This is a genomic window from Salinispora goodfellowii, from assembly GCF_059570675.1.
In genome coordinates, this window is record NZ_JCANTD010000002.1 from 107,012 (window position 1) to 337,697 (window position 230,686).

Below are 230,686 nucleotides of genomic sequence, written 5' to 3' on the forward strand. Positions count from 1 at the left end.
TCGCCGGTTTCGGCGGCCAGCCCGTCGAGCAACTCGTCGACGAGCTTCTCCACCTGGGGCCGGACCGTCTCGACGCGCTGCGCGGTGAAAGCCTTGGCGATCAGCCGGCGCAGCCGGACGAGGTGCTTGCCGTAGGCGGTCACCATGTTGTCCATCGCGACCCAGCTGATCATCTCCCAGTCGGGTGGGATCTCGCCGTTGATGAACTTCGGCCAGTGGTTGCGGGCGTTCTTGGTGACGTTGCGGTCGAGCAGCAACCGCTTGACGACGTCGTAGCTGGTGATCGACCAGGCGTGCACGCCGCCTGGCAGTTCCACCTTGACCGCCGGGGCCTGCGCGCGCAGGCGGTCGGCCTCGGCGTGGATGTCCCTGCCGCTGGGGTCTAGGACGGGGCAACGGTCGGGCATGGGTGACTCCTTGTCCGTACGAATGGGACCTCGCCGGCCAGCGCCAGTCTCGCAGCGGCCAAATCCGGGGCGCACCTCGCAGATTGCGAGCATTGCCGGGCGGGTTGGCGCCCCGCCGTACCGGTCCGCATTCACAGAGAAGACCGGGCTGCGGGGCGATGCAACGATTCCGCAGGTAAGCCCCTTCGTTGAGCGCCTTCGCCCGCCACCGGAGGGCACTCGCCCCACCGCGGGCGCTCCACCACCTCACGACGGGCCGTTCACCGTGCCCGAAGCCAACTGGAGTCGGCTCGACAGACAAGGACCTGACATGAACGACACCCGCCACAGCGACTTGCGACTCCAGGAGATCGAGAACCGGGTCGGGGAGATCTGGAACCGCGTCCTCAAGGTGCAGGCGGGGATGCGCGAGGCCACCTTCTTCGAGCTCAACGGGGAGTCGATCGCGGCCGTCCGGATCGTCTCGTGGATCGAGGAGGAGCTCGGTGTCTTCGTCGACGTCGGCGACATCTTCGAGGAGGACCCCACCCTGGAGCAGTTCACCCGGACCGTGGTGGCCAAGGCGTCCTCGTCCTCGTCGCGCTGACGCGGCGTCGTGTGACACGAGGGAGAGGTGGGGGAGCGGGCATGACAGGGTCCTCCCGTACCCGCGGCGCCGGCTGGGCCGAGACGTCCGCCGCCCAGGATGGACTGTGGTTCCTGAACGCGTTGGACCCCGGCGCGCCCGGCCCCTGCGTGTGCCGGGCCTACCGGGTGACCGGCGATCTCGACCGCGGGGCGCTGCGCGTCGCGTGGCAGGCGGTGGTGCACCGGCACGACGCCCTGCGGACCACGCTAACCGAGCGGGGCGGGGTACCGATGCAGCGGATCGCCGCCGGGCGGAACGCCCCGCTGTCGTTCGCCGGCTCCGGCGCGGTGCCCGTCACCGACCGGGACACGGCGGCGGCGTGGTGGATCGCGAGCCGGGCCGCCACGCCGATGCGGCCGGCCGACGGCCCGCTCGCCCGGCTCTCGGTGGCCCGGCTAGGTGCCCGGGAGCACGTTGTCGTCCTGCTGCTGCACCGGGCGATCGCCGACGATGCCTCGATGTCGGTGGTGGTCGACGAGCTGTCCGCGGCCTACGCGGCCGAGTCAGCCGGTACCGGGGCGCGCAGCGCGGTGGCTGGCCGCGCGCCCGGGTTCGCGCGGTACGCCTGGTGGCAGCGCGAGCAGGCGTCCACACCGGAGTTCCGGCGGATGCTGCAGTGGTGGAGGTCGGCCCTCACGCCGCTTCCGCCTCCCCTGACGCTGCCGGTGGACCGCGCCCGTCCGGCGGCGCCCTCGTCGGCCGGCGGCATCGTGGAGTTCGACTGGGGCGGCGACCTGCGGCGCCGGCTCGACCGGCTGTGCGAGGCGGAACGGGCGACGCCGTTCACGGTGCTCCTCGCCGCCCTGCAGGCCCTGCTCTTCCGCTACGGCGGCGAGCAGCGCGTTGCGGTGGGCGCCGCGGTTGCGGTGCGCCCGCCGTCCGGTTCCGCCGGCCTCGTCGGCCCGCTGGAGAACCTCGTCGTCTGCTGCGCCGATCTGTCCGGGCGGCCCACCTTCCGGGAGCTGCTGCACCGGGTGGACCGGTCCGCCGGCGACGCGCTCGACCGCCGCGAGGTGCCGTTCCCGGATCTGATCTCCACTCTGGACATCGACCGGGACCTGCGCCGGCTCCCGCTGGCGGATGTGCTGTACGCGTTCCGGGACACCCCCCGGGCCGAGCTGAAGCTTCCCGGCGCGGAGGTCCGGCCGGAGCGGATCCACGACGGCCGGGCCCGCACCGACCTCACGCTGACGGTGGACCGGATCCGGCCCTCGGTCGCGGGCTCGCTGGAGTACCGCCGCGCCCTCTTCGACGAGGCGTCGGCGCGGCGGATCCTCGAGCAGCTGGGCACCCTGCTGGCGGCCGCCCTCGTCGAGCCCGGCACCGCCGTAGACGCGCTGCCCCTGGACGGGCCCGGGCGGATCCGCGCGGCGGTGCGCGACGCCGATCGGATCGCCGACGCCCCGTCCGGTGTGCCGCCGGTCCACGAACTCGTCCACCGGCGGGCGCGGGAAACGCCCGCGGCGGTCGCGGTGGCGTGGGACGGCGACACCCTCACCTACCGCGACCTCCGGATCCGGGCCGCACTGGTCGGCGAGGCGCTGGGCGGGGTCGCGGGCGCGGCGGTCGCCGTCCGGATGCCGGCCGGTCCCCGCCGGTGCGCAGTGCTGCTGGCCGTGCTCGACGCCGGGGCGCACATGGTCTGCCTCGGCCCGGGTGACGCTGGGGAGCGGGGCCGGGCAATGCTCTCCGGCCTACGGCCCGCGTGCCTGGTGATCGACGGCGAGGAGCCCGGCGACGACCTGTGCGAGTGGTACCGCGCGGAACCTGGCGGCCGGGTGCTCGACGTCGCGACCCTCGGCCACCTTCCGGAGACCTCTCGGGCGCCGGTGCCCGTCGCGCCGGACGACCGGGCGTACATCGCCTACACATCCGGCTCGACCGGCAGGCCCAAGGGAATCGCCCAGTCCCACGCCGGCTTCGCGCAGTTCGTCACCTGGCTGGCCGGGGAGTTCGGCATCGGACCCGGCTCCCGGGTGGCGCAGTGGGCCGCGGCCGGATACGACGCCGGCCTGGTGGAGACCTTCGCGGCGCTGGCCGCCGGCGCAACGCTGTGCCCGGTGCCGGAGCGGATCCGGGCGCATCCCGAGCGGATGGTGCGGTGGATCGAGGACGAGCGCGTCACCGTCTTTCAGACGGTGCCCAGCTTCGCCCGGGAGATCCTCGAGGTGATCGGCAGGCGGACGGCGGGAAAGAACGTTCCCGGCCGGCCCCTGACCGCGCTCCAGCACCTCCTGCTGGCCGGTGAGGCGCTGTCGGCCGACCTGGCCAACGGCCTGCGCGTCGCGCTGCCCTGGGTGCGGCTGGTCAACCTGTACGGCCCGACCGAGTCCATCCTGGCGACCCGGTACGAGGTAACCGACACCGTGCACGGGACGACCCCGATCGGCACGTCCATCCCGGGGCGGCAGGTCCTGCTGCTGGACGACCAGGACCAGCCCTGTCCCACCGGGGTGGTCGGCACCATCGTCATCCGTGGCCCCTTCGTCAGCCGCGGCTACCTGGGCGGCGCGGCCGCGGACGACAATGCCTTCGCCTCCCTCCGCGGCCCGCGGGAGCTGGGGATCTCCGGTCACTGCTACCGGACCGGAGACCTCGGGCGCCGCCGGTGGGACGGCCTCCTGGAATTCCGGGGCCGCCGGGACTTCCAGATCAAGTTCCACGGCACCCGCCTGGAACTCACCGAGATCGAGGCGGCGCTGACCACTCACCCGTCGGTGGCCGAGTGCGCCGTCGTTCCGGTCACCCGGCCAGACGGACTGGTGGCGCGCCTGGTCGCGCACGTGGTGCCCCGGTCCGCACAGTCGAGTGCCGGCGACCCGGCGGCGTGGCGGGCCGTGCTGCGCCGGCGGTTCGGCACTGCGATACCGCCCGTCTCGTTCCGCGAGGCGGCCGAGCTGCCGCGCAACGCCGGCGGCAAGGTCGACCGGGGCCGGCTCACGGCCGGGCGGTCCGCAGCCCCCTCGGCCCGGCCGCCGGAGACGGCGGCGGAGACGGCGATGGCCGCGATCTGGTCGGACCTGCTGGCCGGCGGGTGGCGCCCGCCGGTCCGCGCGGACGACACCTTCTTCCAGGCCGGCGGGCACTCCCTGCTGCTTCTCCGGCTGCTCGATCGGATACGCGAGCGGTTCGGCGTCGCACTTTCGCTCCGAGACTACTTCGACCATTCCTCGCTGGCTGACCTCGCGCGCATCGTCGCCGTGAGATCAGCCGACGCGGCCGCTCCCACGACCACGATTGGATGAGCCATGACGCTAGCGGAGCCCCGGGTCAGGGTGGACATCGACGGCGAGAACCTCGACCTCGCCGGTGTCCGACGGATCGCCGAGGACCGAGCGCCGTGCGAGGTGCTCCCGTCGGCCCTGGCCCGGGCCGGCATCAGCCGGAAGAATTTCGAGGACACCGTCCGGCAGGGGGTGCCTGTCTACGGGGTGACCACCGGCTACGGCGAGATGATCTACATGCTGGTGGACCGGTCCAAAGAGGTCGAGCTGCAGACCAACCTGGTCCGTAGCCACAGCGCCGGGGTCGGCCCGCTGTTCGCCGAGGACGAGGCACGGGCCATCCTGGTGGCCCGGCTGAACGCCCTGGCCAAGGGCTACTCCGCGGTCCGGCCGGAACTGCTGGAACGACTGGCGCTGTATCTGAACCTGGGCATCACACCGGCCATCCCGGAGATCGGCTCGCTCGGGGCCAGCGGTGACCTGGCCCCGTTGGCGCACCTCGCGAGCACAGTGATCGGTGAAGGGTACGTCCTGCGGCACGGCCGGCGGGTGCCGACCGGCGACGTCCTGCGCGAGCACGGAATCGAGCCGCTGGAGCTGCGGTTCAAGGAAGGGCTCTCGCTGATCAACGGCACGTCCGGGATGACCGGCCTGGGCTCCCTGGTCGTGGGCCGCGCCCTGCAGCAGGTGCGCCAGGCCGAGATCGTCACGGCCCTGGTGCTGGAGGTCCTGCGCGCCTCGACCAGCCCGTTCCAGGCCGAGGGACACGACATCGCCCGGCCGCACCGAGGCCAGATGGACACCGCCGCGAACATGCGCACGCTGCTGCGCGGCAGCCGTTCCTCGGTGGACCACGTCGAACTCCGGCGGCAGGCCCAGGAGCAGCAGTCCGGCAACGGTGTGTCGCGTACCGAGGTCTACCTGCAGAAGGCGTACTCGCTGCGCGCCATCCCGCAGGTCCTTGGCGCCGTGCGCGACACGCTCCACCACGCCGTCGGCACGCTCGAGACCGAGCTCAACTCGGCCAACGACAACCCGCTGTTCTTCGCGGGCACGGAGGTGTTCCACGGCGCGAACTTCCACGGCCAGCCGGTCGCGTTCGCGATGGACTTCACCACCATCGCGCTCACCCAGCTCGGCGTGATCTCCGAGCGCCGGACCAACCGGCTGCTGAACCGGTATCTCAGCGGCGGGCTCCCGGAGTTCCTCATCGCCAGCGATCCCGGGCTGCACAGCGGGTTCGAGGGCGCGCAGTACCCGGCGACAGCGCTGGTCGCGGAGAACCGGACCATCGGACCGGCCAGCACGCAGAGCGTCCCGTCCAACGGCGACAACCAGGATGTCGTGAGCATGGGGCTGATCTCCGCCCGCAACGCGCGCCGGGTGCTGACCAACAACCACCGCATCCTCGCCGTGGAGCTCCTGGCGGCGGCGCAGGCGGTGGACCTGCTGGCCAGGCGCGACCGGCTCAGCCCGGCCGGCCGGGCGACTTACGACGAGGTGCGGTCGCTGGTGCCCACGCTGGAGCAGGACCGGTTCATGGCCGACGACATCGAGCTGGTGGCCGGCGAGCTGGCCGAGGGTCGGTTCGTGGACGCCGTCGAGCGCGCGGGCATCGAGCTGTGCTGACCGAGGTACGCACTGCGGAAGATGCTGGTGCGGTGACGTAGGAGACACGCTGAGCTCATGGCCGAATTCGAGGGAAAAGTCATACTGATCACCGGTGGCGGCAGCGGCATCGGGCTAGCGACCGCGCGGCTCCTGCTGGACTCCGGGGCCCGGGTGGTGCTGGCCGGCCGCGGCGAGGATCGGCTCAAGACTGCGACGGAGGACCTCGGCGCCGGCGACCGCGTCCTGGCCGTGCCCGCCGATGTGGCCCGCACCAGTGACCTGGAGCACCTGATGGAGCGCATCGGGGAGCGGTTCGACCACCTGGACGGCGTGTTCGCCAATGCCGGGGTCGCACCGTTCGCCCGCAGCGCGGAAGTCACCGAGGCGGACGTCGACCACATCGTCGGCGTCAACTTCAAGGGCGTGTTCTTTACCGTGCAGAAGTCGCTGCCGCTGCTCGCCGACGGTGGATCGGTCGTGCTGAGCTCGTCCTGGCTGACGCACCGGGGGATGGCCTTCACCTCGGTGTACGCGGCGACCAAGGCGGCGGTCCGCAATCTCGCGCAGACCCTCGCGGCCGATCTGGCCGGGCGGGGCATCCGGGTCAACGCGGTGAGTCCCGGATACGTCGTGACCCCGATGTTCGACAGCATCGCCACCACCGAGGAGGCCCGGCAGGCGTGCCGGAGCCAGGTGGCGCTGGGACGTCTCGGGCAGCCCGCCGACATCGCCGACGGCGTGCTGTTCCTGCTGTCCCCGCGGGGGTCGTACATCACCGGTCAGGAACTTCTCATCGACGGTGGACTCATCAAATCGATTCCTTTCTAGAACGTGCGGAGGGCCGGCGCGGGAGGCCGGCCGTCCGTCCGGCGGATACCAGTCAAGGGAGTGACCGAATGTCTTACGAGACTCCGACTCGTGCCGTGGTGCTCGGCGGGAGCCTCGCCGGCCTGTTCGCGGCCAGAGTGCTCGCCGACGCCTACGACGAGGTGGCGATCATCGACCGGGACGCGCTGGTCGGCGTGACCGATGCGCGCCGCGGCTGCCCCCAGGGTCGGCACATCAACGGCCTGCTGACCGGGGGTCAGCGGGCCATCGAGGAGCTGTATCCCGGCATCACCGAGGAGATGCTGGCCGACGACGTGCCAAAGGGCGACCTGGGCGGCACCGTGCGGTGGTACATGCAGGGTCGGCAGCTGGAACAGCAGCACGCCGACATGCTCTGCATCGGCCCCAGCCGGCCCAAGCTCGAACTGCACGTCCGCGAGCGTACGCAGGCGCTGAGCAACGTGACCTTCTTCGAGCGCACCGACATCCTCGGCCTGGAGACCACCGCCGACCGCAGCCGGGTCACCGGGGTGCGGGTCCAGCACCTCGCCGACGGCCGGGCGGAGGTGGTGGCCGCCGACGTCGTGGTCGACGCGACCGGCCGCGGCTCGCGTACCCCGGTCTGGCTGGCCGAACTCGGCTACCCGCAGGTCCCGGAGGAGCGGAAGAGGGTCGGGCTGGGATACGTGACCCAGTACTACCGACTCAACTCCGATCCCTACCACGGCGACCTTTCCATCAACGTGGTCGCGCACCCCAAGCTGCCCCGGGGCTGCATCTTCGCGAGGACCGACGGCGGCCGCGTCGAGATGACCACGTACTCGATCCTCGGCGAGCATCCGCCGACCGACCAGGAGGGCCTGTACGCCTGGATCGACTCGCTGGGTGTCCCCGAGTACTCCGACGCGCTGCGGGACGCCGTCCCGCTCACCGAGCCGGTGGCCTTCCGGTTCCCCACCACGATGCGCCGCCGCTACGAGGACATGCCCCGGTTCCCCGACGGGCTGCTGGTCACCGGCGACGCGGTGTCGTGCTTCAACCCGGTCTACGCGGGCGGGATGACGATGGCCGCGAAGGCCGCGCTCGTGCTGCGCGGCCACCTGCACACCGGGGCCGCCCCGCAGCCGCTGGACTACTTCAAGGATCTGGCGCGCGACGTCCTCGACCCGCACTGGGAGATGACCAACGTCATCGACCTGAGCTTCCCGGGCGTCGAGGGCAAGCGGACGCTGCCGGTCCGGATGGCCCAGGCGTTCCTCAAGCGGGTGCAGATCGCCGCGACCCGGGACGGCAGGGTCACCGCCGCCTACGTACGGGCCGCCGGACAGGTCGAGCGCCCGGAGTCGCTGCAGCGCCCCGCAATGCTGCTGCGCATCCTGCTGCAGTCGCTGCGCGGGCCCAAGAGCAGACCGCCGCACGTAGTGACCCGCCCGGTCGGGAGGGCCACCGGGCAGGACGCCGAGCCGAGCGCCGCCACGGCGGCCTGACCGGGACGAGGAGACGACATGGGCGCCCGCGACGAGTGGGATGTGCTGTACAAGCGTGACGATCTGACGGTGAGCGAGGTCCGGAGGGTCTCCGGGGATCCCCTGCTGCCGGGCGAGGTCAGGCTCGCGGTGGAGAGGTTCGGTCTCACCGTCAACAACGCCACCTACGCCCGGTTCGGCGATGACTCGGTGATCGCCTTCTGGCGGGCCTTCCCCGGCCCGCCGGGATACGGGCGGGTGCCGGTCTGGGGCTTCGCCCGGGTCGAGGAGTCCCGGCATCCGGGCGTCGCCGTGGGCGGCCGGTACTTCGGCTACCTGCCGATGTCCACGCATCACGTGGTGGCGGCCGAACCCGGAGACCGGGGGTTCGTCGACATCACGGCGCAGCGTGACTTCCTGCACCCCTGGTACCGGACCTACGAACTGGTCGGGGAGCCCGGGCCGTTGGACGATCGCTGGGCCCTGCTGCACCCGGTCTACCCCGCGGCGTTCAACCTGGCCGACCTCCTCGAGCGCCAGGCCGCGCTTGGCGCCCGGTCGGTCGTGATCACCAGCGCGTCGAGCAAGGTGGCCCTCGCGCTGGTCGAGGAGCTGGCCGCCCGGCGGGTCCCGATCCGGGCCGTCGGTCTCACCGCCGACCGCCACACCGCGTTCGTAAGCGGCCTGGAGTTGTACGACACCGTCGTCCCATACGCGTCGCTCCCGTCGCTCAGGGTCGCCGGACCGGCCGTGTTCGTCGACCTGACCGGCGACCCGTCCCGGCGGGCCGCGGTCTGCGAGCGCTTTCGCGGCGAGCTGCGCCGGACCGTGCTCGTCGGCTTCACCCACCCCACGGCGACCGTCCTTCCGCCGCCAGGGCTGGCCGGCCCCGAGCCGGAGGTGTTCTTCACGCCGGCGGTCGAGGCGGAGACCATCGCAGCCGAGGGTGCGGACAGCTATCACCTCCGGTACGCGGCGTCGGAGAGCCGCTTCGTCCGGCACACGCGATCGTGGCTCGACATCCGCGGCGGCCGGGGCCCCGCGGCGATCGTCGACTCTTTCCGCACGCTGATCGCCGGGGAGCAACCACCCGGCGTGAGCAGCGTGCTGCGGCCCTGAGAGGAAGGGACCCGATGGCGGAACCACAGCCGCCCGAGAGGCGCCGGACCCGGCCGATGACCGGTGCCGAATACATCGAGAGCCTGCGCGACGATCGGGAGATCTACCTCTACGGCGACCGGGTGAAGGACGTGACCAGCCATCCGGCGTTCCACAATCCCGTGCGGATGACGGCGCGGCTGTACGACGCGCTGCACGATCCGGACAAGCGCACCGTGCTCACCTCGCCCACCGACACCGGGAGCGACGGCTGGACCCACAAGTACTTCACCACGCCCCGATCGGCCGAGGACCTGGTCGAGCACCAGCGGGCGATCGCCGCCTGGGCCCGGATGAGCTACGGCTGGATGGGACGCAGTCCCGACTACAAGGCGTCCTTCCTCGGCACGCTCGGCGCGAACGCCGACTTCTACGAGCCGTTCCAGGACAATGCACGGCGCTGGTACCGGGAGTCGCAGGAAAGGGTGCTGTATTGGAACCACGCGATCGTGCACCCGCCGGTCGACCGCAACCGCCCGCCGGATGAGGTCGGCGACGTCTTCGTGCACGTGGAGAAGGAGACCGACGCCGGCCTGGTGGTGAGCGGGGCCAAGGTGGTCGCCACCGGCTCCGCGCTCACCCACTACAATTTTATCGCGCATTACGGGGTGCCCATCAAGGACAAGAGGTTCGCGCTGGTGGCGACCGTGCCGATGGGCGCGCCGGGGCTGAAGCTGATCTGTCGGCCTTCCTACACCGCCACGGCGGCGATGATGGGCAGCCCCTTCGACTACCCGCTCTCGTCGCGGATGGACGAGAACGATACCGTCTTCGTGCTGGACAAGGTGTTCATCCCGTGGGAGAACGTCTTCATCTACGGCCATCTGGGCAAGGTCCAGCTGTTCACCGGCCGCTCCGGCTTTCCCGAACGCTTCACCTTTCACGGCTGCACCCGGCTGGCGGTGAAACTTGAGTTCATCGCCGGTCTGCTCGCCAAGGCGGTGGAGGTGACCGGGACCGGGGACTTCCGCGGCGTGCGGACCCGCATCGGGGAGGTCCTGGCCTGGCGCAACCTGTTCTGGGCCCTCTCCGACGCCGCGGCCCGCAACCCGGTGCCCTGGCACAACGGCGCGGTGCTGCCCAATCCGCGCGACGGGCTGGCGTACCGGTGGTTCATGCAGATCGGCTACCCCCGGGTCAGGGAGATCGTCCAGCAGGACATCGCGAGCGGCCTGATCTATGTCAACTCCAGCGCCGAGGACTTTCGCAACCCGGAGATCCGGCCGTACCTGGACCGGTTTCTGCGCGGTTCCGACGGCACCGGTGCGGTCGAGCGCATCAAGCTCATGAAGCTGCTGTGGGACGCCGTCGGCACCGAGTTCGCCGGGCGGCACGAGCTCTATGAGCGCAACTACGCGGGCAGCCACGAGAACACCCGGATCGAACTGCTCTCCGCTCAGGAGGCGAGCGGTCAGATCGACGGCTACAAGGCGTTCGTGGACGAGTGCCTGGCCGAGTACGACCTGGACGGCTGGACGGTGCCCGACCTGTCCGCCTTCGAGCAACTGCGCGAGGTCCGCGGCCGGTCCCTGAACGGCTGACCTGCACGCAACGGCTGACCTGCACGCAACCGCCGCCGGTTGCGTGCAGGTCAGGGTTCCCGTACGGCGCCGGCGAGGCCGGTGGTGTCGCCGGCCGGGCGCGGGCCGACCCCGCCGGGCCCGTCACCCTCGAGAACGACGTAGGGGTCCTGCTGCTCGAACCAGCCGACGCCCGGCGGGCAGCGGTCGTAGCCCAGCAGGCGGCGAACCCCCTCGGGGTAGGCGAGCACCTGCTCCTTCGAAACGGCCAGGTACTGGTTCTCCTCCTGCCGGAGATTGCCCAGGTCCAAGGCGATCGTCATGCCGGTCCGCGGCTCGTGGGTGCTGTTGCGGCCTCCGCCGTGATAGACGCCGCCGAGCCAGATGAGGCCCGAGCCGGGCATCATGACGGTCGGGATCGCCTCCTTGACGTCGGGGGCGCGCTCGTCGTCCCAGTGCTGGCTGCCCGGAATGATCATGGTGCCGCCGTTCTCCGCGGTGAATGCGCTCATCGCCAGCATGAGCTGCACCCGGCTGGTGGGGCCGGGGTGGCGGCGCAGGTGTAGCGCGTCGTCGCGGTGCAGCGGCTGCCGGCCCTGCCCGTGGTGGATCTGGATCACCTGGGTGGTGCTGATCTGGATGTTAGGGGTGAGTTCCTGCCTCGACCGGCCGATCCAGATGGTCCGCGGCTTCTGCATGATCGCCCGCGCCGCGCCCAGGTAGAGCGGATGCGTGACCACGGGAGTCAGCCGCTTGGTGCGGTTGAACAGCGACGACACCCGCCGGGTCTGCCGGCCGTCGTACCAGTTGTCGCAATAGGCCTGGGCGTCCAGGGCCGGGCCGAGGTCGGCCCACAGGCCGTCGAGCACGGACCGGTCGACGAAGTCCTCGATGACGACCGCCCCGTCGTGCTCCAGCGCCTCGACGACCTCGTCCAAAGCGGCTCCGGAGGTGAACCGGCGCAGGTGGGTCATGGCGTCCCTTCCTTCTTCAGCTGCCGTGGTGCGATCCGGTGAGCGGGCCCGTCAACGGCAGCGGGGCGTCCGGGGCGGACAGCAGTTCGCCGAGCAACGCGCGGAACTCCGCCACCATGCTCTCGATGGTGTCCGCCACGAAAAGGTTGGTGTTGTACCAGAGGCTGCCGGCCATCTCCCCGGACGGCTCGATGTCCAGGGTCCACAGCCCGCCGTCGGGGATCTCCGTGGTCACCGGCTGCGACAGGCGCCGGTGCAGCTCGGAGTACTCGAGTTCGCCGATGACCTCGCGCTCCAGGACGAGCGGGAACCGGAACACCTGGAAGGACAGCACAGCGGTGCGGTCACCGGCGAAGGTGGCCCCCATCTCCGGCGCCTCCTGCAGGACCTGACCGAACGGCAGGGCGTGCGCGTATGCCTCGAAGCACGTCCCGCGGGCCCGCGTGATCACCTCGCGCAGGGTCCGGCAGCCGGCGATGTCCGTGCGCAGCGGGAGCTGGTCGATGCAGGGTCCGATGGTGCCCTGGAACCGCTCCTGGTCACGGCCGGAGGTGAAGGTCGTCACCGTGAGGTCGGTAGCGCCGGTCGACCGCCGAAGGGACACCAGGTAGGCGGAGAGCATCACGATGAACGCGGAGCTCCGCGTCGACCGGGCGAGCGCGAGCACCGCGGTGGTCGTGTCCGCGCCGAGCACGAAACGGTACGCCGCGGTCGCCTTGGGAGCGCCGGCCGACCGCGCGATATCGGTCCGCGTGGGCACGAGCCGGGCGCCGCTCAGCTTCTCGCGCCAGTACGCCCGGGACCGGTCCGCCGCCGGTGATCCGTCGCGTGCCCGGTGCCAGGCGACGTATTCCCGGTACTGGTGCACCTCGGGCGGGGCGAGTCGCTCGTGGCCTGCCCGGACGGCGTACAGCATTGCCAGGTCGCGGATCGCCACCTTCATCGACCACTCGTCGACCGCCGAGTGGTGCGCGATGAGCGCGAGCACCGCGTCGTCGTCGTCGAACCGGCCCAGCACCGCTCGGATCAGCGGCAGCTCGTCGGCGCCGTGGGCGGCGGCTTCCAGCTCGATGAGCAGTTCCTCCGCCCGGCGCTGCCGGTCGTGCGGGGCCATGCCCGGCAGGTCGCGGACCCGCAACGACGCGGACGACGGCGGGAAGACCCGCTGGTGCCTGTTCCCGGGGTCGCGGACCACCCTGGTGCGCAGCGCCTCGTGCCGGACCACCAGATCGTCGAGCGCCCGCTGCAGGACGTCCGCGTCGACCGTCCCGCGGACCCACCAGCCGCACACGATGGTGTACCGCGCACCGAAGGGCCCGTCCTCGCCGCCCTTGTCGAACAGGCAGAGGAACTCCTGACTGAACGAGAGCGGTATCTCCCCGGCCGGATCCGCCGGCCGGGTGCGCACATCCTCGCGCATCCCGCTTCCACCTGCCTCACCCATGCTGCTGCCTCCCGGCATTCCGTCATCCGACGCCGAACCGTGCCTTGGTGTACTCGCGTTTCGCGATGGTGGAAAGGAAGACCGCGACCCCCGCGTGACTGTGCAACATGGACAGGTCGCGCCACACGCGTTCGATGTGTTGTCCCCGGCGCACCGAGCTGGACCCGGCCGTCGGGAACAGCCTGCCCTCGACGGCCCGCCAGCACAGCTCGACCACCTCGCGGCAGATCAGAGCTATCCGCAGCTCGCGTTCCGCGGTGAAGGCCGCGGGGCCTTCGGCGCAGGCGTCGAGCCACTGCCGGACGACGTCACGGAACGCCGCCTCGCCGGTCGCGATCAGCGCGGCCGCCTCGCCGTACCAGAGCTGGTGGTCCGGGTCCTCGGTCCGGGGCACGCCCGCCGAGAACGGCGCGGTCCGGGCCGCCATCAGTTCCTCGTAGGCGTCGAGCGCTCCCTGCGCCATGCCCAGCGCGAGGACCGCGTCCTCCATGATCATGATGCTGAAGGGGCCGCCGCCGTACTCCGGGTTGCCGTGCAGGCGGAGCCCGGGCGTACCGCCGGTGACGGTGAGCCGGCTCAGGTGGCCGTCGAGGGTGAGCCGATCGGGGACGAAGCCGCCGGAGATCGCGATGCTGTGCGATCCGCTGCCCCGCAGGCCGAGCGACGTGCCCCAGTCGTCCAGCCGCTTCCAGGTGCGGCGCGGGGCGACGAACAACAGGGGCTCCGGCGGACCTCCGTCCGGTGTGGGAACCAGCGTGTGCCCCATGAAGTGCGTCGCGTACGGGGCTCCCGAGCAGTAGTTCCAGACGCCGTTCAGCACCCAACCGCCGTCGGCGCGCTCGGCGGTTCCGCTGGGCACGACGGTGGCCGGGCAGATGAAGTCGCCCCCGGTGAACACCTCGTCCTGCGCCCGCTGGGGGAACAGCGTGGCGACGGCGTGCGCGTGCGCGTGCCCCAGGCAGTACATCCACCCCGTTGACGGGCACGCCCGGGTCAGTGTCAGCACGACCCGCAGGAACGTGTCCATCCCGAGTTCCAGACCGTCGTAGCGACGGGGGACCAGGATCCGGTAGAAGCCCGCCTTCCGGAACGCCTCGTGTACGTCCTCGGCGTAGTGGGTGAGGTCCTCGGTCTCGGCCCGCCGCCCGACCAGCACCGGCGCGAGGGCCTCCGCCTCGGCGACGACCCGCGCCGACGTGGCGCTGGCCGGGAACGGCCCCTTCGACATGGCTGGTCCTCCGGTCACAGGTGGGTGCGGTCGGCTATCGCCAGCTTGCCGCGAGCCGCAGACGGCGGCTTCCTGTGCCGTGCCTTTTCGGCGACCGGCCCCGGCGGACGACGACGCCCTGATCTGTCAAAAAAAAATTGAAGTCGACATTCTGAGAGATGCCCCGGATCGGGCACGCGACCGAGGATCAAGAACGCAACCGTCCCCGCCGGCAGGAGGATGAGTCTTGAGCGGGAAGCGTAACGACCGCGGCGCCGCGTCACCGAACTCCCGTGGCCCCTCTCAGCTGCCGTCCGCGACGGGTGCGCTGATCCTCGTGGTGACGACGATGTTCCTCGCCCGCGTCATGTTCACCCCGATCTTCGAGTCCCCGCTGTTCCAGATGATCCCCGACATGGGAGCCGTGGCGGTCGTCTTCTGGCAGGGAGCCTCCGCGGCCACCAGCTATCTGTTCCTGTTCAGTGGGGTCGCCCTGGCCTGGTCGGTGCGGCCGGGCGAGCGGTTGCGCCGATTCTGGTGGCGCCGGTTCCTCGAGCTGTACCCGGCTCACCTGATCACGCTCGTGGCGGCGATCGTCCTGTTCTCCTTCGTGCCGATGTTCCCGGTCGATCCCGGGGTGGCGGTGCTCAACGGCACTCTCCTGCACGCGTGGTTCCCGCAGCTGGAGATCTGGACGAGCTTCAACTCCTCGTCGTGGGTGGTCTCGTGCGAGCTGCTGTTCGCTCTCTGCTTCCCGGTGCTGATGGCCCTGATCGGTCGCATCCGGCCGGAGCGACTGTGGGCCTGGACGGGCGGTGTGGTGGCCCTGATCTTCCTCATTCCACTCGTCGCGACCGCGCTCCCGGACCATCTCGCCGCGCCCTATCCGGGGCACGAGTTCATCGGGGTCCCGGACTCGCAGTTCTGGTTCGTCACGAAGTTTCCCCCGGTGCGGATGCTCGAGTTCGTCCTGGGCATCCTCCTGGCGCGCATCGTGCGGACCGGTCGCCGGCTGCCGTTCGGGGTCCGTGGAGCGACGATGCTGCTCGTCGTCTCCTACGCCGTGGCGCCGCTGTTCCCACTGACGTACCCGATGGTGGCGGTCATGGCCGTCCCGATGGGCTTGGTCATCGCCGCGCTCGCCGCCGCCGACCACGCCGGGCGCCGGAGCTGGCTGAACAGCCGCGTCATAGTGTGGCTCGGCGGGCGCTTCTGGGCGTTTTACCTCTGGAGTTTGCTGGTCCTGAACGCGGGCGTGGCCCTGCTGGTCGGCGGCTTCGACTGGCTTACCGGGATCGCCGTCGTCGTCCTGCTCCTCGGCGTTACCCTGCTTCTGGCGTGGCTGCACGACGTCCTGGTGCAACGGCCGATCATGCGAAGACTCGCCGAGCCGGAAGGGCGGCGAGAGGCGGGGTCCGGCCTGGTACGGGCCGAGGCGGATGGACCGCGGGCATGACCGTGCCGGCCGATGGCTTCGCCTTCCCCGGGAGCCCGGCCTACGACGAGGCGACGCAGGTCTTCAACCTGGCCGCTCCGCTCGCACCGGCGGCGGCGGCGACGGTCTGCACCATCGACGAGATCCGGGGTGCGCTCCGCCGTGCCGAGCGCGAGGACCTACGGGTCGCGGTGCACACCACCGGGCACGCCTCGGCGACCGCGCCGCCCCTGGACCGGACCGTGCTGATCCGGACCCGACTGGACGGCGGAGTCGAGCTGGACAGCGCCCGCCGCACAGCCCGCATCCCGGCAGGCACCTGCTGGGGTGCCGTCGTCCGGGCGACCGCAGGGTCCGGGCTGGCCGCGCCGCACGGCTCGGCCGCGACCGTCGGCGTCGTCGGCTATCTGCTGCGCGGCGGGCTCAGCTTCTACAGCCGGCAGGTCGGGCTCGCCGTCAACAAGGTCCGCGCCATCGAGCTGGTCACCGCCGACGGCTCGGTGGTGCGAACGGACGCCGGCCACGACCCGGAGCTGTTCTGGGCGCTGCGCGGCGGCGGGGGCGGATTCGGCGTCGTCACCGCAGTGGAGATCGAGCTGTTCCCCGCGACCCAGGTCGTCACCGGCGCGACCTTCTGGCCGGCGGAGCACGCGCCGCGGCTCCTGTCGATCTGGCAGCGGTGGACGCTGGACGCGCCCCGGGACGTCACGACGTCGGTGCGCATCCTGAACCTACCTGACCTGCCCGAGGTGCCGCTGGCCCTGCGCGGGCGCCCGGTGCTGTGCATCGACGGCGTCGTCCTCTGCCCGGCCGAGGAGGACCTGCCGACCGCGCGTGACCACGCCGAGGAACTGCTCGGCCCGCTGCGGGCGGCGGCCGTACCGATGCTCGACACCTGGCAGGTCGCCGATCCCGCGGCCGTCCTCGACATCCACCTGGACCCGGCCTCTCCGGTGCCCATCGCCGGCGACCACATGCTGCTCGACGAGATCGGCGACGAGGGCGTCGCGGAGTTCCTCCGGACGACCGGTGAGTCCGGCTCGCCGCTGATCCTGGCCGGGTTGCGCCAGCTCGGCGGTGCCTGCTCGACCGCGCCACCGGACGCGGGCGCGCTGGGTCACCTGGCGGGCCGGTACGTCTACTCGGCCGCGGGCGCGCCGGCGGACGAGACACACGAGGCGGCGATCGCCGACCGGTGCGCGGCCATCCGCGCCGCCCTGAGCCCGTGGGACACCGGACGGACCGCACCGACCTTCGTGGAGAACCGCCGGCAGCCGCAACGGCATCTCACCCCCGATCAGACACGGGCCGTCCACCGGGTGCGCGCACGAGTCGACCCGGACGGCCGGTTCCGCAACGACGTCCTTCCCCACTGTTAGGAAGCCGCGCCATGCTGTCGCCCGACAAGATCAAAAAACTGCGTCCGCAGCTGGACGGCCGAATCATCATGCCCGCCGACGTGGGCTACGACGAGGCCCGGGCGGTGTATCCCGCTGGGGTGGACCACCGCCCGGCCGTCGTCATCCGGCCGGACCGCGCCGCACAGGTCGCCGAGGTGGTCCTGCTGGCCCGGGAGACCGGCATGCCGCTGTCGGTGCGCGGCGGCGGTCACAGCAACGCCGGCCACGGCGTGAGCGACGGCGGGATCATGCTCGATCTGGCGCTCCTGCGCGGCCTCGACATCGATGTGGCGACCCGCACCGCGTGGGCGGGGGCGGGTCTGTCGGCCGGTGAGTACACCGTCGCCGCCGAGGCTCACGGCCTGGCGACGGGGTTCGGCGACACCGGCACGGTCGGGATCGGCGGCCTCACGCTCGGCGGCGGGATTGGCTATCTCGTCCGCAAGCACGGGCTCACGATCGACAATCTCCTGGCAGCCGAGATCGTCACCGCGGACGGCCGGATCCGCCGGGTGGACGAGAGCAATCATCCGGACCTGTTCTGGGCGATCCGCGGCGGCGGCGGGAACTTCGGTGTCGCGACCCGGTTCCGGTTTCGCCTGCACCCGGTGCCTTCCATCGTCGGCGGCATGCTGATCCTGCCGGCCACGGACGAAGTGATCCGGTCCTTCGTCGCCGAGGCCGAGGCCGCCCCCGACGAGCTGTCGGCCATCGCCAACGTCATGCCCGCCCCGCCCATGCCTCTCCTGCCCGCGGAGCAGCACGGGCGGCTGGTCCTCATGGCGACCCTGTGCTACGCCGGCCCACCGGAGACCGGTGAACGGATCCTCGCGCCGTTCCGTGCGCTGGCCACGCCACTGGCCGACATGGTGACCGCGATGCCGTACAGCGGCCTCTACCCGCCCGAGGACGACGACTTCCACCCCCTGGCGGCGTCGCACACGATGTTCGTCGACGCCGTCGGGCTGGCCAAGGCGGCAACGATCCTCGACTTCCTGCGCAGCTCCACCGCGATGATGCCGGCGGCGCAGCTGCGCGTGGTGGGCGGCGCGATGGCCCGCGTGCCCGCCGAGGCCACCGCGTTCGCGCACCGCCGGAGCCGGATCATGGTCAATCTGGCCGCGATCTACGAGGACGCCGCCGAAGCCGCGACGCACGAGGCGTGGATCCGGCGGTTCGCGGAGGCGATCCGCGGTCGAGACCACGGCGCCTACGTCAACTTCCTCGGCGATGAGGGACCGGAGCGAGTCCGTGCCGCCTACCCCGGGCGTACCTGGGATCGTCTGCGGGAGATCAAGGCGAAGTACGACCCGGACAATCTCTTCCGCCTCAACCAGAACGTCCCGCCCGCCGCGGTCAGCTGACCACGGCCGTGCCCGCATCCGCGGCTCTGCAGCTTCCGGCTTTGCCGCAGCTCCCGCGCTCCAGGGCTTGCTGCGGCTCGCGGGACAAACCACGAGGGGCCCCCGGCGTCCTCCCGACGCCGGAGGCCCCTTTCCGGGAGCCGAGCATGGATCAGTGCGGCGCGGTCGCGTCCGCAGCCTCCGTCTCGTTCGCGACCGGGGCCTCGGTGTCCTGGATCGGCGGCACGTGACGCAGCCACACCAGCGTGAGCACCGTGATCGCGGTGAACAGGACGGCGCCCAGCAGGCCCACCACGTTGAGCCCGGCGGTGAACGCCTCACGGGCGGAGGTGAGCAGGTCGTCGGCCAGGGAGCCGCCGAGGTTCCCGGCCGCCTCCGCGGCGGTGGCGATGTTCTCCCGGGCGGCGGCGGCCGCGTCGGCGGGCAGGTTGGCCGGCAGCGTGAGTCGGTTCTGGTAGACGGCGGTGGCGATGCTGCCCAGGACGGCGATGCCGACCGCCAGGCCGAAATGACCATTGGCCTCGGACAGCGCCGACGCCGAGCCGGTCCGCTCCGGCGGCACCGAGCCGAGCACCATGTTGTAGCCCAGCACGACCAGCGGGGCGAGACCGATGTTGATCAGGACCAGCGCGGTCACGATCATGGCCAGGCCGCCGCCGCTGGGCACCTGGGACAGCACGACGCAACCCACGGCGGTCACCAAGAGTCCGCCCGCCATGACGTAAGCGGGCCGCCACATCTGGCCCAGCTTCGGTGTCACCGAGAGGGCGACGAGCGTGGCGACGACACCGGGCACCAGCCACAGGCCCGCCGCCCGGGGCGAGAGCCCCTCGACCAGCTGCAACTGGATGTTGATCAGCAGCAGGCTGCCACTCATCATGACCCCGACGAGCAGGGCCAGCACCACGACGCTGCGGTAGACGCGGATCCGGAACAGGCCCAGGTCGAACAGCGGGTCGTCGAGCCGGCGCTGTCGGCGGACGAACAGGACACCAAACCCCACGCCGGTGAGCATGGTCGCGACGGCCGTCACCGACCAGCCGTCGCCGACGTACTCCTTGAGGCCGTAGATGAGCGGGATGATGGCCAGCAGCGAGAGGGCGACGCTGAGCAGGTCGACCCGGCCGGCGTCGGGGTTGCGGTACTCCGGCAGCAAGGACGGCCCGGCCACCAGCAGCAGCACCATGACCGGGACCGCCAGCAGGAACACCGAACCCCACCAGAACCAGGACAACATCAGCCCGCCGACGATCGGACCGAGCACGCCCCCGAACATGAAGCAGCCCGACCAGACCGCGACGGCGGTGCCGCGCTCCTTCTCGTTCTTGAACATGTTGGAGATCAGAGCCATCGTCGACGGTGCCAGGGTCGCTCCGGAGATGCCCAGCAGCGCCCGGGCGCCGATGAGCATCTCCGCGCTGGTGGCGAAGGCCGCGAGCAGCGAGGCCAGACCGAAGAGGGTACCGCCGATCATCAGCAGCTTGCGTCGGCCGATCCGGTCGCCGAGGGTGCCCATCGTGACCAGGAACCCGGCGAGCATGAACCCGTAGATGTCGGCGATCCAGAGCTGCTGGACGCTGCTCGGCTGCAGATCCTGCGTCAGGTGCGGGATGGCCAGGAACAGCACGCTCATGTCCACCGACAGCAACAGTGCCGGCAGGGCGAGAACGACCAGGCCGAACCATTGCCGGCGGCCCGCGCGGGCGGGCACCTCGTTCTCGGTACGGGTATCCATCGCAGATCCTTCCTCTGTCCTTGATGCGGCCTCGTCTATCCGTCCGACGAACGACTGGGAGCGCGATCGACGACCTCGGACGTGCGATTTCACTGTCAAATCAGGGGTTCGGTGGGCCGGGGGACACCGCGGCGGGGACGCGTGCCGACCCAACCGCGCCGGCACGCGTCCCCACAGGTGCGGCCGGCTCCGGCCGCCGGTCTCAGTCCTCCGGCGGGACGAACAGCGGCCGGATCTCGACACCGCCGCCGTGCTGGGTGGCCGGGTTGAGCTTGCCGACCTTCAGCGCCACGTCCAGGTTGGGCGCCTCGATGACGAAGAACCCGGAGAGCACCTCCTTGCCGCCGTGGAACGTGCTGTCGGAGACCACGTCACCGCGGACCGAGGTGGCCGTGGTGCTGGGCTGGAACGCGAACCCGGTGACCGGCGTGGCGCCCAGCTCCGACACCTGGTCGGGGTAGGTCTCCAGCGCCTTCTCGTACTCGGCCGGCAGGTCCATCGGGTCGGCCGGCGCCGGCGCGTAGACGAAGATCCCGTACTGGGCCATGAGGCTCCTCCTCGGAGTCGGTGTTTTGCCCTACGCCCGTTCCGACGCGCGGGCCGGACCGGATTCGACAGCCGGTCAGAAAAATCCGCAGGGGTCAGCGGCCGCGCTCCGGCTGGACGCCGGTCTCGGGCAGGGCCAGCCACCAGGAGTTCCGCCGCGCCCACCCGATCGTGCGGGCGAGCCCGTCGCGTAGATCCGTGGTGGCCCGCCAGCCGAGCAGGCTGCGGATCTTGGTGGTGTCGGGCACCCGCCGGCGCAGATCCTGGTACCGGCTGCCGAGCCGGTCCCGGGTGTCCACCGGCACGCCGATCCCGACCCCGGTCAGTTCCGTGACGAGGGCGCTCAGCCGGGTCACCGTGGTCTCGGCAGAGCTGCCGACGTTGAAGCACTCGCCGACAGCCCGGTCGTCGGTACCGACCGCGATGGTGGCGTCGACGGCGTCCTGGACGTAGGTGAAGCAGCGCGTCTGGCCGCCGCCGTCGTAGACCACCGGAGGTTGGCCGTTCAGCGCCCGGTGCACGCTGCGGCTGACAACGAAGGCGGGCCGCTGCCGCGGGCCGTACACGTTGAAGTAGCGCAGCACGGCGGCGCGGAGCCCGCGCTCGCGGGCGAAGGCGAAGGCGAGATGCTCGCCCAGCGCCTTGCTGGAGGAGTAGCTCCAGCGGTCCACGGCGGTGCTGCCCAGCACCCGGTCATCGTCCTCGCGCCACGGGACCGCCGGGTTCTTCCCGAACACCTCGCTGGTGCTCGCGACGACGACCTTCGCGCCCGCCTTTGCGGCGAGTTCCAGCACGTTCCGGGTGCCGAACAGGTTGATGTCGATGACGTCCAACGGACGGTCGAGATAGCGGTCCACCCCGACGACGGCGGCGAGGTGGTAGACCGTGTCGACGCCGTCGCGCACCACCTCGACCAGCCGTGCCGCGTCCCGGATGTCACCGCTGACATGGCGGACCGCGGGCGACGGCGTGCGGTCGGGCGGCGGCGATCCGCTGTCGAACACGGTGACCTCGTCACCCCGCCGAACCAATGCTTCGACCAGGTGGCTGCCGAGGAATCCGCACCCGCCGGTCACCACGACCCGCGCCACGGCCGTCACCTGCCGATGCCGCGGTAGCCGAAACCGTGCCGCCGGAACCGGGCGATGGTCTCCGGCGGATAGTAGGCACGGCCGTCGACGATGACGCACGAGGGCGCCACGGTCTCCCGGAGCTCGACGATGTCGATCTCGTCGAACTGGTCGTGGCGCGCCAGCACGGCGATGCAGTCGGCGCCGTCCAGTGCTTCCTCAGCCGTCCGGGCCGGGGCCAGCCCGAAGACCTTCGTCACCTCGGCGGCGTCGGCGAGCGGGTCGAAGAGGGCGACTTCGGCTCCGCCCTCCCGCAGCCCGGTGACCACCGGGAGTACCGGGGTCGCGCGCAGGTCCCCGGTGTTGTTCTTGAAGGCCACGCCGAGCACCGCGATCTTCGCCTCGCCCAGGGACCGGCCGATCCGGTCCAGCTCCTCGACGATCAGGTCGACGGTGTAGCCCGGCATGGAGTCGTTGACCATCCGGGCGACGGGGATGGTTTCCAACTCCACACCGCGGTCGCGGGCCGCCCGCCACACCATCCACGGATCCTTGGTCAGGCACGACCCGCCGACGCCCACGCTGGGCAGCAGGATGTTGATGTTGCCGGTGCCCTTGCAGATCGTGTTGGCGGCGGCGATCACCTCCAGAACGTCGACATGCAGTGCGCCGCACAGCTTGGCCAGCTCGTTGGCCAACGCGATGTTGTGGTCGATCCACCAGTTGGTCGCCAGCTTCACCGTCTCCGCCGACTCCAGCGACGTGCAGGGGATGATCTCGGTGCCGATCATCCGCAGCCAGAACGCGGCCGCGGCGGCCGCGCTGTCCGGACACCATCCGCTCACGGCGATCGGGAACGTCCGCAGCTCGTGCAGGGCCCGCCCCTCAGACAGCCGCTCCGGGCAGAAGGCCAGCCCGAAGTCTTCGCCCACGGTCAGGCCCCGGCTCTGCAGCAGGGGAGCGACGACCGTGCCGGTGACGCCTGGCGGCACGGTGCTCTTGAGGAGTACGAGCTGGCCCCGGCGCAGCCGGCCGGCCAGTTCCGTGCAGGCCTCCCGCAGGTAGACATCGACCAGCTGGGTGTCCTGGACCGGCGTGCCCACCGCGATGATCACCACGTCGGCGGCGGAGACCGGGCCGTAGTCGGTGGTGACCCGTAGCCGGCCCGAGTCCAGGCCGTCGGCCAGCAGCTCGGGCAGCCCGGGCTCGCTGAACGGGCAGCGGCGGCGGGCCAGCTGGTCGACCCGGGCCGGATCCAGATCGACCCCCACGACGTCCGCGCCCTCGCCAGCGAGGGCCGCCGCCACGACCGACCCCACATAACCCATTCCGATGACCGCGATGCGTGGATTTCCCTGATCAGGCAGGAACTTCATGTCACTTCTCTCCGGGCATCATGTGAGAAACGTACCGACAGCGTCACCGGCGTTCTCCGGCGACGCATCTTCCGTGGTGCCATGAATCCGCACCGCCGAGCTCCGCAGAACAAGCCGAGCTTCGCAAAACAAAAGGTGCCGCCCGGATTCCGGACGTACGACGATGCACGCAGTCATGCGACTCAGAGGGGGCCGTAGGTGTTGGCGCGACTCGATCAGCTCGGCGGGAACGCCCCGGTGGACCCGGCAGCCCGCCTCGCCGTCTCGGCCCGGGCGACCGAGTCGCCGGTGAGCCCGGACGTTGACGGCTGGCTCGCCGGCAAACGGCGGCAGCCGTTCGAGAGTACCGTCATCGCGCTCGACGACATAGTCGAACCGGAGGGTTGGCGATTCGCCCCGGTGACCGGAAACCTCGAGCATCACAGCGGCCGGTTCTTCACCGTCGAGGGAATACACGTCCAGCGCAACAACGGTCCCGTCCGGGAATGGTGGCAGCCGATTCTCGTTCAACGCGACATCGCCATTCTCGGCATCATCGCCAAGGAGTTTGACGGCGTCCTGCACTTCCTGCTGCAGGCCAAGATGGAACCTGGCAACGCCGACCTGGTGCAGCTGTCGCCCACGGTGCAGGCGACGTCCAGCAACTACACCCGGGTGCACCGCGGACGGCGCGCACACTATGTCGAGTACTTCACCGAGCCGGGCCGCGGCCGCGTCCTCGTCGACGTCCTCCAGTCGGAGCAGGGCGCCTGGTTCCACCTCAAGCGCAACCGCAACGTCGTTATCGAGGTCAGCGGCGACGTGCCGGTCGGTGACGACTTCCGCTGGCTGACCCTCGGGCAGATCCGCCGGCTGCTCCGGCAGCGCAACGTCATCAACATGGACGCCCGGACGGTTCTGGGGTGCCTACCGCTCGCGGCGGACGACCACGGCGGCGCGCATACGATGACCGGGGTCCTCAGCTGGTTCACCGGCCGCAAGTGCGCCGAGGAGATGTCGGCCCGGCTGGTCCCGCTGAAGGCGGTGCCGGGCTACCGGCGCGACGCCGACCGGATCTTCCCGGAACAACGGGGGACGTTCGACATCGTCGGCGTCCGGGTGCACGCCCGGACCCGCGAGGTGCACAGCTGGAAGCAGCCGCTGCTGGCGCCGCACGGTCTCGTCCTGGCGGGACTGGTGGTGCGGCGCATCGGCGGGACGCTGCACGCGCTGGTGCGCGCCGAGGTGCTGCCGGGCCACCGGGACACGGTGGAACTCGGCCCTACCGTGCGGTTCATGATGAGCGGCCACGCCGACGTCCACGCGGACCGGCGCCCGGAGTTCCTCGACGAGCTGCTGTCGGCCCGCGCGAACGTCCGCTACGACGTTGTCCAGTCCGAGGAGGGTGGCCGCTTCCTGCACGCCGAGACGCGCTACCGCATCGTGGAGGCCGACGACGTCCCGCGGCAGGTGCCGCCGGACTTCCGGTGGATCACGGTTGGGCAGCTGATGGCGCTGCAGCGGCACAGCTACCACCTCGGCATCGAGCTCCGGACCCTGCTGCTCTGCCTGAACATCCTGTGACCCGACGTGGGGAAGGCATCATGGACATCGCTGAGTGCACCGAGTGCCGCATCTGTGGCAACCGAACCCTGCTGCCCGTGCTGGACCTGGGCACCCAGGCGCTGACCGGCATCTTCCCCGGCAGCCGGGACGAGGTGGTACCGGCCTCTCCGCTGGAGCTCGTCAAGTGCTCCCCGGACGGCTGCGGGCTGGTGCAGCTGCAGCACACCAACGACCTGTCGCTGATGTACGGGGACCGCTACGGCTACCGTTCGGGCATCCGGCCGTTCATGGTCCAGCACCTCCACGGCAAGGTCGCCCGACTCACCGGCATGGTCGATCTCGGCCCCGCCGACCTGGTCGTCGACATCGGCAGCAACGACTCCACCCTGCTGCAGGGCTACCCCGCTGGCGGGCCCACGCTGGTGGGCGTTGACCCGACGGGGGAGAAGTGGCGTCACTACTATCCCGACCACATCGAGCTGATCCCGGACTTCTTCTCGCGGAAGGTCTTCGCCGAGCGGTACGGCGACCGCCGGGCCAAGCTCGTCACCTCGATCGCGATGTTCTACGACCTGCCCGACCCGACCAGGTTCATGGCCGAGGTCCGCGACCTCCTCACCGACGACGGCGTGTGGCTGATCGAGATGAGCTACCTGGGCTCCATGCTGGAGGTGCTGGCCTACGACGCGGTATGCCACGAGCACCTGGAGTACTACGCGCTGAGCCAGATCGAGTGGATGGCCGAGCGGGTCGGCCTCACCGTGACCACGGCCGAGATCACCCAGGTGAACGGCGGCAGCCTCTGCGTCACCCTGGTCAAGGATCCGGCCCGGCACCCGGTCGACGCCGCCGGGATCGAGCGTATTCGCCGGCGGGAGGCCGCGATGCGGCTGGACACCATGACCCCGTACGAGGACTTCGCCCGTCGCGTCCGCGAGCACCGCGGCCGGCTGCGCGCGTTCCTGGACGACTCGCGTGCCGCCGGCCGGCTGACCCTGGGCTACGGGGCGTCGACCAAGGGCAACGTGGTCCTCCAGTACTGCGGGATCGGCCCGGCGGACCTACCGTGCATCGGTGAGGTCAGCCCGGGCAAGCACGGCCACATCACGCCCGGGACCGGCATCCCGATCGTCTCCGAGGAGGAGGCCAAGGCGTGCCGGCCCGACCAGTTGCTGGTGTTGCCGTGGGTGCACCGCGCCGGGTTCGTGGAGCGGGAGCAGGAGTTCCTGGCCCGCGGCGGGCGGATGGTCTTCCCACTGCCGACCGTCTCCGTGGTCTGACGGGATGCGCTCCCACCCCACCGGCGGGCTGCGCTTCGGAGTGATCGGCTGCTCTGCGTTCGGCGCGCGCGGCATGCTGCCCGTTCTCCGGGACAACCCCGCCACGGTGCTGACCGCCGTCGCCAGCCGGTACCGCGCCCGGGCGGAGGAATTCGCCGCCCGGTTTGGTGGCGACGCCGTGGCGGGTTACCGGAACCTGCTGGCCCGCGACGACGTGGAGGCCGTCTACATCGCGCTGCCCAACGCACTGCACCACGAGATGGCCCTGGCGGCGCTGGACCGCCGCAAGCACGTCCTGGCGGAGAAACCCCTGACCACTCGGCCTGGGGACACCGCCGAGCTGATCCGGGCGGCGGCTACCCACGGCCTGGTGCTGCGGGAGAACTACGGTTTCGAGCACCACGGTCAGCACGAGCGGGTGCGCGCCCTGGTCCGGGAGGGCAGCATCGGCCGGCTCCGGCACGTCGAGAGCTCGTTCTGCTTCCCGTCGATGCCCCGCGACGACGTTCGGTACCGGCCCGACCTGGGCGGCGGCGCCCTGCTCGACGTCGGCGTCTACCCGGTACGGGCGATGCAGTACTTCCTCGGCGACGACCTGACCGTCGCGGGCGCCGTGCTGCGCTGCGACCCGGCCCTCGGGGTGGACGTCGCGGGCAGCTTCGTCGTGCACGCCGCGGATGGCGTGATCGCCACGGGCAGCTTCGGGTTCGAGCACGGCTTCGGCTCCCGTTACCGGTTGTGGGGCAGCTCCGGCCAGCTCGTCGTCGAGCGGGCCTTCACCCCGCCGCCCGGGCACGCCCCGACCCTGCGCATCGAGTCGCAGAACCGCGTGGAGGAGCTGACCCTGCCCGCCGAGCACCAGCTCAGCGCCGGCGTGAGCGCCTTCGCAGCGGCGGTCGGCGCGGCCCGCGCGCACGGCCGCGACCCGGGCCACGAGCAGTGGGCGGCCACTGCCGCCGGCACCGCCGCCCTGGTCGCCCGCATCCGCGAGGTCGCCGTGCGGATCTAGGATCAGAACGCTGCCGGTGCCGGGCGGGCCGCGACGCAGGAGCGCACCTCGGTGATGACCCGGTCGACGTCGGCGTCGGAGAGCGCCTGATGGATCGGCAGCAGCAGCGTCCGATCGGCGGCGGCCTCGGCGCGGGGCAGGACCGCGCGTGATCCGTACGCGGCCACCTGGTGCATCAGGGGGTAGCGGAAGGTGGTGTAGATGCCGCGTTCGAGCAGGTCGCGCGCCACCCGGTCGCGGATGTCGTCCTCGAACCGCACCCAGTACATGAAGTACGAGGACGTGTGGCCGGCGGGCAGGGGCGGCGGGAGGCGCAGCCCGGCCACGTCGGACAGGCCCTCGTCGTAGGCCCGGGTGACCTCGCGGCGGCGGGCGACGAACTCCGCCAGCCGGCTCAGCTGGACCAGGCCGATGGCCGAGAGGACGTCGTTCGTGGTCGACCGGCCGGTGAACGACACCACGTCGTAGTCCCACCAGCGGGTCGGTGAGCGCAGCGCCTGGTCGTAGCCGCTGTGGAAGAGTCCGGTCGAGCCGGCCGCGCGCTGTTCCAGGCCGAGGTAGGCGATCTTAGATGCCTGGCCGGCCAGCTCCGGGTCACGGACGTATAGCATGCCGCCGTCCACCGTGACCACCATCTTGGCGTGGTCGAAGCTCCACAGGCCCATGTCGCCGAACGTGCCGCAAGCGCGTCCATCCACGGTCGAGGCGATTGCCAGCGCGGCGTCCTCGACCAGCCGGATCCCGCGGTCGCGGCACAGCTCGGCGATTTCCGCGACCGCGCCGGGCCGCCCGCCGTAGTGCAGGATAACCACGGCCTTGGTGCGCTCGGTCAGCACCGCCTCGACGTCGGCCACGGTCGGGTTGAGTGTGGCCTCGTCAACGTCGCAGAAGACCGGCCGCGCGCCGCGCCCGGCGATCGCGTTGCCGGCCGCCACGAAACTAACCGTCGGCAGCACGACCTCGTCACCGGGGCCGACGCCGAGCAGGTCGGCCGCGACGAACGTGGCCGAACTGCACGAGTTCGTCGCCGTGACGTGCTCGGGGCCGACGCCGAGGTGCCGCGCGAACGCCTCCTCAAACGCGGCGGTCCGAGGACCGCGGCCGACCCAGTTGCTCGCGAACACCTCCCGCACCGCCGCGAGTTCGCGCTCGCCAAGCGAGGGCTGCACGACGTTGATCATCTGATCCATACGGGCTCCTCGGCGTTCGTGGCGGGACGTCGGTCCTACGCTCGCACCGGGCGCGCGGGCCGCGCATCGCGCAGGTTGCGGCACCGGTCAAGCGGTCGCCCGCTCGTGCAGGAGCAGCAGCAGATAGGCGGCCGTGGTGGAGTCGTCGCGGATGCCGCCCGTGCGGATCAGCCGCTCGAACTCCGCCCGCGGCACCCAGCGGTGGCGCATGTCCTGCTCCTCGTGCTCACGTCGCGGCACTCCGGGGCTCAGGCCGGTGGCCAGGAAGACGGTGAACTGCTGGCCGCTGGCGCCGTGCCAGCCGTGGAGCTGGCCGAGCGAGGTCCACGACGTCGCGCTGATGCCGGTCTCTTCGGCCAGCTCGGCACGGCCCAATTCCTCTGCGCTGCCGGTGCGGCCGGCCGGGAAGCAGCCCTGGGGGAACTCCCAGTACCGCCCGCCGGTCGGGTACCGGTACTGCTCGACCAGGTGGAACCCGCCGTTCTCGGCGGCTATCACCACGGCGTAGTCGGGCCGGTCGACCACCGAGTAGATGCCGCAGGTGCCGTCCGGCCGTTCCACCACGTCCTCGCGCAGCGAGAGCCACGGGTTGCGGTAGATCTCCCGGGAGGAGACCGCCCGGATGACGCCGGGCATGGACTCCGCGGGCTCGGCCACCTCCACCACCACCGTTCCTCGTGCCCGGACCGCCGCGTCGAGGATAACGGCGCTGCCGGCGGGAGGCCGACTTCACCGGTGCGATGTCCGGCCCCGCAGCCGCCGCCGGGATCGGGCAACCGAGGAGATGTGCGCGCCCGCTGCCCGCTGTGACGGTGACGGGGCCGATTGCGAGGTCTCCATGTTGCCGACTGCCGCCGCGACCCACCATCTCCCCGCCCGGACCGGCGCTGACCGGGAGGCGGCGCGCCGGGCCGCGTTCCTCCACCAGGACGGCGTGCTGCTCTGCTCGACGGTCCGCGCTCTCGACACCCTGGGGCTGCTGGACCCGGCCGGCCCGGCCGACCGGCCGGAGAACGGCTACCTGCGTGTCGCTCGGCGCTCCCTGGCCGCAGTCGGCTGGCTGGACGAGTCCGCCCGGACGTGGACCGACGAGGGCCGGGCCGCGATGCGCCACCGCGAGCGGTACGTGGCTGCCGGGCGGTTTCTGAGCCGCTTCGCCGACAACGACCCGGAAGTTTGGTCCCGGCCCTGGAGCACTGCCACCGAGAAGGCGTTCGCCGAGGTACTGGACGCCCACGAGCACTGGCGGTCCGGCGCCGACCCGGACGGGGTGGTCACCGCGCACCTCGACGGCGCGCTGGCCGTACCCGCCCTGCTGTCGTTGCGCGGCACCGGACGGCTGCCCCGGCCGGAGGGCGACGTCGCGCGGCTGCTGTCCCTGCTCGGCTGGCGCGACGGTGACGGCTGCTGGACCCCGTCCGGGCGCGCCGGACTCGACCTGGTCGTCCACCTCGGGATGGTGGGCTCCTACCTGCCCATGCTCGCCCGCCTCGAACAGCTCTGCCGGGGCGACCTGCTCGTCGAGCCTGGCGACGGCGAATGGCACTGCGAGCGCCGGCTCAACGTGCAGGCCAGCGCTGCCGCGCACCGGCGTTACTTCGCCGACGCCGACCCGGTGTTGACGGAGATCTTCAGCCGCACGCCGCGCCCCACCTTCGTCGCCGACATGGGCTGCGGCGACGGCAGCTGGCTGGCGCACCTCCATGACCTGCTGGGGGACGGCATCCGCTATGTCGGCATCGACACCAGTCGGGTGGCGCTCGACCATACGCGCGAGGTGCTGGGGGCGGCCGGATTGCATGACCCGGTGCTGCTCCAGGGCGATGTCAGCGACCCCGGCGCGTTGCGTGACCAACTCGCCGCTCACGGCCTGGCGATCGAAGACGGCCTGCACATCCGAGCGTTCCTCGACCACGACCGCCGCTACCTCGGCGGCGGCCCGGAGACCGCCCTGCCCGGTTGGTCCACCGGCGCCTACGTCGCCCCTGACGGGCGTCCGCTGGCGGCCACCGAGGTGGAGGCCGACCTCGTCGAGCACTTCCGCAGGTGGGTGCCATACGTGCGCAAGCACGGACTGGTCGTGCTCGAGGCGCACTGTGTGGCGCCGCACGTGACGCGGCGTCACCTCGGCGCTCTGCACTCGGTGGCCTTCGACGCCTATCACGGGCTCTCGCACCAGTATCCGGTCGAGCACTCCGCCTTCATGCGGTGCTGCCGGCTTGCCGGGTTGCAGCCGGTCAGCCACATCGAGCGCCGCTACCCCTCCACCCGGCCGTTCGTCGCGGTGTCGCTCAACCGCCTCGAACCCGTACGGTCGGCGCCGCGCCGTATCGTGACCGACCGCCGTGACACGTGGCGACCCGCCCCGGGCGCCGACCGGACGGACGGCGAGCAGCTGCACCGTCTCCTCTTCACCGACGGCGATGTCGCCCATCCGCGCCTGTGGTGTTCCGGCGCCACCGGGATCGTGGTCCGTGACACGCTGCGGGCCGTCGAGGCGCGCATCGACAGCGCCGGGCGCGGCGACACCGTCCGGGTCCTCGACTACGGCGCCGGCACCGGGCTGGCCTCGATCGAGCTGATCAAGGCCTGCGTCGCGCACGACGTCGAAGCGCGCCTCGCCGCCCGCGGCGCCACCTTCGAGCTGCACCTGGTCGACATCCCGACGAGCTGGTTCGCGCAGGGCTACGACCTGCTGTGCGGGCAGCCCTGGACACGGTTCCACGCGTTGCGCACCGGCACCGCGTTCCGCCCGCTGCTCGACGTGACGGCGGGCGAGCGGGTCGACGTGGTGCTCGCCAACATGGTGTTCCACCTGCTGACCGGCGGTGCGATGCGGCGGGCCGCGGAGTCCCTGGCCGGCGTGCTGCGGCCCGGCGGCCTGCTCTGCTTCAGCTCACCAGATCTGGGCCCGGCCGGTCCCCACGCGCTGCTCTTCCACGACCCCAACCGGTTGCTGCGCGGCCACTGGCTGGCCGCGCTCGACGCGGCCGAGCCACTCTCCCTGGCGCCGCCGCTGCGCGACGCGGTGGCGCGCGTGCGGCCCGCCGAGCGGTCGAGCGCGCAGCGGCGCGCCGACCGGCGGATCCTGCCCACCCCGCAGACCAGGGCATCCGTGGCGGCTGCCCTGGCGCCGCATTTCCGCGGCGCCGTCGAGCGGCGTACCTACGAGCTTCTGGCGGAGGAGTGCCTGATGACGGCGCTCGTCCCGGCCAACCAGGCGGAATACCTCGCCGAGATCGCCGACCGGGACCTGCGGGAGGCCGTCATCCGGCATCTCATGCGCGATCGCGTGCTCCCCGAGTTGATGCGCGGGCCCGCCGGCACCGCGCTCGGTCTCAACGTCGAATGGGCGCTCGGAAGATATGAACGGTCGCGCTGAGAGACGTGTTGGAAAACAACGGAAAATGGGAGCCCGGATGCTGCAGGAAGCGCCGTACAGAGATGCCTCAGAAACCACGCCCGTACGTTTGAACTCGCTGGCCGGGATGCGTTTTTTCGCTGGCCTCCTGGTGTTCTTCACCCATGCCCTCGTCGGGTCGATGCTGTTCGCCTCGAACTTCCAGATGGAGTACACCGGGCTGATCATCTTCGGCGGCTGGGCCGGGCTCGTCTACTTCTTCGTGCTGAGCGGTTTCGTCATGACCTGGGCACGGCGGCCATCGGACACCACCGGTACGTTCTGGCGGCGCCGCGCCTTCCGGGTGTTCCCGAACTACCTGTCCACTCTCCTGGTCTACATCGCCGTGCTGGGCCTGATCCTGCACGTGCCTATCCAGGGCGGAACCGTGCTGGTGCACCTGCTGGCCCTGCAGTCGTTCGTCCCGGATCTGGGGAGCCGGATCGCCTTCAACCCGCCGGCTTGGTCGCTCTCCGCCGAGCTGTTCTTCTACCTCTGCTTCCCGTTCCTCATCCGGCTGGTCGATCGGATCCGGCCGGAACGGCTGTGGGCCTGGGCGGGCGGCGTGGTGGCGGCCTGCTTCGTCACGCCGCTGCTGGCCCCGGGGCTGCTGCCGCCGTCCGCGCCGATCGAGGGCCTGGGCTGGCCGGAGCTGGAGATGTGGGTGATCCAGCAGTTCCCGCCGATCCGGATGCTGGAGTTCGTCCTGGGCATGCTGCTGGCCAAGATCGTCCTGTCCGGTCGGCGGATCCCGCTGACCTTCGGCTCCGCTGTGGCGATCTTCGTGGCGATCTACGCCCTGTCCCCGCTGATCCCGGAGCGTCTGAACATGGCGGCGATCCATGTCGTACCGATCGGGCTCATCATCCTGACCGCAGCCACCCGGGATCGGCAGGGGTACGGCCCTGGCTGGCTGGGCAGTCGCGTGATGGTCAAGCTGGGGGATCTGTCCTTCGCCTTCTACATCTGGCACTACCTGGTGGTTATTTACGTCCGGCAATGGCTCGGCTCGCCCGAGGGTTGGAGTACGCCGGTAGGCTTCGCCGTTCTCGCCCTGCTCTTCGCGGTCACGCTGGGTATGGCCTGGCTCCAGTTCACCCTGATCGAGAACCCGATGTACCGGCGCTTCGCCACCGCGCGGCGCCGGCGGACGCCGAAACCCGTTCCGGCCGCCGAGCGTGAATGAGGGGGTTGTGTGCGGCGCCGGTGCTATTTTCTGCGGGACCGTCGTCGACTCCGGCGGATGCTGTCCGCCGGAGCGGCAGTGAGAAGCATCAATTTGGAGGGGCACTGATGGCCCAGTACGGGATCTTGGTCTACCAGCCGGCGCCGGCCGACCCGATGGACCTCCCGGCCGACTACGAGAAGGCGCTGGAGAGCTACCCCGACCAGGTGGCGGCACTGGGGGTCACCCCGGTCACCGGATTCGCGCTGCAACCCAGCACCGTGACCACCTCGGTCCGCGGCGACGTGGTCATCGACGGCCCGTTCATCGAGGCCAAGGAGGTCGTCGCCGGGTTCTTCGTCATCGAGGCACCCAGTCCGGAGATCGCGCTGGAGGTGGCCAAGCTCAACCCGGCCACCCAGTACGGCGGCGGCGTCGAGGTCCGGCCGCTGTTCGTCCCGCCGGCCGAGTGACGCACGCCTGACCACGCCGACGCCGCGGCGTCGGCGTGATCAGGCGTGCGACCCCCGGTGGTCGGCGGTCAGTTTTTCCAGCGCCGGCACAACGTCGGCCGGGGTCGGCATTCCCCTCGTCTCGGTGCGCAGCCGGGCGGCGTTGTCCGCGAACGACGGGTCCTCCAGCACCCGCCTGAGGCTGTCACGAAGGATGGCGGGGGTCAGGCTGTTCGCGTTGGCGGCATAGACGCCGGCCCCGTGGCGCTCCAGCCCGTCACTCATCGCCACCGGACCCCACCACTTCTCGACCTTGGCGTCGTGCGGGACGATGACCTGCGGAACGGCGTGCTCCGACGCCGTGGCGAAGCTTCCCACCCCACCGTCGTGAACGAGCGCCGCGCACGTCGGCAACAGCGAGGTGAACGGGACGAAGTCGACGTTGCGCACGTTGTCCGGGATCGCCGTCGCCGGCCCGAGCTGCTGGGCGTTGAAGGTCGCGATCACCTCGACGTCGAGGTCGGCCACCGCCTCGAAGAGGTCGCTCACCGAGGCCGCCTCGCCGATGCCGGCGTCCCGGTGCGAGATGCCCTGGGTGATGCAGACGCGCCTGCGGGCGGGCGGCTCGAACACCCACCGCGGCGTCGTCGCCGGGCCGTTGAACGGCACACTGCGCATCGGGACGTAGTGCACGCCCTCCGGCTGCCAGATCCACGGCGGCGTCGGGGCGATCGTCCACTGGCCCAGCACCGTCGTCTCGTCGAAGTCCCGGCCGTACCGTTCCAGGACCGGCTGCAGCCAGTCCCGCAGCGGATCTCCGGCGGTGCCGAGCCCGGCCCGGCAGGCCGCGCGCACCTGTGCCATCCGGTCCACGCTGAGGATGAAGCGGGCGTGTACGGCGCCGACGACCTGCGCCGCGACCGCGCCGGGAAAGGCACTGGAGTCCCAGATCACCAGGTCGGGGAGCCACGCGCGGGCGAAGCCGACCAGGTCGTCGGTCACCGCGTCCGGGAAGAAGACCTGATGGACGCCGAGGGTGAAGTCGCGGAGCTCGACGTGCGGGTCGCCCCAGCCGTAGTCGCTCTGCACCGACCTCCCGGTGCGGTCACCCCGCGGGTCGCAGGCGCCCGGCGGCGCCTCGAAACCCGCCACCCGCTCGTGCAGCGGGGGTATGTCCGCGCCGATCGCAACACCAGGCAAGCCGCAGTGCGCGATCGCCTCACTCAGCTCCGGCGGGGCGGCGACGCACACCTCGTGCCCCGCGGCACGGAGCGCCCAGGCCAGCGGCACCTGCGCATAGAGGTGGGCCTTGAAGGGATTGGTCACGAAGAGGACGCGCATGGCGCTCAGTATGGTGCCGGCGCCCGTTCCGGGTATCTCCAGAAATGCGCGCCCGGGAAACGGTCGGTCCGGCGCGCGTGTCACTCCCCTCGACCGCGCTCTGAGACCGGAGGCTACGGTAGTGACAACCCGATCGCTCATGCCTGGACGGCCCATGCACAAGCCCGCCTCCGACGACGTGAACAGGGACGACGACGGATCTGCGGCCGGCACCCACTCGGCCGAGGTCCGGCACGCCGTGGCTCTCGCGCACCGGCGGGAGTGGGGAGCGCTCCTCGCCTCGACGGCGCGGCTGCTGCGGGATCTCGACCTGGCCGAGGAGTGCGTGCAGGACGCGTACGTCTCCGCGCTCGACGCCTGGGAACGGCACGGCGTGCCGGAGAACACCGGCGCCTGGCTGTCCACCGCGGCCCGCCGCAATGCGCTGGACGCGCTGCGGCGTGCCAAGACCCTGAGATCCAAGCTGCACTTGCTCGTCGAGCCCGAGCCCGAGGCCGACACGGCGCAGGCCGGCTCGGCACCCGGTCCGCTGATGTACGACGACCGGCTCCGGCTCATCTTCATGTGCTGTCACCCGGCACTGGCCCGCGAGTCGCAGATCGCGCTCACCATGCGGCTGGTCTGCGGCGTGAGCACCATCGACATCGCCAAGACCTTCCTCGTCAGCATGCCGACGATGGCGGCCCGGATCACCCGGGCCAAGAAGAAGATCACCAGCGCTGGCATCCTGTTCGGCGTCCCCGAGGCCGACGAGCTGCCGGAGCGGCTGCACTCCGTGCTCACCGTCATCTACCTCCTGTTCACCACCGGCCACACCGCACCGTCCGGTCAGACGCTGACCCGCGCCGACCCCGCCGAGAGCGCGCTCGACCTGGTTCGCATGCTGCGTGAGCTGATGCCCGGCGCACGCGAGGTGAAGGGGCTGCTCGCGCTGCTGCTGATCACTCACGCCCGCCGGGCCACGCGGACCGACGCCGAGGGCCGGCTGCTGCTGCTGGAGGAGCAGGACCGGTCAGCCTGGGATCGGGCCGCCATCGACGAGGGCCGCCGGCTCGTCGAGGAGGCGCTGGAGTGCGAGGCTCCCGGCAGGTTCACCCTGCAGGCGGCCATCGCGTCGGTGCACGCCACGACGCCGGCCTACGCCGACACCGACTGGGGCCGGGTGCTCGTCCTGTACGACGAGCTGCTGAAGGTGTGGCCGTCGCCGGTGGTCGCGCTGAACCGGGCGGTGGCGATGGCGATGGTCGCCGGACCGGCGAGCGCGCTCGCCGAGGTGGAGAAGCTGGAACACGCCGGTGGGCTGGCCGGCTACCACTACCTGCCAGCGGTCAAGGCCGATCTGCTGCGCCGCCTGGACCGGCGCCCGGAGGCCGCGACGGCCTACCGGCAGGCGTTCGACCTCGCCGACAATGAGGCGGAGCGGGCGTTCCTGGCCTCCCGGCTCGCCGAGATCGTCGACCCCTAGTACGGCAACCGGTGCGTCCAGTGATTGAGAGGTGATCGTCCAGCGGTCGTGTCTTGGTCTGAAGCTCGTCGTTGCTTGCCGGTGTGAGTCCGGTCCGGGTAGCTGCCAGGAGGCCCGGTAGCAGGCTGGCGGCTTGGCCTGGAAACGGGCCGGGTCGAAGCCCAGCGCCGAAAGCCCTGTTGGGGGAGCAGATCAGCGGTCCGTAGCGGAGAGCGAAGCCTGCCGCGTTGTTAGACATTGAGGGAGAGCCGAGCCGGGCGGTTCACGGTGAAGGCCATGGAAGCGCCGGCCTCACCGCGGGCGTGGTCGCGCTGGCGGTGGGCGGCTACTACGGACTGGTGCGGGCCCTGGAGGCTTGCTGGCCGTGGCTGGGGGTGCTGCTGGGTACGCCGGCAGCGCCCCGGTATGAGGTGTCGGGGCGATAGGATCGCCGATGCGGTTCTGGGGCTACTCGGCGTCGCCGCATGCCGATGTTGTTCCCCTGCGAGCCGAGTTCGGGACAGCTCGGGACAATGCTCAATTGCTATCGTCGCGGCATGGCTGCGGGGGATCAACAAGCGCGGGCGGAAGCCCAGAGACATGTCCACTGAAGAGCAAGCACAGGCCGAGCGGGATGTCCGAGGCGCCGTAGCCGACCTCCAGGAAGCCGCTTACACCAACCTCCGCAATGCTATCGCCAACGTAGCAGGGCTACGTCCTCGCCTCGTCGCCCAGCCAGATGGCGCCTCTGGGTGGCGGGACGCCTTCGGGTGATCAATCTCACGATCACGACGCCCGCGGCCTGATCTACTTCTTCGTGGATCGATCCATCGCTATTTGGACCAATTGTTTGAACTGGTCACCGCGGTCGCGGCGCACTTCGTGCCCAACGACCATTCCGCACGCCGCCTCAACCGCGAACCTCCGTCATGATCAAAACGGCACCTGCCCAACTAGGATGACCGAAATGATCTGCCCCGCCCTGGCCAATCCGGCTAGCGCCGCCTCATGACGGGATGGTCGGCTGTCTCGCCGATTCCTCCACCGGGGCACCTACGCGCCCTGTCCTGGGCCACCCTGGCCAACACGCTGGGCTTAGGTCTCTGGCTCGCCGGCTCGGCGCTCTTCCTCACCCGTGGCGTCGGGTTAACCGCCCCCGAAGTCGGGATCGGCCTCACCACAGCCGCACTGGTGGGGCTGACTGCCAGCGTTCCACTTGGCGGGCTCGCCGATCGGTACGACCCGCGTACGCTGCGGGCAGCTCTGCAACTCCTGCAAGCTGCGGTCACTGCTACGTATCTGCTTGTCGATTCATTCGAGACGTTCCTCGTGGTCGCGGTGTTCGACGCCCTACTCGTGGCGGGCAACCTTGCTGTCCGCGCTGCGCTGGTCGCGGCCGTGGTCGAGCCTTCCGAACGGGTGGCGGCCTTCGCGACGCTGCGCGCGGTCGCCAACCTGGGCATCGGTGTCGGCGCTGCTCTGGCCGGAATCGTTCTGACAGTCGACAGCCGGACCGCGTACGACCTACTGGTGATCGGCAATGCGGCGACCTACGCGATCTCGGCCGCTCTCATTCTCCGCCTGCCGCCCTCGTCGCGACGACCGGCACGGGACATCCCACGACGCGCTCCCCGCGGGCAGGCCTGGCGAGACTTGCCCTTCCTCGCAGTCAGCACCGCCTCGGCTGTCATTTCGCTGCACGAGGTGGTACTCACGCTGATCATCCCGCTTTGGGTGGTGTCACACACGGAGGCCCCAACCGGCCTGGTCGCCGGGATCTTGCTCACGAACACCGTGCTAACGGTGCTACTGGCCGTGCGCCTCAGTCGTGCGGTGAACTCCACAATCGAAGCCGGCAACTCGGTACGCCGCGCTGGTCTGGTCTTAGCCTTAGCGATGCTCCTCTTCGGCGCCAGCGGCAGCATGCCCCCCCGCCGCTGCGATTGGACTCCTCCTGGCGACGACCGTGATTTACACACTTGGCGACCTGTGGCACTCGGTAGGCGGCGCTGGCCTCGCCTACGGCCTGGCGCGTCCGGACGCGATCGGCGCATACCAGGGTGTGGACCAGTTGATCGGCGGCCTCGTCCGCGCGGCTGGTCCTGCCCTGCTGTCTCTGCTAATCCTGAGCGGCACAACGGCCGGCTGGGTCGCGACCGCCGTGCTGTTCGCGATCGCCGGACTGCTCGCACCGGGACTTACCCGATGGGCTGAGCGCAGCCGACCGCCTGCCGTGCTCGCAGCGGTGAACAATTGATTCAGACTTAGCGGGACATGTCCGGGCAGGTGTGGTAAACCGGCAACAGTCCCGACTTGAGCGCCACGGCCAGGCTCGGTGCGGCGGCGTCTCGATCCGACAGTAGCGGCGAGCGCACTGGCCACTAAGAGTCGGAGCCCCTTCCGCCGGCCGGCACCCGGCCCAGCACCGCGGGCAGATCGGCCCGGCCCCGCACCCCCAACTTGTGGTAGGCGCGGGTCAGGTGCTGCTCGACGGTGCTCCCCGTAACGAACAGCCGGGCCGCGATCTCCCGGTTCGTGCAACCCTGCGAGGCCAGCAGCGCCACCCGCTGCTCCGCCTTGCTCAGCTCCTCGGGACCGCTCTCCGCCGGCCCGCCCCGGCCCGGGGCGGTCGCGGCCGACCCGGCCGGCCGGGGGCTGCCCAGCCGGTCGAGCAACTGCAGCGAACGTTCCTTCAGCCACGGGTTGCCGCCGCTGCCGTCGCCCTGCCGGGCCAGCTCCTCCGCCAGCAGCTCCCGGGCCTGCGCCGGGCTGTCGAGCTCGATCAGTGCCTCGGCGGCGTACGCCCGCCACGACAGGGACGCCGAGACGTCCAGGTCCCACGCCGCCATCAGGTCGCGGCAGGCGTGGAAGTCGCCGAGCGCCGCGTGGTAGCGGCCCACCGAGAGGTGGTAGCGGCCCCGCGCCTGCAGGTAGGGCAATCCGGGTAGGGTCTGAAACATCACGTCGAGCACCGGCACCCGGAAGCACTCGGCGGCCCCCTCCCGGTCGCCCTGGGCCGTGCAGGCCAGCACCTTGGCGGCCAATGGCACGCCGAGGGCGATGCCCCAGGCGGTCGGGCCGACCAGCGTCAGCGCGAGGTCGGCCCGCTGGCGGGCCACCTCGAAGTTGCCGAGCCGGCTCTCGACCGCGGCACTGGCGGCGGCGAGGATCGCCCGGATCACCGGCGGGCGCCGGTCGGCCTCCCGCAGCAGCAGGTCGCACCAGTCCGCGGTCCGGTCCAGCCGGGCGGCCTGCATGTACGTGGCCAGCGCGGCGATGGTCGGGGCCACCGGTGGATCGTGCAGCACCATGCCTTGGAGCAGCCGTTCGGCGGTCTCCAGCACCTCCCCGGTCGGCCCCTCGGACCTCAGCGCGTGCAGCAGCAGAGCCCCGTCGGCCTGCGGATCCACGGCGCCCACGCTCCGGCTGAGCGCCGCCTCGTCCAGCAGCGTGTGCTCCCGGTAGCGGGCTCCGAGCACCGGGTACGAGTGCGCGAACCAGACCCGCATCGTCTCCAACTGCGCCCGGCAGTCCCTCGGCAGCCGGCCTTCCACCGGGTCCAGGTCGGCGAACAGGGCGTCCGCCTCCTCGGGCCGGCCGTGCCACAGCAGGTGGGCGATCAGGCGGATGCTCTGCCGGTGTTCGAGCAGCCCGGCGCGGTGGTCCTCGACGAGACCGGGCAGGTGGACGCGGACGGCGGCGGGGTCCACCTCCCATTCGGCCTGCACCAGTTCGGCGCGCACCTGAGCCCGCTCGCGCGGGTCGGAGCACGCGTCGTGCGCCACCCGCAGGCAGGTCAGGGCGCGTTCCGGGTCGTTCGTGCGCAGGGCCTGCTGGGCCGTGTCACGCAGTACGGCCAGCCCCCAGCTCTCGTCGACCGGACCGCCGACGACCAGGTGGCGGGCCACCTCGCCGGTCGCGGCCCGGTGCTGATAGAGCAGCCGGGCCGCGGCCCGGTGCAGCGCGGCCCGCTCCTCGGGGCGCAGCTCCGCCAGCGCGGTGGCGCGCGCGGCCGCGACGCGGTAACGCCCTTCCTCGGTCAGGCCGAGTGCGTCCGTGGTCGCCGTGGCCCGGGCGGCCGTACCGGCGGGCAGGTCCAGCAGCCGGTCGAGGTCCGCGGCCGTGGCGTCGTCGCCCAGGACGGCCAGGCCATGGGCGGTGCGGGCGGTGGCCGGGTCGAGCTGGTCGAGCAGGTGGCGCACCGCCAGCGCGAACGCCTCACCGGCGGCCGGCTCCGCCGCGGCGCCGTCGGCGCGGTCGTCGAGCAGCGCCTGCAGCAGCAGCGGACTGCCGCCCGAGGCGCGTTGCCACAGCGGCGCGCTCTCCGCGGCCGGCCGGGCGCCGGGGAGCGCGGCGAGCACGGACTCGGTGCCGGCGACGGAAAGCCGGCCCAGCTGAACCAGCGCGCAGCGCGGATTGCGGACGAACTCCGAGGTGAGCGTGGAGCCCGGCTGGGAGGTGTCGGCCCGCTCGCCGAGCACCAGCAGGATCCGGGAGGCGCCCACCCGGCGGACCAGGTACAGCAGGCAGTGCCGGGAGGCGGCGTCCATCTCGTGCGCGTCGTCCACGGTGATGACGAGGGGATCGCGTTCGGCCAGCCCGAGCATGAGGCGGTGGAAGGCGTCGACGGCCTGGAGCGTCGCGCCCGTACCCGGGTCCGCGCCGGCCGCGGCCGGGCCAGCGGGGTGGGCGGCCGCCCCGGCGGCCGCCGCCAGCTGGCCGATGACGCCCATAGGGAGGTTGTGCTCGGCGCGCGAGGCGATGGCGGTGAGCACACTGGCACCCGAGCTCAGCGCGTGGTTCTGGAGCTCGTGGACGAGGGTGGTCTTGCCCATGCCCGCCGCCCCGGTGACGAGCACCGCGCGTCCCTGGCCCTCCCTTGCCCGCGCGAACAGGTCTTCCAGGACCTCGCGCGCCCGACGCCCGTCTGCCGTCCCCACAGACGCTCCCCTCACAACGGCCGACTCCGCCGAACTGCGTTGCCTAGCTCAGGTAGATCAAAACATGAGACGCACCGAGCGTTCCCGGACGCCGGGTGCCCCGGGCCGCTCGAGACCGTCCCGGGACGCGTCCGCGAACACTCGGGACACGTCCCAGGCACCACTTGGACACCTCCCGCACCACCGCGCGGACACCCCGCGCGCACGCCGGCAGCGCTCCGCCGAAACACACCCCTATAGGGGAATAGGTATTCGTCGGCCCCGAAATAGGGGGTAGCAGGGGGCCCCTATGGCTCGGAAATCCGGGGGGTCGGGAGCGAATTGAAATCTTGTCAGCCGCGTCGTGCGCTGACTAGCGTCCAGATACATGCAGAACGCGATCGAGGTCTGGGCCACAGGCCTGGGAGCCATGACGCCGCTGGGTGTGGATCTGCCCACCACATGGGCGGCGATGCAATCCGGCGAGAACGGAATCGGAGCGCTCGACGAAAGCTGGGCGGAAGCCCTTCCCGTCCGCATCGCGGCCCGGCTCACCGCCGATCCGGCCGCGGCCATGCCCCGGACCGAAGCGCGCAAGCTGGACCGCTCGGAGCAGATGGCCCTGGTCACCGCCCGCGAGGCGTGGGCCGACGCGGGCAGCCCGCGGCCCGACCCCGAGCGCCTCGCCGTGGTCATCGGCACCGGCATCGGCGGCCTGACCTCGCTGCTGGTCCAGAACCACGTCCTGGAGACCTCCGGCCCGCGCCGGGTCTCGCCGCACACCGTCCCCATGCTGATGGCCAACGGCCCTGCCGCCTGGGTCAGCATGGACCTGGGCGCCCAGGCCGGTGCGCACGCCCCGGTCAGCGCCTGTGCCTCCGGCGCCGAGGCCATCGCCCTCGGCCTGGACCTCATCCGCTCGGGCCGTGCGGACATCGTTGTCGCCGGTGGTGTGGAGGCCAGCGTCCACCCGCTGCCGCTGACCGCGTTCGCGCAGATGATGGCGCTGTCCACGCAGAACGACGACCCGGCGCACGCCTGCCGTCCCTTCGACACCAAGCGGGGTGGCTTCGTCCTCGGCGAGGGCGCCGCCCTGGTCGTCCTGGAGCGGGCCGACCACGCCCAGGCCCGCGGCATCGCCTCCCCGCACGGCACCGTCCTCGGCGCCGGCATCAGTTCCAGCGCCACCCACATCACCGCCTCCGACGTCGCCGGGCAGGTCCGCGCCATGCGGATGTCGCTGCGCGACGCCGACGTCGCCGCCGAGCGGATCGGCCACGTGCACGCGCACGCCACCTCCACCCCGCAGGGCGACGTGGCGGAGGCCCGCGCCATTGCCGAGGCCATCGGCATCCACCCCGTGGTGAACGCGACGAAGTCCATGACCGGGCACCTGCTCGGTGCCTCCGGCGCGCTCGGCGCCATCGCCGCGCTGCTGGCGCTGTGCGACGGCCGCGTACCGCCCGTGCGGAACCTGGAGGAGCTCGACCCCGACGTCGAACTGGACGTCGTCCGCGGCGCCCCGCGCACCGGGAGCTGGGAGTGCGCGCTGGCCAATTCCTTCGGCTTCGGCGGGCACAACGTCTCCCTTGTCCTCGGCCGGCCGTAATTTCCCGAACGCACCCCCTTGCAGGTTGAGATGACAGGCGCCAGCGGCGACCGGACCGGTCAGTGTCCGATAGCCCTCGATCACGATTTCTACGCCGATCCGCATCCGGCCTACCGGGTCATCAAAGAGAACGGCAACAAACCAACGCCCATTGTCCTGAAGACCGGAATGGCATATCTGCCGCCCGGCTTGGAGGCCTGGCTCGTCACGGCGTACGAGGACGTGGAATTTGTCCTCCGGGACCCGCGGTTCCGCAAGAGCATCGACGAGGCCATGCCGCTTCCGCACCCCCCGCAGGCGGGTGGCAGCGCGGCCGCCGGTCCGCGTCATCGCGTAACACCCGGTACGGCCGTTCTGCCGATGCCGGCTCGTCCAGGAACGCCCCGGTGAGCTCGGTCGCCTCCTGCAACGCGGCTGGCCAGTCCTGCCCGCCGAGGCGGGCCGTCAGCAGGCAGCCGAGGAGCACGTCACCCGCTCCCACGGTCAGCGCCGGGTCGTCGATTGACGGCGGCGTCTGCCGGAACGTGCCGTCCGGGCCGGTCAGCAACGCGCCCTGACCGCCCAGCGTCACCAGGCAGTGCCCGGCACCGGCGAGCTCGGTGGCGGCTGCGGTCACGTCGACCATCGAGGCCAGCGGACGGCCGGCCCAGCGACCGAGCTCGAGCAGGTTCAGCGCGGTCAGGTCGCGGTCGCGGCGGCCGGGCTGCAGTTTGCCGGTCTCGGTCGGATCGGCGGACAGCAGCCAGAACGGTACGCTGCGCTCCGCCGCCTCGGCGGCCAGCCGGTCCAGCGCGGACACCGTGGCGTCGGTACCGCCGACCAGCACGCTCGCGGTGTCGAACAGGGACCGACCGGCGGCCAGCGCGGTCGGATTCAGGCCGTCGATCGCCGCTCCGCCGATGAACCATTTCTCCCGCACCGAGCCGTCGGCCAGCTCGGCGTGGAACAGCGGCAGCGGCGCGGCGAACGGCAGTGGCGTCCACCGCACCCCGTTGCCGGCCAGATGCGTGGCGACCGCGGACGCCAGCTCGCCTGTGTAGTCGGCGGTCACCAGCGTGGGACCGGCGCCCCGGGCACCCATCGCGCACGCCATGTTGTTCATCACGCCGCCCCAGCGCAGCGTGACCGGGGCACGGCCGGAGCCGATCGGGCCCTCGTGCAGCACGTCCAGGGTGACCGTGCCGACCAGGACCGGGCGGCGGGTCACGTGCCCGTCGCGGCGAACAGGCGGCTGATCGACGCGTCGTACGCGGCGCTGATGTCGAAAGCCTTACGTGCCAGCGCGATCCGGCGTTCTGGGCTCACCCCACCCTCCGCCAGCTCCTTCAGCACCGCCGGATAGTCGTCCGGGTCGCTCAGCGGCACCACGTGCGCGCAGTTCTTCGCGGCGGCCCGCAGCATCGCCGGGCCGCCTACGTCGATCTTCTCCCGAAACTCCTCGAACGGCAGCCGGGGTGCCCGCTCCGGGAGGAGGTAGTAGTTGCAGGCGACCAGGTCGACCCGGGTGATGCCGTGCTGGGCGACCTCGGCCAGGTCGGCGGGGTTGTCGCGGGCCAGGATGCCGCCCATCAGCGACACGGTCAGCGTCTTGACCCGGCCGCCGAGCAAGGTGGGCACGCCGGCCAGGTCGGCCACCGCACCCACCTCGACGCCGCGTTCGGCCAGCCGCCGCCGGGTGCCCTCGGTGGCTACCACGTCCCAGCCCAGCCCGAGCAGACCCGTGGCCAGCCGGTCAACGTCACGCTTGTTGCTCACTGCCAGAACTGCGAGCATCGGATTCCTTCCGTGCGGGGTTCAGCGGGTGACGAGCGCGTCGCGGTGCGCGCCGACCGACACGTAGGTGACCGGTACGCGTAGCAGCGCCTCGATCGCCTGCAGGTATACGCGGGCCTGTTTCGGCAGGTCGTTGTATGCGCGGACGCCGGTGATGTCGGTGTCCCAGCCGGCGAAGGTCTCGTAGCACGGTTCCGCCTCGGACAGCGCCGCCACCGATGGGGTGAAGTCCGGCGTGACCCGGCCGTCGATCCGGTAGCCGGTGCAGATCTTCAGCTCACCGGTGCCGCTGAGCTGGTCGAGGTTGGTGACCGCTGCCTCGTCGGCGCCCTGCATGACGACGCCGTAGCGGGTCGCCACCGCGTCGAAGTGGCCCAGGCGCCGGGGCCGGTTCGTGGTGGCGCCGAACTCACCCCACCGGCTGCGCAGGAACGCGGACCGCTCGTCGTCGAACTCGGTGACGAACGGCCCGGCGCCGACGCAGCTGGAGAACGCCTTGGTGACGCCGATGGTGTGCCGGACCCGGGCCCACGGCACCCCGAGGCCGACCGGCGCGTGCGCGGCCAGGCAGGCGGACGACGTGGAGAATGGGTAGATGCCGAAGTAGATGTCGCGAAGCGCGCCCAACTGCCCCTCGGCGAGCACGCTTGCGTCGGCCTGCTCGGCCTGCGTCAGCACGGCGTTGGTGTCGCTCAGGTAGGGCTCGATCCGCTCCCGGACGTCCGCCGCCCACCGCTCGGCCTCCTTGAGGTCCCAACCGGGCTCGCCGTAGATCTTCTCGAGCCGGACGTTCGCCCACTCGACCACCGCCGAGAGCCGGCTCGCGAGTTGGCGGGTCTCGAAGAGTTCCCGCACCAGCAGGGTCTTCTTCATCACCCGGTCGCCGTACGCGGGGGAGATGCCCATCTTGGTGGAGCCGTACTGGTTGCGACCCAGTCGGGTTTCCTCGTGTGCGTCCAGATCGCGGTGGAACGGGAAGCAGATCGAGGCGTTGCCGGACAGCAGGATGTCGGACGGGTCCACGCCGTGCCGGGTGACCAGGTTGATCTCGGCCAGCAGCCCGTCCAGATCGACGGTCATGCCGGGGCCCAGCACGTTGCGCACCCCCGGGCGGAAGACGCTGCTGGGCAGGCTGTGCAGGGTGAACCTGCCTTCGTCGAGCTGAATGGTGTGCCCGGCGTTACTGCCGCCGTGGTATCGGCCGACGATGTCCGCGTCCGCGGCCAGATAGTCGACCATCCTCCCCTTGCCCTCGTCACCCCAGTTGAGACCGACGACCGTGGAGATCAACGCGGGTCCTCCCGATACGCATGTGCGGATGTCGATGCCAGTATTCCGGAAAGGCGGGCCGAAGAGGGCCCCCAGATCTCCGGATTCAGGGCATGCGGCGGGGCTTCGCCGCTCAGTGCGGTGACGAGTTGCCCGGCCGCCGACATCGCCAGCGCGTGCTTCGTCTCCACGGTGAAGTCGGCGACGTGTGCGCTGAGGACCAGTCTGTCGATGCCGAGCAACGGGCTGCCCGCCAGCGGTGGCTCCTGGTCGTAGACGTCGAGCGCGGCGCCCGCGAGATGCCCGGATCGAAGCGCCCGCACCAGCGCGGCGGTGTCCACCACCGCACCGCGCGATGTGTTGAGGAAGTAGGCACCGCGCTTCATCCGGGCGAACATGTCATCGTCGAACATGTTCTCGGTCTCGTCGTTCAGCTCGGGATGGCAGCTGACCACATCGGACTCAGCCAGCATCTCGTACAGGTCATCCACCTTGGTCGCGCCGTACCCGTCGATCGTCTCGGCGGACACGTACGGGTCGTAGGCGAGCACGTTCATCAGGAAGCCGGCCGACGCGCGCCGGGCCATCCAGCCGCCCACGTTGCCGCAGCCGACGATGCCCAGCGTCTTGCCGCCGAGCTCGACGCGCCGGGTGCTGAGCCGCTTCTCCCATGCGCCGGGCATCCCGTCGCGGGCCACCGCGCCCAGGTCCCGGGTGACCGACAGCAGCAGCCCCAGCGCATGTTCGGAGACCGGTCGGCCACCCAGGCCGGGATTGTTGGCCACCACCACCCCGGCCTTGCTCGCGGCCGCGATGTCGATGTTGTCGACGCCGCGCCCGCTGGACAGCACCGCGATCAGCTCCGGGGCCGCGTCGACGATCTCCGCCGTGATCTGCGTGGGGTAGCGCACCGCCAGCCCGTGCGCTGTGCGCAGGGCGGGCGACGCCGCCAGCTCCTCCGGCTCGACCCGGGTCACCGCGAAGTGCCGCTCCAGCAGCTCCTCGGCCTCCGGGTGGTACATGGCACCGACGATCAGGACGTTCAGACGCATTCGACAGAACCCCTTCGGAAGTCAGTTCTTGATGTCCGCGGCCAGCAACCGCTCCAGGGCGTGCAGTTCACCGGACCGGCTCGCCGCGACCAGCCGGTACGCCAGCTCGGCCTGCTTCTCCGGTTCGATCCGGAACCGGCGGCCACCCGCGAGGCGGGCTCGCCCGCGGCTGTAGAGCTTGCGGCAGGACGCCTCGCGGATGCCGGTGATCGCCGAGACGTCCCGATAGGTGTACTCGAAGCCGTGCCGCAACACCACGACCGCCCGTTCCGCCGGGTTCAGCCGTTCCAGCAGTTGCCGGGCGACCAGGGCGATCTCCTCGTCGCGTTCCAGCTTGTGGTGCGGGCCGGCCGGGGTCGGGTCGGCGGGCTCCGGCGGGGCCGTGCCGCTGCACTTCTCCCGACGGATCCGGGCCGACTTGAGGTGGTCGCTGCACAGCCGGGTGACGATGGTGGACAGCACCGCCCCGTGATCGCGTACGTCGTAGACCCGGTGCCACCGGATCCACGCCTCCGACACGATGTCCTCGGCCTCGACGGTGGAACCCACCCAGCGGTACGCGATCGCCAGGAGCCGGCGGCGATGGCTCTCGAATTCCTGCACTGTCCCACCCATGGGGCTTGTTCCTCCTCGGGGAATCGGCCGCCCGGTCCCGGGCCGGGACGAACACCAACGGGACTTCAGCTACTGCGCGAGGCCGGCCGTGACGTCGTCAGCGGCGGCGGTGAACGCCCGCGCGTACGCGTCGATGTCGTCCGGCTCCATCGCCGTTGACACGCAGCCGAGCCCTGAGTCGCCGATGTGCACGCCGTGCCGCAGGAGCATGCGGGACAACAGGTTCACCGCGTTCACCGGGCGGCCGCCGGCGCCGGTGGCGTCCGGGCCGAGCACCCGGAACAGCGATCCGGTGCCGTTGACCGTCCAGCCGCCCGGCGTGCGGTCGGCCAGGATCTGCCGCATCCGGTCCCGCACGTCCGCGCCGAGGCCGTTGATCCGGTCCATCTCGTCGCTCGTCAGCAGCGCCAGCGACGCGAGGCCGGCGCTCATGCTGACCGGGTTCGCGTTGTACGACCCGGAGTGCGGCAGTGGCGGTGATCCGGCGCTTGGGTCGAACACGGCCATCACGTCGCGCCGGCCGGTGACTGCGCCGATCGGCATACCACCGGCGATTACCTTGCCCAGCACGGTGAGGTCCGCGGCGTACCCGAACTCGGCGATCGCGCCGCGCATCCCGATCCGGAACGAGCCGACCTCGTCAGAGATCAGCACCACGTCGTGCTCGTCACAGAACCCGCGCAGCGCGGCCAGGTACTCCGCGGACGCGGGCACCAGGCCGATCCGCCACGGCAGCGGGTCGATCAGGATCGCGGCCAGCTCGCCGGCGTGCCGGTCGAGGACCTTCAGCGCGCCCTCCGGATCGTTGAACGGGATGATCACCGTGTTGTCAGAGACCCCGGCCGGGATGCCCCGGGTGGCGTGCGTGATCAGCGATCCCGAGCCGTCGTTGTTGATGGCTGTCGCGTCGTACGCGCCGTGGTACGCCCCGGCGATCTTCGCCAGCTTCGGCCGGAGCGTGTGCGCGCGGGCCGCCTGCACCGCCATCATCACCGCCTCGGTGCCGGTGCTGGTGAACCGCGCGTGCTCGAACGTCTCGTTGCGGGCGGTCAGGGCCTCGGCGAAGGCCACCTCGGTCTCGGTCGGCATCCCGAACGACGTACCCCGGGCCGCTGCCTCGGCCACCGTCCGCACGATCGTCGGGTGCGCGTGCCCGTGGATCAGCGCGGTGCTGTTGTTCAAGAAGTCCAGCCGCTCGGTGCCGTCAGCATCGACGACCCGGGCGCCATACCCGTACCGCACGTAGATCGGATAAGGGCTGCTGTAGACCGCGGTTCGGCTGTTCCCGCCCGGCATCACGGCGCGGGCCCGCCGGTTGAACTCGGCCGAGGCGACGGTGCTGGCAGCGGCCACGCCGGCCAGATCGTACGCGGAGGTGGTCATCTGGGTCCTTCCTCAGGAGAACAGGGGGCTGACACGGACGGGGGTGCCGGGAGTGACCCAGCGCGGCTCGGCGGTGGCCTCGACGGTGCCGATCTGCTCGGCGAGTCGGTCCGCGGCGGCCGGTACCAGCGGTCGCAGCACCTGGGTCAGGCTGCGCACCGCCATCAGTTCGAGGGCGACACAGGTCCGCGCCGGGGCATCCAACGCGGGCGCGGTGAGTAGGTCCTCGGCGTCTTCGGCGAACCGCCGCGCCGTCTTCAGGAAGGCCAGCAGGGCGGCGACCGCGCCGGCCGGCGAGAACCGGTCCAGGGCCAGTGCGGCGGTGATCTCGGTGTGCAGGGTGGCGATCCGGCCGGCGAACTCCTCGGCGGACGGGAAGAAGGTGCCGGCGGTGGGCGCGCGACCGGCGAACCGCCCGGCCACCCGCTTGCCGACCCCGGCCAGCCAGTCGTCCAGCCGGCCGACCAGTTCGCGCTGCACGAACGCGTCGTGGTCGACGGTGGAGAAGTTGCGGCGCCGGTGCTCCGGCCGGGTGGCCGCCAGGAACAGCCGCAGCCGGTCCCGGGTCTTGTCGTCGAAGACGTCCCGGCCCCAGATCACGTGCCCGCGACCGGTGGAGAACTTCGCGCCGTTGAGCAGGTAGAACTCGTTGCCGATCAGCGTGTCCGGCAGGTCGATCCGGTCGGTGAACGCGCCCAGCACCGCCGGGAACACCACCACGCGCAGGTACGCGTTGTCGAAACCGAAGAACAGCGCGGTCCGTGGCCGGTGCTCCTCCAGGTAGGACTGCCAACCGTCGGCGCCGGAGTCGCGGGCCAGCCGGTCGACCGCGGTAAGGAACCGCGCGGCCAGCTCGAACGCCGAGTACATCCGCTGTCCGCTGCTGTCCGGCAGTTCGATGCCGTCGGCGGCGACCACGCTCACCGGCAGGTCCGGCAGTGGTCCGGCAAGGATCCGGCTCGCGTACGCGGCGATCCGCGGCCCGGTCCGTACCGACGCGAGATATGCGGTGAGCCGGTCCCGCAGGGGTTCCAGCGGCATCAGCCAGCGCTCCAGCGGCCGGTGTTCGGCGGCCCTGCCGCAGGTGCCGCAGGACGCGTCGACCAGGTCGGCGTCTGCGAACGGCAGTGCGCACCTCTCGCACTCGATGCCCGCGGTGTCCCGCGACCCGCAGTGCGGGCAGGCGCCGGCCACGAACGCCTCGAACAGGAACACCTCGCACGACGGGCAGAAGTTGGTCGGCACGGTCCGCCGGACGACCACGCCGGTGTGGCGCAACCGCTCGAACACCTGACGGGCCAGCGCCGGGTAGACCTCGTCGCGGGGCCGTACGAACACGTCCCACTCGATGCCCGCCGCCCGTAGCCCGGCCATGATGCTGTCGGTATTGCGTTCCGCCAGGGTGTGGAACGACACGCCGTCGGCGTTCGCGGCGGCGGCCACCTGGCTCTGGTGGCCGACCGTGCCCAGTAGCAGGTGAGCGGGGGTGCCGGCGGCGAGCAGCGCCCGCCGGGCGAAGTCCGCGCCCAGGTACGGCCCGGCCATGTGCCCGAGATGCAGTTCGCCGTTCGGGGTGGGAAACGACGGCAGCAGCAGCACCGGCCGCTCGTCCCGCGCCACCGACGCGGCCCGGCGCGGGGCGTGTGCGGCGGCCAGCCGCGGCATGTCCTCCCAGTAGACGCTGAGGAAGGTGAGCGGCTCGTCGTCCGCCAGGTTGCGCAGCGTGTGCCGTTCCAGCGGGGGAAGCGTGACGGTGTCGCCGGCCGTGACCGCCGCGACCCGGCCGTCCGAGCGCACCTCGCCGCGCCCGGCCAGCATGATCCACACCTCGGTGTCGTGGTGGCTGTGCGCGGCGGTGATCTCGCCGGGGCGTAGCGTGACCCGGGTGACCGCGAACGGCGGCGGCGCGTCCGCGGTCCAACCGGGCGGGGCACTGCGCACGAAGTCCGGCGCGTTCAGGTCCGCGACCGAACGCGGGATGCCGGTGACGATCATCGGGATTCCCTCTCTGTGCCTGGCGTGCGGCTCAGTCGCCGTGGGTGCCGGTCATCAGCTGGTCGTCTCCGGGCACCCAGTCGACCGCGCCGCTGACCTGGCCGGTGTCGAAGCGCGTCTCGCTGAGCAGGCTGTTCGCGATGGTCGCGCTGCGCCAGGCGAGCAGGCTCAGGTTGGGGTCGGCCACGCCGAAGTCGCGCCGGGCCGCGTTCTGCACGAAGATGCGGTTGTCCGCCGGGCCGTCCCAGTCGAGGCTGAAGTCGGCGCGGACCGGCGGGAGCCCGTCCGGCATCCGGTCGCGCAGCCCGCGTAGCACCGGCGGCAGCCCGTGCCGGTAGCCGGTCGCGCAGATCACCACGTCCACGTGCCGTCGCACCAGCCCGTCGTCCGCCGAGCGCCACGTGGTGAGCAGGTCGTTGCGCTGCTGGTCGATGTCGACCAGTTGGTGGCCGACCATCACGTCACACGGCCGGGCGACGCCCTCGACCAACTCCAGGTCGTACAGCTGCTGGTAGATCTCGCGCAGCAGGTCGGCGGAGACACCGTCGCTGGACATCCGCTGCTGCTCGTTGAGCAGGGCCCGTCGCTCCGGCGGCTGGGCATGGAAGTAGCGGCTGTAGTTCGGCAGGTAGTGCTCCTCGACGAACGGGCTGTCGTCCAGCGGGAAGAGGTTGCCGCGGCGGGTGCCCCAGAACAGGCGGCTCGGGCGCTGCTCCCCGGCGCGCAGTAGATGCAGCACCACCTCGGCGCCGCTCTGCCCGCCGCCCACCACGGCCACCCGGCGGCCGGCCAGGTCGCGCGGCACGTCCAGAAGGTTCGCCGCGTGCAGCACCCGGTGCGGGGCATGCCCGGCCGCACACGACGGCAGCCACGGTTCCAGGCCGGTGGCGGTGACGATGTTCTTCGCCCGCATCGTGCCGTGGTTGCTGCGCAGCAGGAACGCGCTGCCGTCGAACTCCACCGTGTCGACCGCCACCCCGAACCTCAGGTCGTCAATGCGGTCCGCAGCCCAGCGGCAGTACTGCTCGAACTCCCGGCGCGGGATGTGCGTCCGGCCGCTGACCAGCAGCCGGTACAACCGCTTCTCCTCGACCGCGAACGACAGGAACGTGTACGGGCTGGTCGGGTCGACCGGCGTCACCAGGTCCTTGAGGAAGTGCACCTGCATCCGGGCGTTCGGCACCATGATCCCGCCGTGCCACTCGAACGACTTCTTGCGTTCCAGGAAGACCTTGCGCAGTCCGTGACAGTCGGCTAAAAGCGCGGCCAGGCTCAGGTTGGCCGGTCCGATCCCGATCCCGACGAGGTCGAGCTTCGGTGAGGGTCCGCTCATCGTGTGCCTCCTACGCAGCGGGATTCGGTTCGGTGATCCGGATGCCGTGCCGGCGTAGGGTGTCCAACAGCCGCCCGCGGGCGGCGCCACCGATCGCGAGATGCGGCATCTGCCAGCCCGCACCGTCCACCTCACCGCCGGTTAGTAGCAGGCTCGCGGCGGCCAGGGCGAAACCGGTGCACCGGGTCATCGCGGGCAGCCCGGTCGCGGGATCGTGGGTGTCGGTGAGTCGGACGCGTAGCCCGTGCGGCCGGCCGCCGAGGGTGCCCCGGGCGATCACCTCCAGCACGACCAGGTCGGTGTCCGCCGGGCGGGCCATCACGCGCGGGGCGAGCACCCGTTCCACCAGGCGGCGCGGGACCACCCGGGCGCCGTCCACGTCGACCGGTTCCTCGCCGAGCAGCCCGAGCTGGGCCAGTTGGGTGACTGCCTCGCCGAACCCGGGCCAGCGCACTGTCTTCTGCGTGCAGTCCGCCTCGCGCAGCGTCGGGTGCGCCCGCAGCCAGGGCACCATCCCGTCGTGGTACGCCTGTAACGTGCCGATCCCGTCGAAGTGGCGCTCCTCCAGGCCGGAGAAGCGCGGGACGGTGACCAGCCGGCCGTGCCGGGTGGCCAGCGAGTCCCGCTGGGCGATCGGCAGGTGGTGGGTGCTCTCACCGCCGAAGAACGAGACGTGCCCGACGGGTTTGCGCGGCGTGTTCGGAATGCCACCGCAGAAGATCTCCACCGACCTGGTGCGGTCCAGGCGTTCGGCGAGTTCCGCGACGAGCAGTTCGGTGAGCCCGGGTTCCAGACCGATCGGCAGCAGCACGGTGGACGTGCCCGGCCGGGCCAGGTCGCCCAGCATGGCCAGGTCGTCCGGGTGCGGCCGGGCGATTCCGGCGATCGGCACGCCGGTACGGGCCGCCGTGCCGATCAGGTCCCGGCAGGCGGCCCACGGCAGCGCGGTGGCCAGCACGTCGTGACCGGCCCGGACGGGGTCCGGGTCGGTGGCCACGGTGACCGTGCCGGTCGCGTACGGCGTGATCCGGTGGGCCGTGTCGTGGGCCCGGTCCGGGTCGGTGTCGAACAGGGTGAGCCGGGTGACGGCGGGGTCGATGGCCAGCGCGTGCGCGCAGCCCAAACCCATCCGGCCGCATCCGAACAGGGCAACTCTCATCGATTCGACATCCCGTCCAGGGTCGGGATTCGAAGCGTCGCGGGTGCTGGTGGGGAGCGTCGCGGCGGCGGGGCGTCCATCCGGGCGGTGACCTTGCCGGGCACCGCGTCCAGCAGCGCGTCCAGGCCGGCGCGGGTGGCGTGCCGGGCGATGACCGCGGCGACCCGTTGCTGGCCGAAGTTCTCCGGCGGCAGCGCGATCCCGGTGCCCGGCGGGTGCTCGAAGAACAGGTGCGGGTAGCCCGGGTCGCCGGCGACCGCGGCCACCCCGTCCACGCCGTCGAAGCGACCCGGCCGCTCGGCCAGCACGAACCGGAGCCCGGCGTGGTGGGCGCGGTCCGGCTGGAGGACCGGTGCCGCGCCGACCGCGATCCGGATCAGACCGGCGAAGTAGTCGATGCCGGTGGCGAGCGGGATCAGGTGCGAAGCGATGTAGTCACCGGCCGGCCGCGCGGCCACCTCGATGAACCGCATCCCCTTGGCGCCCCACTTTGCCTCCAGGTGGAAGGCGCAGTTGTCGAGGCCCAGCGCGGTGACGATCCGGCCGGTGGTCGCGGTGACGTCGGCGAGGGTCTCGGCGCCCATCGCGGCGGGTATCCGGTGGTCGACCTCCAGGTAGTACGGCACTGAGGTGATCTTGTCGGTCACGGCGACCACGTGCACCTGCCCGGCGGCGACCAAGCCCTCCACGCTGAACTCGGCGCCGTCCAGGTATTCCTCGACGATGAATTCCGCCCCGAACTGCCGGAATACCGCGTCGAATTGCGGGCTGGCAATTCGTTCGAGCTGCTCAAACGCCGGTTCCAGGTCCTCCGGCCGATGCAGTTCGAAAATTCCCTTGGAGCCGGAGGCGCCGGTCGGTTTGATAATTGCGGGAAACCCTATCTCGTCGACCGCCCGCCGAAGCTCGGTCAGCGTTCGCACCCGGCGAAAGGCCGGCAGAATGCCATCGAGATCTCGTAACGAATTTTTCATCTCGAATTTGTTGCGGCCTCGCAGTGCGGCGGTGGCGCTCAGCCCCGGCAATCCGAGCTGCGCCGCGATCGCGGCCACGAGCTGAACGTCGATCTCGGTGAAGCTGGGCACCCCGGCGATGTCGTACTTGCTGGCCAGATCGTTGGCGGCGGCCAGGGCTAGCTCGGTGTCATAGGTGTCCACCTGGCGGAATTCGGTCACCAGCGGGGCGGCGAAGTCCGGCAGTGAGCGGCCCAGCAGCACGACCTCGTAGCCGAGTCGGCGCGCAGTCAGCAGGGACTCTATTCCTTCTCTTTCGATGCGCCGAAGATTGACAAACAGGACCTGACTGCTTTTCATCGGAAATCACTCCAAGGGCAGCTGAAGGTCAGATTTGCTGCAGTCCGAAGCATCTACCTCCGGTTGCGCTGCAGGGGGTTCGCGTGACTTATCCGGGATTGTCCGGGGTAACTTGCGATGCGTCGGTGGGACAGAACGACTCCAGCATAGAATCACGTCAGTGTCAAGGGGGTTTATAGCCGAGCGTCACCGCACTGTCACGCATCGTCCCGCGCGTTCGTCCACCAGAGGAGTGACCGACCCGTGGACGGACGGAGAGCGGCGATGACCACCAGGACAGTCAATGATCAGCTTACCCGGGTGGGCGCCGGCACGCCGATGGGCGACCTGCTGCGGGAGTACTGGATGCCCGTCATGCGCTCGGCCCGGGTCGCGGAACCTGGCGGCGCACCGGTCCCGGTCGAGCTGCTCGGCGAGAAGCTCGTGCTGTACCGGGCCGCCGACGGCGCCCTGGGCTGCTTCGCCGAGGCCTGCCCGCACCGCGGCGCCTCGCTCGTCCTGGCCCGCACCGAGGATTGCGGGCTGCGCTGCATCTACCACGGCTGGAAGTTCTCGGTCACCGGCGAGGTGCTGGAGACCCCGTCCGAGCCGGCGGAGCTGACGAAGTTCGCCTCTCGCGTCAAGCTGCGGACCTACCCGGTCACCGAGGCGGGCGGCATCGTCTGGATATGGCCCGGCGACCCGGCCCGCGAGGCGCCGCCGCTGCCCGGCTTCGCGTTCCACAAGCTGCCGCCCGAGCAGGTGTTCGGCATCATCGCACCGGTCGAGTGCAACTGGTTACAGGGCCTGGAAGCCGATGTGGACTCCGCGCACGTCGCCCTGCTGCACGAGACCGAGGCCCGGGCCGGCGCCCTGCGCGAACTGCTCGACGATGTGGCCCCGCGTGACGACATCGACGAGCAGCCCTACGGGCTGCGCTTCGCCGCCGTCCGGCACCTGTCCACCGGCGAGCAGCTCGTCCGGGTCAAGCCGTTCGCCATGCCGTTCTACACAGTGGTTCCCGAACTGCCGTCCGGCGACCGGCTCTGGCATGCCTGGGTGCCGGTCAACGACCACCGCACCATCATGTGGTACCTCTGGTACAACGAGGAGCGACCCGTCGACCCGACGGTGTTCGCCAGCCAGTTCGGCCTCGACCTGGCCACCCTCGACCCGGACAACATCCGCGCGGGCTTCAGTCGGGAGAACGCCTGGGGCCAGGACCGCGGCGAGATGCGTGACGGCCGCAGCTTCTCCGGCATCCGCGGCCTGGTCATGCAGGACATCGCCGTGCAGGAGAGCATGGGCCCGATCGTCGACCGCAGCCGGGAGAACCCGGGCCGCAGCGACACCGGCATCATCGCCACCCGTCGCTACCTGCTCAAGGCGCTGAAACAACACGCGCTCGGACAGCGTGCCCCCGGCGTCGACGCCGACTACGGGCAGGTTCGCTCGGCCGCGCTGACCGTACCCGCCGACTGTGACTGGCGTACCCGATGAGTGTCGCCGACACCACCGACGTCGTGGTGGTCGGATCCGGGGGCGCCGGGCTGCTGGCCGCCTGCCTGGCGGCCGACGCCGGGCGGCGGGTAACCGTGCTGGAGAGCACCGACCGCCTCGGCGGCAGCACCGCGGTCTCCGGCGGCATGATCTGGGCGCCGGAGAACCCGATGCTGGGCGCCCTCGGCCGCACCGACTCGGGCGACGCGGCCAGTCGCTACTTGAAGCGCGTCACCGAGGGCGCGGTGCCCGACGCTGACATCGACCTGTTCCTCGACACCGTCGGCCCGATGGTTGACTACCTGCTGTCCCACACGCCGATCCGGTTCGCCGCCATCGACCGGCCCGACTACCACAGTGACTGGCCCGGCGCGCTGCCCGGCGGCGGTCGCTGCTTGGACGTGCTGCCGTACGCCACCTCCGGCCGTCCCGGCCTGCTCGACCGGATCCGGGTCGGCCCACACTTCACCGCCGCCCTCACGTACGACGAGCGGCAGCGCAGCCGCTGGCCCGGCACCCGCGACGAGACCGAGGTGGCCCGCCGCGAACGCGACGGCGTGGTGGCCGTCGGCGCCGGGCTGGTCGCCGGCCTGGTCGCCGCCGCCGACGATCGCGGCGTCCGGTTCCGCACCGGCACCGCAGCGCGCGGCCTGCTGAGCGACGACGACCGGATAGTCGGGGTACGCACGGACGTCGGCGACCTGTCCGCCGCGCTCGGCGTGGTGCTGGCCAGCGGCGGCTTCGAGTGGAACGCGGCGCTGCGGCGGGCGTTCCTGCGGGAGCCCGCCACCGCGCCGGTCAGCCCACCCGGCAACCGCGGCGACGGCCTGGTCATGGCGATGGCGGCCGGTGCCGCGCTGAACGCGATGTCGGACGCCTGGTGGGCGCCGGTCGTCCAGGACCCGGACGAGACGTACGACGGTGAACCGTTGACCCGGCACCTGGTCGCCGAACGCTGTCTGCCCGGCTCGATCCTGGTGGACCGCACCGGCCGCCGGTTCGTCAACGAGGCGGTCAACTACAACGACATCACCCGCGCGCTGCACGCGTTCGACCCGACCCTGCACCGGCTGCGGCACAGCCCCGCCTACCTGGTGTTCGACAACGCGTTCCGACGCCGCTACGCGGTGGGCGGCACGCCGGCCGGCGCCCCACCGCCCGGCTGGTGGCGACACGACACGTCGCTCGCCGATCTCGCGAAGAACTGCGGCGTTGACGAGGACGGTCTGGTCCGGACGGTCTCCGAGTTCAACACCTACGCCCGCGACGGCCACGATCCGGAGTTCGGGCGTGGCGAGACCGAGCACGACCGGTACTACGGCGACGACCGGCAACCCGGCAACCCGTGCCTGGGCCCGATCGAGGAGCCGCCGTACCACGCGGTCGAGGTGCGCTCCGGCATGATCGGCACCAAGGGCGGCGTCCGGACCGGCCCGAGCGGTGCCGTGCTGCGGGCGGACGGCAGTGCGATCCCCGGCCTGTACGCGTGCGGCAACGTCGCGGCCGGCCCGATGGGACCTGGGTATCCCGGCTCCGGCGCGACGCTGGCCGCCGCGCTGACGGGCGGCTATCGGTGCGGGCTCGCGTTCGGCCCGCCCGGATCGCCGGGCTGGTCCGACCCACGGCACACCCCGCGGAGCATCCGATGAGGGTCGTCGTGGTCGGTGCGGGGGTGGTCGGCACCTGCGCGGCGTACCGGCTGGCCCGTACCGGAGCCTCGGTCACCCTGCTCGGCGCCGATCCGCCGGAGCGGACCCTGTCGGCGCACAGCTTCGCCTGGGTCAACCCGGTGGACGACGGGAACGCGGACTACTGGGCGCTCACCCACGAGGCGCAGACCGCGCACCGGCGCCTCGCGGCCGAGATACCCACCAACGGGTTCCATCCGGCCGGTAACCTGCACTGGACCGACCGACCGGAGGCCGCCGCGAAGCTGTTGGAGGCCGCCGCGTCGTACCGGGCCAAGGGCTGGGCCGCCGCGCAGTGCACCCCGCGCGCGGCCCGCCGCCTCGAGCCGGCGCTGCGCATCCCGGACGACGCCGGCCCGGTGGTCCACTACCCGGACGACGGTTACGTCTTCGCGGACCGTTTCCTGGACCGGCTGCGTGCGGCCGGGCAGCGGCACGGCCTACGGGTCCGCCTGGACGCACCGGTTGCCGAGCTCGCCGGCGACAGCGTACGGCTGGTTTCGGGGGAGCGGATCACCGCGGACGCGGTGGTCTGCTGCGCGGGCCGGACCACCGCTCGTCTGCTGGCCGGGTGCGGCTACGGGCTGCCCTTGGTCGACCCGAACGATTCCGGCATCCTGACCCGTGGGCTGCTGGTCCGCACGTCGCCGATGCCGCCCGGGGTGGGCCTGGGGCGGGTGGTGCACGCGCCGGGTCTGAGCATCCGGCCGCACCACGGAGGGCGGCTGGTGCTGCGGTGCCAGGAGGTCGATGTGCGGCTGCCGCAGGACACCGCGGTGGCCGCGGCGGCCGTGCTGGCCCGGTTGCCGGAGGTTCTGCCCGCTGCGGCGGGAGTCACGGTCGAGGCCGCCTTCGCGGGCGTCCGCCCGATGCCGCGCGACGGGCGCAGCATCGTCGGGCCGCTGCCGGGGCAGGACAAGCTCTACGTGATTGTCACGCACAGTGGGCTCACGCTCGGGCCGTTGCTCGGGGAGATCGCGGCGCGCGAGGTCACCGGGGGCGGTACGCACGAGTTGGCGGGGGCGTTCCGGCTGGGTCGGTTCGCCCCGGCCTGAGCGGGTGGGTCCGTCCCGTCCGGCCGGACCGCGGCGGTTCAGCGCAGCCCCGTGCCCGGCGGTGTCAGCGCCGCCGGGCGCGCGGCCGCGGGTGTGTTCCGGCTGGTCAGCACCCGGATCCGCCCATCGGTGGCCACCGCCGTGATCGCCGGGACGTCCCCGTTGCGCATCGCCTCCGCCGCGTCGTCGGCGACCCCGCCCCGCGGCGCCGACAGCACGACGAGGTCCGCCGCCGCGCCCACCGCGATCCGCCCGGCCGGCAACCCCCAGACCCGCCCCACATTGCCGGTCGCCAGGGCCCACGCGACGGCGGGGGCGAGCGGTACGAGGCAGGTCAGGTCGACCACGGTCTTGAGGACGGCCAGGGGCATCACCCCGAACCCCGACGGCGTGTCCGAACCGACCACCACCCGCGCGAGCGCGCCCTGCTCGGCGGCGCGCCGGACCAGCCGTAGTGTGGACCGCAGATTGCCCGCCTGCACTACCTGGAGGGCCATCGCGCTCTCCGCGATCAGCAGGTCCACGTCGGCGTCCGGCATCGCGGTCGGGCCGCCGTTGGCGTGCCCGCAGATGTGCGGGTCCAGCCGCAGCAACGCGTCGGCGCGCAGGGCGCCCGAGCCGGCCGCGCTGAAGCCCCCCGCATGGCACATCACGAGCAGGCCGCAGTCCTTCGCCACCCGCAACTGCGGCACCGCCGCCAGCGGGTCGGCGTACGCGCCGAAGCCGAACTTGGCCAGCCAGACACCGCACCGCACCAGGTGCCGGAAGTCGCTCTCGTCCAGCGTGGGTTCGAGCAGCACGTTGCCAGCGTGTACCCGAATGCCGCCGGGGCGGATCGCGTCGAACGACGCTCGTGCGGCCACCGCCAGGGCTTTCACGCCCTCGCGGTCGCGGGGGCGGCCGGGGACATGCACCTCCCCCGCAGAGATCATCCGCGTCACCCCGCCATGGACGTAGCTCTCCAGGAAGCCGACCGTCTGCTGCCGGGGGGTCCAGTCGCCGAACGTCACGTGGCCGTGCGAGTCGATCAGGCCGGGTGCCACCGTGCCACCCGCGGCGTCCAGGACCGCATCCGCGGCCGCCACCCCGTCGGCCAGCGTGTCCGCCGGGCCGGCGGCGACCACCGTGCCGTCCGCGCAAAGCACGGTGTCCGCACCGGTCAGCATCGGTGCGGCCAGGTCGCCCGAGAAGACGGCTGTGGCATTGACGACGGCAAGTGTGCTCACGTCAGGATCCTTAACCGGGGCGTTGAAGTCCCGTCCACCCTGTCACGCCCGGCGTCCTTGAACCGTCCTCCTGTTAGCAGATTCGGGACGACGTTCGCGGAGGCGATCGTGAAGCGGTGGTCGACTAAGGATCTTCAGGTGCTGGTGCCGCCCACCGAGGGGCGGGCCGGTGACGCCCTGATGACCTTCTCCGACCGATACTCGGTGTTCGACCACGGCGTGATGCCGGACCGGATCCCGGGCAAGGGGCGTGCCTCCTGCACGATGGCGGTCCACTCGTTCGGTCTGCTGCACGACGCCGGGCTTGCCACGCACTTCGTCGAGCAGGTCGCCGCGGACACCATCCGCATCAGGCTGCTCGGCCGCGACCTGAGCGGCACCCGGCCGGCCGGGTCCGCCCGGCTGATCCCGCTCCAGGTGGTCTACCGGCGCGAGCTGCGCCCCGAGTCGTCCGTGCACCGGCGGATCGCGGCCGGAGCGCTGGACCCCGCCGACGTGCCCGCGCCCGACCCGGTGACCGGGCAGCTCGCCGCCGACATGGTCGAGTTCACCAGCAAGTTCGAGGAGACCGATCGGTTCCTCACCCGCGCCGAGGCGGCCCGGATCGGCGGCGTCGGTCCCGACGACCTGACCGCGCTGACCGCGGCCGCCCGTCGGATCTGCGCCACCGTCGGTGAACGCTGCGAGCAGATCGGGCTCACCCTGGTCGACGGCAAGGCCGAGTTCGGGTACGACGACGACCGCCGCCTGCTCATGGTGGACCACGCGGGCACCCCGGACGAGAACCGCTTCTACCTCGGCGACACGCCGGTCTGCAAGGAGCTGCTGCGCGCGATCCACCCGGGGCTGCGCGACCGCGTCCAGGCGTACGTCCGGGACGGCGTGCCGCGCGCCGAGTGGGCGCCCCCCGCGCCGCTCCACCCGGAGGTGATCGCCGCGGTCGCCGACGTCCACGCCACGCTCGCCGAGCTTTGGACGACCGGGACAGCCGCCGCGCGGAACCGGCTCACCGCCGCCGCCCGGCGCTACGACGACGCCGTCGCGGCCGGTGCCGGGAGCGGACGGTGACCCCGCGAGCGGTCCGGGTGTGCGGCCCGTCCCGCCTCAGCTTCACCCTGATCAACCTGGACGCCGGGTCGTTGCGCCGCAACGGCATCGCCGCGATGGCGGTCCGCCGGCCGGGCCTGATCGCCGAGGTACAGCCGGTGCTCGGCGCGTCCCGGGTGACCGGCGCGGCCGAGGAGACCGCGGCCGGCCTGCTCGCCGCCCTGGCCACGCTGGAGAAGCGCTGGGAGGGCCCGCCCGTCAACGTGCACCTGACCCGGCCGTTGCCGCAACACACCGGGTTCGGTTCGAAGACGGCCACGCTGCTCGCGGTCGGTCGCGCGTACGCCGAGATCTGCGGCCGGAGCGTCGAGTTGCCGGAGCTCTCCCACCTGCTGGGCCGGGGCCGCACCTCGGGTGCGAGTACCGGGCTGGCGGTCACCGGCGGCTTCCTGGTCGACGGCGGCCACCGCAACCCGCCGGAGATGGCCGCCGATCCGGCCGCGTTCCTGCGGCCCAGCCGCTACGCGCCGCCCGCACCGGTGCCCCGTCCGGTGGTGAGCCTGCCGTTCCCGCCGTGGCCGGTGCTGATCCTGATCACCCACGGGCGGCACCTCGGCGGCCAGCGGGAGCTGGACTGGTTCACGCGGGTCACCCCGATCCCGTCCGAGGAGGCGCGGCGCACCGCGCAGCTGGTGTTCCTCGGGCTGGCCCCGGCCGTCGCGGAGCATGACTTCGACGGGTTCTGCGACGCGGTCAACGAGATCACCTTCACCAGCCACTTCAAGCGGGAACAGATCATGTTCCAGGGCCGGCCCGTCGAGGACGTGCTGGCCGCCGGTCGCGCCTCGTCCGCCGTCGACGCCATCGCGCTCAGCGTGACCGGGCCCGCCTGCTTCGCGTTCGCCCGTGACCCGCGGGCGGCCGAGGCGTGGGCGGCGTCCCTGCTTCGCAAGGGCCTGCTGCGCGACTACTGGTTCACCCAAGCCGACAACCGTGGTCTCACGCTCGACCATGTGCCACAGCAATGAGGAAGCATGCCTGAGAAGCCGATCGTGCCCAACGTGCTGGCCGCGCGCTACGCGTCGCCGGAGATGGTGGAACTCTGGACCGACGAGCGCAAGGTGGTGCAGGAGCGCCGCCTCTGGATCGCCGTGCTGGAGGCCCAGTCCGACCTGGGCGTGGACGTGCCGGCCGCGGCCGTCGCGGCCTACCGCGCGGTGCTCGACCAGGTGGACCTGGCCGCCATCGAGGCGCGCGAGCGCGTCACCCGGCACGACGTGAAGGCCAGGATCGAGGAGTTCAACCGGCTCGCCGGGTACGAGCACATCCACAAGGGCATGACATCGCGTGACCTCACCGAGAACGTCGAGCAGCTCCAGATCCGGGACAGCCTGACCCTGGTCCGCGGCCGCTGCGTGGCGGTGCTGGCGCGGCTCGGTCGGCTCGCCGCGGAGCACACCGACACGGTTATGGTCGCCCGTACCCACAACGTGCCGGCCCAGCCGACCACCCTCGGCAAGCGGTTCGCCGGGGTGGCCGAGGAGATCCTGCTGGCGGTGCGGCGCCTGGACGACCTGCTGGATGCGTACCCGATCCGGGGGGTGAAAGGCCCGGTGGGCACCGTGCAGGACCTGCTCGACCTGCTGGGGGGCGACCGGGAGCGGCTGGGCCGGCTGAACGACCGGGTCGCCGCCCACCTCGGGGTGAATCGGGCGATGGTCAGCGTCGGCCAGGTCTATCCGCGGTCGCTCGACTGGGAGGTGCTCAGCCTGCTGGTGCAGGTGGCCGCCGGGCCGTCGTCACTGGCCACCTCGCTGCGGCTGATGGCCGGGCACGAACTGGCCTCCGAGGGGTTCGCCGAGGGGCAGGTCGGCTCGTCCGCGATGCCGCACAAGATGAACATGCGCTCCTGCGAGCGCATCAACGGCCTGATGGTCGTGCTGCGCGGCCTCGCCGACATGACCGGGCAGTTGGCCGGCGGCCAGTGGAACGAGGGTGACGTCTCCGACTCGGTCGTCCGCCGCACCGCGCTGCCCAGCGCATTCTTCGCCCTGGACGGGATGCTGGAGACCGTTCTCGTGGTGCTCGACGAGTTCGAGGCGTTCCCGGCCGTCATCGACCTGGAACTCCAGCGCTACCTGCCGTTCCTCGCCAGCACCCGGATGCTGCTCGCCGCGGTGCGCGCCGGGCAGGGCCGGGAGACCGCGCACAAGATCATCAAGGAGTACGCCGTGCGGCACGCCTGCCTGCTGCGTGCGCGTGGCGGCGAGAACGGCCTACTGGACGCGCTGGCCGCCGACGCGCGCTTCCCGCTGGACCGGACGGAGCTGGACGCCCTGCTGGCGAACCGGTTGCTGTTCACCGGCGCGGCGGCCGACCAGGTGGCCGAGATCGTGGAACGGATCGACCGTGAGGTGACCGCCGACCCGGCCGCGGCCGGATACCGCCCCGCCGCCCTGCTGTGAGGCGCAGTAACCGAGTGGCTACTGTTTGCGAACCAAAGGGTGCCTCCCGTTAGGAGTATCTATGCACCACGAGACGGTCCGGTTGCTGACCGCGTACAACCCCGCGACCACCATCGAGACCACTGACAAGGAACGGACGCTCGCCCTGCTCGACCAGGGCGACCCGTGGTCGCGGGACCTGCCCGTGCACCTGACCGCGTCCGCGCTGATCGTCCACCCGCCGACCCGCCGGGTCCTGCTGCGCTGGCACGCCCGAATGCAGGCGTGGTTGCAGGTCGGCGGGCACGGCGACCCGGGCGAGCGCGACCCCCTCGACGTGGTGCTGCGGGAGGCCCGCGAGGAGACCGGCCTGGACGACGTGACGCCCTGGCCGGACAGCGCGGTACGGCAGATCGCCGTGCTGCCGGTGCCCGCCGGCGCCACCGAACCCGCGCACGAACACGCCGACCTGCGGTTCGTCCTGGCCACGGCGACACCCGAGGCGGCCCGCCCGGAGAAACCAACCGCCGAACTGCGCTGGCTCACCCTGCCCGAGGCGTTCGCCCTGGTGACCGAGCTGAACCTGATCGAGTTTCTGAACAAGGTGGGGGAGCTGTTCGACCAGGAACGCTGAAACATGAAGGAGTGGAACGCCGTGACCGACCTCGCCTTCCCGACCGGCGACCCCGACATCGTCGGGCGCAGCAAGAAGATCTGGCTCGTCGAACCTGGCCGCTGCGTGGTGGAGATGATCCCGTCGCTGCGCAGCTTCACCTACGACCGCGACGAACTCGTCAACGGCACGGCCGAACTGCGGCTGGACTTCTTCGAGCACGTGTCCGGCCTGCTCGCCGCCGACGGCGTCCACACGGTGTTCCGCCAACGGCTCGGCCCGGTCACCTACCTGGCCGACTATCGGCCGTCCGTACCGTTCGAGGTGATCGTCAAGAACCGGGCCACCGGCTCCACCATCCGCAAGTATCCCGGCATGTACGCCGAGGGTCACCGGTTCGACCCGCCGGTGGTCAAGTTCGACTACCGCACCGACCCGGAGGACCAGCCGATCGGTGAGGACTACCTGCGCGACCTCGGCGTGGACGTGGGCGCGTACCGGCAGATCGCGCTGAGCTGCAACCGCCTGCTGTACAACCTGCTGGAACCCCTGGAACTGTGGGACTTCTGCATCGTGGTCGCGCCGGACGACGACCACGGTCTGGTGATCAACTCGGAGATCTCGCCGGATTGCATGCGGCTGCGGGCACCGGACGGAACGCCGTACGACAAGGACCTGTTCCGGCGCGGCGCGCCGGCCGCCGAGATCATCGCCCGCTGGAGCGAGCTGATGGAGTTGGTGCGCCGTGGCTGACCGGATTGCACTGGTGACCGGCACGAACCGCGGCACCGGCCGGGCCATCCGTGCCCGGCTGCTCGCCGACGGCTACCGCATCCGCTGCCTGAACCGTAACTCCTGCGCCGACCACGACGACCCGGTCCTCGCCAACCTGGCCGACGGCGCGGCGGTCAGCCGGGCCGTCGCCGAGTCCCTGGCCGGCACCGACCGGCTGGACCTGCTGGTCCTCAACGCGGTGACCCGCGGCTTCGGCCGGCTCGCCGACCTCGACCCGAAGGACTGGGACGAGGCCGTCGCGGTCAACCTGACCTCGGTGGTACGCGTGATCCAGGTGGCCCTGCCCAAGCTGCGCGCGGCCGGTGGGCACATCGTCATCATGGGTTCGCACGCGGGTGTCCGCCCGTTCGAGGAGGGTGTCGCCTACTGCGCGACCAAGGCGGCGCTGCGTGCGGTGGCCGAGGTGCTGCTGATGGAGGAACGCCCGCACGGGGTCCGCACCACGCTGCTGAACCCGGGCGCCATTCGCAACTTCGACGACGACTTCGCCGACACCAAGATGAGCGTCGAGTCGGTCGCCTCGGTGGTGTCCTGGGCCGCCGCGACCCCGCCGGACATGGTGCTCGGCGAGATCGAGCTGCGGCCCGCCCTGCTGGACCCGCCGCCGGTCACCGGCCTGGACCGCTTGCAGTACGTATGAGAGCCGGGGAGGCAGGGGCATGACGGTCCGGACGCCGCTCGTGGCCTGGGACGAGGAGACCCGGACCCTGCACGTGGTGCTCCGCGGGGCGACCGACGCCTCGCCGCCCCGGTCGGTCCGGCGCAGTCTGCTCTGTTGGGTGAACTTCGATGCCGCCGGTGCGGTCTGCGGCGTGGACGTGCACGACGTCCCGCCCGACGTAACCCGCGCCATCCCGCATTTCACCGGAGTCGACATCATCGGCCGCACGTTGATCGACGACGGTTGGCTCTGGATCCCCCTGTCCGACAACTCCACGCACCGGCGCCGGAGTGGTTCGGCCGACGTCCGGTTTACCTTGGACACCACCGGCCTCGCCGCCCTGACGGTGCACCTCGCCGAATGGAAAGCCCCTTGACCTACCTCACGATGCTCCGCCTGCCCGCGGTGACCCGGCTGCTCTGCGCGGCCGTTGTGGGCCGGCTCCCCACCTCGATGGTGGCCCTCGCCCTCACCCTCACCCTGCGGGAGAACGGGATCGGCTACCGGTTCATCGGGTTGGCCCTGGCCGTGCTGACCGTGTCGCAGGCGGCCGGCGGCCCGGCGCTCAGCCGGCTGATCGACCGGCGCGGCCAGACCCTAGTGCTCACGGTCTCGGCGCCGGTGTCGTCGCTGGCGATCATCGCGGTCGCCGCGGCACCCGACCACCGCGCCGTAGTCCTGATCGGAATGGCCCTCTGCGGCCTGGCCACTCCGCCGCTGGAACCCTGCCTGCGCGCGCTCTGGCCGGGCCTGGTGGGGGAGAAGAACCTGCAACGCGCGTACTCGCTGGACTCGGTCGGCCAGGAGGTCATCTTCGTGACCGGGCCGTTGCTGGTCGCCCTGACCGTCGCGGTTGCCTCGCCCGGCGTCGCGCTGGCCCTCACCGGTGTGCTGTGCCTGGCCGGCACCGCCGTGTTCGTCAGCTCGTCGCCGTCGCGGCAGTGGCGCGGCGAGGCGTCCAACGCCGGGCTGCTCGGCCCGCTGCGCAGCCCCCTACTCGTGCTGACGCTCGTCGGGATCGCCGCCACCGTCATCCCGATCGGCGCGGTGAGCATCATCCTGGTGTCCTACGCCGAGCAGACTGAGGTGTGGGGTGGCGCCAGCGTGCTGCTCGGCATCTCCGCGGTCGGCGCGTTCACCGGCGCGTTGACCAACGGGCGGATCGAGTGGAAGATCCCGGCCGCCACCCGGATCGTCGTGCTCAGCGCCTGTCTCGGCACCGCCTACCTGCTGGTCGGCACGCTCGCCCCGGTCTGGTTGATGGCCGTCATCGTCTTCGTCGCTGGGTTCTTCCTGCCGCCGCTGCTGGTGATCGCGTTCTCCCTGACCGACGAACTCGCACCGACCGGCACCATCGTCGAGGCCTTCGCCTGGCTGGTCACCCTGTTCGCGGTCGGCTCCGGCATCGGCGCCGCGGTGGCGGGCGCGGTCCGCGACTCCGCGGGTACCCGGGCCGCCGCGCTCACCGTCGGCGGCCTCGCCTTCCTCGGCGTCGCCGTGCTCGCCGTCTTCCGGATCGCGTACACGCCCCGGGTCAAGGTCGCGGTGTCCTGATGACCGGCCGCCGCCTGCTCTGCCTCGACCTGGACGGCACCCTGCTTGATCTGGCCGGGACCGTGACGCCGGGAGTGGCGGCGGCGCTGCGCAAGGCGTGCGCGGCCGGGCTGGCCGTGGCGGTCCTGACCGCCCGGCCGGCCCGGGACGTGCCCGCCGCCGTCCGGGCGGCGATCCCCGCGACCACGTGCTGGGGATACAGCAACGGAGCGCTCGTCCAACTGCCCGGCGAGGCGCCGGTCCGGCTGGCCGGGCTCGCGCCGGACCTGGTCGGCGACCTGGTGCGGGACCTGTCCGCCCACTGCCCGTCCTGGACGTACGCGCTGGACCTGGCGGACGCCACCGTGCTGCGCGACCCTTTTCCGCCCGAGGCGGCCGCGCACTGGAACGACGTCCGCCGGGTCACCGCCTTCACCGGCCGGGAGACCGCCTCCAAGATCCTGGTCCGCACCGGGGAGCGGGCGGGACCGGCGGAGGTGGCGCGGGTGCAGCGGGTACTCGGCGACCGTGCCGAGGCCACCGCGTCCGGCGGCCGGTACGTGGAGGTCAACCCGCACCACGCCGGCAAGGCGGCGGCGATGTACCTGCTGGCCCGGGCCCTGGACGCCACCTCCGTCGCCGCCGCCGGTGACGGGCTCAACGACATTCCGATGCTGGCCGCGGCCGACGTGTCCGCGGCACCCGCCAACGCGGAACCCGCGGTGCGCGCGGTAGCCGCGCACCGGCTGCCCGGCAACGACGAGGACGCCGTCGCGGCGTTCGTCACCCTGCTGCTCGGGGCCGGGGCCGCCGTCGACTGAGAGGAGTCCCATGTCCCTGCGTGTCCCGTACGGCTCCTGGCCATCCGGATGGCGGGCCGAGGACGCGGCACAGGCACCCCGCACCGTGGACTGGACCGGCTTCGCCGGTAGCCGGGTCCGCTGGGTGGCCGCCGACCCCGCGGACGGCCGCAACCACCTGCTCACCGCCGGTGCACCGGGACAGGTCACCGACGTGTTGCCGCCCGGCTGGGACGTCCGCACCGCCTACCAGGAGTACGGCGGGCGCCCCTGGACCGCCGGCCCGCGTGGCGCGACGGTCTTCGTGCACTGGAACGACCAGCGCCTGCACCGGCACGTCCCGGACGGCACCGTCGTCGCCCTCGGGCCGGCGAGCGGCGACCGACGCTACGCCGACCCGGTGATTCGCGGCGACGAGGTGTGGTGTCTGCGCGAGAGCGGCGGCGTGCGCCGTCATCTGGTGGCCGTGCCGCTGGACGGCAGCCGGTCGGAACGCGTCCTAGCCGGCACCCACGAGTTTCTCACCGGCCCCCGGGTCAGCCCGGACGGCACCGGGGTCGCCTGGACCGGCTGGAACCATCCGGACATGCCGTGGGTACGTACCGACGTGATGGTCGCCAGGGTTACCACGGAAGGTCGCCTCACCGGCGTCCGGCGTCTCGCCACCGGTCCGGACGAGTCGGTGACCCAGGTCGAGTGGAGCGCCGACGGCCGCTCGCTCCTGGTGGTCAGCGACCGCGACGGCTGGTGGAACCCGTACCGGGTGGACGACGACGACCGCTGGCACCCGATCTGTCCGCGCCCCGAGGAGTTCGGCGAGGCGCTGTGGCGGGTCGGCGCGAGCACGATCGCCGCGCTGCCCGGCGGCGCTCTCGCTGCCGCGCACGGGACCGGCACCCGCCGGCTCAGCGTGCTCGGCGCCGACGGAGACCTGACCGCCGCGGGACCGGATCTGAACGGCTGGACCGACTGGCAGTCCGTGACGGCGTCGGGCAACCGGATCGCCGCGGTGGCCGCCGGACCGGGCCGCCCGCCGGCCGTCGTGCTGACCGGCAGCGGCCGCACCGACGTGCTGTGGACCACGCCCGGCATCCCCGCCGGTCACCTGCCGCCGCCGGTGCATCGCACCTACGCGGGCGTGCACGCCTACGTCTACGAGCCGTGCCACCCCCGGGTCACCGGCCCAACCGGCGAGAGCCCGCCCTATCTGATCCAGGCGCATGGCGGCCCGACCAGCCGGAGCCGTCCCGGCGGGGTCGAGGCGGCCATCGCGTTCTTCACCAGCCGCGGCATCGGCGTGGCCGACGTGCAGTACAGCGGTTCCACCGGTTTCGGCCGCGTGTACCGGGACCGGCTGCGGCACCGCTGGGGCATCGCCGACGTCCAGGACTGCGCCACCGTCGCCCGTGCGCTGATCGCCGAGGGCCGCGCCGACCCACACCGGCTTGCCCTCCGCGGCGCCAGTGCCGGCGGCTGGACCGCGTTGCGCGCGCTGGTCGACGAACCCGGCCTGTTCCACGCCGCCGCGGTCTCCTTCCCGGTGCTGGACGCGGCGTCCTGGGCGGCAACCACCCACGACTTCGAGTCCCGGTACGCCGACTGGCTGGTCGGCGACGCGGTCGCCGACCGGTCGCCGATTGCCGACGCGGACCGGATCCGCGGTTCGGTGCTGCTCATGCAGGGCGCCCGTGACGCGATCTGCCTGCCCCGGGACGCCGACCGGTTCGTGGAACGCCTGTGCCGTTCGTCGGTGGCCGTGCGCTATCTGCGTTTCCGGCACGAGGGGCATGGATTCCGCGACCCTGGAGTGGTGGCCGAGTGCCTGCGCGCCGAACTCGACCTGTACGGCTCTGCATTCGGATTTATCCTACCGGGAAACGGAGCGGAATTGTCATGAGCGGAACCGCAGGAGTGGCACCGGGAAAGACCCCACTGTTGCGCATCGCGGTGCCGAACAAAGGCACTCTCGCCGCGAACAGTGCCCGCCTGATCGCCGCCGCCGGGTTCTCGTTCGCACCGGCCCGGGAGCGGCTGTTCAGCGCCGACCCGACCAGGTCCGCCGAGATCCTGTACCTGCGGGCCCGGGACATTCCCGCGATGATCGCCGGAGGGTACGTCGACGCGGGCATCACCGGCCGCGATCTGGTCGCCGACTTCGGCCACGAGCTGCGCGAGCTGCTGCCGCTCGGCTTCGGCCGTTCGGTGGTCCGGTTCGCAGTGCCGCCCGGCACCGACGAGGACCCGCGGACGTGGCACGGCAAGCGGATCGCGACCACACTGAGCACCCTGACCAGGCGGCATCTGGCCAAGCTGGGCGTGCGGGCCCGGGTGATGCCGATGAGTGGCGCCGTCGAGGTCGCCGTGTACGCCGGCGCCGCCGACGCGGTGGCCGACGTGGTGGATTCCGGCCGGACCCTCGCCGCGCACGGACTGCGCGCGGTCGGCGCCCCACTGATCGTTTCCGAATCGGTGCTGGTGGCCATGCCGCACCGGGTCGGTTCGGTTCGGCTGAGGAATCTCGCCGACTGCCTTGCCGAATGCCTTCCGGTAGGGGACAAGCTGTCTTCTGCCCCGTGATGCTAGGATCGACGTACATTTACTCGGGAAAGCGAGCCGGAAGCCGTGAGAAGGTCTCCAGGTTTGACCCTGGTCTTTGACGCGGACGACACGTTGTGGGAAAACAACATTCTCTTCGAGAAGGTCATCGACAGAACACCGGGGTGCTGGAGCACCAGGAGCTGGACCCCGATCCGGGCGTGCTCACCCTGACCCGGTTCCCCGAGCTGCTCGACCACTTCTGAGACCGGGAGGCGTGATGCCCGACAGGCCGATAGGAATCTTCGATTCCGGCGTCGGCGGGCTCACCGTCGCCCGCGCCCTCGCCGACCAGCTGCCCGCCGAGACCTTGCTCTACCTGGGCGACACCGGCAACGTCCCGTACGGGTCGAAGTCGATGGCCGATGTGCGCCGCTACTCACTGGCCTGCTTGGACCGGCTGATCGACGAGGGCATCAAGCTGCTCGTCATCGCCTGCAACAGCGCCGCCGCGGCCTGCCTGCACGACGCCCGGGAACGTTACGCGGTGCCGGTCGTCGAGGTGATCCGACCGGCGGTGCGGCGGGCGGTGGCGGCCACCCGCAACGGCCGCGTCGGCGTGATCGGCACCCACGCCACGGTGGCCAGTGGCGCCTACGAGGACGCGTTCGCCGCCGCCCCGAACCTGTCGGTCACCAGCGTGGCCTGTCCCCGGTTCGTCGAGTTCGTCGAGCGTGGCATCACGTCGGGTCCGGCGTTGCGCAGCGTTGCCGAGCGTTACCTGTCGCCGTTGCAGTCGGGTGGTGTGGACACGCTGGTGCTCGGTTGTACGCACTACCCGCTCCTGGCCGGGCTGCTCAGCCTGGTGATGGGCAACGGTGTCACGCTGGTGTCCAGCGCCGACGAGACGGCCAAGACGGTCTACCGGATGCTCGCCGAGGGTCGGGTGGCACGCGCGACGGGCGACGAACCGGCCCGACACCGGTTCCTCGCCACCGGCGACGTCGCGCCGTTCGAGCGGCTCACCACCCGCTTCCTCGGCCTGTCCCCGGCGATGGTGTTGACCGCCGCGGCGGCCTAGCGGTGCCTCGTCGCCGCGGAGTACCGACGTCGGTCGCCGTGATCACACCCGCCGCACGGCCACGAAATCGTGGTTCCAGCAGGCCAGCGGGTCAGTGCCGCGGCGCACGTATCCGGTCACCTGGCCTAGGACGATCGTGTGGTCGCCGCCGTCGCGCAGCCCGTACGCCCGGCAGAGGATCCGCGCCATCGCGACCGGCAGCGACGGCGTACCGGAATCGAGGTCCTCGACCTCGACCCCGGCGAACCTGTCGACGCGCTTGGAGCCGAACCGCAGCGCCAGATCGCGGCCGTCGACGCCGATCACATTGACGCAGAACGTCTGCGCGGCGACCAGTCGGTCGTGCGACCGCCCGCTGCGGTCCACACAGACCACCAGCAGCGGCGGGTCCTCCGACAACGACACCACCGAACTGGCGGTGAATCCGTACGCCTCACCCTGCTCGTCGCGCGCCGTGATGATGGTGACCGGACCGACGATGGCGGACATCGCTTCCCGGAACGTGCCGCATTCGGGCCGGACCGGCACCAGCTCGGCGATTTGCTCGTGCATCGGCTGCCCTCTTCCGTGTCGTCAGGCCGCGATCCGCCGGCGCGCGGGCACCGACAGGCCGAGATGGTCACGCAGCGTGGTGCCGGCGTACTCGGTGCGGAACAGGCCGCGGCGCTGCAACTCCGGCACCACCAGCTGGGTGAAGTCGTCAACCGAGCCGGGCACCGTGCTCGGGTAGATGTTGAAACCGTCCGCGAGACCTCGCTCGAACCAGTCCTGCATCATGTCCGCCACCTCGCCCGGACTCCCGACCACGGTGTGCGCGGGCTGCGTCGGGCAGGCGTGCACCAGGTCCGCGTAGGTGATCCGGTCCGGTCCGGTGGCGGTGCGCCGGGTCAGCCGGGTGATGTCGGCCAGCCGCTGCCGGGCCTCCGGTGCCACCGTCGCCAGCTCCGGGGCGGGCACGGCTGCGGACAGGTCATCGGGTATGCCGATCCCGAACAGCCGCGCCGCCGAGCTGCGGTTGTGCCGCAACCCCTCGCCGAGGCCCCCGGCCCGCACCTGCGAGCCGGGTTCCTGCTCGGGATCGAGCGGCAGTAGCGCGTTCAGTGCGTCGTAGCGGGCCACCGCCTCCCGGGTGGTAGGAGCGACCACGACGATCAGGCCGGGCAGGATCGTCACGTCGTCGGCGCGGTCGTGGCGGGCAGCCCGTGCCTTGATGTCTGTGTAGAACTCCTCGCGCGCCACCAGATCCGGTTGCAGGCCGGCGAACACCACGTCCGCCGCGCGCGCGCTGAGCTCCCGGGCGCGGTCCGAGGTGCCCGCGTTCAGCAGCACCACCTGACCCTGCGGCGGGCGGCCCACGTCGAGTGGCCCGTCCACCGAGAAATACGTGCCCCGATGCCGAACCGGCCGTCCGGGTTCGCTGTCCCAGAGCGCCCGGACCACGACCAGGGTTTCCTCCGCCCAGTCGTAGCGCCGTTCGGTCGGCCAGTGCTCGGTGCGACCGAAGTTGCCGGCCGCCGCCGGGTCCGCGCCGGTCACCAGGTTCCAGGCGGCCCGGCCGCCGCTGAGATGGTCCAGGGAGGCGAGCAGCCGGGCAATGCCGTACGGGTCGGAGTAGGTCGGGTTGGCGGTCACCACGATGCCGATCCGCTCGGTGGCTGCGGCGATCGCGGCGGCGGTGACGAAAGGTTCCAGCCGGGAGATCTGCGCCGGATTGCTGTGCTGCAGGGCCGGGTCGCTCGCCAGGCGGTCGCCGAGGAAGACGAAGTCGAACCGGGCCTGCTCGGCGGCCCGGCTGACCTGCTGGATCACCGTGATGTCGTATGCGGCGTCGGCGCAGGCGGACGGATGGCGCCAGCCGGCTGGGTGGGTGCCGGTGGCCCAGAACATCAGCCCGAGGTGCATCATGCGTGCGGTCACGTCGGTCGGCTCCTGTCGGTCGGCGCTCGTGGGTGCGGCGCTTTGTCGCTGAGGCGGCGCTCTCGCGTGCTGTCAGCGCTTTCGGCCGGCCTGGGCGCCGACGCGGTGGGCGAGGCGGTTCGCGGGTCGGTTCAGGCCGAAGCGTTCGCGCAGCAAGAGCTGCCGCTCCGCTGGCCGGTCGGCGGTCCACGTCGGCAACCCGGCCTCGGTGAACGCGGCGCACTCCTCGGCACTGTCGAACCGCACGAGCCAGCCAATGGCGCCGTCCGCGGCGTTCAGCCCCGACTGCCGGACGTCGTCCGGCCATGCGGTCCGCAACCACGGCCGGTCGTCGTCGCCCGGCGCCGGGCCGATCAGCACATCCGCGTCGGCCGCCGCGCCCCGATCGTTTGCGTCCGCCAGCACAAGCGGATGCCCCTGCGGCGGCCGGATCACATTCAGCGGCCCGGCCACCCGTAGCAGCGGCCCCTCGTGGTTCAGGGTGTGCACCCGGTCGCCGTTGACGAACTGCGCGGTCGCCTTGTCGTGGGTGAACGCGCCGTCCTCCCAGGTGTCCCAGAGGTCGCGTAGCAGCGGTATGTATTCCGCGGTGCGTGCCGCCCGGTCCGCCGCCGGGTCAACACCCTCACGACGGTGGTTCGTGTCGGCGGCCGGGTCCGGCGCGCTTGACACCAGCCAGCCCGCCCGCCCGCCGCTGACATGGTCCAGCGAGGCGAGCATCCGGGCCAGGTTGTACGGCTCGGTGTACGCGGGCGGCATCTCGATCACCAGCCCGATCCGTTCGGTGCGGGTGGCCAGCCAGGCCGCGGTGATCAGCGCAGCCGGCGGTCCCGGCCGGTCATCGGGCGCGGCGGGCCGGTCGGGCAGCACCAGGAAATCCACCCCGGCGGCCTCGGCCGCCCGGGCGGCCGCGACCGGTTCCGTGCCGGCGGGCAGCTCGTACCCGACCAGGGAGCCAGCTCTGTATCCGCTCACGACTCTCCTTCGCCTGGCTACGCGGGCACGGGACACCTGGCCGGCCCGGTGCGGTGACGGTTACCAGGGAGACGACTCCAATTCCTGCGGCGTGACAGCAGCCCGCACCCGGTCAGCACCGCAGGTATCGATCGAGCCACCGTCAGTGACGGTGCCGCTTCGGCGTAGCAGGGCGAGCAACCCGTGGCCGTCCTCGACCCGGGCGTCCGGCCGTACGTCTGGGTGCGGGGGTTCTCGGTCGGTGCGCGGCGAGCGCATCAGGATGGCAGCGCCGGCACCGGCCCGGCGGGCGCACACAATGTCGCGGTGCACACTGTCGCCGATGAACCAGCAGCTCCGCATCGGTACGCCGATGGCGTCGGCGGCGAGCTGGGCGAGGCGGGGGTTGGGCTTGCGGGGCCCGGCTTCGTCGCTGTAGAACTCGGCGGCGAAGCGTTCGGACAGGCCGGCGGTGGCGAGGAAGTCTCGGTGTGCGGCGCCGCAAAGGGTGTTGCTGACCACGGCCATCGGTAGGCCCGCCTCGGCAGCGGCCTGTAGCGCTTCTGGGATGCCGGGGCGGACCTGCCACTCGGACCGCCAGGTCCAGGCGTACGCCAACGATGTGGCCTCCCGTTCGACGGCGTCGCGGGCGGGCCGCGGCCAGGTACGGGTGACAAAGTCCGCCCAGACTCGGGTGTGTGGTAGCTCCATCGGATCGTCGCTCGTGCCGACCTCGTCGCGCCACGAGGCGTAGGAGCGGGCACCTTCGGTCAGGTCGCTGGTGATCTTCTCGGTGGAGACCGCGCCATCCACCAAGGTGAACAGCCGGCGGACGAATTCCGCTGGTGCCGGTTGTTGTCGCGGAGCGTCAGCGAGGACGCCACCGAAGTCCCACAGCAGGGCGTACGGCATTGGCAGCATGCCGACCATGATGGAACACGACACCGTCGATGGCTAACCTCTGGCAGCCGCGTTGACCAGGCCGTGACGGTGTCGCCAAGCCCAACAACGACGTGCTCCCCGGCTGCTGGTAGTCCTCTGTGGCGGGCTCGCCCGGGGTGGGCTGCGATCAGAAAGCGCCGGTCGAACCGTCGGTCAGCTCACGAAGGATGTCGGCGTGGCCGGCGTGCCGGGCTGTCTCTTCGATCATGTGGACCAGGATCCAGCGGAGCGAGACCTCGCCGAGCTGCGGGTGCGGCACCACATGATCGAGGTCGAATCGGGCGGCCACCGTGCGGGACCGGTCGCACTCAGCCTCGTAGGCCGCCGCAAGCCGCTCGACGGTGTCTTCGTCGGTCAGGGTGAAGCTGGCCAGCGCGCTCTCATCGGTGGCTAGGACGACGTCGCCGTCCCCGGGGTCGAGTAGCGCCGAAAACCAGTTCCGCTCCACGAGGGTGAGGTGCTTGACCAGGCCGGCGACCGTGGTGGCGGACGGCACCAGGCGGCGGGCGGCATCGGTCTCGGAGAGCCCACGCAGCTTGCGCAGAACCACGCCACGGTGGAAGTCGAGGAAGGACTCGAGCACTTCGCGCTCACTGCCCGTGCGAACCTGGACAAGACCAACGGTGGGATCGATGTTCCGCTCAACCATGTCGGGACCGTAACCGGCTGCTGGTGCTTTCGCGGCCCCGGGAACTCTCGGCGGGTGGAGGTGAACACCGGTCAGGGGCGGGTTCTCGGCTGATCGAGAACCCGTCCCTGACCGGTTGTCCAGTTGCCCTTGGCTCAGGGGCGTCCGGGTACCTGTTCGCCCAGTGGCCGTTGTCGCTGGTGGGTGGTCAATCTGTTAGGCGATGAAGTCTCGGACCTTGGTGTAGTTGCTGGAGTCGTCGTTCATGTCAGTGTGTCCCTTGCAACCCACGGAGGTATTCACCGCGCCGTCGAGTTTCGCCGAACTGTCGGGATTGATCAGTGCGTCGCAGGTCGACCACAGGGTGGCGTAGTTGACGTTTCCCGGGGTTTCGTCACCGGAGTTCAGCGAGTCGAGGAAGCTGCTTCCCCGAACCATTTCCTTGCATGATTGGTAGAAGGAGCAGAACCAGGAAACATCGGTGCCGTGGTTCACCCCGGCGACGGAGACGAAGTCGTCGACGGTAGCTGTCCCGCCGCCGTTCTTGAGATACCAGCGGGAGCTCAGGGCGCCCATCGAATGGGCGACGATATCCACCTTGGTGGCGCCGGTCGCGTCGAGCACGTCCTGCACCTTGTCGATGAGCTTCGCGCCGGTGGTCGCGTTGGACTTCTTCCAGTCGTAGGACCAGGTGTGGAGCTCGGAGGCATGGTAGCCGTCCGCCTTGAACTTGTTGATCCAGGTGTTCCAGGTGCTGGCGGAGCTGCTCAGACCATGGACGAAGAGGACGGGATTGCGGTCTGCGGCCTGCGCGGCCGACGGAGCGACCAGTGCCACCGTGGCCACCAGGGCGGCGACGATGGCGGTGCGGACGAAGCGTCTCATGGGGGTCTCTTTCGTTCCAGGCGGCCCAGAGTTCGGACCTGACGGTGGTGGGTGGGAGACGATCCAGTGACGAACGTCAATGTGACATGAGGGTGTCGGAGGGTGCTAGTGGTGTTATGTTTCGATCCGGTAACATTGATCACTGTTCGACGGTGTTGCTGGTCAGGGTAGGGGCGAATGCTCCTCGCGTAGCTTCGCCGACCCGGCGCTGACCGACCAGCCGGCAACCCACTCGCTGGCTGTGGTCGGCTTGGTCCGGTCCGCCAGGTGGTACCAGTCCATTCGGCACGAGGTTCGGGTCACCTCCAGTACGCCGTAGCCGTGCCCGTCCAACTCGGTCCAGCGCACGTGTGGGTTGGTCGCGCGAATCAAGCTCGCGCCGAGCTTGCTGACCACGTTGTCCGGTGGTAGCCGCAGGAAGTCGTCCACGTTGTCTGTGGTCACCGATGGCACCACGAACTCGGCGGCGGCCGGCGACCACGGCCCGGTGGATTTTGTCGTTATCTCGTTGGCCCACGAGGTGTGGATATCCCCGGTGAGGAAGACGACATCGTGGGTGTCGGTGGCGCGGAGGTGGTCGACCAACTCGTTGCGGTCGGCGTTGTAACCGTCCCACTGGTCGGTGTTGAACACCACGCCGTTCTGCGACATGCCCAGCAGCTCGGCCAGCGGGCCGAGCAGCCAGGCGGGAAGCGTGGCGACATCGAGCCGAGAGATCATCACTGAGCTCCCGACCAGCTTCCACCGCGCGTCGGAGGTGGCCAGACCGCTCTTCAGCCAGGTCATCTGATCCGCGCCGGTGATTGTCCGGTCCGGGTCGTCAACGCCGCCCCAGTTCTGCTTCGACCGGTACGTCCGTAGGTCCAGCATGGAGAGGTCGGCGAGTTGGCCGAAACGGAGCCGGCGGTAGATCGTCCCGTCCACTCCCGCGCGTACGGGCATCCACTCCAGGTACGCCTGCCGCGCCGCGGCCAGTCGGGCCGCGAAGTCACCCTCATCGTCCGGGGTGTGGTTCTCCGCGCCTCCGGACCACTGGTTGTTGGCGACCTCGTGGTCGTCCCAGGTGATCGCCCACGGTAGCGCGGCGTGCAGGGCCTGTAGGTCTGGGTCGGTCTTGTAGGTGGCGTGCCGGATGCGGTAGTCGGTCAGGGTGAGTGTCTCGTGCGGTGGGCTGACCGGACGGATGACCTGGCCTCCGGTGCCGAGTTCGCCGGTGCCGTACTCGTAGAGGTAGTCGCCGAGATGTACGACGAGGTTCAGGTCGCCGCGCTCAGCCAGGTATCGGTAGGCCGCGAAGTACCCGCCCTCCCAGTTCGAGCAGGAGACTACTCCCAGTCGCAGTCGGTCAATGTCGGCGTCCAGGTCCGGCGCGGTCATCGTTCGCCCGGTCGGGGACCAGGCGCCGTCGTAGCCGAAGCGGTACCAGTACGTGGTGGCCGGCTCGAGCCCGGTTGCCTCGACGCGAACGGTGTGGTCGCGTGCGGGTCCGGTGCGGATCGTCCCCTGCGCCAGCGCCGTGGTGAAGTCTGGATCGGCGGAAATCTGCCAGGACACTTGTGCCTCGGGGCCGAGGCCGGAGCCGGGTTGTGCCTCCTCGGTCGGAGTCAGTCGGGTCCACAGCAGGACACCGTTGGGCAGCGGGTCGCCGGAGGCGACGCCGTGCCGGAAGGCGCCGCTGGCGGCCTGGGCGGGGTTGCCGCTGGCGACAGTGGCGCTGGCAAGCGCGGCGGTGCCAGCGGATGCGCCGGCCACGCGGAGCAATGTGCGGCGATCAATTCCATTTATCATCCGCTATGTCTACCGGAGTCTGGGTCGGGTTCGCTATCACTGACTGCGGCGTCGGTGGCGCCCGGTCCAGCCTCGAGAGATCGCGGCGGTGGGCCCTGAACGGGTGAGGGGGTCCAGCCTCCAGGTGGAAAGTCCCGTTTGGTGCTTAATGTGAAACGCGCCCTTGCCGGTGGGGCAGGGCGGGGTGAAGCGCGATGTACGCAGGGGCGGCAGGAATGGCGCTGGTCGCCGTGGCGGTCGTGGCGGGCTGCTACCTGGCGCACCGTGCGCTGACGATCGCTCGACGGCCGCTGCTGGTCACGCCGTTCCAGTCCGGCTGGCGCCCCGAGGAGCACGCCCTGTCCCGGTACCACGTCCGTTGGTACCTGGCGACGGTGCTGTTCCTGGCGTTCGACGTGGAGATGCTGTTCATGTATCCGTGGGCGGTGGTCGTCGCCGAGCTGGGAGCCACCGCCGTGGTGGAGATGTTCGTCTTCCTGGCGGGTGTGCTCGTCGCGGTGGTGTGGGCCTGGCGGGAAGGCGCGCTGCGATGGGTGTGAGCGGCGCGCTGGCGCGGCTCGCCGTCCGGCACTCCCATCTGCTGGTCATCGAGGTGCCCGGGCACTGGCTGACCCGGGTCGCCGTGGAGCGGCTCGCGGGCGTCCGGGGGTGGCGCCTGGCGGTGTCGCCGGCGGACGCCGACATCCTGGCGGTGTGTGGATCGCCCGGACCGGAGCTGGCGCTGGTGGTGGCGAGCCTGTGGGAGCAACTGCCCGGGCCGCGGGCCCGGATTGATGTCGCCGCGCCGGATCTGGCGGCGGCGGCCCTGGACCAGGCGGAGGACCTGCTGCGGGATACCCCACGCCAACGCAGGGACGGTAGCGCCCGGGACGGGCAGGGGTGCGACGACGCTGCGGGCGGGGACATCGCCCTGGCATCCGGGGGCGAGGACCGTGACGGACTGGAGATGGACGTGCTGCACGTCCGGCTCGGCCCGGTGCTGCCGGATTGGCCGGCCGGCCTGGTCCTCCGCGCTCACCTGCACGGCGACCTCGTCGCCGAGGCACAGGCGGGGGTCGTTGACGCGGGGCGCGGCGGGCTCGCCGACGGTGACCACGCAGTGGGTGCTGACGACGCAGTGGGTGCTGACGTGGCGGGCGAGGCCAGCCCAGACGCCGCGGAGTTCGCTGCCCGACGGTGTGACAACGCGGCCCGGGTGCTCGCGCTGGCGGGCTGGCCGGACGCGGCCGGGTGGGCCCGCGCCGTCCGCGATCGGCTCTTGGCCGGCGAGCGCTCGGCGGCGATCACGGAGTTGGTGCGGCTGCGGCGCCGGGTACGCCGCTCGTGGCTGCTGCGCTGGTCGCTGCGGAGGGTGGGGCCACTGTGCCCCGGCGAACTGGTCCGGTTGGGGCTCGCCCCGGAGCTCACCGGTGACGTGTGGGATCGACTCAACGGCATGCTCGACCGGGCGGCCGTCGTGGCCGGTGGGTCCGCCGGTGTCGTGGTCAGGGTGCCGGTCACACCGCCGGCGGCGGTAGCCAGCGTGGTGTCCGGGTGGGACGTGGCCACCGCCCGGCTCATCGTGGCCAGCCTCGACATCGTTGCGCTGGGTGCGGTCCGAGATGGCTGAAGCGCCGACCGTGGTCTCCGGCAGTTGGGCACCGGCCGCGGCGGGGCTGCTGGGGACGCTCGCGGTCGCCGCGGCGCTGCTCGACGGCGTGCTGGCCGGGCGGGCCGCCGGGACCCGGTCCGGGATGGGGCGGCCGGTGGGTGAGGTGGCGCGGTTGCTGCGGCAGCGCCGGCGAACCATCGTCGGCGCGGACCGCCTGCTGTGGCGGATCGGCGGGGCGGGGCTACTCGGGATGGCGCTGATGATCGTCACCGTGGTGCCGCTCGGTCGGTGGACCCTGTTCGACCTGGCCGTCGGGGTGGTGTGGGTAAACGCGCTCGATGTCCTGGCGTGGGCGTTCGTCTGGCTGACCGGGTGGGGCGCCAACTCCGCGTACGCGATGGTCGGCGGCTACCGGTTCCTCGCCCACGGATTGGCGTACGAGTTGCCGTTGATGTTCGCGTTGGTGGCGCCGGCGGTCGCGGCGTCCAGTCTGCGGGTGGGAGAGGTCGCCGCGGCGCAGCAGGGGTTGTGGTTTGTGGTGTGGATGCCGGTGGCCTTCGTCGTCTACTGCCTCGGCGTGGTGGCGATCGCGGTCTGGGGGCCCTTCTCGCCGGCGCTCGGTCGCGACGTGGCGGGTGGGGTGACGGCGGAGCTCTCCGGTGTGGATCGGCTGCTGTTTCTGGCCGGACGGTACGCGCTGCTGGCGGCGGGTGCCGCCTTCGCCGTACCGATGTTCCTCGGTGGTGGGTCCGGCCCGCTGCTGCCGGCCTGGGCCTGGGTGCTGGTGAAGGCCACGGCGCTACTGGCGGGGTTGGTGTGGCTGCGCCGTCGGGTGCCCGCGCTGCGTCCGGACGTGTTCATGGAGGTGGGCTGGCTGGTGTTGCTGCCGGCGGTGCTGCTGCAGGACCTCCTCGTAGCCGTCGTCGTGATCGGGGGCTGAGGCATGCTCACCCACCTCGTCTTCTGGGGTCTCGCGGTCGTCGCGGTGCTCGCCGGGGTCGCCGTCTTCGTCGTCAACTCGATGGCCCGGGCCAGCTACTCCCTGGCGCTCTCCTTCATCGCGGTCGGTCTTCAGGTGCTTCTGCTGCAGCAGCTCTACGTCGGCGTGTTGGTCATCCTGATGATGGTGATGGAGATGGCGATCATGGCCGTCTACATGAACATGTTCATGGGAATGAATCCGGCGATGATGTCGATGAACATGGTCCACGGTGCTCGGCATGCCCTACCGGTGTCGGTCGGGGTGTTTCTGCTCCTGGCCGCCGGGGCGCTGTTCGCGCCGTGGCCGAGCCGTCGCGGCAGCCCACCGGCGGATGTCACCGCCGCCCTCGGCACGGAGCTGATGGGTCCGAAGATGTTGACCATGGCGGTGGTGGGCGTGGTCATGGCGGCCACCATCGTCAGCGGGGTCGTCCTGGCCGCGCACCGCACCCGCTACGACCGGCTCGGGGACGACCTTCGTCGGCCTCGGGCGGCCGATCCGCAGCCGGGGGGAGTCAGCCGGTGACGGTACGGACGGTGCTGCTGGTGGCCGCGGCCCTGATCTCCGTCGGGTTGTACGGCGCCCTGTCCCAACAGGTCGTGGTGATGGTGATGATGGGCCTGGAGCTGATGCTCAACGGCGTGATCCTGGCCGTGGCCGGACTGTGGTGGTTCTGCGCCCCCGACCCGTCCGGGCAGGTGCTGCTCCTGGTCGTCCTCGCGGCGATGACGGTGGAGATGGCGATGGGCTTCGCCGTCGCCACGTCGCTGCACCGGATCCGGCGGTCGGACCTGACCGACACGGCCGCGGACCTGACCGGATGACCGCGCTCGGGACGGCAGCGTTGTGGGCGGTGGTCGGCCTGCCCGCCACCGCCGGTGCCGTGCTGGTCGTCGCCCGGCCCCGGGACCGGGTCGCGGTGCGGGTCGCGTTGGCGGTCGCGGCCACGGCCGTGCTGCTGTCGGCGCTGGTCGCCGTCGCCCGGCCGACGGTGGCGGTGCCGTTCCTGGCCGGCGCGGATTTCGTCCTGACGGTGGATGGGCTGGCCGCGCTGGTCCTGCCGACGGTGCTGGTGGTGACGCTGCTGGTGCTGGTGGCCGCCGTCGGCGAGGCACTCACCCCGGCGGCGCGGTTCCACGGCCTGATGCTGTTGTTCGCCGCCGCGGCCGCGCTTACCGTCACGGCGGGCACCCTGCCGACGTTGCTCTTCGCCTGGGAGCTGATGGGCGCCGCGTCGTACGCGTTGATCGGGTTCTGGTGGTGGGACGAGGCCCGGGTCGCCGCCGGCCGCACGGCATTCGTCACCACCCGTACTGCGGATCTTGGCCTCTACCTGGCGGCCGGGGCGGCCCTGGCCGGTGGTGCGGGCCTGGCCCTGGCCGACCTCGCCGCCAGCAGCCCGGGATGGCGGCACGTGCTGGCGGCGGGAGTCCTGGTCGCGGCGCTCGGCAAGGCCGCGCAGCTACCGTTCTCCTTCTGGCTGTCCCGGGCGATGGCCGGGCCGAGCCCGGTCAGTGCGCTGCTGCACTCCGCGGCGATGGTGGCGTTGGGCGGCTACCTGCTCCTGCGGATGCAGCCGCTGCTGGCCGCCACCGGCTGGGCCCCGTGGGCGGCCATGTGGGTCGGTGCGGGGACCGCGCTGCTGCTCGGCGCGGTCGCGCTTACCCAGCCCGACCTCAAGCAACTCCTCGCCGCTTCCACCTGCGCGCAGCTCGGTTTCGTGGTGTTGGCGGCCGGGGCCGGTGCGGTAGCGGGTGGCGCCGCGCATCTGGTGGCGCACGCCGCGGTCAAGGCGCTGTTGTTCCTCGCCGCCGGGGCGTGGCTTGCCGCGCTGGGCACCAAACAGCTCGCCGGTCTGGCCGGGGTGGCCCGGCGGTGGTCGCTGGTCGGCTGGTCGGCCACGGTCGCGCTGCTGGCGTTGGCCGGGATCGCGCCGCTGTCGCTCTGGGCGACCAAGGACGCCATCCTCGCTGCCGCCCGCGAGGAGTCGCCGGCGCTGTACGCGGTCGGCCTCGCGGCCGCCGCGCTCTCCGCCGCCTACGCGGGGAAGGTTCTCGTCGTGCTCTGGCGGCGCGTCCCCGCCGACCAGCAGGGCGCGGTGGACGCGTACCGGGACCAGGAGGAGACCGGCACCGGGCGGATCCCCTGGGCCGGGTGGTTGCCGCTGCTGGTGCTGGCGGTCGCCGCCGCGGTCGCCGGGTTGCTGGCGCTGCCCCCGATCGGCGCCGTCGTCGCCCGCGCCGTCGGTCAGCCCGGCGGCTACCAGCCGGTTCCGGTGCCGGAACTGGCCGCGTCGGCGTTGATCGCCCTGGCGGCCCTCGTCGTCGTGGCGCGGTGGCGGGTGCCGGCACCCCGCTGGGCGCGGCGGTGGCTGGGCCTTCGACAGGCGGCGTCGGTGCTGGTGACGCGTCCGACCCTGGCGCTCGGTGCGGCGGCGGCCCGGTTCGACGACCGGGTGCTGGACCGGGGCGTCGCGCAGGCGGCGCGGGCCACGGTCGTCCTCGCCAGGCGGGCGGCTCGGGTCGACGAGCGCCGGGTCGACCGGACGGTGGAGGTTGTCGCGGCCGGGCTGCGGCGGCTGGGGCACCTCGCGCGCCGGCCGCAGACCGGGCAACTGCACCAGTACTACCTCCAGGCCGTGGTGGTGCTTGTCGTCGGTGCCGTCGTTCTCGTGGTGCTGGGGTAGCCGGATGCTGACCGTGATCGTCTTCCTGCCCCTGCTCGTCGCGGTGCTGCTGGCCGTCGTCCCCCGGTGTGGCGACGCCGCCGCACGCTGGGTCTGGGTGGGTGCGGCGACGGTCGAGCTGGCGTTGGTCGGCGTCGTCTGGGCGGGGTACGAGACACCGCCGCCGGGACAGCTGGCCTTCGCCGAACGGGCGGCGTGGATCCCCGGGGTGGGCAGTAGCTACCACCTCGGCGTGGACGGGCTCTCCCTGCCCCTGATGGCGATGACCGCGGTGGTCTTCCTCGCCTGCGCGGTGTACGCGCTGCGGGAGCGGCACCGCCCCCGCGTACAGGCGTCGCTCTTCCTGTTCCTGCAGAGCGTGTGCCTCGGGGTCTTCGCCGCGGCCGACCTGATCCTCTTCTTCGTCTTCTTCGACCTGTCCATCGTCGGGATGTACGCGGTGATCGCCGGCTGGGGGCACGGCGACCGGGCCCGGTCGGCGCTGAAGTTCTTCCTCTACACCTTCCTCGGCTCGCTGGCACTGCTCACCGGGTTCATCGGCCTGTACGCGGCCGCCGACCCGCACACCTTCGACATGCCGACCCTGACCGCGGAGAACCCGCTCGCGGGGCGCCCCCTGGCCGGCGGCCTGGTGCTCGCCGCGATCCTGATCGGCCTGGCGGTGAAGACCCCCACTGTGCCGTTTCACACCTGGTTGCCGCCAGCGCACACCGACGCTCCCGCGGTCGGCTCCGCCGTTCTGGCCGGGGTGCTGTTGAAGCTGGGTACCTACGGCTTCGTGCGGATCGCCGCACCGATGCTGCCCGAGGCGTGGCGGGGTTGGGCGTGGGTGATCGTCGCCGTCGGGGTGGTGTCGGTCCTCTACGGCGCGCTGGTCGCCCTGGCCCAGGCCAACCTCAAGCGAATGATCGCCTACACCTCGATCAATCACATGGGTTACGTCGTGCTCGCCGTTGGCGCCGCCGGCCTGGTCGGCGTGGACACCGTCGAACCGCGGGCGGTGGCGGTGACCGGTGCGGTCACCCAGATGGTCAGCCACGGTCTGATCACCGCCGCCCTGTTCCTGCTCGCCGGCGTCCTGTACGAGCGGGCCGGCAGTTATGACCTGCACGCGTACGGCGGTCTTGCCGCCCCGGCACCGGTGTTCGCCGCCCTCTTCGCCGTCGGTGCCTTCGCCTCCCTCGGCCTGCCGGCGTTCTCCGGCTTCATCGCCGAGTTTCAGGTCTTCGCCGGCAGCATCGCCACCGCCCCCGTGACGGCGGTGGCGCTGCTCGGCATCCTCATCACGGCCGCGTTGTTCCTCCGCGCCGGGCAGGCGTTGCTGACCGGCCCCACCGCCGGCTGTGCGAAGGGCTTCGGTGACCTGCGCGCCACCGAGCTGTGGTCGGTGGGGCCACTGCTGGCGTTGTCCCTGCTCATCGGGGTGCTTCCGCGCCCGCTGCTCGATCTCGTCGAGCCGGCTGCCCGTACCGTCGTTGACCTGCTCGGCCGGTGACTCAGGTGGCGTCGGAGATGATGCGCACCGAGCTGTTGCTGCCGGAGATGCTGCTCGCCGGCGGTGCGCTCGTCGTCCTGCTCGGCGGCTCGTTCACGCCCCGCCACCGGCAGTGGATCCTGCGGGGCGTCGCCGCCGCCGTCTGCGTCATGGTGATCACCACCGCGGCGGTCGCGCTCTCCGCTCCGGCCAACACCGCCTTCGACGGCTCCTACGCGGTCGACACCGGCACCGGCGTCGCCCGGATCCTCGCCGCCGCCGGCTGCCTCCTCGTCCTCGCCCTCGCCGGGGACGAGCTCGCCGGGTCGGCCCGGGAGAGCGACGCCTACGCGCTGCTGCTCTTCGCCGCCGCCGGGGCGGTGCTGCTCGCCGGCGCCACCGACCTGCTCGCCCTGGTCGTCGGCTTCCTGCTGGCCAGCATCCCGCTGTACGCGCTGATCGGCCTGGCCGGCACCGGCGCCGGTGCCGAAGCGGTGCTCAAGACATACCTCCTCGGCGCACTCTTCGGCATCCTGCTCCTGCTCGGGGTCACGCTGCTCGCCGGGATCACCGGCACCACGGCCTACGCCGAACTCGCCGCTCGGCTGCCGGACGCGCCGCGGTCGGTGGTCACCGCGGCCGTCGTCGCGGTGATCGGCGGGTTGATGTTCAAAGCCGGTGGATTTCCCGCGCACTTCTGGGTTCCCGACGCGGCCCAGGGCGGTACGGCCACGGCGGCGACGTTCCTCACCACCGTGCCCAAGATCGGCGCGTTGCTCGCGGTCCACCGGCTCGCCGAGGTCCTCCCCGGCTCCTCGAACTGGCCGGCGGTGGTGGCCACGCTGGCCGTGGCGTCCATGCTGCTGGGTAACCTCGCCGCGTACTGGCAGACCGACGTGCGGCGGCTGCTCGGCTGGTCAACGGTGAGCCAGGTCGGCTACCTGCTGGTGCCGGTGGTCGCCACCGGACGCAGCGACCTCGCCCAGCCGTCGTTGTTGGTCTATCTCGCCGGCTACACCGTCACCAACGTCGCCGCCTTCGCGGTCACCGCCGCGCTACCACGGCACCGCGACCGTACGTCCTGGCGCGGGGTGGCGGCGACCGCGCCGTGGCTGGCCGCCGCCCTGGTGGTGGCGCTGCTCGGTTTGGTCGGCACCCCGCCGACAGCGGTCTTCGTCGGGAAGCTGACCGCCGCGAGCGCCGCCTGGGACGGCGGGTACGCGTGGCTGGCGGTCGTCGTCTTCATCAACTCCGCGCTCAGCCTCTTCTACTACCTGCGGTGGCTGGTTCCGCTCTACCAGCCCTGGGCGGTCACCCCGCCGGACCGCCCAGGGCGATGGAGTACGACGGTGGCCGTCGTGGCGGCCGTACTCAGCCTCGCCGTCGGGGTCGCCGCCGGCCTGGGGTGGCGGGCCGCCGGCGGATAGCGAGCCGGAGCATGAGGTCAGCGGCGGAAGTCACTGGGCACAAACCGGCCGGGTTCATTGGGCACAGACCGACGGGGTTCACCGGGCGCCTACCGGCCGGTGAACCGTGGCGCCCGCTTGTCGAGGAATGCCTGCATCCCCTCCCGCTGGTCGGCGGTGCCGAACAGGGAGTGGAAGCTGCGTCGCTCAAAGCGGACCCCCTCCCGCAGGCCGGTCTCCAGCGCATGGTCAACCGCCTCGCAGGCGGCCGTGGTGGCCGCCTTGCCGAACCCGGCCACTGTCCGGGCCACCGCCTCCGCCTCCGCCAGCAGTTGGTCGGCCGGAACGACCCGGGAGACCAGGCCGCTGCGTTCGGCCTCCTCGGCAGTCATGAGCCGGCCGGTCAGAATCAGGTCCATGGCCTTGGCTTTGCCCACCAGCCGGGTCAGCCGCTGGGTGCCGCCGATGCCGGGGATCACGCCGAGTTTGATCTCCGGTTGGCCGAAGCGAGCCGTGTCGGCGGCGACGATGATGTCGCACATCATGGCCAGTTCACAGCCGCCGCCGAGGGCGTAGCCGGCGACCGCCGCCACGGTGGGCGTACGAAGCGCGGTGAACGCCTCCCAGCCGGCGAAGAAGTCCTCGACCACCATCTCCGCGGCCGACTTCGCCGCCATCTCCCGGATGTCCGCACCCGCCGCGAAGAACCGGTCGGTGCCGGTGAGGACGAAGCATCCGACGCCCGGGTCGGCATCCAGCGGCTGCAGCGTGGCCAGCAGTTCGGTCAGCAGTGCGGTGTTGAGCGCGTTTCGGGCGGCGGGCCGGTTCAGCCGTACGGTGACGACCCGGTCGGTCCGCTCCACGATGAGATTCACAGCCTTCTCTCCTTGTCGCTCAGGAGTCCCAGATGGCGCCGTAGGCGGGGATGCCTCGTTGCTCCAGCCCGTGGACGACCTGCCAGGTCAGCTTCTTGTTGGAGATGCAGATGACGGCTTCGGCCCCGTGTTCGCGGTAGGCGCGGTAGGCCAGGGCCACCATGTCGGGCTTGCCGTCGGTGGCGGTGTCCCAGATCATGGCGCCCGGCCGGGCGGTGCGAATCTCGTCGATCAACGCGTCGCCGTAGGTGGTCCGTGGGCTACGGACCGCCCAGACCAGGTGCGAGGGGACCTCATCTGCCAGCAGGTGGGGCAGCACCGGCCCGATCCCGCTGCCGGTGGCGACGTAGACCACCTTGGTGAAGAGCGTCTCGATGTTGGCCACCCCGGCGGTGGTGATGCCCTTGACCCACAGGTGGGACGGGGGGTCGTCAACGAGGGCGCCGGTCCAGTCGCCCGCGCGGGAGATGGTGATGCGGAAGCGTCGTCGCCCCGGCGCGGGAACGTTGGCGAACGAGTGCCACTCCAGCAGCGGGCTACGGCTGACCGCGGTGGAGGAGCCGGGGAAGGGAACCCGGCGTCGCTCGAGCTGGACCAGCGCGACGTGGTTGGACGGTCGTTCGACGGCCACGGGAACCCGGCGCAGCCGGAGCCACGGCAGGGCGACGCTGAACGTCATCAGGGCGAGCGCCCAGCTGCTCGGCGCGGTCAGCAGCGCGGTGGCGAGCGGTCGGGAACCCGGTTCCGCGGCGATCGTCAGGACTGTCAGCGTCCAGAACAGTGTCAGGGCCAGCCACCCGCCGAAGCGGTGGACCCGCTCGAACAGGTCGTGACGCCGGGCGCGTACCGGGGGCAGGGCGGTGCCGCAGACGGTGAGGAGTAGCGCAACCAACAGGTAGGTCACGACCAGGGTCGCGGGCAGGCCCGAGCCGTCCCGGCGGGCCTCGACGGTGGCGGTTGCGGTGTGGGCGAGGAACCACAGGGTCCCGGCGAGCGCGCCGCCGACGTGTAGCCCACCGAAGTGGTAGACCTTGCCGAGGGTCCGCCGGATGCGCAGGGGCCAGCTCGGTCGGGCCCGGGTGGCCAGCCAGAAGAACAGATTGATGACGTACTGCTGCCGGACGACGACGGCGAGGGTGAAGTTCGCCAAGGTCAGCCCGGCGAGCTGGGAGGTCGGTAGCTCGGTGGTGGACCATCCGCCGGTGCCGAGCCCGTACCCGGCCAGGCCGAGGTTCACGACGAGGACCACCGCGGCCAGCCGGTGATGGTGCATCAGGGCCGGGTGCGTGAAGATTCGCCGCGGCAGCGGAAGCCGCGGCGGCAGCGGGACGCCGCGGGCGGGGCGCGCCGAGTCCAGGGCTGCGCTGGTCGGTGGTGCGGGCGGCGTTTCGGTCAGCGGGGTGGTGGTCATCGCGTCACCTCCCGCTCGTGGTCGGCTACGAGCCGGCGGAGGGCGGTCTTGTCGATCTTTCCTCGGCTGGTCATGGGGAGTTCCGGCAGGGTGTGCACGGTCTCGGGTACGCAGTAGTACGGCAGCGCCTCGGAGACGGCCATCCGGGCGAGCTCGGGATCCACCTGGGTGGGTGCCACGAATGAGACGAGAGTGCGGTCGTCCAGTTTGATGGTCGCCGCCCGGGTGCACCCCGGTACCGCCTCCAGGATCGCCGACACCGAGTCCAACTCCACCCGAAAGCCGCGGACCTTTACCTGGTCGTCGGTCCGTCCGAAGTGTTCCAACTCGCCATCGGGGGTCCAGCGCCCCAGATCCCGGGTGCGGAACATCCGGCGGCCACCGCCGAGGAACGGGTCGAGGGCGTACCGCTCGGCGGTGAGCTGGGGGTTTCCGAGGTATCCCGCCGAGACGCAGTCACCCCCGGCCCACATCTCGCCGACCGTGCCGATCGGGCAGGGTCGAAGGTCGGCGTCGAGCACGTACACGGTGTTGTTGGGGGTTGGCCGGCCGATGGTCAGCCGCTCGGTGGTCGGGTGATGCCGGCTCATCGTGTTGACGATTGTGGTTTCGGTGGGGCCGCAGGAGTTGTAGAAGGAACAGACCGCGGACCAGGTGTCCGCGAGTGAGCGGGGGCAGGGCTCGCCGGCGACCGCCACGACCTTGACCCGGTGACACTGGAGTGGGTCGATCCGGCTGAGCACCGTGGGGGTCGCCACGATGACGTCCACGCGGGACATGGTCTCGGCGATGTCCCGGCCGCGGATGACGAGCGTGGCACCGTGGCTCAGCGCCCCCAGGATCTCCCAGGCGGCCATGTCGAAGGCGATGTTGAGAATCTGGCCGACCCGCCAACCCGGCTGGATGCCGAGGTCGCCGGGGGAGGTCAGCAGGATGTTGCAGATGTTGCGGTGGGTCACGACCACCCCGTTGGGTCGGCCGGTGCTGCCCGAGGTGAACAGCACGTAGCAGGGGTCGTCGGGCTGAACCGGTGTCGTCGGGGTGAAGCGACGGACGGAGCGTCCGGCGGGCTCCGCAGCGAGGCGGTCCAGGGCGATCACGACGTGGCCGTCGGGAACCGGAATGCGCTCGGCGGTGGCGGCGAGCGTCAGGATCACCCGGGTCTCGGCGGTCTGGATGACATGCTGCAACTGGGCCGCGGGCACGGAGTCGACGTGTTGCGGTACGTAGGCCGCGCCGGACTTCAAGGCCGCGATCAGGCCGACGACCATGGGGATCGACCGCCGGACGAAGAGCGCGACCCGGTCGCCGGGACGGACACCGGCGGCGGCGAGCCGGGCGGCCAACTGGTTGGCTCGCCGGTCCAGTTCGCGATAGGTGATGGTCTCGTCGCCGTGTTCGACGGCGACGGCGTCCGGAGTGACGGTGGCCCAGTACTCGAAGGCATGATGGATGTGGGAGTACGCGACGGATTCGGTGGGACCGTGACCGAAGCGTACGAATAGCTCGCGGTCGTGGGGCGGCAGTGTCGCCAGTGGTTCTGGCAGTTGGCGGGGCGGGGTGGGCGCGTTCGGGCGGCTGGTCGTTCGGGTCGAAGCGGTTGTTTCTCCGGTTGGGGCAGTCGAGATGCGCTGCATGGGTCCTACTTCCTGGCTTGGGTTCCAGACCGATGGCGACAGCGCGGGGTCGCCGCTTTCCAGAGAAGCGGACCAATCCTGAATGGTCAGCGTTCCTACCATTTACGTAAGTAAATGGTAAGGCATTGTGATATGTCTAGGAGGGTTTCCCACAAATATTGTCGGGTTTGTAAACGTAATCCCGGCAGTGCGGCGGTTGGCCGTCGATCATTCGAGTCCACGCAACCCGGATGATCTAGACGAGGCCGACCGCCGTTTCCATCAGCGACCCACCCGACGTGATTACACCCCCGTCGTCACTCCACGTCACATCGACGGTGCCCGGCGTGAACCGACTCGAACCCTATTGGGAGGTCCTCCGGACGCTACGCCGGAAGTAGCACCGCCGCGGTGTGGACCAGACCGTCAACGACGGCGAATCGGCCGGACACGGTGGCCGGTGGGGCGGGCACCGGGGCAGCGGCCACTCGCGCGGGGGCGATCCGGGCGGTGAACCGACCCGCCTCGGGATCCAGCGTCACCGTCGCGTCATGGAAGTCCAACCAGGTGCCGACGACCGGGTGCCAGACCTTGTAGACCGTCTCCTTCGCGCTGAACACCACGGTCGGCCAGGAGACGCCGCTGGGCAGCCGCGGAAACAGCGCCTCCTCCTCCGGCAGGCAGATCGCCGAGACCACCCCCGGGCTCAGCGGCCGGTGCTGCTCGGCGTCGAGGCCGACCGACCGGATCTCGTCGGCCCGGGCCACGGCGGCGGCGCAGTAGCCGCGGGTGTGGGTGATCGCCCCGACCACCCCGGCCGGCCAGACCGGCGCCCGGTTGGCGGCGGTGGGGACGGCGACCGGCGGCCGGCCGAGCACGGAGATGGCGCGGCGGGCGCAGACGCGACCGGCGGTGAATTCACGACGCCGGCTGGTCACAGCTCGATCGCCGAGGCCCGCTTGCTCCTCCGGCAACAGCACGCCCTCCCAGTCGGGCGGCTCCGCGACCACGACCGCGACGGCGGCAGGCAGCAGGTCACGCATCGACTACTCCGGTGCGGGTTCGCCGGCGGGAAGGTCCGCGCGGCGCAGCCAGCGTCTGCGTGAGGGCCATGGTTGCCCAAGGTAGCGCATTCGCGTTGCTGCTGCTGGAGCCCGAACCCCGAGCGGAAGCCCCGCCGCTGACTCGGGCGCGGTTGTTAGCGGCTCATTCGTCTCGACCGCAACTACGAATCGGCGTGGCGATCGTCGTAAATCTGACCCAACCCGGCCAGTTGTGCCATCGCTCTAAGCTGGTTAAGCTTCTACTGCGCGCTCCAATCGCCCGCTTCCCCCGTGGCAGGCGATCGGGGCGCGCTTTTCTTTGGCAGAGCCCACCCGTCTCGCATGCGGGCCCTTTCCGTTATTCCGGGCGCCGGCCCGACCGGAGCCGACCCGACCCAACGGGAGCCGACCCGACCCAACGGGAGCCGACCCGACCCAACCAGAGCCGGTCAGATCCATCGGCTGTCCAGCCACATCCGGTTGGACCAGCTGTCGTACGGAATCGGCTCACCCACGAAGATCGGATAGAAGTAGGCGAAGTTAAGCGCCACCAGCAGCACGAACCCTCCGGCGATGACGGCGCCGACGAGCCGTTGCCCCCCGTCGCCCGCTGCCGGTGTCTCCGGTGTGTACTCCGAAGCGGTCGCCGCTGGCGAGCCGATGATCACACCGAGTACGTAGGTCACGGCGAGCACCAGGAACGGGAGTGCCGGGGCGGTATAGAAGGAGAACATGGTGCGCCCGCTGTCCATCGCGTACCAGAACCAGGGCAGTAGCCCGGCCGCCACACAAAGCAGGATCGCCCCGGCCCGCCAGTCCCGTCGCGCGAGGCCCAGCCAGGCGAGTGCGGCCAGGGCGGGCAGGAAGGACCACCAGAGCAGCGGCGTGCCCAGCAGCAGCACCTCGGTGGCGCAGTTCGCCGCAGCACAAGGTCCCTCGCCCGACCAGTAGAACGCGACCGGCCGCGCCAGGAGGAGCCACTGCCAGGGCCAGGACTGGTACGTGTGCCCGTCGTCGAGCTGCCGGTGGAAGCCGTACGCCTGCCGGTGGTACTCGATCAGGTTCTGTAGCGCCCCGATGACGGGGGTGTCACTCAACGCGGCCTGCGGCCATCGCTGTGCGTCGGGCACCCGGTAGAACCCCTCGTCGCCCAGCAGCCACCCGGACCAGGTGGCGAGGTAGGTGACCACCATCAGTAGCCCGGCCAGCAGCAGCCAGGGTGTCTCGTCGAGCAGGGCGCGTCGCCACGGCCGGCGTACCCGGGCGGAGCGGCGGGCGCCGACCTCCCACAGGATCACCAGGAGCGCGAACACCGGGAGGAAGTACAGCGCACTCCACTTCACCGCGCAGGCGCAGCCGAACAGCACCCCGGCGGCCAGCCGCCACCACGGCCACCTCCGCCAGCCACCGGCGGGTCGGTCGGCGGCTGGCGGGTGGCCCGGGTTCAGCCCGGCGGTGAGGGTCTCCGCCCAGCGGCGACGCCGGGCGTCCCGGTCGAGAACCAGTGCGCCAAACGACGCCAGCACGAAGAAGAGCAGGAAGATGTCGAGCAGTGCGGTGCGGGACAGCACCAGGTGGAAGCCGTCCAGGGCCAGCAGTAGCCCGGCGGCGCAGCCGAGCACGGTGGAGCCGAACAGTCGGCGCGCGATTCGGACCAGCAGCAGCACCGAGAGGGTGCCGATCAGCGCCGCCGAGAATCGCCAGCCCACCTCGGGGACGGTGGTGATCAGGTGCCCGGCGGCGGCGACCCCCTGCTCGGTGTCGCGGTATCCGAAGGCCCACTCGCCGAGCCCGATGAGCCACTTGCCCAGGGGCGGGTGGACCACGTACGACGGGCCGTCGTCCTGGTAGTTCCACTCGACGCCCCGGTCGACCAGAGCCCAGCCCTCGCGGGCGTAGTAGACCTCGTCGAAGATCTTGCCGGGCGGGTTTCCGAGGTTGACGAAGCGCAGGACCGCCGCGATCGCGACGATCACCGCGGTGGCCAGCCAGGACCGCCGGTCGAGCCGGTTGTCAACGGTGGCCAGCCGGCGGCGGACGAGGTCGGGAAGGCCCTTGCCGGTGGGCAGGTTCCGGCCCGTCTGCTCGGGCTGTTCCGGCCCGGACTGGCCGGCGGGGTGCGCTGTTGACGCCTGGGTCACCCCGTGATCGTAGGCTGCGAAGGTGGGCCGGCGTGCCCACCGCCCTAAGCCGGACTTGTAACCGTCGATGAAGGAGCGTCCTTTCGTGGATGCGAAGTCCGATGTCGGGCGCTTGGTCCTGCTCGGCGCGCCGGTTCGGAAATCGGCCGACGACTCCGCCCGGCTCCGCGAGGTGCTCGCGACCGCTGACCTGGTGGCAGCCGAGGACACCCGCCGCCTGGCCCGGGAGCTCGAGGGTGACCGTTTCCGGGCGAATGGTCTCATATTTTGAGGGGAACGAGGAGCGCCGTACGCCGGAACTTGTCGAGGCGCTCCGCGCCGGCCGCAGCGTGGCCCTGATCACCGACGGCGGCATGCCCAGCGTCTCGGACCCGGGCTACCGGCTGGTCCGGGCGGCCGGTCGGGCCTGTTGGTTCGCGGCCCCGCGGCCGGGGTCACTAGGCTTGTTGGCCATGAGTCACGTTCTCGCGGCGGTTGCCTGGCCCTACGCCAACGGCCCGCGCCACATCGGCCACGTCTCCGGCTTCGGCGTTCCCTCCGACGTCTTCGCCCGGTACATGCGGATGGCCGGCCACGACGTGCTCATGGTCTCCGGCACCGACGAACACGGCACGCCGATCCAGGTGCAGGCCGACGCGGAGGGGGTCACCCCCCGTGAGCTGGCCGACCGCTACAACCGGGTGATCGTGACGGACCTGCACGGGCTCGGACTCTCCTACGACCTGTTCACCCGTACCACGACCGGCAACCACTACGCCGTGGTGCAGGAGCTGTTCGAGGGGATGTACCGCAACGGCTACATCGTGCCGAAGACCACCATGGGTGCCATCTCCCCGTCCACCGGTCGGACCCTGCCCGATCGCTACATCGAGGGCACCTGCCCGATCTGCGGCTACGAGAGCGCCCGTGGCGACCAGTGCGACAGCTGCGGCAACCAGCTTGACCCGATCGACCTGCGAAACCCGAAGTCGAAGATCAACGGGGAGACGCCGAAGTTCGTCGAGACCGAACACTTCTTCCTCGACCTGCCGGCGCTCGCCGACGTCCTGGGGCAGTGGCTGGACACGCGGGAGGGCTGGCGGCCGAACGTGCTGCGTTTCTCCAGGAACCTGCTGGACGACCTCCAGCCCCGGGCGATCACCCGGGACCTGGAGTGGGGCGTACCGGTCCCGCTCGACGGCTGGCGGGAGCGCGGCGACAAGCGCATCTACGTGTGGTTCGACGCGGTGATCGGCTACCTCTCCGCCTCGATCGAGTGGGCCCGCCGCTCCGGGGACCCACAGGCGTGGCGCCGGTGGTGGTCGGCGGACGGGCCGGGCAAGGACGCCCCCAGCCACTACTTCATGGGCAAGGACAACATCGTCTTCCACTCGGTGATCTGGCCGGCGCTGCTCGCCGGCTACTCCGGCGAAGGCTCCCACGACGGCCAGCCGGGCGAGTTGGGCCGGCTGAACCTGCCCACCGAGGTGGTCTCCAGCGAGTTCCTGACCATGGAGGGGCGGAAGTTCTCCTCGTCCCGGCGCGTGGTTATCTACGTCCGTGACTTCCTGGAGCGCTACGACGCCGACGCGTTGCGCTACTTCATCGCAGTGGCCGGCCCGGAGAGCAACGACACCGACTTCACCTGGGCGGAGTTCCTCCGGCGTAACAACGATGAGCTGGTCGCCGGTTGGGGCAACCTGGTCAACCGCTCCATCTCGATGGCCGCGAAGAACTTCGGCGCGATCCCCCCGGTCGACCCGGCCGGGCTCACCGAGGCCGACGAGGCGCTGCTCGCGGTGGCCCGGGTCGGCTTCGACACGGTCGGCGAGCTGATCGGCCGGCACCGGCAGAAGCAGGCGATCGGCGAGGCGATGAAGGTGGTGGCCGAGGCTAACCGCTACCTCTCCGAGCAGGCGCCGTGGAAGCTCAAGGGCGAGGCGGACCGGCCGCGGATGGGCACCGTCCTGCACGTCGCCCTGCAGGTGGTCAGCGACGCGAACACGCTGCTGACCCCCTTCCTGCCGCACTCCGCGCAGAAGATCCACCAGCTGCTCGGCGGCACCGGGGTGCACGCGCCGATGCCGGTGATCGAGGAGGTTGCGGACCTCGACGGCGGGTCGGACTACCCGGTGCTGACCGGCGACTACACGGTCGGTGCCCGGTGGGAGTCGGTGCCGTTGGAGGCGGGGCGGGCACTCGACCCGCCCAAGCCGGTGTTCCGCAAACTCGACCCGTCGATCGTGGACGAGGAGCTCGCCCGCCTGGCGGGTTGAGCGCTGGTGGCCGCGCCGCTCGTCGCAGCGGATCCACCGCTCGGCGCAGCGGCCCACCGACGGCACGTGATGGTGATCATGCGGTCGTAGTCTCGGCCGCCACACCCAATCACCCGCACCGGAGGTGGGCCGATGGCCACACCCGAACCCCAGACGCCGGCCGCCGCGAAGACCCGGGCGAAGGACAAGAGTCCCTGGAACTGGCTGCTCTTCGTGCCGGTCGTCGTGCCGTTGATCCCAGCGTTCTACAACACCGACTCACCCCGGGTTCTCGGCTTCCCACGGTTCTATTGGCTCCAGCTCGCGTACATTCTGCTCGGCGTCGCGGTCACCACGCTCGTGTACCAGCTCACGAAGAGGCGGGTTGACCGCTGATGTGGCGTGCGCACGTCACCGAGATCAGCATTTTCACCGCGCTCTTCCTGCTGGTGAGCGCCATGGGATTCGTCGCATCCCGCTGGCGCGCGCCGAAGGACATGGCCCACCTCGACGAGTGGGGGCTGGGCGGGCGCAACTTCGGCGGCTGGATCACCTGGTTCCTGATCGGCGGCGACCTGTACACCGCGTACACCTTCGTGGCCGTGCCGGCACTGGTGTTCGGTGCCGGTGCGATGGGCTTCTTCGCGGTGCCGTACACCGTCGTCATCTACCCGATGGTCTTCCTGGTGCTCTGTCGACTCTGGTCGGTGTCGCACCGGCACGGTTTTGTCACTCCGGCGGACTTCGTCCGCAGCCGGTTCGACTCGCCGGTCCTGGCACTACTTGTGGCGATCACCGGGATCGTGGCCACGATGCCGTACATCGCGTTGCAGCTCGTCGGGATCGAAGCGGTGCTCAAGACCATGGGCGTGACCGGGGAGAGCAGCCTGGCCCGGCACCTGCCCATCATCATCGCGTTCGCGATCCTGGCGGCGTACACGTACCAGTCCGGGCTTCGTGCGCCGGCGCTGATCGCCTTCGTCAAGGACACCCTGATCTACGTGGTGATCCTGGCGGCGGTGCTGTACCTGCCGTACAAGCTGGGGGGCTGGGGAGAGATCTTCGACGCTGCCGACGCGAAGTTCGCGGCATCACCGAATCCCAACGACGGGATTCTGCTCAGTGCCAACAACCAGGTCCAGTACGTCACCCTGGCCTTCGGCTCGGCGCTGGCCCTCTTCCTGTACCCGCACAGCATCACCGGTGTGCTGGCCAGCCGGAACCGGGACGTCATCAAGCGGAACATGTCGGCGCTGCCCGCCTACAGTGTGCTGCTGGGGCTCATCGCGCTGCTCGGCTTCATGGCGATCGCGGCCGACGTGCAGCCGCTGCCCGGGGCGACCGCGGGCACGGTGGACAACAACACCATTGTTCCGGTGCTCTTCGACCAGCAGTTCCCGAGCTGGTTCACCGGCGTCGCGTACGCGGCCATCGGCATCGGGGCGCTGGTGCCGGCGGCGATCATGTCGATCGCGGCAGCGAATCTGTTCACCCGCAACATCTACAAGGAGTATCTGCGGCGGGACGCCACTCCGGCGCAGGAGGCGAAGGCGTCCAAGCTCACTTCGTTGGTGGTGAAGGTCGGCGCGGTAGCCTGCATCGTCTTCCTCGACCCGCAGTTCTCCATCGATCTTCAGCTGATCGGCGGCGTGATCATCCTGCAGACGCTGCCGGCGGTGGCCCTCGGCCTCTACACCCGCTGGTTCCACCGCGGTGCGCTGATCGCCGGTTGGGCCGCCGGCATGTCCCTGGGAATGTGGATGCTCTACCAGGTGTCCAGCCCGACCCGGAGGCACTTCGGCGGCTCCGCGTTTCCCCTGGAGAAGTTCGGCTTCGACACGACGATGACCATCTACGCCGGGTTCGTGGCCGTGTTGGCCAATCTGTTGGTCGCGGCAGCGCTGACGCTGGTGCTGCGGACCGCGAAGGTGGCCGACGGGGGCGACCGGACCAGCCCGGACGACTACTTCGCCGACGAGGGGGACCCGCGGGTGAGCCAGGGCGAGCGCCGGGGCGTCGACGCGGCCCCGGAATCGGTGGCGGGCGCGAACGCCGGGTAGCCGATGGTCCGGGTGAACACCGGGTAGCGGGCGGCTGCCGGTACTGGTGTGTGATGCTTGCGCCGATGACCGAGCAGACCGAAACCCGTAAGCAGCGCGCGGCCCGCCGGGCTGGGGAGTTCCCGGCCGCGCCCGCGCCGCTGCCCCGACCGGTGCCCGACAGCCACACCCACCTCGACATCACGATCAGTGAGGCCGGGGTCCCGCCGCGCCGGCAAGCAGCGGTGTCGGCCGCCGCCCCGGGGGCCGACACCAACCCGGCGGTCGACCCGGTCCGCGCCGCGGTCGAGGCGGCCGCGGAGGTCGGGGTGGACCGGTTGGTGCAGGTGGGGGTGGACGTCGACTCGTCCCGGTGGGGGGCGGAGTTGGCCCAGCGCCATCCGGCGGTCGTCGCCACCGTCGCGCTGCACCCCAACGAGGCCCCCCGGTTGGCGGAGCTGGACGAGGCGCTGCGGGTCGTCGAGTCGCTGGCCGGCCAGGACCGGGTACGGGGCGTCGGCGAGACCGGGATGGACTTCTTCCGCACCGGCGAGGACGGGCGGGCCGCGCAGGAGGCCAGCTTCCGGGCGCACATCGACATCGCCAAGCGCTACGGCCGGACCCTGGTGGTCCACGACCGCGACGCGCACGCCGACGTGTTGCGGATCCTGGACGACGCGGGTGCCCCGGAGACGGTGGTGATGCACTGCTTCTCCGGTGACGCCGAGTTCGCCCGCGCGTGCGTGCGCCGCGGCTACCTACTCAGCTTCGCCGGCACCGTCACCTTCAACAGTGCCGCGGCGCTGCGGGAGGCCGCCGCGGTGACCCCGCTGGATCACCTCCTCGTGGAGACGGACGCGCCCTATCTCACTCCGGTGCCGCACCGGGGCCGGCCCAACGCGTCGTACCTGATCCCGCTTACCGTCCGCGCGCTCGCCGCCGCCACCGGCAGCGACCTGGACGAGCTCTGCGCGGCCCTCTCCCGTACCGGCGAGCGGGCCTTCGGCCCCTGGTGACGGTGGCGCTGACGGGATTTCGCCGGGAGGTGGCGGGCCCCTGCCCGGGGCGCCCCGGCGTCCACCTACGCTAGCGGGCGTGACCGGTCTCCTCGGCCCGGCGGAGATCCGGGACCTCGCCGCCCGCCTCGGCGTCGCTCCCACCAAGCGGCTCGGCCAGAACTTCGTCCATGACCCCAACACGGTGCGGCGGATCGTCACCACCGCCGGCCTGACCGCCGAGGACGTGGTGTTGGAGGTCGGGCCGGGACTCGGCTCACTCACCCTCGCGCTGCTGCCGGTCGCCGCGCACGTGCACGCCGTCGAGATCGACCCGGTCCTCGCCGCCGCCCTGCCGGAGACCGCCGCCCGGCACGCCGGTCCCGCCGCCGGCCGGCTCGCCGTGCACCGCGCCGACGCGCTTCGGGTCACCGCCGGTCAGCTCGCCGACCCCGCGCCGACCGCGCTGGTCGCCAACCTGCCGTACAACGTCGCCGTGCCGGTGGTGCTGCACCTGCTCGCCGAGTTGCCGACGCTGCGGCACGGCCTGGTCATGGTGCAGAAGGAGGTCGCCGATCGGCTCGTCGCCGGTCCCGGTTCCCGGGTGTACGGCGTACCGTCGGTCAAACTCGCCTGGTACGCCCACGTCCACGCGGCGGGGAAGGTGCCGCCGAACGTGTTCTGGCCGGTGCCGAACGTCGACTCCGGGCTGGTCGCCTTCACCCGTCGGGAACCGCCGGGCGTGGGCGGTTCCCGGGAGCGGGTCTTCGCGGTGGTGGACGCCGCGTTCGCCCAGCGTCGCAAAACCCTGCGCGCGGCCCTGGCCGGCTGGGCCGGCGGTGCGGACCGGGCGGCAGCGGTGCTCACCGCCGCGGGAGTGGATCCCGGCGCCCGCGGGGAGGCGCTCCCGGTCGAGCAGTTTGCCGCGATCGCCGCGTCGGCCCCGGCCGCCACTGCCACCGGGCAGTAGGCTGACGCCGTGCCCGTCAAGGAAGTTGGTAGAGCCACGCCGTTGTCCCCGCCCGTCGCGCCGGGGACGGTGGGCCGGGACTCGGTCTGGGACGCCATCCCGTGACCGAGGCATGGCGACCGGAGGATGACGAACCGCGAGGTGCCAGCGGGCCGGTCCGGGTACGAGTCCCCGCCAAGATCAATTTGCATCTGGGGGTGGGCCCGCTACGCCGGGACGGCTATCACGAGCTCAACACCGTCTACCACGCGATCTCTGTGCACGACGAGTTGACCGCCCGCCGGGGCGACACCCTCAGCCTGACGATGGCGGGCGAGGGGACCGGCGAACTGGCGCTGGACGAGTCGAACCTGGTCATTCGCGCCGCCCGCGTCCTCGCCAGCTCCGTCGGGGTGCCGCCGCACGCCCGGCTGCACCTGCGTAAGCAGATTCCCCTGGCCGGTGGGCTCGCCGGGGGCAGCGCCGATGCCGCCGCCGCGCTGGTCGCCTGCGACGCGCTGTGGGGGACCGGGCTGTCGCGGGACGAGTTGGCGGAGATCGCCGCCGGCCTCGGTTCCGACGTCCCGTTCCTGATCCACGGGGGCACCGCGCTCGGCACCGGCCGGGGTGAGGCGGTCAGCCCGGTACTGGCCCGGCCGACCGTCTGGCACTGGGTCGTCGCGGTCGCCGACGGCGGCCTCTCCACGCCGGTCGCGTACCGGGAACTCGATCGGCTCCGCGAGTCCGGGGCCGCCGGCCCCCCACTCGGCAGCACCGACACCCTCCTCGCCGCCCTCCGGCAGTCTGACCCCCGGGTGCTCGCCGCGGCCCTCGGCAACGATCTCCAGGACGCCGCACTCGCCCTGCGGCCGTCCCTGGCCGCCACCCTGAAGGCGGGCGAGGCGGCGGGAGCGCTCGCGGGTATCGTCTCCGGCTCCGGGCCGACCTGCGTCTTCCTCGCCACCGGAGCGGCCGACGCGGAGCGCATCGCCGCCGAACTGGGCGCCCTCGACGTGTGCCGACAGGCGCGCACCGCACACGGCCCAGTCGCCGGGGCCCGGATCGGCTGACCGTCCCCGGCGCCGGCCGTCCGCCGCCCGCGTACCCTTGCTTCGGGCGTCCTTGGTTGCCGATCCGGTGCCGGGCGCCCTGACCATGGAAGGGGTGTAGTGGCCAACATCGTCAACCTGGACCGGGTGTCCAAGGGCTACGGCGCTGCCGGGCCGCTGCTCACCGATGTCTCGCTCGGTCTCGACGACGCCGACCGGATCGGTGTGGTGGGGCTCAACGGCACCGGCAAGTCCACCCTGCTGCGCCTGCTCACTCGGCAGGAGGAGCCGGACGACGGCCGGGTGACCCACCGGCGCGACCTGCGCGTCGCCGGGTTGCCGCAGACCCTGCAGCTCGCCCCCGACGCGACCGTCCGAGACGTGGTCCTGGGCACCGCGTGGCTGGCCGAGGGGATGGGCGCCGAGCACGAGTGGGCCGGCGACGCCGGTGTCCGGGCGGTCCTCGACGGCCTCGGGATGCCGCACCTCGGCCTCGACGCCCCGGTCGGTCCGATGTCCGGCGGCGAGCGCCGCCGGGTCGCCCTGGCCGCGCTGCTGGTCCGCGAGGCCGACCTGCTGATCCTCGACGAGCCCACCAACCATCTTGATGTCGGCGGCATCGACTGGCTGGCCCGGCACCTGCTCGCCCGGCGAGGTGCGCTCGTCGTGGTCACCCACGACCGGTGGTTCCTCGACGCCGTCTGCACCACCACCTGGGAGGTCGCCGACCAGACCGTCCGGGCGTACGAGGGTGGGTTCGCCGCCTGGACCCTCGCCCGGGCCGAACGGGAGCGGGTCGCCGCCGCCACCGAGGCGCGCCGCCAGAATCTGCTCCGCAAGGAGATCGCCTGGCTGCGGCGCGGCGCGCCGGCCCGTACCGCCAAGCCGAAGTTCCGCATCGACGCGGCGAACGCGCTGATCGCCGACGTTCCGCCGCCGCGGGACAGCATGTCGCTGCAGAGGCTCGCCACCGCCCGGCTCGGCAAGCAGGTGTACGACCTGGAGCACGTCCGGTTGGACGCGGGGCCGAAGGAGATCCTGCGCGACCTCACCTGGCAGGTCGGTCCCGGCGACCGGATCGCGGTCCTCGGCCGCAACGGTGCAGGTAAGACCACCCTGTTGCGGATGCTCGCCGGCGTTACCCGACCGGATCACGGCCGCTTCGTGGCCGGTTCCACGGTGCGTCCCGCGTTCCTCTCCCAGGAACTCGCCGAACTCCCCGGCGACCTGCGCGTCCTTGAGGCGGTCGAGGAGATCGCCCGCCGGGTCCGGCTGGGTGACCGGGAGATCTCCGCCGCCCAGCTCGCCGAGGTGTTCGGCTTCGACGACCGCCGGCTCTGGACCCCGGTGGCTGATCTCTCCGGTGGCGAGCGGCGGCGGCTGCAGCTGCTACGCCTGCTCGCCGGGGAGCCGAACGTGCTCCTGCTGGACGAGCCCACCAACGACCTGGACACCGACACCCTCGCCGCGCTCGAGGATCTGCTCGACTCCTGGCCTGGCGTGATCATCGTGGCCAGCCACGACCGGTACCTGGTGGAACGGGTCGCCGACACCGTGTACGGCATGTTCGGCGACGGCCAGTTGGTGCACCTGCCCGGCGGGGTTGACGAGTACCTGGCCCGGGCCACCGACGGCGCCCGTCCGGCACCGGCGACGGGTGCGGGGCCGGCGCCGGCGAAGGCGAGCGGGATGTCTGCCGCGCAGGTCCGCCAGGCCCGTAAGGAACTGGCCCGGCTGGAGCGGCAGGTGGGCCGGTTGGAGCAGCGGGAGGCGGAGCTGCTCGACCAGCTGGCCGCGAACGCGACCGACTACGCCCGGGTGGCGGAGCTGGACGCCCAGCTCAAGGAGGTCCGGGGCGAGCGGGAGCAGGTCGAACAGGCATGGCTGACGCTGGCCGACGAGATCCCGGCCGGCTGACCGCCCGCTGCGCCGCGGCGCAGTCGCCCCGGGACCGTGTGCGGCGTCACACCGGCCGGTACGGGACAATCGGCGCCGACCCTCACCGTAACGTCGTTGGAGACTCAGCCATGGCGCACACCCCCGTGAACCATCCCGCACGGCCGATCTACCGGGCGATCGGCGGGCTGACCGGCCTGTACCTGGTCGCTTTCGGCGTGCTCGGCCTCATCGCGACCGCTGGCGACGAGCTTTGGGCCCAGGGCGACACCGCGGTACTCGGTCAGGGCACGAACCTTGGCCTCTCGTTGCTCAGCGTGCTGCTTGGTGGCGCCGTGCTGGCCGGCACGGCGATCGGCCGCAACGTCGACGTGTTGATCAACCAGGGGCTGGGGTACGCGGGGATCGTGCTCAGCCTCGGCGGCCTCGCCCTCCTCCGGACCGGGGCGAACTTCTTCAACTTCAGCATCGCCACCGTCCTGGTGCTGATGGTGGTCGGCCTGGTCCTGCTCATGGTCGGGATGTACGGCAAGGTGGGCACCGACGCGGAGCAGGAGGCCTGGCAGAAGGCGCGGCTGGTGCTCTGACCGCTGCTCCGGGGCGCTTGCGGCTATCCCGGCCGATTCGCCGTACGCGCGGCCTCGGCCCGGGTGACAATGGCCCCTGGCTGTCGTCGAGCGTCGGAGGCGTCATGGCGCACATCCCGCTGAACCATCCGGCGCGGCCGATCTACCGGGTCCTCGCCGGGCTGATCGGTCTCTACATCCTGGTTTTCGGTGTCTGGGGCACCGCGCAGACGCTGGGTGACCCGCTCTTCGACCGGGACGGAGAATGGGTGCTCGGCCTCCGCACCAATCTCGCGTTCGCGCTGGCCTCGGTGGTCTTCGGCACCTTCCTCCTGGTGGGGGCGTCGCGGCGGGGCAATCTCGGCCACTACATGAACCTGATCGCCGGGGTCGTCTTTCTGGTGACCAGCGTCCTGATGATGTCGGTGCTGCGGACTTCGGCCAATGTCCTCAGCTTCTCGATGTCGACCGTGATCGTGTCGATGCTCTTCGGGCTGATCCTGCTCGGCACCGGCCTCTACGACAAGGTCGGGCCGGTGGAGCATGCCGAGGCGGAGTAGTCGGCGCCGGCCGACCGGCCGGAACCGGTCGATGACTCAGCGGCTCCGGACGGTGATCAGGCCGGGCTTCGGCTCGAGGTGGGACAGGCCGTTCCAGGCCAGGTTCACCAGGTGCGCCGCCACCGTCTCCTTGCCCGGCCGGCGTACCTCCAGCCACCAGCGGCCGGTCAGCGCCACCATTCCCACCAGGGCCTGGGCGTAGAGTTCGGCCAGTTTCGGGTCGTACCCGCGGCTGGAGAACTCGGCGCCGAGAATGTGCTCCACCTGGTGCGCGACGTCGTTCATGACGCTGCTGAAATTGCCTGTTGAGGACATCAGGGGTGACTCCCGGACCAACACCCGGAACCCGCTGTTCTCCTCCTCGATGTACGTGAGCAGGGTCAGCGCGGCCTGTTCGAGCAGCGCCCGTGGGTGGCCGGCGGTCAGGGCGGTGGTGATCCGGTCGAGCAGGCTGCGGACCTCCCGGTCCACCACCACCGCGTACAGCCCCTCCTTGCCGCCGAAGTGCTCGTACACCACCGGTTTGGAGACCTTCGCCCGAGCCGCCACCTCCTCGATCGAGGTGGCGTCGAAGCCGCGTTCGGCGAAGAGCTGGCGCGCGGTCGCGATGAGTTGTTCGCGCCGCTGCGCCGCCGACATACGTACCCGTGCGGTCTTGCCGGCTGCTGCGGCTCCCCGTCGCCGACCGGGGGTGTGGTCGCTGCCCAGGCCATCCATCATGTCGTCACCTCATCGGCGCTCGGTGCCGTCCGGTCGTGGGGTCGAGTCGGTTACCGGCAATCCGGTCCTGGGTCGAGCCCGTCACCGGTCATCCTGTCAGGTCGGCTCGGGCGCGGCGCTCGGCGGCAGTCGGGACCGGTGCCGCGGCGCGGCCCACCGTGCCGCGCGCCGACCCCACCACCCGGTTGGCCCCAAGTTGGCGGGGACTATCGTGGTTGTCGGTAATTCGGCCGGCGGGCGGGCGCTGTCCGCGCGGATCGCAGGTATGATCACCGAGCTGTTCCGGATCGTGGGTCTGTTACGACTACGCGTTCGGACGACATGGCGATGGGGTGTGGGGTAACGGCAACCCGCAGGCCTTTGGAGCCTTGAGCTCCTGGTTCGAATCCAGGCACCCCAGCTCCTGCCACCGGTCAGCTTTGTGAAGGCCCCGCCCGATCCAGGGCTGATGTCTGGTTAGCATGACCGCGAGACTGTCGCCGCACCGACGGGAGCCCTTCCGTGTCCCAGCAGCCCTCTCCCCGTACCGTCGTGGTGCTCGCCGCCGGCGCGGGTAAGCGAATGAAGTCCGGGCTCCCGAAGGTGCTGCACCCACTGCTTGGCCGTACGCTCGTCGGCCACGTGCTCAGCGCCGCCGCACCGCTCGCCGCCGACCGCACGGTGGTGGTGGTCGGCCACGGCGCCGACCAGGTCCGGGCCCAGCTGGCGGAGATCGCCCCGCAGGCCACCCCGGTGCTCCAGGCCGAACAGCTCGGCACCGGGCACGCGGTGCGGGTCGCGTTGGCCGCCGTACCGGAGAGCAGCGGCACCGTGGTGGTTCTCAACGGGGACGTGCCGCTGCTGCGGCCGGAGACCCTCGGCGGGTTGGTCGAGGCGCACGAGCGGGCGGGTGCCGCGGCGACGGTACTGGCCGCGGAGGTACCCGACCCGACCGGGCTCGGCCGGATCGTGCGGGACGCCGACGGCCAGCTCCAGCAGATCGTGGAGCAGCGCGACACGACTCCGGACCAGCGGGCGATTCGGGAGATCAACGCCGGCATCTACGCGTTCGACGCGGCCCTGCTGCGGGACGCGCTCGGCAAGCTGTCGACCGAAAACGCGCAGGGCGAGGAGTACCTGACCGACGTCTTCGGCCTGCTGCGGTCGGCGGACGAGCCGGTCGCGGTACACGTGGCGCCGGACCACATCGAGACGCTGGGCTGCAACGACCGGGTGGAGTTGGCCGGGCTGCGGCGACTGCTGCGGGACCGGGTCAACGAGGCCTGGATGCGTGGCGGGGTCAGCCTGCTCGACCCGGCGACCACCTGGATCGACGTGACCGTGGCGTTGGACCGGGACGCGGTGGTCGACCAGAACACCCAGCTCCGGGGCGCCACCGTGGTCGGTGCCGGTGCGCAGGTCGGCCCGGATGTCACGTTGGTGGACACCCTGGTCGGGCCCGGCGCCACCGTGGTCCGCAGCCACGCGGTCGGCGCGGAGGTCGGCCCGGCGGCCAGCGTCGGCCCGTACGCGTATCTGCGGCCGGCGGCGCGGCTGGCGGAGCAGGCGAAGGTGGGCACCTTCGTCGAGGTGAAGAACTCCGAGGTCGGCGTGGGGTCGAAGGTCCCGCACCTGACCTACGTCGGGGACGCCACGATCGGCGAGCAGAGCAATATCGGCGCGGCGACCGTGTTCGTCAACTACGACGGGGTACGCAAGTACCGCACCGTCATCGGTGACCACGCCCGCACCGGCGCGGACAACATGTTCGTGGCGCCGGTCGAGGTCGGCGACGGGGCGTACACGGCGGCTGGTTCCGTGATCGACCAGGACGTGCCGGCCGGGGCGATGGCGGTGGCCCGGTCGCGGCAGCGCAACATCGAGGGCTGGGTGCTGAAGCGGCGGGCCGGCACGGCCGCCGCGACGGCTGCCGAGCGTGCGGGGCAGGCCGGTGTCGCGGGGGTGTCTTCCGGGGCGACGGCAAGTGAAGGTGAGGCAATGCACGCGGGGGCCGAGCCGGCGGGTGGGGCGCACGGCACCGGGGATACTGCAACCGACTAGCCCCGGCCCACCACCCGCGCCGGGCACCACCAACCAACAGGAGCAGACGGGCCATGGGCAGCATCGTCGCCGAAAACCGCAAGAGCCTGATGCTCTTCTCCGGGCGTGGCTTTCCGGAGTTAGCCAAGGAGATCGGCGAGGTGCTCGGGGTCGCCCCGACACCGGCCGACGCCTACGATTTCGCCAACGGTGAGATCTTTGTCCGCTACAAGGACTCGGTGCGCGGTTCGGACGCCTTCGTGGTGCAGTCCGTCACGCACGGGGTCAACACCTGGGTCATGGAGACCCTGATCATGATCGACGCGTTGAAGCGTGGGTCGGCCAAGCGGATCACCGTGGTCCTACCCTTCTACCCGTACTCGCGGCAGGACAAGAAGCACCGGGGTCGGGAGCCGATCTCGGGTCGGCTGATCGCGGACCTGTTGAAGACCGCCGGCGCGAACCGGATTCTCACCGTGGATCTGCACACCGCCCAGATCCAGGGCTTCTTCGACGGCCCGGTGGACCACCTCTTCGCGATGGACGTGCTCGCCGAGGAGGTGGAGCGTCGGTACGCGGGGCGTCCGATGACGGTGGTCGCCCCGGATTCGGGTCGGGTCCGGGTCGCCGAGCGGTGGACCGACCGGCTGGGCGGCTGCCCGCTGGCGTTCATCCACAAGACCCGGGATCCGTCCAAGCCGAACCAGGTGGTGGCGAACCGGGTGGTCGGTGAGGTTGAGGGCCGGGTCTGCCTGATCGTTGACGACATGATCGACACGGGTGGCACGATCACCAGGGCGGCGGAGATCCTCAAGGAGTTGGGTGCGGCCGAGATCGTCGTCGCCTCCACCCACGCGCTCTTCTCGGACCCGGCGATCGAGCGGCTGAAGAACAGCCCGATCAGCGAGGTGCTGGTGACGAACACGTTGCCGCTGCCGCCGGAGAAGCAGCTCGACAAGATCACCGTGCTGTCGATCGCACCGCTGCTGGCCCGGGCGATCCGGGAGGTCTTCGACGATGGTTCGGTGACCACCCTCTTCGGTGGCCTGAGCTGAGCTACCCCAGCGGCCCCGGTCCGGCGGCGGTCACCGCCGCCGGACCGGGGTTTCGTCGGTGCGGCTCCGGCCGGAGCGGTTGATTCCGGGGGTGCCGCCGGAGTGGGTGGATTATCTTCGGGTAGACTGGTGCGGTTGCCACGGCGAGGGTGCCCTGCGGGCCGCTGATCAGGACCGCACGGAGGCGCCGTCATCGACGCGGCGCTCCTAGGCGGTCGGTCATGACGCAGGAGCCCCAGCGAGCCCCTCGCCCGGCACCGAGACGACCATCGCCGCAGCGAAGCATCAGGAGTTTCCCCGTGTCCGAGGTAAAGATCAGCGCCGAGCCCCGTACCGAGTTCGGCAAGGGGGGTGCCCGTCGTACCCGCCGGGCCGGCAAGGTGCCTGCCGTGCTGTACGGCCACGGCGAGAAGCCCAAGCACATCGCGCTGCCGGCCCGGGAGTTCGCCGCGGCGATCCGGCGCGGTGGCGCCAACCAGCTCTTCACGATCGACGTCAGCGACGGCACGCAGGTGCTGGCGTTGCCGAAGGCGATCCAGCGGGATCCGATCAAGGACACCTTCGAGCACGTGGACCTGCTGCTGGTCCGCCGCGGCGAGCAGGTCACGGTCGAGGTCCCGGTGCAGTTGGTCGGGGAGGCCGCGAAGGGCACGCTGATCGTGCACGACCACGACAGCCTCTCGGTGACCGCTGACGCCACCAAGGTGCCGGACCACCTCGATGCCACCATTGAGGGCCTGGGGGCGGGCACGCAGGTCGCCGCCGGCGACGTCCAGCTGCCGGCCGGAGTCGAGCTGGCCACCGACCCGGAGCTGCCGGTCGCCGCGGTGACCGCCGCCCCGACCGAGGAGCAGCTTGAGGCCACGCTGCCGGAGGTGGAGGAGGCCGCTGCCGAGGCCGAGGCCGAGGTCGGCGAGGTCACCGAGGGATCGGAGGGCGCCGAGGCCGGGGCTCCGGTCGCCGAGCAGGAGGCGGTTGCCGAGGCGAAGGCCGAGGCCTGATCGTTCGCTGCGCAGATACCAGGCGTCCCCGCTCGTCGGGGGCGCCTGTTGCGTATCGGTGGGTGGCACGGGTACGAGCGGAAGGGGCAGACGGTGGCGGAGGAGACAGGGCCGTGGCTGGTCGTCGGTCTGGGTAACCCCGGACGGCAGTACGCCGGGAACCGGCACAACGTCGGCTTCCTCGTGGCCGACCTGCTGGCGGGGCGGCTGGGGGCCCGGTTCAGTCGACACAAGCGGGCGATGGCGGAGGTCGCCGAGGGGCGGTTGGGTCTCGGCGGGCCGCGGCTGGTGCTGGTGAAGCCGCTGACCTACATGAACCTCTCCGGGGCGGCGGCGGCGGGCCTGGCGCAGTTCTACAAGGTGCCGCCGGCGCGGGTGGTGGCCATCCATGACGAGCTGGATATCCCCTACGGCCAGGTTCGGGTGAAGTGCGGTGGCGGCGAGGGCGGCCACAACGGTCTGCGGTCGATGACGAAGTCCCTGGGGACGAAGGAGTACGCCCGGGTGCGGTTCGGAGTCGGCCGGCCGCCGGCGCGGCGGGACCCGGCGGATTTCGTACTGTCGGATTTCGGTACCGTCGAGCGTAAGGAGCTGGACTTCCTGGTGGACCGGGCGGCAGATGTCGTGGAGTCGGTTGTCCAACGCGGGGTGGAACCGACCCAGAATCTCTACCACGGTGCCTGACGGCCGGATCGGCGAAGGTCTCCGCTCCTATCGACGGCTGGCGCGGCGACGGGAGTACGGGAGATGAGCAGTCCTCCGATGATCGATGGGGCGTTCGCCCGTTGGTTGGCGGTCCGGGCCGGGCAGGCGCTGGTCAGCCTGCGCGACGAGGTGGGCTTCGGAGATCCGGGTGCCCTGCGGGCCGCCGGGGACAAGGTCTCGCACGACCTGCTCCGGACCGAACTGGCGACGTGGCGCCCGCAGGACGCGGTCCTGTCCGAGGAGGACGAGGGTTCCCGGCTGGCCTGGGCGGCGGAGGCGGGCGCTTCGACGGCACCGCGGCTGGGCAGCGACCGAGTGTGGATCATCGACCCGTTGGACGGGACCCGGGAGTTCGCCGAGGCGGGCCGGGCGGACTGGGCGGTGCATGTGGCGCTCTGGGCGCGGAACGCCCCGACGCCGCACGGACTGGTGGCGGGTGCGGTCGGGTTGCCGGCCCAGGATCGGGTGTTGGGAACGGACTACCCACCGGGCTACCCGCAGATGCCGGCGGTGACCACTGCGGGCGAGCCGACGATCCGGTTGGCCGCCAGTCGCAGCCGCCCTCCGGTCTTCCTCACCGACCTGGCTGCCGAGGTGGGTGCCGAGCTGGTGCCGATGGGTTCGGCCGGTGCGAAGATCGCGGCGGTGATCACCGGTGAGGTGGACGCGTACATCCATGCGGGCGGGCAGTATGAGTGGGATTCGGCAGCACCGGTGGCGGTGGCGACCGCCACCGGGCTGCATGCCTCCCGCATCGACGGCTCCGCGCTGACCTACAACGAAGCCAACCCACGCCTGCCGGACCTGTTGGTCTGTCGTAAGGATCTCGCCGGCCGACTGCTTGCGGCGTTACGGCGCCATTGCGGGTAGCCTGAGCGCTACTTCTGGCAAAGCCGACCGGAGAGGTCTGGAAATGAGTGCGGGAATCGAGCCGGCGTCATGACCACGAGGGCTGCATACCAGGTGTCCCACCTCGACGCGCTGGAGGCGGAGAGCATCTTCGTGCTGCGTGAGGTGGTCGCGGAGATGGAACGACCGGTGCTGCTCTTCTCCGGCGGCAAAGACTCGATCGTCATGCTCTGGCTGGCGCAGAAGGCGTTCGCCCCGGCGAACATTCCGTTCCCGGTGCTGCATGTCGACACCGGGCACAACTTCCCCGAGGTGCTGGCGTACCGGGACCAGCGGGTCGCCGAGCTGGGCCTGCAACTGCTGGTGGCGAGCGTACCCGAGGCCTTGGCCAGCGGGCTGGTACGGGAGAGCGCGGACGGCATGCGCAACCGGATCCAGACCCCGGTGCTCCTGGCCGCCGTCGAGCAGCACCGCTTCGACGCGCTCTTCGGTGGCGCCCGCCGGGATGAGGAGAAGGCGCGGGCCAAGGAGCGGGTGTTCAGCTTCCGGGACGAGTTCGGCCAGTGGGATCCGAAGAACCAGCGTCCGGAGCTCTGGTCGCTCTACAACGGTCGGCACCAGCCGGGTGAGTCGATCCGGGCGTTTCCGCTGTCCAACTGGACCGAGCTGGATGTCTGGCACTACATCGCCCGAGAGCAGATCGAGGCGCCCTCGATCTACTACGCGCACGAGCGCGAGGTGATCGAGCGCGACGGGATGCTGTACGCGGTGAACGAGTTCATCCGCCCCCGCGCCGGTGAGGAGCGGTTCAAGGCCCGGGTGCGCTACCGGACGGTGGGCGACGCCTCCTGCACGGCGGCGGTCCGCTCGGATGCCGACACGGTGGCGAAGGTCATCGAGGAGGTGGCCGCCACCCGGATCACCGAGCGGGGCGCGACCCGCGGTGACGACCGGGTCAGCGAGGCCGCGATGGAGGATCGCAAGCGGGAGGGCTACTTCTGATGACCACCGAGACGACCGCCGCGGTCGGTGCCGAAGCGGCGTCCGCCCGCCCGATGGACCTGCTGCGGTTCGCCACCGCGGGCAGCGTGGATGACGGCAAGTCGACCCTGATCGGCCGCCTGCTCTACGACACCCGATCCCTCTTCACCGATCAGCTCGCCGCGGTGGAGGCGGTCAGCGCGGCCCGCGGCGACGAGTACACCAATCTCGCGCTGCTCACCGACGGCCTGCGGGCCGAGCGGGAGCAGGGCATCACGATCGACGTGGCGTACCGATACTTCGCCACCCCCCGGCGGAAGTTCATCATCGCCGACACCCCGGGGCACATCCAGTACACCCGGAACATGGTCACCGGTGCCTCCACCGCCGACCTTGCGCTGATCCTGGTTGACGCCCGGAAGGGCCTGGTGGAGCAGTCCCGTCGGCACGCCTTCCTCTGCTCCCTGCTGCGGGTGCCGCACCTGGTCCTCTGTGTCAACAAGATGGACCTGGTGGACTGGTCGCGCGAGGTCTACGAGAAGATCGCCGACGAGTTCACCGCGTTCGCGGCGAAGCTCGACGCGCCGGACCTGACGGTGGTGCCGGTCTCCGCGCTGCACGGCGACAACATCGTCACCCGGTCGGAGAAGATGCCCTGGTACGAGGGGCCGTCCCTGCTGCACCACCTGGAACGGGTGCACATCGCCAGCGATCGGAACCTGGTCGACGTGCGCTTCCCGGTGCAGTACGTGATCCGCCCGCAGTCCACGACCGTCACCGACTACCGCGGGTACGCGGGCCAGGTCGCCTCCGGTGTACTCAAGCCCGAGGACGAGGTGATGGTGCTGCCGAGCGGCTTCACCAGCCGGATCGCCGCGGTGGAGACCGCCGACGGGCCAGTACCGGAGGCGTTCCCGCCGATGTCGGTGACCGTACGGTTGACTGACGAGATCGATGTTTCCCGGGGCGACATGATCTGCCGCCCGAACAACGCCCCGGCCGTCGCCCAGGACATCGAGGCGATGGTCTGCTGGATGGACGAGACCCGACCGTTGCAGCTCGGTGGTAGGTACGTGATCAAGCACACCACCCGGTCGGCGCGGGCCATCCTCCGCGGGCTGCACTACCGGTTGGACATCAACTCGCTGCACCGGGACGAGTCGGCGGGGGAGTTGAAGCTCAACGAGATCGGCCGGGTCCGGTTCCGGACGATGGTCCCGCTGCTGGTTGACGAGTACCGCCGGAACCGCACCACTGGCGGCTTCGTCATCATCGATGAGATGACGAACCGGACGGTTGGCGCCGGCATGATCGTCGAGGCGGGCTGACGCCACCCGACCGGGTGGCTGACCCCACCCGGTCGGCGCGGGCGCTCCGGGGGGCGCCGCTGATCGAGGTTGGCCGCCGGCGACGGCTGGCTACCCCCGTTCCGGCAGGTGGTCGCGGTAGAAGGTCCAGGCGTCGCTGATGATGTCGTGCAGGGTGGGCTTGGCGGGTGTCCAGCCCAACTCGGTACGGGCCAGGTCGGCGGCGGCGACCAACTCGGCGGGGTCGCCGCCGCGGCGGGGGGCGACCACCGCCGGAACCGGACGGCCGGTGACCTCGCGGACCACCTCGATGACCTGACGGTTGGTGAACCCGTTGCCGTTGCCGAGGTTGTAGATCCGGTGCTGGCCGCCGACCGCGGCGTCGAGCGCGAGTAGGTGGGCCCGGGCGAGGTCGGTGACGTGGATGTAGTCGCGGACGCAGGTGCCGTCAACGGTCGGGTAGTCGTCGCCGAAGAGCTGGAGCTTCTCCCGGCGGCCGGCGGCGACGTCGAAGGCGATGGGGATGAGGTGCGTCTCCGGATCGTGCCGTTCCCCGAGGGGAACCGGGGCAGCCAGGTGCGCGCCGGCGACGTTGAAGTAGCGCAGCGAGACGGCAGCCAACCCGTTTCCGGCCGCCGCCGAGGTGAGCGCCATGTCGACGGTGAGCTTGGTGGCGCCGTACGTGTTGGTGGGGGCGGTGATCGCCGCCTCCGAGATGGGTAGCTCGACCGGGTTGCCGTAGACGGCGGCGGTGGAGGAGAAGACGACCTTCGGGACCCCGGCGACGCGTACGGCGTCGAGCAGGGCGAGGGAGCCGACGACGTTGGTGTGCCAGTACAGCTCTGGCTTGACCATCGACTCGCCGGCGGCGATCAGGGCGGCGAGGTGCAGCACCCCGTCGAAGCCCGCCTGCGGGGTTACCACCTGTGCCACCTCGTCCAGGGGGGCGACGACGTGGGTGGCGTCGGGTGCCACGGCGATGCGGTGCCCGGTCCGCAGATCGTCCAGAACGACCACCTCGTGGCCGGCGTCGAGCAGCATCCGGGTCACCACGCTGCCGATGAAGCCGGCGCCGCCGGTGACGAGCAGTTTCACGTCGATCTCCTCCTGCCGGGCCGCCCCACCAGCGACCTTCGGTGGTCACCCTACGGCGGCTTGCTGTGCCCGCGCTGCGAGGCGATCGGCGGGGCGGGTCGCCGCCCGCGGGCCGGAAGAACTGGCGCGGTGCTGTTCCGCCACCGCGATGCGTGTCTACCATCCATCTCATGCGGGAAGTGGGTCGTCCCGGGCTCCGGCGCCGTGCGCGGGGGCGACCCCGCCGCGAACCCGGCCCGCTGTCCTGGGCGGTCGCCCGGGTCGTGGTCCGCACCGCCACCGCCGCCACCCGCCTGGTGACCGGGCTACTCGGCACCAGTCCGGTGGCCGGCCGGGAACGGATCAGCGAGGACGAGTTACGCGACCTGGTCGCCGCGGCGACCGTGCTGGACCCGGTGGAACGGCGGATCATCGACGAGGTCCTCGCGGCCGGCGCCAGCCTGGTACGCGAGGTGATGATGCCGCGCACCGAGGTGGTTTTCCTCTCCACCGCGTTGACCATCGACCAGGCGCAGCGCCTGGTCCGGGTCGAGCCGCACACCCGCTACCCGGTGGTGGACGGGACCCACGACGACGTGGTCGGCTTCGTGCACCTACACGACGTGCTGCTTCGTACCGACGAGGACCCACTGGTCACAGTGGGCGAGCTGGCCCGGGAGGTCAAGCGGCTGCCCGGCAGTAAACGGGTGCTTCCGGCCCTGACCGAGATGCGCCGGGAGGGGCATCACCTGGCGGTGGTCGTCGACGAGTACGGGGGGACCGCCGGCATCGTCACCTGTGAGGACCTGATTGAGGAACTGGTCGGCGAACTGCACGACGAGTACGACACGCCGCCGGAGCCGACGCACGCCGGCCTGCCCACCACCGTTGACGGTCGGCTGAACCTGGCCGACTTCGCCGAGCGGACCGGGGTGAGCCTGCCGAATGGACCCTACGAGACGGTTGGTGGCTATGTCATGGCCGAACTGGGCCGGCTGCCGGTGGCCGGGGACGAGGTGTCGGTGGCCGCCGCGCCGGCCGCCCCGGTGGAGCCGGTGCGGGCGCCGCCCGGGGGCTGGCGGCTGCGGGTGCTGACGCTGGATGGGCGTCGGGTGGCCCGGGTGGCGGTAGCCGCGGCCCGGCCCGCCGAGTCGCGACGCGAGACGGGGCTCCCCACCCAGGCCGGTCGCGGTCAACCCGCCGGCCCGTCCTGACGGATGCCCCCGGTTGCTGACAGAATTGCCAGCATGTCCAACGTACCCGTTCGACCGCGCGTGTTCTCCGGCATTCAGCCGACCGCCGACTCGTTCCATCTCGGCAACTACCTGGGCGCGGTCCAGCACTGGGTGGCGTTGCAGGAGACGCATGACGCCACCTACTGCGTGGTTGATCTGCACGCGATCACCGCCGGGCACGACCCCCGGGCGCTGGCGCAGCGGTCCCGGATGGCCGCCGCGCAGCTGCTCGCGGTGGGGCTGGACCCGGAGCGCTGCACCCTCTTCGTGCAGTCCCAGGTGCCCGAGCACGCGCAGTTGGCCTGGGTGTTGGGGTGCATCACCGGGTTCGGCGAGGCGGGCCGGATGACCCAGTTCAAGGACAAGTCGCAGAAGCAGGGCAACGAGCGGGCCAGCGTCGGCCTGTTCACGTACCCGGTCCTGCAGGCGGCCGACATCCTCCTCTACCAGGCGGAGGCGGTGCCGGTCGGCGAGGACCAGCGGCAGCACCTGGAGCTCAGTCGCGATCTGGCGCAGCGGTTCAACACCCGGTTCGGCTCGACCTTCGCCGTTCCCGCGGCACACATCGTCAAGGACACGGCAAAGATCACGGACCTGCAGGACCCGACGGCGAAGATGTCGAAGTCGTCCTCCGCACCGGCGGGTATCGTCCTGCTCCTGGAGGACGCGGCCCGGTCGGCCAAGAAGATCCGTTCTGCGGTCACCGACACCGGACGCGAGATCGTTTTTGATGTCCAGCAGAAACCGGGTGTCTCCAACCTGCTGACGATCTACTCGGCGCTTTCCGGCCGGAGCATTGACGATCTGGTCGGCGCCTACGCCGGCAAGGGCTACGGTGACCTGAAGAAGGACCTCGGAGAGGTGGTACGCGAGTTCGTGACGCCGATCCAGGAACGTGTCCGCGGCTACCTGGACGACCCGGCCCAGCTCGACAAGCTGCTCGCCGCGGGGGCGCAGAAGGCGCGGGCGGTGGCAGCACCGACCCTGCAGGCGGTGTACGAGCGGGTGGGTTTCTTCCCGCCGGTGCGCGGCGAGTAGGCAGCGACGCGACGCGTGCGGGTGAGCGGGATGGAACCGGTGGCCAAAGGGGTGGCACGAGGCGTGGACCTGCGGGACGGGTCGTCGACGGCCGGCGGCACAATCCAGATCGGCATCGCGGTGGACGTCCCCGAGCCCTGGGGGAGTGTGCTGACCCGGCGGCGGATGGCGGCGGGTGACCAGCAGGCCGTCCCGGCGCACGTGACGCTGCTCGGGCCGACCGAGATTCCGGGCGCCGCCCTGCCAGCTGTCGAACGGCACCTCACCGCGGTCGCCGCCGCGCACCCTCCGTTCACCCTGCACCTGCGCGGGACCGGCACGTTCCGGCCGGTCACCCAGGTGGTTTTCGTAACGGTGGCGACCGGGATCAGCAAGTGCGAGCTGCTCGCCGCGGCGATCCGGGCCGCCCCGGAACTGCACCGGGAAACCCGTTTTCCGTACCATCCGCACGTCACGGTGGCACAGGATGTCTCACCGGACGCGCTGGACCAGGCGTACGAGGACCTGGCTGACTTCTCGGCGATGTTCGGGGTGGAGGCGTTCACGCTCTTCTCCCACAGTGGCCAGACGCGGTGGCAGCCCCGGCGGGACTTTCGGCTCGGCGGCTGAGCAGGTGCCCCGGCGACAGGTCGGCGAGGATGGCGAGGTGAACGTGTTCCGCCGGATTCTGGCGGGTGCCCACGGGCGGATTACCACCACGCGGCGCCGCTATCCGTCCTTCGACCACGGGTTGCGGGCGGTCCTGCTCTACAACCGCCGGTTCGGCAGCCGGCTCGCCGCCGCGATCGCCTACTACGGCTTCTTCGCGGTCTTCGCGCTCGCCCTCGTCGCCTACTCCGTCTTCGGGGCGATCCTGGAGGGAAACGCCGAGGTCAATGCCGCCGCGGCGGACTTCCTTCGGGAGAACCTGCCCTTCCTTGACCCGGTGCAGGTCGCCGAGAGTAGCGGGGCCGTCGGCGTGGTCGGTCTGACCATCCTGGTCTTCACCGGGGTCGGCTGGGTGGAGGCGATCCGTTCCTCCCAGCGGTTGCTGTACGGCCTCGACCAACAACCCGGCAACTTTGTCGTTCGCCGGTTGGTCGACCTGGGTGTACTGCTGGTGGTGTTCGTGCTGCTCGGCGTCTCGGTAGCGGCGGTGGACACGTTGGAGTCGCTGCTGCGGTGGTTGCTGGGCAGTGCCGGCTCGGTCGGTCTCACCACGATCAGCGCCGTGCTCAGCGTCTTCGTGAACGCGGTGCTGGCGACCCTACTGTTGGCGGCGGTGCCCCGGTTGCGGCCCAGCCGGGTCCGGCTGCGCCCGGCGGTGCTGCTGGTGGCGGTGGGTATCACCCTGCTCAACACGATCGGGCGGTACTACGTGGTGCGGACCGAGCGGAACCCGGCGTACACGGTGGTGGCGGGCGCGGTGGGGCTGCTGCTCTACCTCTATCTGCTCAACCAACTCGTGCTCTTCGGCGCGGCGTTGGTGGCCACCGGCAGCCGGGGGCAGGTGGTGGACCTCGCGGCGGAGCGGGTGGCGGCCGACCAGGAGGAGGCGGGCTCCCCGCCCCCCGGGCAGCCGAGCGTGAACGGGCCGACGGCACCCGAACCAGGGACGGGGCGTCGAACCGGGGATCCGCCCACGGCCGGGGAACGATGATGGGCGGGTGGGCACTCTCGTGACACTCGATCTGCCGGACGATTCGCCGCTGCTGGACCTGCCGTGGATTATTACCTTCGGCCCGCTCGGCGACGCCGACGAGTGGGAGCCGGTGGTGTGCGGCCCGTACGAGCGGGCGCCCGCGTTGGCGTTGGCCGAGGTGATGGTGGCGGAGGAGGCGCTGATGGCAGTGGTGGAGCCGCTGCTGCCGGCGGTGTCGGCGGAGCAGATCCGTGGTGAGATCGCCGCGGCTCAGGCCGCCGCCGAGGATGAGGTGGCGGCGCAGGCGGACAGCGCCGAGCTCTACGGCAACTTCGACGACACCTTCGACGAGGAGCTGGCGGAGGGGGAACGGGACCGGGATGCCCAGTCGGCGATGCCGCCGAGTGAGGCCGCGATCCGGGCGGGCTTTGCCCGGATCGCGGCGAAGCTGCCCGGCCTCGAGCGTTGATCCCGGGCCGGTCGGCTGCCCAGCCGCCCGGCGGCCCGGGGCACGCCGAACGACCGGGTTGGTTGGGGCGTACCCGCTCAGCGCCGTTCGAACCAGGCGGCCGCGTCGACCGGGACCAGGTAACCGGATTCCTCCCGGGTGAGCGGGACGCTGGCGATGAGCGGCTCGCCGTACCCGGTGCTGACGGCGGGTGCGTCGCTGATGTTGACCACACAGGTGAGCGCCGTACCGTCGGCGGCGGTACGGGTGAAGGCGAGGACGCCCGGCCGGCCCTCCTGCCAGACGAGCTGGGCCGCGGCGATGGCGAGCGCGGGGTGCGCTCGGCGGATCCGGAGCGCGGTGCGATACAGCTCGAGCGTGGAGTCGGGGACGCCGTGCTGGGCAGCCACCGACAGTTCCCGCCAGGTAGCCGGGGCGGGCAGCCAGCTCAGCGCGCTGCCGGCGGGGCCGAAGCCGTACGGGGCGAGTTCGCCGCTCCACGGGATCGGCACCCGGCAGCCGTCCCGGCTCTGGCCGGTCCGCAGGTACTGCGGGTCCTGCCGCAGGTCGTCCGGGAGGTCGAGGACCTCGGGTAGGCCCAGCTCCTCACCCTGGTAGACGTAGGCGCAGCCGGGCAGCGCGAGCATCAGCAGGGCTGCGGCGCGGGCGCGGCGTAGTCCGGCCGGCCCGTCCCCGTACCGGGTGACGTGTCGCTGCTTGTCATGGTTTGAGAGCACCCAGGTGGTGGGCGCGTTGATGACCGCTGATTCGGCGAGCGAGCTGTCGATGACCTTGCGGAAGGAGTCGGCCGACCAGTGGGCGTCGAGGAAGTCGAAGCTGAACGCCTGGTGCAGCTCGTCTGGACCGATGTAGCGGGCGAGCCGTTGCGGGGTCTCCGCCCAGGCCTCGGCCACCGCCATCCGGCCCCCGGGATAGCTGTCCAGGATCGGCCGCCAGGCCCGGTAGATGTTGTGTACCTCGTCCTGGTCGAAGTAGGGCAGTCGGCTCTTGCCGAGCAGTTCGACCTGTCGTTGGCCGGTGTGCTGGCCGAAGCCGACATCCGGCAGGCCCTCCGCCTTGATCATTCCGTGGGCTACGTCAATCCGGAAGCCGTCGACGCCGCGGTCCAACCAGAACCGGAGCACCTCCTCGAACTCGGTGCGGACCTCGGGGTTGCGCCAGTTCAGGTCCGGCTGTGCCGAGTCGAACAGGTGCAGGTACCACTGTCCGTCGGGCAGTCGGGTCCAGGCCGGTCCGCCGAAGATGCTCTCCCAGTCGTTCGGTGGCAGTTCGCCCGCCGCTCCGAGCCCGGCGGCGAAGTGGTAGCGGGCCCGCTCGGGGGAGCCGGGGGTCGCTGCGAGGGCGGCCTGGAACCAGGGGTGTTCGCTCGACGTGTGATTGGGTACCAGGTCGACGATGATCCGTAGGCCCAGTGCGTGCGCGTCGACGATCATGTCGTCGAACTCGGTGAGGGTGCCGAACATCGGGTCGACATCGCGGTAGTCGGCGACGTCGTAGCCGCCGTCAATCATGGGTGAGGGGTAGAAGGGGGTCAACCAGAGCGCGTCCACCCCGAGGTCGTGCAGGTAGGGCAGGCGCTGCCGCAGGCCCGCCAGGTCGCCGATCCCGTCACCATTCGCGTCGGCGAAGCTGCGGAGGTAGACCTGATAGATGGCGGCGGAGCGCCACCAGTCATCGTCGGAGGTCGGCGGGGTGGGGTTGCGGACGGTCATGAGGGGTTCCCCGATCTCGCGCGGTACGGCGGTCTCCGGCGCGGGCAGGGGTGGTGGCGCCGGTTGCTGTGCAGGATGCCGGCAGAACATTGCAAGAGTCAAGCAGCCCTTGCGCAAGGTCGACTCGGGTTTTCCTCCCGGTCGGGATCCGGACGGGGTGGACGGCGGGCGTTCAGACCGAGACCGCCAGCGGGGCGGAGGTGGGTCCACCGGGGTCAACGCCGGGCGTCCGGGCGACCGCGGTCGAGCCGCGCACCACCAGCTCGGGCCGGAACAGATACTCCGAGTGTGGGGCGGCATGCCCGTTGATCTCGTCCACCAGTGCCTGGACGGCGGCAACCGCCATCGCGGCGACCGGCTGGCGCATGGTGGTCAGGGGTGGGTCGGTGAAGGCCATCAGCGGGGAGTCGTCGTATCCGACGACGGAGACGTCGCGGGGCACGGCGAGCCCGCGCTGTCGGGCGGCGCGGATGGCACCCAACGCCATCGGGTCGGAGCCGCAGACCAGGCCGGTGACACCGCGGTCCAGCAGGCGGGTGGCGGCGGCCTCGCCCCCCTCGACGCCGAAGAGGGAGAGTTCGGTCAGTTCGGTGAGCTCGGCCTCGGAGACGTCGGTGCAGCGCCGCATGGCGGCCTGGTAGCCGGCGACCTTGCGCTGTACGGGGACGAACCGGTTCGGCCCGGTGATCAGGCCGATCCGGCGGTGCCCCAGCGCGACCAGGTGGGTGACGGCCAGCTCGGCGGCCTCCCGGTCGTCACAGGAGATGAAGGGCGCGGGGAGGTTCGGTGCGTAGCCGTTGACCATGACAACCGGGAGGGGGCGGGCGATCAGTGCGCGGTACCGCTCGTGGTCGGCGGCGGTGTCGGCGTGCAGGCCGGAGACGAAGACGATGCCGGAGACCTGCCGGTCGAGCAGCATCTCGACGTATTCGTCCTCCCGGATGCCCCCGGGGGTCTGGGTGCACAGCACGGGGGTGAAGCCGGTCGGTGCCAGCGCCGACTCGATGATCTGCGCGAAGGCGGGAAAGATCGGGTTGTCGAGTTCCGGGACGACCAGGCCCACCAGTCCGGCGCAGCGTTTGCGTAGCCGGGCCGGACGTTCGTAACCGAGCACGTCGAGGGCGGTCAGGACGGCCTGTCGGGTCTCGGGTGCCACTCCGGGTCGGTCGTTGAGCACCCGCGACACGGTGGCCTCACTGACCTCTGCCTGCTGGGCGATGTCGGACAGTCGAGCGCGCATGGCGGCACTGTAGCTCACCGGATCGTTCTTGCGCTTCCGGGCAAGTTCTTGCAGTCGTGGCTTCCGGGGCTGCCGGCCTGGGCGGAGGACGGTGCTCGGTCGGTGTGGCCCCAGGGGCATCGCATCGAGCAGCATCAACGCGGCCGGGGTGTCGGCCGCCGAGGGGTGGAGGGCAATGGCCGGTCGATGTCCGGGCCTGCCGGTTTGTCGCGCAAGCCCGACATGGGACGGGTCTGGATGACAAGATGGCGCCGGTTGTTGCAAGACCGTTCGCAAAGGGTTTCTAACTTAGAAAACTCTTGCTAGTGTCCCGCCGACACCGGCAGGCAATCTAGGAGCGAACATGCGTCGCACAGCCAAGGGAGTCGCCGTACTCGCCTCCGCCGCCCTTGCTCTGACCCTCGTCGCCTGTGGCGAGGACGAGCAGAGCGCGGGGGAAGGGTCAACGACCGACCCCGCAGCCATGAAGGCCGAGCTGACCTGGTGGGACACCTCAGACCCGAAGAACGAGGGTCCGGTTTTCCAGGAGCTGATCGCCAAGTTCAACCAGACCTATCCGAACGTGAAGATCAATTATCAGTCGGTCCCGTTCGGTGAGGCGCAGAACCAGTTCAAGACGGCAGCACAGGCCGAGACCGGCGCGCCGGACATCATGCGGGCGGAGGTGGCCTGGGTTCCGGAGTTCGCCTCGCTGGGCTACCTCTACGCGCTGGACGGCTCCGAACTGCTCGCCGACGAGTCGGACTTCCTGCCCACTCCGCTCGCCTCGAACAAGTACGACGGCAAGACCTACGGCGTCCCGCAGGTGACCGACACGCTCTCGCTGATGTACAACAAGAAGCTGTTGGCCGAGGCGGGTGTCGCCGCCGCGCCGACGACCTGGGCCGAGCTGAAGACCGCCGCCCAGGCCGTCAAGGAGAAGACCGGCGCGGACGGCCTTTACCTCAATCCGGAGGGCTACTTCCTGCTGCCGTTCCTCTACGGCGAGGGCGGGGACCTGGTGGATGTCCCGGCCCAGAAGATCGTCGTCGGCTCGGACCAGAACGTCGCCGGGCTGAAGATCGCCAAAGATCTGATCGACAGCGGCGCGGCCGTCCCGCCGCCCGCGACGGACTCCTACGGAACCATGATGACCCTCTTCAAGGAAGAGCAGGTCGCCATGATCATTAATGGTCCCTGGGAGGTCAACAACGTGTCGCAGGCGCCGACCTTCGGCGGCGTGGAGAACCTTGGCATCGCCCCGGTCCCCGGCGGCTCGGCCCGCGCCGGCGGTCCGATCGGTGGGCACAACTACACCGTCTGGTCCGGTATGCCAGAGGAGAAGGTCGAGGCCGCCATCGCCTTCGTGGCCTTCATGAGCTCCGCCGAGTCCCAGGCGTTTCTCGCTGAGAAGCTCGGGCTGCTGCCGACGCGCAAGTCGGCCTACGACCTCGACACGGTACGGAGCAATCCGATCGTGACCGCGTACCAGCCGGCCGTCGAGGCCGCGGTCAGCCGCCCCTGGATCCCCGAGGCCGGCCAGTTCTTCGAACCGCTGGACGAGATGGCCACCAAGGTCCTGATCCAGAACCGGGACCCGAAGGAGGCGCTCGACGAGCTCGCGAAGAGGTACCAGGCGGAGGTCGTCACCGCGTACGGCTTCTGATCCACCTGCCGGCGGGCAGAGGCCGGCGACCACTCGTCCCTCGGCATCCGGCCGGGCCGGCGACCGCTCCGGTCGCCGGCCGGTCGGCTCACCTCCTGGAGCTCAGCTGATATGCGCACCGTGACCGCCGCGCCAGCGTCCGCGCCGCCGGACCGTCGCCCCGCCCGCCCGTCCCGACTTCGTCGTAGCTGGGACCGGAACTGGTACGCCTGGGCGATGGTCCTGCCGGTGGTGATCGTCCTGGCAGTCTTGATCTTCTATCCGCTCGGCCGGGGGATCTGGCTCTCCTTCACCAACCTCAACGAGGCCAACCAGGTGGCGGAGATCTGCACCAAGTCGATCACCGGCGGTGAGGTCTGCGAGGAGAACCCCAACCGGTGGGAGTATGCGGGTCTGGACAACTACGTCCGGGTCCTCACGGGCCAGGTCGGCCGGTTCTGGGAGTGGACCGGGATCACCCTGATCTGGACCTCCGTCGGTGTCGCCTTCCACTATGGTCTCGGGCTTGGCCTCGCCGTCCTGCTCAACCGCCCGATCCGCGGCCGTGGCCTCTACCGGGTGCTGCTGGTGCTGCCGTGGGCGGTGCCGGCCTTCGTCAGCGCCTTCGCCTGGAAGTTCATCTTCAACGAGCGCTTTGGCCTGGCGAACTCGGTGCTCACCGGGCTCGGGGCCGACCCGCTCCCGTGGTTCTCCGAACGGTGGACATCACTGTTCACCGCGATCGTCACCAACGTCTGGCTCGGCGTGCCGTTCATGATGGTGGCGCTGCTCGGCGGGTTGCAGACCATTCCCGGTGAGCTCTACGAGGCGGCGGAGATCGACGGCGCGTCGCCGTGGCAGCGGTTCCGGGCCATCACGTTGCCGGGCCTGCGGTCGACCAGCATGACCGTGATCCTGCTCGGCACCATCTGGACGTTCAACCTCTTCCCGGTCATCTTCCTGGTGACCGAGGGAGAGCCGGCCGGCGAGACCGAGATCCTGGTGACCGGCGCGTACCGGGCCGCCTTCGAGGGCATCCGCAACTACTCGCTCGCCTCCACGTACGGCGTGCTGATTCTCTCCATTCTCTTGGTCTTCTCCGTGTTCTACCGGCGGGCACTGCGTAAGCAAGGCGAGGTGTGGTGATGAGCCAGTCGACCAGCTCCGGGACGGCCACGGTGGGGACTTCGGCGGCCCCGATCGAGGCCGGGGCCACGCCGACCGCCCCGGCCGAGACCGCGCGGCGGGCCGGCCGTAGCCGGCGCAGCCCGGCGACGTCGCTGCTGTTGCACGGGACCCTGATCGTCGCGTCGCTGGTCGCGATCGGTCCGATCGTCTGGGTGCTGCTCTCCTCGTTCAAGCCCGGGTACGCGGTGCAGAGCAGCAACCTGACCCTGGTTCAGGATCCGACCCTGACGAACTACCGCTACGTGCTCTTCGACACCAGCTTTCTGCGGTGGCTGCTGAACTCGGTGATCGTGGCCGCCGGCACGATGGGGATCGGCATCTTCCTCTCGGCGACCACCGGTTACGCCGTCTCCCGGTTCAACTTCCCGGGCCGCCGGCCGTTGATGATGGTCTTCCTGGTCACCCAGATGTTTCCGGTGGCCATCCTGATCGTGCCGATCTACACGATCATGGCGCGGCTCGGGTTGATCAACACGCTGCCGTCGCTGGTGATCGCCTACCTGACCATCGCGGTTCCGTTCTGCTCCTGGATGCTGAAGGGCTACTTCGACTCCATCCCCACCTCGCTGGACGAGGCGGCGGCGCTGGACGGCTGCGGTCCGTTCGCCACCTTCTGGCGGGTGGTGCTGCCGCTGGCCCGTCCGGCCGTCGCGGTCACCGCCTTCTACACCTTCCTCACCGCGTGGGGGGAGGTCGCGTACGCGTCGGCCTTCATCCAGACCGACAACCAGTTCACCCTGGCGTACGGGCTTCGGCAGTTCGTGCCGCAGTACAACCCGCAGTGGGAGTACCTGACGGCGGCGGCGGTGCTGGTGACGGTCCCGGCCGGGCTGGTCTTCATGATCGCCCAACGGCACCTGGTCTCGGGTCTGACCGCGGGTGGTACGAAGGGCTGAGGCACCGATTGACCGAGCCCCTCTACTACGACCCGTCGTTGTGCGGGAGGATAGGCCGCGTGGAAGCTCTACGACTCACTCTCCGTTACATTCACCTGATCGGGTTCGCGCTGTTGCTCGGTGGCGCGGTGGTGCAGTACCTCAAGGGCAGGTTCCGGATCAACCCGGCCATGCTCTGGGGTGCTTCGCTCACGTTGCTGACCGGAATCGGCCTCTCCGCCCCACTGCGGGACGGGGGTGAGCCGGACCCGGCGAAGCTCGTCACCAAGCTGACGCTCGCGCTCCTCATCTTCGTCATGGTCTTCTTCTCGCGGAAGCGGGAAGCGGTCAACCGCGGGCACTTCCTCGCGATCATCGGGTTGACCCTGGTCAACGCTGCGGTGGCGGTCTTCTGGCGGTAGCCTCCGACGGAGGAACCTCCCCAGTGCGAGGAGCCTCCCCACCGCGGGAGAACTCGTCCCACCCGCGCCCTTTTGGCCGGCATGTCGAGTGACCGAATACCTCAGGATCACGTCGGGGTAACAGGCGCTCAACAGTCACGCATGCTTCTCGGCCGGGGTAGGAGCCGGGGCGTACGCTCGGCGTCCGGAACGTGGGACACCGGCGGCACAGTGCAGGCCGGTTCACAAGGGCTGCCACCGTGGTGGACGCGGTGCGCAACGGAAGGAGTCGTCTTGCGCTCGGTGCGTGGGATGCGGATCGCCTCGGTCTTCGCGGTGGGCGGCCTCGTGCTGGCCGCCTCCGCCTGCGGTGAGGCGCCCGAGGAGAACAATGCCGGCAACGGCGGCGAGAAGTTCAGTGCCTGCATGGTGACCGACGTCGGTGGGATCGACGACAAGTCCTTCAACACCTCGGCCTGGCAGGGCTTGGAGGCGGCCAAGGACGAGAACAAGGACATCGACATCAAGTACGTCGCGTCGAAGGCCGAGGCCGACTACGAGCCGAACCTGACCCAGTATGTCAACCAGGACTGCGACTTCATCCTCGCCGTTGGTGGCCTGATGGGGGAGGCCACCTCCAAGATCGCGGCGGCCAACCCGGACCAGCAGTTCGGCATCGTGGACACGAAGTTGTCGGAGAGCAACGTCTACCCGATGCAGTTCGACACCGCCCAGGCCGGCTTCCTCGCCGGTTATCTGGCCGCCGGCTTCAGCCAGACCGGCAAGGTGGGTACCTACGGTGGCGAGAAGATCCCGCCGGTGACCATCTTCATGGACGGCTACGCCGACGGGGTTGACCACTACAACGAGGCCAAGGGAAAGAACGTCCAGGTTCTGGGCTGGGACAAGGCCAGCCAGGACGGCTCGTTCGCCAACAGCTTCGTCAAGCAGGACGAGGGCAAGAAGGTCAGCGACACGCTGGTCGCCCAGGGCGCGGACATCATCATGCCGGTCGCCGGGGGCGCGGGTCTCGGCACCACCGCGGCGGCCCAGTCCTCCGCCGGCAAGTACAACACCATCTGGGTCGACGTCGATGGCTGCGAGAGCACCTCGAACTGCCCGGCCATCATCACCACCGTGGTGAAGAACATCCCCGGCGCCGTTCAGGAGGCCGTGCTCAAGGCCGCCGCCGGCGAGAAGCTGGAGGCGAATCCGGGCTTCACCGGGACGCTGGCCAACGAGGGCGTCTCGCTCGCGCCGTACCACGAGTTCGACAGCGAGATCCCGGCCGAGCTGAAGGCCGAGGTCGACAAGCTGAAGGCGGACATCGCCGCTGGCCTGATCAAGGTTGAGTCGCCGTCCCAACCGCAGTGAGCTGATGCCAGCTCGCCGTGCCGGGGTGCCCTGCCACGCCGTTCGGCGAGCGGCACCGCGCGATGATCCGGCCGCCTTGGCGCCACGGGACCTCCCGCTGGCGCCGGGGCGGCCGATCGGCTCCACCACGAGTGCCGTTGCCGGCGTACCGGCAACTCCCCGCACCATCGCTTCGTACCCCCGGGAGGTTGCGCTGAGACTCGAACTGCGCGGCATCACCAAACGCTTCGGTGACCTGGTCGCCAACGACCACATCGATCTCACGGTGGAGCCGGGGGAGATCCACGCCCTGCTCGGGGAGAACGGCGCGGGTAAGTCGACCCTGATGAACGTGCTGTACGGGCTTTACCAGCCCGACGAGGGCGAGATCCTGGTGGACGGGAAGCCGCTGCAGCCGCGCGGCCCGGCGGACGCCATCGCGGCCGGGATCGGGATGGTGCACCAGCACTTCATGCTGGTCCCGGTCCTCACCGTGGCCGAGAACATCATGCTCGGGGCTGAGCAGGTCCGGGGCGGCATGCTCGGTTTCCTCGACCGCCGACGTGCCCGGCGCGAGGTCGCGGAGGTCTCCGCCCGCTACAACCTCCAGGTTGACCCGGACGCGATCATCGAGGATCTGCCGGTCGGCACCCAGCAGCGGGTCGAGATCGTCAAAGCCCTCACCCGCGATGTTGACCTGCTCATCCTCGACGAGCCGACCGCGGTGCTCACGCCGCAGGAGACCGAGGAGCTGCTCACCGTCATGCGGGAGCTCAAGGCCGCTGGTCGGTCGATCGTCTTCATTACCCACAAGCTCGGCGAGGTGAAGGCCATCGCCGACCGGATCACCGTGATCCGGCGTGGGCGGACCGTTGGCACCGCCATGCCGGAGGCGAGCCGGGACGAACTCGCCGCCCTGATGGTCGGCCGCACCGTCCGGCTCACCGTGGACAAGCAACCCGCCACGCCGGGCGAGCCGGTTCTCGAGCTCTCCGGGCTGGTGGCCGACGACGACCGGCAGGTACGTGCGGTGGACGGCGTTGACCTGACCGTGCGCGCCGGTGAGGTGCTCGGCATCGCCGGCGTGCAGGGCAACGGCCAGACCGAGCTGGTCGAGGCGGTCATGGGGCTGCGTCCGCTGCTCGCCGGCTCGGTGCAGCTGGGCGGGGAGCGGATCGACGACTGGTCAACCAAGGAGATCCTCCGCGCGGGCGTTGGCTACGTGCCCGAGGATCGCAGTGTCGACGGGTTGGTCAAGGAACTCAGCATCGCGGAGAACCTGGTGCTGGACCTGTACGACCGACCGCCGTTCGGCCGGGGGCTCGCGCTCCGACCGGATGCGATCAGGAAGTCGGCGCGGGAGCGGATCGCCCAGTTCGACGTCCGGACCCCGTCGGCGGAGGCGGCGGTCGGCACGCTCTCCGGCGGTAACCAACAGAAGGTGATCGTCGCCCGGGAACTGTCCCGGCCGCTGAAACTCCTCATCGCCGCCCAACCGACCCGTGGTGTCGATGTCGGCTCCATCGAGTTCATCCACAGTCGGGTCATCCACGAGCGGGATGCCGGAACCGCCGTCCTCCTCGTCTCCAGCGAACTCGACGAGGTGATCGGCCTGGCCGACCGGATTGCGGTGATGTACCGCGGCCGGATCATCGGCATTGTCGGCCCGGACACCCCCCGCGAGGAGATCGGCCTGCTGATGGCGGGTATCACTCCGGACCCGGCGGACGCCGGGGCGAACGGAGCGACGGCGGGTACCGACGCCGGGGCGCCCGCCCCATCGGGCCCCGGGAGCGAGGACGAGGCATGACCAACGCAGAGTCCGGCTCCCCGGACAAGGAACCGGCGACCGCGGACCAGGCGGCCAGGATGACGCTCGACAACACCGAGCGAGCCGAGCCGACGAGTCAGCAGCCGCCGGAGCGCCCTGCGTTCGGGCAGCTCTTCATGGCGAATCTCTGGGCCGCCAACACCTTCACGGTGACGTTGCTGTCGCTGGTCCTGGCGATGATTGTCGGCGGGATCCTGATGATCGTCTCCGATCCGGACGTACTGGCCACCTACAGCTACATCACCGCCCGCCCGGGTGACGCCCTCAACGCCAGCTGGGCGTTGGTCAGCGACGCGTACGTGAACCTGTTCAAGGGCGCGGTCCTCGACCCGGACGCGGTCGGCCTCACCGCGGCGTTGAGCCCGATCTCGGAGACGCTGACCTACACCGCCCCGCTGGTCTTTACCGGTCTCTCCGTGGCGCTCGCCTTCCGTGGCGGCCTGTTCAACATCGGTGCCCAGGGGCAGGCCACGATGGGCGTCATCGCGGCCGGGCTGGCGGGGTTCCTGCTGCCGCTGCCGGCCGGGCTGCACCTGCTCGTCGCGGTGTTCGCCGGTGCGGTCGGCGGTGCGGTGTGGGGCTTCATTCCGGGGATCCTCAAGGCCCGCACCGGCGCCCACGAGGTGATCAACACGATCATGCTCAACTACGTCGCGGTGTACTTCCTGGTGTGGTTGATCGTGCAGAACGGGATTCAGGACCCGAACCGTACGAATGCCATCAGTCGACCGGTGGACGCCTCCGCGCAGCTTCCCCGGCTCTTCGGCGACAACCTGCGGGCGCACGCTGGAATCATCCTCGCCGTGCTGGTGACCTGGGCGGTCGCCTGGCTGCTGAACCGGTCGACCCTCGGCTTCGAGCTGCGGGCCGTGGGGAGCAACCCGGCGGCTTCGCGCACCGCCGGCATCAGTGTCACCCGGACCTACGTTTTGATTATGGTCTTCGCCGGTGCCCTGGCCGGCCTCGGCGGCTCGCAGATGGTGCTCGGCACCACCGCCGCCGCGCTGACCCCGCTGGTCGTAGCCCAGATCGGTTTTGACGGCATCCTGGTGGCGCTGCTCGGCCGGGTGAAGCCGTGGGGCGTCTTGCTCGCCGCACTGCTCTTCGGCGCGCTGCAGGCCGGCGGTAACCGGATGCAGTCGTACTCGGGCGTCTCGCTGGAGCTGGTTACCGTGCTCCAGGCGCTGATCGTCATCTTCATCGCCGCACCGGCCCTGGTGAAGGCGGTCTTCCAGCTTCGGGCCGCCCGGGCCGCCCGGCCGCAGACGAGCCTCGCGAAGGGCTGGTGACGCGCATGTCCACCATGGCTGTAGACGACGTCGCGGTCGCCCCGGTCAACGCGGGGTTCTGGACCCGGAACCGGAAGGCCGGCCTGGTGCTGGCCGCGCTCGGCCTGCTGGCGGTGCTGCTCTTCACCGCGCTCGCCACCAGTGAGCCGGCCCGGTTCACCCTCAGCGAGGACGCCAGCGGCGCCGCGTTGAAGATCAACGGTACGGTCGGCGCGGCCCTCTTCGGGGCGGTCGCCCTCGCCGCCGGCGTGGCGATTCTCGCCGGGCTGCCGACGCGCTGGTTCACCCTCGTGCTCGGTGTCGGCCTGGTCGGCTTCGTGGTGAGCTTTCTCTGCTGGCAGGTCTCCACCGCCCCGGCCGGGCAGAACTTCATGCCCCTGGTCAACATCGTCCGGGGCACCTTCATCCTGGCCCTTCCGCTGATCTTCGGGGCGCTGGCCGGGGTGCTCTGCGAACGCTCCGGCGTGGTCAACGTGGCCATCGAGGGTCAGCTGCTGATGGGCGCCTTCAGCGGCGCCCTCTTCGGCAGCCTCAGCGGCAACCTCTGGGTGGGCCTGGTCGCCGCGGCGATCGGCGGCACCCTCATCTCCCTGCTGCTGGCGGTCTTCGCCATCCGCTACCTGGTGGACCAGGTGGTGATGGGGATCGTGCTGAACCTGCTCGCGGTGGGCGTCACCGGCTTCCTCTACGAGCGGCTGATGCAGCCCGACCCGGTGAAGTACAACAGCGCCCCACGGTTCAGCGACTGGGAGATCCCGCTGCTGTCGGAGATTCCGGTGCTCGGGCCGGCGCTGTTCGCCGGCAACATCTTCCTCTACCTCGGTCTCCTCCTGGTCCTGGTGATCCACATCGGGCTGTTCCGGACCCGATGGGGCCTGCGCACCCGTTCGGTCGGTGAGCACCCGACCGCCGCCGACACCCTCGGCGTCCACGTGCTGCGGCTGCGCTACCGCAATGTGCTGCTCGCCGGGGCGGTCGCCGGCATCGGAGGTGCGTCCTACACGCTCGCCCTCTTCTCGTTCACCAAGAACATGATCGGTGGTAAGGGCTTCATCGCCCTGGCAGCGCTGATCTTCGGCCGGTGGAGCCCGACCGGCGCGCTGCTCGCGGCGCTCTTCTTCGGCTTCGCCGACCAGCTCGCCACCTACCTGAGCGCGATTAACAGCGTCATTCCGAGCCAGTTCCTGGCGATGCTGCCGTACCTGGCGACGATCCTGGCGGTGGCGGGGCTGGTGGGTAGGGTCCGGGCGCCGGCCGCCGATGGCAAGCCGTACATCAAGGGTTGATGGGGATACCAGATGGAGCTCGACTGGGGGCGGCTGCGCGCCGCGGCGACCGAGGTGATGCGGCACGCGTACGTGCCGTACTCGAAGTTTCCGGTAGGGGCGGCCGCCCTGGTGGACGATGGTCGCGTCGTGGTCGGCTGCAACGTGGAGAACGCGTCGTACGGTGTGGGGCTCTGCGCCGAGTGCGGCGTGATCTCCGCACTGCACGCCACCGGTGGTGGGCGGATCATCGCGCTCTCCTGCGTTGACGCCACCGGGGAGCCACTGATGCCGTGCGGGCGGTGCCGGCAGCTGCTCTGGGAGCACGGTGGCCCGGAGTGCCTGATCGAGGCGAAGAACGGAGCGCTACGGATGGCCGAGCTGCTGCCGCACGCCTTCGACGTCGCGGATCTGGAGGCGGTGACCGGGGCGGACCCGGTTCCGGTGGTGCCGGAGCGGCTGGCTGCCTGGCGGGGGCGCGGGACGGTCTTCGTGCACCCGGACCTGTCGGCGGGGCAGCAGGTGTGGACGGCGTACTGGGAACGCTCGGCGGGGGAGGCCGGTGACGGCGAGACCGGCGTTCTCGAGGAGGGGCCGAGCTGGGATGATCCAGCGGAGGCGATCACCTGGGGGCTGGCCCGGGTACCCCGGGTCGTGGTGGTGGACGCGGCGGGCACGATCTTCTGGGCGGGTGAGGGCGAGCCGCCGTTGGAGATTCCGATCCGGTGGCCGGGCTGAGCATTCGAGCTGAGGGTCGACGGCCGGCGGGGTACATCGGAGCGGGCGGGTAGCCAGCCCGGGCTGAGGACGTGGGGAGAGAGTTAGCTCATGGCGGATTTTGCGGCGGTTGATGTCATTCGGGCCAAGCGGGACGGCGCGGTCCTCTCCGACGCACAGGTCGACTGGGTGGTGGACGCCTACACCCGGGGCCAGGTGGCCGACGAGCAGATGGCCGCGCTCGCGATGGCGATCCTGCTGAACGGCATGACCACGCCGGAGATCGCCCGGTGGACCGCGGCGATGATCGCCAGCGGGGAGCGGCTGGACCTCTCGGCGGTCGACCGGCCGACGGTGGACAAGCACTCGACCGGCGGCGTCGGAGACAAGATCACCCTGCCGTTGACTCCGTTGGTGGCGGCCTGTGGTGCGGCCGTGCCGCAGCTGAGCGGCCGGGGCCTCGGGCACACCGGCGGCACGCTGGACAAGCTGGAGTCGGTTCCGGGCTGGCGGGCATCGCTTCGCAACGAGGAGTTCCTCGCCCAGCTCCGCGACATCGGCGCGGTGATCTGCGCGGCCGGTGCCGGTCTCGCGCCGGCCGACCGCAAGCTGTACGCGTTGCGGGACGTGACCGGCACGGTGGAGGCCATCCCGCTGATCGCCAGCTCGATCATGAGCAAGAAGATCGCTGAGGGGACCGGTGCGCTGGTGCTCGACGTCAAGGTCGGCTCGGGCGCGTTCATGAAGTCGGTCGACCAGGCCCGGCAACTGGCCCGCGCCATGGTCGAGCTGGGTGGTGCGCAGGGTGTCCGCACGGTCGCCCTGCTGACCGACATGTCCACCCCCCTGGGGCTGGCCATCGGCAACGCGGTCGAGGTGACCGAATCCGTGGAGGTGCTGGCCGGCGGCGGCCCGGCCGACGTGGTGGAGCTGACCCTGGCCTTGGCCCGCGAGATGCTGGACGCGGCCGGGCTACCGGACGCCGATCCGGCGGCGGCGTTGCGCGACGGCCGGGCGATGGACGCCTGGCGGGCGATGCTCCGGGCCCAGGGTGGGGACCCGGACGCCCCACTGCCCACCGCGCCGGAGGTCGAGGTGGTCCGCGCGGACGAGAGCGGTGTGGTGGCTCAGGTCGACGCGTACCGGATGGGGTTGGCCGCGTGGCGGCTCGGTGCCGGCCGGGCCCGCAAGGAGGACGCGGTGTCCGCGCCGGCGGGGGTGCTGCTGCACAAGCGCCCCGGTGATCGGGTCCGGGCTGGTGAGCCCCTCTTTGAGCTGCGAGCCGAGGAGGCCGACCGGATTCCGGCGGCCCGGACGGAGGCGGTGCGGGCGGTGCGGATCGCGGCGGCTGCCCCGGAACAGCAGCCGTTGGTGCTCGAGCGAATCAGCTGACCGTCCGTTCCGTTCCCCCTCAGCGGAGGGCTATCCTGCCTGGCCAGGAGGACGATCCGGCCAGCCAGTCCACACAGACGAGGATAACTGTCGTGGTGGTACCTGCCCCAAACCCCCGAATGGTGCGTGCGGCCAGCCTGGAGGAGTTGTCTCGGCTGGGTTTGCCACTGCCGCCGGCGCACTTTCCCCTGGTGTGGGAGCCCGGTGACGAGATCGAGCTGCGCCCGACCGGTGAGATCGAGACGCGGGTCGCGGTGCTGCACCTCATCCTGGCCCGCTGTTTCGGCATGCCGCCGCAGGCGGCGATGAGTTGGCTGCTCGCCTCGCACCTGGTGGAGACAGTCACCCCGCCGGAGTGGCAGTTCGTTACTGGCGGCAAGGGTGACCACCGCTCGTTCGTGTTGCATTACGACGCGCTGTACGCCCTGGCCTGGGTGCTTGGCCTGACTCGGCAGCTGGACCCGACGCTGCCGGTGGACGAGCGGCTGGTGGAGCGGATGCCGAACATCCTGGCTGGCGAGACGGTTCGGCGCTGGCGGTCCCGGACCCTCACCGCCCCCCGGGATCCGGCGGACGCGGCGGCCCTGCTTGACCTGCACTACTGCCTGGACTGGGCTTATCTCGAGGTGGAGCACGCCCACCGAACCCTGCCCGGCCTGGTGGACGCCAATGCGATCGGGCAGCGTCGGTGGGCACTGGAGTGGGCGGTGGTCCTCCGGGGCCCCTACCACGACGAGCCCCCCGGCTGGGAAGAGGTGGATCTCTCTACCTAGCGGCGACGGTGGACGTCGAGCCGGACGGCCACGGTTACCTCGACCGGGTCGGGCAGGGTGGCAATCCGTTCGGTGAGCCGGGCCGGATCGGTGTGCCAGGCGCTGGGTCCCATCCCCACCAGAGTGGCGATCTCCGGGCGGGTCAACGTCAGCCGGGTTCGGTGTTCGGTCTCCGACTCGGTGGCGAAACGCGTTCCGAGGCGCCCGGCCACCCGGTCGGACTTCGCCGGATCGACCCGGAGCAGGCCGAGCGCACCGACCAACTCGGTGAGGTGGTCGGCGGCCGGCGTGACGACCAGCAGCGCGCCGGCCGGATCGAGCACCCGGTGAAACTCCGCTCCGTTGCGCGGGGCGAAGACGTTCAACAACACGGCGACCGAGGCGTCGGGCAGGGGCAGCTGCTGCCAGGTGTCGGCGAGCGCCGCTCCGGCTCGTTCGTGGGCGCGGGCCGCGCGGCGTAGCGCTGGCTTCGACACGTCCAGGGCCAGGCCGACGGCGTCCGGCAGCGCCGCCAGCACCGCGCCGAGGTGCCGGCCGGTGCCGGCGCCGGGCTCCACCACCAGGGGGTACGTCGCGGAGGTCGGCCCGAGCTGGGGGCGCGCGGCGCGGTAGCGGGCCGCGGCGACCGCGGCCGCTTCGGCCAGCGCCCGGGAGATCAGGTCGTAGTGCCCGGCGGCGAGGAAGTGGGTGCGGGCGGCAACCATCTCGGCGGTGTCCCCGACGTGTGGTGCCCGGCCGGCCAAAAGGTTCACATAGCCCTGTCGGGCCACGTCGAAGCTGTGCCGGCGCGGACAGGTCAGCGCCCGGGTGGTGCCAGCGGTCGCCTCGGCCAGCGGGAGGGCGCAGATCGGGCAGCGCAGCCGGTGGCGGATGCGGGGATCCATGTCGGGCTCCGGGCCGGTCGGTGGCGAGCCGGGCGGTCACCCGGTGGACCGGCATCCTATCGACCCCCGGGCGAGCCGGTTGCCGCGGACGAACCGGTTGCCGCGTCGCGCACTGCCAGGTCCGGCTGGCGGGTGACCCGGACAACGCGCCAACCGGGCTGAAGCCGGGTGGACCTGGGTGCCGACTAGGGTCTGAACATGGTTGCGACTATCCGGTACGAGGACATCGTCAAGGTACCCAAGGCCCTGCTACACGATCACCTCGACGGTGGCCTGCGACCAGCGACGGTCGTCGAGCTGGCTGCCGAGGTGGGGCACGAGCTGCCGACGACCGATCCGGAGGCGTTGGGTCACTGGTTCGTTGACGCGGCCAGCTCCGGCTCGTTGGAGCGGTACCTGGAGACCTTCGCACACACCGTTCAGGTCATGCAGACCGAGTCGGCGCTGCGGCGGGTGGCCCGGGAGTGCGCGCTGGACCTGGCGGCTGACGGTGTCGTCTACGCGGAGGTCCGGTTCGCGCCGGAGCTGCACCTGGAGCGGGGCCTCAACCTGGACGAGGTGGTCGCGGCGGTGATCGCCGGCTTCGCCGAGGGCAGCGACCTCGCCGCGGCGCAGGGCACGCCGATTCGGGTCGGTACGCTGCTGACCGCCATGCGGCACGCCGCCCGGTCGCAGGAGATCGCCGAACTGGCCGTACGGTACCGCGACGTCGGCGTCGTGGGCTTCGACATCGCCGGGGCCGAGGCCGGTTTCCCGCCCACCCGGCACCTGGATGCCTTCGAGTACCTGCAGCGGGAGAACTTCCACTTCACGATCCACGCCGGCGAGGCGTTTGGGCTGCCGTCGATCTGGCAGGCCATCCAGTGGTGCGGAGCGGACCGGCTCGGCCACGGTGTGCGGATCGTGGATGACATCATGCCCGGTTCGGAGCCGGCACTCGGCCGGTTGGCCGCGTACGTGCGCGACAAGCGGATTCCGTTGGAGCTGTGCCCCTCGTCGAACGTGCAGACCGGGGCGGTCCCGTCGATCGCCGACCACCCGATCGGGCTGCTGCGGGACCTGCGGTTCCGGGTCACCGTCAACACCGACAACCGGTTGATGAGCGGCACCTCGATGTCCCGGGAGATGGCCTTGCTGGTGGACGCCTTCGGGTACGGCTGGCGGGAACTGCAGTGGTTGACGATCAACGCCATGAAGAGCGCCTTTATCCCGTTCGACCAACGACTGCAGATAATCGACGAGGTGATCAAGCCGGCGTACGGGCGACTGTTGGCCGGTGCGGAGCAGCAGTAGGGTGGAGTCCCCCTACTCGCGAGTAGGGGGACTCCACCCTTGGCGATGCGCGTTACCTCCGTCAACAACACCCGTTCGGAGTGAAAGATTGGCAAGCTGACTACATTTTCTGTCCGAATGACTGTACAAAAGTAGCAGCTGATTGCTTATAATGTCGGACCGATTCGATGGGTGTTGGGCTGGAGCGTCGTTCCCCTGCCGTGTCCGCGCGTGCGGGGTCGGCACCTCCCCGTCGACGTGGTCTTCCGTGGTAGCTGCAGCGGGTGCGCGGAGTAATGTGCATCCGTTGTTCACGTCAGGCCGGGAAGTCCGTTTCATCGAGCTATATGCGATTTTCGTCGGCCGGAGGGTTGTCTAACGGGACGACGTGGAGGGTCACTCATTGCATTGGGTGATCCTGGTCGTACTCAACGCAACCGAATTGCTGAAACATCCCACCGCGTCAGGGGTTCCGCCCGGGCCGGGCTTTCTCTTTCCCGGGCGGCGTGGTGGAATCTCGGATGGTCTGACCCAGTGGGTGGGTCACCCAGTGTTGCCCGCGGGCAACAAGAAGGCTGCAATCGCGAGGCGGTGACGTGAGCAAACGACCGAAGACGGCAGGTTCTCCCCTGTCGCGTCTGCGCCGGCCTGCAGGTCGGCTCCGCGACCTGCCGATCTGGTCCAAGCTCGGTCTCATCTTGATCGTGCCGACCGTTGCAACGGTCGTCGTGGGTACCAGTGGCATCGTTGACCACCTGCAAACGCTTGACAACGCCAATCGATCCGGCGACCTCGCCAGCCTGGTCGCCTTCTCGGGCGACCTGGCTAGCCAGCTGCAGGCCGAGCGGACGGAAGCGATCCGGCTGCTGGGCGAAGATCGGCCGGCCGAGCGGGAGGAGCGCCGCAAGGCGTACGACACGGCGTCCGACCGGGTTGACCAGGCGAAGGAGCCGTACGCCGAGCGGCGGGGCGAGGTTACGGGCCTACCCAACACGCTGGAGAACCAGCTCCGCTTCATTGACCAGACCCTCACCGACCTGCCCGGAACACGAAGCCAGGTTTTCAACGGTCGACTCAGCACCACCCAGGCGCAGCAGCAGTACGACAGCCTGCTCGCCGACCTGATCAACCTGCGGGACTCGGCCGCCCAGTTGGCCGGTGACTCCGAGCTGAGCGACCGGATGCGGGCCGCGGCCGCCCTAACCCGGAACAAGGAGTACCTGTCCCAGCAGCGGGACGTGGTTCACGTAGCCCTCAACCGGCAGCAGCTCACCCCCGAACTACGGAACACCTACATCTCCACCTGGACCGGCCAGCAACAGTGGCTGGAGACCTTCGCCGCCGTCGCCGACCGTGCCGACCAGGAGCTGTTCGACCAGACGGTCGCCGGTCCCGACGCCCGCGAGGCGGACTCCTACAACAGCAACCTGCGCGGCCTCTCCGACGCCAGGAACCTGGCGGCCGCCGGCTTCACACCCGACCAGTGGGATAGCGCGATGGCCGAATACGCCGCCCTGGTTCGGAAAGTGGAGGCGAAGCTTGACCGGGATGCCGTCGGGCTCGCCGACGAGCGCCGGTCGGCCGTGCGGATGCAGGTGTTCCTGGAGACCGGGCTGCTGCTCAGCATGCTGCTGCTCGCCGTCCTCTTCGCGTACCTGGTCGCCCGCTCGATGGCGCGGTCGCTGCGTGAACTGCGGCAGGGCGCTCTTATGATCGCCGGGCACGGGCTGCCGCAGGCCGTCGCCCGACTGCGGGAGACGCAGGCCACCGGCAGCCAGCAAACTCCGGTGCAACTCGCCAACCAGATCGCCGAGCCGCTGCCGGTGCGCAGCAAGGACGAGTTCGGTCAGGTGACCGAGGCGTTCAACGCGGTTCACCTGGAGGCGGTGCGTACCGCGGCGGAGCAGGCCGCCCTGCGGGCTTCCGTGGCGACCATGTTCGTTAACCTGGCCCGCCGGTCGCAGATCCTGGTCGACCGACTCATCGGTCAACTCGACCGCCTCGAACGGGGCGAGGAGGATCCCGATCGGCTGGCCGAGTTGTTCCAACTCGACCACCTCGCCACCCGGATGCGCCGCAACGACGAGAACCTGCTGGTCCTCGCCGCTGCGGACTCCACCCGCGTGCAGCGGGAGCCGGCGGCCCTGATCGACGTGCTCCGGGCCGCCCAGTCCGAGGTGGAGCACTACACGCGGATCGAGTTCGGCATCATCGACCGCGATATCGAGGTCGCCGCCGCTGCCGTCAACGACCTGGTGCACCTCATCGCCGAGCTGTTCGACAACGCGACCGCGTTCTCGCCGCCCGAGTCGCAGGTCGTGGTGGAGGCCCGTCGGGCCGGCGACCGTGCCTCCCTCTACGTGGAGGACCGCGGCATCGGCATCAGTCCGGAACAGCTGCGGGAGCTGAACGAGAAGCTCGCCACCCCGCCACAGGTGGACGTGGCGGTCTCTCGGATGATGGGCTTGGTCGTGGTTGCCCGGCTGGCGTCCCGGCACGGGGTCAAGGTGGAACTACGCGCCGGCACCGATCGGGGAGCCGTCGCGGAGGTGAGCCTTCCGCCTGGTGTGCTGGTGCCCCGGGGGCTCGGCGCCGGGCAGCAGCTACCCCCCGGCCTGCCGCCAGTGCCGAACCCCAGCCCGGCGGCGTCACTCGACGCCCTTCCCGCGCCGGCTGGCTCAATCTCTGGCCCCCGCCCGGGCGAGTCTGGTAACCAGGTAACGCTCGGTGGCCGGCCCTTCGATCCGGCCCACAGCAACGGGGCGGGCACGCCCTCGAGTTCGCCGCCGGCAATGCCAGCGTGGTCCGATCTCACCGGTGCGACCAGCGCCGTCACCGGCGGTGGGTCGGACGCCCCGTACCCCACGAACGGGCAGCCGAACGGCATGTTGCCGCAACGGCGTTCCTCGAGTGAGGCGGATGCCCCCGGGCAGCAGCCGGGGATTCCGCGACAACTGCCGAGTAGCCCAGAAGCCCAGCCGCACGGCACTCCGTCGACCCCCTACTCCGGGTGGCCGGCTTCCGGGCAGCCCACCGCGGGCATGCCGACCTCCGCGGCGCCGGTGTCGGCGGCGCCGAGCTCGGGCCAGCCGTACGCGGCGCCGACCTCTGCAGCGCCGAGCTCGGGCCAGCCGTACGCGGCGCCGACCTCCGCAGCGCCGAGCTCGGGCCAGCCGTACGCGGCGCCGACCTCCGCAGCGCCGAGTTCGGGCCAGCCGTACGCGGCGCCGAGCTCGGGCCAGCCGTACGCGGCGCAGTTGCCGCCGTCGCCGGCCACCACGGCCCCGAGTAGCGCCGCCCCACCGGCGTGGCCGCCGGTGCCCAGCACCGCTGCCTCGGTCTCCGAACAGGTCCCCACGGTCCCTGACCTGACTACCGAGCTGCCTCGGATAGCAGCTTCGGCCGGCTCCCCGCCCGCCGCATACCCCGCTGCGCCCGCGTCGGCCGGCCCAGCCGCTCCGGTGCCGGGCTCCCCGCCGCTTGCGCCGTCGGTGGCGCGGCCAGTCGCGCCGCAGAGCCAGCAGTCGTCAGCCGCGCCGCAGAACGAGCAGTTGCCTGCCGACGCGACGATGGAACTGCCGATCTTCCGGGAGCTGGAGTCGGCCTGGTTCCGCACCCGCCGACCCGGCTCCGAGGAGACTGCCAAGAATGCCGACACTGTCGGGGGCGGCGGCGCCACGGGGCAGGGTGGTGCCGCGACCCAGCAGTTCGCCAGGGTAGATGCGGACCGGCAGCAGCAGGCACCACCCGCAACGACAGGTAACACACCAATGGCAGAAAGCCCGACGAACGGCGGTACGTCGCGTCAGAACGGCCCGACCGCGAACGGGAACACCTTCCCCACCGGCGGGTTCGCCCCATCACAGGGAAGAGCCGGTGAGGGTTGGAGCACCGCCGCCGACGACGGTTGGCGGGCCGCTACCGCGGCCAGCGACGTACCGGTGGCGGCGACCACCTCAACTGGTTTGCCGAAGCGTACGCCGATGGCGCAGCTGGTACCTGGCGCGGTGGAAAAACCGTCGGCAGCGGTTCAGCGGCGAACGCCTGAGTCGGTCCGAGGGCTGCTCTCTGCGTATCACCGTGGAGTCCAGCGAGGGCGTAATAGTCCCTCGGACAGCAACCCGACCAGCCCGGAGGGGAATCCGGGTGGGCAGTCCTCGCAATCTGGCTCAGGCCCAATGGCTGGGAACGGGCAGAAGGAGCAAGAAGGATGACTACTACGCAGGACCTCGGCTGGCTGCTCGCCAACTTCGCCGACCGGGTGCCGGGAGTCGCGCATGCGGTCGCCGTGTCGGCGGACGGCCTGCTCCTCGCGGCCTCACGGGACCTTCCGCGGGACCGAGCCGACCAGTTGGCTGCCATCGCATCCGGACTGGTGAGCCTTACCCAGGGTGCAGCCCGCTGCTTCGAGGGCGGCGCCGTGCTCCAGACCGTGGTGGAAATGGACAACGGTTTCCTCTTCCTGATGTCGATCTCGGATGGCTCGTCGTTCGCGGTGCTCGCTGCCCGCAACTCTGACGTCGGGCAGGTCGGTTACGAGATGGCCCTCCTGGTTGACCGGGTGGGGGATGCGTTGACCCCGCAGCCGCGTGCGGCAGCGGGAATGCCGGGCTGACGTTTCGTTGACCGGATGATGGCCGGCGGGCAAGGACAACAAAGTGGGAGCGGCCCGCGCCGGCCCCGGGTGCGAAGGAGGTGAGCGGTGACATGACTGATCGGGACGAACCGACCGGCGCGTTGGTCCGTCCGTACGCCGTGACCCGGGGTCGCACCCGTCCCCGACTCGATATCGCGATGGAAGCGCTTATCGAGACAACGGTGCGCGGGCGGGCCGTTGCCACGGGCAACGGCGGGCACGGCCGTGAGCACCAGTACATCGCCGCGCTCTGTGATGGACGTGTGCAGTCGTTAGCCGAGATCGCGGCGCGGATGCAGCTTCCGCTCGGAGTGGCCCGGGTGCTCATCGCCGACATGGCGACCGATGGCTTGGTCGCGGTCCATGAGCCGACCATCCTGGACGACTCGGACGACATGGTAGGCACTGAACTGCTGGAAAGGGTGCTGAGTGGACTTCGCAGGCTCTGACGTGGCGCGTCCGCCGACCGCGAGCGGCCGCGTGACATCGGCGAAGATTGTCATTGCCGGTGGATTCGGCGTCGGTAAGACGACGTTGGTCGGCTCGGTCTCGGAGATCACGCCGCTGACAACTGAGGCGATCATGACCTCCGCGAGTGTGGGCGTTGACGACAATCGGCAGGTGCCGGGGAAGTCGACGACCACGGTGGCCATGGATTTTGGTCGAATCACGATCGACCGAGACCTGATTCTGTACCTGTTCGGTACGCCCGGTCAGACTCGCTTCTGGTTTATGTGGGACGAACTGGTCCGTGGTGCCATCGGTGCGGTTGTCTTGGTCGACACCCGTCGGCTCGCTGACTGTTTCGCGGCGATTGACTTCTTCGAGCACCGGCAGCTGCCCTACCTGGTGGCCATCAACTGCTTCGATGGGCTGCAGTACCACAACCCGCAGGAGGTCCGGGACGCGCTGGCAATCTCCAGCCGCGTGCCGGTGGTGGCGTGTGACGCGCGCAACCGAGAGTCCACGAAACACGTGCTGATCTCGCTGGTCGAGTACGTGCTCACCATGCGTCGGTCCCGGGCTGTCGCCCGGGCCTGAATGACGTGCCGGTATCCGGCTACGGCCAGGCCGTAGCCGGATACCTAAGCCCTTTCGGACAAAGAAGCCGAACAGCCCTCGGCCAACTGCCGGGGGCTGTTCGCGATTCAGCTGGCGCTGATTGAGGCCGGGTCCCGGGAGTCAGGACCGGTATCCGACCGAGCGGTACTCGTACTCTTCTTCGTCGCGGTCACTGGTGTCCCGGGTGAAGTCCCAGCCGCCAGCGGCTTCGCGCCCTGGACGGCCACCAACCGCGAACCCCCCGATCTCTTGACCGCGACGCCAGCCGCGGAAGTAACCGGTGGTGTTCTCTGCGAGGCTGGCCGCGTCCCGAACAATCCGCAGTGGCCGATCGTCCCGCTTCGGCGAACCAGGGACCAGGTTGGCCTGTGGCACCCGGACCGGAAGGCCCGCTGCTGTCTCGGAGGCCGTCGGTTTCGCCGCCTGCTCCGCCGCCTGTTCGGCCGCCTGCCAACCGGTGTCGTTCAGCGACGACCAGTTCACCTCGTCGTCTTCGCTGTGACCGACGAACCAGGCCGATTTAGCCTGGGCGAAGATGAGCAGGTCCCCGTCCCCGTCGTCGGCGACCGGTGGGGGACGGTGCTCCACCGGTGGCAACTGCGGCCGGTTGGGGCGCTCGGTGGGGTGGTGGTGACTGCGGGGCCCCTCCCGATCAACGAGGCGGAGCGGTGGCGTGTCGAGCTGTTGGCCAACCCCGTCGAGGAGCGCGCGGTCGGCCAGCGGTGGCGGCTCGACCAAGCGCAGCACCGGCGGCTCTTGCGGCATGTCGTCGGCCAACCACGGCGGTGGCACTCGATTCTCCGCACCTGGATCAGTCGGGGCGTCCACCCCATGCCCGCCGTACGAGTCGGTCGTAGGGTTACGCGTAGCACCGTCCGCCGGGTCCGGGTTGTTGACCAGCGGCCAGTTCGCCCGCGAGCCCGGGGGAGCGGGTTCCCGGCCGGGACGGGGGTTCGGCACCGGTACGCTGGGATCGGTCACGCTGAACCCGCCGCTCGGCGTCACCGGTTCGGGTTCCGGGTTGGGTCGTGGCGGGATGATGGTGCGCTGCCGCTCAGCGCGGGCACTCTGGATCGCCGCGGTGGTCAACGTCGCCCGGAACGGCTCACCCGCCTCTGCCGGTGAGCTCGAGCCGCGCTGCGACGGCGGGGTTGGGGCGTTGGCGGCCGACGAGATGGGGCGGTTCGTCGGGCCGTCGACGCGGCTCGGCGTCGCCTCCGGTTGAGTCGGTTCCACCGAGGCCGGCGAACCGGCCATGGCTACCGGGGCAATCGGCTCCGGGGCCACTGGTGGGGGTGCGACCGGCATCGGTGCGACCGGTGGTGGTCCCATCGGGCGCGGGGACGGCGGTGCGGTCTGGCCCGGCGCCGGCTCTGGCTGGGGTCGGCGGGCGCTCTCCAGCCGGGTGGGCAGGGTGGCGCCAGCGGACGCTGGCTCGTGGCTCGGCGCACCGTGTCGGGCGGTAGACCGGCGGCGTGGCGCGGGAGCGCCCGCCCGGTCATGGAGCACACCGACCAGCGCCTCGCAGCCGACATCGCCGGCCCGGACCGCGGCGACGGCATGCCGGACGGTGGTGGAGACCGCCGAGGTGAGGGCTCGGCTGACCGCGGCGCGGCGCGGGGTCTCGGCGACCGCGACCCGGAGGGAGGTGATCGCCGCCTCGATCGTTTCAGGTGCGGCGACACCCGTGGCAGCGAGGTCCGCGAGGACCCGGTCGGCCGGCCCGTCGGGCTCTGCGCCGGCCAACATCCCGGGCTCGGGGAGGGCGTCGAGCACTGCCAGCGCAACCGGCTCGGCGGGATCAGGGTATGCCTGTAGGGCCGCCGGGAAGAGCTCCCGTAGCACCTCTCGCAGCGCGACCGCGGCCGAATGCCGGCCGCTGGCGAGCGCGGCGTGCGCGGCGAGGACCGGCTGGTAACCGGCCAGGTCCCGGGGAGCGGGTAGCGCGACGGCGGAGAGCGCACCGGCTTGCAGGGCGCGGGCGAGGCCGATGGCCCGTCGCTGCACCGGCGGTGCCTGCACCTCCTCCAGAGAGTCGTCGTCGGCGAATCGCTCGGCGAAGTCGTCCACCGAGTCGTCGTCGGCGACTGCCAGCGGACGACCAGCGGCGGTGACGAGGGAGGTGACGGTGTGGTCGTCGTTGTCGGCGGCGATCGCCGCGCCACTGATTCCGCCCGATCGTTTCACGAGCAGTGTGACCAACTGGGCGTAGCCGGCGGGGTCGTCGCTGATCTCGCAGACGTGCAGCAGACGACCAGCGTCGTCAACTACAGCGGATGTCAGCGTCGAACCGACCGAGGCCGGCCGCTCAGCCGGATCTGCCGAGGCCAGACCGCAGTACACGCGCACGAGCGCCACGGCGTCGTCCTCCTCCCGGGACACAGGTCTTCTCTGCCAGAGAATGATGCTCCCTGGTGTGGGTCAGTCGCGCCAGTCCACAACGGCAGAGATCTTGCCGACAATGGTGCGCCAACCAAGGCTTGCGGTTTGGGCCCCGATCTTCTTGAGCCGGCGCCGGCCGCGAAACCCGCCAATTCCCCCGTTGGCCGCGGCCCGCAACGCCTCGTCCAGGTCGTCAAGGCTGGAGCCAGCGGAGAGCATGTCCAGCACGGCGGGCACCCGCAGCGCGTACGAGAGGTCCCGGGCGACCTCGCCGGCCTCGATGAGCAGCGTCGAGTCCCACGCGTCGTGCCCGCCGCGCAGGTTTTCCACGACCAGGTCGAGCTCGTAGGTGTCCTCGCCGAGCGGCGTGACATCGCTCGGCTCCACCCGCTCGGCCAGTTCGCCCCAACTGTCCAGCTGGGACAGATCGTTGGGTGCGCCGGAGCGGACGAAGCTGACCAGGGATTCGGCCGTCTTGAAGAGCAGCAGCCGGCCCTTGTGACTGAGGAAGACCGGCACCTCCTCATCGCCCGCGTCGTCGGTGGACTCGGTTGCGGAGGCATCCGCCTCGTCCCCGGAGTCCTCGTGGGCGTCGCGCCCCTCCTTGTCGCTCTCCGCGAACTCCTGGGCGACCTCCTCGTCGAGGATGACGACCTTCTCGTCGTCCTCTTCGGCCACCACCTGTCGTCGGGCGAGGAAGGGGTCGTCCTGGTCGCGTTCCTCGACGTCGGTCGGGGTCAGCTCCCGAGCCGGACGGTAGGCGCGCAGCGTGTAGCCGCTGCCGGCGGGTAGCGCGATCTCCACCGGGTCGATCCGCAGCTCCGACCAGAGCGCGCGGGCGACCTCAGTCGACGCGGCAGCGGTGCCGGAGACAGCCGAGTCGTCGAGTTCGGGCTCGTCGGAATCGGGTCGTTGAGGCGACTGGCGGGCCACGCTGACCTCCGTGTGCTTCGGATTGCCCACCCACCAGGTCGACCTGGCGGGTGACTACGCGCACATACCCTAGTGGGCGGCGCCGGACTGTGGTGTCGGTACCCCGGCGGTGACTGGGAATTGCGGACGTGCGAGCGGATGGAGGCAGTCGGCGGGGCGATCGACGGCGGGGTGGAGGCAGCCGGAGGCGCGATGGCCGGCGGGGCGGATGGCCCCGGCCCTTGGCCCAGCCCGGTCAGGGCAGCGGGCCAAGAGCGAGATAGCCGCGCTCGGCAGCCTCCTGGAGCTGCCACTGATCCCGGTACCAGCCAGGGCTGGCGACCAGGTCGGCGTGCTGGCCGCGCTGGACCACCCGACCAGCCTCGAGCACCAGGATCTCGTCAACCGCGTCGAGGCCGCGCAGCCGATGGCTGATCAGCAGCACGGAGCGTTGGGCCGGGGTGGCGGCCAGTACGGCGGCCAGTACGTCGTCCGCGGCCACCGGGTCGAGCCCTTCGGTCGGCTCGTCGAGCACCAGCACCGCCGGCTCGGCGAGGAGCGCCCGGGCCAACGCGAGACGCTGCCGCTGGCCGCCGGAGAGCTGACCGCCCTGCTCCCCCACCACCGTGTCCCAGCCGTCGGGCTGCTCCCGTACCCAACCTGCCAACCCGGCGGTGGCGGCCGCGGCGGCGAGGTCCTCCTCGGTCGCACCGGGGCGACCGAGCAACAGGTTCTCCCGGACCGTGGCGTGGAAGACGTACGCCTCGGCGAGTAGGCCCCCGACGAGCCGGGGGAGGAGCTCCGCCGGGTAGGCGGAGAGCTCCTGTCCGGCCAGGACGACCTGTCCGGTGGTCGGCGGTACGCTGCCGGTCAGGACGGCGGCGAGCGTGCTCTTGCCGGCGCCGCTCGGCCCCACCACGGCGACTCGTCGGCCGGGGGGTAGGTCCAGGCGGAACCGGTCGAGGGCGGGCGGCCCCTCGCCGCGGTACTGGACGGTGACATCGCTGGCCCGGATCTCCGCGGCGGTGGGGGCGGGGCGCACCGCGGGAGTGGCCGCGGATACTGCCGGCGCCTCCCGAAGCAGCGCGGCGATCCGGGTGAGGCCGGCGCGGAGGCCGGTCCATTGCCGGGCGGCGCCGACGAGCGCGAGCGCGACCTCGACGGCGACCAGCGTGCCGACGGCGAGTACGCCGACCAGCACCCCGTCCACGCCGTCGGCCAGGGCCACCAGCAGTACCGCCCCGGCGGTCAGCCCGGCCACCAGAACCCCCAGCGCGTCCACCGCGAAGCCGGCCGCGGCCAGCCGCCGTTCGATTCGGGCCAGCCGCCGGATCCGGCCGGTCGCCGCGCCTCGGGCCCGATCGGTGGCCCCGAAGGCGGCGAGGTCGGCAGCGCCGTGGGTGAGGTCAACGGCGTCGGTGGCCAGGGCGCCGCGTAACGGCGCCAGCTCGGCGGCGGCGCGTCGGGTCAGCGCGGTGGCCAGCGCCGGTAGCGCGACCCCCGCAAGCAGCAGTCCAACGGCGAGCGCTCCGGCGGCGGCCGGTGAGACGAACGTGGTGACGGCGACGGCCACCACGCCGACCAGCCCCGCTGCCGTAGCCGGAACGAGGACCCGTAGCAGCAGGTCCTGGACGGCTTCGACGTCGGACACCAGCCGACTCAGGGCGTCGCCGGAGCGCTGCCCGGTGTGGTCCCGCCGGAACGCCAGGGCGGCGAAGACCCGGGTACGGACATCGGTGACCAGCCGCAGCACCGCGTCGTGCCCGGCCAGGCGCTCGGTGTAGCGGAGCACGCCGCGCCCGATGGCAAGCGCACGGACGGCGACGATCGCCACCGTCAGCCGGTCCAGTGGCGGGCGGCCGGCAGCACTCATCAGCAGCCACGTCGCGGTGGACATCAGGGCCAGCGCGGCGAACTCGGTGGCGGCGGCGAGTAGGCCCGCCCCGAGGAGCCGGTTCAGATAGGGTCGGGCCAGCCGCAGCACCACCCGCTCCGGCGCGCCGGCACGACCGGTGGACAGCGGCGCCGCATCGCCCTCGGTGCCGTCGGCCGGGGGAGTGCCTGGGTGGCCGGTCGGGTCGGAGACACGCATCAGGTCGTCCTCCCGGCGGGGGTCGGGGTGAGCTCGGTAACCCGCCCGTCGGCGACCCGCAGCACGCGGTCCGCGTCGGCCAGCAGCGCGGGACGGTGGGCCACCAGCAGCGCCGTGCGGCCGGCCACCAATGTGCGGGTGGCCTTGAGGACGGCGGACTCGCTCCCCGCGTCCAGGCGGGCGGTTGGCTCGTCGAGGAGCACCACCGGGGCGTCCCGGAGGAAGGCACGGGCCAGCGCGACCCGTTGTCGTTGACCGCTGGAGAGACCGTGCCCCCGCTCACCGAGGCGGGTGGCCAGCCCGTCCGGGAGCGCGGCGACGACCTCGGTCAGCGCGGCGTCGCGCACGGCGTCGGCCAGCCGGGCGTCGGGCGTGTCGGGGGAGCCGAGACGGATGTTGTCCGCCAGTGAGGCGGCGAAGAGGTGGGCCCGCTGCGGCACCCAGGCGAGTTTGCGGCGCCAGGCGTCCAGGTCGGCCCGGGCCAGGTCGACGCCGTCCACGGTGACCCGACCGGAGGTGGGCCGAACAAATCCGAGCAGCAGGTTCAGCAGGGTGCTCTTGCCGGCACCACTCGGCCCGACCACCGCGATCCGTTCGCCGGGCCGGATGGTCAGCGTGACATCGCGCAGCGCCGTGGTCCGGTCGTAGGCGACGGTGACACCCTCGAACCGGATCACGCCCCGGCCGTTCGGCTCGGCCCGGCCCGCCCCGGTGCCGGCCTCGGGCGCCCCGGCGGAGAGGGTGAGCGCCTCGTCCAGCGCGGTGAGCCCCTCCATGCTGGCGTGGAAGCGACTGCCGGCAGTCCGCAGCGGCAGGTACGCCTCGGGGGTGAGGAGTAGCACCAGCAGCGCGGTCTGCAGGGTCAGCCCGCCGCCGAGTAGCCGGACCCCGACCGGCACCGCGACCAGCGCGACGGAGAGGGTGGCGACCAACTCCAGCACCAGCGCGGAGAGGAACGCGATGCGCAGCGTCCGCATGGTCGCCACCCGGTGCCCGTCGGCCATCCGGCGGACCACCTCGGTCTGGGCCCGGGCCCGGCCGAACGTCCGCAGCGTCGGGAGCCCGGCGATCATGTCCAGGAAGTGCCCGCCGAGCAGCGCCAGCCGCCGCCACTGACGTTCCGTCGCCGCCTGCGCCTGCCAGCCGAGCAGCGCGCCGAAGATCGGGATGAGGGGGAGGGTGACCGCGATGATGAGGGCGGAGCTCCAGTCGGCGACGAAGATCCGGGCGAGTACGGCGATCGGTACGGTGACGCTGAGTACGAGCTGCGGCAGGTACCCGGTGAAGTAGGCGTCCAGCGCGTCCAGCCCCCGCCCGGCCAGCGTTGCCAGCTGTCCGGCCCGCTGCCCGGCGACCCAGGTCGGGCCGTGCCGACCGACCGCGGCGAGCAGCTCGGCCCGCAGCGCTGCCTTGACCGTCGCGGCGACCCGGGCCGACACCGTTCCCTGCGCCCACACCAGCAGCGACCGGGCGCTGATCGCGGCGACGAAGCCGGCCAACGCGGGCCGGTTGAGCTGCCCGTCGAAGGCGGTGGCGAGCAGTGCGGCGAGCGCGGTCGCCTGCGCCAGCACCAGGCCCGCGGCGAGTACGCCGAGGAGCGCGAGTACGGCGAGGTCGCGCCGGGCCGCGGGGACCTGTCGCAGCAGACGTGGATCGAAGGGACGACGGTTCATCGCTGTCCCGGTGCCCTACCGTCGGTCCGTCCCCGGAGCTCCCGCCAGCACATTTCGTAAAGCCTAGTCGGACCGGACTTCGGTGGTGCCGTGGCCATCAGCTCAGGAACAGCGAGACCGGTAGGGCGACCAGCGTGGTCGTCACCGCCAGCGCCGCGGCGCCGACCAGCCGGGGCGGTCGTCCCGACTCCAGCAGCCGGTGGACCCGCAGTTCGAGGTCGTGGTCGCCGAGGCCCAGGGTGCCGGCCGGAGTCAGCCGGTCACCAGCGGCGGCGAACCGGCGCAGCGCGCCGGCCAGGGGCGCCTCGGCGTGCCGCTCGCGGGCCTTGTCATCGGCGCGCATCTCGACGAGCAGGGTGACCCGCTCGTGTGCGTCCCGTACCCAGCGGAGCCAGGGCAGCGCCCGGCGCAGCGCGGTGAACGGCAACAGGACGAGGTCATGCCGTTCCTGGGCGTGGGCCCGCTCGTGGGTGAGCACAGCCGCCAGTTCGGCCTGGTCCAGCAGCTCGAGGGTGCCAGCACTGATCACGACCCGGGGTCGTACACCGGGTAGGCAGTACGCGGCCGCACTCGGATGGTCGAGCACCAGCGCGCCGGGCACCGTCGGATCCTGCCGGGCGACCAGCGTGAGCAGATCCCGGTGCCGGCGTTGGGCTCGGACGGCGCCGTGCAGGCTGCGGAGGGTGGTGGTGAACAGCACCACGCCGATTCCGCAGCCGAGACCGACGAGCCCGAGTTGGAGCGCGGTTACCCCAGCCGGCCACGTGCCGCGCCGCAGTTCCCCGGCGAGGGCCCAGAGGGCGCTGCCGGTCGGTAGGTCGTATCCGGCCAGGCCGATGGCTATCGGGAGACCCATCGCCGCCAGGCCCGCCGCCAGGCCGACCGCCTGCCAGCAGAGAATGGCCACCCGCGGACTGCGCCAGGTCCAGGTCGACCGGGCCAACACCTGCGCGGTGAGCCAGCAGGCCAGCACCGTGAGCCCGAAGTGCAGCGCGTACGTCATGCTCGCCGCCCTAGTACTTCGGCGTCTTGGCCGCCGGGGCGGCGGGGTCCGCCGGGGTGGCGGGGTCCGCCGGGGTGGCGGGGTCCGCCGGGGTGGCGGGGTCCGCCGGGGAACTTGGCTCGCCGGACGCGATCAGGGCGGCGCGCAGCACCTCCGCCTCGGTGCCGGTCACCGACCGGGCGAAGCGCACCAGGGCGGCGTCCCGGCTACCGCCGAGGTCCAGCGCGTCGAGCATCAGTTGGGCGATGTACGCCTCTCGGCTCGCGGCGGCCTGGTACCGCCAGGCCCGCCCCTCGCGTTCCCGCCGCACCATGCCCTTGCCGGCGAGCCGGTCCAGCACGGTCAGCACCGTGGTGTAGGCCAGCTCGCGCCCGGCGAGGGCGTCGACGACCTCCCGCACCATTAGCCCGTCTGTTCTGCCGGGGGGTAGGTCCCACAGCACATCCATCACTGCGCGTTCGAGCTCGCCGAGCCGGGTCACCCGGTAATCCTACCTCGCGTAGTAGTGCCCGCTACCCGCCCTTGGGGTGCCAGACCGTCTTCGTCTCCAGCAGTGCCGTCATCCGGGCCAGGCCGGGATCGGCGTACCAGTTGTGGTGGGCCGGGACCGGGCGCAGCACCCGCTTGAGGTTCTCCGCCGCCCTGACCTCCAGCCTCGTCGCCAGCTCGGCGTCGGCCACGCCCGTCAGGTCGAGGGCGTTGACATCCCGGTGGCCCGCCAGGGACGGGACCGTCTCCTCGATGCGACCGGTCAGGATGTTGACCACCCCGGCGGGAAGATCGGCGGTGGCCAGCACCTCGGCCAGGGTCACCGCGGCGAGGGGGTCGGTGGGCGAGGCCGCCACGACCACGGTGTTTCCGCTCACGATCGCCGGGGCGATCACACTGACCAGGCCGAGTAGCGCCGGCGCCGCGGGGGCCACCGCCGCCACCACCCCGGTCGGCTCCGGCGTCGACAGGTTGAGATACGGGCCGGCGACCGGGTTCACGCCACCCCGCACCTGGGGCAGCTTGTCCGACCAGCCGGCGTACCAGACCCACCGGTCGGTCGCGGCGTCCACCTCGTCGCCGGGGACGCCCAGGGCCACGAACTGCTCGCGCCGGCCCTCCAGCATCTCGGCGGCGCGGTAGAGGATCTGACCCCGGTTGTACGCGGTAGCGCCGGCCCAACCCGAGCCGGCGGACCGGGCCGCGACGACCGCGTCCCGGGCGTCCTTGCGCGAGGCGAGCGCCACGTTGGCCGTGCTGTTCCCACCTGACTGCACGAGATACGACCGTCCCGACTCGCTGCGCGGGAACTTCCCGCCGATGTAGAGCTTGTACGTCTTTCGTACCGCGACCCGCTCAGACATTCAGGTACGCCTCCAGCCCGTGCCGGCCGCCCTCGCGACCGTAGCCCGACTCCTGGTAACCGCCGAACGGCGCGGTGGGGTCGAATTTGTTGAAGGTGTTGGCCCAGACCACGCCGGCGCGGAGCCGGTCGGCCAGCCACAGCATTCGGGAGCCCTTCTCCGTCCACACGCCGGCCGAGAGCCCGTACGGAGTGTTGTTGGCCTTCTCGACGGCCTCCGCCGGAGTGCGGAAGGTCAGCACGGACAGCACCGGGCCGAAGATCTCCTCGCGGGCGATCCGGTGGGCCTGGGCGACCCCGGTGAAGATGGTGGGCGCGAACCAGAAGCCACGGTCGGGAAGCTCGCACGGGGGCGACCAGCGCTGGGCGCCCTCGGCCGTACCGGCGTCGGCGAGCTCGCTGATCCGGGCCAGTTGGGCCGCCGAGTTGATCGCCCCGAGGTCGGTGTTCTTGTCCAGCGGGTCACCGACGCGCAGCTGGGCCATCCGCTGTTTGAGTGCCGCCAGCACCTGGTCGGCGACCGACTCCTGGAGCAGCAGGCGGGAGCCGGCGCAGCAGACGTGCCCCTGGTTGAAGAAGATGCCGTTGACGATGCCCTCCACCGCCTGGTCCACCGGGGCGTCGTCGAAGACGATGTTGGCGGCCTTACCACCCAGCTCCAGGGTTAGCTTCTTGTCGGTGCCGGCGACGGCGCGGGCGATGGCCTTGCCCACCTCGGTGGAGCCGGTGAAGGCGACCTTGTCCACGTCGGGGTGCTCGACCAGGGCCCGGCCGGTCTCGCCCGCACCGGTGACGATGTTCACCACTCCGGCGGGGAGGTCGGCCTGCTGACAGATCTCGGCGAAGAGCAGCGCGGTGAGCGAGGTCGTCTCCGCGGGCTTGAGTACCACGGTGTTGCCGGTGGCCAGGGCTGGGGCGATCTTCCACGCCAGCATGAGCAGGGGGAAGTTCCACGGGATGATCTGCGCGGCCACCCCGAGTGGCCGGGGGTCGGGCCCGAACCCCGCGTGGTCGAGTTTGTCCGCCCAGCCGGCGTGGTAGAAGAAGTGGGCGGCGACCAGGGGAAGGTCGACGTCCCGGGACTCCTTGATCGGCTTGCCGTTGTCCAGCGACTCCAGCACCGCCAACTCGCGGGAACGCTCCTGGATGAGGCGGGCGATCCGGAACAGGTACTTGGCCCGGTCCCGGCCCGGCATCGGGCCCCAGACCCGGTCGTACGCGGTGCGCGCGGCGCGGACCGCGCGGTCGACGTCGCCGACGCCGCCGGCGGCGACGCCGGCGAGGACCTCCTCGGAGGCGGGGTTGATCGACGGGAAGCTGTCGCCGTCGGTCGGGTCAACGAACTCGCCGCCGACGAAGAGCCCGTACGCGGGCTGGAGCCGTACCACCGAGCGCGACTCGGGGGCGGGGGCGTATTCGAACATCGCGCTCAGTCCTGGGTGAAGTAGTCGGGACCGGCGTAGTCGCCGGTCGTCAGCTTGGTGCGCTGCATCAGCAGGTCGTTGAGGAGGCTGGAGGCGCCGAACCGGAACCAGTCCGGGTCCAGCCAGTCCGGGCCGACCGTCTCGTTGACCAGCACGAGGTACTTGGTGGCGTCTTTGGTGGTCTTGATGCCGCCGGCCGGCTTCACGCCGACCTGCCGTCCGGTCGCGGCACGGAAGTCCCGGACCGCTTCCAGCATCACCAGCGTCACCGGCGGGGTGGCCGCCGCCGGGACCTTCCCGGTGGAGGTCTTGATGAAGTCCGCGCCGGCCAGCATGGCGAGCCAGGATGCGCGCCGGACGTTGTCGTAGGTGGAGAGCTCCCCGGTTTCCAGGATCACCTTGAGGTGGGCCGGGCCGCAGGCCTCCCGGGTGGCCACGATCTCGTCGTAGACCTGCTGGTACCGGCCGGTCAGGAAGGCGCTCCGGTTGATCACCATGTCGATCTCGTCGGCGCCGGCGGCGACCGCTGCCCGGGTGTCGGCGAGCTTGACCTCCAGCGGCGCCTGGCCGGCGGGGAAGGCGGTCGCCACGCTGGCCAGATGGACCGCGCCGGCTCCGGCTGGTGCTGCTTCGGCGCCGGCCGGTCCGGCCCCGCCGGCGGGCCCACGCAGCACCTCGGCCACGTACGGGACCATCGACGGGTAGACGCAGACGGCGCCGACGTGCGGGCAGGACGGGTCGGCGGGGTCGGGGCGCAGGGCCTTGGCGGCGAGGGCCCGTACCTTGCCGGGGGTGTCGGCCCCCTCCAGGGTGGTGAGGTCGACCATCCGGATGGCTAGGTCGATCGCCCAGGCTTTCGCCGTGGCCTTGATCGAACGGGTGCCGAGCTGCGCCGCCCGCTGCTCGGCACCGACCTGGTCCACGCCGGGCAGGCCGTGGAGGAACGCCCGGAGCGTGGTCTCGGATCGTCCCAGCTCGGTTAGGTCCGACCGGGCCGACATCGCTGTCGCCGTCATGAACCGGAGTCTACGCCGGAGTGCCAGACTGTGATCTTGGCCATGGTGGTGGCGCCCGCCAGCACCGCCGGTCCGGCCACACCGAGGGTGCCCAGGGCCGTGGGCGGGTAGGTTGAGCGACCGTGGAAGTACACGTCATTGACCACCCGCTCGCCCAGGCGCGGCTGACCGCGATGCGCGACGCCCGGACCGACTCGGCCTCGTTCCGCGCCGCGCTGCACGAACTCACCACCATGCTGGTGTACGAGGCGGCTCGCTCCTTCCCCGTCGAGCGCTACCCGGTGCAAACCCCGGTGACCGGCACGCAGGGCACCCGACTCGCCAATCCGCCGCTGCTGGTGCCGGTGCTGCGGGCCGGCCTCGGCATGGCCGACGCCGCGCTGGGCCTGTTGCCGGAGTCTTCGATGGGCTTCGTCGGTCTGGCCCGGGACGAGGAGACCTTCGAGCCCCGGGCGTACATGGAGTCGCTCCCGCCCGACCTCACCGGACTGCCGGTGCTGGTGCTGGACCCGATGCTCGCCACCGGGGGCTCGTTGGAGCACTGCTGCCGGCTTCTCGCCGATCGGGGGTGCACCGACATCACGGTGCTCTGCGTGCTCGCCGCGCCGGTCGGAATTGACCGGCTGGACCGCTCCGGCCTGCCCCTGCGCCTGGTCACGGCGGCAGTCGACGAGGGCCTGAACGAACGTCGGTTCATCGTCCCCGGCCTGGGCGACGCCGGTGACCGGCAGTTTGGCGGCATGCCCCGCTTCTGACCGCGACGGTCCACGGTCGGTGTTGGGCGGCGGCTGGCGTCGCCTCCGCCCTACACCCCCAAGCTGGCAGCGATCTCGGTGCGCAACTCGGCGACGGCCGCGGCGGCGCGGCGTCGGGCCGTGGCGATGTCACCCGCCCCGACCGGCTGCACCACCTCCAGGTACGCCTTGAGCTTTGGTTCGGTGCCGGAAGGTCGGATCACCACCCGGGCGGTGGCGCTGCGCAGGATCACCACATCGGCCGCCGGGAGCAGGTCCTGGGATTCGATGAGCGCTTCTCCGAGTAGCGTGCTCGGGGTAGCGGCGCGGATCCGGGCCATCGCGTCTGTGATCACCTGTAGGTCGTCCACCCGGACCGCGAGTTGGTCGGTGTGGTGCACGCCGAACTCGGCCGCCAACTCGTCCAGCCGGTCGGCGAGGCCACGCCCTTGCGCCTTGAGCCCAGCGGCGAGCTCGGCGATGGTCAGCGCCGCCGTGATGCCGTCCTTGTCCCGGACATGGTCGGGGGCGACGCAGTAGCCCAGCGCCTCCTCGTAGCCGAAGACCAGCGGGGTGGACCCCCCACCAGCCCGGACAATCCACTTGAACCCGGTCAGGGTCTCATCATACGGCAGGTCCCGGGCGGCGCACATCGCGCGCAGCAGCGCCGACGACACGATGGTGGTCGCGTAGAGGCCGGTTCGGCCGCGCCGCATCAGGTGGTCGGCGAGGAGCGCCCCCACCTCGTCACCGCGGAGCATCCGCCAACCCGGAGTGTCCCGGTCCGCCGCGGATTCGGCCGTTTCCCGGATCACCACCGCGCACCGGTCCGCGTCCGGGTCGTTGGCGATCGCGAGGTCCGCGCCGGTCGCGTCGGCCAAAGCGGTGAGCCGGTCAACGGCGCCGGGCTCCTCCGGGTTGGGGAAGGCGACCGTGGGGAACTTCGGATCCGGCTCAGCCTGGTCCGGTACGAGCTGTGGGGTGGGGAAACCGGCGTGGGTGAACGCCGCGGTGAGCACCGCGGCGCCAACTCCGTGTAGTGGCGTGTACGCGACCTGCAGGTCCCGCGGCCCGCCCGGTGCGGTTACCGCGACGGCCTGCTGCACGTACGACGCCACCAGGGTGTCGTCGAGGAGCTCCCCGGGTGGGCCCAGCGGTACGGCAGCCAGCGGGCCGACCGCGCGGATGGCGGACTCGATTTCGGCGTCCGCCGGCGGCACGATCTGCGCGCCCGCGCCCAGTTCACCACCGAGCTGGGCGCCCAGGTAGACCTTGTAGCCGTTGTCCTGGGGCGGGTTGTGACTGGCGGTCACCATCACTCCGGCGACCGCCTCGTGCTGGCGCACCGCATGGGCCAGCACCGGCGTCGGCAGTGGGCGGGGAAGCAGCAGCGCCGGGCGGCCCGCGCCGGTGGCGACCTGCGCGGTTCGTTCCGCGAAGGCGCGGGAGCCGGTCCGGGCGTCGTACCCGATCACCAGGGGGCCGGCGCCACCCTGGGCGGTCAGCCAGGCGACCAGCCCGGCGGCGGCCTGGGTGACCACCGCGAGATTCATTCCGTTCGGGCCGGCGCGCAACGGGCCGCGTAGGCCCGCGGTGCCGAAGGTCAGCGGGCCGGCGAAGCGGTCGGCCAGCTCCGGGGCGCTGGCCGGAAGCCGGTCGAGTACCGCCTGCAGCTCGGCGCGGCCGGCCGGGTCCGGATCGTCGTCGAGCCAACGTTGGGCCTGCTCACGAAGGTCATTGAGGTGGTGGTGATCCGCCGACATGCCTCTTGATAGCACGTCGGCGGATCACCGCGTCGGGTCGCCCAGGCTCAGCTGGCCGCGGTCAGCTGGAAAGATTTGACCATTTCGTCGAAGATCGGTCGACTCTCCTCGAACCGGGCGTCGTTGGCGGTCAGGTAGAACGAGTACGACTGGCCTTCGTGGGCGACGCCACGCCAGATGCCGTGCCGCATCTCCGCGCCCTCACCACAGGTGTATTCAAGCTGGGCCGCCGGCTTGCCGGCCAGCTCGACCCCGACGTCCAGGGCGATCTGACGGTACGGCTTCGCGCAGGAGGAGTTGGTCTGCAGCCCGTCCGCGGCGATCTCTGCCCAGCGTGCTGAGGTGTTGTTCCACTTCTCGGTGATGACGCGGACCCGGCGGCCCTGGTCCGCCGGGTCAACGTAGTCGGTGTACAGCCCGCCGACCTTCTCTTCCCAACCCTGCGGCACCAGGACCCGCACCCCCCGCGCCGAATACTCCATGAGTTCGGGAAGCTCGACGGTGGGAGCGGCCGACGTCGGCTGGGCCGCCGGTGGTGCTACCGGTGGCTCCGGATCGTCTCCGCCGGTGAAGGTGAGGATGCCGACCAGAAGCACCACGGCCAGCCCGCCCGCGACGGCGAGTTGGACCTTGCCCGGCCAGCTCTTCACCCGGTGAACGAGTTGGTTGCCGCTGGCCCGGGCCTGACCGGCGAGGCCGCCGCCCGGTGCTGGTGCTGGTGCTGGTGCTGGTGCTGGTGTCGGTGGCTGCGATGTGTTGGTCCACGCCTGACCGGTGCCCGGAACTGACCACTGGGCCCCGGCCGGTGGAGCGGCCGGGGCCGGGTAGCCGCCGAGGCGCTGGGTGACATCCCCGCCGTAGGTGCGGCTCGGCGCCGGCATCGCCCCGGTCGGTGTGTGCAACGGACCGGCGAGCGCGTTGGCGCTGGTTTCCGCCAGGGCAGCGGGGGTGGCCCGGGACTCCACTGCGGGACGCTCGCCCCGGCGCAGCGCGGCGAGTCGGTCGGTGAGCGACTCACCGGCCGCGAGCATCGCGCGCCCGCCGATCGTGCCACTCGGTTGCGCCGGTTGCGCCGGTTGCGCCGGCTGCGCCGGCTGGGCGGGTTGGGTCGGTTGGGTCGATTGGGCCGGCTGCGGGATCACGGCTGGCTGTTGCTGGACCGGCACCACCGAGTACGGGTCGGTCACCGAGTGCACCGCAGCCGCGTTGCTGGTCAGCGGGCCGGCTAGCAGCTCGCGGAGCATGGCCCGGGCCGTGTGCACCGGCAGCCGGCGGTCCGGGTCCTTCTCCAGCAGTCCCATCAGTACGGGCACCAGCGGGCCACTGCGCTGGGGCGGGGCCGGCGGGTCCTCGACGACCGAGTGCATCGTCTCGATCGGATCGCCCTTGTCGAAGGGCGGGCGTCCCTCGGCGGCCGTGTAGAGGGTCACCCCGAGGGAGAACAGGTCGCTGGGCGGCCCGAAATCCTGGCCCATCGCCCGTTCGGGGGAGATGAAGTGTGGGGAGCCGAGCACCATGCCGGGCGTGGTGAGCTGCACGTCGGTGGGCATCCGGGCCACCCCGAAGTCGGTCAGCACGCAGCGGCCGTCCGAACAGATCAGCACGTTGGCGGGCTTGACGTCACGATGCAGTACGCCGATCGCGTGCGCCACCTCCAGCGCGCCGAGCAGCGAGACCCCGATCTTGGCTACCACCCGCTGGGCCAACGGGCCGTCTTCGATCACCATGTCCGCGAGGCTGCGGGAGTCGAGCAGCTCCATCACGATCCACGGCCGGCCACCCTCGGTGACGACGTCGTACACCTGGACGACAGCGGGGTGTTGGATCGCCGCCGCGGCGCGGGCCTCGCGCAAAGTACGTTCGTACATGGCGTCGCGGTCGGAGGGGGCCAGCCCTTGGGGTAGGACGACCTCCTTGACGGCCACGTCTCGGCGCAGGAGCGTGTCTGCGGCACGCCAGACCGTGCCCATGCCGCCATTGCCCACCGCCGAGCGCAATGAGTAGCGCCCGCCAATGATGGTGTTGGGTGTTGCGCGGTCGCTGGGAGGACTGACAGGTCCGCCGCTCCACGTCGGGATCTGAGTCACTGAAGAGCCACCGGGGATTTCGAGGGGGGCTGGGACACAACCCCTCTATCTTGCTTGGTCGGATGCCGGTTGCGAAAGCCGACGCGGCGGACATTTGGCAAAGTCGACGATGCGTGTCCAGGCGGGCACGCTGGGGTGGCCGGGTGGGGTGTGTGCCCAATCCCTCATCCGGTGCCGGTGCTGGTCGTCTTACCATCCGGTAATGAGCGAACGGCGGTCAAGCGAGTCCGGTTTCCCGATTCAGGGCGTCTACACGACGGCCGACCTCCCGGAGGACCTGGACTCCCGGCTGGGCAACCCGGGGGAGTACCCGTACACCCGCGGGGTCTACCCCACCATGTACACGGCGCGCCCCTGGACGATGCGCCAGTATGCCGGCTTCGGTACCGCCGCGGAGTCCAACGCGCGCTACCACCAGCTGCTTCGGGCGGGCACGATGGGGCTCTCCGTCGCTTTCGACCTGCCCACCCAGATGGGGTACGACTCGGACGAGTCGATCGCCCACGGTGAGGTCGGCAAGGTCGGTGTCGCCATTGACTCAATCGAGGACATGCGGCTGCTCTTCGACGGAATCCCACTGGACAAGGTCTCCACGTCGATGACCATCAACGCGCCGGGCTCGGTGCTGCTGCTGCTCTATCAGTTGGTCGCCGAGGAGAACGGCGTGCCGGGGGCGGCACTGAACGGCACGATCCAGAACGACATCCTCAAGGAGTACATCGCCCGCGGGACGTACATCTTCCCGCCGAAGCCCTCGCTGCGCCTGGTAGCGGACACCTTCGCCTACTGTCGCGCCGAGGTACCGAAGTGGAACACCATCTCCATCTCCGGCTACCACATGGCCGAGGCGGGTGCGTCCCCCGTTCAGGAGATCGCCTTCACCCTGGCCAACGGGGTCGAGTACGTGCGCGCGGCGATCGCCGCCGGGCTCGCCGTGGATGACTTCGCGCCGCGGCTGTCGTTCTTCTTCGTCGCCCGGACGACCCTGTTGGAGGAGGTGGCGAAGTTCCGTGCCGCCCGGCGGATCTGGGCCCGGCTGATGCGGGACGAGTTCGGGGCCAAGAATCCGAAGTCGATGATGCTCCGCTTCCACACCCAGACCGCCGGCGTGCAGCTGACCGCCCAGCAACCGGAGGTGAACCTGGTCCGGGTGGCGGTGCAGGGGCTCGGCGCCGTACTCGGCGGAACGCAGTCGTTGCACACCAACAGCTTCGACGAGGCGATCGCGTTGCCGACGGAGAAGGCCGCCCGGCTCGCGCTGCGGACGCAGCAGGTGCTCGCCTACGAGACGGACCTGACCGACACCGTTGACCCGTTCGCCGGCTCGTACGTGGTGGAGGCGATGACGGCCGAGATCGAGGCCGCGGCGGAGGGGCTGATGCAGCGGGTCTTCGAGCACGGTTCGGCGGTTGAGGCGATCGAGGTCGGGTTCCAGAAGCGGGAGATCGAGCAGTCGGCGTACCAGATCGCGCAGCAGATCGACTCCGGTGAGCGGGTCGTGGTGGGCCTCAACCGGTTCGCGGTGGACGAGGAGGAGCCGTACGAGCCGCTGCGGGTTGACCCGGCGATCGAGGTCGCGCAGGCCGAGCGGCTGGCGAAGTTGCGGGCGGAGCGGGACTCGGGTGCGGTTGAGCGGGCCCAGGCGCAGCTGCGGGCCGCTGCCGAGGGGAGCGGTAACGTGCTCTACCCGATGAAGGAGGCGTTGCGGGCTCGCGCCACGGTTGGCGAGGTTTGCGGCACGCTGCGTGAGGTCTGGGGGATGTACCGCCCCGCTGACCGTTTCTGACCCCGTCCCGGCGTCCTCCGTCCCGGCGTCCCGGCGTCCTCCGTCCCGGCGTCCCGGCGTCCTCCGTCCCGGCGTCCCGGCCTCCCCGCGGTGCTGCCGTTGCCGGTGCCGCCAGCGGTTGTTGCCCCCGCCCCCTGCCCGTTCGCGGGCTGGGTGGCGGTCTGGGCGCGTAGCGGGCAGCAATCGTGGGTAACCCGTTCGAGTGAAGTAGACGCACACCGTGTGTGGTCGGTTGCCGGGTGAACGTGTGACCGTCTGCGGGCCCGCTCGTGAGTGTGGTTGCTAGTTGCCGGAGTGTCCGTTAATAGAACGGACTAATGCCACAATTCGGATGACGGTCTCGAGTGGTGGGTAAAAATTCTGCACTCGTGAATCGGTTACGCGTTGTAGGAGGTGTGGGGCAGATGGCAGCGTTCAACCGCGATCTACCTGCTGTCCCGCCGATGAACGAGCGCCCCGAGCAGGGCGTACGTGACGCAGAGCGGCCCGACCGCTACCAGAACGAGGTTGCGCAGCGTCACCGTCGGAGGTCTAGGCTGTCGGCGGTTCCGGAAGATTCATCCATTTCTAGTGATCGAGAATTCGACGTGACGAGTGCGTTGACGCTGCCAAGTAATGGCCAGCTGGCGTCGTCCTGGACGGAGGCGCCCGCCGGCTCCCAGCCCCTACCCCTCGACCTGGACCAGTTCCTTGCGCTCCGGGTGTCGGGCCTGATCGCCACCCGCCGGCGAATCCACTCGCATCCGGAGCTCTCCGGCGAGGAGTTCGAGACGGCCGCTCTGATCGCCCGGGAGCTGACCCAGGTCGGGTTGCGACCCCGGCTGCTCCCCAAGGGCAACGGAGTTATCTGTGACATCGACGGTCGCCCAGACGGCCCAGTGATCGCGTTCCGGGCCGACATCGACGCGCTGCCGTTGACCGACAGCAAGGACGTGCCCTTCCGCTCCACGGTGGACGGGGTCTGTCACGCCTGCGGCCACGACGTGCACACCACGGTCCTGCTCGGCCTGGGAATGCTCCTCGCCCGCCTCGCCGAAGCGGGTGAACTGCCGGGCCGGGTGCGTCTGATCTTCCAGCCGGCCGAGGAGATCCTGCCCTGTGGGTCGCTCGAGGTGATCGAGGCCGGCGGTCTCGACGAGGTGGTGCAGATATTCGCGCTGCACTGCGACCCGAACCTCCCGGTCGGCGAGGTCGGCCTCCGGGTCGGTCCGATCACCGCCGCCGCCGACAACGTCAGCGTGCGGTTGACCGGCCCCGGCGGGCACACCGCCCGCCCGCACCTCACCGTCGATCTGGTTGACGCCCTCGGCCGGCTGATCACCGAGGTGCCGGCCCTGGTCGCCCGGCGGGTGCCGGCCAACAGCGGACTACTGCTGGTGTTCGGCCACGCCTCGGCCGGCACCCGCTACAACGTCATCCCGTCGGAGGCCTGCGCCTCCGGGACGCTGCGCGTGATGGATCGGGACACCTGGGCGATGGCCCCCAAGGTCGTCGCCCAGGTGGTCCAGGACGTGATCGCCCCCACCGGCGCCACCGTGGACCTGGACTATCAGCGTGGCCGACCACCGGTCAGCAACGACTCCCAGGCCATTCAGGTCCTCGCCGCCGCGACCACCGCCGCGCTCGGGCCGGCCGGCATCGCGGAGACCCCACAGAGCATGGGGGGTGAGGACTTCTCCTGGTATCTGGAGTACGTCCCCGGTGCCCTGGCCCGACTCGGTGTCGGCCGCTCGGGCCCGAACGTTGACCTCCACCGCGCGTCGTTTGACCCGGACGAGCGGGCCATCCCGGTCGGCGTTCGGCTCATGGTGCAGACCGCGCTCCAGGCGCTTGCGGCGGCGGGCTGACCGCGGGTGGAGCGACCCCGCCGCCGGTGGGGTCGCCCGGCCCCCGCCCGGTGCTGTTCGCGGGGGGAGCGACCAGGGCCGGCCGCGGGCGGCGGCGGCGCAGCGACCACACCAACGTGCCCAGCGGCACGCCGACTAGAAGCAGCCACGGCAGTACCGCTCCGAGCACGGTCAGCAGGACGGTCCACGAGATCAGGAAGACCTTCCACCCGCCCTTGAGGCCAGCCACGAAGCCGAACGCGGAAGTGTCGTCCTCGGTGGTGGCGTCCGGGCCGACCAGCAACACAGTGATCGAGGAGAGTGCGGTCAGGTCCGCCAGCCGGCGTTGCTTCGCCTCCAGCGAGGCGAGATCGGCCTCGCGGCGCGCCAACTCGTTCTCCAGCGAAACCAGATCGCTGATCGACTGCGCCTCGCCGAGCAGTCGCCGGGCGTTCTCCACCCGGGCCCGTTGTGTGGTGATCCGGGCGTCTAAGTCGATCACCGCTTCGGTGACGTCCTCGGTGGAGATCTCCTGTCGCTGCCGTTTACCGAGTTTGGCGACCTGCTCCACCACGGTGGCGAAGTTCGCGGCCGGCACCCGGAGCGTCAGCTCGGCGGTGGCGTTCCCGGCCGCACTGCGTCGCTGGTCACTACCGACGAAACCGCCGGCCGTCGTGGTCAGGGCGATCGCCTGGCGGGCGGCCTGCTCGACGTCGGGCACCTGCACGCGCATCGAACCGGTGTAGACGATGGCACGCTGGTCGACCCGGAGGTCCGCCGAAGGGGCGTCCCCCTCAGCTGGCCCGTCCGGCTGGCCGGCACCCGCCTCGGTCGCCGCCGTGTCGTCGCCGGTGCCCGGACCGACGTTCTCGTCAGTGCCCGCACCGCAGCCACTGACGAGCAGGGCCCCCATCAGCATCGCTACCAGCGCCGCCCCTCGGCGGCGCGCTGCACATCGAGACATGTCCGCTCCGATCCGTAACATTCATCTGCTCCCGCCCGGGGCGTGACCCGGACGGCAGGGACGATCGGTCAGTCGGGACGTGGTGCGGTGTCCCTTCCGGCAGACTGCGCTGAGGAGGTCACGTTTCGATTCTCGAGGAGTCACGAATGCGGCTGACCAAGTACACGCACTCCTGCATCCGGGTGGAGGACGAAGGCGGGGTGCTGGTCGTTGATCCCGGCGTCTACAGCGAGCGCGTCGCGCTGGACGGCGTGGACGCTGTGCTGATCACCCACGAGCACCCGGACCACGTGGACGTGGCAGCCCTGACCGAGCAACGCGACCGGGGGCCGTTCATCGTGTACGGGCCGCCGTCGCTGGCGGCCGTGCTAAACGACCTGACCGCCGCGTTCGTCCCGGTCGAGGCGGGCGCGGAATTCACCGCCGCCGGCGTTCCGGTCCGCGCCTACGGCGGTCGACATGCCGTGATCCACTCCGATCTTCCGGTGGTGGAGAACCTGGCGTACCTGATCGACGACGTGGTCTACCACCCCGGCGATTCCTTCGTCGTGCCGCAGGATGTGCCGGTCGACACGCTGTTCCTGCCGATCCACGCGCCCTGGGCGAAGTTCGCCGAGTCGCTGGACTTCCTTCGCGCCGTCGGGCCCCGCCGGGCGTACGCGCTGCACGACGGGTTGCTCAACGACCGCGGCCTGGACGTGCTGAACAACAACTTCGTCCGGCTCTCCGACGTGGACTACCAGCGGCTCGTACCGGGCACCCTGGTGGATGCCTGAACCGCATGTCTGGTCCGTCCCGGGAGCTGCTGCGGCAGCTCTATCGCACGCCACCCGACCGGTTTGTGGCCGCCCGGGACGAGGCGGTGGCCGAGGCGCGGCGAGCGGGCGACGTACCTGCCGCGCGGGAGATCGCCCGGCTTCGTCGCCCCACGGTCGCGGCGTGGCTGGTGAACCTGCTCGCGTTGGAGCGACCGGAGCTCGTCGCCGACCTGGGTCAACTCGCGGAGTCACTCCGGTCGGCCCAGCGCGAACTGCGCGGCGCACAGCTGCGGGAGCTCTCCACCCAACGGCGGGCGGTGGTCGGCGCGCTGCTCGCGGAGGTCCGCAGTCTGGCGACCGCGGTGCCCGGTGCCCCACCGCCCGGCAAACTCCCGCTCGGCGCGGTGGAGTCGACCCTCAACGCCGCGCTCTCCGACGCCGAGGTCGCCGAGCAGGTGCGCTCCGGCCGGCTGCTCCGGGCCGCCAGCTACGCCGGCTTCGGCGAGGTGCCGCGACCGCAGCTGCGGCTGGTCACCGAGGAGCCGGCGCCGCCGTCCCGGGCACCGGGTGGCGACCGGTCAGCCCCCCGTGCCCGGCAGGCGGAGCGGGCCGCCCGCGCCGAGCGGGAACGGCGACGTCGGGCGCTGGCGACGGAGTTGGCGAAGGCCCGCACTGATCAGGAACGGTCTGAGGCGGAGTTGGCCGGCGCCGCGGAGGCCGAGCGGTGCGGGGTGGACGGCCTCGCTGCGATCGAGACGGAAATCGCCGAGCTGGAGCGGCAACGGGCTGCTGCCGAAGCGGAGCTGAGCCGGGCGAAGTCGGCGCGGCGGGCAGCCGAACGGGCGGTCACCGTCGCGCGGCGCCGGACCGGCGAGGTGGAGGCCGCGGCCGAGGCGTTCGCCGAGGAGGAGGCCGACCCACGCGATGCCGGTCGACACCCGAATGTGTGATTGACGACGCACGGCGGGGGCGGCTCGTTGCCCCAACGTGGGCGATAGCAGACTGTGGGTCGTGCGACATCCCCCGACAGACTGCCGGTCGTCAGGCCGAAGCGGTGCCGGTGGGGCGGGAGCGCAGTCCAGTGACGTAGTCGTCCGGTGCGCCCGCCTTCTCGGCGGCGTTGGCGATTTCGGAGAGGTACCACGAGGTCGGCAGGCCCCCCTCGTAACCGTCGAAGACGTAGATCCACGCCGTCACATCGCCGGTCAGGGCCGACACCCGCAGGTGGAGTTTCCGGTAGGTGCCGGAGGTTATGCCCTCGATCTCGTCGAGCTGCGCCGCGTCGTACGCGTGGATGTCGTAGAGCGCCACGAAGACGCGATCCCCGGGGGACTCGACCACGGTGCTGACCGCGCCCTCCCAGCCGATCACGCCTTCGCCGGCGAAGGTGAGCCGCCAGCCTTCGAGCCAGCCGGTGCCCACCATCGGCGAATGCGGACAGTAGGCGCGCATCCGGGCAGGGTCGAGGTTTGAGCCGTAGGCGGCGTAATGACGCACAACGATGACGATAGCCCGGCCGGCGGGTGGGGGAGAATACGACGGTGCGTGTCGGATGCGTTCGGGGGAAGAAAAACACTGTGAGTATGGACAGGGAGTGAGCGCTGTGAGCCGGATCGTGATCATCGGCGGGGGGCCGGCCGGTTACGAGGCGGCGTTGGTCGCCGCCCAACTGGACGCCGATGTCACCGTGGTCGAGGCAGACGGTGCCGGCGGTGCCTGCGTGCTGTCCGACTGTGTGCCGTCGAAGACCTTCATCGCCAGCTCGCAGCTGGTGACCGGGTATCGGGACACGGAGGAGTTCGGGGTCCACCCGGCCGGGCCGGCGGCGGTCACCGTTGACGCCCCGGCGGTGCACGCACGGGTCAAGCGGCTCGCGCTCGCGCAGTCCGCCGACATTCACGCCAAGTTGGTCAAGGCCGGGGTGACGTTCGTGGCCGGCAGCGCCCGGCTCGGCGAGGACACGCTCGGTCACAGCCACCGGGTGATCGTCACACCGGCGGACGGCGGCACGGACTACCGGATCGATGCCACCACCGTCCTGATCGCCACCGGCGCGACCCCGCGCCAACTCCCCACCGCGCTCCCGGACGGTGAGCGCATCCTCACCTGGCGGCAGGTGTACGACCTTCCCGAGTTGCCCCGGCACCTGGTCGTGGTCGGCTCTGGCGTCACCGGCGCCGAGTTCGCCAGCGCCTACCTGGCGATGGGGATCGAGGTCACCCTCGTCTCCAGCCGGGACCGGGTGATGCCGCACGAGGACGCCGACGCGGCGATGGCGATCGAACGGGTGTTCCGCAGCCGGGGGATGAGCATCCTGAACAACTCCCGGGCCAACGCCGTCCGCCGGACCGCCGACGGCGTCGAGGTCGAGCTCGCCGACGGGCGCCGGGTGCACGGTTCACACGCGCTGATCGCGGTGGGCTCCATTCCCAACACCACCGACCTGGGGCTGGCCGAGTACGGCGTCGGGCTGGCCGGGGGCGGGTACGTCGCGGTCGACCGGGTGTCCCGGACCAACGTGCCCGGCATCTATGCCGCCGGTGACTGCACCGGGATGCTGCCGTTGGCCAGCGTGGCCGCGATGCAGGGCCGGATCGCGATGTGGCACGCGCTCGGCGAGGCGGTTCGGCCGCTGCGGCTGCGTACGGTCGCGGCGAACGTCTTCACCGACCCGGAGCTGGCCACGGTCGGCGTCTCCCAGGATGAGGTGGACGCGGGGAAGGTGCCGGCCCGGCAGGTCATGCTGCCGCTCGCCGGCAACGCCCGGGCGAAGATGGACGAGGTCCCCGACGGCTTCGTCAAACTCTTCTGCCGGCCCGCCAGCGGCCAGGTGATCGGTGGCGTGGTGGTCGCCCCGAAGGCCAGCGAGCTGATCCTGCCGATCACGATGGCGGTGGAGAACCATCTGACGGTCAACGAGCTGGCGCAGACCATCACCATCTACCCCTCGCTCTCCGGCTCCGTCACCGAGGCCGCCCGGCAGTTGATGCTGCACGAGCCGGAGTAGCCAGTTCCACATCCAGGGGCGTGCGGCGTCCTGTCCGCTCGGCGGATCATCGTCGAGCACTGGCCACGCGTCGACCAGTGCCCGGTCTGCGGCTGTGGGTGGCCGGGTAGGCCGACCAGTACCGCATACGACTACCTCACCTCGGTTGGCCAGGGCTGTTGGGTGCCTTCCGCTCGTTCGCGGGCTCGACGGTGAGGTCGGCACCGGGTCGGCGCGACCGGAGGTGGGCCAAATTCAGGTGCGGGCTCGACACTGCTCGCCGTAACCTCGCCCCATGCAGGCTGCGGTAAGGAGCACGACGCCGGGGAACCCCGGCATACCGCGCTGACTTTCACTGTCAACGAGGCCCCGGGGCGAGCGCCCCGGGGCCTCGGTTGCGTTCCCGGTACCGATCGCTCCGAGCGCCGTACCCGAACCAGGAGCGCGACATGATCGACCACCGTAGGCTCGGCCGCGAGCTGGGCCTGTTCACCTCCGACCCGCTCGCCGGCGCGGGGCTGCCGCTCTGGCTGCCGGCCGGGGCGGCGGCCCGGCACGCCGTCGAGGAGTACCTTCGGGATCTCGAACGCCAGGCCGGCTACCAGCACGTCGTCACCCCGCCCCTCGGTCGGCGGGAACTCTTCGAACGCTCCGGGCACCTTGGCCACTTCGCCGAGGAGATGTTCCCACCGATGCGGCTGTCGGCCGACGACGAGCTCCTGCTCCGCCCGGCGCTCTGCCCACACCACGCGTTGGTCTACCGGTGCCGGGGACGATCCTGGCGGGACCTGCCGCTGCGGATCGCCGAGCTGGGCGGGATGTACCGGGCCGAGCGCTCCGGTGTGCTGGGCGGGCTGGCCCGGGTGCGGGCGATCTCGCTCAACGACGCCCACAACTTCTGCACCCTGGAGCAGGTCGGGGCGGAGGTGGCGGAGATCCTCCGGCTGATCCGCGCGGCACACGCCGCCCTCGGCGTACGGCCGGCGGGTTTCCGCCTGTCGCTTCGGGGACCGGGTCGGCGCTACGTTGGCGACGAGGCCGACTGGGCGCGGGCCGAGGAGTTGCTGCGTGCCGCACTGCACGAGGTGGAGTACACCGAGGGCATGGGTGAGGCGGCCTTCTACGGACCCAAGATCGATATCCAGGTGGCGGACGCCGCCGGTCGGGAGTGGACTCTCTCCACCATCCAACTCGACTTCGACAAGCCGGAGCGGTTCGACCTGTCGTACGTCGACGCCGGTGGTGCCCGGCGCCGGCCGGTGCTGGTGCACCGCAGCCTCGTCGGGAGCATGGAGCGGCTGTTCAGCTACCTGATCGAGGTGCACGAGGGGGCTTTCCCCGTCTGGTACGCGCCGGTTCAGCTGGTGGTCCTGCCGGTCGCGGCCGAGCAGGACGGCGCGGCTGACGAGTTCGTCGCCGCGGCGCGCGCCGCCGGCCTGCGGGCCGAGGTGGACCGGGGCGGCTCGCTGGGCGGACGGATCCGCGACGCGGCGCAGGCCCGGGTCCCGTACGCCGCGGTGGTCGGCCCGCGGGAGGCCGCCGCCGGACGGGTGTCGCTGCGGCTGCGGGACGGCCAACACCTGGCCCCGCTGCCCACCGCCGAGGCCCTCGCCCTGGTTACCCGGGTCGTCGCGACCCGCTCGCCGGAGCTGCTCCCACCGGGCTGAGCGGCACGCCGAGAACCGCCGGAAACCCGGGTGATCCGGGTTGCCGGCGGTCGACTCGCCTTCCGTGCGGTAGGCGTTCTTCCGTGGTCCCCGGTGCCCCTCCGCCGGCTACGGAGCCGAGATCGGCTCGGATTCGGTCGGCCGGCCCTGGGTGAACTGGGACCGATGCAGGCCGGCGTACGGGCCGTCGGCCGCCAGCAACTCGTCGTGGGTGCCCTGTTCGACGATGCGCCCGTCCACCATCATCAGGATCAGGTCGGCGTCGCGGATGGTGGAGAGCCGGTGTGCGATCACGAAGCTGGTGCGGTCGGAGCGCAGTGCCGCCATCGCCCGTTGGAGCAGCACCTCGGTCCGGGTGTCCACGGAGCTGGTGGCCTCGTCGAGGATCAGCAGCGACGGCTCGGCGAGGAAGGCGCGGGCGATGGTGATGAGCTGCCGCTCGCCAGCGCTGATGTTGCTTCCCTCCTCGTCGATCACGGTGTCGTAGCCGTCGGGCAGGCTGCGTACGAAGCGGTCCACGAAGGTCGCCCGGGCCGCCGCCAGGATCTCCTCCTCGGTGGCGTCGGGTCGGCCGTAGGCGATGTTCTCCCGGATGGTGCCGGTGAACAGCCAGGTGTCCTGGAGCACCATGCCGATGCGACCGCGCAGGTCGTCCCGGCGTAGCCCGGTGATGTCCACGCCGTCGAGGGTGATCCGACCGGCGTTCAGCTCGTAGAAGCGCAGCACCAGGTTGACCAGCGTGGTCTTGCCGGCCCCGGTCGGCCCGACGATCGCCACCGTCTGGCCGGGTTCGGCGGTCAGCGACAGGTCCTCGATCAACGGCTTGTCGGGCGTGTACCGGAAGCAGACGTGCTCGAACGCGACCCGTCCGCGGGGTGCGGTCAGTTGGGCCGGGGCGGCCGGTTCCGGAGTCTGCTCCTCGGCGTCGAGCACCGCGAAGACCCGCTCGGCGGAGGCGACCCCGGACTGGAGCAGGTTCATCATCGCGGCGAGCTGGGTGAGCGGCTGGGTGAACTGGCGGGAGTACTGGATGAATGCCTGCACGTCGCCGAGGGTCATCGTGCCCGAGGCGACCCGGAGCCCGCCGACCACGGCGATCGCCACGTAGCTCAGGTTTCCGATGAACATCATCGCCGGCATGATGATTCCGGAGATGAACTGCGCCCCGAAGCTGGCCTGGAACAGCTCCTCGTTCTTGGCCGTGAAGGAGGCTTGCACGGCCCGCTGCCGGCCGAAGACCTTGACCAACTCGTGGCCGGTGAAGGCCTCCTCGATCTGACCGTTGAGCTCAGCGGTGTGCGTCCACTGGGCGACGAACCGCGGCTGGGACCGTTTGGCGATCTGCTGGGTGACGAGAACCGACAGGGGCACCGCCACCAGTGCGATCAGGGCCAACAGCGGCGAGATCCAGAACATCATGGCGAGCACCCCGACCACGGTGAGCAGCGCAGTGAGCAGCTGGCTCAGGGTCTGCTGCAGGCTGACCGAGATGTTGTCGATGTCGTTGGTGACCCGGCTGAGCAGTTCGCCGCGGGGCTGTCGGTCGAAGTAGGGCAGGGGCAGCCGGTTCAGCTTGGCCGCCACGTCTTCTCGTAGCCGGTGCACCGTCCGCTGCACGATCCCGGTGAGCAGCCAACCCTGCCCCCAGATGAGCAGGGACGCCGCGACGTAGAGGGCGAGCGCCAGCAGCAGCACCCGGGCCAACGCGGCCGAGTCGATCCCGGCGCCGGGAACCACGCCCATCCGGGTGATGATGTCGGCGAAGCTGTCGTTGCCCGCCGCGCGGGCCGCCGCGGCGGCGGCTTCCGTCGTCGTGCCGGGTTCGAGCTGTCTCCCCAGCACCCCGGCGAAGATCAGGTCGGTGGCGTGGCCGAGCACTCTCGGGCCGACCACGTTCAGGCCGACACCGAGCACCGTCAGGGCGATCACCCCGATCAGGGGGAGGCGGTGCGGGCGTAGCCGGCCGAGGAGGCGCCGAGCCGACGGCCCGAAGGACATCGACCGTTCGGCGGGCATACCGGGCCCCGGCCACGACGGTCCGCTGCCGCGTTGGCCGCCGGCTGGTAGCCGCTGGGGGGTGGGCTCCTCACCGGGAGGGTTCTTCTTCGGTACGGCTGGAGCGCTCATGCCGTCACTCCCGTGCTCTGCTGTGATGCGACGATCTCCGCGTACGTGGGGCAGGTCGTCAGTAACTCGGCGTGCCGGCCGATCCCCACGACGCCCCCGTCCTCCAGCACCACGATCCGGTCGGCGTCTGCCACGGTGGCGACCCGCTGCGCCACGACCACCACCGCCGCGTCGGCGGTGACCGGGCGCAGCGCCGCCCGCAGCCGCGCGTCGGTGCCGAGGTCAAGGGCGGAGAAGGAGTCGTCGAAGAGGTAGATCTCCGGTCGGCGCACCAGCGCCCGGGCGATGGCCAGCCGCTGCCGTTGCCCGCCGGAGAGGTTGGTACCCCCCTGCGCTACGGGTGCGTCCAGCCCGTCCGGCATCGCCGCGACGAAGTCGCGTGCCTGCGCCACCTCCAGCGCCGCCCACAGCTGCGCCTCGGTCGCGTCCGGGTTGCCGTGTCGCAGGTTGCTGGCGATCGTGCCGGTGAACAGGTACGGGCGCTGTGGCACCAGGCCGATCCGCTGCCACAGCGCCTCCGGTGCGAGCTCCCGGACGTTGACCCCGTCCACCAGCACCGCACCGGAGGTAACGTCGATCAGTCGTGGGATCAGGGCGAGCAGGGTGCTCTTGCCGGCGCCGGTGCTGCCGATGATCGCGGTGGTCGTGCCCGGGGTCGCCCGGAACGACACGTCCCGCAGCACCGGTTCGGCCGCGCCCGGGTACTGGAACCGCACCCGGCGCAGCTCCACCTCGGCTCGGCCTGGCGGTGCGGTGACCGGCTCCGGCGGGGGCGTGACCGAGGTCTCGGTCGCCAGCACCTCGCCGACCCGCTCGGCGCAGACCGCCGCCCTCGGCACCATCATCAGCATGAAGGTGGCCATCATGACCGCCATCAGGATCTGCATCAGGTACTGGAGGAAGGCGGTGAGGGAGCCGACCTCGATGGCGCCGGCGTCGACCCGTCCGGCGCCGAACCAGAGCACCGCGACGCTGGAGACGTTGAGGACCAGCATCACGATCGGGAAGATCAGTGCCGCCAGTCGGCCGGTCTGTAGGGCGGTCGCGGTCAGGTCGGTGTTGGCGGCGGCGAAGCGCCGGGTCTCGTCCGGCTCCCGGACGAACGCCCGGACCACGCGGATGCCACTGATCTGCTCGCGGAGGACCCGGTTGACCGTGTCGATCCGGGTCTGCATGAGCCGGAATCCGGGCACCATCCGTCGAATCACCTGGCCCAGGCCGAGGGCCAGGACGGGGACGCAGACCAGCAGCAGCCAGGAGAGCCCGAGGTCCTCGCGGAGCGCCATCACCACCCCGCCGACGCTCATGATCGGCGCGGCGACCAGCATCGTGCAGCTCATCAGCACCAACATCTGCACCTGTTGCACGTCGTTGGTGTTGCGAGTGATCAATGATGGTGCGCCGAAGTGGGCGACCTCGCGCGCGGAGAAGGTGTTGACGTGGGCGAAGAGCGCCGACCGGACATCCCGGCCGTACGCCATCGCGGTGCGGGCGCCGAGGTAGACGGCGGCGATCGAGCAGACGATCTGGACCAGGCTGACGACGAGCATCCAGCCCCCGGTGCGCAGGATGAAGCCGGTGTCGCCGCGGGCCACCCCGAGGTCGATGATGTCGGCGTTGAGGCTCGGCAGGTACAGCGAGGCGATGGTGCCGACGAACTGGAGGGCGATCACGGCCGCCAGCGGGCGGTGGTAGGGGCGTAGGTAGGTGCGGAGTAGTTGGATCAGCACGCCGGCTCTCCGTTGGGCTCGCCTCGGTCGGCCCGGGCGGTCAGAGTGACCAGCGCCCGAGCGGCGCGTCCGGGCGGGGGGTTACGTTCACCCGGGCAGGTTAGTGGCCGGATCGTCAGGTGCCAACCGAAATGGCGACAGCGGTGGCGACGAAAGACTCCCCGTAGATCTTGTCGGTGGCAAGACTCTCCTCCATCTCGGCATCTTGTCAATGGCAAGATATGCTTTCGGGATGACCGGCGTACGTGGCTACCATCACGGCGATCTTCGGCGGACCCTGCTCGCCGCCGCCGCGGTGGCGATCGAGGAGTCCGGGCCCGCCGCCCTGAGCCTGCGGGACCTCGCCCGCCGAGCCGGCGTGTCGCATGCGGCGCCCGCCCATCACTTCGGCGACAAACCGGGGCTGCTCACCGCGCTCGCGGTCGAGGGCTTCGACCTGCTCGCCGCGGCCCTGCCGGCCGGTGACGGTCTGCTCGAGATGGGGGTGGCCTACGTGGACTTCGCCGTCCGGCGTCGGGCGCACTTCGAGGTGATGTACCGCCCCGACCTCTACCGCGCCGACGCGCCGGAGGTGGTGGCGGCCCGAGGACGATCGCGTGCGGTCCTGCGCTCGGCGGTGGTTGACCTGCCGCCGGGGCCGGGCGCGGTGGGCGGTGCTGCCGGGGACGCGCTCGCCGCCTGGTCCATCGTGCATGGCTTCGCCACCCTGTGGAATGCGGGCGCCCTGCCGGACGAGGCGGGGGATGATCCGCGCGAGGCCGCTCGGGTCGTCATCCGTCGGCTGTTCGGATCCCGCGTTGACGCGCGAGGTCGGGCGGCTCCGCCGGCGCGGTCGCCACGTACTCCCGCATAACCTCGGCCACCTCCTGGAGGAAGGTGGCCGTAGCGGCTGCCTGCTCCGGCGTGAGCCGGTCGACCGCCTGTTCGATGCCGGCCAGCATCGGCCGCAGTGCCGCCGACACCTCGTCGTACCCCTCGTCGGTGACCTGCAGCGCCACCCGGCGGCGATCCTGCGGATGCGGCGTGCGCGCCAGGTGGCCGGCTCGGACCAGCCGATCCACCAGCGCGGTGGCCGAGGCGGACCGGATGCCGAGTCGGTTGCCCAACTCCACCGGGCCGAGCGGGTCCGGGCTGGCGGCGAGGTGGTCGATGGCGGCGGCGTCGGTGACCCCGATCCCGAGCCGGCGGGCCAGCGCCCCCGGGGTGCCGCTGGCAGCCCGGATCAGCTCGCGCAGCGCCCGGGCGGTGCGGCTGGTTGAGGGCGCTTCGCTGTACGGCCCGCGACGCGAGCCGACGGTGGTTGACGCGGCGCTGTCCACGGGACGAAGCTAGCAGCTCAGGTAGCTAGATAAACTAGCGATCGGAGCGGGTATGCCGAAGCAGGGACGCGGCCGCTGGTGGGGGCTGCTCGCCATCAGCCTCGGCGTCGCCACGATCATCGTCGACGTGACGATCGTCAACGTCGCCATCCCGGCGATCATCGCCGACCTCGGCGTCAGCTCCGCCGGGGCGCAGTGGGTCCAGGAGGCGTACACCCTCGTCTTCGCCGCCCTGCTCCTGGTCGCCGGCCGCTTCGCTGACCGGGCCGGCCGCCGGCGGATGTTCGTCGTCGGCGTGCTGGTCTTCGTCGTCGCCAGCCTGCTCGCCGCGTCCGCCGGCTCCGGTGCGGAGCTGATCGGGGCGCGGGTGCTTCAAGGGCTCGGCGGCGCGATGATGCTGCCCACCTCACTGTCGCTGCTGAACGCGAACTTCGCCGGCCGAGAGCGGGCGATCGCCTTCGCGGTCTGGGGCTCCACCATCGGTGGGGCCGCCGCGCTCGGCCCGCTGCTCGGCGGCTGGCTCACCACCGAGCTCTCCTGGCGGTGGGCCTTCGGCATCAACCTGCCGATCGGCGTGCTGGTCGTCGTCGCCACGCTCGCGCTGGTCCCCGAATCCCGCGACGACCGGGCCGAGCGCGGCGTTGACCTGGTCGGGGCGCTGCTGTCGGTACTCGGCATGACCGGCGTCGTCTTCGCCCTCATCGAGGGGCGCACGTACGGCTGGTGGGGGCTGGCGAAGCCGATCACTCTCTTCGGCCTGGACTGGCCCGCCGCGATCTCACCGGTGCCGGTCGCCGGGCTGACCGGCCTGGCCGCCCTCGCCCTTCTGGTCACCCACCAGGTGCGCCGGAACCGGGTCGGGCGGCCGGCGCTGATCGACCTGTCGCTGTTTCGGATCCGCTCCTTCCGGACCGGCGTCACCGCCGCCGCGATCGTCAGCCTGGGCGAGTTCGGCCTCCTCTTCGCGCTCCCGCTCTGGTATCAGAACGTGCTCGGCTACAGCGCCTTCCACACCGGCCTGGCGCTGCTGCCCCTCGCCGTCGGGAGCTTCCTGTCCAGCGCGCTCGGAGCGTTTCTCGTCCGGCGGTGGGGCACCACCCGGGTGGTGCAACTCGGCGTGGCCGCGGAACTCGCCGGCATCGCCGGACTCGGCCTCGTGGTCGCCCCCGACACCCGCTGGTGGGCTCCGCTCGGCCTGCTCTTCGTCTACGGCGTCGGCGTCGGTCTGGCCACCGCCCAGCTCACCGGGGTGTCACTGCGAGAGGTGCCGGTCCGGCGCAGTGGCCAGGGATCCGGGGTGCAGAGCACCGCGCGGCAGGTCGGCTCCGCCCTCGGCATCGCCGTGCTCGGCACGGTCCTCTTCGCCGGGCTCAGCGGGCTCCTCGGCGCGCGGCTCGCCGACCGCTCCGAGCTCGATTCCATCCAGCGCGAACAGGTGGTGACCGAGGTCCGGGAGAGCGGCGGCGCGGCGATCGCCGGGCTCGCCGCCGACCCCCGCACCGCGCCGATCGCCGAGGAGGCGAAGGCCGCCTTCGCCGACGCCACCCGGTACGCGGCCTTCACCGCCGCCGGCTTCCTGCTCATCGGGCTGATCGCCTGCGCCCGACTGCCCCGGGACCGCCCCGGGGCAGCAGACCCGGCGCCGACGCCACAGCCGGCGCCGACATCGGCGGGCAGCCCGGCCCGCTAGACCCCGCTAGACCGCGGTGGGCCGCCGGCACCGGGTGGCGTCCGGTGCCAACACCGGGGGCTTAGGTTCTTGCGTGTCAGCGCCGGGCGTGCTGTACGAACGCCTGCCACGCCTCCGGACCGAACACCAGGGCCGGTCCGGTGGGGTCCTTGCTGTCCCGGACGCCGACGACGCCGGGAAGGTTGTCGGCGACCTCCACGCAGTCCCCGTTACCAGAACCGGAACTTCGGGTGGATTTGCGCCACGTGGCGCCGTCGAGGTTCATTGCTGTTGCCTCCGTAGTTCCCGCGCCACCGACGCGGCGGCTTTCTGCGACTCTACCGGGCTCAGGGCAGAGGCTCGGAGGTGATCGAAAGCCAAGGTGTATCGCCCGACGTCGCGGGCCCTCTCCACCGGGGTGTCCCCGGTCAGCGCCTCGCGGAACGCGATCGTGGGGTACTCCGCAAACTCCATGATCGTAAACGAACCGTTTAGCCCAGCATGCCAGCCGATATCCGACGGTAGTACCTGAACCGTCACCCCTGGCGCGGGATTAGCTACTCGCTCAACCTGCTCCGCAAGCACATCGGCCGGCCCGATTCGGCGCCGTAGCAGCGATTCGTCCAGGACGACCCACAGGTTTAACCCATCCTCCATGATCCGCTGCTGACGCTGCATGCGAGCCGCCACCAGCCGATCCACCTCCTCGGGCTCCGTTCGTACGGGGTCTGAGGCGAACAGCGCCCGAGCGTACGACTCGGTCTGGAGCAGCCCGGGGAAGACTCCCAAGGACCAGACATTCAAGGACGTGGCGTCGTTCTCGAATCCAATGTAGGACCCGAGGGGGCCGGTGATGACGTCCCGGTACGACTCCCACCAACCCCGCTCTCGTCCGGCGCGGGCAAGCTGCCAGTGCCGATCCTGTTCGTCCGGGTCGGTGACGCCGTACAGGTTGAGCATCAGCATCAGATCCCCCTTGGACACAGGGGATACGGCGTTCTCGATCCGACTGACCTTCGGCTGGCTGCTGGCAAGGTGCTCCGCGACCTGAGCCGTGCTTAGCTCGGCCGCCTCTCGAAGCGCCCGGAGCATCATTCCGAGCCGTCGACCCGCCATGTTGCCTGGTTGGTACCGCCGTGAGTTGGCCATGCATCGCATCGTACTCACGCGGACGTGAGTCCAGATACCCCGAAGGTCGGCACGATTTGAATCGGGGTATTGCATTACCGTGCGTGCATGATGCACGATGGACCCGACGTAGCGCCCCATGTGCAACCCCGTATAGGTCGCCACATCCCCCGGCCGTGCAGGAGGAGACATGCGCCCCAGTCGTTGGTTCCGCCGGCAGAGGAAGAGTTCGCCGCCCCCCGCGATTGCACCGCAGCCGAGGAACGACGTCCCGTACCCCGTGATGGTGCAGCGCGCCAGGCCGGTCAATCTGCCGGCGTGGATGACCCAGCCCACCGTCGCCAATCCCCAGGTAGGCCGCGTCGGCTGGCTCACCCCGGCCCAGCAGTGGCGAGCCAACGGAGGCCGCTGGTGACCGCGCACCGGCCGCCTGCCCAGAGCGCCGACAGGCGAGACTGAGGAGACGTCGATGGTTGTCGTTGCTATTGCCGTCGTCGTTGGGTTCGTCGTTGGGGTGGTCCTGGGCCTGGTGACCAAGAGCCGTTCGGGCAGTTGGTGCCCCCGCTGTGGTGACCTCAAGCGCTGCCTACGTGACCACCACACACGCGGGAGCCGGCCGTGAGGAGAAAGGCACACGACCCCATGCGCCCGCTGTGGCGGTGCCGGGCCTGCGGCGCCGACTGGCCCTGCCAGCCCGCGCGGCTCGCGTTGCTGGCCGAGTATCGCGGCCGGAGGTCAGCGCTGCTGGCCCACCAGGGCAAGCTCCTGGCCGAGGCATCTGATCAGCTATCCCGGCTCAACGGCACCAGGCCCGACCTCAGGGAGAGGTTTGTGCACTGGTGCTGGCGAGCGGAACCCGAACACCCCACAACCAGCGCCTTCGAGCCGGGAGACCTGGACCTGGACCTGGTGTTTCGCGGAATCGAAATGATCATCCGTAGCCACTGGGGAGGACGGACCTGCCCCCGGTGCGTGAACAAGGGTTGTCCACATCTCGACTGGGTCGACGGCTGGCTGGCCCGCCTACGACGGCCACCGCAAGGCCGTCCTGCGACGGAGGGCCCAAAGCGGTAGCAAGTGCCTCAACCGAAGAAGCCGGCCGTAGCTCCTCCACTCAAGCACGATCACCCACGACATGATCGACAACCTCGCCAAACACCTCACCGTTCGAAACCACTCAAAACGTGTGTAGGCGCCAGGGTTGCACAAGCAGAGTCGTACTCGGCTACGGGTTTCGGTGTGCTCCGATGGTCGCGTGGAGGGCAGTACCCACTCCGAGTAGGACGACGGCGGCCACTGTGTACGGCACGGCGTCGAGTGGCGCGAGATCCCACAGCAGCAGGTTCGCCCCATCGTCCCCGTTCTGGGGGAACTGCCCGGCCACCAGTGCCCGAACGATCACGAGCCCGCAAGCCACCGCGGTGCCTGCCCAAACCTGGACGATCAAACCTATTCCGAGGGCGATCATGAATGACCGGATGGCGGGCATCGGTCCGGGTAGGTCCTCGGCCACAGAGAACGGCCGCAGGAGCAGGATCATCACGCCCAGAATGCCGTACGTGGCCACGGTGAAGGCTCGGATGCCGACCAGACCGGGATGGCGTCGTTCGAGGAACCCCACCCCGCTTCCGAGGCCCAGCAGCGCACCGACGGCCAGGACGGCTGGAAGAAACGTGACGTCGTCGCTCAGGGGGAAGGGCCAGTCGGCCGATTCGAGCCGCTGCCACAGGTAACAGGCAGCCACCACGGCACCGGCCGCTAGGTAGCCGGCGAGTCCGTGCACGCGAAGCCACAGTAGGGGCAGCGGTGCGCCATCGCGGATATGTGACGTCGTCATGGCGCGGTCAGCACGCCGAGGCGGCGGCGTGGCGGCCACGCCAGGCAGCGAGGTCGTCAACCGGGCCCGCGAGCGCGGCCGTAAACAATTCTTGGTACAGGTCATCCAGCTCCGGGTAAGCGGTGGACCATTCCTTCACTGGTGTGCCGCAGCGTAGAGTTTGCGCGCTGTGCCACTGGCCGGCGAGTTGTTCGACCAACGTCTCGTCTTTCATGAACCCGGCATCAATGCCAATTACTCCATTGCCGTCTCGGAACCAGTCCGGGTTGCCGGCCGGCGCGCTCATGCCGAGCTCCTCGTACTGCCGCACATCCCCGGGCACGACTCCGCTGACCTGCTTAGCTGTCTCGACCATGCGGACGACATCGTCCAGATGCCGCCGGTGGTCATCCCAGAGGCAAACCCGTGGCTGCTGCCCACCGCACACCTGATGTTGCGCTGACGAAAACCGGGCAATCGGCTCCCCTCCGAGGTCGGACAGCGCCAGCCCGATCGGGATGCCGGCGGCCCCCATCACTGCGACGCCGACAGCCGCCACGCCGACCCGACGCCAGCGCATCGGACTCGTCACGCCCCACCCGAAACCGGCGGCGACCAGCGTGAACATGGCGACCAGCGCGGCAACCCAGACCAGCTTCAGGACCAACACGTCCACCCTCGGCTCACCCCACAGCGGACCAGTGCCGTAGTAGAGAAACAGGTGACGGAACGAGTCCGGCGCATCGAAACCTGTCATCATCAGGGCCAGGCCGCCGATGAGCACGAGCAACGGAGTGATCGGCTTCGGCCAGAGCGAGCCGACGACGGTGCCAGCCACCAATGCCAAGACGATGCCCGCCACACCGAGCACAACATTGCCCACGCCGAGCCGGTGCCCAGGGTCGGCTGCCGCCGACACCGCGACCGCGCCCACCACCAGAAACAGGTAGCCAGCCAACACCCAGAGACCTATAGCCGCCGCTCTGAAAAGGACCAAGTGCCACGCGGGTCTACTCGAGAGCACATCAAGGGCCGCAGTCCGGCGGCGGTTACGGGAAGGAAACGCTGCCGCGGCGATACCCGCGCAAACAGCGGCCAGAACAGGCGTGATCTGCTGAATGGTCCCCGTGGTCAGCAACGGAGACCCGAACCAGACACGACGAGACGGCAGCAGTAGCAGCGCACCGAGCACAAACACCCCCGCCATCAGCGCCGGACCGACCCAGCGGGGATAACCCAACCTACTCACGCCGACACCCCAGCCTTCGTGGCGAGCTGCAGATAGCCCGACTCGATCGCACTCATACCTTCAGTCCCAGCACTCGCATCGCCAGCATTGGCCAGCTCTGCCGGCGTCCCGTTGAAGACCACCCGGCCCTGCAGGAAAACCAGCACCGAGTCGCAGGTGTGCATCACATCGTCCACGATATGAGTGCTTACTAAAACGAGCCGTGACTGCGCCGATTCCCGGAGTTGATTACGCAGACCGACACGCTGCGCCGGATCAAGCCCGACAGTCGGCTCATCAAGGATGACGACCTCTGGGTCGTGCACAATCGCCTGGGCCACCCCCACGCGCTGCAACGTGCCACCAGAAAGGGTACGCAGCTTGGCCTTCGCATATTCCTGCAGGCCGAGTCGCTCGATGGCCGTCGCGACAGCGGCCGCGGTCCGGTTCCGCGGAAATTCGCGAAGCCAGGCAGCATAGCGGAGAAAGTCCGTAACTGTGAGCCCGCCAGGGTAGGGGAAATTCTGCGGCTGGAACCCCACCCTGCGCCGCAGCCGGCGCACCGACTTTACGTCAGCTACCCGCTCCTCACCCAAACTGATCGACCCGGAGGTGGGGGCCTTCAACAACGCCAAGGTGTTAAGCAGCGTCGTCTTACCCGCACCGTTCGGACCGAGAAGCCCCACTACCCCCGGACGGAAATCGTGAGTGAAGTCGTGCACCACCTGCTTCCGGCCGTAGCCCTGACACAGGTTGCTCGCCACCAAACTCGCCACGTGATCGTCTCCGCTAGTAATGTGGAGCCACGCCTGAGCGTGACCCCCTGGGCGTGGCTCCACATCGTACTACCACTTCGAAAAATCCATTTGAATGGTTTTCAGGACGGGCCGTAGACCCGGAAGGTCTTCAGTTTGGTTACGGTGCGTAGCACTGCGGGGAGCTCCTCCAGGGGCCGCCGGAAGCCCGTTCTGAGGACTTCAGGTGTGCGACGGCACACTCGACCGCCGCCCGTGGCCGGTTCAGGGCGGTGTTGCATCGCTTGCGGACGTCGGTCAAACTCCCGGCCGGGGTCCACCAACACCGCGTCCCGCCGCGCGCGCTCCCGCACCTGTTCGTACCGCGGCGTCAGCACGCGGTGCACAGCGACAGCACCCGGGGCCGCACCGTCGGCGCGCCCCACTCCGCCAGACAGGACAGTTGCCCGTACCGCCAGTCGACTTTGCTCTTGATCCAACCCGGTAATAGGCTCCCCCGACGTCACCCAGTTGCGTCACCAGCGCGGAACGCGACGTTGCGGGTCACCAACTCGTCGGGAGCGGCATCCCCTCGGTGTAGCCGGCCGCGCTCTGCACCCCGACCAGTGCCCGCTCGTGGAACTCGGTGAGGTTGTGCGCCCCGGCGTAGGTGAAGGCGCTACGTACCCCGGAAATGATCTCGTCAACGAGGTCCTCCACGCCCGGCCGGTCCGGGTCCAGGTACATCCGCGCCGACGAGATGCCCTCCTCGAAGATCGCCTTCCGGGCGCGGTCGTACGTGGAGTCCTCCGCCGTCCGCGCGCTGACCGCCCGGGCCGAGGCCATGCCGAAGCTCTCCTTGTAGCGGCGGCCGTCGGCGTCGGAGTAGAGGTCGCCCGGGGACTCGTAGGTGCCAGCGAACCAAGAGCCGATCATGACGTTCGAGGCCCCTGCGGCCAGCGCCAACGCCACATCGCGGGGGTACCGGACCCCGCCGTCCGCCCACACGTGCCGGCCCACCGCCCGCGCCGCCGCGGCACAGTCCAGGACCGCCGAGAACTGGGGTCGGCCCACCCCGGTCATCATTCGCGTGGTGCACATCGCCCCCGGCCCCACACCGACCTTCACGATGTCCGCACCCGCCGCAACGAGATCGCGTACGCCGTCGGCGGTGACCACGTTGCCGGCCGCGACCGGAACGGCCGGATCGAGCGCGCGTACCGCCCGCAGGGCGGAGAGCATCCGTTCCTGGTGGCCGTGCGCCGTGTCCACGACCAGGGTGTCCACCCCGGCCTCCAGCAGGGCGCGCGCCTTGCCGGTGACGTCGCCGTTGATGCCCACCGCCGCGGCGATGCGCAGCCGGCCGAGGTCGTCGAGCGCCGGTCGGTACAGCGTGGCGCGCAGCGCACCAGACCGGGTGAGTACGCCGACCAGCCGTCCCTGCTCGTCCACCACCGGTGCCAGCCGCCGCCGGCCGGCCGAGAGCCGATCGAAGCCGGTACGCGGATCGGCGTCCGCCGGAACCGTGTGCAGCTCCACCGACATCACATGCTGTAGCTGCGCGAACCGGTCCACGCCCACCGTGTCCGCCTCGGTGACCACCCCGACCGGCCGGCCGGACTCGTCCACCACGACCACCGCGCCGTGGGACCGCTTCGGCAACAGGTGGATGGCGTCGCCGACGGTATCGGTCGGACCCAGGGTGATCGGGGTGTCGTACACCAGGTGCCGCTGCTTGACCCAGGCGACGACGTTCGCGACCACCTCGATCGGGATGTCCTGCGGGATGACCGCGATGCCGCCCCGCCGGGCCACGGTCTCGGCCATCCGGCGGCCCGCCACCGCGGTCATGTTCGACACCACCAACGGGATGGTGGTGCCGGTGCCGTCACCGGTCGACAGGTCGACGTCGAGCCGGGACGCCACCTCGGAGCGGGCCGGGGCCATGAAGACGTCGTTGTAGGTCAGGTCGTGCGCGGGGACCGCGCCGTGAAGGAACCGCACCTGGACATCATGACTGGCTGCCCCGAGTCGCGTTCCCCGGGTCGGCCAACATCCCGCCGGCTGGTCCACCCGGGCGGTGCCCGTAGCGCCGCTGCCAAGGCGGCAGGGTCGTCGGTGTGCCTCTCCGACAGCGGCGATCAGGTCGGTGAAGGGGCCGGGGCCGGTGTGCCGTGGCGGCCGGCGCCCCTCACGCGATGGTGCAGATCGCGCCACCAGCGGTGATCACCGCGCCGATTTCGGCGGCGAGGCTGCTGACCGTGCCCGCCTGGTGCGCGTGCAGCGGCTGCTCCATCTTCATCGCCTCCAAGACCACGACCAGGTCGCCCTCGGCCACGACGTCGCCGTCGGCGACCGCGATCTTCACGATCGTGCCCTGCATGGGGGAGGTGAGCATGTCGCCGCTGACCGCGGCCCCGGCCTTCGCCCCGCCGCGCCGACGGGCCGGCTTCTTCGCCGCGGGCGTGGCGGCGGCCGTACCGGCGCCGAAGCCGGCCGGGAGGTTGACCTCCAGCCGCTTGCCGCCCACCTCCACCACCACGGTGTCGCGCTCCGCCGGGCCCTCGATGGGGCCGGCGGTGGCGGTGAAGGGCGGCACGGTGTTGTCGAACTCGGTCTCGATCCACCGGGTGTGCACCGTGAACGGCTCGGCGGTGAAGGCCTCGTCCCGGACCACCAGCCGGTGGAACGGCAGCGCGGTGGCCATGCCCTCGACCACCATCTCGTCCAGCACGCGACGGGCCCGCTCCAGGGCCTCGGTACGCGTCTCGCCAGTCACGATCACCTTGGCGAGGAGCGAGTCGAAGTTGCCGCCGATCACATCGCCGGCGGAGACCCCGGTGTCGACCCGTACTCCCGGACCGGTCGGTAGGCGCAGTGCGGTGATCGTGCCCGGGGCGGGCAGGAAGCTTCGGCCCGGGTCCTCACCGTTGATCCGGAACTCGATGGAGTGCCCGCGGGGCGCCGGGTCCGCGGTGAACCGCAGCTGCTCCCCGTCCGCGATGCGGAACTGCTCCCGGACCAGGTCGACCCCGGCCGTCTCCTCGGTCACCGGATGCTCCACCTGAAGTCGGGTGTTGACCTCCAGGAAGGAGATGGTGCCGTCGGCGCCGACCAGATACTCCACGGTGCCGGCGCCGTGGTAGCCGGCCTCCCGGCAGATGGCCTTGGCCGAGTCGTGGATCTGCTGGCGCTGCGCGTCGGTGAGGAACGGTGCCGGGGCCTCCTCGACCAGCTTCTGGTGCCGGCGCTGGAGGGAGCAGTCCCGAGTGCCCACCACGATGACGTTGCCGTGCTGGTCGGCGAGGACCTGGGCCTCGACGTGCCGAGGCTGGTCCAGGTACCGCTCGACGAAGCACTCACCCCGGCCGAACGCGGCGACCGCCTCCCGGGTGGCCGACTCGAACAGGTGCGGGATCTCCTCCATGGTTCGGGCCACCTTGAGGCCGCGACCGCCCCCGCCGAAGGCCGCCTTGATGGCGACCGGCAGGCCGTGGTCAGCGGCGAAGGCCAACACCTCGTCGGCGCTGCCGACCGGGTCCGGGGTGCCGGGGACCAGCGGTGCGCCCGCGCGTTGCGCGAGGTGCCGGGCGGTCACCTTGTCGCCCAGGTCGCGGATCGCCTGTGGGCTCGGCCCGATCCAGGTCAGCCCGGCGTCGATCACCGCCTGGGCGAAGTCGGCGTTCTCGGAGAGGAAACCGTAGCCCGGGTGCACCGCGTCGGCATCCGACCGCGCCGCGACCTCAATCAACTTCTCCGTGCGCAGATAGCTGTCGGCGGCGGTGTCACCGCCGAGCGCGTACGCCTCGTCGGCCAGGGTGGCGTGCAGGGCGTCGCGGTCGGAGTCCGCGTAGACGGCGACGCTGGCCAAACCGGCATCGCGGCACGCGCGGATGACGCGGACAGCGATCTCGCCGCGGTTGGCGATGAGTACCTTGCGCACCTTGGGGGCTCCTCCCGGGGTGTTCGTTGACGGGGAGTGTAACGGCCCTGTCGAAGCTCCCTAACGAGCGCTCAGTGTGGGATGCCGCACTGTCCGTTCACCGACCTCGCCCCGGGCGGGATGGCCCAGGGCGGGCGCCGGGTCCCGCTGCGGGCCGGTCAGCGCACCCGGGCCAGGGTCAGCCCGTCGGCGATCGGCAGCATCACCGGGTCAACCCGTACGTCGGCCAGTACCTCGTCGTTGAACGCGGCGATGGCCCGGTCACCGGCGTCCTGCGGGGCGAGTACCCGGCCGTCGCGGAGGACGTTGTCGACGGCGATCACTCCGCCGGGCCGCATCCGGGGCACCAACTCCGCCCAGTATGCCGAGTAGCCGACCTTGTCCGCGTCGATGAAAGCGAAGTCGAGGTGGCGGTCGGTCGGTAGTTCCCGCAGCGTCTCTCCGGCGGGGCCGATCCGCAACTGCACCCGGTGGTCCACACCGGCCCGGGTCCAGTGGCGCCGCGCGATCCCGGTGAACTCCTCCGAGACGTCGAAACAGTTCAGCTGCCCGTCCTCGGCCAGCCCGCGGGCGATCGCCAGCGCGGAGAGCCCGGTGAAGGTGCCGACCTCGACCGCTCGTCGCACCCCCAGCAGCCGGGTCAGAAAGGTCAGGAAGGCGGCCTGCTCCGGCGCCACCTGCATCTGTGCGTCCTCCGGCAGGTGCGCCCGGGTCTCCTCGATCAGGTCGAGCATGACCTGATCCGGTGGGCTTCCGTGGGTGACCAGGTACGCGTGCAACTCCGACGTCAACGGGATGGATTTGGTGGTCAACGCTGCTCCTTCGTGCTCTCGACGGCGAGACTGTCGCTGGTCAGGATCCAGGGTTCGGCATCGGGGCAGCCGGGGCGCCGGACGTTGGGGCGCTCGGCGTGCCCCGGTGCCACAGGTCGGTGATCTGTAGACCAAGCTCGGCCAGGAGGCGGCGCAGCAGCGGCAGGGAGAGGCCCACCACCGTGCCGGGGTCGCCCTCGATCCGCTCCACGAACGGCCCGCCCAACCCGTCGATCGTGAAGGCGCCGGCCACGGCCAGGGGCTCGCCCGTGTTGACGTACGTGGCGATCTCGTCGTCACTAACCGCGGCGAAGTGCACGGTCGTGGCGGCGACGGCCTCCGCCCGCCGGGACGCTGTCACGTCAACGAGGCAGTGCCCGCTGTGCAGGATTCCGCTGCGCCCCCGCATCCGCTCCCACCGGCCGATGGCGTCGGCCCCATCGGTGGGCTTGCCGAAGATCTGGCCGTCGAACTCCAGCACCGAGTCGCACCCGATCACCACGGTGCGCTGGTCTTCGGCGGGGCGCAGCCGGGTCAGGACCGCCTGCGCTTTCAACCGGGCCAGCTCAAGGCAGAGCTCATCCGCGCGGTCGCTGGAAACGAGGGACTCGTCAACGCCGCTGACCAGCACATCCGGCTCGATCCCCGCTGCCCGGAGGGTCTTGCGGCGGGCCGGGCTCGCGGAGGCGAGGACGAGGCGAAGCGGTAGAGATCCAGACACGACACCGACGCTACCCGATCCGTCCCCGGCGCTTGGGAGGCTGAGCTGCCGGCCAGTGGGAGCACCGCGTCGGACTCACCCCTGATCTGACTCCCCCCGATGGTCGGGATCCCCGGTGCGCGGCGTCTCGTCGGAGTTGAGGTGGGTCGGGCCCGCCGGGCGGTCCGTCGGTGCCGAGGACCCCGGTGCGGCTCCGAGGGGCGGGATGGTGGACGTGCCGGGGATGCCCCTGCCACCCCCCGGGCGCGAACCGGCGCCGCCGGTCGGTGTGGTGCCCGCGCCGCCGCCGCCGATCACTCCGCCGCGGGGGCGGCGTGGTGGGCCGTCGGTGGGGGAGGGGCAGCCCGCTCCCGCGCTCGGGTCGGTGCTGCCGGGCGTGGGGGTGGGGGTGGTCTGGTTCTTCGATGGGGCCGGCGTTGGCTCGGGGGCGGCTCCGGGCGACGGGGGTGAAAGGGGCATGGGAACAGCCGGCTTCGGGCCTGCCGCCTCCGACTCGTACGGCCGCTCCTGTTGGAGCTTCGCCTGGTGCTCCTCGGGTATCTCCACAAGGCCGCTGAGGCTGGGAATCTGGGCCGCTGGACGGCCCTCACCCTCCTCGATCATCATCCCTCCTGTCTGTAACCGCGCCATTTCCAGGAGTGAGGGTAGCGGGTGTGGGAGGGGGGTCGCAGCCCTAGAATGGTGCATATTGGATTAGCTACCTTGAGTTGGATGACCTCGTAGTTGGAGTCACCCGCTCGTGTGTCCACGCGAATCGTGGACGCGGAAACCGGTAGCCCGCCCCACCGGTTCGGGGCTGCCGCGGTGTGGATTTTAGTTGCGCGGTGGCGTGCCGCCCGAGTTGCCGCCGCCGCCGCCGGGTACCGTTTCAGGCGATGTCGAACGTACCCTCGGAACTTGTCGCTGGTCGGTACCGGCTTTTGTCGCCGCTCGGCCAGGGCGGCATGGGTCGGGTGTGGAAGGCGCAGGACGAGGTGCTGCACCGGACTGTGGCGATCAAGGAGTTGGTGCCGCCGCCCGGTCTCACCGATGAGGAGCGCCGCGAGATGCGGGAGCGTTCGCTGCGGGAGGCGCGGGCGATCGCTCGCCTCAACAATGGCAACGTCGTTCGCATCTTCGATGTGCTGCGCACCGATGGTGATCCGTGGATCGTGATGGAGTACGTGGCGTCGAAGTCCCTGCACGGCATGCTGGCCGAGCAGGGGCCGGTGTCGCCGGCTCAGGGGGTGCAGATCGCTCTGGGGGTGCTTGGTGCGCTGAAGGCGGCGCATCGGGCGGGGGTGATGCACCGGGACGTCAAGCCGGGCAATGTGTTGCTCGGCGAGGACGGGCGGGTGGTGTTGACCGACTTTGGAATTGCCACGGTGCCGGGTGACCCGAATGTCACCCGCACCGGCATGGTGCTCGGCTCCCCTGCCTACCTCGCCCCGGAGCGGGCCCGGGACGGTACCGCCGGGCCGGAGGCGGATCTCTGGTCGCTGGGGGCGACGCTGTACGCGGCGGTGGAGGGCAAGTCGCCGTACGCCCGCCCTTCGGCGATCGGTACTCTCGTGGCGCTGGCCACCGAGCCGCCGCCGCCGCCGAAGAACGCCGGCCCGCTGCGCCCGGTGCTCAACGGCCTGCTGCAAAAGGATCCGACCCAGCGGATCACCGCCGAGGCGGCGGAGGAGTTACTGCGCCGAGCCGACGCCGCCGCCACGGCGATGCCGGCCAACGCCCGTCCGGCCGAGGTCCGCCCAGCCAACAGCGGCCCAGCCAACAGCGGCCCAGCCAACAGCGGCCCAGCCAACAGCGGCCCAGCCAACAGCGGCCCAGCCAACAGCGGCCCAGCCGCGTCGGTCCGCCCGCCGGTGGCCCGAGCGGACGCCGGGCCGGCGGCGAAGGCCGGCGAGTCGGGTGTCCCGGCATCGCCCGTGCCCCCGCCAGTCGTGCCCGGCGCCGGTGCGAAGCGCTACTCCACCCGCCACAGGTGGTTGTTCACTACCATGGCGGGCCTGCTTCTGCTCGGTGCCGTGCTGCTATCCGGATGGCTACTCGCCACCCGACCGTTGATCGGTGCCGTGGCGGGCCTGCTGCTGCTCGGTGCCGTGACGGCCTACCCCCGGCGCACCCCGGACGACGACGGAGTAGATCCGGATGCCGTCCTACCCGGCGCCGCGCCCACCGCGGCTCGGGCACCTTCGACGGCTGAGGGCGGCTAGATCGGGTGTTAACCGGGGTGGGCTCGCCGGTACCGGGATCCTCGGTGTAGACCGGAGAACTCGGTGCGGGGCGGCAGTCGTCGTCAGCCGGGCAGGCCGGAGGCGCGCCAGGCGTCCGGGCCGGCGGCGAGGCCGGAATTGGCAGGGCGGGCGCCGCGTGCCCAGGCGGAAGCCGTAGGTGGGGCGGGGGTTGTCGCCGGCCTGGGGTGAACGACGATCGCGCCCACCAGGGCGGCCAACTCCTCAGCGGTCGGCGTGCCGTGAACGACACGGAACAGTGGCTCCTCGGCAGACATGGCGTCAGCGTACGCGTGGAGTATTGGATCTTCGTTGCGCGGTGGCGTGCCGCCCGAGTTGCCGCCGCCGCCGCCGGGTACCGTTTCAGGCGATGTCGAACGTACCCTCGGAACTTGTCGCTGGTCGGTACCGGCTTTTGTCGCCGCTCGGCCAGGGCGGCATGGGTCGGGTGTGGAAGGCGCAGGACGAGGTGCTGCACCGGACTGTGGCGATCAAGGAGTTGGTGCCGCCGCCCGGTCTCACCGATGAGGAGCGCCGCGAGATGCGGGAGCGTTCGCTGCGGGAGGCGCGGGCGATCGCTCGTCTCAATCACGTCAATGTCGTTCGCATCTTCGATGTGCTGCGCACCGATGGTGATCCGTGGATCGTGATGGAGTACGTGGCGTCGAAGTCCCTCCAGGACACGCTGGCCGAGCAGGGGCCGGTGTCGCCGGCTCAGGGGGTGCAGATCGGTCTGGGGGTGCTTGGTGCGCTGAAGGCGGCGCATCGGGCGGGGGTGATGCACCGGGACGTCAAGCCGGGCAATGTGTTGCTCGGCGAGGACGGGCGGGTGGTGTTGACCGACTTCGGAATCGCCACGGTGCCGGGTGACCCGAATGTCACCCGCACCGGCATGGTGCTCGGCTCCCCCGCCTACATCGCCCCCGAGCGGGCCCGGGACGGTACCGCCGGGCCGGAGGCGGATCTCTGGTCGCTGGGGGCGACGTTGTACGCGGCGGTGGAGGGCAAGTCGCCGTACGCCCGCCCTTCGGCGATCGGTACTCTCGCGGCGCTGGCCACCGAGCCGCCGCCGCCGCCGAAGAACGCCGGCCCGCTGCGCCCGGTGCTCAACGGCCTGCTGCGCAAGGATCCGACCCAGCGGATCACCGCCGAGGTGGCAGAGCGGCTACTGCGCCGAGCCGGCGGCAAACGTTCGCAGCTCATCCCGCTGCTGTCCGGCGTACGCCGGCCTGGGCCGAACCGTCGCCAAGGGCGGACGCCAGCGTCGGTGCCGGCGCCGCGACCGGCGCCGAAGCCGCCCGAACCCCCGGCGTCGGCGGCACCGGCATCCGCGCCGTCACCCGGTGGGCCACCACCGGCGGTCGAGCCGCCGGCCGATGCCGCCCGCACCGCGAAGGTGACGGGTACCGGCCCGACCGCGCCGGTCAATCCTCCGGTGGAGCGACCGGACGCCGACCCGACGGCGAAGCTCGGTGGGCTGTCGGTCGCCCCGGCCTGGTCCGTGCCCCCGCCCGGTGGGCCCGAGGCCGGTACGAAGCGTCACGCCACCCGCCGCAACCTGCTGATCGGTGCCGTGGCGGTCCTGCTCCTGCTTGGTCTCGTGGTGGCCTATCCGCGCCTTGCCACGGAGGATGGCGGAGCGGATCCGGGTGCCGTCGCGACCGGTGCCGGGGCCAGCACGGCTCCGGCCAACTCGGCTCCGAGCGCCACGGCGCCGACGAGTTCCCCGCCGACCAGCGCCAGCCCGGCAGCGACCAGCCCGACCCCGAGTGGCGCGGCGGGCGCGGCCCTGCCGGCCGGCTGGAAGTTACACCGGGACGCCACGGGGTTTGTGGTGCCGGTGCCGCCGGGGTTCGACCTGGACTACCGCCGGCAATGGGGTCGGGGGCCGGAGGACTATCGGGTCCGGTTCTCCGACGGTCAGGGGCGGGCCCTGCTCATCGACCAGACGACGACGCCACTGGACGATGCCGTGGCCGACTGGCGTAAGCAGGAGGCTGCCCGACGCGACGGCTACCGCGGCTACCAGCACGTCAAGATCGTTTCAGTGGACTACTGGGATGAGGCCGCCGACTGGGAGTGGATCTTCGATGGCGACCACGGACGTCAGATGCACGTCCGTAATCGTGGCTTCGTGACCGCGCCAGACAAGGGCTACGCGATCCGCTGGGACTGCCCGGAGGACGACTGGGCGGCGAACGAGTCGATTTTCGAGATCATCGCCGCCGGGTTTGTGCCAGTACGTAGCTGATCTCGTCCCGGCTGGCCGAGGGCGGCCAGATCGGGCCGGCGGTCGGCCGGGAGGAGGGCGGTAGGCTCCCCGCCCATGGTGTCGATCGACGGTCTGACCGGTATCTGGGACACACTGCTCGGCGCGCAGCCGGACCCGCCTCCGCTGCTGGTGCTGCTGACCGGGGTGGGGGCGCTGGTCGTGGTCAGCACCGGGCGCCCCTGGCGGGTCGCCCGCAACGCGGTCACCATCGCCCACGAGGGCGGGCACGCCCTGGCCGCCCTGCTCACCGGCCGTCGCCTGCACGGCATCCGGCTGCACTCGGACACCTCCGGGCTCACCCTCTCCGCCGGTCGCCCCACCGGACCCGGCATGGTGATCACCCTGCTCGCCGGCTACCTGGCTCCACCGCTGGTCGGGCTCGCCGGCGCCGGACTCCTCGGTGGCAACCGGATCACCCTGCTGTTGTGGATCGCCGTCGCACTGCTGCTGGCCATGCTGGTCCTGATCCGCAACATCTTCGGAGTGCTGTCGCTGCTGGTCACCGGAGGGCTCGTACTCGCCGTCTCCTGGTACGCCGCACCGCAGGTGCAGGCGGCGTTCGCGTACACCGGGGTGTGGTTCCTGCTGCTCGGCGGTATCCGCCCGGTGGTCGAGCTGCAACGGCTACGCGCCCGCGGCCGGATGCCCGCCTCCGACGTCGACCAACTCGCCGGCATCACCCCCTTCCCCGCGTTCTTCTGGGTCACGGTGTTCGCCCTGGTCAACCTGGTCGTGCTGGGCTTCGGCGCGGCGCTGTTGGCCGGCCCGGCCTGGACCGGGTACGGGCTGGTCGGCTGAACCGGGCCGTCCCGGATGGCCCAGTCGAGGCGGAAGAGCCGGGACCGCCGGCAACCCGGGGCCGGCGCTGGTGCGTGACGAGTTCTATCGGGGGAGCCGGCAGCGGCTGCTCGGCTTCGTGTACGTGCTCACCGGTGACGCGGGTGGACTTCGCCGGTGCAGAGTCGCTCCTGCTGCGGCACTCGTCCTCCCTGTCCGCCAACCCCACGACGGGCGAACTGCAGGCCGTGGCGAACTCGCCGGAGCTGCGGGTCGTGTTGCGCGTCGATGACCTGGTGACGGTGCTCTTCGTCAGCATGGCCGGCGAGGCGGAACTGGTCCGCCTCGCCGACGTGGCGGCCCGTCGCATGTGCACCGCCGCCAGCCCGCCCTGCTGAGCCACGCCGACGCTGCACCTACAGCGGGATGTTGCCGTGCTTCTTCGGGGGAAGGGTCTCGCGCTTGGTACGCAGTACCCGCAGCGCGCGGACAATCTGTGCCCGGGTTTCGTGCGGCGGGATGACCGAGTCGATGTACCCGCGCTCGGCGGCGATGTACGGGTTGGCGAGGGTGTCCTCGTATTCGGTGATCAGCTCGGCCCGTCGCGCCGCCGGGTCGGCGGCGCCGGCCAGGTCCTGCCGGTGCAGGATGTTGACCGCCCCCTGCGCCCCCATCACCGCGATCTGGGCGGTCGGCCAGGCGAAGTTCAGGTCCGCGCCGAGGTGCTTGGAGCCCATGACGTCGTACGCACCGCCGTACGCCTTGCGGGTGATGACGGTGACCTTTCCGACGGTGGCCTCGGCGTACGCGTAGATGAGCTTCGCGCCCCGGCGGATGATGCCCTCCCACTCCTGGCTGGTGCCGGGGAGGAAGCCGGGTACGTCCACGAAGGTGAGTACGGGAATGTTGAACGCGTCGCAGGTGCGGACGAAGCGCGCGGCCTTCTCCGACGCGGCGATGTCCAGCGTGCCGGCGAAGTGCATGGGCTGGTTCGCGACCACGCCGACCGGCCGGCCCTCGACCCGGCCGTAGCCGACGATCAGGTTCTGCGCGTACAGCGGCTGCACCTCAAGGAACTCGCCCTCGTCGAGGACGTGCTCGATGACCTGGTGCATGTCGTACGGCTGGTTCGCCGAGTCCGGGATGAGGGTGTCCAGTTCCCGGTCCTCGTCGCTGATCTCGAGGTCCAGGTCGACCGGGTACGTGACCGGCTCATCCAGGTTGTTCGACGGCAGGTACGACAGCAGCGCCTTGACGTACTCGATCGCGTCCTCCTCGTCGGTGGCGAGGTAGTGCGCGTTGCCGCTGCGCGAGTTGTGCGTACGGGCGCCGCCCAGCTCCTCCATGGCGACGTCCTCACCGGTGACGGTCTTGATCACGTCCGGGCCGGTGATGAACATGTGTGAGGTCTGGTCGACCATGACGGTGAAGTCGGTGACCGCGGGCGAGTAGACGGCGCCGCCCGCGCACGGGCCGAGAATGAGCGAGATCTGCGGGATGACGCCACTGGCCCGTACGTTGCGGAAGAAGATCTCGCCGTAGAGGCCGAGCGAGGTGACGCCCTCCTGGATTCGGGCCCCGCCGGAGTCGTTGATCCCGATGACCGGGCATCCGGTCTTCATGGCCAGGTCCATCACCTTGACGATCTTTTCGCCGAAGACCTCGCCGAGGGAGCCGCCGAAGACCGTGAAGTCCTGCGCGAAGACGCAGACCTGGCGGCCGTCGATGGTTCCGTAGCCGGTGATGACGCCGTCGCCGTAGGGGCGGGTCTTCGCCAGTCCGAAGTTGGTGGACCGGTGTCGGGCCAGCTCGTCCATTTCGACGAAGGAGCCGGGGTCGAGGAGGAGCTCGATCCGTTCCCGCGCGGTCTTCTTGCCCCGTGCGTGCTGCTTGTCCACGGCGCGCGCCGACCCGGCGTGCACCGCCTCGTCGATCCGACGCTCCAGGTCCGCCAGCTTGCCCGCGGTGCTGTGGATGTTGGTCCCGGTCTCGGTAGTCACCAAGGGAATATAACGATGGTTCAGCTGGGCGCCGCTGTGCAGTACGCCTCACCACCGCTCATCGGAAGGGCCGTAGGCTGGCGGGATGCTGGGTTCCCCGTACACCGACCTGGATCGCCCACCACTGTCGGTGGCGCGGCTGCGTCGCGCGTTGGTCGCGCCGCACGGTTCGTGGGCCCGGCTGGAGCTGCGCGCCGAGACCGGCTCGACCAACGCGGACGTGGCCGAGTATGCCCGCTCCGGGGAGCCGGAGGGCCTGGTACTGGTCGCGGAGCGGCAGCGTGCGGGGCGGGGCCGGCGGGGCCGCGACTGGCAGTCGCCGGCTCGGGCGGGGATCGCGACCAGCGTCCTGCTTCGGCCGGGGGAAGCGGTGCCCGAGCGGGGCTGGGCGCCGGTGCCCCCGTCGGCGTACGGGTGGCTGCCGCTGCTGGCCGGAGTGGCGCTGGTGCAGGCGGTGACCCGGCTGGCCGAGTTGGAGGCCACCCTCAAGTGGCCGAACGATCTGCTCGTCGGTGACGCGAAGTGCGGCGGGATCCTGGCCGAGGGGGTGCCGGTGGCGGGGGCGGCGGCGCCTCCCGCGATCGTCCTCGGCATCGGTCTGAACGTGACTCTTCGTGCCGACGAGTTGCCGGCGAACCCGAATGGCCTGCCGGCGACCTCGCTGCAGTTGGCCGGTGCCGCGGCGACCGACCGGGATCCGTTGTTGCGGGCGCTGCTCCGGTCGCTGGGCGACTGGTATGGGCGGTGGCGGGCCGCGGAGGGCGATGCGGTGGCCAGTGGCCTGCGCGCGGCGTACCTGGCCGGCTGTGCCACCGTGGACCGTCCGGTCCGGGTGCTGCTGCCGGACGGTGGCGAGTTGACCGGCACGGCGACCGGCGTTGACTCCGACGGCCAGCTGGTGGTGGCCACCCCGGAAGCCACCCGGCACCTCTCCGCCGGCGACATTCTGCACCTGCGCTGAACGGCCACGGCTGACCCGGCGGGGCCGGGCTCGGTAGCGGCTGTCGTCGTCCAGCCCGCGCGGCTGATGTCGTGGGGTGGTGTGAGCGGTTACGGTCTGCGCGTCCGATCTGTGCTGGAGGTACCCGTGGCGTTTCCTGAGGACGTGCTCACCGAGGACGAGCACGTCGTGCTGCATCTGCACCCGCACTGGAAGGTCCTGGTCCGGCCGGCCGCGGTGACGGTTCTCGCCGTCGCGGTGGTGGTGGGCGCCCTGGTACTGGCCCCCGACGGTGCCGGTGGGACGGCGGTGTTGGTGGTGCTGGGCGGGGCGGCGCTGGTGGGGGTGCTCTGGTTCGCGCTCTGGCCGGCGCTGGTCTGGCAGGCGACCCACTACCTGTTCACCAATGAGCGGGTGCTCATCCAGCAGGGTGTGCTCTCCCGGGACCGCCGGGACATCCCGCTCACCCGGGTCACCGACCATGCGATGCAGCAGCGCCTCAGCGAGCGGTTGTTCGGCTGCGGAACCCTGACCATCGACTCCGCGGGGGAGCGTGGGCGGTCGGCGTTGGATGATGTGCCGCAGGTGGGGCGGGTGCAGACGATGCTCTACGAGTTGGTGGAGGCGCAGTACGACCGGCCGCTGTCCGGCGACGCCGAGCTTCGGGAGGGGTTGACCGAGGCCCGGGACGGCAGGCCGTCCGGGGAATCGGGCTGAGCGGGTCCCGTCGCAGCCGGGCGGGCTGGGCCGGTCGCCGGCGGCGCCCCGCCCCGGAGCCGGGCGGGCTGCGACCGCGGCGCCGCGCCCCGGAGCCCCGGAGCCCGGGTGCGGTCAGGGGCGACGGGATCGGCGGGTGCTCGGTTGGAGCTCCGCGGCGAGTTCGGCGGCCAGCTCCCGGTCCAGGTCGAGGCGGGCGTCCAGCGGGATGGTCAGCCCTTGGATTGGTGCGTGGAGGGGGTGGCGGGTGCCCGGTGGCGGGGCGGTTTCCTCCAGCTCCGAGACCGACTCCGCCAGCTCGGCGACCGGGTCCATCTCGGCCATCGTGTCCCACTCGTCGCGGGGGATGCTGTGCCAGTTGTTGGTGGCCGGCGCCGGTGCGGGCTGGAAGACGAACGTCCGGTAGGACCAGAACCGGAACAGCGTCGCCAGCAGGACACCCATCGTCTTGGCGAGGTTGAGGGCGAGCAGGCTGGTCACGCCGAGGCCGTATTTGGCCGCGGCCAGCACCCCCAGCTCGATGAGGAGCCCCGCACCGTTAAAAAGAAAGAAAAGGACATACTCGCGTCTAACTGCCGTTTTCGGGCGATCACGGTACGTCCAGTGGCGATTCATTAGGTACGACGTGATCGTCGCGGTGATGGTGGCGACGACCGTCGCCTTCAGTGCACCACCCTGGAAGACAGTGAGTGCAAGGGCGTTGAACACCGCGTAATTGATGACGGTGTTGACGCCCCCGACGATGCCGAATTTGAGCGCCTCATGCAGGAACTTCTGCCAACGCTCGGGCAGGAGACGGACCAGACGCATGCAGAACACCTTAGGCGAGTGGGCTGGGCCGGGATCGTCCCGGCCTGGCGAGATGGGCGCCAGGTCACGCCCGGTTTCGGTCGTGCTTCGCTTCCGGTGCGGCGGGAGTTCCCGCTGGTACGAAGACGAACCGTCGATAGGACCAGAACCGGAAGAGGGTCGCCAGCCCGGTGCCGACGAGATAGCTGGCGATGTTGTCCGCCAGCGGGGTCTGGAAGACCTCCGGCCAGATCTGGCCCAGGCCGTAGCGGCTGATCGCCAGGACCGCCACGGTGATACCGAGGCCCACCGCGTTGAAGATGAAGAAGAGCGCGTACTCGCGGGCTGGGTTGGCGCCCCGGCGGTGTCGCCACGTCCAGAACCGGTTGCCGAGGAAGGCGAAAGTCGCCGCCACCACCGTGGAGATGGTCTTCGCAGTCACCTGCTCGACGTCCTGCACCGAGGTCAGGAGGTTGAAGAGGGCGAAGTCGACGATGAAGGCGATGCCGCCCACCGTGGCGAACTTGCTCAACTCGTGGACGAGGTGACCGAACCGGTTCAGCAGGGAGTGGATCAGGCCCGGCCGGGTCCGCCGGGAGCCGGGCTCGCCGGTCATCGTCGCTGCCACCGAGCGAGCGTACCGGGTGTCGGCCCACGGCACGGGTAGCTCCGGTCGGCATGGCTGGTACGGACAGTGGTGACGGGCAGGGGATAGCAAGCCCCGGGCCGGGTCTCCCGAGCCATCCGGCCAAGCGCACGCCGGTACACCGCCGACGTACCGGACGACGGCGGGCCGGCCGTTTCGTCACTGGATTTGCGTGAAACTGCGCGTGAAAGCGGGTATTAGCTCGCGATGCCGCAGCCGGACCGTAGCTTGTGCAGTTCTTCACAACCAGTCCCACTGACTGCTGACGCAAGCCGGTTTACGCTGAGGCCAATCCCAGGTTTCACGTAGGCGACGCGACGCGCCGTCAAGCCTCGTGCATCCCATAGACCGGTCAGCGTCGACCACAAGGAGATGTGTCATGGTTGCTCCGGCCACTGTTCGGGGTATCGATCAGGCCCCGACATCCCACCCCAAACTGCTTGCCTGGGTCCGTGAGATCGCGGAACTGACCACCCCGGACCGTGTGGTCTGGGCGGACGGGTCAGAAGAAGAGTGGCGTCGTCTCACCGACGAACTCGTCGAGGCGGGCACCCTGGTCCGGCTCAACCCGGAGAAGAAGCCCAACTCGTTTTACGCGCGGACCGATCCGACGGATGTGGCGCGGGTCGAGGAGCGTACCTACATCTGCTCGGTGGACGAGGCAGACGCCGGCCCGACCAACAACTGGATGGCGCCGGCCGAGATGAAGCGGACGATGACGGAGCTGTACCGCGGTTGCATGCGCGGTCGCACCATGTACGTCATCCCCTTCTGCATGGGCCCGGTAGAGGCCGAGAAGCCGATGTTCGGCATCGAGATCACCGACAGTCCGTACGTGGTCGCCTCGATGCGGATCATGACCCGGATGGGTGGGAAGATCCTGGCGGCGATGGGCGACGACGCGGACTTCGTGCACGCGCTGCACTCGATCGGCGCACCGCTCGCACCGGGCCAGCAGGACGTGTCCTGGCCGTGCAACGAGACAAAATACATCTCGCACTTCCCGGAGACCCGGGAGATCTGGTCCTACGGCTCCGGCTACGGCGGCAACTCGCTGCTCGGCAAGAAGTGCTACTCGCTGCGGATCGCCAGTGTGATGGGGCGGGACGAGGGCTGGCTCGCCGAGCACATGTTGATCCTGAAGATCACATCGCCGGAGGGGAGGGTCTACCACATCGCCGGGGCCTTCCCATCGGCCTGCGGTAAGACCAACCTCGCCATGCTGGAGCCGACCATCCCAGGCTGGAAGGTCGAGACCATCGGGGACGACATCGCCTGGATGCGGTTCGGCCCGGACGGGCGCCTCTACGCGGTCAACCCGGAGTACGGCCTCTTCGGGGTCGCCCCCGGCACCGACTGGAAGACCAACGCCAACGCGATGCGGACGTTGGACCGCGGCAACTCCGTCTTCACCAACGTGGCCCTCACCGACGACGGCGACATCTGGTGGGAGGGCATGGGCGAGCCCCCGGCGCACCTTATCGACTGGAAGGGCAACGACTGGACGCCGGAGAGCGAAAACCTCTCCTCGCACGCCAACAGCCGGTTCTGCACCCCGATCACCCAGTGCCCGATCCTCGCCGAGGACTACTACAACCCCAACGGCGTACCGATCGACGCGATCCTCTTCGGCGGCCGGCGTCGGGACACCGTTCCACTGGTCACCGAGGCGCGGGACTGGGTGCACGGCGTCTACCTGGGCGCGACGCTCTCCTCGGAGACCACCGCCGCGGCTTCGGGCGCGGTGGGCGTCGTGCGTCGGGACCCGATGGCGATGCTGCCCTTCATCGGCTACCACGCCGGTGACTACTTCCGGCACTGGATCGAGATGGGCAAGGGCGTCGACGGCGACGAGTCGAAGCTGCCGAGCGTCTACTACGTCAACTGGTTCCGCAAGGATGCCGAGGGCAACTTCCTCTGGCCGGGCTTCGGCGAGAACTCCCGGGTCCTGAAGTGGATCGTTGAGCGGATCGAGGGCCGGGCCGACGCCGTGGAGACCCCGATCGGCATGGTTCCCACCGCGGACGCACTGGACGTCGAGGGCCTGGACATGACCTCGGAAGACATTCGGATCGCGCTGAAGGTCGACGCGAACGAGTGGCAGGCCGAACTACCGATGGTCACCGAGTGGTTTACGAAGTTCGGGGACAAGCTGCCCGGTGTCCTCTGGGCCGAGCTGGACGCGCTGCGTGCCCGGCTCGACGCGGAGCCGCGGTAGTAGCGGATTTGGCTGGGCCGGCGCCGCGGGCGATGGATGGTCCCGGCAACGGCAGCCGAGAGCAATAGCTCGGCGGCGGCGAGGGGCGACCGGGCTGGTCCACGGGCGACGAGTTCGATGTGATGGTGGGGGCCGGCCCGGCGGCCGGTCCTTCCCGATCGCGACGGCCGGTGGGACATCCGGACGCCGGCCATGATCGGGCGTGGTCTGGCCGTCGGCGATCGGCATCCCGAGCCGTGAGGCGTCATTCCGGTCGCTACCCTGGCAGGTGATGACTCTGCGGGACGTTGTCTACTCGGTGTACGAACGCCGGCTCACGGCCAGGTTGGCGGGCAAGCCGGTGCCTCAGCACGTCGGTGTGATGTGTGACGGTAACCGCAGGTGGGCGCGGGAGATGGGGTTCGTCGACCCCAACGACGGCCACCGGGTCGGTGCCGAGCGGATCAAGGAGCTGCTGCGGTGGTGTGACGCGGCCGGCGTCGGGCATGTGACGCTCTGGCTGCTCTCCACCGACAACCTGACCCGCCCGGCCGCCCAGCTCGATCCGTTGTTGCAGATCATCGAGGACCTGACGAGCGAGCTGGCTGAGGAGGGCAACCCCTGGCGGCTGCGGCTGGTCGGGGCGCTCGACGTGTTGCCGGCGCAGCACTCGGCGGCGCTCAAGGCAGCGGCGGAGCGGACCCGGGACCGGGTGGGCGGCGCACAGGTCAACATCGCCGTGGGCTACGGCGGCCGGCGTGAGATCGCCGACGCGGTGCGATCGTTCCTGCACGAGCACGCGAAGGCCGGCACCGGCATCGAGCGGCTGGCTGAGACGTTCGATGTCGAGCACATCACCGAGCACCTCTACACCCGGGGCCTGCCGGACCCCGATCTGATCATACGGACCAGCGGCGAGCAGCGGATGTCCGGTTTCCTGCTCTGGCAGTCCGTCCATTCGGAGTTCTATTTCTGCGAGTTGAACTGGCCGGATTTCCGCCGGGTCGACTTTCTCCGCGCGCTGCGCTCCTACGCCAGCCGGCAGCGTCGCTTCGGCATCTGATCGCCCCAGCCCGGGAGTCAGGCCAGCCGGCGCGCGGCGGCGGTGAGGAAGTCGCCGAGGTCTGCGGGCGAGTCGATGGTCAGATCCGCGGCGGCGGCAACCTCTTCGCCGGTTTCCGGGTTGGCGACCGCGACGCAGACGCCGAAGAAGCGTGGGTCGGCGGTGGCCCGGGCGCGTAGCGCCGCGAATGCCTTGATGTCCGATACGTCGTCGCCGAAGTACCAGGCGGCCTCCGCATCCCGCACCACCTCATCGATGACCATGCCCTTGTCCCGGTCGACTGGCGGCTTCAGCTCCAGGACCATCCGTCCGGCCTGGACCCGCAGGCCGAGCTGCTCGGCCTGCGCGTAACCCCACCGGGTAACCGCCGGTCCGAGCTGCGGGGCGGTCCGCCAGTGCAGTGCCACCGAGAGCCGTTTGTACTCCACCAGGGTGCCCGCGGGCAGCTCGGCGCGGGCCTGACCGGCGAGCTCCGCCATGGTCGGCACCCAGGGCAGCGCCGCTGGTTCGGTGACGGTTTCGCCGCCGGAGTGGCTGTGCTCCAGCCCGTAGAGACCGTAGAGGTCAACACCGGCGAGATCACCGATTCGCTCGCGGAGGAAGTCGACCGGGCGTGCGGAGACGATCGCGATCCGACGGACGACGGGAGCGAGCGCCTCGATCGCGGTGAGCACCCTCGGTGCGGGCTGCACCGCCGTCGGGTCGTCCCGGACCGGGGCGAGGGTGCCGTCGAAGTCGAAGAAGAGGACGGTTCCGGCCGCCCGGGCAGCGGTTTCCTGCCAGGCGAGGTCGGCGGTGAACGGGGTTTTCGGCGGCTGCTTGCCCAGATTCAACGGCGGCACGCGCGACAGCGTACCCCGCTTGGAGCGGCTCAATCGTGGCCGTGAGGTGCCCGGCCACCGGGCCTGGTGGCGGGGTGGATGCGGGGTTTGTGGCGGCGTTCAGCGTTCGGCGGCTTCCCGTCCCCGACGCCCGATCGGGACGACGGTGGCTTCCCGACTGTGCCGGAGCAGGTAGCCCTCGACGAAGCCGGAATTTCGGTCACCGGTGCCGGATTCGATCTCGTTGAGCCGGGCCACCAGGAACTCGGTGAGCGCGCTGATCCGGTCGTTGAGTCGGTCGTTCAGCTCGGCGAGCACGGCCAGGACGACGGCGGTGCCGGTGGCGGTGAGCGTGACGAGGTTGACGAGCAGGGGAAGCTGCTCGCCGTTGACCGCCAGAGTCACCGCGTTCCCGGTCACGCACAGCGTCAGGGACGCGGTGCCGACCACGACTGCCAACCACTTCAGGGTCATGGACAGACCCCTCCTTCTGTCCCGCAGGGCTGGGTTCGGCCTTCCCGTCCCCCCGCCGACGACGAGCCCAAGCAGTACGATTACGGACGCTAGCGTGCCGATCCGGGCCCGGGAGCGAAACGAATGAGTCTGACCTGCTGTTCTTTCGCCATCTGAGGATCATCCAGCCTTTTTGCCCTGGTTTGGCGCTGCAACGGGGAGAGTGGGCCGATACGCGAGGTATCGGATAGTTTCTCGAATGTGGAACTTCTCCGCATCCGATACCTCGGGGTTGACAAGTCGGCGCAGGAGTGCCTCGACGTCGGGATCCATCGGGGGCGGGGTCGTCTCGGCTCGGTGGAGAGTGCTCCGCCGGTCCCAGCCCAGCGTGGTGAAGGCGGTTGCCGGGTCGAGCCCGAGTCCTTCACAGAACGCCACGACGCGTTCCGCCTCCGGGTCGCTGGCCCAGTCGCCCCGGACCCATCGGTTGACTGTTTGTCGGGAGACGCCGGTGCGCCGGGAGACCTCAGTGCCGCTCCAGGCGCGGGTGGCCCGGGCCTCGTCGAGCGCGCGCCGGACGAAGGTGGCGAAGGCGATCTTTCGTGCGTTGGCCGTCTCGGTCACCTGGTGACCGTACGACTATGGGGCCCTCGAACGGTCTCCTGGCACGCGGTTGTCACGTGAATGTGACGACTTTCTCGGCTTTTGTTGTCTGGTTCGGTGCTACTGGCACCGGTCCTCACCTGTGTTAATAGGGTGCCAGCGCGGCTGGCGGGGAATCAGACGAAAAGCTGATACTGTCACGTTCGCGGGACACTCTACCGTGTGTCCGTGCAGGAGACGATGACTGCTTGCTCCCATGCGTGATATCTCCGGCACGAGGGGGACTTGGTGACCGAACTCGCCACCCGAGCGCAGGCATTCGGCCTGATCGCCGCCGGGGTAGCCACCGGCTTGAGCGCGCCCTGGTGCCTCTACCTGGCCCGGGGTTCCCGTTACCTCTCCCTCAGCGTCGGGGACCGGGCGGAGTGGCACGCCTGGCGTACCCACCTCGGTTGTCCGGAGCTCCGTGTCCGCGTCTACGACGCGGGCGGTGAGATCTGCCGCTCGTCGGTGGCCGAGGTTGTCCTGGACGGGTGCCGGATCCGCGTCGAGCTGGTCGAACAGGTCGGCATCGCCGACCTCGACCAGCTGCTCGTCGTGGACCCCACCCCGGTTGAGCCGGAGGAACGATGAGTCCACACAGTCCGCGGTCCGGAGTGGCCGGATGAGCCCACTCCTCGCCCTGCTCCTCGTCTGCGTCCTGACCGCCACCAGCTATGCCGCCGGCCGGCTGCATGGTCAGCTCAGCTACCGGATCGGTTACCGGTTCGGCTATCGGCAGGGCTACTTCGATGGTGACCGCGGCGCCTGGAACCGGCGGCGGCGCGACGCCCAGGCGGCGATCGCGTCCGCGCTCGCCGGTCCGCCACCGGTGGACCCGGTTCGCAAGCGCAACGCGCCACCGATGGCCCGGTCCGGCACCACCTACACCGGCACGGCGGCGGCTCCGGTCGGTGGCCGACAGGCGACCGGCACGGCGGCGGCCCCGGCCGATGGCCGACAGGCGACCGGCACGGCTGCGGCCCCGGCCGATGGTCGACATTCGACCGGGACGCTGGTTCGGCGAGCGGGTGAGTAGCCGGCGGGCGGGAGGCTCTCGACTACCCTGAGTGGCGAAAGGCGGGTTCGGGAGTGGCGCAGCTCACAATATGGGCTGGTGGTTTCCCATCCGCTCTACTGTGCGCAATCGTGTCCCCGAGCGCTCGCACATCCGGCGGATCGTCGGCGATCGTTCGCCCGCGTCCCCGTTGGCGGAGCTGCCGGGAGACTCGCGCGGTCGGAGTGCTCGCGGTGTGACCCCACCCCATCCGGGTGTGGTCAGCGCCGTTTTCGTGCCCCGAAAGGAAGGGACCACCTCGTGAATCGGCTGTGGAGCCGGTTGGGTGCCCGGACGGCCGCGCTGGCGCTGCTCGCTGCGGGCGTCGTCGGCGGCTTCCACCTGGGCGACGACCGGGATCAGGGCCAACACCTGTCGGAGACCGCCGGAGTCGAGCAGGTTGCGCTGCGAGCACCGCGGGTGCATCCGATGAAGGAGCAGGCTACCGAATACCAGCAGAAGCTGCACGACGCCGTGGTCGCCGAGGCGACGGCCGAGCGGAAGCGCCGGGAAGAGGCCGCTGCGGCCTCCCGGACTGCGGCGCGAGCCGCGGCAGCGGAGCTCGCCAAGGCCCAGGCCAAGGCCAAGGCCGAGGCCGAGGCCGAGGCGGAGAAGCCGTACGACGGCCCGATCCCGGACTCGTGTGCGGAGTTCACCGGCAACCGGCAGATCGGCTGCGCGGAGATGCTCAACGCCGGCTTCGAAATCGACGAGTTCCCCTGCCTGGACAAGCTCTTCACCAAGGAAAGCGGTTGGGACCACAAGGCCCGAAACCCGTTATCCGGTGCCTACGGGATTCCGCAGGCGCTACCCGGTAGCAAGATGGCGTCGAAAGGCGACGACTGGGAGACGAACCCGAAAACCCAGATCCTGTGGGGGCTCGGCTACATCGAGGGCCGCTACCAGACGCCATGCAATGCCTGGGCCTACCTGCAGCGCATGGGCTGGTACTGAGTTCCAGCAGGCGCGGATGCTGATCATCGGACGGCGACGGGGTGTGCTTGGTCACACCCCGCCGCCGTTCAATCAAATTTGACACCGGCCCAGGTAGCGGCGGTCGCCGCTACCTGATAGCTGTTGACGGGTGAGCCTGCTATCGGAGGGCAGTGACCCGCACCGGTTCGGCACCGAGGCGTTCTACGCCGCGATCGGCCGGTCCTTCGTCGCCATGTGCGCGGTGGTGCCGTTCCTCTTCCTCGTCGAGGCCGTTGACCAGGGGCTGGCATTCGGGCTCGACCCGGCGGCCGGCATCATCCCGCAGCGCCTCGACGGCCTGGACGGCGTCTTCTTCTCACCGTTTCTGCACCACGGCTTCGATCACCTCTACAGCAACAGCATTCCGCTGATCCTGCTCGGCACCTTCGTGCTCGCGGCGGGTGCGCGTCGCTTCCTCTGGTCCACGTTGATCATCATTTTGGTCAGCGGGCTCGGCGTCTGGTTCACCGGAGCGCCGAACTCCGTCGTGGTCGGCGCGAGCGGCGTCATCTTCGGCTACCTCGGCATCCTGCTCACCCGGGGTATCGTCGAGCGGAGCTGGTGGAACTTCGCGGTGGTTCTCCTGGTCGGCCTCCTCTATGGCTGGCAACTCGTCGGCATTCTCCCCACCGACGAGCGGATCTCCTGGCAGGGGCACCTCTTCGGGCTGCTGGGCGGCGTGGTCGCCGCGATCGTCTTCCGGCGGCGTCAACCTGGCCTGGGTGGCCCGCACTACTCCGACTCGACCCGCATCTTCGGCTGACCGGAGCGGCGCCAACCGACTGTCGGACATCCTTGCCCGGCGGCTCCGGCACCTCTACCGTCAGGATCAGCGTCGGTTGAGCCGGGAGCGGAAAGCGACGGTACGCCCATGCACGAGGTCGATGTCGCGGTGATCGGGGCCGGGCCCGCCGGCCTCTTCGCCGCGTACTACGCCGGCTTCCGCGGGCTCTCGGTGGCAGTGGTGGACGCGCTGCCCGAGCCCGGTGGCCAGATCACGGCGATGTACCCGGAGAAGTTGATTCACGATGTCGCCGGATTCCCGGCCATCAAGGGCCGGGATCTGGTGGCCAACCTGGTTGCCCAGGCCGCCCCGTTCGACCCGCGCTACCTGCTCGGCACGCGGGCCGAGAAGCTGTCCTACGCCGATGGCCGGCCGGTGCTCGGCCTGGCCGGGGGTGATCAGCTCCGCTGCGGCGCGGTAGTGATCACCGGCGGGCTGGGCAGCTTCACACCCCGCCCGCTGCCGGTCGCGGAGCGCTTCGTCGGTACCGGAATCATCTACTTCGTGCCGCAGCCGGCGGACCTCACCGGTCAGGACGTGCTGATCGTCGGTGGTGGGGACTCTGCCTTCGACTGGGCGTCAACCCTCCAGCCGCTGGCCCGTTCGGTGACCCTCGTGCATCGCCGGGAGAAGTTCCGAGCGCACGCCGCCACCGTCGCCCGAGTCCGCGCCCTGCCGGTGCGGGTCGTGGTGAACGCGGAGGTGACGAGGCTGCACGGGGGCGGCGCGGTGACCGGTGCCGAGATCACCGTCCGGGGCGGCGCGGCGGAGTTGTTGCCGGTCGACACCGTCGTCGCGGCGCTCGGCTTCACCGCCGACCTCGGCCCGCTGGCGGAGTGGGGCCTGCGCCTGGACCGCCGGCACCTCGTGGTGGACAGCACCATGGCGACCAACCTGCCGCGGGTCTTCGCCGCCGGGGACATCACCGAGTACCCGGGTAAGGTCCGCCTGATCGCCACCGGCTTCGGTGAGGCCGCGACCGCGGTGAACAACGCGGCCGTGGTGCTCGATCCGGCGGCGCACCTCTTCCCCGGGCACTCCTCCGACGGGACCTGACCCTCTGGTGACCGGCTTACCGGGGTAGGCCGACGAGGTCGGCCATCATCGCGATCTGGTGGTCGAAGTAGTCGTCGCGGTGCCGCAGACCGCCCTTGATCCGGCCGAAGAGCTCGAAGCTGATCAGCCCGAAGAGCTGGGTCCACCCCGCCAGCACCCGGGCGAGCAGCGCTGCCGGCATCCCCGGGACGAGGCTCGCCGCGATGTCGGCGAGGTCGTCTCGGACGGGTTGGGGTAGGTCGTCGGCCGGGGGGTGGGTGAGCTGTCCGGCGGCCAGCCCGTCGCGGGCGATGCCGAGCAGGGTCATCGGTGGGCGTGTTGGACTCCTCGGCCACCCAACAGGCCCTCGGGATCGCGCCGACCGCGCTCGAAGAGGCCCTCGCCGAGACCCTCCGTGCGCTGCGCCGGGACCCCGGTGTCAGCTCGGCGAAGCGCCGCTCCTAACGCCGGGCGGCGATCAGGACAGCGACCAGGGTCAGTGCCGCGCCGAGCAGGGTGGTGGCGTCCGGGCGGGAAGCCGCGGTCGGCAGGAGCACGTCCAGTAGGACCGCGCCGACCACCTGGCCGGCGATCGTGGCCAGGCCGAGCAGCAGCACCCCGGTGAACTCGACGACAGCGGCGGCGATCGCGATGAAGGTGATCCCGATCGGCCCACCCAGGTAGAGCCACGGCTCGGCCGGCGGTGAACCAGCGGGTAGCCCGCGTACCGCGATGTCGACCGCGAAGACCGCCAACAGGGCGACGAGGCCCACCGTGAAATTGACCAGCGTCGCGGTCAACGGGCTGCCGGCCGCCCGGCCGACCAGCCCGTTGACGGCCTGCTGCCAGGCCACCACGATCCCCGCGAGCAGCGGCAGCACCGCCAGCGCCAACGCGGTCGGATCGTTGAGCCGCCCGCCGACGGCCAGCCCGACCGCGAGCACGGTGAGCGCCGCCCCGAACAGGCGCCGACCGGTAACCGGCTGGCGTCCGCTCGGGCCGATGCCGGCCCGGTCCACGAGGAGACTGCTGGCGGACTGGCCGGCGACCACCGCCACGGTGAAGACGGCGACGCCGAGGGTGCCGACCGTGAGGCCCTGCGTCGCCACGAGGAACGCCCCGCAGAGCCCGCCGAGGCACTGCCACGGGCGCAGCCTGCCGGCGGTCAGCGCGGCGCGCAGGGCGGCCAGCCCGCGCCGTCCGCCGGGCGTCGCCGGCACCAGTACCAGCAGGACCAGCAGGCCCAGACCGAACGAGACGACCGCCGCGGCGACCCCGTCGGCCAGGCGTACGCCCAGCTCGCCGTTGACCCGGGATTGCACGGCGACGGCGACTCCGGCGATGGTCGCGAGCACCACCCCGACCAGCCGGCGGGCCGGGGACGGCCGGGGTGGCGCCCCCGGCACTGCCTACTCCTGCTCGGCGAGGGGGCGGCCGTCGTAGTCCACGGCGGAGTACAGCGCCAGCTTCTCCAGCCGGTGATAGGAGTCGATCATGCGAATCGTGCCGCTCTTCGAGCGCATCACGATCGATTGCGTGTACGCCCCGCCGGCCCGGTACCGGACACCGCGGAGCAGGTCGCCGGAGGTGACCCCGGTGGCGACGAAGAAGCAGTTGTCGCCGGTCACGAGGTCGTCGGTGCCGAGCACCCGGTCGAGGTCGTGACCGGCGGCGACGGCCTTCTCCCGTTCCTGCTCGTCGCGGGGCCAGAGCTTGGCCTGCAGGGCGCCGCCCATGCACTTCAGGGCGCAGGCCGCGGTGATCCCCTCGGGGGTGCCGCCGATGCCCATGAGCACGTCGACGCCGGACTCCTCGCGAGTGGCGGCGATCGCGCCGGCGATGTCACCGTCGGAGATGAAGCGGATGCCCGCGCCGGTGCGGCGGACCTGGTCCACCAGCCCGTCGTGCCGGGTCCGGTCCAGCACACAGACCGTCACGTCGGCGGCGTCGGTGCCCTTGACCCTGGCGATCCGTCGGATGTTCTCGGCCGCGCCGGCGTTGATGTCCACCACATCGGCGTAGGCCGGGCCGACGGCAAGCTTCTCCATGTAGAAGACGGCACTCGGGTCGAACATCGCCCCGCGCTCGGCGACCGCCAGCACCGCCAGGGCGTTCGGCATGCCCTTGCTCATCAGGGTGGTGCCGTCGATCGGGTCGACCGCGACGTCAACCTCCGGCCCCGTCCCGTCGCCGACCTCCTCACCGTTGAAGAGCATCGGCGCGTTGTCCTTCTCGCCCTCGCCGATCACCACGATCCCGCGCATCGGAATCGAGTTGATCAACTTGCGCATCGCGTTGACGGCGGCGCCGTCCCCGCCCTCCTTGTCGCCCCGGCCGACCCACCGGCCGGCGGCCATCGCCGCGGCTTCGGTCACCCGGACCAGGTCGAGGGCGAGGTTGCGATCAAGATTCTGTGGGGTCCGCGTCGTGGTGTTCGTCATGACGGCTCCTCCTCGCGACGGTGCGGGGTGGCCCGGCAGACGTGGTCGCTGCCGGCTTTGTCGCTGATCCTCACATGATCGGCCACACTGCGTGGTGGTGGGGCGGTGATGGCTTGGTCACGTCTGATCGGGTGGCTGCGAAGATAGCGGGGTGGAACCCGCACAGCCCGCCGACCGCGTCCCTGCCGACCAGACCGCGCCGGAGCTTTCGCCGGTCGAGCCGGCGCCCCCCGGCCCGGCCGCGCCCGCGACCGCCGAGGGCCCGGCGTTGGTCGAGCCGGCCACCGGCCCGGCGACTGCCAGCGGCCCGACCGAGATCACCGGCGCGGGGGAGACCAGTGCTGCGCGGGAGGCCGGCGAGTCGTCGGCACCGCCCGCTGCGGCGGACACCACCCGTTCGGAGCGTTCGCCGAAGGACATGGCCATCTCGCTCCTCGTGCTGCTGGTCCCGATCGCCCTGCTGCTCGCCTTCTACCGAGGCTTCCTCGGGGGAGACCAGGCAGCCGTCGTGGACCCGGCGCCCGCGTTGGACTCGGCGCAGGCGGCGGCGGCCTTTCCGGTCAGTCAGCCACAGGGGCTGGACGCGGGATGGCGCACCGTCCGGGCCGACTTCCGCACCGTCGAGGGCGGGTCGACGCTGCGCCTGGGCTACCTGACCCCGGAGGGGCGGGGGGCCCAGGTCGTGCAGAGCAGCGTGCCGCCGGAGCAGTTGCTCCCCACCGAGCTGACCGATCAGGGGCAGCCCCAGGGCCGGACCGACCTCGCGGGACGCACCTGGCAGCGGTACACGGCCCGCGGCAACGAGCAGGCGTTCGTGCTCCTCGAACCGGACCGCACAGTGATCGTGGTCGGCGACGCCCGAGACACCGAGCTGCGGGAGTTGGCCGGAGCACTGGGCTGAACTGGGACCCGACCAACCGGCAGCGGGGCGGGGCCGTGGTCAGTCGGTGGGTTCTTGTCGAGCGGCGTCCAGGCGGGCCCGGGCGCCGTCCAGCCACGCCTGGCAGACCCCGGTCAGCTGCTCACCGCGCTCCCAGAGGGCCAGTGACTCCTCCAGCGTGGTGCCGCCGGCCTCCAGCCGTTCGACCACCGACGCCAACTCGGCGCGGGCCTGCTCGTAGCTGAGCCGCTCGTCCTTCGTCTCCTCGGTCATCGCTCACATCCCACCACACCTGTCCGTCCCGGCTATCCCCGCCGTGCCCGGTGCGCCGTCGGTGGCCCGCCCGACACCGGTGCCCGGGTTCGGCCGGATCGGCGGCGGAACCGCTACCGCCGTTGGGCCTCCGGGTGGTGCTCGTCGACGTCGATGGTCGCCGCCAGCTCCCCGTCGGCGAGCCGGACCCGCACCGGGTCCCCGACGGCGACCTCGGAGACCGTGCGGACGACGGTGCCGTCGGCGCGCCGCACGATCGCGTACCCCCGGTCGAGGGTGGCGGCCGGGGAGAGGGCCCGAAGCCGGGCCCGGGTGTGCCGAAGTTCGTCCTCGGCGGCGGTCAACCGGTGGGCGAGACAGCGGTCGGCCCGATGGCGCAGCCCGGCGACGTCGGTGGCCCGTTGCTCGATCATCACCGCTGGCCGGGCCAGCACCGGCCGGGATCGCAGCAGCTCCAGCCGGTGTGCCTCGCGGTCAACCAGGTTGCGCACCGCGCGTTCGAGTCGGGACCGGGCCTGCCCGATCAGGCGTACCTCCTCGGTGAGGTCCGGCACGACCCGTTTGGCCGCGTCGGTCGGGGTGGAGGCGCGGATATCCGCGACGTAGTCGAGCAGCGGTGCGTCGGTCTCGTGGCCGATGGCGCTGACCACCGGGGTACGGGCGGCGAACACCGCCCGGCACAGCGCCTCGTCGGAGAAGGGCAGCAGGTCCTCGATGCTGCCGCCGCCCCGGGCGATCACGATCACCTCGATGGTCGGGTCGGCGTCCAGCACCCGCAGCGCGTCCACGATCTGCGGCACGGCCGACGGCCCCTGCACGGCCACGTTGACCGTGCGGAACGCCACCGCCGGCCAGCGTCGGTGGGCGTTGGTACGCACGTCCCGCTCGGCGGCGCTGGCCCGCCCGGTGATCAGCCCGATCCGGCGCGGGAGAAAGGGCGGGCGTCGTTTGCGCCGGGGGTCGAAGAGCCCCTCGGCGGCCAGCAGCTTCTTCAGCTTCTCCAGCCGGGCCAGCAACTCACCCAGCCCCACCTGTCGGATCTCGTCGGCGCGCAGGCTCAACGTGCCCCGGGCGGCATAGAAGTCGGGCTTGGCGTGCAGCACCACCCGTGCGCCCTCGCGAAGCTGCGGTGCGCCGGAGTCGAGCACGTCGCGGTTGGTGGTCACGGCCAGGCTGAGGTCGGCCGAGGGGTCCCGGAGGGTGAGAAAAACCGTGCTCGCGCCGGGCCGGCGACTGACCTGCGCGACCTGCCCGTCCACCCACACCCAGCCCAGCCGGGCGATCCAGGCGCTGATCTTCTGGCTGACCACCCGGACCGGCCATGGCTCCTCAGGCGTGCTGCGGGTAACCCCGCCATCCGAACTCACCCGCTCACCCTACGGACCGTCCCGGCGGGTCGCAGCCGCCGGCGGGTGGTGGGTCGGCACGTACGATGGGCGGGTGAGTGAGGCTGAAGCGACCCGGACCGGTAAGCGTGTGATCCTGGCGAAGCCGCGCGGCTACTGTGCGGGCGTCGACCGGGCGGTGCAGACCGTCGAGGAGGCGCTCAAGCTCTACGGCGCGCCGATCTACGTCCGCAAGCAGATCGTGCACAACCAGCACGTGGTGCGGACCCTGGAGGCCAAGGGCGCCATCTTCGTGGAGGAGAACGAGGAGGTGCCGGAGGGTGCGACCGTGGTCTTCTCCGCGCACGGTGTCGCCCCCGAGGTCCACGAACAGGCGCGGAGCCGCTCGCTGAAGGCGATCGACGCGACCTGCCCGTTGGTCACCAAGGTGCACCAGGAGGCGAAGCGGTTTGCCGCCGAGGACTACGACATCCTGCTGATCGGTCATGAGGGGCATGAGGAGGTCATCGGCACCGCCGGCGAGGCGCCCGAGCACATCCAGCTCGTCGATGGCCCCCAGGGCGCCGAGCGGGTCACCGTCCGGGATCCGAACAAGGTGGTGTGGCTGTCCCAGACCACCCTGTCGGTGGACGAGACGTTGGAGACGGTGGCCCGGCTGAAGAAGCGGCTGCCGCTGCTCCAGTCGCCGCCGAGCGATGACATCTGCTACGCCACCAGCAACCGGCAGCACGTGGTCAAGCAGATCGCGTCGGACTGCGACGTCATGATCGTGGTCGGCTCCACGAACTCGTCGAACTCGGTGCGGCTGGTCGAGGTGGCCCTGGACGCGGGTGCGCGGGCCGGCCACCTCGTCGACTTCGCCCGCGAGATCGACGACGCGTGGCTCGAGGGCGCCCGCACAGTCGGCCTGACCTCGGGGGCCAGCGTCCCCGAGGAACTCGTCCAGGAGGTTCTCGCGCACCTCGCGGCGCGGGGCTTCACCGATGTCGAGGAGGTGGTGACCGCGGACGAGCGGTTGACCTTCTCACTGCCGCAGGAGCTGAAGCGGGACATGCGGGCGGCGGCGGCTCACGGTTGAGCGGTGGGGACCCGCTTCGACCGGACGGGCCGGGCCGGGTGGCGGCAACGGCGGGACGGGAACGAACCGACGGGCCGGAGCGTCCGAAACGGTATGAGAAGCCCTTGGCTCGCCACCCCGGCGTTGGCCGTCTGCCTGGCGCTCAGTGCCTGCGGCAGCGGCCAGGGCGCGGGTGCTGGCCCCCCGACCGAGATGGGAGCGACGCCCGTGACGACCCCCACCGATCCGGAACCAAACCCCGCCGACAGCGAGCCCACCACCCCGGCCGCCCCGAGGTCAACGCCGGCCTCCGTGCCGACGCGTACCCCGAAGGAGCCGGCGGGCGCGAGTAAGCCGCCGCCGGTCGGCGCCGCCACCCTGACCGGCACCGTGCAGGCCGGGGTGGAGTCCGGATGTCTGCTGCTGGATGGATACCTGCTGGTGGGTGGGCCCCGTGCGGTACTGACCCCCGGCGCGTCGGTGCTGGTGACCGGGAAGATCCAGCCGGACGTGGTGACCACCTGCCAGCAGGGCATCCCCTTCCTGGTGGAGACGGCCTCCCGGCAGGGCTGACCCGCCCGCCGAAACCGACGGAGCCCGCCCCCGGTCACCGGGGACGGGCTCCTGCTGGTTTCGGGTACGGGTCAGTTCACCGAGCCGATGGCGACGGTGCCGCGGCCGACGACCGCCCCCTCCGCCGTCACCACGGTCAGCTCACCCTGCAGTTCCCGGCCGTCGGCCGGGCCGGCCAGGGCGGTCACCGTGCCGCCGAAGATGTCGGTGTCGCCGTGCCCCAGGGCGAGCGGGGTCGCCGGCGCCGACAGGGTGCCGAGCGCCGGGGCGGAGAAGGAGTCCCGGTAGTCGTAGGCCGTGCTGCCACCGAGGCCGTCCACCGAGTACCCCTCGACCACGATCCGGTAGGTGCCCGCAGCCGGGTTCGACAGCGCAACCGCCTCCTCCGAGTCACCGTCTGCGGAAAAGCCGAGCAGCGTGCTGCCCTGGTAGACGTAGAGGTCCAGGTCGGCTCCGGCGTTCGCCGGGTTGCCGATCCGGGCCACGAACTCGGCCGCGTCGGCCGGCACCTCGACGTGGAACTCCTGCGCGGCGTCCTCGGCGATGGTGGGGCGGTCGGTGTGGACGCTGGCGAGCGGGCCGCCCTGGCCGGTGACGGTGACCGGGCCATAGGTGTTGGTCAGGCTCCACTCGACCGGGGTCGGCGCACCGGCGTCAACCACCGGTAGTTCGACCGCGGCCGGCTCGAACGCCACGCCCTGGATCCGCGCCGTCAGTTGGTACGGGTTGTTCAGCGACGGCGAGGTGCGACGCGACTCCACCTCGATCTGCCAGACCCCGGGGAGCGGGTTCTGGTAGTCCCGCTCCTGCGGGTTGCAGGTGTCGGGGTCGGAGTAGTTGGTGAAGCAGACCCGGCTGGAGGTGCTCTCTGTCGGTACGCCGTACGGGTTGATCGCGATGAATCGGGTCTGCGAGCCGGTGGCGATGCCGGCGAGGTTCAGCTGGAGCGCCTCGGTGCCCGGCGGAACGGTCACGAAGTAGGACTCGAAGCCGTTCCGGTGGACCGAGCCTTCGGCCGCGAAGGAGAAGTCCGGCTTACGGGTGTCGTTGCTGGCCACGACCACGAGGGAGACCTCGAAGTCGATCGTGTTGGTCGCCGGGTCGTCCACCGTCATGATCGCACCGTGCGCGCCCGCGTCCGGCCGGGCGACGACGGTGACGGTAACCGTCCGGTTCAGGGGCAACGCGACGGACTTTGGCGCCTGGAAGGTGCCGTCATTGCCGTGCAGCGCGATGTCGTGCCTGACGGTGCCGGTCGGCCCGCTGGTACGGGTGATCTTGACCCGGTAGGTCTTCTTCTGGCCGATCCGGTGACCCCCCTCGCCGGTGGGGCACCGGTTGTAGACGCCGGTACCGCGGTGCGGTGTCCCCAACTGGTCGGAGAGGACGGTGCAGACCGGCGCCACCGAGGTGTACGAGCGGGTCTGCACGCCCTTGCGCAGCAGCTTCCACGCGCTCGACACGTTCACCATGCCGTAGCCCTGGCCGTACGTTGGCACGTCCTTGATCGGCTTCGCCGAGCTGTACAGCGCGCGGCGCAGCATCTGCGGGGTGACGCCGCGGTCGGTCGCCCGGGCGGCCGAGAGCAACAGCGCGGCGGCCCCGGCGGCCTGGGGAGAGGACATCGAGGTGCCGTTGAACATCCCGTAGCCCGGCGGCAGCGCGTAGCCGGCCTCGGGGACCGGGCTGCCCGCCTGCCAGAGCGGGATGGTGGAGATCGCCGCGCCGGGTGCGGCGACGTTCGGCTTGCTGCCGCCGTCCTCGCGTGGGCCCCGGGACGAGAAGTTGAACAGCGCGTTCTTGGTCCGCACCACCGAGCCGTAGTTGGCCAGCCAGGTGTCCTTGCTGACGCTGGCCGCGACGCTGATGACGTGCTGGGCGACCGACGGGTCGCCGACGGTGTTCAGGCCGGGGCCGGAGTTGCCGGCGGAGATGACGAGCTGGACGCCGTAGGTGGTGATGAGGTTGTTGTACAGCTCGGCGCGGGCGTTGTCGCCGTCGTTGAGCGCCGGCAGACCACCGATCGACATGTTGACCACGTCGACACCCCGGTTGATGACCAGGTCGGCCATGCCGCTGGTGAGCGCCGAGAAGGTGCAGCCACCGCCCCAGGAGCAGGCGCGGGACGAGACGAGCTGGGCGCCGGGCGCGGCCCCGTCGAAGACCTCGTTGCCGAACATGTCGTTGGCGGCGGTGATGCCGGCGACGTGACTGCCGTGGGCGTCCGAGACGATGCCGATGTTGACGTAGTCGACCAGGCCGGGGCCGCCGACCGGGGTGGTGTCGACGTCCTCCCGGAACTCGACCACGAAGGGCAGCTGCTCGCGGATGGTGGTTGCCGGGTCGTCCGTGCCGAAGTGCCCGGTGTCGAACTTCTCCTGGTACGGACGCATGACGGTCTCGTCGGTGAAGTCTCCGTCGAGGTCAACGTCGATCAGGATGTCGTTCGTGGCGGGGTCGTAGAGCACGCCCCACTCGTCGGTGGTGTCGCCGTCGCGGTTGACGTCACCGAGCAGGTCGCTGCCCGTGGTGATCGCCTCCCGGAAGATGTTGAAGCGGTAGCTGCCGGCCGGTGCCGTCCAGGTCCCGCCGGCCGACTCGAACGACGGGCCGGTGACCTCGGTGATCATCGGGCGCCAGGTGGCGTCCTCGAACGGGTGCGTCGCGGTGACCCAGTCGACGATCTTCCGGTCGCCCGTGGTGGTGTGCTGGAGCGCCGGGTGGTCCAGGTCCACTCCGGAGTCCATGATGCCGATGGTGATCCCCCGGCCGTCCCACTCGGGATTCTGGTCGACGAACCTGACAGCGCCGGTTTCGCCGGCCGGCAGGTAGGGGTTGTCCGCGCGGGTGTCGGCGCCGGGGCCGCCGAGCGTGCTGCCCTGCTTGGCGGCCTGCTGGCCGTTGGTCACCGGCCGCGGGTCGGCGAGCTGAATCGTCTCGTCCAGGTCGACGGCGGCGACCCCGGGCAGGGTGGCGGCCTTGATCACCTTGTTGGTCGGGACGGTGGCCAGGACGTAGCCGATGGTGTCGTATTGGTCCGTGACGGCCGCTCCGAGCTCGGTCAGGTCCGCGGCGACCTCCTTCGCCTCGTCCTTCTCGGTCGCGACGATCAGGGTTACGGTGTCGGCCTTCTGCGCTTCCGCCTCGGCCAGGAGTTTGGCGTCGTGCGAACCCAGCACCTCGACGGGGGTGGATGGGGTGTCGGGTGCGGCGCTCGCGGTGGCGGCGCCGCCCGCGACGGTCACGGCGCTGGCGGCCATGATCGAGGCGAAGAGTCCGGCGGAGGTGCGCCGGCTCAGCTTTCGGGGTTTGCTCACGTTCTCTCCTCCGGAGAACAGGGCCCTCAGTTCCAGGGCACAGGTGAGCGGTATCCTTCGGCTATCGATGCCCGTTGTCACTATCGACCGGGGCGTCGTGACCATCTCGTGACATGCCGGTTCGCCGCTGTCGCACCGGATCCGCGCCCCGTCCATCTACTGCAGAGCGATTTGCCGTCCATTCCGGAGTGAATTCCAGCAGCTCCGGCGCCTGCGGCTGGCGGGGGGCGAGCTCCACCTGTGCCGGCGGCGCCAACTCCTCGTCGGAGACGCCCAACTCGGCGAGCTTGCGGGCGCTGACCAGCACCCTTGACTCCAGCGAACCGACCGCCCGGTTGTACGCCGTTACCGCCCCGCCGAGTGCGGACCCCAGCCGGCCCACGTGCTCGCCGAGCGTAGCGAGCCGGCCGTGTAGCTCCCGGGCGAGCGAGTGCACCGCCACCGCGTTGCTGGCCAGCGCCGCCTGCCGCCACGCGTAGGCGACCGTACGCAGCAGCGCGACGAGGGTGGCCGGGGTGGCCAGCACCACGTTGCGGGTGAAGGCGTGCTCCAGCAGGGTCGGGTCGCGCTGGAGGGCGACGTCGAGGAACGGGTCGGCCGGCACGAAGAGCACCACGAACTCCGGTGCCGGGTCGAACGCGGTCCAGTACGCCTTCGCGGCCAGCGCGTCCACGTGGGCCCGCAGGTGTTTCGCGTGCGCGTCCAGGTGCGCGTCGCGTCCCCGTTCGTCGCGGGCCTCCATCGCGGTTAGATACGCATCGAAGGGTGCCTTCGCGTCCACCACCACCGACCGCCCCCCGTGCAGGCGAACCACCAGGTCGGGGCGGACCGTCTGCTGATCGGTCGCGGCTGTTACCTGCTCGGCGAAGTCGCAGTGTTCCAGCATGCCGGCCGCCTCGACGATGCGGCGCAGCTGGTGCTCGCCCCACCGCCCCCGGACCTGCGGTGCCCGCAGTGCCGCGACGAGCTGTTTGGTCTCGGTGCGCAGCTCACCGGAGACCGTGCTCATGGCGCGCACCTGCTCGCGCAGCTCGGCGTAGGCGTCAACCCGGTCCCGCTCCAACTCGGCGACCCGCTGCTCGTAGCGGTGCAGCGTGTCGTGCAGGGGAGCCACCGCGCGGGCCACCGCCTCCTGGGACTGCGCGGTCGCCTCGTAGCCCAGCGTCCGCAGGGACTGCTCCAGCCGACCCTCGCCCGCCTGCGCGGCGGCCAGCGTGGCCTCCAGCCGGGCCAGCTCGGTGGCGGACCGGGCCCGGGCGGCGTACCACCCCACCGCGCCGCCCGCCGCGAGGCAGCCGAGCATCACGGCCAGCGTCGGAAGCTCCATGTCACCGAGCATCTCAAACGGGTACGACCGAGGCGGCCTCGGGCGGATCGAAGGTGGTGCCGGCCCGCCTCCATCGCGGCTCGCCTCCATCGCGGCTCGGCGAAACGGCGCGTCCGCGGTGTTCAGCCGGTGTTGCGCATGCCGGCGGCGATGCCGTTGACCGTGGTGAGTAGGGCGCGTTCCAGGGCGGTGCCGTCGCTGGGCGCCCGACGGCTGCCCGGCGCCGTCACCACCGCCCGGCCCGGCGCGCCGGAGTCCCGGTACTGCTGCAGCAACGCCACCTGGAGGTGGTGCAGCGGTTCCAGGTAGGTGTCGCGTACCGCCAGCGTGCGCTGGAGCACCGGGGCGTTCTCCAACAGCTCCGGGGAGGCGGTCACGGCGAGCACCTCCCGCCGGGTCAGCTCGTACTCCTGCTCGATCTTGTGGAAGATCGGGTGCAGCTTCTTCGGTACCAGCGTCTCCACGTACCGGCGGGCGATGGTCAGGTCGGTCTTGGTCAGCATCATCTCCACGTTCGACAGGAACGTCCGGAAGAAGTGCCAACTGCGGTGCATCTCGGCGAGCACGTCCCCGTGACCGGCGGCGCGGGCCGCCGCCAGCCCGGAGCCGACGCCGAACCAGCCGGGGACGATCTGTCGGGTCTGGGTCCAGCCGAACACCCACGGGATGGCCCGCAGGCCGGCGAGCCCGGCACCCGTGTTCGGCCGCTTCGCCGGTCGGGAGCCGATGTTCAACGCGCCGAGCAGTTCGGTCGGGGTGGATGCCCAAAAGTACGCCGGCAGGTCCGGATCCTCGACCAGGTCCCGGTACGAGCGGTAGGCCGCCGCGCTCACCACGTCCATCGTCGCGTCCCAGCGTTCCAGCATCTCGGCCGGCTGCCGGGGCGCGGTGTGCAGCAGCGTCGACTGGAGCACCGCGGCCACGGTCAGCTCCAGGTTCTCCCGGGCCAGCGCCGGCAGGCTGTACTTGTCGGAGATCACCTCGCCCTGCTCGGTCACCTTGATCTCGCCGTCGAGGGTCCCGTACGGCTGGGCCAGGATCGCGTCGTGCGTCGGCCCACCGCCCCGGCCGACGGTGCCACCCCGGCCGTGGAAGAGCCGCAGCTGCACGCCGTGCCGGGCGGCCACGTCCCGCAGCGCGCGCTGGGCCCGGTGGATGGACCACTGGCTGGTGGTGATGCCGGCCTCCTTGTTGGAGTCGGAGTAGCCGAGCATCACCTCCTGGACGTCGCCGCGGGCGGTGACCAGGGCCCGGTAGGCGGGCAGCGAGAGCAGCTCGTCCAGCAGGTCACCGCCGGCGTTCAACTCGGCGGGGGTCTCCAGCAGCGGTACGAAGCCGATCCGGGCCCGGCTGCTGTGCACGTCCACCAGCCCCGCCTCGCGGGCCAACACGACGGCGGCGAGGACATCGTCGACGCCGAGGGTCATCGAGATGATGTACGACTCGATCACCTCGGTTCCGAACCGGTCCTGGGCCTCGCGGATGGTGCCGAAGACATCGAAGGTCCGGCGGGCCGACTCGGTCAGCGGAGTGTCGAGCGTGGACAGGGGTCGGCGCCCGGCCAACTCGTCGGCGAGGAGCTTGGTGCGTTCCAGCCGGCTCAGCGCCGGGTAGTCCGACACCTCGCCCACCGCACCGAAGAGCTGGGTCAACACCTCGTGGTGCTTCTCGGCGTGCTCGCGGACATCCATGGTGGCGAGGTGCAGGCCGAAGGCGGAGACCGTACGGATGGTCGAGGCGAGCCGGCCCACGGCGGTGAGCTGACCGGAGTTGCGGGCCAGCGAGGCGCGCAGCAGCTCCAGGTCGGCGATCAGCTCACCCGACCCGCGGTAGTCCCGTCCCGGCGTGTGCGCCGTGCCCTGGCGTAGCCGCTGCCGGGTGTTGGCGAGCTTCGACTTCACACACCGGGCCTTGAGCCGGTACGGCTCCTCGGCGTTCACCCGACGGAACCGGGGCGCCACCTCGGGCAGCGCGTCGAGGTCGGCGGCGAGGCTCGCGGAGAGATCCAGCGAGACGCCGCGCAGCCGCCGGGAGACGGAGACCTCATTGATCAGTTGGTCCATCGCCTTGTCGGTGGCGGCGATGCCGTGCTCGTGTGCGATGACCAGAACCTCCCGGGTCACCGCGGGCGTGACGAACGGGTTGCCGTCCCGGTCCCCCCCGATCCAGGTGCCGAAGGTGAGGGGCCGGGCGGTGGGTGCGGTCTCCACGCCGAGAGTGCGGAGCGTGTCGGCGAGGTCGTCGAGCACCTGGGGTGCGGCCTCGGCGTAGAGGTCGCGTAGGTAGTAGATGGCGTTGCGCGCCTCGTCGGTCGGGTCCGGCCGGTCGAGCCGCAGCTCGTCGGTCTGCCACATCAGGTCGAGGAGCTCGGCGAGGCGGCGGTTGGCCGGGCCCTCGTCGCTGGCGCCATAGAGGACCGCGTTGGTGGTCTCGGTGTCCAACTCGTCGGCGATCGCGCGCAGCTTGGACAGGATGGAGCGGCGGGCGGCCTCGGTGGGGTGGGCGGTGAAGACCGGTCGGATGGCCAGCCGCCGCGCTGCCGCCGCGATCTCCTCGGCGGGAACGCCGCGCTCGGCGATCATCTTGGCGGTCTGGTCCAGCCAGCCGCCCTGCACGGCCCGACGACGCCGCAGATCCCGGGCGCGATGGACCTGTTCGGTGATATTGGCCAGGTGGAAGTAGGTGGAGAAGGCGCGGGCCAGCCGGGTGCCGGTGGCGACATCCAGCCCGGCGAGCCGCTGCGCGGCGGCCGGGGCGTCGGTGCGAACCTGGGCGCGGATCTCCTCGACCAGGTCGAGCAGGGGCCGCCCCTCCTGCCGGGCGAGGGTCTGGCCGAGCAGGGTGCCGAGGCGGCGGATGTCGGCGCGCAGGGCGGCGTCGGGGCCGTCGTGGTCGTGCTGGTCGGTCACGATGCGCTCCTTACGTGAGTACGAAGGACAGCGCTGTCCGACTCCCAGGATCGTAACCGCGGGAACCGGGTGGAGCCCACGGGGTGTCCTGGTTCACTCCTGGCGCGCCGCTTCGGCCCGCCGGGGATCCGCGGCACGTGGCCGTTGACCCGCTCCCGGAGCGATAGGGTCAACGGGTCAACCCCTCGTTCAGCCGGACGAGGGGCGCTCGTCGTGCCGTCGCCGTGGAAGTGATCATATGCTCACCGGACTCTTCGCCGCCGCCCTCGCCGACCCGGCCCTGGTGCGGGCCCGGGACCTGGCGCGATCCGGCGCGGCCCAGGTCGACGGGCTCGACCTCACCGCACCGCCGGCCCTGCGTCCGTTCGCGGTCGCCGCCGTGGCCGCCGACGAGCCGGTGGGGGGCGCGGGGCGCCCGGTGCTGGCGATCACCGCCACCACCCGGGAGGCGGACGACCTCGCCGCCGCGCTGGGCTGCCTGCTCCCCACCGACCAGGTGGCGGTCTTTCCGTCCTGGGAGACACTGCCGCACGAGCGGCTCTCGCCGCGCTCCGACACCGTGGGCCGCCGGCTGGCGGTGCTCCGTCGTCTCGCCCACCCCGAGGCGACCGACGCGCAGGGGCGCAGTGGCCCGCTGCGGGTGGTCGTCGCTCCCGTCCGATCCCTGCTGCAACCCCAGCTCAAGGGGCTGGGGGACCTGGAACCGGTGCGACTGTCCGCCGGCGACGAAGCGGACCTCGAAGAGGTGGCGCGCCGGCTCACCGACATGGCGTACGCGCGGGTGGACCTGGTCACCAAACGCGGTGAGTTCGCGGTGCGCGGCGGAATTCTCGATGTCTTCCCGCCCACCGACGAGCACCCGTCCCGGGTCGAGTTCTGGGGCGACGAGGTGGAGGAGATCCGTACCTTCGCCGTGGCCGACCAGCGCACCATCGAGCAGGTGGACCAACTCTGGGCCCCGCCCTGCCGGGAGCTGCTGCTCACCCCGGCCGTCCGGAAGCGGGCCGCCGTGCTGGCGGCGGAGCACCCGGAGCTGGCGGAGATCCTCGATCGGCTGGCCGAGGGCATTCCGGTCGAGGGAATGGAGTCGCTCGCTCCGGCGCTGATCGGTGCCGACTCGATGGAGCTGCTGCTGGACACCATGTCCGCGGGGACCCACGTGCTGCTCTGCGACCCGGAGCGGATCCGTACCCGGGCGCACGACCTGGTGCGTACCTCGGCGGAGTTCCTCCAGGCGAGCTGGGCCGCGGCCGCGGTCGGCGGCGCGGCCCCGATCGACCTCGGCGCGGCCGCCTTCCGGACGCTCGCCGACGTCCGCGCGCGGGCCCGCGAGCTGCGGCAGCCGTGGTGGACGATCTCCCCGTTCGGGCTGGCCGAGCCGGCCCTCGCGCGCCAGCCGTGGGAGGACGAGCCGGACCAGGTCGACGTCACCCCGGACGACGCGATCGCGGTGACGGTGGCGGCCCAGCCCGCGCCGCTCTACCACGGTGAGACGGCGCGGGTGGTGGAGGAACTGAAGCGTTGGGCCGGCGAGGGCTGGTCGGTCGCGCTGGTCTTCGCGGGGCACGGCCCGGCCCAACGGGCCGTCGAGGTGCTGCACGACGCCGGGCTCGGCGCCCGTCTGGTGGACGAGGTGACCTCGGCGCCGGCGCCCGGCCAGGTCCTGGTCAGCTGTGGGGCACTGACCGGTGGTTTCGTCGCTGAGGCAGCCCGTTTCGTCCTGCTCACCGGGGACGACGTCACCGGCGGCCGGGGCGCGTCGACGCGGGACATGCGTAAGTTGCCGAGCCGGCGGCGCAACACCATCGACCCGTTGGAGCTGCGGGCCGGCGATCACGTGGTGCACGAGCAGCACGGCATCGGCCGCTACGTCGAGTTGGTGCAGCGGGTCGTCAACGGGGCCAGCCGGGAGTACCTGGTTATCGAGTACGCCCCGAGTAAGCGTGGCCAGCCGGGCGACCGGCTCTTCGTCCCCACCGACCAGCTCGACCAGCTCTCCCGGTACGTCGGCGGTGAGCAGCCGGCCCTGCACAAGATGGGCGGCTCGGACTGGCAGAAGTCCAAGGCCCGGGCCCGCAAGGCGGTCCGGGAGATCGCCGCGCAGCTGATCCAGCTCTACGCCGCCCGCAAGGCGTCCAAGGGGCACTCGTTCGGCCCGGACACCCCGTGGCAGCGGGAGCTGGAGGACGCCTTCCCCTGGCAGGAGACGCCGGACCAGCTCGCCGCGATCGAAGAGGTCAAGCGGGACATGGAGCAGACCGTCCCGATGGATCGGCTGATCTGCGGCGATGTCGGCTACGGCAAGACCGAGATCGCCGTCCGGGCGGCGTTCAAGGCGATCCAGGACGGCCGGCAGGTGGCGGTGCTGGTGCCCACCACCCTGCTGGTGCAGCAGCACTACAACACCTTCGCCGAGCGGATGAGTCAGTTCCCGGCGACGATTCGCCAGCTGTCTCGGTTCCAGACGCCGAAGGAGGCCGAGCAGACCCTGGAGATGGCCGCGGCGGGCACCGCGGACATCGTCATCGGTACCCACCGGCTGCTGCAGGCGTCCGCCCGGTTCCGCTCCCTGGGGCTGGTCATCGTGGATGAGGAGCAGCGCTTCGGGGTCGAACACAAGGAGCAGCTCAAGTCGGTGCGGGCCTCGGTCGACGTGCTGAGCATGTCGGCCACCCCGATCCCCCGGACCCTGGAGATGGCGATCACCGGCATTCGGGAGATGTCCACCATCGCCACCCCGCCGGAGGAGCGGCACCCGGTGCTCACCGCGGTCGGGGCGTACGACGAACGGCAGGTGGCCGCCGCCATTCACCGTGAGTTGCTCCGGGACGGCCAGGTCTTCTACCTGCACAACCGGGTGGAGTCGATCGAGCGGGCGGCGCGGCGGCTGCGGGAGCTGGTCCCCGAGGCGCGGGTCGCGGTGGCGCACGGCCAGTTGGGCGAGGAGGCCCTGGAGCGGGTCATGGTCGGCTTCTGGGAGAAGGAGTTCGACGTCCTGGTCTGCACCACGATCGTCGAGTCCGGCATCGACATCCCGAACGCCAACACCCTGATCGTCGAGCGGGCCGACCTGCTCGGCCTGGCCCAGCTGCACCAGATCCGGGGCCGGGTCGGCCGGGGCCGGGAGCGGGCGTACGCGTACTTCCTCTACCCGTCGGACAAACCACTCACCGAGCACGCCCACGAGCGGTTGGCGACCATCGCCCAGCACACCGAGCTGGGTGCCGGCATGTACGTGGCGATGAAGGATCTGGAGATCCGGGGCGCCGGTAACCTGCTCGGCGGCGAGCAGTCCGGCCACATCGAGGGCGTCGGTTTCGACCTGTACGTGCGGATGGTCGGGGAGGCGGTGCAGGCATTCAAGGGGGAACGCCCGGAGGAGGAACCGGAGATCAAGGTCGATCTGCCGGTGGATGCCCACCTGCCGCACGACTACGTCGGGGTGGAGCGGCTGCGCCTGGAGATGTACCGCAAGCTCGCCGAGGCCCGGGACGAGGAGCGGCTGCGCGCGGTGGTCGCCGAGCTGACCGACCGCTACGGCGAGCCGCCCGCCCCGGTGCAGAACCTGGTGGCGGTGGCCCGGTTCCGGCTGCTCGCCCGCCAGTACGGGCTCACCGACGTCAGCATGCAGGGTCGCAATCTACGGTTCGGCCCGTTGCCGCTACCGGACTCGAAGCAGCTGCGGCTCAAGCGCTACCACCCGGACGCGGTCTACAAGCAGGCGCTGGAACAGGTCAGTGTGCCCCGGCCGAGCACCCGGCGGGTCGGCGGCGAGCCCCTGCGCGACCAGGCGCTGCTGGAGTGGTGTGGGCAGCTCCTCGCCGATGTGCTCGGCCCGCCCCGGGAGCCGGCCGGTGCCGCCAACTCCACGGCGCACGGCGGGCGGTGAGGTGGCGCAGCTCCAGCCGGTGGACGCGACGGCGTGGGGGCGTCCGGTCCGGCGCCGGTGTGCGAGCGACGCGGGGTCGTGGGGGGCGTCCGGTCCGGCGCTGCCGGCGTGAGAGAGTTGCCATCATGCGTGCTCGCCGTCTTGTCGCCGCCGCCAGCCTGGTGGTCGGCCTCGTCGCCCTGACCGGATGTCGTACCGAGCCGGGTGTCGCCGCGTACGTGGGTGACCAGCAGATCACCGAGGACACCGTGGACAGCATCCGCGACGAGCTGCGGGACAGCCGCGCCGCGACGGAGGCGCCCGAGCTCGGTGGGCCGGCCCCGCAGCTGCCGCCCCGGTCGCAGGTCGTCGGCGAGTTGGTGCTCGGCACGGTGTGTGACCAGGTCTCCGCTGACCGGGGCTACCAGCCGCAGCGGCGGGTGGAGCCGGTTCAGGTCGCCGGTCAGCTCGGTCTCCCGTCGGAGTCGGAGTATGTGCGGCAGTTGGCCGCCCTGCACACCTGCCTCTCCGGGCTGCCGGTGGGCGACTCGGTCGCCCCGACCGAGCAGGAGCTCGCGGAGGTGATCGCCGCTGGGCGTGTGTCCGGAGCGATTCCTCCGGACACTCCGGATGCCGTGGTCGCCGGTCAGCTCGACGGCCCCCAGCTGCGCAACGCGCTGGCGAGCCGCCGGGCGCTGGCCGAGGCTGCTGGGGAGTACGACGTCACGGTCAATCCCCGCTACCGGCCGCTGGAGTTCCCGGTACTTAGCTTCTCCCCCGAGGTCGCGGCGGTGAGTGTGCCCCTGGGGGAGGCTGGCTCGGACGCGGTCACCGACGTCTCCAGCCCGGAGCCGCCGACCGGGTCGGACCAGCCGGCCTGAGCATGACGGCGCGGATCACTCTGCTCGTCACGTCGCCGCGGCTGCCGGCCGGGCTGCTCACCGCAGCCGCGTGGGACGTCGTACGCCAGCATCCGGTGCTGGCCGGGGCGGAGAGCGAGTTGACGGCGGCGCTCCGGGTCGCGGGTGCCGAGGTCACCGTCGTGGCCGGCCCGGCCACTCCGGCGTTGCTCGACGCTGCCACCACCCGCGGCGGTGCGGTCTGGCTCGCCGGCCCGGCCGGTGACGAGTCACTCGCTCGGGAGCTGGGCCTGCGACTGGCTCGGGAGCCGGGGCTCGCCGAGTTGGAGCTGCTGTACGGGTCATGGGACCCGCCCGGAGCGCGACTGCTCGACGCGGTGGCGGTGCTGGACCGGCTCGCCTCGCCCGGGGGTGACCCGTGGAAGCGGGCGCAGACCCACCGCAGTCTGGCTGGCTTCCTGTTGGAGGAGTGCTACGAGGCGTACGACGCGATCAGCGCCGGTGACACCGACGCGCTCCGCGAGGAGCTCGGGGACGTGCTGCTCCAGGTGGTGCTGCATGCCCGGCTCGCCGAGGAGTTGCCCGAGGGCGAGCGGTGGAGCGTGGACGACGTGGCCGGTGGCCTGGTCGACAAGATGGTGCGGCGCAATCCGCACGTCTTCGCCGAGGAGCAGGCCGGCACCCTTGCCGAGATCGAGGAGAACTGGGAGCGGATCAAGCGGGCGGAGAAGGCGCGCGACTCGGTGCTGGACGGCATCGCCCTGAGCCAGCCCGCCCTCGCCCTGGCCGCCAAGATCATTGACCGGGTCGCCCGGGTGCGGCTCGCCGTCGCGCCCCCGCCGCCGCAGTCGCAGGTCGACCCGGAGGCGCGGCTCGGCGCGGAGTTGCTGGGGATCGTTGCCGAGGCCCGCGCCGCCGGTCTGGACCCCGAGGCGGCCCTCCGTCGCGCCACCCTCAACCACGCTCGGTCCGTCCGCGCTGCCGAGGGCTCCACTGCCACAACGAGCTGAGGCGCCGGCCGGAGCCGGTTTGGGAGCGGGACGTGTGGAGATGTCCCTCACCGCAGCGGTCGTACATCAACGACCCGCATCCCGGCCATCCGGGCCGCCTCGATGCCTTCGCGGGCCGCAGACCACACCCCGCCACTCTCCGTCACCACCGGATGTGAGGCAGGGCCGTTAACTGACACTCCCATGGTCGGCTACAGCGGCGCCTGGCGGCAGCTCGAACATCGTGTTGTCAGCCGTCTCCCGGTAGCCGGTCAGGGCTACCTCGACCAGCTGGCCATCGAGTCGACCGGTGAAGCTGCCCAGGGCCCCCTCGGCGGTGACGCAGACGGTGAGGTCGCCGGCGTGCCGGCGCACCTCGACGCAGGTCGCCTGCCGCCCGGCCAGGGTGGTGTCATTGCTGGTGATGCTGGACTCCGGGTCCAGCGCGGCAACGGTCAGCAGCTCCAGCACCGCTGGCGGGGTGATCAGCCCCTGCTCCTCGGCGGCGGCGAAGACGGCCACTGCCGGCTTGTCCGGTTTGTCCGGCGGCGGTGCGATCGTACAGGCCGTCCGTCCATCGGCGGTCTCGCACCGGGTGGTCGCCTCCTCGGTGGCGGTCAGCCGGCCGGCCGTCCACTGGTAGGTGGCGCGGGCCGGCTCCTGGTCCTGCGCGATGGTCGCGGTCTGCCCGGACGCGAGCTGGTAGTCGGCCGTATAGGTGCGGATCAGGGATCCGTCCAGCCGGTTCGCGAGGTCGTTGACCAGGTCGGCGTGGCTGATGGTCTGGCCGGCCTCGTCCAGGCTTTGACAACCGGTAACGGTGAGCGACGCGATGGCGGCAGCGGCGAGTAGCCGGAGCGGGGTCGAGATGGCGGACATGACGACCAGCCTCGCCGATCGGATCGAGTGTGCGCAAACTCCGACGTCGGTTGACATCGGAGAATACCGGAATGTCGGGCAGGCTGCCCGATGGAAAGGGCCGGCGTGCGACAGCGCGGCCGGAGATTCAACCGCCGGGTGCCGCGTCGCGCTCCAACGCCGCCCGATACGCTGCGTGCAACACCTTCCCGCCGCACCGTCGCGGCCATCACCGAACGGCAACACACACGAGGAGCGACTCAGTGGCAACCATCGAGGGAATCGTCGCCCGGGAAATTCTCGACTCACGGGGCAACCCGACCGTCGAGGTCGAAGTTGGGCTCGACGACGGTACGATCGCCCGTGCTGCGGTGCCCTCGGGCGCCTCCACCGGTGCCTTCGAGGCGATCGAGCTGCGCGACGGTGAGAAGGACCGCTACCTCGGCAAGGGCGTTGCCAAGGCCGTCTCGAACATTGAAGACAAGATCGTCGACGAGCTGATCGGATACGAGGCCAGCGAGCAGCGGCTGATCGACCAGAAGATGCTCGACATCGACGGTACGGACAACAAGAGCCAGCTCGGCGCCAACGCGATCCTGGGCGTTTCCCTGGCGGTGGCGAAGGCAGCCGCTGGCGCCGCCGAGCTGAGCCTCTTCCGTTACCTCGGCGGGCCGAACGCGCACCTGTTGCCGGTTCCGATGATGAACATCCTCAATGGTGGGGCGCACGCGGACTCCAACGTCGACATCCAGGAATTCATGATCGCGCCGATCGGTGCGCCGACCTTCCGGGAGGCCCTGCGTTCCGGCACCGAGGTCTACCACGCGCTGAAGTCGGTGCTGAAGCAGAAGGGGCTCTCCACCGGCCTCGGCGACGAGGGTGGCTTCGCGCCCAACCTACCGACCAACGCCGCCGCGCTGGACCTGATCTCGGAGGCGGTCGAGAAGGCGGGCTACCGGCTCGGCACCGACATCGTCTTCGCGCTCGACGTGGCCGCGACCGAGTTCTTCGAGAACGGCACCTACACCTTCGAGGGTGCCGCGAAGACCGCGGAGGAGATGAGCAGCTACTACACCAAGCTCGCCGACGCGTACCCGATCGTGTCGATCGAGGACCCGCTGGCCGAGGATGACTGGTCCGGGTGGCGGACGCTGACCGCTGCCGTCGGCGACCGGATTCAGATTGTCGGCGACGATCTGTTCGTCACGAACCCGCAGCGGATCGCCCGCGGTATCGCCGAGAACGCCGCCAATTCGGTCCTGGTGAAGGTTAACCAGATCGGTTCGCTCACCGAGACCCTGGACGCGGTGGACCTTGCCCACCGGGCTGGCTTCCGGTGCATGATGAGCCACCGCTCCGGCGAGACCGAGGACACCACCATCGCCGATCTGGCGGTCGCCACCGGCTGCGGCCAGATCAAGACCGGCGCCCCGGCCCGCTCGGACCGGGTCGCGAAGTACAACCAGCTGCTGCGGATCGAGGAGGAGCTGGCTGACGCCGCGCGGTACGCCGGACCGGGCGCGTTCCCGCGCTACCGTTCTGCCTGACAGCCGCGCAAGCTTCGGGGGAGGGGCAGGGGATGCAGCAGCGCCGCACGCCGGGTGGACAGCGTCCGGCCCGCCGGCCCGGTCAGGCCGGCCGGTTGGGCGGTGCCCGGCCGGTTCGTGCGGGCGGCGTCCGCGCCGAGTCGCGGGCGACCGCCGGCCGTGCGCCGGGCGTGGTCCGGAGCGCCGACGGAGCCCGTTCGGCGAACCGGCCGGCCGCTCGGCGCGCGGCCTCCGGCAGTGCGGTGAAGCGGCTCTCCGCCCCCCGTCCCCGACGGGGCACCGGGCGGGCGACCGTGCTGGTCGCGGTGCTGATCGCCCTCGCTCTTGGCTACACCTATCCGGTCCGGGTCTACCTGGACCAGCAGACTGATATCGCCCGGATGGAGGCCGCCCAGGCGGCGCAGCGGGCGGAGATCGAGAGGATTGCCGCCGAAGCCGCGAAGTGGCAGGACGCGAAGTATATCGAGGCAAAAGCCCGGGAACGCTTCTTCATGGGCCGCGAAGGCGAACAGTTGCTGATCGTGCTCCCCAACTCGCCGGGGGAGGCCGAGGGGGCGGGTCAGCCTGCCGGTCCGGACGGCCGGGCCGGGGCCGACCGGTGGTACGACACCCTGTGGTCGAGTGTGACGGCCGCGGATCAGGAACGGCCCGGCGAGTGAGTGTCGGTGCTGCACCAGGAAGGACACCGTGACAGTCGTACCACCGCAGGAGCCGGCGGCATCCTCCGTACCGCTGCCGCGACGCGAGCCGGCCACCCCAGCCGACCTGGCCGCGGTGGCGGGGCAGCTGGGCCGTCCGCCGCGGGACACCCGGGCGGTGGCCCACCGCTGTCCGTGCGGCATGCCCGACGTGGTGGAGACGACGCCGCGGCTCGCCGACGGCACGCCCTTCCCGACGCTCTTCTACCTGACCTGTCCCCGGGCGACGGCGGCCTGTAGCCGGCTGGAGTCCGCCGGGCTGATGAAGGAGATGGCCGACCGGCTCGCGGCGGATCCGGAGTTGGCCGCGCGCTATCGCGCCGCGCACGAGGACTACCTCCGGCGCCGGGAGGCGATCGGTCACGTGCCGGAGATCGCCGGAATCTCCGCCGGCGGGATGCCGGATCGGGTCAAGTGCCTGCATGTGCACCTCGGGCATGCGCTCGCCGCCGGTCCCGGTGTCAACCCGTTCGGAGACGAGGTGTTGCGGTTGGTCGAGCCGTGGTGGGCGGGAGGGCCATGCGTGGCCACGCCAGCGGACGAGTGAGATGACTGCTGCCGGCGGACTCGTGGTCCGTCGAGCCCGGACGGCGGACATTCGGGGGATCCGGCGGCTGATCGACACGTACACCGACGGTCGGCGGCTACTCAGCAAGGCGACCGTGACCCTCTACGAGCACGTGCAGGAGTTCCGGGTCGCGGTGACACCCACCGGAGACGTGGTCGGTTGTGGCGCCCTGCACGTCATGTGGGAGGACCTGGCAGAGATCCGGACGGTGGCGGTCGACCCGAGCTGTCGGGGTGGCGGGATCGGGCACCAGATCGTGGGCGGCCTGATCGACGGTGCCCGGGAGTTGGGGGTGGCTCGGATCTTCGTGCTCACCTTCGAGACTCGCTTCTTCGGTCAGTTCGGGTTCACCGAGATCGACGGGGCGCCGGTGCCATACCCGGTCTACGAACAACTGCTGCGCTCGTACGACGAGGGTGTCGCGGAGTTCCTCGACCTGGAGCGGGTCAAGCCGAACACGCTCGGCAACACCCGAATGCTGCTGCGGCTCTGAGTCGGCCGTCTGGCCTGCCATAGGGTTGCGGGCGTGACGACGCGTGTGGCCGCCATCGACTGCGGGACCAATTCGATTCGCTTGCTGGTCGCCGACCTGCCGGATCCGGGCGCCGGAGCGAGCGCACCGCTGGTCGAGTTGAGCCGCCGACTGGAGACCGTTCGGCTGGGCCAGGGCGTGGACCGCACCGGTCGGTTGGCCCCGGAGGCGATCGAGCGGACCCGGGTGGCGCTGGCGGAGTACGCCGTCGAGATCGAGGAGTCGGGCGTCGACCGGGTGCGGATGTGTGCCACGTCGGCCTCCCGGGACGCGGAGAACGCCGCCGACTTCCGCGACATGGTGGAGCGGACGCTGGGGGTCGCCCCGGAGGTGGTGACCGGGCAGGAGGAGGCGCGGCTCTCGTTCACCGGGGCAGTTCGTGGCCTGTCCGGCTCGACCCGGGAGCCGTACCTGGTGGTCGACATCGGCGGTGGTTCGACGGAGTTCGTCGTGGGCACCAGCAGCGGTGGTGTGGACGCCGCGATCTCGGTGGACATTGGTTGTGTCCGGATGACCGAGCGGCATCTGCAGGGTGACCCACCGGATCCGGCCGAGATCAGGGCGGCCGAGGCGGACATCGTGGCTGCCGTGGACCGGGCGCTCGATGCGGTGCCCGGTCGGGAGGCCGCCACGCTGGTCGGGGTCGCTGGCTCCGTCACCACGGTGGTCGCGATCGCCGAAGGGCTGACGGGGTACGACCCGCAGCGTATCCACCATGCCCGGGTGTCGCATCGGGCGGTGGCGGAGGTGACGGCTGATCTGCTGGTGGCGACGCGTGCGCAGCGGTTGGCGATCCCGGTGATGCATCCGGGGCGGGCCGACGTGATCGCGGCGGGTGCCCTGGTGCTTCGCGTGATTATGGAGCGTTCGGGAAAGGACTTCGTGGTCGCCTCCGAGCACGACATTCTGGACGGTATCGCCTACAGCCTGCGGTAGGACCGACACCGAACGGTTCCCTTCGCAATACGGCCGAACCAGCCCAGATTTTCGGATGGTCCGGATAGGCTGAGACTGTTTCATGGTCAGGCTTTCGTGGCGAAGGGAGCATGGTGGGCGGGAAGGAGGAGACGGTCACCGTCGGTGAACTACTACTTGGTCGCCTGCACGACCTCGGTGTGCGGCACATATTCGGGGTGCCGGGCGACTATGCAATGGAATTCACCGATCAGGTCATGGCCTTCGACGGCATTGACTGGATCGGCAGTTCCAACGAACTCAACGCCGGCTACACCGCGGACGGCTACGCGCGGATTGCTGGCATCGGGGCAACTGCCACCCAGTACGGTCCGGGTGAGCTGTCGGTGCTCAACGCCCTGGCCGGCGCGATGGCCGAGTCTGTACCCGTCGTTTCGATCGTCGGTGGCCCTTCGACCGAGATCATGCGCCGCCGCACCTCGGTTCATCACTCTTTCGTGGATGGCGACTTTGACCATTGGGCCCGGATGGCGTGCGAGGTTACGGTTGCCCAAACGTCGTTGACCGCGGAGCATGCGCTGCGGGAGATTGATCGGGTGCTGGGCGAGTGTTGGTCGCAGCAGCGTCCCGTGTACATCCGAATTCCGGGGGACGTGGCGGTGGCTTCGGTCCCGCGCCCGGCGCGACCTTTCCGGCGCCCGGAGCCGGTCACCAACGCGGCGCAACTGGACGCGTTTGCGGCTGCTGCGCAGCGTCGGCTCGCTGGCGCCCAGCGGCCGGTTTTGCTGGTGGGAAACGTGCCGATCCGGCTGGGCTTGGGGCCGGCTGTCGCCGCGTTCGCCAGCGAGTGCAACTGGCCCGTTGCCGCGCAGGCGCTCG

General features: G+C 71.0%; 195 protein-coding genes, 1 tRNA gene and 7 pseudogenes (2 of these 203 cut by a window edge). 121 read left to right on the plus strand and 82 right to left on the minus strand.

All coding sequences use genetic code 11. The annotated features are described in order from the left end of the window. On the minus strand, positions 1-407 hold the 5' portion of the coding sequence (locus T398_RS02965) for a cytochrome P450 family protein (protein WP_496444290.1). Its footprint begins 838 nt before the window's first position; the window shows 407 of its 1,245 coding nt (coding positions 1-407); its start codon is at positions 405-407; its stop codon lies off the left edge, out of view. Positions 408-717: 310 nt separating this feature from the next. Here T398_RS02965 and T398_RS02970 point away from each other — a divergent pair, with 310 nt between their 5' ends. The 7 genes from T398_RS02970 (at position 718) to T398_RS03000 (ending at position 10,863) form a co-directional block, all read left to right on the plus strand. Beyond that, positions 718-993 (plus strand): phosphopantetheine-binding protein, encoded by a 276-nt coding sequence (locus T398_RS02970; protein ID WP_496444292.1) that lies wholly within the window; start codon positions 718-720, stop codon positions 991-993. A 41-nt stretch (positions 994-1,034) separates the two neighbouring features. After that, positions 1,035-4,280: a non-ribosomal peptide synthetase gene (locus tag T398_RS02975; protein ID WP_496444294.1), complete on the plus strand. Its 3,246-nt coding sequence runs from the start codon at positions 1,035-1,037 to the stop codon at positions 4,278-4,280. 3 nt (positions 4,281-4,283) lie between these two features. After that, entirely contained in the window at positions 4,284-5,888 is a 1,605-nt protein-coding gene (gene cmdF, locus T398_RS02980; protein ID WP_496444296.1) for a tyrosine 2,3-aminomutase, read from the plus strand. Positions 5,889-5,945: 57 nt separating this feature from the next. After that, positions 5,946-6,698: an SDR family NAD(P)-dependent oxidoreductase gene (locus T398_RS02985; protein ID WP_496444298.1), complete on the plus strand. Its 753-nt coding sequence runs from the start codon at positions 5,946-5,948 to the stop codon at positions 6,696-6,698. Between the two features lie 95 nt (positions 6,699-6,793). Then, positions 6,794-8,185: an NAD(P)/FAD-dependent oxidoreductase gene (locus T398_RS02990; RefSeq protein WP_496444916.1), complete on the plus strand. Its 1,392-nt coding sequence runs from the start codon at positions 6,794-6,796 to the stop codon at positions 8,183-8,185. Positions 8,186-8,203: 18 nt separating this feature from the next. Further along, positions 8,204-9,283: a DUF2855 family protein gene (locus T398_RS02995; RefSeq protein WP_496444301.1), complete on the plus strand. Its 1,080-nt coding sequence runs from the start codon at positions 8,204-8,206 to the stop codon at positions 9,281-9,283. A gap of 14 nt (positions 9,284-9,297) precedes the next feature. Then, positions 9,298-10,863, plus strand: coding sequence for a 4-hydroxyphenylacetate 3-hydroxylase family protein (locus tag T398_RS03000; RefSeq protein WP_496444303.1), 1,566 nt, complete (start codon positions 9,298-9,300; stop codon positions 10,861-10,863). A 50-nt stretch (positions 10,864-10,913) separates the two neighbouring features. Here T398_RS03000 and T398_RS03005 read toward each other — a convergent pair whose 3' ends face one another. Genes T398_RS03005 through T398_RS03015 form a run of 3 tightly spaced genes read right to left on the minus strand, consistent with a single transcriptional unit; the run spans position 10,914 to position 14,488 of the window. Beyond that, the gene (locus T398_RS03005) at positions 10,914-11,816 is read right to left on the minus strand and encodes a phytanoyl-CoA dioxygenase family protein (protein WP_496444305.1); all 903 of its coding nucleotides are present in this window, start codon (positions 11,814-11,816) and stop codon (positions 10,914-10,916) included. Between the two features lie 16 nt (positions 11,817-11,832). Next, a complete protein-coding gene (locus T398_RS03010; RefSeq protein ID WP_496444307.1) occupies positions 11,833-13,236 on the minus strand; it encodes a condensation domain-containing protein in 1,404 nt (467 codons plus the stop codon). A gap of 46 nt (positions 13,237-13,282) precedes the next feature. Beyond that, positions 13,283-14,488 (minus strand): acyl-CoA dehydrogenase family protein, encoded by a 1,206-nt coding sequence (locus tag T398_RS03015; protein ID WP_496444309.1) that lies wholly within the window; start codon positions 14,486-14,488, stop codon positions 13,283-13,285. 226 nt (positions 14,489-14,714) lie between these two features. Between T398_RS03015 and T398_RS03020 the strand changes: the two genes are divergently transcribed. From T398_RS03020 to T398_RS03030, 3 genes are read left to right on the plus strand one after another with little or no spacing between them, the layout of a single operon-like run. Then, entirely contained in the window at positions 14,715-15,923 is a 1,209-nt protein-coding gene (locus tag T398_RS03020) for an acyltransferase family protein (protein ID WP_496444311.1), read from the plus strand. Beyond that, the gene (locus T398_RS03025; protein WP_496444313.1) at positions 15,920-17,281 is read left to right on the plus strand and encodes an FAD-binding oxidoreductase; all 1,362 of its coding nucleotides are present in this window, start codon (positions 15,920-15,922) and stop codon (positions 17,279-17,281) included. Before T398_RS03020 ends, T398_RS03025 begins: the two co-directional genes overlap by 4 nt. An 11-nt stretch (positions 17,282-17,292) precedes the next feature. Further along, the gene (locus T398_RS03030) at positions 17,293-18,666 is read left to right on the plus strand and encodes an FAD-binding oxidoreductase (protein WP_496444315.1); all 1,374 of its coding nucleotides are present in this window, start codon (positions 17,293-17,295) and stop codon (positions 18,664-18,666) included. Positions 18,667-18,817: 151 nt separating this feature from the next. Here the strand turns inward: T398_RS03030 and T398_RS03035 are convergent, their stop codons facing one another. The 4 genes from T398_RS03035 to T398_RS03050 all read right to left on the minus strand — a co-directional run bounded on the left by T398_RS03035 (position 18,818) and on the right by T398_RS03050 (position 23,393). Continuing rightward, entirely contained in the window at positions 18,818-20,401 is a 1,584-nt protein-coding gene (locus T398_RS03035; RefSeq protein ID WP_496444317.1) for an MFS transporter, read from the minus strand. A gap of 202 nt (positions 20,402-20,603) precedes the next feature. After that, the gene (locus tag T398_RS03040) at positions 20,604-20,948 is read right to left on the minus strand and encodes a YciI family protein (RefSeq protein WP_496444319.1); all 345 of its coding nucleotides are present in this window, start codon (positions 20,946-20,948) and stop codon (positions 20,604-20,606) included. 94 nt (positions 20,949-21,042) lie between these two features. Continuing rightward, the gene (locus T398_RS03045; RefSeq protein WP_496444321.1) at positions 21,043-22,038 is read right to left on the minus strand and encodes an NAD-dependent epimerase/dehydratase family protein; all 996 of its coding nucleotides are present in this window, start codon (positions 22,036-22,038) and stop codon (positions 21,043-21,045) included. Between the two features lie 5 nt (positions 22,039-22,043). Then, positions 22,044-23,393 (minus strand): nucleotide sugar dehydrogenase, encoded by a 1,350-nt coding sequence (locus T398_RS03050; RefSeq protein ID WP_496444323.1) that lies wholly within the window; start codon positions 23,391-23,393, stop codon positions 22,044-22,046. A gap of 198 nt (positions 23,394-23,591) precedes the next feature. Here T398_RS03050 and T398_RS03055 point away from each other — a divergent pair, with 198 nt between their 5' ends. The 3 genes from T398_RS03055 to T398_RS03065 are packed head-to-tail and all read left to right on the plus strand — an operon-like array spanning position 23,592 to position 27,227. After that, entirely contained in the window at positions 23,592-24,956 is a 1,365-nt protein-coding gene (locus T398_RS03055) for an NDP-hexose 2,3-dehydratase family protein (protein ID WP_496444325.1), read from the plus strand. Between the two features lie 20 nt (positions 24,957-24,976). After that, positions 24,977-26,218 (plus strand): class I SAM-dependent methyltransferase, encoded by a 1,242-nt coding sequence (locus tag T398_RS03060; RefSeq protein ID WP_496444327.1) that lies wholly within the window; start codon positions 24,977-24,979, stop codon positions 26,216-26,218. Between the two features lie 4 nt (positions 26,219-26,222). Then, positions 26,223-27,227: a Gfo/Idh/MocA family protein gene (locus T398_RS03065; protein ID WP_496444329.1), complete on the plus strand. Its 1,005-nt coding sequence runs from the start codon at positions 26,223-26,225 to the stop codon at positions 27,225-27,227. A 2-nt stretch (positions 27,228-27,229) separates the two neighbouring features. Here the strand turns inward: T398_RS03065 and T398_RS03070 are convergent, their stop codons facing one another. After that, the gene (locus tag T398_RS03070) at positions 27,230-28,417 is read right to left on the minus strand and encodes a DegT/DnrJ/EryC1/StrS family aminotransferase (RefSeq protein ID WP_496444331.1); all 1,188 of its coding nucleotides are present in this window, start codon (positions 28,415-28,417) and stop codon (positions 27,230-27,232) included. 87 nt (positions 28,418-28,504) lie between these two features. Beyond that, positions 28,505-29,074, minus strand: coding sequence for an NUDIX domain-containing protein (locus T398_RS03075; RefSeq protein ID WP_496444333.1), 570 nt, complete (start codon positions 29,072-29,074; stop codon positions 28,505-28,507). 181 nt (positions 29,075-29,255) lie between these two features. On the opposite strand from T398_RS03075, the gene T398_RS03080 reads away from it, so the two are divergent. The 3 genes from T398_RS03080 to T398_RS03090 all read left to right on the plus strand — a co-directional run bounded on the left by T398_RS03080 (position 29,256) and on the right by T398_RS03090 (position 33,455). Further along, positions 29,256-31,799, plus strand: a complete 2,544-nt coding sequence (locus T398_RS03080) for an AprA-related methyltransferase (protein ID WP_496444335.1) — start codon at positions 29,256-29,258, stop codon at positions 31,797-31,799. A 106-nt stretch (positions 31,800-31,905) separates the two neighbouring features. Continuing rightward, positions 31,906-33,003: an acyltransferase family protein gene (locus T398_RS03085; protein WP_496444337.1), complete on the plus strand. Its 1,098-nt coding sequence runs from the start codon at positions 31,906-31,908 to the stop codon at positions 33,001-33,003. Between the two features lie 107 nt (positions 33,004-33,110). Next, positions 33,111-33,455 carry a YciI family protein gene (locus T398_RS03090; protein ID WP_018731888.1) on the plus strand — a complete coding sequence of 115 codons (345 nt, stop codon included), beginning with the start codon at positions 33,111-33,113 and terminating at the stop codon, positions 33,453-33,455. A 39-nt stretch (positions 33,456-33,494) separates the two neighbouring features. Here the strand turns inward: T398_RS03090 and T398_RS03095 are convergent, their stop codons facing one another. Then, the gene (locus T398_RS03095) at positions 33,495-34,775 is read right to left on the minus strand and encodes an activator-dependent family glycosyltransferase (RefSeq protein WP_496444339.1); all 1,281 of its coding nucleotides are present in this window, start codon (positions 34,773-34,775) and stop codon (positions 33,495-33,497) included. A 154-nt stretch (positions 34,776-34,929) separates the two neighbouring features. On the opposite strand from T398_RS03095, the gene T398_RS03100 reads away from it, so the two are divergent. The 4 genes and pseudogenes from T398_RS03100 (at position 34,930) to T398_RS03115 (ending at position 38,476) form a co-directional block, all read left to right on the plus strand. Then, the gene (locus T398_RS03100; RefSeq protein WP_496444341.1) at positions 34,930-36,240 is read left to right on the plus strand and encodes an RNA polymerase sigma factor; all 1,311 of its coding nucleotides are present in this window, start codon (positions 34,930-34,932) and stop codon (positions 36,238-36,240) included. 227 nt (positions 36,241-36,467) lie between these two features. Further along, positions 36,468-36,665 (plus strand): hypothetical protein, encoded by a 198-nt coding sequence (locus tag T398_RS03105; protein WP_496444343.1) that lies wholly within the window; start codon positions 36,468-36,470, stop codon positions 36,663-36,665. Between the two features lie 562 nt (positions 36,666-37,227). Then, positions 37,228-38,070 (plus strand): annotated as a pseudogene (locus T398_RS03110) (MFS transporter); the annotation flags it as partial. A gap of 115 nt (positions 38,071-38,185) precedes the next feature. Continuing rightward, the gene (locus tag T398_RS03115; protein WP_496444957.1) at positions 38,186-38,476 is read left to right on the plus strand and encodes a hypothetical protein; all 291 of its coding nucleotides are present in this window, start codon (positions 38,186-38,188) and stop codon (positions 38,474-38,476) included. A 124-nt stretch (positions 38,477-38,600) separates the two neighbouring features. Here T398_RS03115 and T398_RS03120 read toward each other — a convergent pair whose 3' ends face one another. Further along, positions 38,601-41,123 carry a helix-turn-helix transcriptional regulator gene (locus tag T398_RS03120; RefSeq protein WP_496444918.1) on the minus strand — a complete coding sequence of 841 codons (2,523 nt, stop codon included), beginning with the start codon at positions 41,121-41,123 and terminating at the stop codon, positions 38,601-38,603. A 403-nt stretch (positions 41,124-41,526) separates the two neighbouring features. On the opposite strand from T398_RS03120, the gene T398_RS03125 reads away from it, so the two are divergent. Then, positions 41,527-42,747 (plus strand): beta-ketoacyl-[acyl-carrier-protein] synthase family protein, encoded by a 1,221-nt coding sequence (locus T398_RS03125; RefSeq protein ID WP_496444345.1) that lies wholly within the window; start codon positions 41,527-41,529, stop codon positions 42,745-42,747. Positions 42,748-42,952: 205 nt separating this feature from the next. Here T398_RS03125 and T398_RS03130 read toward each other — a convergent pair whose 3' ends face one another. The 10 genes from T398_RS03130 to T398_RS03175 form a co-directional block, all read right to left on the minus strand. Further along, entirely contained in the window at positions 42,953-43,954 is a 1,002-nt protein-coding gene (locus T398_RS03130; protein WP_496444347.1) for a PfkB family carbohydrate kinase, read from the minus strand. Next, a complete protein-coding gene (locus tag T398_RS03135; RefSeq protein ID WP_496444349.1) occupies positions 43,951-44,520 on the minus strand; it encodes a phosphoribosylaminoimidazolecarboxamide formyltransferase in 570 nt (189 codons plus the stop codon). Before T398_RS03135 ends, T398_RS03130 begins: the two co-directional genes overlap by 4 nt. 21 nt (positions 44,521-44,541) lie before the next feature. Further along, a complete protein-coding gene (locus T398_RS03140) occupies positions 44,542-45,810 on the minus strand; it encodes an adenylosuccinate synthase (RefSeq protein ID WP_496444351.1) in 1,269 nt (422 codons plus the stop codon). After that, a complete protein-coding gene (locus tag T398_RS03145; RefSeq protein WP_496444353.1) occupies positions 45,807-46,841 on the minus strand; it encodes a hydroxyacid dehydrogenase in 1,035 nt (344 codons plus the stop codon). The genes T398_RS03140 and T398_RS03145 overlap by 4 nt, the downstream gene beginning before the upstream one ends. Before the next feature lie 21 nt (positions 46,842-46,862). After that, positions 46,863-47,456, minus strand: coding sequence for a sigma-70 family RNA polymerase sigma factor (locus T398_RS03150; RefSeq protein WP_496444355.1), 594 nt, complete (start codon positions 47,454-47,456; stop codon positions 46,863-46,865). Positions 47,457-47,525: 69 nt separating this feature from the next. Next, on the minus strand, positions 47,526-48,839 hold the full coding sequence (locus tag T398_RS03155; RefSeq protein WP_496444357.1) for an aspartate aminotransferase family protein: 1,314 nt from the start codon (positions 48,837-48,839) through the stop codon (positions 47,526-47,528). A gap of 12 nt (positions 48,840-48,851) precedes the next feature. Further along, complete coding sequence (locus T398_RS03160; protein ID WP_496444359.1) at positions 48,852-50,834, minus strand: class I tRNA ligase family protein; 1,983 nt, start codon at positions 50,832-50,834, stop codon at positions 48,852-48,854. A gap of 31 nt (positions 50,835-50,865) precedes the next feature. Then, positions 50,866-52,167: a lysine N(6)-hydroxylase/L-ornithine N(5)-oxygenase family protein gene (locus T398_RS03165; RefSeq protein ID WP_496444361.1), complete on the minus strand. Its 1,302-nt coding sequence runs from the start codon at positions 52,165-52,167 to the stop codon at positions 50,866-50,868. A 10-nt stretch (positions 52,168-52,177) separates the two neighbouring features. Then, a complete protein-coding gene (locus tag T398_RS03170; protein ID WP_496444363.1) occupies positions 52,178-53,326 on the minus strand; it encodes a saccharopine dehydrogenase family protein in 1,149 nt (382 codons plus the stop codon). After that, positions 53,323-54,639 carry an ATP-grasp domain-containing protein gene (locus tag T398_RS03175; protein ID WP_496444365.1) on the minus strand — a complete coding sequence of 439 codons (1,317 nt, stop codon included), beginning with the start codon at positions 54,637-54,639 and terminating at the stop codon, positions 53,323-53,325. Before T398_RS03175 ends, T398_RS03170 begins: the two co-directional genes overlap by 4 nt. A gap of 264 nt (positions 54,640-54,903) precedes the next feature. On the opposite strand from T398_RS03175, the gene T398_RS03180 reads away from it, so the two are divergent. The 3 genes from T398_RS03180 to T398_RS03190 are packed head-to-tail and all read left to right on the plus strand — an operon-like array spanning position 54,904 to position 58,861. After that, the gene (locus T398_RS03180) at positions 54,904-56,118 is read left to right on the plus strand and encodes a Rieske 2Fe-2S domain-containing protein (protein ID WP_496444367.1); all 1,215 of its coding nucleotides are present in this window, start codon (positions 54,904-54,906) and stop codon (positions 56,116-56,118) included. After that, positions 56,115-57,767 (plus strand): FAD-dependent oxidoreductase, encoded by a 1,653-nt coding sequence (locus tag T398_RS03185; RefSeq protein ID WP_496444369.1) that lies wholly within the window; start codon positions 56,115-56,117, stop codon positions 57,765-57,767. Before T398_RS03180 ends, T398_RS03185 begins: the two co-directional genes overlap by 4 nt. Then, a complete protein-coding gene (locus T398_RS03190) occupies positions 57,764-58,861 on the plus strand; it encodes an NAD(P)/FAD-dependent oxidoreductase (protein WP_496444371.1) in 1,098 nt (365 codons plus the stop codon). The genes T398_RS03185 and T398_RS03190 overlap by 4 nt, the downstream gene beginning before the upstream one ends. 38 nt (positions 58,862-58,899) lie before the next feature. Here T398_RS03190 and T398_RS03195 read toward each other — a convergent pair whose 3' ends face one another. Beyond that, positions 58,900-60,087, minus strand: coding sequence for an amidohydrolase family protein (locus T398_RS03195; protein WP_496444373.1), 1,188 nt, complete (start codon positions 60,085-60,087; stop codon positions 58,900-58,902). A 108-nt stretch (positions 60,088-60,195) separates the two neighbouring features. Here T398_RS03195 and T398_RS03200 point away from each other — a divergent pair, with 108 nt between their 5' ends. From T398_RS03200 to murI, 14 genes and pseudogenes are all read left to right on the plus strand, one after another. Then, the gene (locus tag T398_RS03200) at positions 60,196-61,155 is read left to right on the plus strand and encodes a phosphoribosylaminoimidazolesuccinocarboxamide synthase (protein WP_496444375.1); all 960 of its coding nucleotides are present in this window, start codon (positions 60,196-60,198) and stop codon (positions 61,153-61,155) included. Next, a complete protein-coding gene (locus tag T398_RS03205; protein WP_496444377.1) occupies positions 61,152-62,162 on the plus strand; it encodes a beta-ribofuranosylaminobenzene 5'-phosphate synthase family protein in 1,011 nt (336 codons plus the stop codon). The genes T398_RS03200 and T398_RS03205 overlap by 4 nt, the downstream gene beginning before the upstream one ends. Positions 62,163-62,168: 6 nt before the next feature. Next, complete coding sequence (gene purB / locus T398_RS03210; RefSeq protein WP_496444379.1) at positions 62,169-63,599, plus strand: adenylosuccinate lyase; 1,431 nt, start codon at positions 62,169-62,171, stop codon at positions 63,597-63,599. A 61-nt stretch (positions 63,600-63,660) separates the two neighbouring features. Continuing rightward, positions 63,661-64,212 (plus strand): NUDIX hydrolase, encoded by a 552-nt coding sequence (locus tag T398_RS03215; protein WP_496444381.1) that lies wholly within the window; start codon positions 63,661-63,663, stop codon positions 64,210-64,212. A 3-nt stretch (positions 64,213-64,215) separates the two neighbouring features. Continuing rightward, the gene (locus T398_RS03220) at positions 64,216-64,944 is read left to right on the plus strand and encodes a phosphoribosylaminoimidazolesuccinocarboxamide synthase (RefSeq protein ID WP_496444383.1); all 729 of its coding nucleotides are present in this window, start codon (positions 64,216-64,218) and stop codon (positions 64,942-64,944) included. Further along, positions 64,937-65,626, plus strand: coding sequence for an SDR family oxidoreductase (locus T398_RS03225; RefSeq protein ID WP_496444385.1), 690 nt, complete (start codon positions 64,937-64,939; stop codon positions 65,624-65,626). Before T398_RS03220 ends, T398_RS03225 begins: the two co-directional genes overlap by 8 nt. A gap of 19 nt (positions 65,627-65,645) precedes the next feature. Further along, complete coding sequence (locus T398_RS03230; RefSeq protein ID WP_496444387.1) at positions 65,646-66,023, plus strand: hypothetical protein; 378 nt, start codon at positions 65,646-65,648, stop codon at positions 66,021-66,023. After that, the gene (locus tag T398_RS03235) at positions 66,008-67,201 is read left to right on the plus strand and encodes an MFS transporter (protein ID WP_496444389.1); all 1,194 of its coding nucleotides are present in this window, start codon (positions 66,008-66,010) and stop codon (positions 67,199-67,201) included. The genes T398_RS03230 and T398_RS03235 overlap by 16 nt, the downstream gene beginning before the upstream one ends. Continuing rightward, positions 67,201-68,001: an HAD-IIB family hydrolase gene (locus T398_RS03240; RefSeq protein ID WP_496444391.1), complete on the plus strand. Its 801-nt coding sequence runs from the start codon at positions 67,201-67,203 to the stop codon at positions 67,999-68,001. The genes T398_RS03235 and T398_RS03240 overlap by 1 nt, the downstream gene beginning before the upstream one ends. A gap of 10 nt (positions 68,002-68,011) precedes the next feature. Beyond that, entirely contained in the window at positions 68,012-69,877 is a 1,866-nt protein-coding gene (locus T398_RS03245; protein WP_496444393.1) for a S9 family peptidase, read from the plus strand. Then, positions 69,874-70,557, plus strand: a complete 684-nt coding sequence (gene hisG, locus T398_RS03250; protein ID WP_496444395.1) for an ATP phosphoribosyltransferase — start codon at positions 69,874-69,876, stop codon at positions 70,555-70,557. Before T398_RS03245 ends, hisG begins: the two co-directional genes overlap by 4 nt. Before the next feature lie 45 nt (positions 70,558-70,602). Further along, positions 70,603-70,689 (plus strand): annotated as a pseudogene (locus T398_RS03255) (HAD family hydrolase); the annotation flags it as partial. Beyond that, on the plus strand, positions 70,653-70,781 hold the full coding sequence (locus tag T398_RS03260) for a hypothetical protein (protein WP_496444959.1): 129 nt from the start codon (positions 70,653-70,655) through the stop codon (positions 70,779-70,781). The pseudogene T398_RS03255 and the gene T398_RS03260, both read left to right, overlap by 37 nt. Positions 70,782-70,795: 14 nt before the next feature. Further along, complete coding sequence (murI, locus tag T398_RS03265) at positions 70,796-71,596, plus strand: glutamate racemase (RefSeq protein ID WP_496444397.1); 801 nt, start codon at positions 70,796-70,798, stop codon at positions 71,594-71,596. A gap of 42 nt (positions 71,597-71,638) precedes the next feature. Here murI and T398_RS03270 read toward each other — a convergent pair whose 3' ends face one another. From T398_RS03270 to T398_RS03300, 7 genes are all read right to left on the minus strand, one after another. Beyond that, entirely contained in the window at positions 71,639-72,148 is a 510-nt protein-coding gene (locus tag T398_RS03270; protein WP_496444399.1) for a flavin reductase family protein, read from the minus strand. 21 nt (positions 72,149-72,169) lie between these two features. Then, a complete protein-coding gene (locus T398_RS03275; protein ID WP_496444401.1) occupies positions 72,170-73,513 on the minus strand; it encodes an LLM class flavin-dependent oxidoreductase in 1,344 nt (447 codons plus the stop codon). Between the two features lie 72 nt (positions 73,514-73,585). Next, a complete protein-coding gene (locus T398_RS03280) occupies positions 73,586-74,488 on the minus strand; it encodes an LLM class flavin-dependent oxidoreductase (RefSeq protein WP_496444403.1) in 903 nt (300 codons plus the stop codon). A gap of 60 nt (positions 74,489-74,548) precedes the next feature. Continuing rightward, positions 74,549-75,397 (minus strand): HAD family hydrolase, encoded by an 849-nt coding sequence (locus T398_RS03285; RefSeq protein WP_496444920.1) that lies wholly within the window; start codon positions 75,395-75,397, stop codon positions 74,549-74,551. Between the two features lie 139 nt (positions 75,398-75,536). Beyond that, positions 75,537-76,058 carry a DinB family protein gene (locus tag T398_RS03290; RefSeq protein ID WP_496444405.1) on the minus strand — a complete coding sequence of 174 codons (522 nt, stop codon included), beginning with the start codon at positions 76,056-76,058 and terminating at the stop codon, positions 75,537-75,539. A gap of 195 nt (positions 76,059-76,253) precedes the next feature. After that, positions 76,254-76,922, minus strand: coding sequence for an esterase/lipase family protein (locus T398_RS03295; RefSeq protein ID WP_496444407.1), 669 nt, complete (start codon positions 76,920-76,922; stop codon positions 76,254-76,256). Between the two features lie 162 nt (positions 76,923-77,084). Beyond that, the gene (locus T398_RS03300) at positions 77,085-78,710 is read right to left on the minus strand and encodes an alkaline phosphatase D family protein (protein ID WP_496444409.1); all 1,626 of its coding nucleotides are present in this window, start codon (positions 78,708-78,710) and stop codon (positions 77,085-77,087) included. 215 nt (positions 78,711-78,925) lie between these two features. Between T398_RS03300 and T398_RS03305 the strand changes: the two genes are divergently transcribed. The 8 genes from T398_RS03305 to T398_RS03340 are packed head-to-tail and all read left to right on the plus strand — an operon-like array spanning position 78,926 to position 86,870. After that, the gene (locus T398_RS03305) at positions 78,926-79,249 is read left to right on the plus strand and encodes an NADH-quinone oxidoreductase subunit A (RefSeq protein WP_496444922.1); all 324 of its coding nucleotides are present in this window, start codon (positions 78,926-78,928) and stop codon (positions 79,247-79,249) included. Then, a complete protein-coding gene (locus T398_RS03310) occupies positions 79,240-80,319 on the plus strand; it encodes a hypothetical protein (RefSeq protein ID WP_496444411.1) in 1,080 nt (359 codons plus the stop codon). The genes T398_RS03305 and T398_RS03310 overlap by 10 nt, the downstream gene beginning before the upstream one ends. After that, positions 80,312-81,241 carry a complex I subunit 1 family protein gene (locus T398_RS03315; protein WP_496444413.1) on the plus strand — a complete coding sequence of 310 codons (930 nt, stop codon included), beginning with the start codon at positions 80,312-80,314 and terminating at the stop codon, positions 81,239-81,241. Before T398_RS03310 ends, T398_RS03315 begins: the two co-directional genes overlap by 8 nt. Positions 81,242-81,244: 3 nt before the next feature. After that, positions 81,245-81,808 (plus strand): NADH:ubiquinone oxidoreductase subunit J, encoded by a 564-nt coding sequence (locus T398_RS03320; protein ID WP_496444415.1) that lies wholly within the window; start codon positions 81,245-81,247, stop codon positions 81,806-81,808. Further along, a complete protein-coding gene (locus T398_RS03325) occupies positions 81,805-82,107 on the plus strand; it encodes an NADH-quinone oxidoreductase subunit NuoK (RefSeq protein WP_496444417.1) in 303 nt (100 codons plus the stop codon). The genes T398_RS03320 and T398_RS03325 overlap by 4 nt, the downstream gene beginning before the upstream one ends. Beyond that, positions 82,104-83,969 (plus strand): proton-conducting transporter transmembrane domain-containing protein, encoded by a 1,866-nt coding sequence (locus T398_RS03330; RefSeq protein WP_496444419.1) that lies wholly within the window; start codon positions 82,104-82,106, stop codon positions 83,967-83,969. Before T398_RS03325 ends, T398_RS03330 begins: the two co-directional genes overlap by 4 nt. Before the next feature lie 4 nt (positions 83,970-83,973). Next, the gene (locus tag T398_RS03335; protein WP_496444421.1) at positions 83,974-85,464 is read left to right on the plus strand and encodes a complex I subunit 4 family protein; all 1,491 of its coding nucleotides are present in this window, start codon (positions 83,974-83,976) and stop codon (positions 85,462-85,464) included. Positions 85,465-85,469: 5 nt separating this feature from the next. Beyond that, entirely contained in the window at positions 85,470-86,870 is a 1,401-nt protein-coding gene (locus tag T398_RS03340; protein ID WP_496444924.1) for an NADH-quinone oxidoreductase subunit N, read from the plus strand. An 89-nt stretch (positions 86,871-86,959) separates the two neighbouring features. Here T398_RS03340 and T398_RS03345 read toward each other — a convergent pair whose 3' ends face one another. From T398_RS03345 to T398_RS03365, 5 genes are all read right to left on the minus strand, one after another. After that, a complete protein-coding gene (locus tag T398_RS03345) occupies positions 86,960-87,724 on the minus strand; it encodes an enoyl-CoA hydratase-related protein (protein WP_496444423.1) in 765 nt (254 codons plus the stop codon). A gap of 19 nt (positions 87,725-87,743) precedes the next feature. Continuing rightward, positions 87,744-89,135: a hypothetical protein gene (locus tag T398_RS03350; protein WP_496444425.1), complete on the minus strand. Its 1,392-nt coding sequence runs from the start codon at positions 89,133-89,135 to the stop codon at positions 87,744-87,746. Continuing rightward, on the minus strand, positions 89,132-90,772 hold the full coding sequence (locus T398_RS03355; protein WP_496444427.1) for an amino acid adenylation domain-containing protein: 1,641 nt from the start codon (positions 90,770-90,772) through the stop codon (positions 89,132-89,134). Before T398_RS03355 ends, T398_RS03350 begins: the two co-directional genes overlap by 4 nt. 365 nt (positions 90,773-91,137) lie before the next feature. After that, positions 91,138-91,794, minus strand: coding sequence for a 4'-phosphopantetheinyl transferase family protein (locus tag T398_RS03360; protein WP_496444429.1), 657 nt, complete (start codon positions 91,792-91,794; stop codon positions 91,138-91,140). Between the two features lie 449 nt (positions 91,795-92,243). Beyond that, entirely contained in the window at positions 92,244-93,935 is a 1,692-nt protein-coding gene (locus tag T398_RS03365) for a dolichyl-phosphate-mannose--protein mannosyltransferase (RefSeq protein ID WP_496444431.1), read from the minus strand. An 85-nt stretch (positions 93,936-94,020) separates the two neighbouring features. Between T398_RS03365 and T398_RS03370 the strand changes: the two are divergent. The 10 genes and pseudogenes from T398_RS03370 to T398_RS03415 form a co-directional block, all read left to right on the plus strand. Next, positions 94,021-94,333: pseudogene (locus T398_RS03370) on the plus strand (SAM-dependent methyltransferase); the annotation flags it as partial. Between the two features lie 54 nt (positions 94,334-94,387). After that, positions 94,388-96,190, plus strand: a complete 1,803-nt coding sequence (gene metG / locus T398_RS03375; RefSeq protein ID WP_496444926.1) for a methionine--tRNA ligase — start codon at positions 94,388-94,390, stop codon at positions 96,188-96,190. 132 nt (positions 96,191-96,322) lie between these two features. Further along, the gene (locus T398_RS03380; RefSeq protein WP_496444433.1) at positions 96,323-96,565 is read left to right on the plus strand and encodes a DUF3311 domain-containing protein; all 243 of its coding nucleotides are present in this window, start codon (positions 96,323-96,325) and stop codon (positions 96,563-96,565) included. Beyond that, complete coding sequence (gene mctP, locus T398_RS03385; protein WP_496444435.1) at positions 96,565-98,229, plus strand: monocarboxylate uptake permease MctP; 1,665 nt, start codon at positions 96,565-96,567, stop codon at positions 98,227-98,229. Before T398_RS03380 ends, mctP begins: the two co-directional genes overlap by 1 nt. 53 nt (positions 98,230-98,282) lie before the next feature. Continuing rightward, on the plus strand, positions 98,283-99,224 hold the full coding sequence (locus T398_RS03390; protein WP_496444437.1) for a TatD family hydrolase: 942 nt from the start codon (positions 98,283-98,285) through the stop codon (positions 99,222-99,224). A 79-nt stretch (positions 99,225-99,303) separates the two neighbouring features. Continuing rightward, positions 99,304-100,173, plus strand: a complete 870-nt coding sequence (gene rsmA / locus T398_RS03395; protein ID WP_496444439.1) for a 16S rRNA (adenine(1518)-N(6)/adenine(1519)-N(6))-dimethyltransferase RsmA — start codon at positions 99,304-99,306, stop codon at positions 100,171-100,173. A gap of 101 nt (positions 100,174-100,274) precedes the next feature. Beyond that, the gene (locus T398_RS03400) at positions 100,275-101,222 is read left to right on the plus strand and encodes a 4-(cytidine 5'-diphospho)-2-C-methyl-D-erythritol kinase (RefSeq protein WP_496444441.1); all 948 of its coding nucleotides are present in this window, start codon (positions 100,275-100,277) and stop codon (positions 101,220-101,222) included. A gap of 99 nt (positions 101,223-101,321) precedes the next feature. Continuing rightward, the gene (locus tag T398_RS03405; RefSeq protein WP_496444443.1) at positions 101,322-103,118 is read left to right on the plus strand and encodes an ABC-F family ATP-binding cassette domain-containing protein; all 1,797 of its coding nucleotides are present in this window, start codon (positions 101,322-101,324) and stop codon (positions 103,116-103,118) included. 110 nt (positions 103,119-103,228) lie between these two features. Beyond that, positions 103,229-103,684, plus strand: coding sequence for a DUF4383 domain-containing protein (locus T398_RS03410; RefSeq protein ID WP_496444445.1), 456 nt, complete (start codon positions 103,229-103,231; stop codon positions 103,682-103,684). Positions 103,685-103,788: 104 nt separating this feature from the next. Next, entirely contained in the window at positions 103,789-104,223 is a 435-nt protein-coding gene (locus T398_RS03415; RefSeq protein ID WP_496444447.1) for a DUF4383 domain-containing protein, read from the plus strand. A gap of 36 nt (positions 104,224-104,259) precedes the next feature. Here T398_RS03415 and T398_RS03420 read toward each other — a convergent pair whose 3' ends face one another. Further along, positions 104,260-104,943 carry a TetR family transcriptional regulator gene (locus tag T398_RS03420; protein ID WP_496444449.1) on the minus strand — a complete coding sequence of 228 codons (684 nt, stop codon included), beginning with the start codon at positions 104,941-104,943 and terminating at the stop codon, positions 104,260-104,262. Between the two features lie 328 nt (positions 104,944-105,271). Here T398_RS03420 and T398_RS03425 point away from each other — a divergent pair. From T398_RS03425 to T398_RS03460, 8 genes are all read left to right on the plus strand, one after another. Continuing rightward, positions 105,272-105,343: transfer RNA gene (locus T398_RS03425), tRNA-Gln, on the plus strand. A gap of 101 nt (positions 105,344-105,444) precedes the next feature. Next, positions 105,445-106,983, plus strand: coding sequence for a bifunctional UDP-N-acetylglucosamine diphosphorylase/glucosamine-1-phosphate N-acetyltransferase GlmU (glmU, locus tag T398_RS03430; protein ID WP_496444451.1), 1,539 nt, complete (start codon positions 105,445-105,447; stop codon positions 106,981-106,983). A gap of 53 nt (positions 106,984-107,036) precedes the next feature. After that, the gene (locus tag T398_RS03435) at positions 107,037-108,017 is read left to right on the plus strand and encodes a ribose-phosphate diphosphokinase (protein ID WP_496444453.1); all 981 of its coding nucleotides are present in this window, start codon (positions 107,037-107,039) and stop codon (positions 108,015-108,017) included. A 299-nt stretch (positions 108,018-108,316) separates the two neighbouring features. Further along, complete coding sequence (locus tag T398_RS03440; RefSeq protein ID WP_496444455.1) at positions 108,317-109,018, plus strand: 50S ribosomal protein L25/general stress protein Ctc; 702 nt, start codon at positions 108,317-108,319, stop codon at positions 109,016-109,018. Between the two features lie 93 nt (positions 109,019-109,111). Continuing rightward, the gene (gene pth, locus T398_RS03445; protein WP_496444457.1) at positions 109,112-109,702 is read left to right on the plus strand and encodes an aminoacyl-tRNA hydrolase; all 591 of its coding nucleotides are present in this window, start codon (positions 109,112-109,114) and stop codon (positions 109,700-109,702) included. 63 nt (positions 109,703-109,765) lie between these two features. Beyond that, positions 109,766-110,593: an inositol monophosphatase family protein gene (locus tag T398_RS03450; protein WP_496444459.1), complete on the plus strand. Its 828-nt coding sequence runs from the start codon at positions 109,766-109,768 to the stop codon at positions 110,591-110,593. A 69-nt stretch (positions 110,594-110,662) separates the two neighbouring features. Further along, positions 110,663-111,574, plus strand: coding sequence for a sulfate adenylyltransferase subunit CysD (gene cysD / locus T398_RS03455; RefSeq protein ID WP_496444461.1), 912 nt, complete (start codon positions 110,663-110,665; stop codon positions 111,572-111,574). Continuing rightward, positions 111,574-112,881 carry a sulfate adenylyltransferase subunit 1 gene (locus tag T398_RS03460; RefSeq protein ID WP_496444463.1) on the plus strand — a complete coding sequence of 436 codons (1,308 nt, stop codon included), beginning with the start codon at positions 111,574-111,576 and terminating at the stop codon, positions 112,879-112,881. Before cysD ends, T398_RS03460 begins: the two co-directional genes overlap by 1 nt. Positions 112,882-112,971: 90 nt before the next feature. On the opposite strand, the gene galE is transcribed toward T398_RS03460, so the two are convergent. Continuing rightward, complete coding sequence (gene galE / locus T398_RS03465; RefSeq protein ID WP_496444465.1) at positions 112,972-113,955, minus strand: UDP-glucose 4-epimerase GalE; 984 nt, start codon at positions 113,953-113,955, stop codon at positions 112,972-112,974. 170 nt (positions 113,956-114,125) lie between these two features. Between galE and T398_RS03470 the strand changes: the two genes are divergently transcribed. From T398_RS03470 to T398_RS03490, 5 genes are read left to right on the plus strand one after another with little or no spacing between them, the layout of a single operon-like run. Further along, positions 114,126-115,148, plus strand: a complete 1,023-nt coding sequence (locus tag T398_RS03470) for a hemolysin family protein (protein ID WP_496444467.1) — start codon at positions 114,126-114,128, stop codon at positions 115,146-115,148. Positions 115,149-115,181: 33 nt separating this feature from the next. Next, positions 115,182-116,207 carry a tryptophan--tRNA ligase gene (trpS, locus tag T398_RS03475; RefSeq protein ID WP_496444469.1) on the plus strand — a complete coding sequence of 342 codons (1,026 nt, stop codon included), beginning with the start codon at positions 115,182-115,184 and terminating at the stop codon, positions 116,205-116,207. Positions 116,208-116,237: 30 nt separating this feature from the next. Then, entirely contained in the window at positions 116,238-116,816 is a 579-nt protein-coding gene (locus tag T398_RS03480) for a 2'-5' RNA ligase family protein (RefSeq protein ID WP_496444471.1), read from the plus strand. 37 nt (positions 116,817-116,853) lie between these two features. Then, complete coding sequence (locus T398_RS03485) at positions 116,854-117,846, plus strand: YihY/virulence factor BrkB family protein (protein WP_496444473.1); 993 nt, start codon at positions 116,854-116,856, stop codon at positions 117,844-117,846. Between the two features lie 7 nt (positions 117,847-117,853). Beyond that, positions 117,854-118,297, plus strand: a complete 444-nt coding sequence (locus tag T398_RS03490; RefSeq protein WP_496444475.1) for a hypothetical protein — start codon at positions 117,854-117,856, stop codon at positions 118,295-118,297. A 77-nt stretch (positions 118,298-118,374) separates the two neighbouring features. Here T398_RS03490 and T398_RS03495 read toward each other — a convergent pair whose 3' ends face one another. Continuing rightward, positions 118,375-120,009: a glycoside hydrolase family 13 protein gene (locus T398_RS03495; protein WP_496444477.1), complete on the minus strand. Its 1,635-nt coding sequence runs from the start codon at positions 120,007-120,009 to the stop codon at positions 118,375-118,377. A 172-nt stretch (positions 120,010-120,181) separates the two neighbouring features. Next, on the minus strand, positions 120,182-121,249 hold the full coding sequence (locus T398_RS03500; RefSeq protein WP_496444479.1) for a LacI family DNA-binding transcriptional regulator: 1,068 nt from the start codon (positions 121,247-121,249) through the stop codon (positions 120,182-120,184). A 343-nt stretch (positions 121,250-121,592) separates the two neighbouring features. On the opposite strand from T398_RS03500, the gene T398_RS03505 reads away from it, so the two are divergent. From T398_RS03505 to T398_RS03555, 11 genes are all read left to right on the plus strand, one after another. Further along, the gene (locus T398_RS03505; RefSeq protein ID WP_496444481.1) at positions 121,593-122,894 is read left to right on the plus strand and encodes an extracellular solute-binding protein; all 1,302 of its coding nucleotides are present in this window, start codon (positions 121,593-121,595) and stop codon (positions 122,892-122,894) included. A 111-nt stretch (positions 122,895-123,005) separates the two neighbouring features. After that, positions 123,006-124,019, plus strand: coding sequence for a carbohydrate ABC transporter permease (locus tag T398_RS03510; RefSeq protein WP_018218516.1), 1,014 nt, complete (start codon positions 123,006-123,008; stop codon positions 124,017-124,019). Beyond that, positions 124,019-124,957, plus strand: coding sequence for a sugar ABC transporter permease (locus tag T398_RS03515; protein ID WP_496444483.1), 939 nt, complete (start codon positions 124,019-124,021; stop codon positions 124,955-124,957). The genes T398_RS03510 and T398_RS03515 overlap by 1 nt, the downstream gene beginning before the upstream one ends. 59 nt (positions 124,958-125,016) lie before the next feature. Beyond that, positions 125,017-125,358 carry a hypothetical protein gene (locus T398_RS03520; RefSeq protein ID WP_496444485.1) on the plus strand — a complete coding sequence of 114 codons (342 nt, stop codon included), beginning with the start codon at positions 125,017-125,019 and terminating at the stop codon, positions 125,356-125,358. Positions 125,359-125,649: 291 nt separating this feature from the next. Then, positions 125,650-126,711, plus strand: coding sequence for a BMP family lipoprotein (locus T398_RS03525; RefSeq protein ID WP_496444928.1), 1,062 nt, complete (start codon positions 125,650-125,652; stop codon positions 126,709-126,711). 4 nt (positions 126,712-126,715) lie between these two features. After that, positions 126,716-128,500, plus strand: coding sequence for an ABC transporter ATP-binding protein (locus T398_RS03530; protein ID WP_496444487.1), 1,785 nt, complete (start codon positions 126,716-126,718; stop codon positions 128,498-128,500). Beyond that, positions 128,497-129,810, plus strand: a complete 1,314-nt coding sequence (locus T398_RS03535; protein ID WP_496444489.1) for an ABC transporter permease — start codon at positions 128,497-128,499, stop codon at positions 129,808-129,810. The genes T398_RS03530 and T398_RS03535 overlap by 4 nt, the downstream gene beginning before the upstream one ends. Before the next feature lie 5 nt (positions 129,811-129,815). Then, positions 129,816-131,096 carry an ABC transporter permease gene (locus T398_RS03540; RefSeq protein ID WP_496444491.1) on the plus strand — a complete coding sequence of 427 codons (1,281 nt, stop codon included), beginning with the start codon at positions 129,816-129,818 and terminating at the stop codon, positions 131,094-131,096. 12 nt (positions 131,097-131,108) lie between these two features. Then, the gene (locus T398_RS03545; RefSeq protein ID WP_496444493.1) at positions 131,109-131,813 is read left to right on the plus strand and encodes a cytidine deaminase; all 705 of its coding nucleotides are present in this window, start codon (positions 131,109-131,111) and stop codon (positions 131,811-131,813) included. Between the two features lie 90 nt (positions 131,814-131,903). Continuing rightward, the gene (locus tag T398_RS03550; RefSeq protein ID WP_496444495.1) at positions 131,904-133,184 is read left to right on the plus strand and encodes a thymidine phosphorylase; all 1,281 of its coding nucleotides are present in this window, start codon (positions 131,904-131,906) and stop codon (positions 133,182-133,184) included. Positions 133,185-133,303: 119 nt separating this feature from the next. After that, positions 133,304-133,957, plus strand: a complete 654-nt coding sequence (locus T398_RS03555) for a DUF4272 domain-containing protein (protein ID WP_496444930.1) — start codon at positions 133,304-133,306, stop codon at positions 133,955-133,957. Here T398_RS03555 and T398_RS03560 read toward each other — a convergent pair. After that, positions 133,954-134,841, minus strand: a complete 888-nt coding sequence (locus T398_RS03560; RefSeq protein WP_496444497.1) for a putative RNA methyltransferase — start codon at positions 134,839-134,841, stop codon at positions 133,954-133,956. The genes T398_RS03555 and T398_RS03560 overlap by 4 nt on opposite strands. Before the next feature lie 198 nt (positions 134,842-135,039). Here T398_RS03560 and T398_RS03565 point away from each other — a divergent pair, with 198 nt between their 5' ends. The 5 genes from T398_RS03565 to T398_RS03585 all read left to right on the plus strand — a co-directional run bounded on the left by T398_RS03565 (position 135,040) and on the right by T398_RS03585 (position 141,790). After that, positions 135,040-136,134: an adenosine deaminase gene (locus T398_RS03565; protein ID WP_496444499.1), complete on the plus strand. Its 1,095-nt coding sequence runs from the start codon at positions 135,040-135,042 to the stop codon at positions 136,132-136,134. Between the two features lie 575 nt (positions 136,135-136,709). Further along, positions 136,710-140,327 (plus strand): sensor histidine kinase, encoded by a 3,618-nt coding sequence (locus T398_RS03570; protein WP_496444501.1) that lies wholly within the window; start codon positions 136,710-136,712, stop codon positions 140,325-140,327. Next, the gene (locus tag T398_RS03575; protein ID WP_011904728.1) at positions 140,324-140,728 is read left to right on the plus strand and encodes a roadblock/LC7 domain-containing protein; all 405 of its coding nucleotides are present in this window, start codon (positions 140,324-140,326) and stop codon (positions 140,726-140,728) included. Before T398_RS03570 ends, T398_RS03575 begins: the two co-directional genes overlap by 4 nt. Before the next feature lie 92 nt (positions 140,729-140,820). Next, positions 140,821-141,198 carry a DUF742 domain-containing protein gene (locus T398_RS03580; protein WP_496444503.1) on the plus strand — a complete coding sequence of 126 codons (378 nt, stop codon included), beginning with the start codon at positions 140,821-140,823 and terminating at the stop codon, positions 141,196-141,198. Between the two features lies 1 nt (position 141,199). Further along, positions 141,200-141,790: a GTP-binding protein gene (locus tag T398_RS03585; RefSeq protein ID WP_496444504.1), complete on the plus strand. Its 591-nt coding sequence runs from the start codon at positions 141,200-141,202 to the stop codon at positions 141,788-141,790. Between the two features lie 141 nt (positions 141,791-141,931). Here the strand turns inward: T398_RS03585 and T398_RS03590 are convergent, their stop codons facing one another. The 9 genes from T398_RS03590 to deoC form a co-directional block, all read right to left on the minus strand. Further along, positions 141,932-144,193 (minus strand): transposase, encoded by a 2,262-nt coding sequence (locus T398_RS03590; protein WP_496444506.1) that lies wholly within the window; start codon positions 144,191-144,193, stop codon positions 141,932-141,934. A 39-nt stretch (positions 144,194-144,232) separates the two neighbouring features. Further along, entirely contained in the window at positions 144,233-145,156 is a 924-nt protein-coding gene (locus T398_RS03595; RefSeq protein WP_496444508.1) for a SatS C-terminal domain-containing protein, read from the minus strand. A gap of 205 nt (positions 145,157-145,361) precedes the next feature. Next, positions 145,362-147,197, minus strand: a complete 1,836-nt coding sequence (gene cydC / locus T398_RS03600; protein WP_496444510.1) for a thiol reductant ABC exporter subunit CydC — start codon at positions 147,195-147,197, stop codon at positions 145,362-145,364. After that, complete coding sequence (cydD, locus tag T398_RS03605; protein ID WP_496444512.1) at positions 147,197-148,870, minus strand: thiol reductant ABC exporter subunit CydD; 1,674 nt, start codon at positions 148,868-148,870, stop codon at positions 147,197-147,199. The genes cydC and cydD overlap by 1 nt, the downstream gene beginning before the upstream one ends. Positions 148,871-148,967: 97 nt before the next feature. After that, on the minus strand, positions 148,968-149,873 hold the full coding sequence (locus T398_RS03610; RefSeq protein WP_496444514.1) for a M56 family metallopeptidase: 906 nt from the start codon (positions 149,871-149,873) through the stop codon (positions 148,968-148,970). 10 nt (positions 149,874-149,883) lie between these two features. Continuing rightward, the gene (locus tag T398_RS03615; protein WP_496444516.1) at positions 149,884-150,354 is read right to left on the minus strand and encodes a BlaI/MecI/CopY family transcriptional regulator; all 471 of its coding nucleotides are present in this window, start codon (positions 150,352-150,354) and stop codon (positions 149,884-149,886) included. A gap of 31 nt (positions 150,355-150,385) precedes the next feature. Further along, entirely contained in the window at positions 150,386-151,225 is an 840-nt protein-coding gene (locus tag T398_RS03620) for an aldehyde dehydrogenase family protein (protein ID WP_496444518.1), read from the minus strand. Continuing rightward, positions 151,218-152,648: an aldehyde dehydrogenase family protein gene (locus T398_RS03625; RefSeq protein ID WP_496444520.1), complete on the minus strand. Its 1,431-nt coding sequence runs from the start codon at positions 152,646-152,648 to the stop codon at positions 151,218-151,220. The genes T398_RS03620 and T398_RS03625 overlap by 8 nt, the downstream gene beginning before the upstream one ends. A 5-nt stretch (positions 152,649-152,653) precedes the next feature. Further along, positions 152,654-153,664, minus strand: coding sequence for a deoxyribose-phosphate aldolase (deoC, locus tag T398_RS03630; protein WP_496444522.1), 1,011 nt, complete (start codon positions 153,662-153,664; stop codon positions 152,654-152,656). A gap of 122 nt (positions 153,665-153,786) precedes the next feature. Between deoC and upp the strand changes: the two genes are divergently transcribed. Next, positions 153,787-154,419, plus strand: a complete 633-nt coding sequence (upp, locus tag T398_RS03635; RefSeq protein WP_496444524.1) for a uracil phosphoribosyltransferase — start codon at positions 153,787-153,789, stop codon at positions 154,417-154,419. Between the two features lie 50 nt (positions 154,420-154,469). Here the strand turns inward: upp and T398_RS03640 are convergent, their stop codons facing one another. Further along, on the minus strand, positions 154,470-156,161 hold the full coding sequence (locus tag T398_RS03640; protein ID WP_496444526.1) for a phospho-sugar mutase: 1,692 nt from the start codon (positions 156,159-156,161) through the stop codon (positions 154,470-154,472). 47 nt (positions 156,162-156,208) lie between these two features. Next, on the minus strand, positions 156,209-158,248 hold the full coding sequence (locus T398_RS03645; RefSeq protein WP_496444528.1) for a serine/threonine-protein kinase: 2,040 nt from the start codon (positions 158,246-158,248) through the stop codon (positions 156,209-156,211). Positions 158,249-158,450: 202 nt separating this feature from the next. On the opposite strand from T398_RS03645, the gene T398_RS03650 reads away from it, so the two are divergent. Then, positions 158,451-160,034 (plus strand): acyl-CoA mutase large subunit family protein, encoded by a 1,584-nt coding sequence (locus tag T398_RS03650; RefSeq protein WP_496444530.1) that lies wholly within the window; start codon positions 158,451-158,453, stop codon positions 160,032-160,034. Positions 160,035-160,621: 587 nt separating this feature from the next. Beyond that, entirely contained in the window at positions 160,622-161,881 is a 1,260-nt protein-coding gene (locus T398_RS03655) for an amidohydrolase (protein ID WP_496444532.1), read from the plus strand. Here the strand turns inward: T398_RS03655 and T398_RS03660 are convergent. Then, positions 161,838-162,845: a DUF4349 domain-containing protein gene (locus tag T398_RS03660; protein WP_496444534.1), complete on the minus strand. Its 1,008-nt coding sequence runs from the start codon at positions 162,843-162,845 to the stop codon at positions 161,838-161,840. The two genes, T398_RS03655 and T398_RS03660, sit on opposite strands and share 44 nt — an antisense overlap. Positions 162,846-162,970: 125 nt before the next feature. Here T398_RS03660 and T398_RS03665 point away from each other — a divergent pair, with 125 nt between their 5' ends. Together T398_RS03665 and T398_RS03670 are read left to right on the plus strand one after the other, a co-directional pair. Continuing rightward, a complete protein-coding gene (locus T398_RS03665) occupies positions 162,971-163,600 on the plus strand; it encodes an MBL fold metallo-hydrolase (RefSeq protein WP_496444536.1) in 630 nt (209 codons plus the stop codon). A 5-nt stretch (positions 163,601-163,605) separates the two neighbouring features. After that, positions 163,606-164,532, plus strand: a complete 927-nt coding sequence (locus tag T398_RS03670; RefSeq protein WP_496444538.1) for a hypothetical protein — start codon at positions 163,606-163,608, stop codon at positions 164,530-164,532. Between the two features lie 91 nt (positions 164,533-164,623). Here the strand turns inward: T398_RS03670 and T398_RS03675 are convergent, their stop codons facing one another. Next, positions 164,624-165,079 (minus strand): gamma-glutamylcyclotransferase, encoded by a 456-nt coding sequence (locus T398_RS03675; RefSeq protein WP_026184962.1) that lies wholly within the window; start codon positions 165,077-165,079, stop codon positions 164,624-164,626. A 106-nt stretch (positions 165,080-165,185) separates the two neighbouring features. Here T398_RS03675 and T398_RS03680 point away from each other — a divergent pair, with 106 nt between their 5' ends. Together T398_RS03680 and thrS are read left to right on the plus strand one after the other, a co-directional pair. Further along, positions 165,186-166,589 (plus strand): NAD(P)H-quinone dehydrogenase, encoded by a 1,404-nt coding sequence (locus T398_RS03680; protein ID WP_496444540.1) that lies wholly within the window; start codon positions 165,186-165,188, stop codon positions 166,587-166,589. Positions 166,590-167,017: 428 nt separating this feature from the next. Then, positions 167,018-168,235 (plus strand): threonine--tRNA ligase, encoded by a 1,218-nt coding sequence (gene thrS, locus T398_RS03685; protein WP_496444542.1) that lies wholly within the window; start codon positions 167,018-167,020, stop codon positions 168,233-168,235. A 108-nt stretch (positions 168,236-168,343) separates the two neighbouring features. Here thrS and T398_RS03690 read toward each other — a convergent pair whose 3' ends face one another. Then, a complete protein-coding gene (locus tag T398_RS03690) occupies positions 168,344-170,362 on the minus strand; it encodes an ABC transporter ATP-binding protein (RefSeq protein ID WP_496444545.1) in 2,019 nt (672 codons plus the stop codon). After that, positions 170,359-172,092 (minus strand): ABC transporter ATP-binding protein, encoded by a 1,734-nt coding sequence (locus tag T398_RS03695; protein WP_496444548.1) that lies wholly within the window; start codon positions 172,090-172,092, stop codon positions 170,359-170,361. The genes T398_RS03690 and T398_RS03695 overlap by 4 nt, the downstream gene beginning before the upstream one ends. 232 nt (positions 172,093-172,324) lie before the next feature. Here T398_RS03695 and T398_RS03700 point away from each other — a divergent pair, with 232 nt between their 5' ends. After that, the gene (locus T398_RS03700) at positions 172,325-172,945 is read left to right on the plus strand and encodes a TetR/AcrR family transcriptional regulator (protein WP_496444550.1); all 621 of its coding nucleotides are present in this window, start codon (positions 172,325-172,327) and stop codon (positions 172,943-172,945) included. On the opposite strand, the gene T398_RS03705 is transcribed toward T398_RS03700, so the two are convergent. After that, on the minus strand, positions 172,863-173,411 hold the full coding sequence (locus T398_RS03705; RefSeq protein WP_496444552.1) for a MarR family winged helix-turn-helix transcriptional regulator: 549 nt from the start codon (positions 173,409-173,411) through the stop codon (positions 172,863-172,865). The genes T398_RS03700 and T398_RS03705 overlap by 83 nt on opposite strands. A gap of 52 nt (positions 173,412-173,463) precedes the next feature. Here T398_RS03705 and T398_RS03710 point away from each other — a divergent pair, with 52 nt between their 5' ends. Then, positions 173,464-175,101, plus strand: coding sequence for a DHA2 family efflux MFS transporter permease subunit (locus tag T398_RS03710; RefSeq protein ID WP_496444554.1), 1,638 nt, complete (start codon positions 173,464-173,466; stop codon positions 175,099-175,101). Positions 175,102-175,177: 76 nt separating this feature from the next. On the opposite strand, the gene T398_RS03715 is transcribed toward T398_RS03710, so the two are convergent. Both T398_RS03715 and T398_RS03720 read right to left on the minus strand, forming a co-directional pair. Continuing rightward, positions 175,178-175,366: a DUF397 domain-containing protein gene (locus tag T398_RS03715; RefSeq protein ID WP_029128940.1), complete on the minus strand. Its 189-nt coding sequence runs from the start codon at positions 175,364-175,366 to the stop codon at positions 175,178-175,180. Continuing rightward, the gene (locus T398_RS03720; protein WP_496444932.1) at positions 175,363-176,175 is read right to left on the minus strand and encodes a helix-turn-helix domain-containing protein; all 813 of its coding nucleotides are present in this window, start codon (positions 176,173-176,175) and stop codon (positions 175,363-175,365) included. Before T398_RS03720 ends, T398_RS03715 begins: the two co-directional genes overlap by 4 nt. A gap of 675 nt (positions 176,176-176,850) precedes the next feature. Here T398_RS03720 and T398_RS03725 point away from each other — a divergent pair. Beyond that, positions 176,851-177,282 carry a flavin reductase gene (locus tag T398_RS03725; RefSeq protein WP_496444934.1) on the plus strand — a complete coding sequence of 144 codons (432 nt, stop codon included), beginning with the start codon at positions 176,851-176,853 and terminating at the stop codon, positions 177,280-177,282. A 151-nt stretch (positions 177,283-177,433) separates the two neighbouring features. Here the strand turns inward: T398_RS03725 and T398_RS03730 are convergent, their stop codons facing one another. From T398_RS03730 to T398_RS03765, 8 genes are all read right to left on the minus strand, one after another. Further along, on the minus strand, positions 177,434-178,084 hold the full coding sequence (locus T398_RS03730; protein ID WP_496444556.1) for a hypothetical protein: 651 nt from the start codon (positions 178,082-178,084) through the stop codon (positions 177,434-177,436). Beyond that, complete coding sequence (locus tag T398_RS03735; protein WP_496444558.1) at positions 178,053-179,216, minus strand: hypothetical protein; 1,164 nt, start codon at positions 179,214-179,216, stop codon at positions 178,053-178,055. Before T398_RS03735 ends, T398_RS03730 begins: the two co-directional genes overlap by 32 nt. 53 nt (positions 179,217-179,269) lie before the next feature. Further along, positions 179,270-180,028, minus strand: coding sequence for an ABC transporter ATP-binding protein (locus T398_RS03740; RefSeq protein WP_496444560.1), 759 nt, complete (start codon positions 180,026-180,028; stop codon positions 179,270-179,272). 522 nt (positions 180,029-180,550) lie between these two features. Beyond that, complete coding sequence (locus T398_RS03745; protein WP_496444562.1) at positions 180,551-181,990, minus strand: GuaB1 family IMP dehydrogenase-related protein; 1,440 nt, start codon at positions 181,988-181,990, stop codon at positions 180,551-180,553. A 187-nt stretch (positions 181,991-182,177) separates the two neighbouring features. Then, positions 182,178-183,929, minus strand: a complete 1,752-nt coding sequence (locus tag T398_RS03750; protein WP_496444564.1) for an acetyl/propionyl/methylcrotonyl-CoA carboxylase subunit alpha — start codon at positions 183,927-183,929, stop codon at positions 182,178-182,180. Positions 183,930-184,087: 158 nt separating this feature from the next. Further along, positions 184,088-184,741: an O-methyltransferase gene (locus tag T398_RS03755; protein WP_496444566.1), complete on the minus strand. Its 654-nt coding sequence runs from the start codon at positions 184,739-184,741 to the stop codon at positions 184,088-184,090. A 40-nt stretch (positions 184,742-184,781) separates the two neighbouring features. Further along, positions 184,782-185,462 carry a Maf family protein gene (locus tag T398_RS03760; protein WP_496444568.1) on the minus strand — a complete coding sequence of 227 codons (681 nt, stop codon included), beginning with the start codon at positions 185,460-185,462 and terminating at the stop codon, positions 184,782-184,784. Between the two features lie 75 nt (positions 185,463-185,537). Beyond that, complete coding sequence (locus T398_RS03765; protein ID WP_496444570.1) at positions 185,538-186,065, minus strand: hypothetical protein; 528 nt, start codon at positions 186,063-186,065, stop codon at positions 185,538-185,540. 272 nt (positions 186,066-186,337) lie between these two features. Between T398_RS03765 and T398_RS03770 the strand changes: the two are divergent. Further along, positions 186,338-187,639 (plus strand): annotated as a pseudogene (locus T398_RS03770) (protein kinase domain-containing protein); the annotation flags it as partial. A 107-nt stretch (positions 187,640-187,746) separates the two neighbouring features. Here the strand turns inward: T398_RS03770 and T398_RS03775 are convergent. Then, positions 187,747-187,959, minus strand: a complete 213-nt coding sequence (locus tag T398_RS03775) for an acyl-CoA carboxylase subunit epsilon (RefSeq protein ID WP_496444572.1) — start codon at positions 187,957-187,959, stop codon at positions 187,747-187,749. A 92-nt stretch (positions 187,960-188,051) separates the two neighbouring features. Between T398_RS03775 and T398_RS03780 the strand changes: the two genes are divergently transcribed. From T398_RS03780 to T398_RS03790, 3 genes and pseudogenes are all read left to right on the plus strand, one after another. After that, the gene (locus tag T398_RS03780; RefSeq protein ID WP_496444574.1) at positions 188,052-189,932 is read left to right on the plus strand and encodes a serine/threonine-protein kinase; all 1,881 of its coding nucleotides are present in this window, start codon (positions 188,052-188,054) and stop codon (positions 189,930-189,932) included. 75 nt (positions 189,933-190,007) lie between these two features. Then, positions 190,008-190,751 (plus strand): M50 family metallopeptidase, encoded by a 744-nt coding sequence (locus T398_RS03785; RefSeq protein ID WP_496444576.1) that lies wholly within the window; start codon positions 190,008-190,010, stop codon positions 190,749-190,751. Positions 190,752-190,891: 140 nt separating this feature from the next. Beyond that, positions 190,892-191,128, plus strand: a pseudogene (locus T398_RS03790) (hypothetical protein); the annotation flags it as partial. A gap of 18 nt (positions 191,129-191,146) precedes the next feature. On the opposite strand, the gene T398_RS03795 reads toward T398_RS03790, so the two are convergent. Further along, positions 191,147-192,730 carry an acyl-CoA carboxylase subunit beta gene (locus T398_RS03795; protein WP_496444578.1) on the minus strand — a complete coding sequence of 528 codons (1,584 nt, stop codon included), beginning with the start codon at positions 192,728-192,730 and terminating at the stop codon, positions 191,147-191,149. Positions 192,731-192,815: 85 nt separating this feature from the next. Here T398_RS03795 and T398_RS03800 point away from each other — a divergent pair, with 85 nt between their 5' ends. Further along, positions 192,816-193,691 (plus strand): biotin--[acetyl-CoA-carboxylase] ligase, encoded by an 876-nt coding sequence (locus T398_RS03800; RefSeq protein WP_496444580.1) that lies wholly within the window; start codon positions 192,816-192,818, stop codon positions 193,689-193,691. 66 nt (positions 193,692-193,757) lie between these two features. Next, a complete protein-coding gene (locus tag T398_RS03805) occupies positions 193,758-194,387 on the plus strand; it encodes a PH domain-containing protein (protein WP_496444582.1) in 630 nt (209 codons plus the stop codon). Positions 194,388-194,501: 114 nt separating this feature from the next. Here T398_RS03805 and T398_RS03810 read toward each other — a convergent pair whose 3' ends face one another. Next, complete coding sequence (locus tag T398_RS03810; RefSeq protein WP_496444584.1) at positions 194,502-195,197, minus strand: GtrA family protein; 696 nt, start codon at positions 195,195-195,197, stop codon at positions 194,502-194,504. Between the two features lie 64 nt (positions 195,198-195,261). Further along, positions 195,262-195,837, minus strand: coding sequence for a GtrA family protein (locus tag T398_RS03815; RefSeq protein ID WP_496444586.1), 576 nt, complete (start codon positions 195,835-195,837; stop codon positions 195,262-195,264). 364 nt (positions 195,838-196,201) lie between these two features. Here T398_RS03815 and T398_RS03820 point away from each other — a divergent pair, with 364 nt between their 5' ends. Together T398_RS03820 and T398_RS03825 are read left to right on the plus strand one after the other, a co-directional pair. Beyond that, positions 196,202-198,040 (plus strand): phosphoenolpyruvate carboxykinase (GTP), encoded by a 1,839-nt coding sequence (locus tag T398_RS03820; protein ID WP_496444588.1) that lies wholly within the window; start codon positions 196,202-196,204, stop codon positions 198,038-198,040. Between the two features lie 271 nt (positions 198,041-198,311). Then, entirely contained in the window at positions 198,312-199,082 is a 771-nt protein-coding gene (locus T398_RS03825) for an isoprenyl transferase (protein ID WP_496444590.1), read from the plus strand. Positions 199,083-199,099: 17 nt separating this feature from the next. Here T398_RS03825 and otsB read toward each other — a convergent pair whose 3' ends face one another. From otsB to T398_RS03840, 3 genes are all read right to left on the minus strand, one after another. Beyond that, positions 199,100-199,924: a trehalose-phosphatase gene (otsB, locus tag T398_RS03830; RefSeq protein ID WP_496444592.1), complete on the minus strand. Its 825-nt coding sequence runs from the start codon at positions 199,922-199,924 to the stop codon at positions 199,100-199,102. A gap of 99 nt (positions 199,925-200,023) precedes the next feature. After that, a complete protein-coding gene (locus T398_RS03835) occupies positions 200,024-200,377 on the minus strand; it encodes a hypothetical protein (protein ID WP_496444594.1) in 354 nt (117 codons plus the stop codon). A gap of 159 nt (positions 200,378-200,536) precedes the next feature. Beyond that, positions 200,537-200,980 carry a helix-turn-helix domain-containing protein gene (locus tag T398_RS03840; protein WP_496444596.1) on the minus strand — a complete coding sequence of 148 codons (444 nt, stop codon included), beginning with the start codon at positions 200,978-200,980 and terminating at the stop codon, positions 200,537-200,539. Positions 200,981-201,247: 267 nt separating this feature from the next. Between T398_RS03840 and T398_RS03845 the strand changes: the two genes are divergently transcribed. The 5 genes from T398_RS03845 (at position 201,248) to T398_RS03865 (ending at position 204,870) form a co-directional block, all read left to right on the plus strand. Beyond that, positions 201,248-201,592, plus strand: a complete 345-nt coding sequence (locus tag T398_RS03845; protein ID WP_496444598.1) for a hypothetical protein — start codon at positions 201,248-201,250, stop codon at positions 201,590-201,592. A 31-nt stretch (positions 201,593-201,623) separates the two neighbouring features. Continuing rightward, complete coding sequence (locus T398_RS03850) at positions 201,624-202,037, plus strand: hypothetical protein (RefSeq protein ID WP_496444600.1); 414 nt, start codon at positions 201,624-201,626, stop codon at positions 202,035-202,037. Between the two features lie 279 nt (positions 202,038-202,316). Next, the gene (locus T398_RS03855; RefSeq protein ID WP_496444602.1) at positions 202,317-203,009 is read left to right on the plus strand and encodes an aggregation-promoting factor C-terminal-like domain-containing protein; all 693 of its coding nucleotides are present in this window, start codon (positions 202,317-202,319) and stop codon (positions 203,007-203,009) included. A 130-nt stretch (positions 203,010-203,139) separates the two neighbouring features. Then, a complete protein-coding gene (locus tag T398_RS03860; protein WP_496444604.1) occupies positions 203,140-203,793 on the plus strand; it encodes a rhomboid family intramembrane serine protease in 654 nt (217 codons plus the stop codon). A gap of 108 nt (positions 203,794-203,901) precedes the next feature. Then, positions 203,902-204,870 carry an NAD(P)/FAD-dependent oxidoreductase gene (locus T398_RS03865; RefSeq protein ID WP_496444606.1) on the plus strand — a complete coding sequence of 323 codons (969 nt, stop codon included), beginning with the start codon at positions 203,902-203,904 and terminating at the stop codon, positions 204,868-204,870. Between the two features lie 16 nt (positions 204,871-204,886). Here the strand turns inward: T398_RS03865 and T398_RS03870 are convergent. Next, positions 204,887-205,186 (minus strand): annotated as a pseudogene (locus T398_RS03870) (TetR-like C-terminal domain-containing protein); the annotation flags it as partial. Here T398_RS03870 and T398_RS03875 point away from each other — a divergent pair. Further along, on the plus strand, positions 205,180-205,314 hold the full coding sequence (locus T398_RS03875) for a hypothetical protein (RefSeq protein ID WP_496444608.1): 135 nt from the start codon (positions 205,180-205,182) through the stop codon (positions 205,312-205,314). The pseudogene T398_RS03870 and the gene T398_RS03875 overlap by 7 nt on opposite strands. Here T398_RS03875 and T398_RS03880 read toward each other — a convergent pair. Both T398_RS03880 and glpX read right to left on the minus strand, forming a co-directional pair. After that, positions 205,311-206,255, minus strand: a complete 945-nt coding sequence (locus T398_RS03880; protein ID WP_496444610.1) for a DMT family transporter — start codon at positions 206,253-206,255, stop codon at positions 205,311-205,313. The genes T398_RS03875 and T398_RS03880 overlap by 4 nt on opposite strands. Before the next feature lie 3 nt (positions 206,256-206,258). Next, the gene (gene glpX / locus T398_RS03885) at positions 206,259-207,290 is read right to left on the minus strand and encodes a class II fructose-bisphosphatase (RefSeq protein ID WP_496444612.1); all 1,032 of its coding nucleotides are present in this window, start codon (positions 207,288-207,290) and stop codon (positions 206,259-206,261) included. 151 nt (positions 207,291-207,441) lie between these two features. On the opposite strand from glpX, the gene T398_RS03890 reads away from it, so the two are divergent. Continuing rightward, positions 207,442-208,191, plus strand: coding sequence for a DUF4245 domain-containing protein (locus T398_RS03890; protein ID WP_496444614.1), 750 nt, complete (start codon positions 207,442-207,444; stop codon positions 208,189-208,191). A 39-nt stretch (positions 208,192-208,230) separates the two neighbouring features. Here the strand turns inward: T398_RS03890 and T398_RS03895 are convergent, their stop codons facing one another. Both T398_RS03895 and xseA read right to left on the minus strand, forming a co-directional pair. Beyond that, complete coding sequence (locus T398_RS03895) at positions 208,231-208,443, minus strand: exodeoxyribonuclease VII small subunit (protein ID WP_018721170.1); 213 nt, start codon at positions 208,441-208,443, stop codon at positions 208,231-208,233. A gap of 113 nt (positions 208,444-208,556) precedes the next feature. Further along, positions 208,557-209,810: an exodeoxyribonuclease VII large subunit gene (xseA, locus tag T398_RS03900; protein ID WP_496444616.1), complete on the minus strand. Its 1,254-nt coding sequence runs from the start codon at positions 209,808-209,810 to the stop codon at positions 208,557-208,559. 73 nt (positions 209,811-209,883) lie between these two features. Here xseA and T398_RS03905 point away from each other — a divergent pair, with 73 nt between their 5' ends. Together T398_RS03905 and T398_RS03910 are read left to right on the plus strand one after the other, a co-directional pair. Further along, complete coding sequence (locus T398_RS03905) at positions 209,884-210,867, plus strand: 4-hydroxy-3-methylbut-2-enyl diphosphate reductase (protein WP_496444618.1); 984 nt, start codon at positions 209,884-209,886, stop codon at positions 210,865-210,867. Between the two features lie 93 nt (positions 210,868-210,960). Beyond that, positions 210,961-211,419 carry a hypothetical protein gene (locus T398_RS03910; RefSeq protein ID WP_496444620.1) on the plus strand — a complete coding sequence of 153 codons (459 nt, stop codon included), beginning with the start codon at positions 210,961-210,963 and terminating at the stop codon, positions 211,417-211,419. A gap of 71 nt (positions 211,420-211,490) precedes the next feature. Here T398_RS03910 and T398_RS03915 read toward each other — a convergent pair whose 3' ends face one another. The 3 genes and pseudogenes from T398_RS03915 to ppc all read right to left on the minus strand — a co-directional run bounded on the left by T398_RS03915 (position 211,491) and on the right by ppc (position 218,972). Further along, complete coding sequence (locus tag T398_RS03915) at positions 211,491-214,736, minus strand: S8 family serine peptidase (protein WP_496444622.1); 3,246 nt, start codon at positions 214,734-214,736, stop codon at positions 211,491-211,493. Positions 214,737-214,911: 175 nt separating this feature from the next. Next, positions 214,912-216,075: pseudogene (locus tag T398_RS03920) on the minus strand (DNA recombination protein RmuC); the annotation flags it as partial. A 110-nt stretch (positions 216,076-216,185) separates the two neighbouring features. Continuing rightward, complete coding sequence (gene ppc, locus T398_RS03925) at positions 216,186-218,972, minus strand: phosphoenolpyruvate carboxylase (protein ID WP_496444624.1); 2,787 nt, start codon at positions 218,970-218,972, stop codon at positions 216,186-216,188. A 238-nt stretch (positions 218,973-219,210) separates the two neighbouring features. Here ppc and mfd point away from each other — a divergent pair, with 238 nt between their 5' ends. From mfd to T398_RS03940, 3 genes are all read left to right on the plus strand, one after another. Beyond that, a complete protein-coding gene (mfd, locus tag T398_RS03930; RefSeq protein WP_496444626.1) occupies positions 219,211-222,861 on the plus strand; it encodes a transcription-repair coupling factor in 3,651 nt (1,216 codons plus the stop codon). 125 nt (positions 222,862-222,986) lie between these two features. After that, positions 222,987-223,721 carry a hypothetical protein gene (locus tag T398_RS03935; RefSeq protein ID WP_496444628.1) on the plus strand — a complete coding sequence of 245 codons (735 nt, stop codon included), beginning with the start codon at positions 222,987-222,989 and terminating at the stop codon, positions 223,719-223,721. A gap of 2 nt (positions 223,722-223,723) precedes the next feature. Next, complete coding sequence (locus tag T398_RS03940; RefSeq protein ID WP_496444630.1) at positions 223,724-224,710, plus strand: nucleoside triphosphate pyrophosphohydrolase; 987 nt, start codon at positions 223,724-223,726, stop codon at positions 224,708-224,710. Between the two features lie 168 nt (positions 224,711-224,878). Here the strand turns inward: T398_RS03940 and T398_RS03945 are convergent, their stop codons facing one another. Next, on the minus strand, positions 224,879-225,568 hold the full coding sequence (locus tag T398_RS03945) for a hypothetical protein (RefSeq protein ID WP_496444632.1): 690 nt from the start codon (positions 225,566-225,568) through the stop codon (positions 224,879-224,881). Between the two features lie 242 nt (positions 225,569-225,810). Here T398_RS03945 and eno point away from each other — a divergent pair, with 242 nt between their 5' ends. From eno to T398_RS03975, 6 genes are all read left to right on the plus strand, one after another. Next, the gene (eno, locus tag T398_RS03950) at positions 225,811-227,094 is read left to right on the plus strand and encodes a phosphopyruvate hydratase (RefSeq protein WP_496444634.1); all 1,284 of its coding nucleotides are present in this window, start codon (positions 225,811-225,813) and stop codon (positions 227,092-227,094) included. Between the two features lie 32 nt (positions 227,095-227,126). Next, positions 227,127-227,753 carry an FtsB family cell division protein gene (locus tag T398_RS03955; RefSeq protein WP_496444636.1) on the plus strand — a complete coding sequence of 209 codons (627 nt, stop codon included), beginning with the start codon at positions 227,127-227,129 and terminating at the stop codon, positions 227,751-227,753. 28 nt (positions 227,754-227,781) lie between these two features. Next, positions 227,782-228,339 (plus strand): DUF501 domain-containing protein, encoded by a 558-nt coding sequence (locus T398_RS03960; RefSeq protein WP_496444638.1) that lies wholly within the window; start codon positions 227,782-227,784, stop codon positions 228,337-228,339. Between the two features lies 1 nt (position 228,340). After that, positions 228,341-228,853, plus strand: a complete 513-nt coding sequence (locus T398_RS03965; protein WP_496444640.1) for an amino-acid N-acetyltransferase — start codon at positions 228,341-228,343, stop codon at positions 228,851-228,853. Positions 228,854-228,898: 45 nt separating this feature from the next. Then, a complete protein-coding gene (locus tag T398_RS03970; RefSeq protein ID WP_496444936.1) occupies positions 228,899-229,828 on the plus strand; it encodes a Ppx/GppA phosphatase family protein in 930 nt (309 codons plus the stop codon). A 110-nt stretch (positions 229,829-229,938) separates the two neighbouring features. Beyond that, positions 229,939-230,686: the 5' end (the start) of an alpha-keto acid decarboxylase family protein gene (locus tag T398_RS03975; RefSeq protein ID WP_496444642.1), read on the plus strand. It continues 989 nt past the right edge of the window; the window shows 748 of its 1,737 coding nt (coding positions 1-748); it begins with the start codon at positions 229,939-229,941; the stop codon falls past the right edge of the window.

What these genes read in the sequence shown, in the direction of transcription:
- T398_RS03935 (WP_496444628.1), top strand. Translation starts at nt 222,987, where the DNA reads ATGCGTGCTCGCCGTCTTGTCGCCGCCGCCAGCCTGGTGGTCGGCCTC.
- T398_RS03625 (WP_496444520.1), bottom strand. Translation starts at nt 152,648, where the DNA reads ATGTTCGAATACGCCCCCGCCCCCGAGTCGCGCTCGGTGGTACGGCTC.
- T398_RS03660 (WP_496444534.1), bottom strand. Translation starts at nt 162,845, where the DNA reads ATGTTACGGATCGGAGCGGACATGTCTCGATGTGCAGCGCGCCGCCGA.
- T398_RS03135 (WP_496444349.1), bottom strand. Translation starts at nt 44,520, where the DNA reads ATGCTCGCAGTTCTGGCAGTGAGCAACAAGCGTGACGTTGACCGGCTG.
- purB (WP_496444379.1), top strand. Translation starts at nt 62,169, where the DNA reads ATGCCTGAGAAGCCGATCGTGCCCAACGTGCTGGCCGCGCGCTACGCG.
- T398_RS03550 (WP_496444495.1), top strand. Translation starts at nt 131,904, where the DNA reads ATGGCGGATTTTGCGGCGGTTGATGTCATTCGGGCCAAGCGGGACGGC.
- T398_RS03240 (WP_496444391.1), top strand. Translation starts at nt 67,201, where the DNA reads ATGACCGGCCGCCGCCTGCTCTGCCTCGACCTGGACGGCACCCTGCTT.
- T398_RS03170 (WP_496444363.1), bottom strand. Translation starts at nt 53,326, where the DNA reads ATGAGAGTTGCCCTGTTCGGATGCGGCCGGATGGGTTTGGGCTGCGCG.
- T398_RS03330 (WP_496444419.1), top strand. Translation starts at nt 82,104, where the DNA reads ATGACCGCGCTCGGGACGGCAGCGTTGTGGGCGGTGGTCGGCCTGCCC.
- T398_RS03565 (WP_496444499.1), top strand. Translation starts at nt 135,040, where the DNA reads ATGGTTGCGACTATCCGGTACGAGGACATCGTCAAGGTACCCAAGGCC.
- cydC (WP_496444510.1), bottom strand. Translation starts at nt 147,197, where the DNA reads ATGCGTGTCTCCGACCCGACCGGCCACCCAGGCACTCCCCCGGCCGAC.
- T398_RS03300 (WP_496444409.1), bottom strand. Translation starts at nt 78,710, where the DNA reads ATGATAAATGGAATTGATCGCCGCACATTGCTCCGCGTGGCCGGCGCA.
- T398_RS03835 (WP_496444594.1), bottom strand. Translation starts at nt 200,377, where the DNA reads ATGACCCTGAAGTGGTTGGCAGTCGTGGTCGGCACCGCGTCCCTGACG.
- T398_RS03040 (WP_496444319.1), bottom strand. Translation starts at nt 20,948, where the DNA reads ATGGCCCAGTACGGGATCTTCGTCTACGCGCCGGCGCCGGCCGACCCG.
- T398_RS03785 (WP_496444576.1), top strand. Translation starts at nt 190,008, where the DNA reads ATGGTGTCGATCGACGGTCTGACCGGTATCTGGGACACACTGCTCGGC.
- T398_RS03025 (WP_496444313.1), top strand. Translation starts at nt 15,920, where the DNA reads ATGACCGTGCCGGCCGATGGCTTCGCCTTCCCCGGGAGCCCGGCCTAC.
- T398_RS03850 (WP_496444600.1), top strand. Translation starts at nt 201,624, where the DNA reads ATGAGCCCACTCCTCGCCCTGCTCCTCGTCTGCGTCCTGACCGCCACC.
- deoC (WP_496444522.1), bottom strand. Translation starts at nt 153,664, where the DNA reads ATGACGGCGACAGCGATGTCGGCCCGGTCGGACCTAACCGAGCTGGGA.
- T398_RS03800 (WP_496444580.1), top strand. Translation starts at nt 192,816, where the DNA reads ATGCTGGGTTCCCCGTACACCGACCTGGATCGCCCACCACTGTCGGTG.
- T398_RS03235 (WP_496444389.1), top strand. Translation starts at nt 66,008, where the DNA reads ATGGAAAGCCCCTTGACCTACCTCACGATGCTCCGCCTGCCCGCGGTG.
- T398_RS03810 (WP_496444584.1), bottom strand. Translation starts at nt 195,197, where the DNA reads ATGCGTCTGGTCCGTCTCCTGCCCGAGCGTTGGCAGAAGTTCCTGCAT.
- T398_RS03580 (WP_496444503.1), top strand. Translation starts at nt 140,821, where the DNA reads ATGACTGATCGGGACGAACCGACCGGCGCGTTGGTCCGTCCGTACGCC.
- T398_RS03155 (WP_496444357.1), bottom strand. Translation starts at nt 48,839, where the DNA reads ATGACCACCTCCGCGTACGATCTGGCCGGCGTGGCCGCTGCCAGCACC.
- T398_RS02995 (WP_496444301.1), top strand. Translation starts at nt 8,204, where the DNA reads ATGGGCGCCCGCGACGAGTGGGATGTGCTGTACAAGCGTGACGATCTG.
- T398_RS03545 (WP_496444493.1), top strand. Translation starts at nt 131,109, where the DNA reads ATGGAGCTCGACTGGGGGCGGCTGCGCGCCGCGGCGACCGAGGTGATG.
- T398_RS03940 (WP_496444630.1), top strand. Translation starts at nt 223,724, where the DNA reads ATGACGGCGCGGATCACTCTGCTCGTCACGTCGCCGCGGCTGCCGGCC.
- T398_RS03215 (WP_496444381.1), top strand. Translation starts at nt 63,661, where the DNA reads ATGCACCACGAGACGGTCCGGTTGCTGACCGCGTACAACCCCGCGACC.
- T398_RS03310 (WP_496444411.1), top strand. Translation starts at nt 79,240, where the DNA reads ATGGGTGTGAGCGGCGCGCTGGCGCGGCTCGCCGTCCGGCACTCCCAT.
- T398_RS03355 (WP_496444427.1), bottom strand. Translation starts at nt 90,772, where the DNA reads ATGCAGCGCATCTCGACTGCCCCAACCGGAGAAACAACCGCTTCGACC.
- T398_RS03360 (WP_496444429.1), bottom strand. Translation starts at nt 91,794, where the DNA reads ATGCGTGACCTGCTGCCTGCCGCCGTCGCGGTCGTGGTCGCGGAGCCG.
- T398_RS03765 (WP_496444570.1), bottom strand. Translation starts at nt 186,065, where the DNA reads ATGATCGAGGAGGGTGAGGGCCGTCCAGCGGCCCAGATTCCCAGCCTC.
- T398_RS03065 (WP_496444329.1), top strand. Translation starts at nt 26,223, where the DNA reads ATGCGCTCCCACCCCACCGGCGGGCTGCGCTTCGGAGTGATCGGCTGC.
- T398_RS03160 (WP_496444359.1), bottom strand. Translation starts at nt 50,834, where the DNA reads ATGATCGTCACCGGCATCCCGCGTTCGGTCGCGGACCTGAACGCGCCG.
- cmdF (WP_496444296.1), top strand. Translation starts at nt 4,284, where the DNA reads ATGACGCTAGCGGAGCCCCGGGTCAGGGTGGACATCGACGGCGAGAAC.
- T398_RS03100 (WP_496444341.1), top strand. Translation starts at nt 34,930, where the DNA reads ATGCACAAGCCCGCCTCCGACGACGTGAACAGGGACGACGACGGATCT.
- mctP (WP_496444435.1), top strand. Translation starts at nt 96,565, where the DNA reads ATGTGGCGTGCGCACGTCACCGAGATCAGCATTTTCACCGCGCTCTTC.
- T398_RS03305 (WP_496444922.1), top strand. Translation starts at nt 78,926, where the DNA reads ATGGCGCTGGTCGCCGTGGCGGTCGTGGCGGGCTGCTACCTGGCGCAC.
- T398_RS03910 (WP_496444620.1), top strand. Translation starts at nt 210,961, where the DNA reads ATGAGAAGCCCTTGGCTCGCCACCCCGGCGTTGGCCGTCTGCCTGGCG.
- T398_RS03145 (WP_496444353.1), bottom strand. Translation starts at nt 46,841, where the DNA reads ATGCGTCTGAACGTCCTGATCGTCGGTGCCATGTACCACCCGGAGGCC.
- T398_RS03780 (WP_496444574.1), top strand. Translation starts at nt 188,052, where the DNA reads ATGTCGAACGTACCCTCGGAACTTGTCGCTGGTCGGTACCGGCTTTTG.
- T398_RS03510 (WP_018218516.1), top strand. Translation starts at nt 123,006, where the DNA reads ATGCGCACCGTGACCGCCGCGCCAGCGTCCGCGCCGCCGGACCGTCGC.
- T398_RS03410 (WP_496444445.1), top strand. Translation starts at nt 103,229, where the DNA reads ATGGCGCACACCCCCGTGAACCATCCCGCACGGCCGATCTACCGGGCG.
- T398_RS03435 (WP_496444453.1), top strand. Translation starts at nt 107,037, where the DNA reads ATGGGCAGCATCGTCGCCGAAAACCGCAAGAGCCTGATGCTCTTCTCC.
- T398_RS03710 (WP_496444554.1), top strand. Translation starts at nt 173,464, where the DNA reads ATGCCGAAGCAGGGACGCGGCCGCTGGTGGGGGCTGCTCGCCATCAGC.
- T398_RS03420 (WP_496444449.1), bottom strand. Translation starts at nt 104,943, where the DNA reads ATGATGGATGGCCTGGGCAGCGACCACACCCCCGGTCGGCGACGGGGA.
- T398_RS03415 (WP_496444447.1), top strand. Translation starts at nt 103,789, where the DNA reads ATGGCGCACATCCCGCTGAACCATCCGGCGCGGCCGATCTACCGGGTC.
- T398_RS03050 (WP_496444323.1), bottom strand. Translation starts at nt 23,393, where the DNA reads ATGAAGTTCCTGCCTGATCAGGGAAATCCACGCATCGCGGTCATCGGA.
- T398_RS03070 (WP_496444331.1), bottom strand. Translation starts at nt 28,417, where the DNA reads ATGGATCAGATGATCAACGTCGTGCAGCCCTCGCTTGGCGAGCGCGAA.
- T398_RS03540 (WP_496444491.1), top strand. Translation starts at nt 129,816, where the DNA reads ATGTCCACCATGGCTGTAGACGACGTCGCGGTCGCCCCGGTCAACGCG.
- T398_RS03805 (WP_496444582.1), top strand. Translation starts at nt 193,758, where the DNA reads ATGTCGTGGGGTGGTGTGAGCGGTTACGGTCTGCGCGTCCGATCTGTG.
- T398_RS03640 (WP_496444526.1), bottom strand. Translation starts at nt 156,161, where the DNA reads ATGTCGGCGGATCACCACCACCTCAATGACCTTCGTGAGCAGGCCCAA.
- T398_RS03515 (WP_496444483.1), top strand. Translation starts at nt 124,019, where the DNA reads ATGAGCCAGTCGACCAGCTCCGGGACGGCCACGGTGGGGACTTCGGCG.
- T398_RS03700 (WP_496444550.1), top strand. Translation starts at nt 172,325, where the DNA reads ATGACCGGCGTACGTGGCTACCATCACGGCGATCTTCGGCGGACCCTG.
- thrS (WP_496444542.1), top strand. Translation starts at nt 167,018, where the DNA reads ATGATCGACCACCGTAGGCTCGGCCGCGAGCTGGGCCTGTTCACCTCC.
- T398_RS03090 (WP_018731888.1), top strand. Translation starts at nt 33,111, where the DNA reads ATGGCCCAGTACGGGATCTTGGTCTACCAGCCGGCGCCGGCCGACCCG.
- T398_RS02985 (WP_496444298.1), top strand. Translation starts at nt 5,946, where the DNA reads ATGGCCGAATTCGAGGGAAAAGTCATACTGATCACCGGTGGCGGCAGC.
- T398_RS03290 (WP_496444405.1), bottom strand. Translation starts at nt 76,058, where the DNA reads ATGGTTGAGCGGAACATCGATCCCACCGTTGGTCTTGTCCAGGTTCGC.
- T398_RS03610 (WP_496444514.1), bottom strand. Translation starts at nt 149,873, where the DNA reads ATGACGTACGCGCTGCACTTCGGGCTCACGGTGCTGGCCTGCTGGCTC.
- T398_RS03030 (WP_496444315.1), top strand. Translation starts at nt 17,293, where the DNA reads ATGCTGTCGCCCGACAAGATCAAAAAACTGCGTCCGCAGCTGGACGGC.
- trpS (WP_496444469.1), top strand. Translation starts at nt 115,182, where the DNA reads ATGTCCAACGTACCCGTTCGACCGCGCGTGTTCTCCGGCATTCAGCCG.
- T398_RS03085 (WP_496444337.1), top strand. Translation starts at nt 31,906, where the DNA reads ATGCGTTTTTTCGCTGGCCTCCTGGTGTTCTTCACCCATGCCCTCGTC.
- T398_RS03500 (WP_496444479.1), bottom strand. Translation starts at nt 121,249, where the DNA reads ATGCGCGCTCGACTGTCCGACATCGCCCAGCAGGCAGAGGTCAGTGAG.
- T398_RS03230 (WP_496444387.1), top strand. Translation starts at nt 65,646, where the DNA reads ATGACGGTCCGGACGCCGCTCGTGGCCTGGGACGAGGAGACCCGGACC.
- T398_RS03390 (WP_496444437.1), top strand. Translation starts at nt 98,283, where the DNA reads ATGCTTGCGCCGATGACCGAGCAGACCGAAACCCGTAAGCAGCGCGCG.
- T398_RS03000 (WP_496444303.1), top strand. Translation starts at nt 9,298, where the DNA reads ATGGCGGAACCACAGCCGCCCGAGAGGCGCCGGACCCGGCCGATGACC.
- T398_RS03775 (WP_496444572.1), bottom strand. Translation starts at nt 187,959, where the DNA reads ATGTCTGCCGAGGAGCCACTGTTCCGTGTCGTTCACGGCACGCCGACC.
- T398_RS03535 (WP_496444489.1), top strand. Translation starts at nt 128,497, where the DNA reads ATGACCAACGCAGAGTCCGGCTCCCCGGACAAGGAACCGGCGACCGCG.
- T398_RS03665 (WP_496444536.1), top strand. Translation starts at nt 162,971, where the DNA reads ATGCGGCTGACCAAGTACACGCACTCCTGCATCCGGGTGGAGGACGAA.
- T398_RS03010 (WP_496444307.1), bottom strand. Translation starts at nt 13,236, where the DNA reads ATGCGCGAGGATGTGCGCACCCGGCCGGCGGATCCGGCCGGGGAGATA.
- mfd (WP_496444626.1), top strand. Translation starts at nt 219,211, where the DNA reads ATGCTCACCGGACTCTTCGCCGCCGCCCTCGCCGACCCGGCCCTGGTG.
- T398_RS03620 (WP_496444518.1), bottom strand. Translation starts at nt 151,225, where the DNA reads ATGTCTGAGCGGGTCGCGGTACGAAAGACGTACAAGCTCTACATCGGC.
- T398_RS03720 (WP_496444932.1), bottom strand. Translation starts at nt 176,175, where the DNA reads ATGATGCTCCGGGCGCTTCGAGAGGCGGCCGAGCTAAGCACGGCTCAG.
- cydD (WP_496444512.1), bottom strand. Translation starts at nt 148,870, where the DNA reads ATGAACCGTCGTCCCTTCGATCCACGTCTGCTGCGACAGGTCCCCGCG.
- T398_RS03530 (WP_496444487.1), top strand. Translation starts at nt 126,716, where the DNA reads ATGCCAGCTCGCCGTGCCGGGGTGCCCTGCCACGCCGTTCGGCGAGCG.
- T398_RS03220 (WP_496444383.1), top strand. Translation starts at nt 64,216, where the DNA reads ATGAAGGAGTGGAACGCCGTGACCGACCTCGCCTTCCCGACCGGCGAC.
- hisG (WP_496444395.1), top strand. Translation starts at nt 69,874, where the DNA reads ATGAGCGGAACCGCAGGAGTGGCACCGGGAAAGACCCCACTGTTGCGC.
- T398_RS03295 (WP_496444407.1), bottom strand. Translation starts at nt 76,922, where the DNA reads ATGAGACGCTTCGTCCGCACCGCCATCGTCGCCGCCCTGGTGGCCACG.
- T398_RS03335 (WP_496444421.1), top strand. Translation starts at nt 83,974, where the DNA reads ATGCTGACCGTGATCGTCTTCCTGCCCCTGCTCGTCGCGGTGCTGCTG.
- T398_RS03190 (WP_496444371.1), top strand. Translation starts at nt 57,764, where the DNA reads ATGAGGGTCGTCGTGGTCGGTGCGGGGGTGGTCGGCACCTGCGCGGCG.
- T398_RS03150 (WP_496444355.1), bottom strand. Translation starts at nt 47,456, where the DNA reads ATGGGTGGGACAGTGCAGGAATTCGAGAGCCATCGCCGCCGGCTCCTG.
- T398_RS03165 (WP_496444361.1), bottom strand. Translation starts at nt 52,167, where the DNA reads ATGAGCGGACCCTCACCGAAGCTCGACCTCGTCGGGATCGGGATCGGA.
- glpX (WP_496444612.1), bottom strand. Translation starts at nt 207,290, where the DNA reads ATGACGAACACCACGACGCGGACCCCACAGAATCTTGATCGCAACCTC.
- T398_RS03060 (WP_496444327.1), top strand. Translation starts at nt 24,977, where the DNA reads ATGGACATCGCTGAGTGCACCGAGTGCCGCATCTGTGGCAACCGAACC.
- T398_RS03035 (WP_496444317.1), bottom strand. Translation starts at nt 20,401, where the DNA reads ATGGATACCCGTACCGAGAACGAGGTGCCCGCCCGCGCGGGCCGCCGG.
- T398_RS03715 (WP_029128940.1), bottom strand. Translation starts at nt 175,366, where the DNA reads ATGAACCTCGACGGCGCCACGTGGCGCAAATCCACCCGAAGTTCCGGT.
- T398_RS03180 (WP_496444367.1), top strand. Translation starts at nt 54,904, where the DNA reads ATGACCACCAGGACAGTCAATGATCAGCTTACCCGGGTGGGCGCCGGC.
- T398_RS03555 (WP_496444930.1), top strand. Translation starts at nt 133,304, where the DNA reads ATGGTGCGTGCGGCCAGCCTGGAGGAGTTGTCTCGGCTGGGTTTGCCA.
- T398_RS03525 (WP_496444928.1), top strand. Translation starts at nt 125,650, where the DNA reads ATGCGGATCGCCTCGGTCTTCGCGGTGGGCGGCCTCGTGCTGGCCGCC.
- T398_RS03005 (WP_496444305.1), bottom strand. Translation starts at nt 11,816, where the DNA reads ATGACCCACCTGCGCCGGTTCACCTCCGGAGCCGCTTTGGACGAGGTC.
- metG (WP_496444926.1), top strand. Translation starts at nt 94,388, where the DNA reads ATGAGTCACGTTCTCGCGGCGGTTGCCTGGCCCTACGCCAACGGCCCG.
- T398_RS03095 (WP_496444339.1), bottom strand. Translation starts at nt 34,775, where the DNA reads ATGCGCGTCCTCTTCGTGACCAATCCCTTCAAGGCCCACCTCTATGCG.
- T398_RS03825 (WP_496444590.1), top strand. Translation starts at nt 198,312, where the DNA reads ATGACTCTGCGGGACGTTGTCTACTCGGTGTACGAACGCCGGCTCACG.
- T398_RS03575 (WP_011904728.1), top strand. Translation starts at nt 140,324, where the DNA reads ATGACTACTACGCAGGACCTCGGCTGGCTGCTCGCCAACTTCGCCGAC.
- T398_RS03650 (WP_496444530.1), top strand. Translation starts at nt 158,451, where the DNA reads ATGAGCGAACGGCGGTCAAGCGAGTCCGGTTTCCCGATTCAGGGCGTC.
- T398_RS02975 (WP_496444294.1), top strand. Translation starts at nt 1,035, where the DNA reads ATGACAGGGTCCTCCCGTACCCGCGGCGCCGGCTGGGCCGAGACGTCC.
- T398_RS03820 (WP_496444588.1), top strand. Translation starts at nt 196,202, where the DNA reads ATGGTTGCTCCGGCCACTGTTCGGGGTATCGATCAGGCCCCGACATCC.
- T398_RS03470 (WP_496444467.1), top strand. Translation starts at nt 114,126, where the DNA reads ATGCGGGAAGTGGGTCGTCCCGGGCTCCGGCGCCGTGCGCGGGGGCGA.
- T398_RS03945 (WP_496444632.1), bottom strand. Translation starts at nt 225,568, where the DNA reads ATGTCCGCCATCTCGACCCCGCTCCGGCTACTCGCCGCTGCCGCCATC.
- T398_RS03270 (WP_496444399.1), bottom strand. Translation starts at nt 72,148, where the DNA reads ATGCACGAGCAAATCGCCGAGCTGGTGCCGGTCCGGCCCGAATGCGGC.
- T398_RS03315 (WP_496444413.1), top strand. Translation starts at nt 80,312, where the DNA reads ATGGCTGAAGCGCCGACCGTGGTCTCCGGCAGTTGGGCACCGGCCGCG.
- T398_RS03725 (WP_496444934.1), top strand. Translation starts at nt 176,851, where the DNA reads ATGCGCCCGCTGTGGCGGTGCCGGGCCTGCGGCGCCGACTGGCCCTGC.
- T398_RS03285 (WP_496444920.1), bottom strand. Translation starts at nt 75,397, where the DNA reads ATGGTCGGCATGCTGCCAATGCCGTACGCCCTGCTGTGGGACTTCGGT.
- T398_RS03460 (WP_496444463.1), top strand. Translation starts at nt 111,574, where the DNA reads ATGACCACCGAGACGACCGCCGCGGTCGGTGCCGAAGCGGCGTCCGCC.
- T398_RS03865 (WP_496444606.1), top strand. Translation starts at nt 203,902, where the DNA reads ATGCACGAGGTCGATGTCGCGGTGATCGGGGCCGGGCCCGCCGGCCTC.
- T398_RS03670 (WP_496444538.1), top strand. Translation starts at nt 163,606, where the DNA reads ATGTCTGGTCCGTCCCGGGAGCTGCTGCGGCAGCTCTATCGCACGCCA.
- T398_RS02970 (WP_496444292.1), top strand. Translation starts at nt 718, where the DNA reads ATGAACGACACCCGCCACAGCGACTTGCGACTCCAGGAGATCGAGAAC.
- T398_RS03185 (WP_496444369.1), top strand. Translation starts at nt 56,115, where the DNA reads ATGAGTGTCGCCGACACCACCGACGTCGTGGTGGTCGGATCCGGGGGC.
- T398_RS03015 (WP_496444309.1), bottom strand. Translation starts at nt 14,488, where the DNA reads ATGTCGAAGGGGCCGTTCCCGGCCAGCGCCACGTCGGCGCGGGTCGTC.
- cysD (WP_496444461.1), top strand. Translation starts at nt 110,663, where the DNA reads ATGACCACGAGGGCTGCATACCAGGTGTCCCACCTCGACGCGCTGGAG.
- T398_RS03350 (WP_496444425.1), bottom strand. Translation starts at nt 89,135, where the DNA reads ATGACCACCACCCCGCTGACCGAAACGCCGCCCGCACCACCGACCAGC.
- T398_RS03895 (WP_018721170.1), bottom strand. Translation starts at nt 208,443, where the DNA reads ATGACCGAGGAGACGAAGGACGAGCGGCTCAGCTACGAGCAGGCCCGC.
- T398_RS03175 (WP_496444365.1), bottom strand. Translation starts at nt 54,639, where the DNA reads ATGAAAAGCAGTCAGGTCCTGTTTGTCAATCTTCGGCGCATCGAAAGA.
- murI (WP_496444397.1), top strand. Translation starts at nt 70,796, where the DNA reads ATGCCCGACAGGCCGATAGGAATCTTCGATTCCGGCGTCGGCGGGCTC.
- T398_RS03450 (WP_496444459.1), top strand. Translation starts at nt 109,766, where the DNA reads ATGAGCAGTCCTCCGATGATCGATGGGGCGTTCGCCCGTTGGTTGGCG.
- T398_RS03955 (WP_496444636.1), top strand. Translation starts at nt 227,127, where the DNA reads ATGCAGCAGCGCCGCACGCCGGGTGGACAGCGTCCGGCCCGCCGGCCC.
- T398_RS03495 (WP_496444477.1), bottom strand. Translation starts at nt 120,009, where the DNA reads ATGACCGTCCGCAACCCCACCCCGCCGACCTCCGACGATGACTGGTGG.
- T398_RS03320 (WP_496444415.1), top strand. Translation starts at nt 81,245, where the DNA reads ATGCTCACCCACCTCGTCTTCTGGGGTCTCGCGGTCGTCGCGGTGCTC.
- T398_RS03505 (WP_496444481.1), top strand. Translation starts at nt 121,593, where the DNA reads ATGCGTCGCACAGCCAAGGGAGTCGCCGTACTCGCCTCCGCCGCCCTT.
- T398_RS03245 (WP_496444393.1), top strand. Translation starts at nt 68,012, where the DNA reads ATGTCCCTGCGTGTCCCGTACGGCTCCTGGCCATCCGGATGGCGGGCC.
- T398_RS03080 (WP_496444335.1), top strand. Translation starts at nt 29,256, where the DNA reads ATGTTGCCGACTGCCGCCGCGACCCACCATCTCCCCGCCCGGACCGGC.
- T398_RS03965 (WP_496444640.1), top strand. Translation starts at nt 228,341, where the DNA reads ATGACTGCTGCCGGCGGACTCGTGGTCCGTCGAGCCCGGACGGCGGAC.
- T398_RS03690 (WP_496444545.1), bottom strand. Translation starts at nt 170,362, where the DNA reads ATGAGCGCTCCAGCCGTACCGAAGAAGAACCCTCCCGGTGAGGAGCCC.
- T398_RS03560 (WP_496444497.1), bottom strand. Translation starts at nt 134,841, where the DNA reads ATGGATCCCCGCATCCGCCACCGGCTGCGCTGCCCGATCTGCGCCCTC.
- T398_RS03480 (WP_496444471.1), top strand. Translation starts at nt 116,238, where the DNA reads ATGGAACCGGTGGCCAAAGGGGTGGCACGAGGCGTGGACCTGCGGGAC.
- T398_RS03380 (WP_496444433.1), top strand. Translation starts at nt 96,323, where the DNA reads ATGGCCACACCCGAACCCCAGACGCCGGCCGCCGCGAAGACCCGGGCG.
- T398_RS03125 (WP_496444345.1), top strand. Translation starts at nt 41,527, where the DNA reads ATGCAGAACGCGATCGAGGTCTGGGCCACAGGCCTGGGAGCCATGACG.